The organism is Pantoea sp. Aalb, from assembly GCF_009829985.1.
Classification (GTDB): Bacteria; Pseudomonadota; Gammaproteobacteria; order Enterobacterales; family Enterobacteriaceae; genus SZZU01.
The window spans coordinates 230,687-461,372 of record NZ_SZZU01000001.1 but is presented as its reverse complement, the minus strand read 5'-3'; the positions used below and the strand labels follow the sequence as shown (position 1 = coordinate 461,372).

The 230,686-nt window shown below is 27.4% G+C and carries 179 protein-coding genes, 7 tRNA genes and 3 pseudogenes (1 of these 189 only partly in view); 98 read left to right on the top strand and 91 right to left on the bottom strand.

Annotated features, from left to right (window positions below):
* Positions 1–72: 72 nt before the first annotated feature.
* Entirely contained in the window at positions 73–1,473 is a 1,401-nt protein-coding gene (asnS, locus tag FD728_RS01820; RefSeq protein WP_159934214.1) for an asparagine--tRNA ligase, read from the bottom strand.
* 956 nt (positions 1,474–2,429) lie between these two features.
* Between asnS and pyrD the strand changes: the two genes are divergently transcribed.
* A complete protein-coding gene (gene pyrD / locus FD728_RS01815; protein ID WP_159934212.1) occupies positions 2,430–3,440 on the top strand; it encodes a quinone-dependent dihydroorotate dehydrogenase in 1,011 nt (336 codons plus the stop codon).
* Positions 3,441–3,633: 193 nt separating this feature from the next.
* Here pyrD and FD728_RS01810 read toward each other — a convergent pair whose 3' ends face one another.
* On the bottom strand, positions 3,634–3,921 hold the full coding sequence (locus FD728_RS01810) for a 2Fe-2S iron-sulfur cluster-binding protein (protein WP_236261812.1): 288 nt from the start codon (positions 3,919–3,921) through the stop codon (positions 3,634–3,636).
* Positions 3,922–6,583: 2,662 nt separating this feature from the next.
* On the opposite strand from FD728_RS01810, the gene pqiC reads away from it, so the two are divergent.
* On the top strand, positions 6,584–7,177 hold the full coding sequence (gene pqiC, locus FD728_RS01805) for a membrane integrity-associated transporter subunit PqiC (RefSeq protein ID WP_159934208.1): 594 nt from the start codon (positions 6,584–6,586) through the stop codon (positions 7,175–7,177).
* A 165-nt stretch (positions 7,178–7,342) separates the two neighbouring features.
* Here pqiC and fabA read toward each other — a convergent pair whose 3' ends face one another.
* The 5 genes from fabA to FD728_RS01780 form a co-directional block, all read right to left on the bottom strand.
* Positions 7,343–7,870 carry a bifunctional 3-hydroxydecanoyl-ACP dehydratase/trans-2-decenoyl-ACP isomerase gene (gene fabA, locus FD728_RS01800; RefSeq protein WP_159934206.1) on the bottom strand — a complete coding sequence of 176 codons (528 nt, stop codon included), beginning with the start codon at positions 7,868–7,870 and terminating at the stop codon, positions 7,343–7,345.
* A gap of 60 nt (positions 7,871–7,930) precedes the next feature.
* Positions 7,931–9,724, bottom strand: coding sequence for an AAA family ATPase (locus FD728_RS01795; RefSeq protein ID WP_370516242.1), 1,794 nt, complete (start codon positions 9,722–9,724; stop codon positions 7,931–7,933).
* A gap of 288 nt (positions 9,725–10,012) precedes the next feature.
* Positions 10,013–11,071: a porin OmpA gene (ompA, locus tag FD728_RS01790; protein ID WP_159934202.1), complete on the bottom strand. Its 1,059-nt coding sequence runs from the start codon at positions 11,069–11,071 to the stop codon at positions 10,013–10,015.
* A gap of 1,757 nt (positions 11,072–12,828) precedes the next feature.
* Positions 12,829–13,146 carry a heat shock protein HspQ gene (hspQ, locus tag FD728_RS01785; RefSeq protein ID WP_159934200.1) on the bottom strand — a complete coding sequence of 106 codons (318 nt, stop codon included), beginning with the start codon at positions 13,144–13,146 and terminating at the stop codon, positions 12,829–12,831.
* 352 nt (positions 13,147–13,498) lie between these two features.
* Positions 13,499–13,822, bottom strand: coding sequence for a TusE/DsrC/DsvC family sulfur relay protein (locus tag FD728_RS01780; RefSeq protein ID WP_159934198.1), 324 nt, complete (start codon positions 13,820–13,822; stop codon positions 13,499–13,501).
* 443 nt (positions 13,823–14,265) lie between these two features.
* Here FD728_RS01780 and FD728_RS01775 point away from each other — a divergent pair.
* Positions 14,266–14,350 (top strand) — tRNA-Ser (locus FD728_RS01775).
* Between the two features lie 187 nt (positions 14,351–14,537).
* On the opposite strand, the gene FD728_RS01770 is transcribed toward FD728_RS01775, so the two are convergent.
* Entirely contained in the window at positions 14,538–14,762 is a 225-nt protein-coding gene (locus tag FD728_RS01770; protein ID WP_159934196.1) for a DUF2594 family protein, read from the bottom strand.
* Between the two features lie 401 nt (positions 14,763–15,163).
* Here FD728_RS01770 and uvrC point away from each other — a divergent pair, with 401 nt between their 5' ends.
* The 5 genes from uvrC to FD728_RS01745 all read left to right on the top strand — a co-directional run bounded on the left by uvrC (position 15,164) and on the right by FD728_RS01745 (position 19,960).
* Positions 15,164–17,017 (top strand): excinuclease ABC subunit UvrC, encoded by a 1,854-nt coding sequence (gene uvrC / locus FD728_RS01765; protein ID WP_159934482.1) that lies wholly within the window; start codon positions 15,164–15,166, stop codon positions 17,015–17,017.
* 58 nt (positions 17,018–17,075) lie between these two features.
* Positions 17,076–17,633: a CDP-diacylglycerol--glycerol-3-phosphate 3-phosphatidyltransferase gene (pgsA, locus tag FD728_RS01760; protein ID WP_159934194.1), complete on the top strand. Its 558-nt coding sequence runs from the start codon at positions 17,076–17,078 to the stop codon at positions 17,631–17,633.
* Positions 17,634–17,924: 291 nt separating this feature from the next.
* A tRNA-Cys gene (locus tag FD728_RS01755) sits at positions 17,925–17,995 on the top strand.
* A gap of 23 nt (positions 17,996–18,018) precedes the next feature.
* Positions 18,019–18,101, top strand: a tRNA-Leu gene (locus FD728_RS01750).
* An 803-nt stretch (positions 18,102–18,904) separates the two neighbouring features.
* Positions 18,905–19,960, top strand: coding sequence for a rhodanese-related sulfurtransferase (locus FD728_RS01745; protein WP_159934192.1), 1,056 nt, complete (start codon positions 18,905–18,907; stop codon positions 19,958–19,960).
* 285 nt (positions 19,961–20,245) lie between these two features.
* Here FD728_RS01745 and bssS read toward each other — a convergent pair whose 3' ends face one another.
* Both bssS and pyrC read right to left on the bottom strand, forming a co-directional pair.
* Entirely contained in the window at positions 20,246–20,500 is a 255-nt protein-coding gene (gene bssS / locus FD728_RS01740; RefSeq protein WP_159934190.1) for a biofilm formation regulator BssS, read from the bottom strand.
* 645 nt (positions 20,501–21,145) lie between these two features.
* Positions 21,146–22,192: a dihydroorotase gene (gene pyrC / locus FD728_RS01735; RefSeq protein ID WP_159934188.1), complete on the bottom strand. Its 1,047-nt coding sequence runs from the start codon at positions 22,190–22,192 to the stop codon at positions 21,146–21,148.
* A gap of 444 nt (positions 22,193–22,636) precedes the next feature.
* Here pyrC and murJ point away from each other — a divergent pair, with 444 nt between their 5' ends.
* Positions 22,637–24,181 carry a murein biosynthesis integral membrane protein MurJ gene (murJ, locus tag FD728_RS01730; RefSeq protein WP_159934186.1) on the top strand — a complete coding sequence of 515 codons (1,545 nt, stop codon included), beginning with the start codon at positions 22,637–22,639 and terminating at the stop codon, positions 24,179–24,181.
* Positions 24,182–24,292: 111 nt separating this feature from the next.
* Here the strand turns inward: murJ and rne are convergent, their stop codons facing one another.
* Entirely contained in the window at positions 24,293–27,064 is a 2,772-nt protein-coding gene (gene rne, locus FD728_RS01725) for a ribonuclease E (protein WP_159934184.1), read from the bottom strand.
* Between the two features lie 577 nt (positions 27,065–27,641).
* On the opposite strand from rne, the gene rluC reads away from it, so the two are divergent.
* The 13 genes from rluC to FD728_RS01660 all read left to right on the top strand — a co-directional run bounded on the left by rluC (position 27,642) and on the right by FD728_RS01660 (position 39,507).
* Entirely contained in the window at positions 27,642–28,616 is a 975-nt protein-coding gene (rluC, locus tag FD728_RS01720) for a 23S rRNA pseudouridine(955/2504/2580) synthase RluC (protein ID WP_159934480.1), read from the top strand.
* Between the two features lie 383 nt (positions 28,617–28,999).
* On the top strand, positions 29,000–29,170 hold the full coding sequence (gene rpmF, locus FD728_RS01715) for a 50S ribosomal protein L32 (RefSeq protein WP_159934182.1): 171 nt from the start codon (positions 29,000–29,002) through the stop codon (positions 29,168–29,170).
* A gap of 971 nt (positions 29,171–30,141) precedes the next feature.
* On the top strand, positions 30,142–31,095 hold the full coding sequence (locus FD728_RS01710) for a beta-ketoacyl-ACP synthase III (protein WP_159934180.1): 954 nt from the start codon (positions 30,142–30,144) through the stop codon (positions 31,093–31,095).
* A gap of 17 nt (positions 31,096–31,112) precedes the next feature.
* Positions 31,113–32,060 (top strand): ACP S-malonyltransferase, encoded by a 948-nt coding sequence (gene fabD / locus FD728_RS01705; RefSeq protein ID WP_159934178.1) that lies wholly within the window; start codon positions 31,113–31,115, stop codon positions 32,058–32,060.
* The gene (gene fabG / locus FD728_RS01700; RefSeq protein WP_159934176.1) at positions 32,057–32,791 is read left to right on the top strand and encodes a 3-oxoacyl-ACP reductase FabG; all 735 of its coding nucleotides are present in this window, start codon (positions 32,057–32,059) and stop codon (positions 32,789–32,791) included. Before fabD ends, fabG begins: the two co-directional genes overlap by 4 nt.
* A gap of 151 nt (positions 32,792–32,942) precedes the next feature.
* A complete protein-coding gene (acpP, locus tag FD728_RS01695; RefSeq protein ID WP_159934174.1) occupies positions 32,943–33,179 on the top strand; it encodes an acyl carrier protein in 237 nt (78 codons plus the stop codon).
* 90 nt (positions 33,180–33,269) lie between these two features.
* Positions 33,270–34,511 carry a beta-ketoacyl-ACP synthase II gene (gene fabF / locus FD728_RS01690; protein ID WP_159934172.1) on the top strand — a complete coding sequence of 414 codons (1,242 nt, stop codon included), beginning with the start codon at positions 33,270–33,272 and terminating at the stop codon, positions 34,509–34,511.
* A gap of 74 nt (positions 34,512–34,585) precedes the next feature.
* Positions 34,586–35,395, top strand: a complete 810-nt coding sequence (gene pabC / locus FD728_RS01685) for an aminodeoxychorismate lyase (protein WP_159934170.1) — start codon at positions 34,586–34,588, stop codon at positions 35,393–35,395.
* A gap of 165 nt (positions 35,396–35,560) precedes the next feature.
* Positions 35,561–36,199 (top strand): dTMP kinase, encoded by a 639-nt coding sequence (tmk, locus tag FD728_RS01680; protein ID WP_159934478.1) that lies wholly within the window; start codon positions 35,561–35,563, stop codon positions 36,197–36,199.
* A complete protein-coding gene (locus FD728_RS01675) occupies positions 36,196–37,176 on the top strand; it encodes a DNA polymerase III subunit delta' C-terminal domain-containing protein (RefSeq protein ID WP_159934168.1) in 981 nt (326 codons plus the stop codon). The genes tmk and FD728_RS01675 overlap by 4 nt, the downstream gene beginning before the upstream one ends.
* A 36-nt stretch (positions 37,177–37,212) precedes the next feature.
* Positions 37,213–38,007, top strand: a complete 795-nt coding sequence (locus FD728_RS01670; RefSeq protein ID WP_159934167.1) for a YchF/TatD family DNA exonuclease — start codon at positions 37,213–37,215, stop codon at positions 38,005–38,007.
* A 213-nt stretch (positions 38,008–38,220) separates the two neighbouring features.
* Entirely contained in the window at positions 38,221–38,571 is a 351-nt protein-coding gene (locus FD728_RS01665; protein ID WP_159934165.1) for an HIT domain-containing protein, read from the top strand.
* 309 nt (positions 38,572–38,880) lie between these two features.
* Positions 38,881–39,507, top strand: coding sequence for a penicillin-binding protein activator LpoB (locus FD728_RS01660; protein WP_159934163.1), 627 nt, complete (start codon positions 38,881–38,883; stop codon positions 39,505–39,507).
* A gap of 199 nt (positions 39,508–39,706) precedes the next feature.
* On the opposite strand, the gene mfd is transcribed toward FD728_RS01660, so the two are convergent.
* Positions 39,707–43,165 carry a transcription-repair coupling factor gene (mfd, locus tag FD728_RS01655; RefSeq protein ID WP_159934161.1) on the bottom strand — a complete coding sequence of 1,153 codons (3,459 nt, stop codon included), beginning with the start codon at positions 43,163–43,165 and terminating at the stop codon, positions 39,707–39,709.
* A gap of 488 nt (positions 43,166–43,653) precedes the next feature.
* Here mfd and lolC point away from each other — a divergent pair, with 488 nt between their 5' ends.
* The 4 genes and pseudogenes from lolC to FD728_RS01635 form a co-directional block, all read left to right on the top strand.
* Positions 43,654–44,853, top strand: coding sequence for a lipoprotein-releasing ABC transporter permease subunit LolC (lolC, locus tag FD728_RS01650; RefSeq protein WP_159934159.1), 1,200 nt, complete (start codon positions 43,654–43,656; stop codon positions 44,851–44,853).
* Positions 44,846–45,544 (top strand): lipoprotein-releasing ABC transporter ATP-binding protein LolD, encoded by a 699-nt coding sequence (gene lolD, locus FD728_RS01645; RefSeq protein WP_159934157.1) that lies wholly within the window; start codon positions 44,846–44,848, stop codon positions 45,542–45,544. The genes lolC and lolD overlap by 8 nt, the downstream gene beginning before the upstream one ends.
* 9 nt (positions 45,545–45,553) lie before the next feature.
* The gene (gene lolE / locus FD728_RS01640; RefSeq protein ID WP_159934155.1) at positions 45,554–46,789 is read left to right on the top strand and encodes a lipoprotein-releasing ABC transporter permease subunit LolE; all 1,236 of its coding nucleotides are present in this window, start codon (positions 45,554–45,556) and stop codon (positions 46,787–46,789) included.
* 131 nt (positions 46,790–46,920) lie between these two features.
* Positions 46,921–47,031 (top strand): annotated as a pseudogene (locus FD728_RS01635) (NAD-dependent protein deacylase); the annotation flags it as partial.
* A 184-nt stretch (positions 47,032–47,215) separates the two neighbouring features.
* Here the strand turns inward: FD728_RS01635 and potD are convergent.
* The 7 genes from potD to mnmA form a co-directional block, all read right to left on the bottom strand.
* Complete coding sequence (potD, locus tag FD728_RS01630; RefSeq protein ID WP_159934153.1) at positions 47,216–48,274, bottom strand: spermidine/putrescine ABC transporter substrate-binding protein PotD; 1,059 nt, start codon at positions 48,272–48,274, stop codon at positions 47,216–47,218.
* A complete protein-coding gene (gene potC, locus FD728_RS01625) occupies positions 48,271–49,059 on the bottom strand; it encodes a spermidine/putrescine ABC transporter permease PotC (RefSeq protein WP_159934151.1) in 789 nt (262 codons plus the stop codon). Before potC ends, potD begins: the two co-directional genes overlap by 4 nt.
* Complete coding sequence (gene potB, locus FD728_RS01620) at positions 49,059–49,916, bottom strand: spermidine/putrescine ABC transporter permease PotB (protein WP_159934149.1); 858 nt, start codon at positions 49,914–49,916, stop codon at positions 49,059–49,061. The genes potC and potB overlap by 1 nt, the downstream gene beginning before the upstream one ends.
* Entirely contained in the window at positions 49,900–51,018 is a 1,119-nt protein-coding gene (gene potA, locus FD728_RS01615) for a spermidine/putrescine ABC transporter ATP-binding protein PotA (protein ID WP_159934147.1), read from the bottom strand. Before potA ends, potB begins: the two co-directional genes overlap by 17 nt.
* A gap of 347 nt (positions 51,019–51,365) precedes the next feature.
* Positions 51,366–52,736: an adenylosuccinate lyase gene (gene purB / locus FD728_RS01610; protein WP_159934145.1), complete on the bottom strand. Its 1,371-nt coding sequence runs from the start codon at positions 52,734–52,736 to the stop codon at positions 51,366–51,368.
* A 44-nt stretch (positions 52,737–52,780) separates the two neighbouring features.
* The gene (gene hflD / locus FD728_RS01605) at positions 52,781–53,419 is read right to left on the bottom strand and encodes a high frequency lysogenization protein HflD (RefSeq protein WP_159934143.1); all 639 of its coding nucleotides are present in this window, start codon (positions 53,417–53,419) and stop codon (positions 52,781–52,783) included.
* Between the two features lie 35 nt (positions 53,420–53,454).
* Positions 53,455–54,570, bottom strand: a complete 1,116-nt coding sequence (gene mnmA, locus FD728_RS01600; RefSeq protein ID WP_159934141.1) for a tRNA 2-thiouridine(34) synthase MnmA — start codon at positions 54,568–54,570, stop codon at positions 53,455–53,457.
* Between the two features lie 776 nt (positions 54,571–55,346).
* On the opposite strand from mnmA, the gene icd reads away from it, so the two are divergent.
* The 3 genes from icd (at position 55,347) to FD728_RS01585 (ending at position 58,560) form a co-directional block, all read left to right on the top strand.
* On the top strand, positions 55,347–56,600 hold the full coding sequence (icd, locus tag FD728_RS01595) for an NADP-dependent isocitrate dehydrogenase (protein WP_159934139.1): 1,254 nt from the start codon (positions 55,347–55,349) through the stop codon (positions 56,598–56,600).
* A 732-nt stretch (positions 56,601–57,332) separates the two neighbouring features.
* Positions 57,333–58,010 (top strand): transglycosylase SLT domain-containing protein, encoded by a 678-nt coding sequence (locus FD728_RS01590; protein WP_159934137.1) that lies wholly within the window; start codon positions 57,333–57,335, stop codon positions 58,008–58,010.
* A 298-nt stretch (positions 58,011–58,308) separates the two neighbouring features.
* Positions 58,309–58,560, top strand: coding sequence for a GlsB/YeaQ/YmgE family stress response membrane protein (locus tag FD728_RS01585; RefSeq protein ID WP_159934135.1), 252 nt, complete (start codon positions 58,309–58,311; stop codon positions 58,558–58,560).
* A gap of 279 nt (positions 58,561–58,839) precedes the next feature.
* Here the strand turns inward: FD728_RS01585 and treA are convergent, their stop codons facing one another.
* Positions 58,840–60,528, bottom strand: coding sequence for an alpha,alpha-trehalase TreA (gene treA / locus FD728_RS01580; protein WP_159934133.1), 1,689 nt, complete (start codon positions 60,526–60,528; stop codon positions 58,840–58,842).
* A gap of 406 nt (positions 60,529–60,934) precedes the next feature.
* On the opposite strand from treA, the gene FD728_RS01575 reads away from it, so the two are divergent.
* A complete protein-coding gene (locus FD728_RS01575; RefSeq protein WP_159934131.1) occupies positions 60,935–61,672 on the top strand; it encodes a phosphatase in 738 nt (245 codons plus the stop codon).
* 138 nt (positions 61,673–61,810) lie between these two features.
* Here the strand turns inward: FD728_RS01575 and nadE are convergent, their stop codons facing one another.
* Complete coding sequence (gene nadE, locus FD728_RS01570) at positions 61,811–62,635, bottom strand: ammonia-dependent NAD(+) synthetase (protein ID WP_159934129.1); 825 nt, start codon at positions 62,633–62,635, stop codon at positions 61,811–61,813.
* 575 nt (positions 62,636–63,210) lie between these two features.
* On the opposite strand from nadE, the gene thrS reads away from it, so the two are divergent.
* The 7 genes from thrS (at position 63,211) to ihfA (ending at position 70,409) form a co-directional block, all read left to right on the top strand.
* A complete protein-coding gene (gene thrS / locus FD728_RS01565) occupies positions 63,211–65,139 on the top strand; it encodes a threonine--tRNA ligase (protein WP_159934127.1) in 1,929 nt (642 codons plus the stop codon).
* 3 nt (positions 65,140–65,142) lie between these two features.
* Positions 65,143–65,685: a translation initiation factor IF-3 gene (gene infC, locus FD728_RS01560; RefSeq protein WP_159934476.1), complete on the top strand. Its 543-nt coding sequence runs from the start codon at positions 65,143–65,145 to the stop codon at positions 65,683–65,685.
* Between the two features lie 76 nt (positions 65,686–65,761).
* Positions 65,762–65,962 (top strand): 50S ribosomal protein L35, encoded by a 201-nt coding sequence (gene rpmI / locus FD728_RS01555; RefSeq protein WP_159934125.1) that lies wholly within the window; start codon positions 65,762–65,764, stop codon positions 65,960–65,962.
* A gap of 82 nt (positions 65,963–66,044) precedes the next feature.
* Positions 66,045–66,401 (top strand): 50S ribosomal protein L20, encoded by a 357-nt coding sequence (gene rplT / locus FD728_RS01550; protein WP_159934123.1) that lies wholly within the window; start codon positions 66,045–66,047, stop codon positions 66,399–66,401.
* Positions 66,402–66,719: 318 nt separating this feature from the next.
* Positions 66,720–67,703 carry a phenylalanine--tRNA ligase subunit alpha gene (pheS, locus tag FD728_RS01545; protein WP_159934121.1) on the top strand — a complete coding sequence of 328 codons (984 nt, stop codon included), beginning with the start codon at positions 66,720–66,722 and terminating at the stop codon, positions 67,701–67,703.
* Between the two features lie 14 nt (positions 67,704–67,717).
* Positions 67,718–70,108, top strand: coding sequence for a phenylalanine--tRNA ligase subunit beta (pheT, locus tag FD728_RS01540; RefSeq protein ID WP_159934119.1), 2,391 nt, complete (start codon positions 67,718–67,720; stop codon positions 70,106–70,108).
* Positions 70,109–70,112: 4 nt separating this feature from the next.
* The gene (ihfA, locus tag FD728_RS01535; protein ID WP_159934117.1) at positions 70,113–70,409 is read left to right on the top strand and encodes an integration host factor subunit alpha; all 297 of its coding nucleotides are present in this window, start codon (positions 70,113–70,115) and stop codon (positions 70,407–70,409) included.
* Between the two features lie 309 nt (positions 70,410–70,718).
* Here the strand turns inward: ihfA and ydiK are convergent, their stop codons facing one another.
* Positions 70,719–71,783 (bottom strand): AI-2E family transporter YdiK, encoded by a 1,065-nt coding sequence (gene ydiK / locus FD728_RS01530; protein WP_159934115.1) that lies wholly within the window; start codon positions 71,781–71,783, stop codon positions 70,719–70,721.
* A 199-nt stretch (positions 71,784–71,982) separates the two neighbouring features.
* Between ydiK and FD728_RS01525 the strand changes: the two genes are divergently transcribed.
* The 7 genes from FD728_RS01525 to sufE all read left to right on the top strand — a co-directional run bounded on the left by FD728_RS01525 (position 71,983) and on the right by sufE (position 81,025).
* Positions 71,983–75,090 carry an FAD-binding and (Fe-S)-binding domain-containing protein gene (locus tag FD728_RS01525; RefSeq protein WP_159934113.1) on the top strand — a complete coding sequence of 1,036 codons (3,108 nt, stop codon included), beginning with the start codon at positions 71,983–71,985 and terminating at the stop codon, positions 75,088–75,090.
* Positions 75,091–75,449: 359 nt separating this feature from the next.
* Complete coding sequence (gene sufA, locus FD728_RS01520; protein WP_159934111.1) at positions 75,450–75,824, top strand: Fe-S cluster assembly scaffold SufA; 375 nt, start codon at positions 75,450–75,452, stop codon at positions 75,822–75,824.
* Positions 75,825–75,831: 7 nt separating this feature from the next.
* Entirely contained in the window at positions 75,832–77,316 is a 1,485-nt protein-coding gene (gene sufB, locus FD728_RS01515; protein WP_159934109.1) for a Fe-S cluster assembly protein SufB, read from the top strand.
* Between the two features lie 39 nt (positions 77,317–77,355).
* Positions 77,356–78,102, top strand: coding sequence for a Fe-S cluster assembly ATPase SufC (sufC, locus tag FD728_RS01510; RefSeq protein WP_159934107.1), 747 nt, complete (start codon positions 77,356–77,358; stop codon positions 78,100–78,102).
* Entirely contained in the window at positions 78,077–79,348 is a 1,272-nt protein-coding gene (sufD, locus tag FD728_RS01505) for a Fe-S cluster assembly protein SufD (protein WP_159934105.1), read from the top strand. The genes sufC and sufD overlap by 26 nt, the downstream gene beginning before the upstream one ends.
* 5 nt (positions 79,349–79,353) lie before the next feature.
* The gene (gene sufS / locus FD728_RS01500) at positions 79,354–80,580 is read left to right on the top strand and encodes a cysteine desulfurase SufS (protein WP_159934103.1); all 1,227 of its coding nucleotides are present in this window, start codon (positions 79,354–79,356) and stop codon (positions 80,578–80,580) included.
* 19 nt (positions 80,581–80,599) lie between these two features.
* Positions 80,600–81,025, top strand: a complete 426-nt coding sequence (gene sufE / locus FD728_RS01495) for a cysteine desulfuration protein SufE (RefSeq protein WP_159934101.1) — start codon at positions 80,600–80,602, stop codon at positions 81,023–81,025.
* Positions 81,026–81,297: 272 nt separating this feature from the next.
* On the opposite strand, the gene FD728_RS01490 is transcribed toward sufE, so the two are convergent.
* The 3 genes from FD728_RS01490 to FD728_RS01480 all read right to left on the bottom strand — a co-directional run bounded on the left by FD728_RS01490 (position 81,298) and on the right by FD728_RS01480 (position 83,939).
* Positions 81,298–81,537 (bottom strand): major outer membrane lipoprotein, encoded by a 240-nt coding sequence (locus tag FD728_RS01490; RefSeq protein WP_159934099.1) that lies wholly within the window; start codon positions 81,535–81,537, stop codon positions 81,298–81,300.
* 757 nt (positions 81,538–82,294) lie between these two features.
* Positions 82,295–82,368 (bottom strand) — tRNA-Val (locus FD728_RS01485).
* Positions 82,369–82,565: 197 nt separating this feature from the next.
* Complete coding sequence (locus tag FD728_RS01480) at positions 82,566–83,939, bottom strand: MATE family efflux transporter (RefSeq protein ID WP_159934474.1); 1,374 nt, start codon at positions 83,937–83,939, stop codon at positions 82,566–82,568.
* A 214-nt stretch (positions 83,940–84,153) separates the two neighbouring features.
* Between FD728_RS01480 and FD728_RS01475 the strand changes: the two genes are divergently transcribed.
* Positions 84,154–84,765 (top strand): riboflavin synthase subunit alpha, encoded by a 612-nt coding sequence (locus tag FD728_RS01475; RefSeq protein WP_159934097.1) that lies wholly within the window; start codon positions 84,154–84,156, stop codon positions 84,763–84,765.
* 130 nt (positions 84,766–84,895) lie between these two features.
* On the opposite strand, the gene FD728_RS01470 is transcribed toward FD728_RS01475, so the two are convergent.
* On the bottom strand, positions 84,896–85,558 hold the full coding sequence (locus FD728_RS01470) for a C40 family peptidase (RefSeq protein WP_159934095.1): 663 nt from the start codon (positions 85,556–85,558) through the stop codon (positions 84,896–84,898).
* A gap of 345 nt (positions 85,559–85,903) precedes the next feature.
* Here FD728_RS01470 and grxD point away from each other — a divergent pair, with 345 nt between their 5' ends.
* Complete coding sequence (grxD, locus tag FD728_RS01465; protein ID WP_370516241.1) at positions 85,904–86,236, top strand: Grx4 family monothiol glutaredoxin; 333 nt, start codon at positions 85,904–85,906, stop codon at positions 86,234–86,236.
* 207 nt (positions 86,237–86,443) lie between these two features.
* Here the strand turns inward: grxD and FD728_RS01460 are convergent, their stop codons facing one another.
* Positions 86,444–86,911 (bottom strand): hypothetical protein, encoded by a 468-nt coding sequence (locus FD728_RS01460; RefSeq protein ID WP_159934093.1) that lies wholly within the window; start codon positions 86,909–86,911, stop codon positions 86,444–86,446.
* Positions 86,912–87,164: 253 nt separating this feature from the next.
* Between FD728_RS01460 and pdxH the strand changes: the two genes are divergently transcribed.
* Together pdxH and tyrS are read left to right on the top strand one after the other, a co-directional pair.
* Positions 87,165–87,821, top strand: a complete 657-nt coding sequence (gene pdxH / locus FD728_RS01455) for a pyridoxamine 5'-phosphate oxidase (protein ID WP_159934091.1) — start codon at positions 87,165–87,167, stop codon at positions 87,819–87,821.
* Between the two features lie 148 nt (positions 87,822–87,969).
* Entirely contained in the window at positions 87,970–89,259 is a 1,290-nt protein-coding gene (gene tyrS / locus FD728_RS01450; protein WP_159934089.1) for a tyrosine--tRNA ligase, read from the top strand.
* 97 nt (positions 89,260–89,356) lie between these two features.
* Here tyrS and nth read toward each other — a convergent pair whose 3' ends face one another.
* The 8 genes from nth to ydgT all read right to left on the bottom strand — a co-directional run bounded on the left by nth (position 89,357) and on the right by ydgT (position 95,503).
* The gene (nth, locus tag FD728_RS01445; protein ID WP_159934087.1) at positions 89,357–89,998 is read right to left on the bottom strand and encodes an endonuclease III; all 642 of its coding nucleotides are present in this window, start codon (positions 89,996–89,998) and stop codon (positions 89,357–89,359) included.
* A 59-nt stretch (positions 89,999–90,057) separates the two neighbouring features.
* Positions 90,058–90,693 (bottom strand): electron transport complex subunit E, encoded by a 636-nt coding sequence (locus tag FD728_RS01440; RefSeq protein ID WP_159934085.1) that lies wholly within the window; start codon positions 90,691–90,693, stop codon positions 90,058–90,060.
* 5 nt (positions 90,694–90,698) lie between these two features.
* Positions 90,699–91,325 carry an electron transport complex subunit RsxG gene (gene rsxG, locus FD728_RS01435; RefSeq protein ID WP_159934083.1) on the bottom strand — a complete coding sequence of 209 codons (627 nt, stop codon included), beginning with the start codon at positions 91,323–91,325 and terminating at the stop codon, positions 90,699–90,701.
* The gene (gene rsxD / locus FD728_RS01430; RefSeq protein ID WP_159934081.1) at positions 91,322–92,353 is read right to left on the bottom strand and encodes an electron transport complex subunit RsxD; all 1,032 of its coding nucleotides are present in this window, start codon (positions 92,351–92,353) and stop codon (positions 91,322–91,324) included. Before rsxD ends, rsxG begins: the two co-directional genes overlap by 4 nt.
* On the bottom strand, positions 92,354–93,910 hold the full coding sequence (rsxC, locus tag FD728_RS01425; RefSeq protein ID WP_159934079.1) for an electron transport complex subunit RsxC: 1,557 nt from the start codon (positions 93,908–93,910) through the stop codon (positions 92,354–92,356).
* Positions 93,911–93,925: 15 nt separating this feature from the next.
* Positions 93,926–94,480, bottom strand: coding sequence for an electron transport complex subunit RsxB (gene rsxB / locus FD728_RS01420; RefSeq protein WP_159934077.1), 555 nt, complete (start codon positions 94,478–94,480; stop codon positions 93,926–93,928).
* A complete protein-coding gene (gene rsxA, locus FD728_RS01415) occupies positions 94,480–95,061 on the bottom strand; it encodes an electron transport complex subunit RsxA (RefSeq protein ID WP_159934075.1) in 582 nt (193 codons plus the stop codon). The genes rsxB and rsxA overlap by 1 nt, the downstream gene beginning before the upstream one ends.
* Positions 95,062–95,287: 226 nt before the next feature.
* A complete protein-coding gene (ydgT, locus tag FD728_RS01410; protein ID WP_159934073.1) occupies positions 95,288–95,503 on the bottom strand; it encodes a transcription modulator YdgT in 216 nt (71 codons plus the stop codon).
* A 468-nt stretch (positions 95,504–95,971) separates the two neighbouring features.
* Here ydgT and fumC point away from each other — a divergent pair, with 468 nt between their 5' ends.
* On the top strand, positions 95,972–97,369 hold the full coding sequence (fumC, locus tag FD728_RS01405) for a class II fumarate hydratase (protein WP_159934071.1): 1,398 nt from the start codon (positions 95,972–95,974) through the stop codon (positions 97,367–97,369).
* A 133-nt stretch (positions 97,370–97,502) separates the two neighbouring features.
* Here the strand turns inward: fumC and FD728_RS01400 are convergent, their stop codons facing one another.
* Together FD728_RS01400 and FD728_RS01395 are read right to left on the bottom strand one after the other, a co-directional pair.
* The gene (locus FD728_RS01400) at positions 97,503–98,966 is read right to left on the bottom strand and encodes an MDR family MFS transporter (RefSeq protein WP_159934069.1); all 1,464 of its coding nucleotides are present in this window, start codon (positions 98,964–98,966) and stop codon (positions 97,503–97,505) included.
* A gap of 241 nt (positions 98,967–99,207) precedes the next feature.
* Positions 99,208–99,408: a hypothetical protein gene (locus FD728_RS01395; protein WP_159934067.1), complete on the bottom strand. Its 201-nt coding sequence runs from the start codon at positions 99,406–99,408 to the stop codon at positions 99,208–99,210.
* A 350-nt stretch (positions 99,409–99,758) separates the two neighbouring features.
* Between FD728_RS01395 and fabI the strand changes: the two genes are divergently transcribed.
* The 3 genes from fabI (at position 99,759) to FD728_RS01380 (ending at position 105,246) form a co-directional block, all read left to right on the top strand.
* Positions 99,759–100,547: an enoyl-ACP reductase FabI gene (gene fabI, locus FD728_RS01390; RefSeq protein ID WP_159934065.1), complete on the top strand. Its 789-nt coding sequence runs from the start codon at positions 99,759–99,761 to the stop codon at positions 100,545–100,547.
* Between the two features lie 351 nt (positions 100,548–100,898).
* Entirely contained in the window at positions 100,899–103,184 is a 2,286-nt protein-coding gene (locus tag FD728_RS01385; RefSeq protein ID WP_159934063.1) for an FdhF/YdeP family oxidoreductase, read from the top strand.
* A 124-nt stretch (positions 103,185–103,308) separates the two neighbouring features.
* Positions 103,309–105,246, top strand: a complete 1,938-nt coding sequence (locus FD728_RS01380) for an exoribonuclease II (RefSeq protein ID WP_159934061.1) — start codon at positions 103,309–103,311, stop codon at positions 105,244–105,246.
* 99 nt (positions 105,247–105,345) lie between these two features.
* Here the strand turns inward: FD728_RS01380 and pyrF are convergent, their stop codons facing one another.
* Positions 105,346–106,053, bottom strand: a complete 708-nt coding sequence (gene pyrF, locus FD728_RS01375) for an orotidine-5'-phosphate decarboxylase (protein WP_159934059.1) — start codon at positions 106,051–106,053, stop codon at positions 105,346–105,348.
* A gap of 356 nt (positions 106,054–106,409) precedes the next feature.
* The gene (locus tag FD728_RS01370) at positions 106,410–106,676 is read right to left on the bottom strand and encodes a LapA family protein (RefSeq protein WP_159934057.1); all 267 of its coding nucleotides are present in this window, start codon (positions 106,674–106,676) and stop codon (positions 106,410–106,412) included.
* Between the two features lie 693 nt (positions 106,677–107,369).
* On the opposite strand from FD728_RS01370, the gene ribA reads away from it, so the two are divergent.
* Positions 107,370–107,975, top strand: coding sequence for a GTP cyclohydrolase II (ribA, locus tag FD728_RS01365; RefSeq protein WP_159934055.1), 606 nt, complete (start codon positions 107,370–107,372; stop codon positions 107,973–107,975).
* A 271-nt stretch (positions 107,976–108,246) separates the two neighbouring features.
* Here ribA and cysB read toward each other — a convergent pair whose 3' ends face one another.
* The 3 genes from cysB to sohB form a co-directional block, all read right to left on the bottom strand.
* Positions 108,247–109,221 carry an HTH-type transcriptional regulator CysB gene (cysB, locus tag FD728_RS01360; protein ID WP_159934470.1) on the bottom strand — a complete coding sequence of 325 codons (975 nt, stop codon included), beginning with the start codon at positions 109,219–109,221 and terminating at the stop codon, positions 108,247–108,249.
* Positions 109,222–109,400: 179 nt separating this feature from the next.
* Positions 109,401–111,998, bottom strand: a complete 2,598-nt coding sequence (topA, locus tag FD728_RS01355) for a type I DNA topoisomerase (protein WP_159934053.1) — start codon at positions 111,996–111,998, stop codon at positions 109,401–109,403.
* A gap of 579 nt (positions 111,999–112,577) precedes the next feature.
* A complete protein-coding gene (gene sohB / locus FD728_RS01350; RefSeq protein WP_159934051.1) occupies positions 112,578–113,639 on the bottom strand; it encodes a protease SohB in 1,062 nt (353 codons plus the stop codon).
* 159 nt (positions 113,640–113,798) lie between these two features.
* Between sohB and FD728_RS01345 the strand changes: the two genes are divergently transcribed.
* The 10 genes from FD728_RS01345 (at position 113,799) to cls (ending at position 125,939) form a co-directional block, all read left to right on the top strand.
* On the top strand, positions 113,799–114,560 hold the full coding sequence (locus FD728_RS01345; RefSeq protein ID WP_159934049.1) for a YciK family oxidoreductase: 762 nt from the start codon (positions 113,799–113,801) through the stop codon (positions 114,558–114,560).
* Between the two features lie 1,368 nt (positions 114,561–115,928).
* Entirely contained in the window at positions 115,929–117,467 is a 1,539-nt protein-coding gene (locus FD728_RS01340; protein WP_159934047.1) for an anthranilate synthase component 1, read from the top strand.
* A complete protein-coding gene (locus FD728_RS01335; protein WP_159934045.1) occupies positions 117,467–118,045 on the top strand; it encodes a gamma-glutamyl-gamma-aminobutyrate hydrolase family protein in 579 nt (192 codons plus the stop codon). Before FD728_RS01340 ends, FD728_RS01335 begins: the two co-directional genes overlap by 1 nt.
* A gap of 16 nt (positions 118,046–118,061) precedes the next feature.
* Positions 118,062–119,060: an anthranilate phosphoribosyltransferase gene (gene trpD, locus FD728_RS01330; protein ID WP_159934043.1), complete on the top strand. Its 999-nt coding sequence runs from the start codon at positions 118,062–118,064 to the stop codon at positions 119,058–119,060.
* Position 119,061: 1 nt separating this feature from the next.
* The gene (gene trpCF / locus FD728_RS01325; RefSeq protein ID WP_159934041.1) at positions 119,062–120,429 is read left to right on the top strand and encodes a bifunctional indole-3-glycerol-phosphate synthase TrpC/phosphoribosylanthranilate isomerase TrpF; all 1,368 of its coding nucleotides are present in this window, start codon (positions 119,062–119,064) and stop codon (positions 120,427–120,429) included.
* Between the two features lie 96 nt (positions 120,430–120,525).
* The gene (gene trpB / locus FD728_RS01320) at positions 120,526–121,719 is read left to right on the top strand and encodes a tryptophan synthase subunit beta (protein WP_159934039.1); all 1,194 of its coding nucleotides are present in this window, start codon (positions 120,526–120,528) and stop codon (positions 121,717–121,719) included.
* The gene (gene trpA / locus FD728_RS01315; RefSeq protein ID WP_159934037.1) at positions 121,719–122,531 is read left to right on the top strand and encodes a tryptophan synthase subunit alpha; all 813 of its coding nucleotides are present in this window, start codon (positions 121,719–121,721) and stop codon (positions 122,529–122,531) included. Before trpB ends, trpA begins: the two co-directional genes overlap by 1 nt.
* A 113-nt stretch (positions 122,532–122,644) precedes the next feature.
* Positions 122,645–123,379, top strand: coding sequence for a YciC family protein (locus tag FD728_RS01310; RefSeq protein WP_159934035.1), 735 nt, complete (start codon positions 122,645–122,647; stop codon positions 123,377–123,379).
* 75 nt (positions 123,380–123,454) lie between these two features.
* Positions 123,455–123,982, top strand: a complete 528-nt coding sequence (locus FD728_RS01305; RefSeq protein ID WP_159934033.1) for a septation protein A — start codon at positions 123,455–123,457, stop codon at positions 123,980–123,982.
* Between the two features lie 496 nt (positions 123,983–124,478).
* Entirely contained in the window at positions 124,479–125,939 is a 1,461-nt protein-coding gene (cls, locus tag FD728_RS01300; protein WP_159934031.1) for a cardiolipin synthase, read from the top strand.
* 283 nt (positions 125,940–126,222) lie between these two features.
* Here cls and FD728_RS01295 read toward each other — a convergent pair whose 3' ends face one another.
* From FD728_RS01295 to FD728_RS01280, 4 genes are all read right to left on the bottom strand, one after another.
* Positions 126,223–127,230: an NAD-dependent epimerase gene (locus FD728_RS01295; protein ID WP_159934029.1), complete on the bottom strand. Its 1,008-nt coding sequence runs from the start codon at positions 127,228–127,230 to the stop codon at positions 126,223–126,225.
* 14 nt (positions 127,231–127,244) lie between these two features.
* On the bottom strand, positions 127,245–128,585 hold the full coding sequence (locus tag FD728_RS01290) for a UDP-glucose/GDP-mannose dehydrogenase family protein (RefSeq protein WP_159934027.1): 1,341 nt from the start codon (positions 128,583–128,585) through the stop codon (positions 127,245–127,247).
* A 3-nt stretch (positions 128,586–128,588) separates the two neighbouring features.
* Positions 128,589–129,503, bottom strand: coding sequence for a UTP--glucose-1-phosphate uridylyltransferase GalU (gene galU, locus FD728_RS01285; protein WP_159934025.1), 915 nt, complete (start codon positions 129,501–129,503; stop codon positions 128,589–128,591).
* 454 nt (positions 129,504–129,957) lie between these two features.
* Entirely contained in the window at positions 129,958–130,122 is a 165-nt protein-coding gene (locus FD728_RS01280) for a hypothetical protein (protein WP_159934023.1), read from the bottom strand.
* Positions 130,123–131,060: 938 nt separating this feature from the next.
* Here FD728_RS01280 and xthA point away from each other — a divergent pair.
* Positions 131,061–131,870, top strand: coding sequence for an exodeoxyribonuclease III (gene xthA, locus FD728_RS01275; RefSeq protein ID WP_159934468.1), 810 nt, complete (start codon positions 131,061–131,063; stop codon positions 131,868–131,870).
* Positions 131,871–132,211: 341 nt separating this feature from the next.
* Positions 132,212–133,228, top strand: a complete 1,017-nt coding sequence (gap, locus tag FD728_RS01270; RefSeq protein ID WP_159934021.1) for a type I glyceraldehyde-3-phosphate dehydrogenase — start codon at positions 132,212–132,214, stop codon at positions 133,226–133,228.
* Positions 133,229–133,402: 174 nt separating this feature from the next.
* On the opposite strand, the gene dadX is transcribed toward gap, so the two are convergent.
* A complete protein-coding gene (gene dadX, locus FD728_RS01265; protein ID WP_159934019.1) occupies positions 133,403–134,476 on the bottom strand; it encodes a catabolic alanine racemase DadX in 1,074 nt (357 codons plus the stop codon).
* Between the two features lie 1,250 nt (positions 134,477–135,726).
* Here dadX and minC point away from each other — a divergent pair.
* From minC to minE, 3 genes are read left to right on the top strand one after another with little or no spacing between them, the layout of a single operon-like run.
* Positions 135,727–136,410 (top strand): septum site-determining protein MinC, encoded by a 684-nt coding sequence (gene minC, locus FD728_RS01260; protein ID WP_159934017.1) that lies wholly within the window; start codon positions 135,727–135,729, stop codon positions 136,408–136,410.
* Between the two features lie 37 nt (positions 136,411–136,447).
* Positions 136,448–137,260: a septum site-determining protein MinD gene (minD, locus tag FD728_RS01255; protein WP_159934015.1), complete on the top strand. Its 813-nt coding sequence runs from the start codon at positions 136,448–136,450 to the stop codon at positions 137,258–137,260.
* A gap of 4 nt (positions 137,261–137,264) precedes the next feature.
* On the top strand, positions 137,265–137,534 hold the full coding sequence (minE, locus tag FD728_RS01250) for a cell division topological specificity factor MinE (RefSeq protein ID WP_159934013.1): 270 nt from the start codon (positions 137,265–137,267) through the stop codon (positions 137,532–137,534).
* A 175-nt stretch (positions 137,535–137,709) separates the two neighbouring features.
* Here the strand turns inward: minE and tsaB are convergent, their stop codons facing one another.
* Positions 137,710–138,408: a tRNA (adenosine(37)-N6)-threonylcarbamoyltransferase complex dimerization subunit type 1 TsaB gene (tsaB, locus tag FD728_RS01245; RefSeq protein ID WP_159934011.1), complete on the bottom strand. Its 699-nt coding sequence runs from the start codon at positions 138,406–138,408 to the stop codon at positions 137,710–137,712.
* A 221-nt stretch (positions 138,409–138,629) separates the two neighbouring features.
* On the opposite strand from tsaB, the gene pabB reads away from it, so the two are divergent.
* Positions 138,630–139,994 carry an aminodeoxychorismate synthase component 1 gene (gene pabB / locus FD728_RS01240; RefSeq protein ID WP_159934009.1) on the top strand — a complete coding sequence of 455 codons (1,365 nt, stop codon included), beginning with the start codon at positions 138,630–138,632 and terminating at the stop codon, positions 139,992–139,994.
* Between the two features lie 152 nt (positions 139,995–140,146).
* Here pabB and FD728_RS01235 read toward each other — a convergent pair.
* The 4 genes and pseudogenes from FD728_RS01235 to proQ form a co-directional block, all read right to left on the bottom strand.
* A pseudogene (locus FD728_RS01235) lies at positions 140,147–141,451 on the bottom strand (CBS domain-containing protein); the annotation flags it as partial.
* Positions 141,452–141,868: 417 nt separating this feature from the next.
* Positions 141,869–142,078 (bottom strand): transcription antiterminator/RNA stability regulator CspE, encoded by a 210-nt coding sequence (gene cspE, locus FD728_RS01230; protein ID WP_159934005.1) that lies wholly within the window; start codon positions 142,076–142,078, stop codon positions 141,869–141,871.
* A gap of 1,035 nt (positions 142,079–143,113) precedes the next feature.
* Entirely contained in the window at positions 143,114–145,165 is a 2,052-nt protein-coding gene (locus tag FD728_RS01225; RefSeq protein ID WP_159934003.1) for a carboxy terminal-processing peptidase, read from the bottom strand.
* Between the two features lie 19 nt (positions 145,166–145,184).
* Positions 145,185–145,871 carry an RNA chaperone ProQ gene (gene proQ, locus FD728_RS01220; RefSeq protein WP_159934001.1) on the bottom strand — a complete coding sequence of 229 codons (687 nt, stop codon included), beginning with the start codon at positions 145,869–145,871 and terminating at the stop codon, positions 145,185–145,187.
* Positions 145,872–147,326: 1,455 nt separating this feature from the next.
* Between proQ and FD728_RS01215 the strand changes: the two genes are divergently transcribed.
* Positions 147,327–147,557 carry a DNA polymerase III subunit theta gene (locus FD728_RS01215; RefSeq protein WP_159933999.1) on the top strand — a complete coding sequence of 77 codons (231 nt, stop codon included), beginning with the start codon at positions 147,327–147,329 and terminating at the stop codon, positions 147,555–147,557.
* 362 nt (positions 147,558–147,919) lie between these two features.
* Here the strand turns inward: FD728_RS01215 and FD728_RS01210 are convergent, their stop codons facing one another.
* Together FD728_RS01210 and zwf are read right to left on the bottom strand one after the other, a co-directional pair.
* Entirely contained in the window at positions 147,920–149,989 is a 2,070-nt protein-coding gene (locus tag FD728_RS01210) for a S9 family peptidase (protein ID WP_159933997.1), read from the bottom strand.
* A gap of 737 nt (positions 149,990–150,726) precedes the next feature.
* Complete coding sequence (gene zwf / locus FD728_RS01205) at positions 150,727–152,202, bottom strand: glucose-6-phosphate dehydrogenase (RefSeq protein WP_159933995.1); 1,476 nt, start codon at positions 152,200–152,202, stop codon at positions 150,727–150,729.
* Positions 152,203–153,047: 845 nt separating this feature from the next.
* Between zwf and pyk the strand changes: the two genes are divergently transcribed.
* Entirely contained in the window at positions 153,048–154,490 is a 1,443-nt protein-coding gene (gene pyk, locus FD728_RS01200) for a pyruvate kinase (RefSeq protein ID WP_159933993.1), read from the top strand.
* A gap of 117 nt (positions 154,491–154,607) precedes the next feature.
* Here the strand turns inward: pyk and lpxM are convergent, their stop codons facing one another.
* Both lpxM and znuA read right to left on the bottom strand, forming a co-directional pair.
* Positions 154,608–155,600 carry a lauroyl-Kdo(2)-lipid IV(A) myristoyltransferase gene (gene lpxM, locus FD728_RS01195; protein ID WP_370516240.1) on the bottom strand — a complete coding sequence of 331 codons (993 nt, stop codon included), beginning with the start codon at positions 155,598–155,600 and terminating at the stop codon, positions 154,608–154,610.
* Between the two features lie 419 nt (positions 155,601–156,019).
* On the bottom strand, positions 156,020–156,964 hold the full coding sequence (znuA, locus tag FD728_RS01190; RefSeq protein ID WP_159933991.1) for a zinc ABC transporter substrate-binding protein ZnuA: 945 nt from the start codon (positions 156,962–156,964) through the stop codon (positions 156,020–156,022).
* 86 nt (positions 156,965–157,050) lie between these two features.
* On the opposite strand from znuA, the gene znuC reads away from it, so the two are divergent.
* Both znuC and znuB read left to right on the top strand, forming a co-directional pair.
* Positions 157,051–157,806, top strand: a complete 756-nt coding sequence (gene znuC / locus FD728_RS01185) for a zinc ABC transporter ATP-binding protein ZnuC (RefSeq protein WP_159933989.1) — start codon at positions 157,051–157,053, stop codon at positions 157,804–157,806.
* A complete protein-coding gene (znuB, locus tag FD728_RS01180; protein ID WP_159933987.1) occupies positions 157,799–158,584 on the top strand; it encodes a zinc ABC transporter permease subunit ZnuB in 786 nt (261 codons plus the stop codon). Before znuC ends, znuB begins: the two co-directional genes overlap by 8 nt.
* Here the strand turns inward: znuB and ruvB are convergent.
* The 7 genes and pseudogenes from ruvB to aspS form a co-directional block, all read right to left on the bottom strand.
* Positions 158,581–159,594 carry a Holliday junction branch migration DNA helicase RuvB gene (gene ruvB / locus FD728_RS01175; RefSeq protein WP_159933985.1) on the bottom strand — a complete coding sequence of 338 codons (1,014 nt, stop codon included), beginning with the start codon at positions 159,592–159,594 and terminating at the stop codon, positions 158,581–158,583. The two genes, znuB and ruvB, sit on opposite strands and share 4 nt — an antisense overlap.
* Before the next feature lie 8 nt (positions 159,595–159,602).
* Entirely contained in the window at positions 159,603–160,205 is a 603-nt protein-coding gene (ruvA, locus tag FD728_RS01170) for a Holliday junction branch migration protein RuvA (RefSeq protein WP_159933983.1), read from the bottom strand.
* Between the two features lie 64 nt (positions 160,206–160,269).
* A complete protein-coding gene (ruvC, locus tag FD728_RS01165; protein ID WP_159933981.1) occupies positions 160,270–160,800 on the bottom strand; it encodes a crossover junction endodeoxyribonuclease RuvC in 531 nt (176 codons plus the stop codon).
* Between the two features lie 101 nt (positions 160,801–160,901).
* Positions 160,902–161,099, bottom strand: a complete 198-nt coding sequence (locus tag FD728_RS04785; RefSeq protein WP_370516246.1) for a hypothetical protein — start codon at positions 161,097–161,099, stop codon at positions 160,902–160,904.
* An 89-nt stretch (positions 161,100–161,188) separates the two neighbouring features.
* Entirely contained in the window at positions 161,189–161,407 is a 219-nt protein-coding gene (locus tag FD728_RS04780; RefSeq protein ID WP_370516245.1) for a YebC/PmpR family DNA-binding transcriptional regulator, read from the bottom strand.
* Positions 161,390–161,548, bottom strand: a pseudogene (locus FD728_RS04775) (YebC/PmpR family DNA-binding transcriptional regulator); the annotation flags it as partial. The pseudogene FD728_RS04775 and the gene FD728_RS04780, both read right to left, overlap by 18 nt.
* 656 nt (positions 161,549–162,204) lie before the next feature.
* Positions 162,205–163,959 carry an aspartate--tRNA ligase gene (aspS, locus tag FD728_RS01155; RefSeq protein WP_159933979.1) on the bottom strand — a complete coding sequence of 585 codons (1,755 nt, stop codon included), beginning with the start codon at positions 163,957–163,959 and terminating at the stop codon, positions 162,205–162,207.
* A gap of 502 nt (positions 163,960–164,461) precedes the next feature.
* Here aspS and cmoA point away from each other — a divergent pair.
* Genes cmoA through argS form a run of 3 tightly spaced genes read left to right on the top strand, consistent with a single transcriptional unit; the run spans position 164,462 to position 167,924 of the window.
* A complete protein-coding gene (gene cmoA / locus FD728_RS01150) occupies positions 164,462–165,187 on the top strand; it encodes a carboxy-S-adenosyl-L-methionine synthase CmoA (protein WP_159933977.1) in 726 nt (241 codons plus the stop codon).
* Positions 165,184–166,152: a tRNA 5-methoxyuridine(34)/uridine 5-oxyacetic acid(34) synthase CmoB gene (cmoB, locus tag FD728_RS01145; protein WP_159933975.1), complete on the top strand. Its 969-nt coding sequence runs from the start codon at positions 165,184–165,186 to the stop codon at positions 166,150–166,152. Before cmoA ends, cmoB begins: the two co-directional genes overlap by 4 nt.
* A gap of 29 nt (positions 166,153–166,181) precedes the next feature.
* Positions 166,182–167,924 (top strand): arginine--tRNA ligase, encoded by a 1,743-nt coding sequence (gene argS, locus FD728_RS01140; RefSeq protein ID WP_159933973.1) that lies wholly within the window; start codon positions 166,182–166,184, stop codon positions 167,922–167,924.
* A gap of 241 nt (positions 167,925–168,165) precedes the next feature.
* Here the strand turns inward: argS and kdsA are convergent, their stop codons facing one another.
* From kdsA to prfA, 3 genes are all read right to left on the bottom strand, one after another.
* Positions 168,166–169,002, bottom strand: coding sequence for a 3-deoxy-8-phosphooctulonate synthase (gene kdsA / locus FD728_RS01135; RefSeq protein ID WP_159933971.1), 837 nt, complete (start codon positions 169,000–169,002; stop codon positions 168,166–168,168).
* 242 nt (positions 169,003–169,244) lie between these two features.
* Positions 169,245–170,099 carry a peptide chain release factor N(5)-glutamine methyltransferase gene (gene prmC / locus FD728_RS01130; RefSeq protein WP_159933969.1) on the bottom strand — a complete coding sequence of 285 codons (855 nt, stop codon included), beginning with the start codon at positions 170,097–170,099 and terminating at the stop codon, positions 169,245–169,247.
* On the bottom strand, positions 170,099–171,181 hold the full coding sequence (prfA, locus tag FD728_RS01125; protein ID WP_159934462.1) for a peptide chain release factor 1: 1,083 nt from the start codon (positions 171,179–171,181) through the stop codon (positions 170,099–170,101). The genes prmC and prfA overlap by 1 nt, the downstream gene beginning before the upstream one ends.
* 1,452 nt (positions 171,182–172,633) lie before the next feature.
* Here prfA and lolB point away from each other — a divergent pair.
* From lolB to FD728_RS01090, 6 genes are all read left to right on the top strand, one after another.
* Positions 172,634–173,266, top strand: coding sequence for a lipoprotein insertase outer membrane protein LolB (lolB, locus tag FD728_RS01115; RefSeq protein ID WP_159933967.1), 633 nt, complete (start codon positions 172,634–172,636; stop codon positions 173,264–173,266).
* Entirely contained in the window at positions 173,263–174,123 is an 861-nt protein-coding gene (ispE, locus tag FD728_RS01110) for a 4-(cytidine 5'-diphospho)-2-C-methyl-D-erythritol kinase (protein ID WP_159933965.1), read from the top strand. The genes lolB and ispE overlap by 4 nt, the downstream gene beginning before the upstream one ends.
* Before the next feature lie 130 nt (positions 174,124–174,253).
* A complete protein-coding gene (locus FD728_RS01105; RefSeq protein ID WP_159933963.1) occupies positions 174,254–175,201 on the top strand; it encodes a ribose-phosphate pyrophosphokinase in 948 nt (315 codons plus the stop codon).
* Positions 175,202–175,505: 304 nt separating this feature from the next.
* Entirely contained in the window at positions 175,506–176,096 is a 591-nt protein-coding gene (gene pth, locus FD728_RS01100) for an aminoacyl-tRNA hydrolase (RefSeq protein ID WP_159933961.1), read from the top strand.
* A 97-nt stretch (positions 176,097–176,193) separates the two neighbouring features.
* Complete coding sequence (gene ychF, locus FD728_RS01095) at positions 176,194–177,282, top strand: redox-regulated ATPase YchF (RefSeq protein ID WP_159933959.1); 1,089 nt, start codon at positions 176,194–176,196, stop codon at positions 177,280–177,282.
* A 382-nt stretch (positions 177,283–177,664) separates the two neighbouring features.
* A tRNA-Ser gene (locus FD728_RS01090) sits at positions 177,665–177,751 on the top strand.
* A gap of 70 nt (positions 177,752–177,821) precedes the next feature.
* Here FD728_RS01090 and efeB read toward each other — a convergent pair.
* The 4 genes from efeB to putP form a co-directional block, all read right to left on the bottom strand.
* On the bottom strand, positions 177,822–179,123 hold the full coding sequence (efeB, locus tag FD728_RS01085; protein ID WP_159933957.1) for an iron uptake transporter deferrochelatase/peroxidase subunit: 1,302 nt from the start codon (positions 179,121–179,123) through the stop codon (positions 177,822–177,824).
* Between the two features lies 1 nt (position 179,124).
* A complete protein-coding gene (gene efeO, locus FD728_RS01080) occupies positions 179,125–180,252 on the bottom strand; it encodes an iron uptake system protein EfeO (RefSeq protein ID WP_159933955.1) in 1,128 nt (375 codons plus the stop codon).
* Between the two features lie 52 nt (positions 180,253–180,304).
* Positions 180,305–181,129 carry an iron uptake transporter permease EfeU gene (efeU, locus tag FD728_RS01075; protein WP_159933953.1) on the bottom strand — a complete coding sequence of 275 codons (825 nt, stop codon included), beginning with the start codon at positions 181,127–181,129 and terminating at the stop codon, positions 180,305–180,307.
* A 225-nt stretch (positions 181,130–181,354) separates the two neighbouring features.
* Complete coding sequence (putP, locus tag FD728_RS01070) at positions 181,355–182,839, bottom strand: sodium/proline symporter PutP (protein WP_159933951.1); 1,485 nt, start codon at positions 182,837–182,839, stop codon at positions 181,355–181,357.
* Positions 182,840–183,268: 429 nt separating this feature from the next.
* Here putP and putA point away from each other — a divergent pair, with 429 nt between their 5' ends.
* The 11 genes from putA (at position 183,269) to hisIE (ending at position 197,711) form a co-directional block, all read left to right on the top strand.
* Positions 183,269–187,219: a trifunctional transcriptional regulator/proline dehydrogenase/L-glutamate gamma-semialdehyde dehydrogenase gene (gene putA, locus FD728_RS01065; RefSeq protein WP_159933949.1), complete on the top strand. Its 3,951-nt coding sequence runs from the start codon at positions 183,269–183,271 to the stop codon at positions 187,217–187,219.
* Positions 187,220–188,320: 1,101 nt separating this feature from the next.
* Positions 188,321–188,396, top strand: a tRNA-Asn gene (locus FD728_RS01060).
* Between the two features lie 248 nt (positions 188,397–188,644).
* Positions 188,645–190,096, top strand: a complete 1,452-nt coding sequence (gene sbcB, locus FD728_RS01055) for an exodeoxyribonuclease I (RefSeq protein ID WP_159933947.1) — start codon at positions 188,645–188,647, stop codon at positions 190,094–190,096.
* 566 nt (positions 190,097–190,662) lie between these two features.
* Positions 190,663–191,562, top strand: a complete 900-nt coding sequence (hisG, locus tag FD728_RS01050; protein ID WP_159933945.1) for an ATP phosphoribosyltransferase — start codon at positions 190,663–190,665, stop codon at positions 191,560–191,562.
* Between the two features lie 5 nt (positions 191,563–191,567).
* Positions 191,568–192,878 (top strand): histidinol dehydrogenase, encoded by a 1,311-nt coding sequence (gene hisD, locus FD728_RS01045; RefSeq protein ID WP_159933943.1) that lies wholly within the window; start codon positions 191,568–191,570, stop codon positions 192,876–192,878.
* Complete coding sequence (gene hisC, locus FD728_RS01040) at positions 192,875–193,951, top strand: histidinol-phosphate transaminase (protein ID WP_159933941.1); 1,077 nt, start codon at positions 192,875–192,877, stop codon at positions 193,949–193,951. Before hisD ends, hisC begins: the two co-directional genes overlap by 4 nt.
* Complete coding sequence (gene hisB / locus FD728_RS01035) at positions 193,948–195,015, top strand: bifunctional histidinol-phosphatase/imidazoleglycerol-phosphate dehydratase HisB (protein WP_159933939.1); 1,068 nt, start codon at positions 193,948–193,950, stop codon at positions 195,013–195,015. The genes hisC and hisB overlap by 4 nt, the downstream gene beginning before the upstream one ends.
* Positions 195,015–195,605, top strand: coding sequence for an imidazole glycerol phosphate synthase subunit HisH (hisH, locus tag FD728_RS01030; RefSeq protein WP_159933937.1), 591 nt, complete (start codon positions 195,015–195,017; stop codon positions 195,603–195,605). The genes hisB and hisH overlap by 1 nt, the downstream gene beginning before the upstream one ends.
* Positions 195,605–196,345: a 1-(5-phosphoribosyl)-5-[(5-phosphoribosylamino)methylideneamino]imidazole-4-carboxamide isomerase gene (hisA, locus tag FD728_RS01025; protein ID WP_159933935.1), complete on the top strand. Its 741-nt coding sequence runs from the start codon at positions 195,605–195,607 to the stop codon at positions 196,343–196,345. Before hisH ends, hisA begins: the two co-directional genes overlap by 1 nt.
* Entirely contained in the window at positions 196,327–197,103 is a 777-nt protein-coding gene (hisF, locus tag FD728_RS01020) for an imidazole glycerol phosphate synthase subunit HisF (RefSeq protein WP_159933933.1), read from the top strand. The genes hisA and hisF overlap by 19 nt, the downstream gene beginning before the upstream one ends.
* Positions 197,097–197,711 carry a bifunctional phosphoribosyl-AMP cyclohydrolase/phosphoribosyl-ATP diphosphatase HisIE gene (gene hisIE, locus FD728_RS01015; protein WP_159933931.1) on the top strand — a complete coding sequence of 205 codons (615 nt, stop codon included), beginning with the start codon at positions 197,097–197,099 and terminating at the stop codon, positions 197,709–197,711. The genes hisF and hisIE overlap by 7 nt, the downstream gene beginning before the upstream one ends.
* Before the next feature lie 187 nt (positions 197,712–197,898).
* Here hisIE and gndA read toward each other — a convergent pair whose 3' ends face one another.
* The 6 genes from gndA to ahpC all read right to left on the bottom strand — a co-directional run bounded on the left by gndA (position 197,899) and on the right by ahpC (position 204,978).
* Positions 197,899–199,332 (bottom strand): NADP-dependent phosphogluconate dehydrogenase, encoded by a 1,434-nt coding sequence (gndA, locus tag FD728_RS01010; protein WP_159933928.1) that lies wholly within the window; start codon positions 199,330–199,332, stop codon positions 197,899–197,901.
* Between the two features lie 213 nt (positions 199,333–199,545).
* Positions 199,546–200,694, bottom strand: coding sequence for a UDP-galactopyranose mutase (gene glf, locus FD728_RS01005; RefSeq protein ID WP_159933926.1), 1,149 nt, complete (start codon positions 200,692–200,694; stop codon positions 199,546–199,548).
* Between the two features lie 282 nt (positions 200,695–200,976).
* On the bottom strand, positions 200,977–201,987 hold the full coding sequence (galE, locus tag FD728_RS01000) for a UDP-glucose 4-epimerase GalE (protein ID WP_159933924.1): 1,011 nt from the start codon (positions 201,985–201,987) through the stop codon (positions 200,977–200,979).
* A 432-nt stretch (positions 201,988–202,419) separates the two neighbouring features.
* Positions 202,420–203,001 (bottom strand): dCTP deaminase, encoded by a 582-nt coding sequence (gene dcd, locus FD728_RS00995; RefSeq protein ID WP_159933922.1) that lies wholly within the window; start codon positions 202,999–203,001, stop codon positions 202,420–202,422.
* 220 nt (positions 203,002–203,221) lie between these two features.
* Complete coding sequence (gene thiD / locus FD728_RS00990) at positions 203,222–204,022, bottom strand: bifunctional hydroxymethylpyrimidine kinase/phosphomethylpyrimidine kinase (protein ID WP_159933920.1); 801 nt, start codon at positions 204,020–204,022, stop codon at positions 203,222–203,224.
* 392 nt (positions 204,023–204,414) lie between these two features.
* On the bottom strand, positions 204,415–204,978 hold the full coding sequence (gene ahpC / locus FD728_RS00985) for an alkyl hydroperoxide reductase subunit C (protein ID WP_159933918.1): 564 nt from the start codon (positions 204,976–204,978) through the stop codon (positions 204,415–204,417).
* Between the two features lie 333 nt (positions 204,979–205,311).
* Here ahpC and metG point away from each other — a divergent pair, with 333 nt between their 5' ends.
* Complete coding sequence (gene metG / locus FD728_RS00980) at positions 205,312–206,988, top strand: methionine--tRNA ligase (protein WP_159933916.1); 1,677 nt, start codon at positions 205,312–205,314, stop codon at positions 206,986–206,988.
* A gap of 48 nt (positions 206,989–207,036) precedes the next feature.
* Here the strand turns inward: metG and mglC are convergent, their stop codons facing one another.
* From mglC to folE, 4 genes are all read right to left on the bottom strand, one after another.
* Positions 207,037–208,044, bottom strand: a complete 1,008-nt coding sequence (gene mglC, locus FD728_RS00975) for a galactose/methyl galactoside ABC transporter permease MglC (RefSeq protein WP_159933914.1) — start codon at positions 208,042–208,044, stop codon at positions 207,037–207,039.
* A gap of 21 nt (positions 208,045–208,065) precedes the next feature.
* Positions 208,066–209,586 carry a galactose/methyl galactoside ABC transporter ATP-binding protein MglA gene (gene mglA / locus FD728_RS00970; protein WP_159933912.1) on the bottom strand — a complete coding sequence of 507 codons (1,521 nt, stop codon included), beginning with the start codon at positions 209,584–209,586 and terminating at the stop codon, positions 208,066–208,068.
* Between the two features lie 86 nt (positions 209,587–209,672).
* Positions 209,673–210,674, bottom strand: a complete 1,002-nt coding sequence (gene mglB, locus FD728_RS00965; RefSeq protein WP_159933910.1) for a galactose/glucose ABC transporter substrate-binding protein MglB — start codon at positions 210,672–210,674, stop codon at positions 209,673–209,675.
* 948 nt (positions 210,675–211,622) lie between these two features.
* Complete coding sequence (gene folE / locus FD728_RS00960; protein ID WP_159933908.1) at positions 211,623–212,288, bottom strand: GTP cyclohydrolase I FolE; 666 nt, start codon at positions 212,286–212,288, stop codon at positions 211,623–211,625.
* Between the two features lie 582 nt (positions 212,289–212,870).
* Here folE and rplY point away from each other — a divergent pair.
* Both rplY and FD728_RS00950 read left to right on the top strand, forming a co-directional pair.
* On the top strand, positions 212,871–213,158 hold the full coding sequence (gene rplY / locus FD728_RS00955; RefSeq protein ID WP_159933906.1) for a 50S ribosomal protein L25: 288 nt from the start codon (positions 212,871–212,873) through the stop codon (positions 213,156–213,158).
* Between the two features lie 229 nt (positions 213,159–213,387).
* A tRNA-Pro gene (locus FD728_RS00950) sits at positions 213,388–213,461 on the top strand.
* 92 nt (positions 213,462–213,553) lie between these two features.
* On the opposite strand, the gene apbE is transcribed toward FD728_RS00950, so the two are convergent.
* Both apbE and gyrA read right to left on the bottom strand, forming a co-directional pair.
* Complete coding sequence (gene apbE / locus FD728_RS00945; protein ID WP_159933904.1) at positions 213,554–214,573, bottom strand: FAD:protein FMN transferase ApbE; 1,020 nt, start codon at positions 214,571–214,573, stop codon at positions 213,554–213,556.
* A 305-nt stretch (positions 214,574–214,878) separates the two neighbouring features.
* Complete coding sequence (gyrA, locus tag FD728_RS00940; RefSeq protein WP_159933902.1) at positions 214,879–217,446, bottom strand: DNA topoisomerase (ATP-hydrolyzing) subunit A; 2,568 nt, start codon at positions 217,444–217,446, stop codon at positions 214,879–214,881.
* 1,485 nt (positions 217,447–218,931) lie between these two features.
* Between gyrA and nrdA the strand changes: the two genes are divergently transcribed.
* Both nrdA and nrdB read left to right on the top strand, forming a co-directional pair.
* Positions 218,932–221,217, top strand: coding sequence for a class 1a ribonucleoside-diphosphate reductase subunit alpha (gene nrdA, locus FD728_RS00935; protein WP_159933900.1), 2,286 nt, complete (start codon positions 218,932–218,934; stop codon positions 221,215–221,217).
* 64 nt (positions 221,218–221,281) lie between these two features.
* Positions 221,282–222,412, top strand: coding sequence for a class Ia ribonucleoside-diphosphate reductase subunit beta (gene nrdB, locus FD728_RS00930; RefSeq protein ID WP_159933898.1), 1,131 nt, complete (start codon positions 221,282–221,284; stop codon positions 222,410–222,412).
* Between the two features lie 256 nt (positions 222,413–222,668).
* Here the strand turns inward: nrdB and FD728_RS00925 are convergent, their stop codons facing one another.
* From FD728_RS00925 to nuoG, 9 genes are all read right to left on the bottom strand, one after another.
* On the bottom strand, positions 222,669–222,989 hold the full coding sequence (locus tag FD728_RS00925; protein ID WP_159933896.1) for a DUF883 domain-containing protein: 321 nt from the start codon (positions 222,987–222,989) through the stop codon (positions 222,669–222,671).
* A gap of 228 nt (positions 222,990–223,217) precedes the next feature.
* On the bottom strand, positions 223,218–224,684 hold the full coding sequence (nuoN, locus tag FD728_RS00920) for an NADH-quinone oxidoreductase subunit NuoN (protein WP_159933891.1): 1,467 nt from the start codon (positions 224,682–224,684) through the stop codon (positions 223,218–223,220).
* Positions 224,685–224,690: 6 nt separating this feature from the next.
* Positions 224,691–226,211 carry an NADH-quinone oxidoreductase subunit M gene (gene nuoM / locus FD728_RS00915; RefSeq protein WP_159933889.1) on the bottom strand — a complete coding sequence of 507 codons (1,521 nt, stop codon included), beginning with the start codon at positions 226,209–226,211 and terminating at the stop codon, positions 224,691–224,693.
* 104 nt (positions 226,212–226,315) lie between these two features.
* Positions 226,316–228,160: an NADH-quinone oxidoreductase subunit L gene (nuoL, locus tag FD728_RS00910; RefSeq protein ID WP_159933887.1), complete on the bottom strand. Its 1,845-nt coding sequence runs from the start codon at positions 228,158–228,160 to the stop codon at positions 226,316–226,318.
* A complete protein-coding gene (gene nuoK, locus FD728_RS00905; protein WP_159933885.1) occupies positions 228,157–228,459 on the bottom strand; it encodes an NADH-quinone oxidoreductase subunit NuoK in 303 nt (100 codons plus the stop codon). Before nuoK ends, nuoL begins: the two co-directional genes overlap by 4 nt.
* Before the next feature lie 13 nt (positions 228,460–228,472).
* Positions 228,473–229,039, bottom strand: a complete 567-nt coding sequence (nuoJ, locus tag FD728_RS00900; RefSeq protein WP_255456968.1) for an NADH-quinone oxidoreductase subunit J — start codon at positions 229,037–229,039, stop codon at positions 228,473–228,475.
* Entirely contained in the window at positions 229,036–229,578 is a 543-nt protein-coding gene (gene nuoI / locus FD728_RS00895; protein ID WP_159933881.1) for an NADH-quinone oxidoreductase subunit NuoI, read from the bottom strand. The genes nuoJ and nuoI overlap by 4 nt, the downstream gene beginning before the upstream one ends.
* 10 nt (positions 229,579–229,588) lie before the next feature.
* Positions 229,589–230,566, bottom strand: a complete 978-nt coding sequence (gene nuoH, locus FD728_RS00890) for an NADH-quinone oxidoreductase subunit NuoH (protein WP_159933879.1) — start codon at positions 230,564–230,566, stop codon at positions 229,589–229,591.
* Positions 230,566–230,686, bottom strand: the 3' end of a protein-coding gene (gene nuoG, locus FD728_RS00885; RefSeq protein ID WP_159933877.1) for an NADH-quinone oxidoreductase subunit NuoG. 2,606 nt of this gene lie beyond the right edge of the window; 121 of the gene's 2,727 nt are visible here — the last part of the coding sequence; the start codon falls outside the window, past its right edge; it ends in the stop codon at positions 230,566–230,568. The genes nuoH and nuoG overlap by 1 nt, the downstream gene beginning before the upstream one ends.

Sequence of the window (230,686 nt, the reverse complement as noted above, 5' to 3'; positions counted from 1 at the left end):
CTATTTATAGCTCATATAAAGACAAAAATTATAATTTTATTGATACACTAAATAAATTTTAATTAATTAATACTAAAAATTTAAATTGCGTGGTGTACGTGGAAAAGGAATGACATCTCTCACATTTCTTACACCTGTAATATATGCAATTAATCGTTCAAGACCTAAACCAAAACCTGAATGAGGTACAGTACCATAGCGACGTAAGTCACGATACCACCAATAGTCATTTTTGTTTAATCCTATTTTTTCCATACTCATATCTAATACATCTAAACGTTCTTCACGTTGCGAACCACCAATAATTTCACCTATTCCTGGTGCTAAAATATCCATTGCTGCAACTGTTTTACCATCTTTATTTAATCTCATATAAAAAGCTTTAATATTTTTAGGATAGTTTTTAACCACCACTGGTATTTTGAAATATTTTTCAGCTAAATAACGTTCGTGTTCAGACGACATTTCAGTTCCCCAAAAAACAGGATTTTCGAACTTTTGGTTGCTTTTTAATAAAATTTCAATTGCATCAGTATAGTCTATTTGAGCAAAACTCGTTTCAATAAAAAGTTCTAAACGTGAAATAACTTCTTTATTCACACGATCAGTAAATAACTTAAGATCATCAGATCTTTCTATTAAAATAGCTTTAAATACATATTTTAACATCATTTCAGCTAATTCGGCAGCATTGTCTAATGTTGCAAATGCAGTTTCTGGTTCTAACATCCAAAATTCCGCCAAATGACGACTAGTATTAGATTTTTCTGCTCGAAAAGTTGGACCAAAAGTATATATTTTAGATAATGCACAAGCATAAGTTTCACCGTTTAACTGTCCAGATACGGTTAGAAAAGCTTCCTTACCAAAGAAATCTTCATTAAAATCTACTTTTCCTTGGTTATTACGTGGTAGATTTTCTAGATCTAATGTTGAAATACGAAACATTTCGCCACTACCTTCAGCATCAAACGATGTAATCAGAGGAGTAGACACCCAAAAATAACCGTTTTCATTAAAGAAGCGATGTAATGATTGAGCTAGAGTATGGCGTATTCTAGCAACTGCACCAATAATATTAGTTCGTGCTCTTAAGTGTGCTACTTCTCGTAAATATTCAAGGCTATGATGTTTTGCGGCTATTGGATAACTTTCTGGATTATTAATCCAACCAATAACCTCAATTTGAGTAGTTTGTATTTCAAATTCTTGTTTTCTACCCAGTGATTTAACTAATATACCATTGATTATTACAGAACATCCAGTTGTTAAATGTAAAACTTCATTATGATAATTAATTAAAGAACTATTAGCTATAACCTGAATGCAATTTACACATGAACCATCATAAACAGCAATAAAAGAGAATCCAGCTTTAGAATTTCTTCGAGTACGTACCCAACCGCGTACAGTAATTTTACTGTTAATCGGCACAAGGTTTTGCAGTATATTTGCTATAGGTACTACTCTCATAAAATTCCCCTAAAGGTTTTTTATTAAACATACTGAAAAGTATCTTATCTCTATATCATATTCTCTATATCATATTCTATATATCATATTCTATCATTAGAAAATATATGCATTGATTGTTATTTAATTAAATTTTTTAATAATTTTTTATTAATTTTTAGTAATGCAAACATATTTTGCTTTTTCATTTTTAGTATTCTTGATTTTTTCATATATAAATTTTATAAAAAATTTAGCAGATTATTAAAATAATTTAATATATTTTATCTAATTAGCATAAAATCAAACAGTCAAATTTTAAATATTAATTATATTTTTATTAAAAGTAATGCAACTTGAACCTTGTTCTGTTAAGAACTATATCACATTGTTCGAAATAAATTTATATAAATACAATAATTAGTGCATATTTTAAAATATGAATATATCATTCTAGTAGTCTATATTTATTTATTAAATTTTTTTTAAGATTATACATCTTTATTAAGCGATAACAATAGCAATAGTACTAATTACTATAATTTTATTTAATTTACATTCTATAAAATAATGTATGATATAAAATCACTAAGTGATTACTATTCCTAATAGAATATACATAACCTGATATTTATATTCTATTGATGTTATTATTTTAATAATAAAATATTGATTGTTTATTAGTATTTAATTAAAACCATCTATTATTGCAAATAAAAAATAACTTCATATTTATGAAATAAATAATATAACAATAAGAAATTTTCTAAATAATCTAATTTTATCTTATTAAAAATTTAAGTTAACATTAAGAATTAATGATGTAATATAATAAATATACTTTAAGATTTAATCTAGTACATATTAATAAAATTTTATGAATATTTAATTAATTAAGTTTTATTAACATAAAAATGTATATAATATATCTTTATATCCTATAATAATTATTAATATTATGTTATCTATGGTAATTTATGTTATATCCTTTTTTTCGTTCAATATTATTTAAACTTGATCCAGAATATGCAAATAAAATAATTGTTAAAGCATTACGTTTTATTAGTGGTACATTTTTAGAAAGATTGACGTATCAAACTCTACCATTACGTCCAGTTAGCTGCATGGGATTAAATTTTCCAAATGCTCTTGGTCTTGCTGCAGGACTTGATAAAAATGCTGAATATATTAATGTTTTTAATGCAATGGGATTTGGTTTTATTGAAGTAGGTACAGTGACTCCACTTCCACAATCTGGTAATAGTAAGCCACGTATATTTCGTTTATTAGAAGTAGAAGGCATTATTAACCGTATGGGCTTTAATAACTACGGAGTTGATTATTTAGTAGAAAATCTTAAGAAAACATCTTTTAAAGGAATATTAGGAGTTAATATTGGTAAAAATACTAATACCCCTATAGAAGATAGTAAAAAAGATTATCTAATTTGCATGGAAAAAGTTTATAGTTATGCGGATTATATTGCTATTAACATTTCATCACCTAATACACCAAAATTACGTACAATACAATATAATGAAGCATTAGACAATTTACTTTCAGCTGTTAAAAGCAAACAAAAAGAGTTACAACAAATATATTTTAAATATGTTCCAGTAGTAGTAAAAATTGCTCCTGATTTTTCTATCAAAGAATTAACTAAAGTTGCTAGCAGTTTAATCTATCATAATATTGATGGAGTAATTGCTACTAATACTACACTAGATCGTACCCTTGTCACAAGCATAAAATATGCAGAAGAAAAAGGTGGATTAAGTGGTCGTCCACTACAATTACGTAGTACTGAGATAATACGTTGTCTTTCACATGCATTACGTGGTAAATTACCTATTATTGGAGTAGGAGGAATTGATTCTATTATTTCTGTTCGTGAAAAAATAGCTGCTGGCGCTACGTTAGTACAAATATATTCAGGACTTATTTATAAAGGTCCTAAATTAGTTAAAGATATTATTACTAATCTTTAAAAAAATATTTAAATTCAGGATAAATATATATTAAAATTAGATCAATCAATATTTTATTATGTTAAAATTAGATAATAAAAATACAATTTCAAATTTATAAGTTATTATAAATATAACTAATTTACTTAATTAATAATTTTTTAATTTGCAAACCTATACTAATTATACTTTACTGTTATTTTATATAATTTATTTATAACAATGTTATATTGCTAATTGGGATACAACAACAGGGAAATATCATTCCATCTTCATGAATATTATCTAAATAAGATTTATTCAATAATTTAACGGTACCAGATATAAGATGTAGTTTACATTTACCACAAATACCTGATCTACATGAATATGGAATTAGAAAACCGTATAGTTCTAATTGTTCTAAAATAATTTGTTTATTATTCCCAATAATTTCATGTTTTTTATAGTTAATCACAACATGATGACGATTTTTTGATAAGAAAAGCTTTTTTCTTTCCATGTTCATTTCAAAATAATAAATTTGTTATTGTTATTTATAAACAATAACAAATTTATATAAAATCATATATGAACTCAAGTAATGAAATCTTATTAGATTAAAATATTTATAAAAAGTAATATTTTTATGTATTAAATATACTTTAAATTTTCTTACAGTATTAAGATTTATGACATATCAATTCAATTCTACTAACAATATTTAGCATGAACATTTAATCATATTTCAAGAATAATCATTTTTGCTAATGTAAGAAATAAATATCTGTTTAATAAATATTATATATCTATACAATATTGTATCAAAAATGTTATTTGATATGATTAACAATCGATCATATCAATAGGTAGTAATACATGTTAACTACGATATTAAATAATTCTTATGCCCAAGTAAAATAATTATGTATAATTCTAATTAATTATGCATTTCAAATCTTGTTTATGTTAGTGTAATAAATCGATTTTTATTATTAATATGTTTATTATATTAACGAATATTATATCATTTTGATTAATATGTATTTTTTTAGTTATATAATTAAAATATAAAAAGTATTTATAGTTGAAGTTCTAATTAGATTCGCTAAGTTAATAAATTTGTCAAAGTTTATTTATGTAGTATTCTTTAAGCTTAATTTCTATTTTAATTGTTATAATTGTATCTTTTATTTTGTCAATAGTAATTAGATATTTTAACGTATTAATTTTTACTATCATAGAATTAGTAGTTTCTAACAGTGACTAATTAATTTTTGTATTGCTTGGACTTATATTTTGATAATCGATTTTATTGCATTGAGTTATATTTTATATATGTCAAAGTTATTATAGTTTTATTTGTAATGTAATTACATGTACATGTAATTAATATTATATAGGAATACTATTCCTTTTAATATAATACTGGTAATACTAACTAAAGAATTTAATACATAATATCTTTCTACTATCATAGGAAGAGTAATTCTCCTATAGAAAAGTAAAGAATCGCATGGCAATAGATAGCGTTTTTCATTTTTATTATCAGTATTATAGTAAAAATATTCAAAATGATAATAATTTATTATCTATAGTAAAATACTAGCAAGTATATTTAACTAAGGTAGTAAGAAAATTATTAGTTATTAATACATAATTAATATATTTGTAATAACTTTCATTTTTCTATGAACTGGAATCGGTTAATAAATATTTACTCTGTACCGAATGCATTTTTGCATTAATGATAATTATTACTATGTTCATGATTATGACTATTAATTAGATGTTTATTTATATTCGATTTAATAAAAATATAAATTAATGATTTAATATTGATAGATAATCATAAATATATTGCTAAAGTTAATGAAATTAAACGTTGGATGTACTATTTCAAGTTTGAATAATTACTATATATCACATTAATAATTAGTAGGTAGACTTGATTTATTAATTGTATGCATAAAAAATAAGAAGTAAATTTAATTACTGGAAATTTCAATAGTGTTAGTGTTAAATCTAGTTAAGTAAAAATTTAAAGTCGAAATATAGATATAGGCATCATAAAAAGTATAGTATTAACTGATTATCTTGATCATGTAAAAATTAAAAATTAAAATATGTCTTGATGTAGGTATAGAAAAACAGTTGAATAAATATGGTATGCTCTGATTGATAAACTATAAATTGGTTGTAAAAGGATTTACTTAGCATATTTATTTTTAGGTTATAATAGTAAATTACAACCTAACACTAGAGATAATAGTTAAAACTATATAGTATTTAAAATACTACCTATTTTAATCAAACATTAAAGTAATTCATGTTATGTATGATTAGAAAGTAAAACAATTAATAAATTTGATTTATTAACATAGGTAATGTGGCATTATTTCGTAGTTATTGTGTTACTACTGTTAGATATGTTGTTTCAAAACTGATAAATATATAACGATTTATCAATTATATATCTGTTTTTTTCATTTGTTTCGTTTTATTATTTTAACATATTAAAATTTAATTAAGATAAATATAAGATTAAAAAAATAGTAATATTATTACTATTATTGATCTGTTTATGTCTAGCATATTTGTAAAAATAGGAGCATTTGCTAATTATTATTTATGATTATGTTCCTATATTAATTATAATAGAGTACTTTATTAGCTGTTTTAATATAAAAATTAACTTTAAAAATTATTTAATTAATAGTAAAAATTATAATTTGCATACAATCTTAAAAAGAAAAATTGATAATTTTTTATCAGGTTATATCTATATATAGATTTAGTTTTTTATATGTATGAAACAAGATGGAAAAAATTAAGTAAATTTACTAGTTTATAAGTAATTTCAATAACTATTGGAGAATTTAGTAAGATACAATAAAAATTGTTGATTCGATAGATTAGATTAATACTTTATTTATTAATTCAATAATTAATAACACTACTAATATTAAGAGGCAAATACAAAAGATATCAAATAATTTAAACTAAAAAATAAATAGTATTTCCATAGAAACATTCCCAATAGATATAAACTTTGCATGAAGTAAGCCATAGTATGAAATGGTTGCAACCAAGACTAAAAATGATTATTAATAATAGTAACTTGTTTGTATTTAAAGCAAAGTTAAATGAATATCCACAGTTAAAAAGAGCGAAAAAATAAAAAAATGAAATGGTTCATAATCGGAGCTGTACTAGCATTAACAGGTTGTGGTAGCGACTTTACTGAAAATAAATATTATCAGATACCAGCAGGTAATAAGCTGGAATTAGCTAGAACTCATCAATATAGTTGTAATCATCCTGTAATTTGGGTAGAAAAAGTAAACTTATCTGATTATTTATTAGGGAATGGTTTAGTATACCAAATCAGCAAAGTGAAATATAATGCTGCTACTAATAATTTATGGGCAAGTCCACTTGATACACAACTTAAAGAAACATTGATACATAATCTTACTAAAAAAATTCCAGGTGGTTTAATAACTAGTGAACCACTTTGTAAAAATTACTATAACTTGATAGTTTATCTACGTGATTTCCATGGACGTTTTGATGGACAAGTGGTAATAAGTGGTGAATGGTTATTACGGCATAAAACTAATCTGATTAAAAATAATTTTAATATTACTATACCACAAACTCAAGATAATTATTCTTCATTAGTAGAAGCATTGTCTATTGGTTGGGATATCATATCTAAACAAATTGCTAATAATATAATAAAAAATAATAATATTAATAATAAAAATATCTTTTAAAAAAATGACTCTCTGTTATGTAGTATATATTTTATATACTTAATGAACATTTAGTATTTGTACTACATAACTGAATTAATGTTCTGATATGTTGTGGTTTAATTTATTATTTTTATATAAGATCAAATATACGAAAAATTTTTATTATATATATATTTAAACAAATTAAAAAAAAGATGTATCTTTAAATAAGCCTACTTTTAAATCAGTAGCTGTATAAATTAAGTGGTTATCAACAAATACTTCTCCATCTGCTACCCCTACTATAAGTTTACGTTTAATAATTCTTTTTAAATGAATTTTATAAGTAACTTTTTTATCTGTCGGTAAAACTTGTCCAGTAAACCTTACTTCACCTACACCTAAAGCTCGTCCCTTTCCTTCTGCTCCTAACCATCCAAGATAAAATCCTACTAATTGCCACATGGCGTCAAGACCAAGGCAACCTGGCATAACTGGATCACCAATAAAATGGCAATTAAAAAACCAAAGATTTGGGTAAATATCTAATTCCGCTTCTACAAAACCTTTACCATAATGACCATCATTCTCAGTCATTTTAACTACCCGATCCATGATAAGCATGTTACCAGACGGAAGAGGTGGCCCGTTCTCACCGAATAGCTCACTTCGACCTGAAGCAATTAGCTCTTCTTTGTTATAGGATCTTTGTTTATCTATTTTATCTATCATATGTTCAATAGCCTTGATGTCTTATTAATATGGGGAAATAATTTCTCCTAATAAATATAATTAATAGCTATGTTTAAACCAATTAAATAAACGTAATAACCATGGTTTTTGATATATTCCATGTTGATTCAATTGATTAATACGTTCTTTAATAAGATATAGCAGTGATTCATCGTTGTTTTGTATACTTCGCCAGACAATACCAGTGAGTAATGGTAATGCTTCTTCTATACTATCAACTGCCCATATATGAAATTGTCCGATTTTAACTGCATCTACTACATCTTGATTTAAACTAAGGTGATGAACATTACTAGTAGGTAAAATAACTCCTTGTTTACCAGTAAGGATACGAGCATTACAAATTTTAAAAAATCCCTCAATTTTGCGACTTACTTCTCCTACTGCTTGAACCTTACCAAATTGATCTACTGATCCAGTTACTGCAATTTGTTGATTTAAAGGCTTATTAGCTAAAGCACTAATTAATACGCAAAGTTCTGCTAATGATGCACTATCTCCGTTAACCTCTGAATAGGATTGTTCTAATACTAATGAAGCAGAAAAAGGAAAATGTTGTTGTAATTCTAATTGTGAAATTAAATAAGCTTGCATAATCATTACGCCTTTTGCATGAATATTATCTCCTAGATCTAATTTGCTCTCAACATCAGTACATTCATTATCTCCAGGATATACAACGCAAGTAATACGTAATGGTGTACCCCAAGCAAGAGGATGTCCAGAACATTCAACAACTGAGAGGCCATTAATTTGTCCTATTACTTCATCTGTTGTATTGATAATCATTTGATTAGATAAAATATCATCATACATACGTTCAGATATAAAACTTTCACGCCAAGCTTTTACTTCTAATGCTTTTTTTAGAGATTTAGCATTTAAACTATTACCATGTATTGCTGTCTCTTGTAATTGACGTCGTAACCAAGTAGGGCATAATGGTAGAATATTTTGGTCTCCTGTAATACGTACAGCTTCATTAATTAAAAGAGGCCAGAAATCAACTTCTGGTTGTGGTAAACCAATTGATTTTGCTTGTGCTAATGTCCATTGACACCAAGATTTTATATCATTTTCTTTTCTTATTAGTAAGTTTTCTTCAAACTCACTATAAAGAGCTATTTTGTATATTTCATTATCTAATTCTTGAAAAGAAGCTAATGTATTACGATTACCACATAGCACTAGTCGTAATTGTAGTGGTAATGCAGGAATTGAGATAGGTAGTGGTTGACGTTCATTTTGTGAAGACCAATAAAAATGACCTTGTTCAATATATTTACGTAAACGTAGCCATAATAACGGTTGTAGTAGAAATGTATTAATTGATAAAATTAAAGTACCACCATTAGCCTTATGTATTAATCCAGGTTCAAGTTGGATATGATCTTTAAATTGACGTACACAACCAAAAAGTTGTTCTGATTCAAACCAATTAGCTTGATAAACTCCTCCATCACTAGTAAATGGACAATTACAATCAGTTGGTGGAATTAGAATAACAGTATCATCTATAATTTGATATTCACCTCCAAAAAGTGTAATTGATTTTGATTGAAAACGCTTTGCAGCCGTCATAATCCAAGAAAAATAATCTATATTTTCTTGACTACATAGTAATAATATAAAATTATTTGTTTGATTATATAAATGAGCTAGTGCGTTTAATAGTCGTGGTTGAACATCAGCAAGGTTATCACTATCATTTAAGAAGATATTTGAAAAAATAGATTGATAACGAATACTATTCGGTTGAAGTGCCTGCCATGTAAGTTTAGTGCTGGTCAAGATATTTGCATTAATTAAATTGAAGGAAGAACAATTATACAATAATTAGTTTAATTAAGCGCTGTAGATTTTTTTATTTAAATGATATTAAAAAAGTATTTCACTTTTGATTTTTTTTGAAGAAGAATAGTGATAAGACTTAAATAATGTATCTTAAATAATTCTAAATTATAATAAAATATGAGTTTATAAATAGAAAAATTCTATAATGTAAATTACATTTTAGATTTAGTTTGTCTTATTAAATTTAATCTATAATTAATTATCTTAAATTCAGTTAAATAATTTTACACGAAGTAAAAACCCCGTTAAGCCGGGGTTTTTACTTTTTTACATAAATATAGATGCTTGATGTAATATAATGTCTTGAAAACCTCGTACATTAATTTCAACACGACGATCTGGTGCTAAGCATTCGATTAAGGCTTTACGCTTTTTAAAATCATCACAAGAATGGCCTGTAATTGATTGAGATTTACCCATACCATGTGCCGTAATGTTATCATATGGAATATTCTTTGATATTAAGAAATCAACAATAGCTTGTGCACGTTGTTCAGATAGTTTTTGATTATACTTATCTGGACCAATGCGGTCAGTAAAGCCTAGAACAATAATAGAACTATCTTGAGCATTCATTTTACTTAAATCTTTGTAAAGATTTTCTAGAGCTATTTTACCTTGTTCCTTTAAAGTAGCTTTATTAAAAGCAAATAAAAAATCAGATTTTAAGTGAAAATGTTTAGTCTTAATAATCCTTACTGGTGCTATTGTTTTTACTTGATTAAAATGATAAGAAAGACCTAAAGTAAGCATACCACTGTCAGGACGAGAACCAGTAACCTCTGCATCTCCGACTCGATTTATCCATTGATAATCTAAATGAGTAACCCAGCTTTCTGCTAGAGAATAATCAATTCCAAAAGCAAGTAATGGAGCAATTCCTGTATCATGATCACGAATACGTTCACTATCCAAATGTCTACTTTCAGTTGCATCAGCACGCCATAACATGCCTCCTAGACGAGTATATATATCTACATCATCAAATATTGGATAACTAAATTTAGCTGATGCTTGAAGACCATGTGCCCTAAATGCACCATTAATGAAATCACCTTTGTATGCTATACGTCCTAACCAATCATAACCTACTTCAAAAGCTAAGTCCTCTTTAACTTGATATCCTAAAATGAGACCTACACCCACTTGTGATTTTTTAGTGGGACCATCATTGTGGTCATAATCATTACCAAAATGCCTAGTATCATGGTATCTACTCCAACCCATTTTACCGCCAGTATACCAAGTTTTATTCTTAGGGACGGCTTGCGCTACAGTAGTGAAGCCAGCCAATGCTACTGCAATTGCTATAGCTGTTTTTTTCATTTGCGCCTCGTTATCATCCAAAATCCAAATATGCAATTAGCAAAAATTTTGTTCTTGATTGTAATCTTTTGCCGAGTCAAAATGCTCGTTTATGACTTTATCAAAAAAACTGAGCCTATTCAGCACCGTGGCAAGATAAAGTCTACAACGAGATTGGAAAGTTACAAGTATGATGTAAAACTAGATCATAAAAAACAGGTAATTACACATATATTTTAATAAGTAACATAACATACTATTAATCGATTTATAAAAAATATAATTATATTTTTTATAATATTATTTAATTTTTAACTTCACTTTAAATAAGTTTCAACTTGATCCTTACACTTCGACAATAGAATAAAAGATTTTGCTTTGCTCTATACTTATCATATTAAAGAAAAAAATATATTTTTAAATAAAAAAATACTTTTCATATATAAACGAAATTTATAAAAAATATTTAAAAAAATTACTATAATAGGCATATTAAAGGAATGATTTTAAATATCAATAATCACTGATAAATAATAATTCAGTAAATATAAATTTTATTTGCACTTTTATAGTATATAAATTCAACATAGACGTTACATTATTAGTTAGATTGCAAACCATTAAAATATTTTAATGATTATTTCTATTAACATAAATCTTATAAAATAAGATAAAATAAATGATTTAAAAATAACTTATTCATTTTCTTTCTAACTGTTTTTAAATGCCATTTTTAATACTAATAAATATATAAATGTAACTTAGTCCAAATTTATTCATATTTATATAAAAATATTTATTTTAGAAAATATTATAAATAATAAGTAATTGACTATAGACTAAAATAATTAATTTTTATTGAATGAATATTCTTATCTAATCTAAAATGCTCAATTTAGAGGAATTACTAAATCAAAGAAATTTATAGTAAATAATTACAATAAATATATAATATTATTATAATTTTTAGTGTTATTTATTATAGCATTGATTTATCTACATATACTAAAGTTCAAATGTTTTTTAATTGTTATGATCATTATTATACATTTTAGTAATTTTAAAAAACACTAGTATAATTATATAGATTTAATATTATCAAACTTAATTATTATTAATTTACTATGTTATCAACCAGTAAAGAATGTTTATGATCAAATATATATATATAATATTCTTACTGTATTTAATAAATAAACTGTATTTAATAAATAAAATCATTATAATAATAATATAGTAAAATATACTATCAATTACTCAACTTTTAAAGTTGCTTTTAAATTGGTATTTAAATATTTTGTCATCTCTTGTAAAGATGTTTTTTATATGAATAATTTATATTCAATTACATTTTTCTTATAATATAATATAATATAATATAATATATAGTATATATATACCCTTACTATTAAGTGTATGAATTTGAAATTTAATTATTGGTTTAAATAACCTACAGTACTTTTTTAGTAAATATTTTGATATAAATATTATGTAAAAAAATTAACATATGCATATTGTTTATATACATATAAGTAATACATTAATATATATATTAAATTTTAAAGATTTTCAATAAATATATTTAATTAAAAATAACCACCATTAATCATTAGGAAATATATAGAAATTACTAGAACTTTTATATAGAGAAAAATTTATAGAAAACCATCAAAATATGCTGATAAGCTATATCATCTTAAATTCTATGTAATTCTACTTATATTCGATGCTGTATTTTTTTACCTAATATATAATACATGGTGGTATAGTAAATATTATTAATGACGTAATAATGGAGCTTGTAGTTGCTGCCTAATTAAAGCCGCAAATTCATCCATAGAAGGTTGTTCTGGATGTTCAAATAGAGTTTCACTTGCTAATTGAATTTCTGCTACATAAGTATGTATTCTTTCTCCTTTTTCATCTTCCATTATTACATGATACCATGGTTCAGAACGCAATGAATCAATTGCTTCAATTGATTCAGGCTTAGGTTTATCTAATGAGTATTCTGCATCAACATCTACTATAACACCAAGTACACCAGAAAGACGATGTCGAACTTGCTGTCCAATTCCAAATTTACTAGCAATCATTTTAACCTCCAGAATATTGCTATATTTAGTAAATATGGTGGCAACACCAGTATTTTCAAGCTAAATAATAATTCTAAATTAAAGAATTTTTAAAGTCTTATTTAATAGAAATTATTATTGACTTTTTATAATTTTATAAAAATAAAGTTTATAACTATATAAAAATAAATTAAGTTATATATATGATATATATCATTAATTAAAAATTCTTTAAATATATAATTATTAAAAATGAAATATTTTGGTAATAATATTTTAACTTGAACTGAAATAATTTAACTGATAATGATACTATAGTAATACATTAATTAATACTTATTAATACCTAATATGACATTTAAATATTGCTTAATTATAAACAATTAATAGGTTTTGGTAGCCCTGCAATTCTAGTGGCTTGTTTTACTGGTCCTTCAGGAAATAATTGAAATAAATAACGACTATTACTTTTTTTACCGTGTTTTTGTCCCATAAACTTTACTAACATGCGAACTGTAGGAGATATATTAAATTCTTTATAGAATTGACGTATAAAGTAAATAACTTCCCAATGAGATTCGTTCATCACTATTAATTCTTGAGCTGCAATACATCTAGCTAAAGACTCATTCCAATCTGTAAAATTTTTTAGATATCCTTCTTGATCAGTAGCAATATCTTTACCGTTAAATTTCATCATGATCCTATTTAAAATCGTTATCCTTATTTAAATTTTATCAATTTTTAATATATTTAAAATATTAATGTTATTAATTTATTACTGGATATATAAAACTTATATCAATTAAATATTTTTTTATTCATAAATATAATATTTACACAAAAATAATTAGTATTTAAATACGAAATTTAATATGTATTAATATACATCTTATAATTAATTAACTTAATTATTTTGTATTCGTTATTAATTTTTAATATTAATTAACTTTATTTTTCAAAAAAAAATTATGTAACATTATTATCAATAATATTAATAATATAAATAAATAAATATTATTTTTTACAAATATTTTAAAAAATATCCTATTAATAGAATATTTTAATTCTTTTTTATGGAGAAAACATAAATATATAGTAAATATTATACATTTATGTTATTATATTTAAAGTACATATGGAGGGATGGCCGAGTGGTTTAAGGCAGCGGTCTTGAAAACCGCCGATGGGAAACCATCCGAGAGTTCGAATCTCTCTTCCTCCGAACTTTATATATATAAAAAATATAGTTTTAACCTTTAATTAGTTAGAATGAAGATTAAAGAATTAAATTAATAGATATATCTATATTTATAAAATTTAATTTAAAATTTAAATATTCTTATAAACTGATGAAATTATTTTCATTATAATTAGTATATTAATATACTAATTATAAAAGTTAATTCCATTTATTGACGATAAGCCGTTTTTATTTGAAGAATAGTATTACTAAATATTTTAGCTCTAGCTTTATTTTTTAAATTTTGGATATAACTTTCCATGTGTATTATTACTTTACCAGCATCAGCTTGCCCCATTCCTTTTAAAATAAGAGTTATTAACATTTTTAAGCATGCAACTTCATCTGCTAGTGCTAAATTTTCCTCTGAAGTTATAAAATCTTTATCTCCCATATTTATAATATTCTCCTTTAATTATTAAAATATTTTAAAAGTTATGGAGGTAAATATACTATTAAAAATATAAATTTGATGTGTTAAAATTTTATATTCATTTTTTGTGAAAATACTAATATAACTTTTTTCTTAATGTAAAATACGTTAACATTTATTAGAACTTATATTCTTTTTATTTAAAGACTTACAAGTATTCTACTTATAATTTTCAATATAATTTTTTTGTTTTAATTGTAATTAAGGTATAAATTATATAATAAAAAATTATTATATACTATTTCTAACATGCCTTTAAAAAAGTTCAAAGAATTCAAAATTTAATAAGATATAAAATTATTTTATATTTTTGGTAATTTATTATGTCTATTTTAGTACATGGTAGTGAAAAAAACACAACTGTGAAGAATATTTTTAATTTTAAAGAGTTTTTAAGTCATTTAACTACTCAACCTGGCGTTTATCGCATGTATAATAAAAATGGCATAGTTATTTACGTTGGCAAAGCTAAAAATCTTAAAAACCGTTTAAGTAGTTATTTTTATTCAAAGATAAATAATCGTAAAATTGAGATACTAGTAAATAATATTCAAAGCATTGATGTAATAGTAACACAGACTGAAACAGAAGCACTATTGCTTGAGTATAATTATATTAAGCTTTATCAACCACGATATAATGTAGTATTTCGTGATGATAAATCATATACTTATATTTTTCTAAGTAATGATAAACATCCACGTATTACAATGCATCGTGGTACTCAAAATAAAAAAGGTGAATATTTTGGGCCTTTTTCAAACCGTTTTGATATACAAAAACTTTTAAAGTTAATACAAAAAATATTTCCAATTCGTCAATGTAAGAATAATGTTTATCGAATTCGATCGAGACCATGTCTACAATATCAAATTGGTCGTTGTCTTGGACCATGTATTTCTGGACTAGTAGATGAACAAGAATATAAAGTTCAAACAAATTATGTTAGAATGTTTTTGACTGGTAAGAGTAATAAAGTAATTGATAAAATAGTAACACGAATGGAAAAAGCTAGTATTGCACTACATTTTGAAGAAGCTGATCGATTATATAGTCAGATTAAAGAAATTAATACTATTACTGAAAAACATTGTATTTTTAAAAATATTTTTTTAAATAAAAATTATCAAGATAATATCGATGTCATCGGATTAGCTTATGATTATGGAATTATATGTTTACATATGTTATTTATTCGACATGGTAAAGTATTAAGGAATAGTAATCATTTTCTAGAGTTATCTATTTCTACTGAACTTATGAAAGTTATACAAAAATTTATTACTGATTTTTATTTTAGTAATAAAAAAACACTTGAATTTCCAAATAGTATTCTTATACATTTTAATTTACCAAAAGCTAATCTTCTTGAAGATTTACTAAGCAAAATCGCTGGACATAAAATTAATATCCAATATAAATTACATATTAATGATATATGTTATCTTAAATTAGCAAAAATTAATGCAATGAATGCATTAAAAAGTTATATTTCGCAGAGCTTAATTATTAAGAAACGTTTTATTGCATTAGCAACTTTTTTAAAAATAGATAATATTAATCGTATAGAGTGTTTTGATATAAGTCATACTATGGGTGAGTATACAACTGCCTCATGTGTAGCATATAATAAAAATGGACCTGTATTCTCTGACTATCGTCATTTTAACATTGATGGTATTTTACCTGGTGACGATTGTGCAGCAATAAAACAAGTACTTTTTCGTCGATACAACAAAAATATAGAAAAAAATAAAATTCCAGATTTAATTTTAATTGATGGTGGTAAAGGTCAATTATTACAAGCTGAAAATATATTTTCAGCATTAAAAGTTTCTTGGAATAAAGATCATCCTGTGTTACTTGCAATATCTAAAGGTAAATATAGGAAAACTGGCCTAGAAACTCTTTTTTTAAAAACAGAAGGAAAGGGAATATTTTTACCACATGATTCTCCTGAATTGCATATTATTCAGCATATTCGTAATGCTGCTCATAACTATGCACTTTCTAGTCATCAAAAAAAACAAGTAAAAATACAGTGTACTAGTTCTTTAGAAAGAATTAAAGGAATAGGACCAAAACGTCGACAAAAACTACTTAAATATATGGGAGGATTACAATCATTAATAAATGCTAGTGTTGAAGATATTATTAAAGTGCCTGGTATTTCTTTTATTTTAGCTAAAAAAATTTATCATTCGCTTAATTATTAACTTAAATTAAAATAAACAGTTTAGTAACATAAACATGTTACAAGATAATTATTAACATATGCAATTTAATATTCCGATATGTCTTACTATATTTAGAATAATTTTAATTCCTTTTTTTGCTATAGTATTTTATTTACCCTTTCATCAATCAGCTTTTATAACCGCATTAATTTTTTTAATTGCTGCGATAACTGATTGGTTTGATGGTTTTTTAGCTCGACGTTGGAATCAAATAACTCATTTTGGAGAGTTCCTCGATCCAGTAGCTGATAAGATAATGGTTGTTATAGCGTTAGTCATTATTATAGAATGTTTTCATGTGTGGTGGATTACCTTACCAGCAGCTACTATTATTATAAGAGAAATAATTATTTCTGGTTTACGTGAATTAATGGCAGATATTGGTAAACGTAAAAAAATAGCTGTATCAAGTATTGCTAAAATAAAAACAATGCTACAGATGTTATCATTGTTTTTATTATTGTGGCGTCCAGATATTATTGCAATAGGTATAGGAGTTATAGGATTATACATAGCTGCTTTTTTAACATTTTGGTCAATGTTTCAATACTTAAATGTAGTATATATTGTATTATTTTATAAAATTCATTGTTAATATTTTAATAATATTAGTAAATAAAATGATTCTATAAGTAAGATAGTTTTATTGACTTATTTAGTAAAGTAGTATATATCTAAAATTTGTATTATTATATTAAATGTAAATATTATTTTTTAATAATTGTGATTTATTGAGATTGTGCATCTATCTATAAAATAAAAAATGTATTTTATTAAAAATTAAAGATATATTATATTAAAATAATTTAAATTTATTTACTTGACTAAAATAATTAAATTCTAAATAAAAATATAAATTTAATTATAATATTAAATAAAGTAAATAGGCGCGTTGGCAGAGTGGTGATGCAGCGGATTGCAAATCCGCCAACCTCGGTTCAATTCCGGGACGCGCCTCTGCTGTATAGTATTTTTTTTTGGCCCGGATGGTGGAATTGGTAGACACAAGGGACTTAAAATCCCTCGACTTATAGTCGTGCGGGTTCAAATCCCGCTCTGGGCATTGTACTTATAAATATATAATTTTATTATTTTTGATTTAGCTATGTAAAACTCTTATAAAAAGTAATATATTAATTAATTATTAATATATATTTATTATAAATAAATCAATTCAAATTTTTAATAAAAAACATCATTAATTGCTATAAGATAGCAATATAATATTAAATTATAGTAATATATAGTATATATATTTTAATTATTAAATTTTATTTAATAAATACTAAACTAATGCTGATTAAAATCAATATAAAATTCATTTAAGTCATATAAATTGTTTTGTCATTTATAATTTATTTTATTTTCTTATATTCTATCTTAGTTAAGGTATATTATTTATATAAATATCTTAAATAAAATAATTAATCTAATTATTACTTTAATATTTATTAAATTTCAAATAAAAAAAAGAAAATAAAGTGTTAACTTTTTACTTTTCGAGGCTTTTAGTATATAAATACTAATATATTTTTACTATTAATTCAAAATCAACTTGAATTATCAATTCATTTTTATATTTAATTTTTTTTAAAAATAATAATTACCGCTTAATTTTTTAAATATTTCTTAATGCTTTTTATTTTTCATTAGAATATTTGAATGTTTCTTTAACTTTAATAAATTTTTATAAATTACTTTATATTTTTATAGTATGAAAAAATATTTTCATACTATTCAATAGATATATAATATCTTACAACTATTAATAATAAAACAGTAATGAATTGTTCTTATCATTTATGATTATTTAATTTAATCACGTTATAAGTTTAATTTAACTTGATATTATTTAGGATAAATATCATGCCGGTTTTACATAATTTTATTTCCAATAAAGAACTAAAAAAACATATGCTTAATGAAAATAAAGAACGCACTACAGTATCTTTTTATAAGTATTTTCAAATTTTAAATCCAAAAATATTTCGTGATGATCTTTATATCAATTTAACTAAACTAGAAGTATTTGGTCGAGTTTATGTTGCTCATGAAGGTATAAATGCGCAAATTAGTGTACCAACTAACCGATATCAAAAAATGAAAGAAATGATTTATACTTTTGATCCTGCATTGAATAATATCCGTATGAACATTGCATTGGATGATAATGGTAAGTCTTTTTGGGTTCTTCGCCTAAAAGTACGAAAACGTATTGTAGCAGATGGTATAGAAGATAACAGTTTTAATTCTAGCAAAATAGGGAATTATATTAAAGCAATAGATGTAAATAGAATGCTAGATGATCCTAATACTATATTTATTGATATGCGTAATTACTATGAATATGAAGTAGGACATTTTGATACTGCTATTGCGGTGCCAGCTGATAGATTTCGTGATCAATTACCAATGGTAGTTAATATGTTGAAAAAGGAGAAACATAAAAATATTGTTATGTACTGCACTGGGGGTATACGTTGTGAAAAAGCTAGTGCTTGGATGAAGTACAATGGTTTTCATAATGTTTATCATATTGAAGGTGGAATAATTGAATATATTCGTTGTGCACGTCAACTAGGTTTACCTATACGTTTTAGAGGAAAAAATTTTGTTTTTGATGAACGTATGGCGGAACGTATTTCTAAGGATATTATTTCTAGCTGCCATCAGTGTAATATGATTTGTGATAGCCACACTAACTGCATTAATAATTCTTGTCATCTATTATTCATTCAGTGCCCTAGTTGTGCTAATAAATATAATAATTGTTGCAGTATATTCTGTATGAATCATTTAAATCTTTCGTATAAAGAACAAATTAAAGCACGTTTAACTAAAAATGGAGCTAATGCTAATAAAATATTTAATAAATCATATGGTTTAATAAAATATTATAATACTCATTTCAAAGAAAATTAAATATAAGATTTTATCTTTGAATTTTAGAAATTTATGTTTATGATATAAATCATTATACCTTCCTATTAAAATTAATTAATATTTAAAATATTAATACAATAAATATATTGTTATATTTTTTTATATATGAGTTCTATGTTAATTTTTTTAAAAAAATTATTATATATATTAATAATATATTATATTGCATTTATCATTTATATTAAAAACAGACAGATGTAAATAATATGTCGTTATTTATTATTAAAAGCACCTCTAAAGGGTGCTTTTAATAAACACTATATATTAGTGCTTTTGATTATTAAGTAGATACTGTTCTGTAGATTCTATTTTTGCAATACCAGCTTGGAGTATTGAAATAAATTGTTTGGCTACATCAGTAGTCAACCAATAGGTTAACCCTATGTCAGCTTCTTCTTTATTTTGGTCTTGCGATGATAGTGAGTGCAAGCGAATCATCATGGCGTTATAGCTGTCTACAGTGCTGATATCCCATCCTACTAATGGATAAGTTTGAATGACATCTTTATTTCTGTCCACTATAACCTCCTTAATTAGTTAAAGGAAGAGCTTATTAAGATTTAATTATTTCTATCGTGTACTAATAAGATATTTATAACTAGACATTATGTTTTTTAAAATTGGCTTTAAAATAAGAAAAACAAAAATTGTTAAATAATTAATTTAAAATATAATTAATAATTCTACATATTTTTGCATTCATTTAGTATACATCTACAAGAATGATAGTATAGTTATTATGCTATAGAATATTTATTCTATAGAGTAGTGTAAAAATATTGTAGTAATTTCTTTTAAACACAAGGTTTAGTGTGTTAAATATTAAAAAAGTAAATCTAATGTTTAAACTTTAATTGAGTTGATGTTGATGTTGATTATGAATGTATAATACTATATTATACTATTATACTAGTTTAATATGTGATATACAATGCAAAATTTATCTTTATAAAAAAAAGAAAAAATACAACTAGCTAGATTCTAATGAATATTACAGGATAAAGACATAAAAAATAATGTTTAAATATTTTTAGTTTTTTATTAAAGTATAGACGTATGCAATAAATGAATATATTAATTCATATTATAAAATATATTATAGTTAATTAAAAGATAAAATATAGTAATTTTCAATATATTTTTTTCTAAAATTTTATATTTAGCTTATACATTACTTTTAATCCGCCAATTTAAAACTTTACCAGCTAAAAATGGAATTAATGTATTATTATAAATTCCATTTGGAACTTTCCAAGGTTTACGTACTAAAGTAATTGTAGTTTTATTTAAGGGTAAATTATAAAATTTAGCTCCATTTTCTGAACAAAATCTTTCAAAATATTCTAGGGAATTTATTTCTTCAAATATTGTTGCATACGCTGGTAATGCACTTGGTGAGTTAAATACTCCAGCGCAACCATAACTAGCTTCTTTAAAAAAACGTAAATGAGGTGCAGTATCAGTACCTAGAAAAACACGACAATGCCCACTGGCAATTAATTTATGTAGTGCGTTTTGATGTATATTCCTTTTAAGAATAGGAAGACAATAAAGATGTGGATTTAATTTATTTACTAACATATGGTTACGATTAAACATTAAATGTTGTGGTGTTATGGTTGCACCTAATAGTTTATTGCCAGAAGCTACATACTGAGCAGCCTCTTTAGTAGTAATGTGTTCCATGACAACTTTTAATCCTGGTAATTGTTTACGTAAAGGCTCTAAAATTATTTCTATAAAACGTGCTTCACGATCAAAAATATCAATATGTGGTTCGGTTATTTCTCCATGAACTAAGATTGGCATACCAATTTTTTGCATACGTTCTAATACTTTTTGTATACGAGTAATTTTAGTAACTCCAAAACTAGAATTTGTAGTAGAATGTACTGGATAAAATTTAGCAGCTATAAAAATACCTTCACGATACCCATGTTCAATTTCATTTGGATCTATTGAATCAGTAAGGTAACAAGTCATTAGTGGTATAAAATTATGTTTTGTAGGTAATGCAGCTAGAATACGTTTACGATACGCAATTGCAGTCTTTATACTAGTTATAGGAGGAATTAAATTAGGCATAACAATAGCCCGACTATTTACTTTACTGGTATAAGGTAACACGCGTTTTAGTATATATCCATCGCGCAAATGTACATGACAGTCATCAGGACTACGAATTGTAATTTGTTTTTGTTTGACTATCATTTAAGATCCATGCTGAAGAATATTTCTACCTATCTATTCTATCTATCTATTCTATTTTAGATTAAAAATTACTAAATATACAAATAATAGCTTATACGTAAATTATGATGAATATTTCGAACTATTATGAAAATATATCTATATTTATATCTATATTTTAAGTTACTTAACTATGTGTATTAAAAAATTAAAATATATGTATTAGTTATATTAACTTATAAATATTTAAGTATAAAAAAATATATTTTAATTTAACATTTGTATAAATTTATTTTAAATTAATTAATTATAAATAATATATAATATTTATTTTTATAATAAAAGATACCTAAACAAAGAAATTATAACATTAATTATACTTAATGTATTTAAAATAATACATAAGTGTATTTAAAATAATAAATAAGTAAATTACTAATAATATAAAACATTAATTATTCCCTTATGAATTTATTGAAATCTCTGTTTACGATTAGTTCAATAACTTTTTTATCTCGTGTATTAGGCTTTATAAGAGATGCTCTTGTAGCATCTATTTTTGGAGCTGGGATATCAACTGATGCATTTTTCATAGCTTTCAAGTTGCCAAATTTATTGCGAAGGATTTTTGCTGAAGGTGCATTTTCACAAGTTTTTTTACCGATACTTGCTGAATATAAAAGTAAACAAGGAGATAATGTGACTAGAAGATTTATTTCTTATGTTTACGGATTACTAACTTTGATACTTATCATCATTACAATTTTAGGAATTTTTACTGCACCTTGGATTGTTAAATTAATAGCTCCAGGTTTTGTTAATTCTATAAGTAACTTTAATTTAATTACTACACTATTACGTATAACATTTCCTTATATTTTACTTATATCTATAACTTCATTGGGTAGTGCTATCCTTAATACTTGGAATTATTTTTCAATTCCAGCATTTACTTCTACATTATTAAATTTGAGTATGATTGGATTTACGCTATTTGCTATACCGTATTTTCATCCACCTATCATGGCTCTTGCATGGGCAGTATTAGTAGGTGGTATGCTTCAGTTATGTTATCAGCTTCCATATTTAAAAAAGATTAATATGTTAGTTTTACCTCGTATTAATTTTCAAGATATAGGTATATGGCGTATTATACTAAAAATGGGTCCAGCTATTTTAGGTATATCTATTAGCCAAATTTCATTAATTATAAATACTATTTTTGCTTCTTTTCTTATTTCTGGATCAGTTTCTTGGATGTATTATGCTGATCGATTAATGGAATTTCCTTCTGGGATATTAGGAGTAGCAATTAGCACTATTTTACTTCCTACTTTAGCTAAAAGTTTTATTAACGGTAATTATGATGAATATTCACGCTTAATGGATTGGGGTTTACGATTGTGTTTTTTACTAACTATGCCAAGTATGATTGCTCTTATTATTTTGTCCGGTCCTCTAACAATAGCATTATTTCAATATGGTAAGTTTACTTCTTTTGATAGTTATATGGTGCAAAATGCATTAATTGGATATTCTATAGGATTAATAGGGATCATATTAGTTAAAGTACTTACACCTGGGTTTTATTCTCGTCAGGATGTTAAAACTCCTGTAAAAATTGCTATTTTTACTCTGATAATGACACAGTTAATGAATTTACTCTTTATAGGAATTTTTAAACATGCTGGTTTATCTTTATCTATTAGTTTGGCAGCATGTTTGAACGCCGCTTTACTTTATTGGCAGCTCCGTAAAAAAGATATTTTTTCTCCTCAAACCGGATGGTTTAAATTTTTCATGCAAGTATTAACTGCAGTAATAGTAATGGCAATATTTTTATTAATTATTCTACAGATAATCACATCATGGGAAATAGGACCAATGTGGTGGCGTTTATTACGTTTAACGATAGTTTGTATTATAGGTGTAATAATATATTTTTTAACACTTATTATACTAGGTTTCCGTATAAAAGATTTTGTCTGTAGTAAATATTCATATAAATGAGATAATTATTAAAAATATTTAGTATATTTATACTTTTTAGTTCTTTAGCTTTGACTTTAAATTTTTAAACTAATAATTTTTATTTTTAAGATTTAATAATTATTGAATAAATTATACGTTTTCTGGTTTACTTGTTGGTGCATTAGCCTGGTGAGTAGCACTATGACCACCAGCAAAACCATGTCTTTTAAAATTAAATGGAGGTCGTATCCAATCGCTATCACGAATTGGTTCATCTTTCCATACAGTAGCTGGAGCTCTAGTCATTGGTGCAGAAACATGATTATTAAAATGAGTTTTAACATTTTTATTGAATGATATTTGTTTATTCATATACATATGAGGTTTAGTAAATGACGCTATAGTATTAGTAAGTTGTTTTAGTTGGAGTACATGTAATGAGTCAATATCAGATGTTTTATTTTGTATAAACGATTCTTCTTTAGTAGAGGATTCTAAAGAATTTACAGAAGTTATTTCTAACTGACCATATTGAGGAAGTGTATGATTGAAATCATTCTTAATTGATTCTTCTTTCTGTTCAATTTGTTCAATAGGATAGTTAATCCAAACTTTACCAGATGCCATTTCTATTGAAGCAGAAGCTGATTCTAGTGGCATCACAGAGTGCGGTTGATAACGTTCATCACGATATCGACGACGACGCTGACTGCTTACACGTAAGTGACGTGGTGAACGTCGTGAACGACGAGGTAAAACAACGCTACCATTATTTTTACTATCATAATGACATTGTTGATTATTAAATAATATATGATCCTTTTCTTGCATGTCAGGATTAATAGGTTGTTGAAGAATTGTTACTATAGCTTCATGATCTATTTTTTGTTCTTGTTTTAATACTCTTTTTTCTTCTTGACGTTGTTTCTGACGTTCAACACGTTGCTGACGTGTTTCTTCAGGTAGTATTGTTTTATGATCTTCATATAGTTTGTTTCCACATTTATAAATAATTTTTTCTTGATTATTGTTTTGCTCTTGTATTTTATATGTTTGAGTATTTTCAAATTTATGGAATACATTAATATGTTCATAAGGAGTACTAAATGACTGTATATCATCTTTGATATTTTTATTTTTAAATTTAATTTTATTAATTATTCTATGAATGAAAATTTTTTTTAATCTACATATTAAGTTTTTTATAAAACTAGCACTTATATCAAGTATATAAGAATATATTATTGTTTTAAATATAATTCCTAATTTTGTAGTTGATTTATTTTTAGAAGACTTTATTTTAGTAGAAGATGAATCTGATATTACAAAAGCAGCTAAAACTGGTTGTTCTGGATTGCGATTTTCAGAATTTTGTTGTGCTGTAGGTAATACCATTTCAGCTGCATGTAAAGTTGGAAGTTGATAGCTAAAAGCTTGTCTTTCTTCACCTTTTCTGACACGTAATACAGAATAATGTGGAGTTTCCATTTGATTAGTTGGAACGATAATGGCAAGTACTCCACCTTGTCTTTTTTCAATGGCGCTAACTGCATCACGTTTTTCGTTTAATAAATAAGATGCGACCTGTACTGGTACAATAGCATGTACTTCTTTAGTATTATCTTTAAGTGCTTCTTCTTCAATTAAACGTAAGATAGAAAGTGAAAGTGATGCATTATCACGAATATTACCAGTACCGCTACATCTAGGACATACATAATGACTAGATTCACCTAATGATGGACTTAATCGTTGACGTGACATTTCAAGCAAACCAAACCGTGAAATATGACTAATTTGAATTCTTGCCCGATCTTGACGTACTGCTTCACGTAATCGATTTTCTACTGTACGTTGATGTCGTATCGGTACCATATCGATAAAATCAATTACAATAAGTCCTCCTAAATCTCGTAAACGTAGTTGTCGTGCAATTTCATCAGCTGCTTCAAGATTAGTATTGAATGCTGTTTCTTCAATATCTCCTCCTCTCGTAGCTCGGGCAGAGTTAATATCAATAGCAGTAAGTGCCTCTGTATTATCAATAACGATGGATCCGCCCGATGGTAAACGTACTTCACGTTGGAAAGCCGATTCAATTTGTGATTCAATCTGATAATGACTAAACAGCGGAATTTCACCGATATAAAGTTTAATTTTACTACTAAAGTCTGGACGTCCAAGTGCTGTGATATGTTGACGAGCTAAATCAACTACCTTAGGATTATCTATAAGAATTTCACCAATATCTTGACGTAAATAATCACGAAATGCACGAACAATAACATTACTTTCTTGATGAATTAAAAAAGGTGCTGGACGACTTTCTGCTGCTTTTTTAATTGCTTCCCAATGTTTTAAACGAAATCCTAAATCCCATTGTAATGATTCAGTTGATTTACCTACACCAGCGGTACGTATAATTAATCCCATACCATCTGGAATTTCTAATGTAGCAAGAGCTTCTTTTAGTTCAGTACGATCTTCTCCTTCAATACGACGTGAAATACCTCCAGCACGAGGATTATTTGGCATAAGTACTAAATAACTCCCAGCGAGAGAAATAAATGTAGTTAATGCTGCCCCTTTATTTCCACGCTCTTCTTTATCAATTTGTACAATAACTTCCTGACCTTCATGTAATATATCTTTAATATTTGGACGACCCTGCAAATGATGGTTTATAGGAAAATATTCGTGAGCAATTTCCTTTAAAGGAAGAAAACCGTGACGTTCAGTGCCATAATCAACAAATGCTGCTTCAAGACTTGGTTCAACTCGCGTAATTTTACCTTTGTAAATATTTGCTTTTTTTTGCTCGTACCCAGGCCTTTCGATATCCAGATCGTATAAGCGTTGTCCATCAACTAGGGCAACACGCAACTCTTCCTGTTGAGTTGCATTAATTAACATTCTTTTCATTGTAACATACTCGTTATTCTTACATGATTGATAAATCTGTAGATATATATTGTTAATCCCCTTAATAAAATTATATTCATGTATCTATACTTAATGGGTTTTTAATAACAGAAAGATCGATATAAATTTTATCGGGGATTTTTTGTATTAATTTGTATTAAAAGAAATATGTATACTATGTGGAAATATTAACTAATTATTAGTATTGAAAACCACACATCATAAGTCTATTGACGATGCTATAACCAAATTATGCTTATAATTATCATTATTTTTATCATTATTGCTTGTTATAATTCTTTAGGTAGAATGATTTATTCTATTATTTTATTTAGTATTTATTACTTAAATTTTCCTAATATGGAAATCTTATTATTATTTCATTGTTTGTTAATATATAGCAAGTTTACTTGTGTCTGAGGAGTACAATTTATTCGTTATGCATGTCATGAATATGCATGTATATTCATGAAACTTTTGAAAAAATTAAAGTATTATTTTTTAACAAAAATTAAGAAAAATTTATAAATTAAAAGTAATATCACTATCAAATATATATATTTGTAAAATTATTATGATAAAGATAGAAAATTTTAATATGCAGTTTATCGTTATTACAGATGAAAATACTGGGCAACGAATTGATAACTTTCTACGTACTAAATTAAAAGGAATTCCTAAAAGTGTTATCTATCGTCTTGTTCGTAAAGGATCAGTAAGGGTAAATAAAAAACGAATTAAACCAGGATATAAGTTGGAGAAAGGTAATGAAGTGAAGTTGCCACCACTACATATCACCAAACATAAAAAACAAATAAACTTATTTAAGTTAGGTAAACGTATTACTTTATCAGATTCTATTTTATATGAAGATGATTATATATTAATTCTAAATAAACCTACTGGTATGGCTGTACATGGTGGTAGTGGTTTACACTATGGATTAATTGAGATGTTAAGACCACTTCGTTCAGATATAAGTTTTCTTGAATTAGTGCATCGATTAGATCGAGATACCTCAGGTGTTTTAATGATTGCAAAGAAGCGTTCTACGCTTTGTGCATTACATGAACAATTACGCGAAAAAAAAATGGAAAAAAATTATTTAGCATTAGTACAAGGTAGATGGCCATCTAACTTAAAAATAATCAAGACACCGTTATTAAAAAGTATTTTGCATACTGGAGAACATATAGTACGTGTAAGTGTCAGAGGAAAAGAATCAGAGACACACTTTAAGGTAGAAGAGCGGTTTGATTGTGCTACCTTAGTTAAGGCTAGGCCAATAACTGGTCGAACACATCAAATTAGAGTACATATGTCTCATAGTGGTCATGCTATTGCTTTTGATGAACGTTATGGCAATCAAGAATTTAATAATGTATTAGTAAATACAACTAGTTTATCACGTCTTTTTTTACATGCTATTTCTTTAAAGTTTATACATCCTAATACAGGAAAAATTTTACATATTAAAGCGCCTCTTGATAATACTTTAAAAAATTGTCTTTTGCAGTTACGACGAAGTAAAACAAATCATAAGCTTGAATAATGAAGAGTAATGAAGAGTAATAATGATAAAGATAATGAAGATGTTTTTAAAAATTAAAATATAATTATTTAGAACATTATAACTTACATTTTCTACTATAATACATAAAAAAAGATAATATTAATTTTTTTATTAATAAAAAAAAATATAAATGTATAATAATCATTGTAAATAAGTATATATATATATATATTTATATAATAATGAAATATTAAATTTTATTATGTGAATAGTCAATTTCTTTGATACAAGAACTTTACTTAAGTTGGTATTTATTTTAAATTTTAAACTATAATATTATATAAAAATAAAATATTATAGTTTAATTTTGTTATATTTAAACATCTTTATTAAAATTAACATATTAATAGGAGTAAAAATTCATGGCTGTACAACAAAATAAACCTTCTCGATCTAAACGAGGTATGCGTCGTTCTCATGATGCTTTAATTACTAAAATTCTATCAGTCGATAAATCTTCTAGTGAAACTCATTTACGTCACCATCTTACTAAAGATGGTTATTATCGAGGTCGCAAGATGATTACGATGTGATTTTAAGATCACTTAAATATATTAAATATTTTGATCATTTGAATATTTGTAATTAATATTTTAATACTTACTTCGATATACATAAAAGTTTCTGTATCTTCTTATTCTTATTACACACATTATTGATTATCGAAAATCTATTTCATTATGTATTTATTTATTACAATTCTATTTCTATATATTTAAGAATTGTTTAAGTTATTTTTACTATATGTATTTTACATACTTAATATTGAACTTTTATAGTTAATTCTACTTAAATAGCACTAAAAAGAAATATAAATTTCAACCTTAAGGTAATAAAGAACATTAAGATTCTTAATATAAATCTATAAATAAAATAATTAAATTGTATTTATTAGCTTGGCTTGATTTGATGTATTTTCAATACTAGTAATATAAAATGATAATATGTTAGATTCTAGTATTAATACTAATTTAGTTAGATAATTGCATGCTTATTAAATTTGTAATTTTCAATTATATTGCAGAAATATTTAAAAAATATTAACTAATTTTACCTATACAAATATTATAAGTGATAGAACTTAAAACTTCTTTTTTTTCTGCAATAATGATTACAATTTAATAACTATAGTTAGTAACTAATAGTTAGTTACTTAAAACTACCAATCTACCTACCAAAAAAATTATATTTTTTATGTATTAAAATGTATTTAATAGATAAATCAAATTTATCTAAACAAAAATAAGTTTTTCTTTACTCGCGGAATAAAATAACTAGAACACCAAGTTTAAAATATGTAATGAAAAATTTTGCTTATCTTAATTTTGATAAACATAATATTTGTATATAAAGAATTTAGTAAAAGAGTAATTTAAAATCATGATAAATACATGCGAAATTACCGTAAAAATCATTATAATGGACAGAGCAGGCGATACGATGAAAAATACTCGAAATAATTTCTGCATGTCTTGATGTTGTATTAGTCAGGAGTAACAGAGCGTTGTTTACCAAAATTATAGGTACTGGTAGCTATTTACCTGAACAGATTCGTTCAAATGCAGATCTGGAAAAAATGGTAGAAACTTCCAACGAGTGGATTGTTACCCGTAGCGGCATTCATGAACGTCGTATCGCTGCACCTGATGAAACTGTAGCAAGCATGGGATTTACAGCAGCACAACGTGCTCTAGAAATGTCAGGAATTGATGCAAAAAATGTTACTATGATTATAGTCGCTACAACTTCTTCTAGTCATGCTTTCCCTAGTTCAGCATGTATGATTCAACAAATGTTGAAAATTAATGACTGTGCTGCATTTGATTTAGCTGCTGCTTGTACAGGTTTTATTTACGCTCTTAGTGTAGCTGATCAATACATTAAAACTGGTTCAGTAAAATATGCTTTAGTAATTGGGACTGATGTACTGGCTAGAACACTTGATCCCACCGATCGTAATACTATTATTTTATTTGGAGATGGTGCTGGTGCTGTATTATTGGGTTCAAGTAAAGAACTAGGAATTATTTCTACTCATTTACATGCAGATGGTCGTTATGGAAAATTATTAACATTGCCATACCAAGATCGCGAACATCAAAATAAACCAGCATATCTTACTATGGTCGGAAATGAAGTTTTTAAAGTCGCAGTTACTGAACTAGCTCATATTGTTGATGAATCATTAAGGGTTAATAACCTTCATCGTGAAATGCTTGATTGGCTAGTACCGCATCAAGCAAATTTACGTATTATAAGCGCTACAGCAAAAAAACTTGGGATGGGTATGGACAAAGTCATAGTAACACTTGATCGACACGGAAACACATCTGCAGCCTCAGTACCAAGTGCATTAGATGAAGCAGTTCGTGATGGTCGTATTAAACCAGGACAATTAATTTTACTTGAAGCTTTTGGTGGTGGTTTTACTTGGGGTTCTGCATTAATTCGATTTTGATTAAAATGGGCTAATAAATGATACCTTTTGCTTTTATTTTTCCAGGACAAGGCTCCCAACTTGTAGGAATGCTAACTGAATTAGCAGAAGAAAATATGCAAATTGAAGCAACTTTTCGTGAAGCTTCTGAAGTATTAGATTTTGATTTATGGAAGTTAGTACAAGATGGACCTAATGAGAAATTAAATAAAACTTGGAATACACAACCAGCACTATTAGCATCTTCCGTAGCAATTTATCGTGTTTGGCAAAGTAAAGGTGGTAGGCAACCATATATAATGGCTGGTCATAGCTTAGGTGAATATTCTGCTTTAGTTTGCTCTGGAGTTTTAGATTTTATTGATGCTATAAAATTAGTTGAATTACGTGGTAAGTTAATGCAAGAAGCAGTACCAGAAGGACAAGGTGCTATGTATGCTGTTCTTGGCTTAGAGGATAAATATCTTCAAAAGATCTGTAAAGATAGTTCTTATAATCAAGTGGTATCTTTAGTGAGCTTTAATTCACCTGGACAAGCAGTCATAGCTGGTCACAAAGAAGCGGTTAAAAGAGCTATTTTAGCCTGTGAAAAAGCACATGCTAAACTTATTATTCCATTATCAATAACTGTACCATCACATTGTTCCTTAATGAAACCAGCAGCTAAAAAATTAGCTATAGCATTAAAATTTATTACTTTTAATACACCTATAGTACCAGTAATTAATAACGTTGATGTAAAGTGTGAAAAAAAAGCGAAAGCAATTCGATATGCACTAGAACGTCAACTGTATAGTCCAGTACGTTGGACAGAAACAGTAAGATTTATGGCTATGCTAGGTATAAAAGAATTATTTGAAATAGGTCCAGGTAAAGTTTTGACTAATTTCACTAAACGAATTACTAATAGCTTGTCTGCAACGACAGTAAATGATCCTGTTTCACTTAAAAAAGCTCTTTTAAAAACCATAAGGGAAAAATTATGATTTTTACAGATAAAGTTGCATTAATAACTGGAGCAAGTCGTGGTATTGGACGTGCTATTGCAGAAACATTAGCTCAAGGAGGTGCAAAAGTCATTGGTACTGCTACAAGTGAAAGTAACGTAGAAATTATTAATTCTTACATTGGAAATGCTGGTAAAGGTTTTCTATTAAATGTTACAAATGTTTCTTCTATTGAAAAAATGCTTAATAAAGTACGCAAAGAATTTGGAGAAGTGGATATTTTAGTTAACAATGCAGGTATTACATATGATAATTTATTAGTACGTATGAAAGACAATCAATGGATAGATATTATAAATACTAATCTAACATCAGTTTTTCGCCTTTCTAAATCAGTAATAAGTGCTATGGTTAAAAAAAGATCTGGTCGTATTATTACAATAGGTTCTGTAGTAGGTTCAATTGGTAATGTAGGCCAAACAAATTATGCTGCAGCAAAAGCAGGTCTGATTGGTTTCAGTAAATCATTGGCTCGAGAAGTTGCATCGCGTGGTATTACTGTGAATATTGTAGCACCGGGTTTTATTGATACTGAAATGACTCGTGCACTTAACGAAGATAAATATACTGCTATTTTAGCAGAAGTCCCAATAGGGCGGTTAGGTTATCCTCAGGATGTTGCCAATGCTGTGATTTTTTTAGCCTCTGATAAGGCCGCGTACATCACTGGTGAAACATTACATGTAAATGGTGGTATGTTCATGGCTTAATAATACTAAAATATTTGCATTATTTTAAATGACATTACAAAATAATCTAAAATTATTGTTAGAACAATAGGGATTTTATTGTATCTTTTACAAGATTTTATAAACTACGACAACCATCATGAAAGTGATTTTTGATAGGGAATAAAATAGTATGAACGATATCGAACAACGTGTTAAGAAAATCGTAGCTGAGCAACTTGGTGTTAAAGAAGATGAGGTAATAAATACTGCTTCTTTTGTTGAAGACTTAGGTGCTGATTCTCTTGATACTGTTGAACTAGTAATGGCTTTGGAAGAAGAGTTTAATACTGAAATTCCAGATGAAGAAGCTGAGAAAATTACTACCGTTCAGGCAGCAATTGATTATATTAATAGCCACCAAAATTAATAAATATTTTAGGAGCCTTTTAAGTTAGGCTACTGCTATAAATTTTATTTTTGCTAGATCAATGTATTTTCTCTCTTATGGAGAACAAAAGTGGCTAAGCGTCGAGTAGTTGTGACTGGTCTTGGCATCTTGTCTCCTGTCGGCAAGACTGTAGAATCTAATTGGAATGCTCTACTTGCTGGCAGGAGTGGTATCAATTTGATTAATCATTTTAATACTAGTGCTTATACAACGCGTTTTGCAGGCTTAGTAAAAGATTTTAATTGTGATAAATATATTGCATATAAAGATCAACGTAGAATGGATAAGTTCATTCAATATGGTATTGTTGCGAGTATTCAAGCTATAGTAGATTCTGGATTGATAATAAATGAAAAAAACGCTTTTCGTATAGGTGCAGCTATAGGATCTGGTATTGGTGGAATAAGTTTAATTGAACACAATCATAACTTATTAATCAATGAAGGACCTCGTAAAATTAGCCCGTTTTTTGTTCCTTCTACCATTGTTAATATGGTAGTAGGATATTTGACTATTAGATATGGTTTGAAAGGACCGAGTATATCAATTGCTACTGCTTGTACATCTGGAGTGCATAATATCGGACATGCAGCACGTATAATTGCATATAACGATGCTGATATAATGATTGCTGGAGGTACTGAAAAAGCTAGTACTCCTTTAGGTATAAGTGGATTTGGTGCAGCCCGTGCACTTTCAACTCGTAATGATAATCCGCAAGCAGCAAGCCGACCATGGGATAAAGATCGTGATGGTTTTGTAATAGGAGATGGTGCTGGTATTTTAGTTTTAGAAGAATATGAACATGCAAAAAAACGGAATGCAAATATATACGCTGAAATTATTGGTTTTGGTATGAGTAGCGATGCTTATCATATAACATTACCGCCTCGAGATGGATCAGGTGCTGCAGCATCAATGATTAATGCATTACGTGATGCTCAGTTAAATGCAGATCAAATTAGTTATATTAACGCACATGGTACTTCAACACTTGCAGGTGATAAGGCAGAAGTGGAAGCAGTGAAGTCAGTTTTTGGTGTCGCTGCTTATAAAATTATGATGAGTTCAACTAAATCTATGACTGGGCATCTACTTGGTGCAGCAGGTGCTGTAGAATCCATTTATTCTATTTTATCACTGCGTGATCAAGTTATTCCACCTACAATTAATCTAGATAATCCCGATAAAGATTGTGATTTAGACTTTGTTTCACATATAGCACGTGAAGTAACTGGTATGAAATATGTATTATGTAATTCTTTTGGATTTGGTGGTACTAATGGCTCATTAATATTCCGTAAGCTATGAACATAATTAACTAATATAAATATTTATAGTCGTATATTTATTGATATAAAAAGTAATTAATTAAGGCAAATGTCATGTGGATAAACGGTATAAAAACAGTTAACTTATCGGCATTTGATCGTGCGGTTCAATTTGGAGATGGTTGTTTTACTACTGCTGCTGTTCTTAATGGTAAAGTTATTTTTTTAAAAAACCATTTAAAAAGACTAAAAGAGAATTGTCAACGTCTTTTTATTAACCTACCTAATTTCATGTTGTTAGAATCAGAAATATGTTATGCTGCTATAGGTTATAAAAAAGCAGTATTAAAAGTAATTCTTACATCAGGAATAGGAGAAAGAGGCTATAGTCGAACAAAGCAAAACAAACCTACGCGTATTATTTTATTATCACCATGGCCTAATCATTATGAAATTTTAAAGGGAAAAGGGGTTATATTAATTACTAGTCCTATAGAATTAGCCCGTAATCCACTTTTGGCAGGCATGAAGCATTTGAATCGATTAGAACAAGTACTAATTCGTCGGCATTGTGATTATAATGGAGGAGATGAAGCATTAGTCTTGGATACTAAAGGAAAAATAATAAGCTGTTGTGCAGCTAATATATTTTGGAGAAAAGGCAATGATATTTACACACCTAATCTTAAATATGCTGGTGTTAATGGAATTATGCGCTGTTATTTGATAGATCAAATAATAGCTACAGGTCAAAATTGTCATATAGTCGAAATGAGCAAAAAAGAAGTAATTAATGCTGATGAAATAACGATATGCAATTCTTTAATGCCTGTTTTACCAGTACGGCAAATTGATAATATTTTATTTATTAAAAGTTTTCTTTTTAATCAATTAAATAAATTTTGTCAAAATATGACAAAATGATTTTTATTAAGATTTACATAGACTTTTTCTTTTTTAGTCAAAGATTAATGTATTTATACTATTTAAATAAATCAATCATTTTTAAATACTTTTAAAAAATACTAATGTTAATATTCAAAAAATAATTAAAATATAACCTCTGATTGATTAGCAATGAAAAAAAAAATGAAAGGTTATTTTATCGTAATCGAAGGATTAGAAGGAGCAGGTAAAAGTACAGCAATTAAGATTGTATCTTCTATTTTGCAAGAACAAGGTATTATAAATCTTATTTTCATACGTGAACCTGGAAGTACTCCTCTTGCAGAAAAGCTACGTATACTAATAAAACAAGGCATTGATGGAGAATATTTCAATAATAAAGCAGAATTACTAATGCTTTATGCTGCACGCGTTCAGCTAACAGAAAATATTATTAAACCAGCATTATCACGTGGCGATTGGGTAATAGGTGATCGTTACGATCTTTCTTCACAGGCTTATCAAGGTGGAGGACGAGGATTAAATATTAATTTAATTAGAACTATACGTAATTTAGTACTAGGAAATTTTACTCCAGATTTAACTTTTTATCTCGATATTCCTCCAAAAATTGGTTTGCAACGAATATTTGTTCGCGGTAAGTTAGATCGTTTTGAAAAAGAGTCATTGAGTTTTTTTGAACGTACACGTAATCAATATCTTGCTATTGCTAATACTGATTCAAAAATTGTTATTATTGATGCAACGCAAAGTATTAGTAAAATCACTTTATCGATTAAAACAACTTTACATAATTGGCTTTCAGATAAATTTTTATTATGAAATGGTATCCTTGGTTAAACCAAACATATCGACAAATTATTGAATGTCATCGAAATGGAAATGCACATCATGCACTACTAATTCATTCTATTGATGCGATAGGTGATGATATATTAGTATGGGGTATCAGTCGTTGGTTAATGTGTCATAATCCTAAGGAATTTAAAAGTTGTAATGAATGTTATAGTTGTCAGTTAATGCAGGCACATACTCATCCTGATTGGTATTGTCTTAAACCTGATAAAGGAAGAATATTATTAGGGATTAATTCAGTTCGCAGTATAATTGATAAATTATATCATTTTTCACAACAGGGTAGAGCTAAAATTATCTGGCAACCAAATGCATCACAAATTACTGAAGCTGCTGCAAATGCTTTGCTTAAAACTTTAGAAGATCCTCCAATGAACTGCTGGTTTTTTCTAAGCTCACACGAACCTTGGCGTTTATTAGCAACATTACGTAGTCGTTGTATAACTTGGCGTCTTTTACCACCTGATGAAAAGGATAGTTTAGTATGGTTACAAAAACAATGTATCCAATCGCAAGAAGTTATGCATACAGCTTTGAAATTGAGTAATGGTTCACCTGTAGCAGCACTTAAACTGCTAAATCATGAGCGTTGGAAAATACGTCAAATGTTATGTAAAACAATTCCAGAGGTAATATATAGTGATATACTAAAATTATTACCAATATTAAATAATAATTACGTAACAGAATGTTTATATTGGTTAATTACTTTATTAATTGATACTATAAAATATCATTATGGAGCTAGTAAATGGATAGTTAATATTGATAGTCAGGATATAATTAAGCAATTATCTCAGCAAATAAATAATAATATATTACATAAAAGCGTGCAAGAATGGATGAAGTGTTATAGAGATCTTCAATCTGTAGCAACATTAAATCGTGAGTTAATATTAACAAATAGCTTGTTAAGATGGGAAGACTTACTTGCTGTAAAATAAATATTTATAAATAAGATAAGGAAAGAAGTTAAATTTATGTTTATAATTGATTCACATTGTCATCTAAATGCTTTAGATTACAAAAATCAACATCATGATTTAGACGATGTTATAGCTAAAGCAGCTACACGTGATGTAAAATTTATTCTTGCTATTTCTACTAATTTAGATGATTACTATATACTCAAATCTTTAATAAAAGACTATAAAAATATCAAGTTATCTTGTGGTATACATCCTCTTAATCAAACAACATTATCTTACGATTGGGAATATTTTCGACTTGTTGCTGCAGATGAGAATGTTATTGCTTTAGGTGAAACTGGATTAGATTATCATTCTCAATTAAAAAATAAAATACAACAACAAGCTTCATTTTGTGAACATATTCGTACTGGTATAACTCTTGATAAACCAATTATTGTACATATGCGTAACGCAAGCACTGATACACTAGCTATTTTACGTGAAGAACATGTAGAAAAATGTGGAGCAGTCTTACACTGTTTTACTGAAAATAAAGAAATTGCTACAAAATTATTAGATTTAGGGTTATATATATCTTTTTCAGGTATTTTAACTTTTCGTAATGCTAATACCATTAGAGATGCAGCTTGTTATGTACCTTTAGAACGTATATTATTAGAGACTGACTCCCCTTATTTAGCTCCTGTACCGTATCGTGGTCAAGATAATCAGCCTGCTTTTACACGTGAGATAGCTGAATATATGGCAGCATTGAAAAATATAGATTTAGAAACTTTAGCTGATATAACTACAAAAAATTTCTCTAACTTATTTCATATCTCTATGAGCAAACTTAGAAATTGATTAATTTTAAAATATGTTATGCATTATAAGAATTTTTCTTTTAGATAAACGGTATTGAATTTCCATATTTCTTATAGCAAGAAACTTTATGTAGTTTTTTAAAAATTCTTAATAATAAGATATAATTATTAATCTATATAATTAACTATTGAAAAAAGATATTTTCTTAATTTCATTAAGTATCTTCTACACTTTACGTATTAAGGAAATACCATGTTCAAAGAAACTATTTTTAGCAAAATTATTAATCGCGAAATTTCTGTTGATCTAGTTTATCAAGATGAATTGGTTACGGCTTTTCGTGATATTGAACCTAAAGCAGCAATTCATATTTTAATTATTCCAAATACTTTTATCCCAACTATCAATCATGTTAAGTCGATACACGAAAAGATATTAGGTCGTATGATAACTGTAGCAGCAAAAATAGCGTATGACGAAGGTATTTCAAAAGATGGATACCGTTTAATAATGAACTGCAATCGACATAGCGGTCAAGAAGTTTATCATATTCATATGCATTTACTTGGAGGACAACCTCTAGGTCCACTACTATCGATTTAAAGTTTATGTGATGATTAATCTAATAAAAATTACTCTGTATAATATTTTAATTAAATAAGAAACTATTAAATATATAATTTCATACTTTTCATTTTAAATAAAATAGATATTGAAATTAATGTATGAAATACTATCGATATATAAATATGATATTATTTATATTTTATAAATAAATTAACGAATATTAATTAAATGTCTTACTTTATAAATTAAGCTTATAATTATTTAAAATATTTATTTGCATATAAAATGTAAAAGTCAATTAATAGAAAATATATTCCTTTCTATACTAAGATGAGGAGAATTATAATGTTCAAGATACAACAATTTATAATAGTATTGTTTATTATTATACTAAATAGTTGTGCAATTGAGCCAAAAAAAATAAAAAATTCGGTAAAATCTCAAGTAGTAACTCCATCATATTCTACAGAGTCAACAACAATTTTAAAAGATTTAAAGTATAATTTATTACCGTCACAAATAGGAGTAGAAAAAGTACCATATCCACCAAATTTAAAAAATATTGATTGGAAAGCTAGTATGATTCCACTCTTTATGAGCATGAAAAAATCTACTGAAAATATTAGTACAGGTCGTACTTTAGTAGTTGATTGTATGGAAAATTATACTAATGGTTCATTACAAATAGATCAAGCCATAAATGTAATCAGAACAGCTTTAAATAGTGAAGCAAAATTTACTTTAATATCAATAAGTCAGTTAAATAAAGCAAAACAGGAATTTGGTTTATTACCAGATGATCGAATAAATTCACATAGTAAAGGGATTTGGCTATCACGTCTTATTAATGCAGAATATTTACTGTGTAGTACCATGCATGGAAATGTAAAATCACCAACAATAAAAATGCAATTAATGTTGGTTAAAACAGGAGAAATAATTTGGTCAAGTGATAGTATCGCACATTTCTAATCTAATATAAGTTAAAAATTAATATTATTTTTAAAGTTCTACATAAAATCCTACAGGTATATATAATTCTGTTTTTTTAATTAAAAATAGTTTTTTAAAACTTATATTTTTATGAATATATTTAGTAATACTATTTTAAGTTAATTTATATTAAAATATTAATTATTCATAAATTTAAAAGAAAATATTTTTATATATATTAAATACAATTTTTTTCTAATTCATTAATAAAATTTTGTAACCATGCTATACGTATTTTTTGTTCAGTAAGATCACGTGTAAACTTTAAGCGTGTTTCCCCATCAAACTGCCAGTGTTTAGGATGTTTTTGTATTAAATCAATTATCCATATTGGATTTATTTTATGACTTGATGTAAATTCAATAAATCCTCCTTTTTCATTTGCTTTAATTTTAAGAATACCTATTTTATGAGCTATTAATCGAAGGGCAGTAATATCGAATAAAGTAATAGCCACATCTGGTAGCTTACCGAAACGTTCAGTTAGTTCTATTTTAAGCTTATCCAGCTCTTTAATATCTACAACACTCGCAATTTTCTTATAGATAGATAAACGAATATTTATATCAGGAATAAATTTCTCAGGCAATAAAGCAGGTACCATAATTTCAATTTCAGCGGGAATAGGAATTAGATCTTTCAATGATAGCTCACTTCCTGATTTCAAAGCCTTTATAGCATTTTCTAAAATTTCCATATACAAAGTGTATCCTATACTTTCTATTTGACCACTTTGTTCTTCTCCCAATAGTTGACCTGCACCACGAATTTCTAGATCTTGCGTTGCTAAAGCAAAACCAGCTCCTAAATCTTCTAAATCAACAATAGCTTGTAACCGTTGTTGTGCATCAGTAGTTATATTTTGCATTTTTGGTATTAGTAACCAAGCATAAGCTTGATGATATGAACGACCTACTCGACCGCGTAACTGATGTAATTGAGCTAAACCAAAATGATCAGCTCGTTCAATAATTATAGTATTAGCACTTGGTACATCAAGTCCTGTTTCAATAATCGTAGTACAAACTAATACATTAAAACGCTGATGATAAAAATCATTCATAACTCTTTCTAAATCACGTTCACGCATTTTACCGTGTCCAATAGCTATTTGAGCCTCTGGTACTAACTCTATTAGTAATTGTGCAACTTTTTCAATATTATCAATATTATTATATAAATAATACACTTGACCTCCACGTCGTACTTCACGTAGAATTACCTCACGTACTATATTTGTATCATATTCACGAACAAAGGTTTTTACTGGTAAACGACGATCTGGTGGTGAAGAGATAATTGATAAATCTCTTATCCCATTCATTGCCATATTAAGTGTACGTGGGATTGGAGTAGCAGTGAGAGTTAAAATATCAACGTTGCTTTGTAGCGCTTTAATCCGTTCTTTATGACGTACACCGAAACGATGTTCTTCATCTATAATTAATAATCCTAAATCATACCATTTAACATCATTCATTAATAATTTATGAGTACTAATTAATATATCTATTTTCCCTTCACTAACGTTTTTTAATAATTCTTTTTCTTCCTTAAAACTACGAAAACGAGATAACATTTCAATACGTACAGGCCAATTGGCAAATCGATCATGAAAATTATTGTAGTGTTGCTGAGCTAAAAGCGTAGTAGGAACTAATATAGCAACTTGTTTGCAATTTTGTAAGGCAAGAAAAGCAGCACGCATAGCAACTTCAGTTTTTCCAAAGCCGACATCGCCACATATTAAACGATCCATTATTAATGGTTGGCACATATCGTTTAATACTGCATTAATAGCTTGCATTTGATCATTAGTAATTTCAAATTGAAATTCTTTACAAAACATTTCATATGTTTTTTTATTATCATGTACAAAAGCAAAACCAGTTTTAGTAGCACGTTTAGCATAAATATCTAATAACTCAACAGCCACATCACGTATTTTTTCTACTGCTTTTTGACGTGTACGTATCCAAAGATCACTACCTAGTTTATGTAAATGTATGTTTTGATTAGTTACTCCAGTATATTTACTAATTAGATGTAAAGATGAAATTGGTATGTAAAGTTTAGTGTCACCCGCATAAGAAATAATAAGATATTCAGCTTCAATTTTATTTAATGTAATAGTTGTTAATCCTATATATCGTCCTATTCCATGATCTATATGTACGATTAGTTGACCAGGATGTAATTCAATAAGATTACGTATTATTGAATATGGATTAACAATAGATTTATTACTATTGTAATAAAATTCATTAATGATTTGTTTGCTAAATACATCATTTTCGCAAATAAAAGCATAATTTTGTCTAGTATCAATAAAGCCACATTCACTAGCACCTATAATGATGCTATATGAATTCTGTAAATATTCTTTAAAACGTGTTATAGGTTTTGGGTATATTTTTATTTTATCTAATATTTCATATAAACTTTTACGTCGACCTTCATTCTCAACTGAAAAGATTACTTTTCCAGTAAAAGTATTTAAAAAATCACATAAACGATTTATTGATTCGTCTTTAGCCGACGATCCTTTTGTTACTATTTTTGGTATTGCTTTATAACCACAGTTTACATAATTCTTTTTTTTGACTAGTATCTTACTAGTTATTTTTATAGATGGCCATATTTTTAGTTCTTTAAATAGATTATCTGGACTTAACCAGAGTTTTAACGGATTTATAAGTGAATACTTTAGATCAATTTGTTTCTGTTCAAAACGTATATTAGTGTCTTGCCAAAAATCAATAGCATTAGTCTTTAAAAAGCTTCCTGTAATGATTAGCGTATTTTTAGGTAAATAACTAAACAGAGTTGGTAGTTCCTTTTTGAAAAATAAAGGCTGCCAATATTCAATGCCTACAGGAAATTTACCTTTACTAACTTGGTTATAAATATGATCTATTTTATCGCTTCGATTAAAAATCTCGCGCCAACGGCTGCAAAATACTTCAATAGCTATTTTATCTGTAGGAAATTCATGGTCTGGTAATAATTTAATGACTTTAACTTCTTTGATTTGATGTTTATTTTCAATATCAAATAAATGTATACTATCAATTTTATCATCAAAAAAATTAATTCGATATGGAAACTTACTACCTATTGGATAAATATCAAATAATGAACCATGTATAGTGTATTGTCCATAATTAGTTATTTGATTTGCATATGTATATTCAGCTTGTTCCAATTGAGTTCGTAATCTATCAAATGATATTTTTTGTCCTTGATGCATCATTAAAGTATATTTATATAAAAAATCGCGAGGACATACACGTTGCATTATAGTTTTAACTGGCATAATAATAATGCCATGTTTTAAAATAGGAATTTTATATAAAGTAGACAAGCGAGATAAGATAATATCTTTATGCGGTGAAAAGTTATCATATGGTAGCGTTTGCCAATCAAAAAAATAAATAATTGGTAGTTCTGTAAATTGTTTAATTTCTTCTTTTAAGCGGAGAGCAGATTGAATATCTGAAGTAATTATTAATACTGGTCTAGTACTACGTTCTGCAACATTAGCACATTCCAATGCTTTCGCAGCACCTATGATCTGTCCAAATTGATAGTTATTACCAGTTTTAATAGATAGAGTATAACTGTTCTTTTCTAACATGGGTACCGACATGTTTTTTATATAAATTAATTTATTTTAAAGAGTATAGTAATAACATAATCTTTGATTATTTATAAAATATTTATAATAATTTAATTATTTAATAATTTAATTAATTTAGGTAAATTATACAAAAATTTTTATAACTAAAAAGATTAAAAAATAATTCTTTTAATACTAAAAAATAGTAAAAAATATTTTTAATAGTACTTACATTGATAATAATTATTTTTTTAAAAAAATAATCAATAGTTAATTTTACTATGATTACTATAATAATATTTGCTATATAAGTTTTATTTGAATAGATCATTTTTTAAAAAATAAAAATCAATTAATTATCTACTAATATCATGATGAATAGTATGTTTAATATATTTTTATATCTAAAAATAATTTTTATTTATATTTAAAAATTAAATATTCCATAAAATAAGATACTCATTTATCATCCTAACATTTATATAAATAATGTGAAGATTAATTTTATGTATCAACCTGTCTCGTTATTTATTGCTGTTCGTTATATTCACGGACGTACTTCAGACCACTTTGGTCGCTTTATCTCATCATTATCAACTATTGGTATAATATTAGGTACACTATCTCTTATAATAGTTGTATCAGTTATGAATGGATTTGAAAGAGAATTAGAAAATAATATTTTAAACTTAATACCGCAAGCTTTAATTACTAGTGAAAAAGGAAGTATTAATCCAAAACAATTTCATATGCAGCAATTAAAATTGAATGGTATAACACATATAGCACCTCTTACGACATCTAATGTATTATTACAGAGCGTGAGTAATATATCCATGGGTGTGATGCTAGGAATTAATCCAGAAGAATATGATACATTAAGACCTTTTTTAATAGATACAAATATTAGAGTACTTCAACCTGATCAATATAATATAATCATTAGTAAACAACTTAGTACTCAATTAAATATAAAGTATGGCGATAAGCTGCGGTTGATCGTTCCTTCTATTAGTCAATTTACTCCAATAGGGCGTATGCCTAGCCAACGACTTTTTACTGTTGCTGGTATTTATGAAACCGGTACTGAAGTTGATGGGTATCAAATACTAATTAATATACAAGATGCTGGAAAAATAATGCATTTACCTATTGGTAATATTACCGGATGGCGGTTATGGGTTAAAAAACCACTTAAAATTGATCATCTTAGTCAAGAAATAATACCTAATGGTATGATATGGAAAGATTGGCGTGAAAGCAAAGGTGAACTTTTTCGGGCAATGATTATGGAAAAAAATATGATGATTTTACTTTTAAGTTTAATTATATCTGTAGCATCATTTAACATTACAGCATCACTCAATTTATTGATTATGGATAAAAAAGCAGAAATAGCTATATTACAAACACAAGGATTTACTTATAGACAAATTATTACAGTATTTATGTTACAAGGTATTAGCACAGGTATTATTGGTGCATTATTAGGTACTTTATTTGGCTTATTATTAACTAATCAATTAAATAATTTTACCCCAGTGATAAATTTACTTTTTAATAGAACAAAATTTCCAGTAGATATCAAGATAGGACAAGTATTTACCATTTCATTAACTTCAATAGTAATATCAATACTTTCAACTTTATATCCTGCATGGAAAGCTAGTTCTAATAAACCTGCTGAGACTTTACGTTATGAATAATAGTCCTTTATATCCTTTATTAAAGTGTACTAATCTTTGTAAGAGCTATCAAGAAGGTCATGTCCAAACCAAAGTGCTAGATAATATATCTTTTAGTGTGCAATCAAATGAATTGATGGTAATTATTGGTAGTTCTGGATCTGGAAAGAGTACGTTATTACATTTATTAGGTGGTCTCGATAATCCTAGTTCAGGTGATATAATCTTTGATGGTAAGTTATTGAATAAGATGTCATCATTAGATAAAGCAAAATTACGTAATCGTCAACTGGGGTTTATTTATCAATTTCATCATTTATTACCAGATTTTACTGCAGTAGAAAATGTGGCAATGCCACTATTAATTAATAAACTTTCTAAAACTGAAACTCAAGATCGTTCTATAGAAATGTTAATAGCAGTAGGTTTAGAAAAGCGTGCTTTACACTTTCCTTCAGCCCTTTCTGGCGGTGAACGTCAACGAGTAGCAATTGCTCGTGCGTTAGTAAATCATCCACAATTAGTTTTAGCTGATGAACCTACCGGAAATTTAGATGCTTTTAATGCTGAGGCTATTTTTCAATTACTAAAAAAATTTAACTCACAACAAAAAACAGCCTTTTTAATAGTAACTCACGATTTACAAATGGCGAAACGTTTTAATAGAAAAATGCAAATGTTAGATGGTAAGCTAAGTAATTACTTAACATAGGAAATTCTAATGCGTTTATCGGTATCATTATTATTAGGTCTACGTTTTAGTCGTAAGCATCGAATGCTCAGTATATCAAATATGGGCATTGCCATCGGAGTAGCTGTTTTAATTATTGGATTAAGCGCCATGAATGGCTTTGAACGTGAACTTAGAAACCGAATTTTAGCTGTAGTACCGCATGGTGAAATTGAACCATTTAATCATCAACAATTGTTTAATTGGGAAAGAATGATTACTACTATTGAAAAAATTCCAGGTATTAAAATTGCCACACCATATATTAATTTTACTGCCATTATAGATAAAGGAACAAAAATACATATTTTACAGATAAAAGGCATTGATTTAAAGCATAAAACATATTTTAATTCTTTATCAAATTTTATTATAGGTAATAATTGGCAATTCATAGAAGGTAAGCAGCAAATCCTTCTTGGAGCAGGAATTAGTAAAACTCTTCAAGTAAAACCTGGTGATTGGATTACCATTTTTATTCAAGGAGATGAAAATAGTAATCATTCAATATTCAATCGGCCAAAAAGTATTCGTTTACAGGTTACTGGTATAATACAAATACATAGTATCTTAGATTATAATTTAGCATTAATACCTCTAATGGATGCACAACGCTATCTAAAAATAGGTAATAATATTACCGGTATTACAGTAATTATGAATAATCCATTTCAAGCTCAAAGTCTAGTACGTAAAGCCGCTAATGTTACGCAATCTGATGTTTATATCCGTAATTGGATTAATACTTATGGTTATATGTACCAAGATATCCAAATGATTCGTGCTATTATATACTTAGCAATGTTCTTAGTGATAGGTGTAGCATGTTTTAACATTGTCTCGACATTAGTTATAGAAGTAAAGAAAAAAAGTAAAGATATTGCTATTTTACGAACATTAGGAGCAAATGATCATTTAATTCGTAATATTTTTATTTGGTATGGATTATTATCAGGATTGCTTGGTAGTACTTTAGGAATTTTATTTGGAGTAGTTATTTCTCTAAATTTAACGACAATTATGCATAAAATAGAACATGTTATAGGGTATCAGATATTATCTAAAGATATTTATTTTATTGATTTCTTTCCATCTAAATTATATTGGGTTGATTTAATTTATGTATTAACAATAGCTATTATATTAAGTATAATGGCTAGTTGGTATCCATCTCGTCGTGCAAGACTTATTGATCCTGCTCGCATGCTTAGTGGAGGTTTAAATTAAATATTTAAGAATACATTATAATCAATAACTATATAATATAGTATATAGTTAATAGTTATTTGATTTTAATAATTTAAATTAAAAAACAAAATCGAAGTGCAGCTAAAAATGTTGTAAAAAAGGAGATTTTTATGCTTGTGCCAAGAAACAGAATACGATTATCTCGTTATAAAAAAAATCGCCGTAAAGTACATCAACGTTTTCGTCAGCGTATTTTTGATCGCGATCGTAAAACAAATCTTATTTAAGATCCAATATCATATATTATTTTGCTATAAAATTAATAACATGAATTTATAATGCTCTAATATATACTAAATTTAATTTAATAAAAATAAATTTAGTATATACTTAAGTTATGCAACTTAAGTATCAATGGATTATATGATTTAGAGAACGGTTTAATTCTTTATCATATTGTGATCATTATTGATTATTTTTAAGTTTTTGAAATAATGTTTCATATTGTAAATTAGCATCACCAACATCATTTTGCCATTCGCCTTTTTGGATTACTTCAGGTGGTGGATAAAGTAATGGATCTTTTGCAATTTCTTTAGGAAGTAATTTTTTAGCTGTTAAATTTGCTGTAGGATAACCAATCATTTTTACTATTTTTGCTGCAATATCTGGACGTAAGAGAAAATTAATAAGTTTTAATGCTCCTTCTTTGTTTTGTGCTTTAGATGATATTGCTAAATTATCCATCCAGAAAATACTTCCTTCTTCAGGCCAAATGACTTGTAGTGGTATTCCTGCTTTACGAGCAACATATGCAGAACCATTCCAAATCATTCCTATTTTTACTTCTCCTTCAATAAATGGATTACCAGGATTATCTGAATTAAAAGCGAGTACATTTGGCATTAATTTTTGAAGTTCTTTATAGGCAGCATAAATTTTCTTATAATCTTGTGTATTGCCTGAATATCCTAATTTTCTTAATGCTACTTGAAAAACTTCGCGTGCATCATCAGTTAATAATAAGCTCAATTTATATTCTGGGTTCCATAAATCGGCCCAACGAGTAATTTTTTTTGCATCTACTAGATCTGTATTAATCCCTATAGATGTAGCTCCCCAAATGTAAGGAATAGAATAATTATTATTAGGATCAAATGGTTTATTTAATAAATTAGGATCAAGATTATGAAAATTGCTTAGTTTAGATTTATCAATTTTTTGTAGCATTCCTTCATTACGCATTTTTGCAATAAAATAAGTAGAAGGAACGATCAAATCATATACACCATTTTTCCAAGTTTTCAGCTTGGCATACATGCTTTCATTAGATTCATAGGTGGAATAAATTACTTTAATTCCAGTTTCCTTAGTAAATTGTTCTAATAATCCAGACGGAACATATTCAGTCCAATTATAAAAATAAATTATTTCACTATCAACAGCTTTTACTATTTGTGTGCTTATTATCAATATTAATATCAATATTAATTGTTTTTTTATGAAGCAATATTTTTTTTTCATATATTTCCTAAGGGCTTAGTTTTATCACGGAACAATAGTTGACTCGTGATTAATATTAACAATGACAATAACATTAAAATAGTTGCTAAAGCATTAATTTCTGGAGATACACCAATTTTTACCATTGAATAAATTTTTAGCGGTAATATTTCAAAAGTTGGATTGGTGACAAATGAAGAAATTACTATATCATCCATAGATAACGTAAAACTTAATAACCAACTTGCAATAATGGCTGGAAGCATTAATGGTATAAGAATTTTATATAAGATAGTAATTTCTCCAGCACCAAGATCTTTCGCTACTTCTAAAATACGCTTATCAAACCCATTTAAGCGAGAATATATAGTAATAACAACAAACGGTAAACAAAATGTTATATGAGATAATAATAAAGACCAAAAACCAAGTGAAATACCCATTAACATGAATAAAACTAGTAATGAAATTGCCATTAAAATATCTGGAGACATAATTACTATAAAAAGCATACTACTAATGAATAATTTAGCACGAAAATTATATCTATATAAAGCTATCGCAGTTAGTAAACCGATAAATGTAGCAAAACTAGCTGATAACATAGCTATAATTATAGAATGCTGTGCTGCTTGAATTAAACTATCATTTTTTATAAGTAATTTATACCATTGAATACTGAAACCTTGCCAAATAATACCAAATCGAGAAATATTAAAAGAATTAATAATTAATATTAATATAGGAATATAAAGCCAAGCATAAATGCTATATGTAAAAATTATACGTACCCAACGTAAAATCATTATAAATTCACTTTGTCATCTAAAAAACGTATTGTGTACCAATAAATTAATAGCATCAATCCCATTAGAAAAATCATTACTACACTAGTAGCAGATCCGAAAGGCCAGTCACGTATATTAAGAAATTGGTTTTTAATTATATTACCTATCATTAAATTTTTTGCTCCTCCCATTAAATCAGTTATATAAAATAAACCCATCGCTGGAATAAATACTAGTAACCAACCAGCAATAATACCAGGGAGAGTAAGAGGAAGTATAATTTGAATAAATATTTGTAAATTACTAGCACCTAGATCACGAGCTGCTTCTAAATAGGACTTATCTATTTTTTCTAGACTTGAGTAAAGAGGTAATACCATAAATGGAAACAAGATATAAATTAGTCCAAGAATGATTGCAGTAGTTGTATACATAATATGAAATGGTATATCTATTATGCCTAACCATAATAAAAAATGATTTAACCATCCACGTGTGCTTAAGAAAATTTTTAGACCATAAATTCTAATTAATGAATTTATCCAAAAAGGAATAATTAATAAAAATAACATTAATGGACGAATATAAATTGATAATTGATTTAAACACCAAGCAAAATAATAACCAAGTAATAAACAACATACTGTAGCTATAAACGCTATATAAAGCGAATGTAGTAGTACTTGTATATATAAAGGATCAAATAGCTTACGGTAGTTGTTCAATGTAAAGGGCATACTAATAAAATGTACATTATTGCTCTTAAGAAAGCTGGTAATCAAAATCATTAAATTAGGCAAAAGAACAAATAGTGCTAACCAAGTAAAAATTAAAGTAATAATAATTTTTTTTAAGTAATTACACATGATGTTCATATGGCAATACCATCTCTCTATTAGGTATCCACTTTATAATGATTTTTTGATTTAAAAAATCATCATAATCTAAATTATCTTCATTAAAAAATTCACTTATTGTTAACATTTTACCATTTTCTAATTCAACAATAGATTCTAATATCATTCCTTTGTAGTTACGTGCGCGTACATATCCAACTAAATAATTACCAGCACAATTATTATTATTCATTCCCTTAACACGTAAGTCTTCAGGACGTAGTAAAACATATATTTTTTCTCCAATTTTAACAGAAAATGGACAATTAATATCACATTCATGTCCTTCAAAATGTACTCGTATAATAGGTGCATTATCTCTATTCATAACCTTGGCATAAAATACATTAATTTCACCAATAAAACTTGCTACGAATAGATTATTAGGTTTTTCATAAATCTCACGTGGAGTTCCTTGTTGTTCAATCTTTCCATCACGCATCACCACTATACGATCTGAGATAGCCAATGCTTCTTCTTGATCATGAGTAACAAATATGAAAGTAATACCTAGTTTGCGTTGCAGAGCTTTTAACTCATTTTGCATTTGACGACGTAATTTATAATCTAAAGCTGATAGAGATTCATCTAATAAAAGTACTTTAGGACGATTGACTATTGCACGAGCTATTGCAACTCGCTGTTGTTGACCACCTGAAAGTTGATGTGGACGACGATCAGCAAGTCCATCCATTTGCACCATTAATAATACTTGATTTACACGCTTAGTTATCTCGATACCTTCAACTTTTTTCATCCGTAAACCAAAAGCTATATTTTCAAAAACTGACATATGAGGAAAAAGTGCGTAACTTTGAAATACAGTATTAGTATGACGTTGTTCAGCTGGTATATTAGTAATATCATGCTCATCAAGAAAAATACGACCACTATCAACTTCTTCTAATCCAGCTATTAAACGTAAAATAGTGGTTTTTCCACAACCAGATGGGCCAAGTAAAGTTATAAACTCACCATGATGAATATTTAAATCAAAAGAAGAAATAATACTTTTACCGTCAAATTTTTTACTAATAGCAGAAAGTGTGACTAAAGGTTTTTTTAAACTTATTGGCTTCATTTTATTGAACTCAGTTTAATTCAAGGAAACAAGCTAATCGCCAGAAGAGACATAGTGTAATTTAATGATGGGAATAATAATACCTACTAAAAATTAGGATAATGTTACATTTTAGCGAGTGATAAATATGGTAGATGTTAAAAAATAATCTAATAGAAATTTACTTTCAAAGCAATATTTAATTATATTCTACTAATATAGTAGAAATATTATAAATTTATAGGATTAATAATATCATTTTTACTAAATTACTAATTATAATATTCCTTTATTCAAAGGATAAATAATTATATGGAAAAAATTAGTTTTTTAATAGATTTTATTAATTAAATAAATTTAGTTAAAGATTATTTAAGTTCATCAACTAATTGAACAGCGTATCCAAGATAACATGCTGGAGTCATTTTTTTTAAACGAGTTTTTTCTTCTTTTGGTAATTTTAAACTATCAATAAAATTTTTTATATCAATCTCATTTATATGTTTACCTCGAGTAAAAGTTTTTAGTGTTTCGTATGGTTTTTTAATACCGTAACGACGCATTACAGTTTGAATTGGTTCTGCTAGTATTTTCCAGTTAGAATTTAATTCTTGCAAAAGATTTTCTTGATTAACTTCTAACTTAGATATTCCATTTAGTACTGAATTATAAGCAATCAAAGAATACCCAAGACCAACACCAAGATTACGTAACAAAGTAGAGTCTGTTAGATCGCGTTGCCAACGAGAAATTGGTAATTTACTAGCTAAATGCTGCATTATAGCGTTAGCTAAACCAAGATTTCCTTCAGAATTTTCAAAATTAATTGGATTGACTTTATGTGGCATTGTAGATGAACTAATTTCTTTAGAAATAATTTTTTGTTTAAAAAAATTAAGTGCAATATAACCCCAAATATCACGATTAAAATCTATAAGAATAATATTAAAACGTACAATACAATTAAATAATTCAGCAATATAATCGTGCGGTTCAATTTGGGTAGTATACGGATTCCAGGTAAGACCTAGTGATGTAACAAATTCTTCACTTAATTCATGCCAGTTAATCTTTGGATAAGCTGCTACATGGGCGTTATAGTTGCCAACAGCACCATTGAATTTTCCAAGTATCTCAATTTGATTTAATTGAAGCAATTGGCGTTTCATACGGTATACCACATTTGCCATTTCTTTACCAATAGTCGAAGGTATAGCTGGTTGACCATGGGTACGTGCTAAAAAAGGGATATCTTTATATTCTCGTGCTAAAGTTTGTACAGCATAAATAATTTTTTCCCATAATGGGATTATTATATCACAACGTGCCATTTTTAGCATAAGAGCATATGACAAATTATTAATATCTTCAGAGGTACAGCCAAAGTGTATAAATTCAGATACGCCACATACAACAGGAATATGTACTAACTTTTCTTTAAGAAAATATTCAACTGCTTTCATATCATGATTAGTATCACGTTCAATATTTTTGATGATTTCAGCATCTTTTTCACTAAAATTGATAAATATGTTATCAAGAATAGCATTTATATCTGCATCAAACATAGGAACTTCTTTGATCTCTACTGTTGTAGATAATTTCTTTAACCAATAAATCTCAATTTTTATCCGAAATTTAAATAAACCATATTCACTAAAAATATCTCGTAATGAATTAATTTTATCTCCATAACGACCATCAATAGGAGAAACGGCTGTTAGAAAAGATAATCCCATTAATAATACTCCTAAATTATTTAATAATTATATTATGTTTTAAATCAATAAGATGTACTCAATCGGGATAAAATGGTTTTTGCTTCTTCTAATAATTTCTGTCGCGAAAACATTAACTGTAGGCGACTACCACCTATTTGTTGCCATAGAACTGCAGAACGTATACCGGTTAAAAGAATAGCACGTACCTTGCATTGTACTTGTATATTTTGTAATACTTGGGAGCCAGTTACTTGAATACGAGGACCTAACGGACTGATTATATCAAGATAAATACTACTTATAATATTAATAATAGTATCAGATTCTAATTCATAATGTACCCTTTGGCGATCTAGCTGATTAATCCTCTCGATAAGGTTAGATTGTGCTTGTTTATTCCCTTTTAATTTACGTTCTAACATCATTAAGCTAAGAGTATACCGCATTAATTCTATGTTTCCCTTCCGATGATTATGACTGTTTAATACAGTTAACAATGTTTTCAATCCTAAGTACAAATTATTTTCATCATTATTAAATACAGCTAATGTTGATTTAGGATTGATATGAAGTAGACTACTCAATGAAACGCTGAGCGCAGCATCATGACAATATCCTTTATGTGCTAATTGTTGTACCATATAAGCTGATTGACATACTCCAGACAATGCTAAGGTAATTTCATAATAATTTTTAGCCACGCTTAACTCCTTACTAATATTCTGATAATAAATAATCAGTTTTTTATTAGAGGTAGGCGTTGTTCAATAATTCCGCCTCCAAGGCATATATCACCAAGATATAATACAATTGATTGACCAGGAGTAACTGCTATAATTGGCTCATCAAAATGTATTTCTATGGAATCATGTCTGTAAGATATCAATTTACATGGAACATCTTTTTGACGATAACGAATTTTTGCTGTACATCGTAGTGGTATTATAATAGCTTTTTGATTTACCCAATGTAACTGTTTTGCAATCAAACCCACTGACATTAACTGAGGATGTTTACTACCTTGTGCTATAATGAGATTATTTTGGTCTAGATCTTTGTCGACAACATACCAAGGCAGTCCATTGTTGTTGTAATGTTTTTGTCCACCAATACCTAATCCTTTACGCTGACCTAATGTGTAATACATTAATCCTTGATGTATCCCGACAATTTCTCCATTAACAGTCTTTATTGCTCCTGGTTTAGTAGGAAGATAACGACTAAGAAAATTATAAAGTTTTCTTTTTCCAATAAAGCATATACCAGTTGAGTCTTTCTTCTTTGCATTAATTAACCCAATATCTTCAGCTATACGCCTAACTTCATTTTTTTTTAATGTACCAACAGGGAATAAACTTTTTGCTATTTGTTGCTGATTTAAAGTATAAAGAAAATAGCTTTGATCTTTATTTTGATCAAATCCACGTAATAGATAGTAATTACCGTTTTTATTTTGGCTACGTACGTAATGTCCAGTAGCAATAAAATCTGCATTAAGATCTTCTAATGCAAAATCAAGAAAAACTTTAAACTTAATTTCTTTATTACATAAAATATCAGGATTTGGAGTACGACCAATTCTATGTTCTTTAAGAAATAATTCAAATACATAATCCCAATATTCTGATGCAAAATTAATTTTGTGTAATTTAATTCCAAGTGTATGACATACAATCTTTACATCATTTAAGTCGTCGTTTGCAGTACAATGATCATTATCATCTTCTTCCCAGTTTTTCATGAATACACCTTCAACATGATAACCTTGCTTTTGCAATAACCAAGCAGAAACAGAAGAATCTACGCCTCCTGACATACCAACAATTACTTTTTTTTCATTATTGTAAAACATTAAGCACTCTTAGTAATAATGAATAATATTAAAATATAGAAGATTTATACGAAAAAATTTTATCAAATATATTTATTTTTTACTTAATAATAAATATGTTATTTACGAATAATTCTGATATTTATTTCATGAACATTTTAATGATGATTAAATCACTCTTATTTAATTCAATATAACTATCATAATTATCTAAATTTAAATATTAATTTTGGATAATTATGAATAATAATTTTTATTATACCATATTTAGTCAAATAAAATATTTAATTAATAAAATTATGTAAACAATTAATCCATCTATATAGATATTTAATTTAGTTTGATCCTAAAATTAATTTATTATTTAAGTCTATTTACTAGTGAATTAATATAATTTAATAACTTATATATTAATATAATTATTTTCAGTAAGCATTTAGTAATATCGTTAATAAAAAATTTTAATCAATAAATTCCTCTTAATTATCAATATATCTTAAAATAACATAAAAAATATATTTTGCTATATAGTATCTATTACTTTTCTTATTTAATTAAACAAGGTATATTATTTTACATATTAATTTAAGAAAAATTATAGTTTATTTTAAAAAATTAAATAAATATTTTTATATTTAAATCTAATTTAAAAAATATTAATTATAAATAAAAAATTTATAGATAATATCTATTGACATTACAAAAATAATAATAATGTTATAGATATTTATCAATATCAATATCAATATCAATATCAACAGATAATTAAGATATTGATTAGAAAAGAGGATATTTAAATGGAGAGTAAAGTATTTGTTCCAAGAAAAGGGCAGAAGATTATTCTACATAAAGGTAAAATGATTATTCCAAATAATCCAATTATTCCATATATTGAAGGAGATGGTATAGGTATTGATATTTGTCCTATCATGATAAAAGTTGTCGATGCTGCTGTAAAGAAATCTTATAATAATATAAAAAAGATTTCTTGGATGGAAATTTATGCAGGTCAGAAATCAGTTGAACTCTATGGTTCCCATTGTTGGTTACCACGTGAAACTATAGATTTTATTAGAGAATATCGAATTGCTATTAAAGGACCATTAACTACACCAATTAGCACTGGTATACGTTCTTTAAACGTTAAATTACGTCAAGAACTAGATTTATATATTTGTTTACGTCCGATACGATATTATAAAGGTACTCCGAGTCCATTAAAGCATCCAGAAGATACTAATATGATCATTTTCCGTGAAAATTCTGAGGATATTTATACAGGTATTGAATGGAAAGCTAATTCCGTAGAAGCTAAAAAAATAATCAAATTTTTACATGAAGAAATGCAAGTTACGAACATTCGTTTTCCTAATAAGTGTGGAATAGGTATAAAACTATGTTCTGAAGAAGGAACCAAGCGTCTTATTAGAGCAGCAATTCAGTATGTTATCACTAATAATAGAGATTCATTAACTATAGTACATAAAGGAAATATTATGAAATTTACTGAAGGATCATTTAAAAAATGGGGATACAATTTAATACAAAATGAATTTGGTGGTAAATTTATTAATAGTAGTGATTCATATATGAATTTTAAAAATCCTAATACTGGTAAAAATATTATTATTAAAGATGTGATTGCTGATTCTTTTTTACAGCAAATTTTAATGAGACCAAAAGATTATGATGTTATTGCCTGTATGAATTTAAATGGTGATTATATTTCAGATGCACTTGCAGCTCAAGTTGGGGGTATAGGTATCGCTCCTGGTGCAAATATAGGAGATGAATGTGCTTTATTTGAAGCTACTCATGGTACTGCACCTAAATATGCAGGTCAAAATAAAGTAAATCCAGGTTCTATAATCTTATCAGCTGAAATGATGTTACGTTATATGGAATGGTATGAAGCAGCAAATTTAATAATTAAAGGTATGGAAAAAACAATTGCAAATAAAACTGTAACATATGATTTTGAGCGTTTAATGTTTGATGCTAAATTATTAACATGTTTAGAGTTTGGTGAAGAAATTATTGCTAATATGTAATTGCATATTTAAAATAATAAAATATAGTTATTTATAATACTATATAAATACCACTTTATTACATAGTTTACTCCATGAGTATCAATTAATATATAGCTAAAATTAAATAATGTTTTTTGTTTATCAAATTTCTTATTTTAAGAATAAATGCTTAAGGTAGTTTTACTATTTATTATTTATTTAAATATTTGAACATATGGTTTTTATTAAAAAATTGATGTTAATGACTAATATAAATAGTGCATGAAACTTTTATGACTTAATGAAGTAAGTTAGTAAAATATCTTAATTTTAACTTTATATGTTAAATATTTTATATTTAGTTAAATTAACAATTAAATTACTTTATTATTTTATTTTTTCTAATTTATAAACGTATAGATTAATGAAAATAGTTAATTATATGTTTATTTAAATATCAAAATGATTAAAAATATGAATATAATATGTATATGTATAAGTTGGTGCTTAACTAATAATTAATATAAAAAATGCCCATATTAATTATTAGTTAAGCACCATATATTCAACATTTTAAAAAAATAAAAGATTTATATCATTTATTAATGAATATTATAGACAATAATTAAGATTTATTTAATATTAATTTTGAATAATGTATTATATTGATATTTAAAATATTAGTATAATACATTATTCAAAATAATAACTATTATTATAATTTATATTTAATAGGACAATTGATTTATAATCATTTTATTTTAGGTGGATATGATAAATAATAATTATTATTATAAAAATAAAAATTTAATCGTGAAAATATTTATTTTTATAACCTTATTACTTACTGGCTGCGCAAAAGGAATAAGAAAAGAATTTTCTTTTAAAAATATTTTTTTTACTCAATATCCATCTCTAAAAATACATAAATTAAATAAAAACAACAATTGGGAAAGACTGACAGAAAATGCTGCTAATCATTATGGTGTTGATAAAAAGTTAATAAATGCCATAATAAATGTTGAGTCTGGAGGTAATCCTAATGCAGTAAGTAGTTCACATGCTGTTGGTTTAATGCAAATTAAAGCATCAACAGCTGGTCGTGAAGTTTATTATTCGCAAGGTCGTAAAGGGCAACCATCTTTTTTAGAGTTACGAGATCCAGTAAACAATATTAATATTGGTGTAGCTTATATAAAAATTTTGCAAAGTTCAATGCTTGCAGGTATACGTAATCCACTTACACTACGTTATGCAACAATTGTATCTTATGCAAATGGAGCTAGTGCTTTATTACGTACTTTTGATAATAATAGAAATCGTGCTATTGCAATGATTAATATAATGACACCAGATCAATTCTATCAACACGTGGAAAATAAACATCCAGCATCTCAAGCTCAACTATATTTATGGAAAGTAACTAGAGCATATCGTATTATGAATTAATATATTCATATATTAACTATTATTAAAAGGCAAACATAATATTTTTATTAAAATGGTTGTTAATTTATATATTACAATGTTGTACTTTATTATATTTTATTGTTTTTTTATAAAAAATACATATTTAATTTTATAAGTTATTTCTATATAAATGAATATTTTTATTTAACTATTTTAATATAATATACTTATACATATAAACTTTATAAAAGTTTATATGTATAAGTATATTAGTATCTTTTTATTTCCCTATGCTAATAAAATAGCTAAAATAATTTAGCAATTTAAGGAGTTATGAATGGGTATTCTTTCATGGATTATTTTTGGACTTTTTGTAGGTATCATAGCTAAATGGATTATACCAGGTAAAGATAACCACCGTGGAGTTATATTTACAATTATTTTAGGAATTATTGGTGCATTAGTTGGAGGTTGGATTAGTACATTGTTTGGTTTTGGAAAAGTAGATGGTTTTAACTTTACTAGTCTTTTGGTTGCAGTGATTGGTTCTATTATTATTTTATGGTTTTATCGACAAATACGTAGATAATTAATCAAATATTTTAAAATTAAAATTAATTAGTATTATTAATATTAATAGTATATGTACTTAAACTAATTTTTCTAAATTACTTATTAATTTTAATTTATTTAATTAGCATAATCATAAATTATATGATTGATATTTTTTATAAATAATATTTATTGTTTTGTAAGATTGGTGATAAGATTGGTGATTAGTTTTCAATTTAATATTGAATATGCATTAATTTAAATTTTCTACTTGAGCCGCATTCTAAGAGTTTGGATCAAGTAGAAATAACTAACATTAGTTTATAGTATTTAATACTTTAATATTAGAATTTAAAATAGTATTAGCATTATTACAGATTTTATCTTTTGGACAATATTTATCTAAAAGAAGTAGTGTAACTGCGTTTGTCCAACCAAAACCATCTTGTAATGGATATTCACCTCCTATACCACCACCTAATTTTGTCCCTTCTACTATATATTTCTCAATTAATTTATGTTCTTTATTATAAGTTTGTTGAACATTTTGTAGAAAATTATGACCGATTGTATTTGCTATATGAAATTGATTATAATGTTCTAAACCTTCAATAGCAACCCATTGTAAAGGTGCCCAACCATTAGGAGCATCCCATTGCTGACCACTATTTATCGTAGTAGTAATTAGACCACCAGGTTTTAATAACTGTTTATCTACTACTGATGCTACACGTTTAGCTTGTTTATAATAAGCAAGTTTAGTATATAAAGGGAATAATGTGGCAGCTGTCAATTGATTAGTAATTTTTCTTTTTTTCCAATTATAATCAGCATACCAACCATTTTTTTTATCCCACAGATAACGATTAATTGCTATTTGACGCTTTTTAGCATAGTTATTGAATTTTCTTGCATCATTATATTTATTAGCTATTTTTGATGCTTTAGCTAGTGTTTTTTCTAAATGAAATAATAAACTATTTAAATCAATTGGAACAAGTTGTGTTATGTGAATTGATGCTAGATTATGTGCATCAGCAAACCAACGAGAGCTAAAATCCCATCCAGAAGCAGCACCAGAGCGTAAGTCACGATAAACTTGTTTTTTATTTCGTTTTGGTGCTTTTTTTGCAGTGTTGATATCATCTAACCAAGATTCAGTACGTGGAACATCACGATCATCCCAATAACGATTCAATAATGTACCATTAGTTAATTTAACTACACGTTTGATAGCATGCCCTACTGTTACAGTATTACTATCTTCCATCCAATAGTTATATTCTTTTTTCATTTGAGGTAAATATTGACGATATATTTTATCGCCTTTATGTTGTGCTAGTAAATCTATCATCAAACTAAAAAAAGGAGGTTGTGAACGACTGAGATAATAACTACGATTTCCGTTGGGTATATGACCATATTTATTAAGCTGAGAAGCAAAGTTATCAATCATGTTTTGTACTATATCCCAATGACCACTTTCTGCAAGCCCGAGCATTGTAAAATAACTATCCCAATAATATACTTCACGGAACCGACCACCAGGAACAACATATGGTTTTGGTAAAGATAAAAGGGAATCATATTGATTAGAATGTTGACTAGTTCGTGTTAATACCGGCCATAAATTGTTAATATGTTCTCGTAAGCTTTGTCCAATAGGTGGAACATATTTATTTTGTTCTTTGGGTAAAATAAAATTTTTTTCTATAAATTTTTTTAAATTAAAATCATGCTGATTTTTTTGTGCTTGCCAGTAAGATAAAATAGATGCAGGATCATATTTAGGAATAGCATCAGCAAATGTTTTTTGATCTGGATAAATTCTTTTCTTTTGTACCGTATCAAAAAGTGAACCTAATAAAGTATCAGGAGTATGAGGTTGGTTACTCGATGTTTTATACTTTGTATATTCAGAATATGCAGTAGAAGAACCTGCTAATAAAGCCGTGCTTAGCCAAAAAGTAAACCGTATTGACTTTAATACGACATTTTTTACCATCTACTTTCTCCTTATTTAAAAAAATACTAATTTTTATTACTATAACTTTAGTATTTATTTATTATAGTTTATTTACTTACTTTATTAAGAAAATTTAAAATATTACATATCAATTAATATTTTATTATAGAACATTAATATACTTAATTGTATATAACTTATTTGTCTTTTTGTTTAAGAATAATAATTTCTATCTATATATCAAATATAAAATTTGATTCGTATCATACAAAATATCACTATACTATAGCTATATTTTTTTAAAAAAAGTTTATAGTATTGTTAATACTATAAATTAGATTAATAGTCTCTTATTTATTTTTTAATCACCAAAAACTAATTTTATTTTTTAAAATTAATAGATAGCTTTGTTAATTTATTTATATTAAATTTTAAAGGGAAAATAATGTATCCTATTGATTTACATGTTCATACTATTGCGAGCACTCATTCTTATAGTACTTTACACGATTATATCATCCAAGCAAAAAAAAATGGGATTAAAATGTTTGCTATTACTGATCATGGTCCAAATATGATAGATGCACCTCATTATTGGCATTTTATTAATATGCGTATTTGGCCACGTATAATTGATGGTGTAGGAGTACTTAGAGGAATAGAGGCTAATATTAAAAATCAACAAGGAGAAATTGATTGTAATCAATCTATAATTGATGAATTAGATCTGATCATTGCAGGTTTCCATGAATCGGTATATGTGCCAACTAATAAAATTCATCATACTGAAGCTATGATTGCGACTATAGCAAGTGGTTTAGTAGATATTATAAGTCATCCTGGTAATCCGAAATTTCCAATAGACATTCTAGCTATAGCTGAAGCAGCAGCATACTATAATGTAGCACTTGAAATTAATAACTCTTCTTTTGAATATTCTAGACCAGGTAGTGAACCAAACTGTTATGCAATTGTAGAAGCAGTACGTAATGCTAATGGTCGTTTAGCATTTGGTTCTGATTCCCATATTGCATTTAATATTGGTAAATTTGAACATTGTATTCGTATTACCAATAAACTAAATTTCCCAGAATCTTTTATATTAAACTTTACACCACGATGTATTCTTGACTTTTTAGAACAACGCAAAGGTAAAATTATTAATGAATTTTTAGATTTTTAATCTTCATTAAAAATAGTAAGTATTATAGTTTTAATAGTATCTATACTATTAAAAAAAAAATCTTTCAAAAGAATTAAAATATTTAAAATCATAAGAAAAATTTTAAATATTTCTTAATTTCTTATTTTGTTGATTACATTACTTCCAGAAACTATCAAATATATTAATAGGCATATGACGTTTATGATTTGTTTTTAAATACCAAGATTCGATAGTTTTAGCCGCTATCTCATCAATGGTTTTTCCTTCTAAATAATCATCTATTTGTTGATACGTAACTTTTAAAATAACCTCATCTAATACATATGGGTGTTCATCTTCTAAACCAGCAGTAGGATTTTTTAAATACAAATGTTCTGGGCACCCTAATATTTTTAATAATTGTTTACCTTGACGTTTATTTAAATGAAAGAGAGGATTAATATCTACACCACCATCGCCATATTTAGTATAAAAACCAGTAATTGCTTCAGCTGCGTGATCAGTACCTATAACGATACCATGAGTACTTGCTGCAATACTATATTGTATTTTCATTCGTTCACGTGCTTTTTGATTACCATGCATTAGATTTGATATGGCAATATTAGCATTTTTAAGAGCACATTCACTAGCCAAGACAGCTTCTTTAATATTTATAAAAATAATCTTATCTGGATTAATAAATTTTAATGCATCTTGACAATCTTGTTCATCTAATTGAATACCATATGGTAAACGTACAGCAATAAAAGAATAGTTTTTATTCTTTGTTTTTTCACGCAATTTACATATTGCTATTTGCGATAAAATACCAGCTAGTGTAGAATCTTGTCCTCCACTAATACCTAATACAAAGGTTTTTAGATGAGTATTTACGATGAGATATGATTGTAAAAAATTTACTATCATTTCAATTTCTTTCTCTGGTTCAATAAATGATTTAACACCTAACGATTGAATTATTTCTTTTTGAAGTGTCATTAGATTTCCTTTATATGAATAAATTATTTTCTTAATATAATTAATTACATGTTCATCTCCATTTAAAAGATAAATAATTTTTACTAATCAAAATATACTGTTTTTTTATTTTAAATTGAAAATAAAAAAAGAATAATACTATAAATTATTATTTATCATATTAAAATTCATTTTTTTTATGATAGGATGAAACATATAATTAATAATTTAAAGATTAAATTAGTTAAAGATAAAAATATAATAATTAAATTATTTATTTAATGGGATTTTATTTATTTAGTTAATTTGCAAACATAATTTACATTAATATAAATACATATTTATCATTCTTATCTACTATCATATGAAATGTAATTTAATTACAATTCATAGATTTAAATCTATTTTAAAATCATCTATTGTGTAGATTTTTCTTGCTCATAAATAATGTTATTATTCTTTTATTATAGAAAAATAATAAACACTATTAAATTATAATTACATTAGTTGATTTATATTGTATAAAGATACAATACTACATGCGTGCATGTAACTTTTATGCATAATCATGTATTATTGCAATTAAAGGATAACACATGCCACTGATTACTTTTCCTGATGGCAGCCAACGTAACTTTACGTGCCCTATCAGTTTGATAAATATTGCTTCCCATATAAGTCCTAAATTAGCTAAAACTTGTATTGCAGGACTTGTTAATGATGAATTAGTTGATACTATTGAATTAATTACAGAAGATTCTAAAGTTTCAATAATCACTGATAAAGATGAAGATGGTTTAAAAATTATTCGACGTTCTTGTTCTCACTTATTAGGACATGCTATTAAGCAACTATGGCCAAATACTAAAATGGCAATAGGCAATATAGTGGATAATGGCTTTTATTATGATATTGATATAGATAATGTACTAACAAAAGAAAATCTTGAGCAGTTAGAAAAACATATGCATGATTTAGTATCAAATAATTATATAATAATGAAAAAAAAAGTGAGTTGGCAGGAAGCACACGAGCTATTTAGTAAACGTGGAGAAATATATAAAACTATTATACTTGATGAAAATATCAGCACAAGGAATAATTGGAATTTATATATGCATGAAGAATATATAGATATGTGCCATGGTCCTCATGTTCCTAACATTTTTTTTTGTCGTTATTTTAAATTACAAACAATTGCTGGTGCTTATTGGCGTGGTAAAAATAATAATAAAATGCTACAACGTATTTATGGTACAGCATGGGCGAGTAAAAAACAATTATTTACTTATTTACACTCTTTAGAAGAATTAGCAAAGAGAGATCATCGTAAAATTGGTAAATATCTTGATTTATATCATGTACAAGAAGAAGCACCTGGCATGGTATTTTGGCATAACAATGGTTGGACTATATTCCGTGAATTAGAAACATTCTTACGTATAAAATTGAAAGAATATAATTACCAAGAGGTCAAAAGCCCGATGATATTAGACCATATATTATGGCAAAAAAGCGGTCATTGGGATAATTATAAAGATGCTATGTTTATGACATCTTCTGAACACCATGAATATTGTATTAAACCAATGAATTGTCCTGGTCATGTTCAAATTTTCAATCAAGGTTTGAAATCTTATCGAGATTTACCAGTACGGATAGCAGAATTTGGCAGCTGTCATCGTAATGAACCATCAGGTGCATTATATGGATTAATGCGAGTTCGTGGTTTTATTCAAGATGATGCTCATATTTTTTGTACCGAAGATCAAGTACGTGATGAAGTTAGTAGTTGTATACGTATGGTTTACGATATATATAGTATATTTGGGTTCAAAAAAATTACTGTAAAACTTTCTACTCGTCCATTAAAACGTATCGGTACTGATAAAATGTGGGATCGTGCAGAATTAGATCTAGCTAAAACTCTAGAAGATAATTCAATTTTATTTCAATATCAGAAAGGAGAAGGAGCTTTTTACGGTCCTAAAATCGAATTTACTTTATATGATTGTCTTAATCGTGCTTGGCAATGTGGTACTATTCAATTGGATTTTTTTTTACCTCAAAGTTTAAATGCCACTTACATAGATAAAAATAACAATCGTCAATATCCAGTTATAATTCATCGTGCAATTATGGGTTCTATGGAAAGATTTATTGGTATTTTAACAGAAGAATTTGCAGGAGCTTTTCCAAGCTGGTTAGCTCCAATACAAACTGTTATAATGAATATTACCGATGGTCAAAGACAATATGTTAACGAATTGACAAAAAAATTGGAAAATGCAAATATTCGTGTTAAAGCAGATTTGAGGAATAAAAAAATCAATTTTAAAATTCGTGAGCATACATTATACCATGTACCTTATATTTTAGTTTGTGGTGAAAAAGAAGTAAAAGCAAATAAAATTTCTGTAAGATCTCGCCGCAGTAAAAATCTTGAAAGTATAGATATTGATCTATTTATTAAAAGGCTACAGAAAGAAATTTGTAACCGACACCGTTATCAATTGGAGGAATAAGGTATTAAAGGCGGAAAACGAGTACAACTGATACGTTCACATCGTCTTAATAGTGAAATACGTGCTCATGAAGTGCGTTTAACTGGTATTAATGGTGAACAAATCGGCATTGTCTTATTACGTGAAGCAATTGAAAAAGCAGAAGAAATTGGGGCAGATTTAGTTGAAATTAGCCCTAATGCTGAACCACCGGTTTGCCGTATTATGGATTATGGTAAATTCCTATATGAAAAAAATAAATCTTTAAAGGAACAAAAAAAGAAACAAAAAATTATTCAAGTAAAAGAAATAAAATTTCGTCCTGGTACTGATGAAAGTGATTATCAGGTTAAACTACGTAATTTAAGTCGTTTTTTAGAAGAAGGTGATAAAGTTAAAATCACACTACGTTTTCGTGGTCGTGAAATGGCACATCAACAAATTGGGATGGAAATGCTTAATCGTGTAAAAGATGATCTTAATCAATTAGCAATAATAGAATCTTTTCCAACAAAGATTGAAGGTCGTCAAATAATCATGATACTTGCTCCTAAGAAGAAACAGTAGCTTTTTAAATAAAAATGCCGCAAGCTATGTACGTTTTATTCTATTGAACTAATTAAATCAAGAGTGAATATTTAAAATGATAAAGATTAAGACTGTACGTAGCGCGGCCAAACGTTTTAAAAGAACATCTTCTGGTAATTTTAAACGTAAACAAGCTAACTTACGTCATATTTTGACTAAAAAATCAACTAAGCGTAAACGCCATCTACGTTCTAAAAGTAATGTATCTAAAGGTGATATAGGTTTTGTCATTTCCTCTATACCATATAAATATTAATTATGATAAATCTCATTTAGATGTACTACATAGAGGTAATCCAGAAGGTAAAAAGTATAAAGTATTATGAGGAAAAGCTTATATGGCTCGTGTAAAACGTAGTGTAGTTGCCCGTGCACGTCACAAAAAAATTTTAAAACAAGCTAAAGGTTACTACGGGGCACGTTCTCGTGTATATCGTGTTGCCTATCAAGCGGTTATAAAAGCTGGGCAGTATGCTTATCGCGATCGTCGTCAACGTAAACGTCAGTTTCGTCAACTATGGATTACACGTATAAATGCTGCAGCGCGTCAAAACGGTATCTCTTATAGTTGTTTTATTAATGCTCTAAAAAAAGCATCTATTGATATTGATCGTAAAATATTAGCTGATCTGGCTGTATTCGATAAATTAGTATTCAGTAAATTAGTTGAAAAAACAAAATTACATTTAGTATAGCTTGAAAAATAGAATTATTTTATTTTTTTTGTTTGCAAGTTATTAAAAAGATTGACATCCTAATTAAAGAAATTAGATATTAAAATATAAAATAGTATGTATTATATATACATATATATCGCTTTTCTTACTTTATTAAATTTAAAATCTAATTACCGGAGTTTTTTGTGCAGCAACAGAAAGATAAAAAAAACTTACTTAAAGACTTCAGCCTCCTTCATTAATTTGGAGGCTTTTTATTTTAAAAAATCATTATAAAATCTTGTTACTAATAAAAAATAAATAGTTTATTTAGAATTCATAGAATTAGAGAAAATTATGTCTCAAATTAAAAAACTGGTAGATCGTGCTACAATTGCTATTAACCAAGCATTAGATCTTGCTACATTGGAGGCTATTCGTATAGAATTTTTGGGTAAGAAAGGGCTATTGACATCGCAAATTAAGACTTTGCGTGAAATACCATCTACACAGCGTTCAGTTATTGGGCTAACTATTAACAATGCTAAACAACAAATTCAAAAATGCCTTAAAGTACGTAAATTTTTATTAGAACAGATTAAGCTAAATTCACAATTAGTTTCAGAAACAATTGATGTTTCACTACCAGGACGTCGAATAGAAAATGGTGGACTTCATCCCATTACTCGTACAATTAATCGTATTGAATATTTATTTATTAATCTAGGATTTTCTGTAGTAACTGGACCAGAAGTAGAAGATGATGATCATAATTTTAATGCTTTAAATATTCCAATCCATCATCCTGCTCGTACAGAACATGATACTTTTTGGTTTGATAATTCACGATTGTTACGTACACAAACCTCAAGCGTTCAAATTCGTATTATGAAAAATCAAAAACCTCCAATTCGTATTATTGCACCAGGTCGTGTATATCGTAATGACTATGATCAAACACATAGCCCTATGTTCCATCAGATGGAAGGACTTATTATTGATAATAATATTAATTTTGCTAACCTCAAAAATACATTATACGATTTTGTGAATATATTTTTTGAAAAAAAAATGGAGATTCGCTTACGTGCATCTTATTTTCCATTTACTAATATCTCAGCTGAGGTTGATGTAATAAATAGAGATAATAAATGGTTAGAAGTATTAGGTTGTGGCATGGTTCACCCAAACGTTCTTCGAAACGTAGGTATTGATCCTGAATTTTATTCAGGTTTTGCATTTGGTATAGGAATAGAGCGTCTTGCTATGTTACGCTACCATGTGACAGATTTACGTGTATTTTTTGAAAATGATTTGCGTTTTCTTAAACAATTTAAATAAATTCAGGACATCCAATGAAATTCAGTGAATTTTGGTTACGAGAATGGGTAAATCCAACCCTAAATAGCGCTGCACTTTCAGAACAAATAACCATGGCAGGTTTGAAAGTTGATGCTATTAAATCAGTAGCTGATGATTTTCACGGCGTAGTAATTGGTGAGATTGTTAATTGCTATAAGGATATACATAATACAAAAGTAAATTTGACAAAAATTAATATTGGAAATAATAAGCTATTAAATATAATCTGCGATGCGATAAATTGTCGGGAAGGCATGAAAGTAGTAGTAGCTACTACAGGTATAATATTACCATCGAGTAGATATAAAATAATAAGTACAACAATATACGGTATTGTATCTGAAGGAATATTATGTTCTTTTGGTGATCTTGGTATAAATAATGATTTTAGTAAAATTATTGAATTACCAATTAACGCACCCATTGGTATTGATATACGCAATTATTTACAATTAGATGATAAAATTATTGAAATTAGTGTTACATCAAATCGTGGTGATGCTCTTAGCATACTTGGTATTGCCCGTGAGATAGCAGCGCTGAATATTTTATCATTAAATATACCTAATATCGAATCAGTTACAGTTACTACTAATGAAACTTGTGCTATTTTTGTTGATGCAACTATTGAATGTCCACGCTATCTTTGTAGGATTATAAAAAATATAAATCTTAAAGTATTGACACCTTTGTGGATGCAAGAGAAATTACGTCGCAGTGGTATTCACTCTATTAATCCACTTGTTGATATTACTAATTATGTTTTATTAGAACTTGGCCAACCGATGCATGTATTTGATGTAGACTGTATTGAGGGTGAGATCGTAGTTCGTATGGCACAAGAAGATGAAAATTTTATATCGCTTGACGGTACTCAAATCAAACTTAATAAAGATACTTTAGTACTTGCTGATCAACATAAAATATTAGCAATAAGTGGTATATGTGGGGGTAAATATTCTGGAATACAAGATAATACCAAGAATATATTGATTGAATGTGCATTTTTTAATCCGTTGGCAATTAGTGGACGTGCTCGTCGCTATGGATTGTATACTGATGCTTCTTGCCGTTACGAACATGGTGTAGATCCAGAATTACAGTATAAAGCAATTGAGCGAGCGACTCAATTATTAGTAGATATTTGTGGCGGTAAAGTTGGTCCAATAGTTAATCGAACTCAAGAAAATCATTTACCAAAACAGATTACTATTATATTACGGCATGAAAAGCTAAACCTCCTTTTAGGATACAGAATTACGGAAGAACAGGTAACAGATATTTTAAAACGACTTGGTTATGAAGTTGCTTTTAGTATAGGAGCGTGGAGAGTTATAGTTCCTAGTTGGCGTTTTGATATACAATTAGAAGAAGATTTAATACAAGAAGTAGCGCGTGTTTATGGTTATAATAATATTCCAAAAATACCGCTTACTACTAATTTAACTATGACTCAGCATTGCGAAACTAATTTATCACTAAACCGCGTAAAAAATATGCTAGTAGATAAAGGTTATCAAGAAGCTATTACTTATAGTTTTGTTGATCCTAAAATGCAGCAATTATTGTATCCAGAAGAAAAAACATTGATTATACTAAATCCAATTTCTCATGAAATGTCAGCAATGCGTCTTTCTTTATTGATCGGGTTACTTAGCGCTGTAGTATATAATCAAAAACGTCAGCAACGGCGTGTACGTTTATTTGAGAGTGGATTACGATTTATTGTTGATTCACAATCTGATCTAGGAGTTCGTCAAGAATTTATGCTAGCAGGAGTCTTAAGCGGTAATAGATACAAAGAGCATTGGGATATACAATCTCAAGAAGTGGATTTTTATGATTTAAAAGGAGATTTAGAATCAATATTAGATTTAACTGGTAAATTAGAGGAAATTTCTTTCTGTGCAGAAGCGAATCCTGCTCTACATCCAGGACAAAGTGCGGCTATTTATTTATCTGATGAACGTATTGGATTTATTGGAGTTATACATCCAGAATTAGAAGGTAAATTAAGTCTTAATGGATGCACTGTAGTATTTGAATTATTGTGGGATAAGATCATAGACCGTATTTTACCTAATGCATGCGCGATTTCACGCTTTCCTGCAAATCGTCGTGATATTGCTATTGTAGTATCCGAACATATTCCTGCAGCACAAATTATAGCAGAATGTAAAAAAGTTTGCGCAAATCAATTAGTTAATATAAACTTATTTGATGTGTACCGTGGTAAAGGTGTGAATAAAGGTAAAAAGAGCCTTGCTATTAGCCTAATTTTGCAAGATACCAGCCGGACACTCGAAGAAGAGGAGATTGCTGCGATTGTTAATAAATGCATTGAGGCATTACAAAAGCAACTCCATGCAACTTTGAGGAATTAAACCTATGGCGCTTACAAAAGCTGAAATGTCTGAATATTTATTTGAAAAACTCGGGTTAAGTAAACGTGATACTAAAGAATTAGTAGAATTTTTTTTTGAAGAAGTACGCCGCGCGTTAGAAAATGGAGAACAAGTAAAAATATCTGGATTTGGTAATTTTGATTTACGTGATAAAACTCAACGTCCAGGTCGTAATCCAAAAACAGGACAAGATATTCCAATTACTGCTCGTCGTGTAGTGACATTTCGTCCTGGGCAAAAATTAAAAAGTCGAGTTGAAAATTCTTTATCAAAGAGTTAACTTATATTAATATAACAAAAATTTGTCTAGTAGCTTTAACAAAGCAAAGATAAAACTAGCGTTATCCTAGGTTTTAGTGTATTCATTTACTTGTTAATGTTATTATATAGATTAAATTATTAAAATGAGGTATCCAATTATAAACAAAATAAATAACATTAAATCTTTTAAAAAAATTATCAAAATAATGATATAACAAAAATATATTAAGGTATTATGCAATACCTTAATATTAATAATTATATATTTCCTAATACTATAATAGGAACATTAATTTTTTAATTAAATATTCTGTGATGTTTTAACTATCTATACATTATCAGGAGCTGAAACTTCATTAATCCATACTAATATTAGTCGATACGAAACAGCTAATACCACTGGTCCTATAAATAAACCAATCATCCCAAAGGCAAATAAACCACCAATGACACCAAAAAGAATTAGTATAATAGGTAAATCAGCGCCAATTCTAATAAGCATAGGACGTAATATATTATCAAGCATACCAACTACACAACTCCAAATCAATAATATAGATCCCCATGTAGCATCGCCAGTCCAATATAACCAAATAATAGCTGGAATTAAAATTAAAAAAGGACCTAATTGTACTAAACAACTTAAAATCATTAATACAGTTAACAACGTAGTATAAGGAATACCAGAAATTAGCAAACCAATACCACCAAGTATTCCTTGAATTAAAGCAGTTACTACTACACCAAGTGCTACAGAACGAATAGCTTGGCTAGCTAATAACACTGTAGCATCACCACGTTCTCCTCCGATACGGTAAGCAAAATGACGAATAACTTGTCCAACTTGTTCACCATGCCAATACAGTAATATACTAAATACTAACATTAATGCAAGATGTATCATAAATCGACTGAAATGTCCTGCCTGTGCGACAAAGAAACTAGTCGTACGACCTATATAAGGTTGGAGTTCTTGTATTATTGCTGTACCTCCACCATTGACCAATTTATGGTAGCTGTAATAAAGTTTATGTCCAACCATTGGTATATCACTTAGCCAATTTAATTGAGGTAATATTAAATGTCCTTGAGCAATCTTAGCAATTAATGGTGCACTATTATCAATTAAACTATTTATTAAAAATATAATTGGAATAATAAATAGAAGTAATAATAGGATAGTTATAGCCATTATAGCTAATAAACGTTGTTCCCAAAAAAAGTGTTGTAGACGTACCATTAGTGGCCACGTAGCAATCACCACCATACTTGCCCATGCAAAACCAAAAATGAATGGTTTCACTACCCAAAAACAACTAATAATCATAATAAGAATAAATATTAAAGAAAAAAATAATTGAGGTAAATCTATAACGCGTTGTAGATTTTTCATGATAGAGTGTAGATCTCAATAATATTCTACTATTGTTAGATGAATAAACTATTAATATAGTTATATATATTTAATTATATTTTAATAAAGCAAAAGAAAACATTAATTCTCTTTTAAAAAAGAAATTATATGAAAAATATCATCAAAAATAATATAAAAATATAATTTACAATATTTATCATATTTTGGTTACTTAATAATGATTCCACAAATTTCTCGGGTATCACCTTTTATTAAATTAATTTTTTTATTTTTAAAATCATTAAAAAAAGAAGGTTTTACTGGTGATATTGCTACTAATTATTCTGATCGATTATCTCTTTCCACAGATAACAGCATATATCAACTGATTCCTGATGCCATATTATTTCCGCGTTCAACCTATGATGTAATTCTTATTTTTAAATTAGCTAGTAAATCTGAGTTTTCTAATTTAATTTTTACTCCTAGAGGTGGTGGTACAGGAACTAATGGACAAGCTTTAAATAAAGGAATTGTGGTTGATATTTCACGTTATATGAATAATATTCTAGATATTAATATTGAACAGTGTTGGGTTAATGTCGAAGCTGGTGTAATTAAAGATCAACTAAATTTATGGCTTAAACCTTACGGTTTTTTCTTTTCTCCTGAACTATCTACTAGTAATCGCGCTACGATAGGAGGTATGATCAATACGGATGCATCTGGCCAAGGATCTTTAGTATATGGTAAAACCTCTGATCATGTTAAAGAACTAGTTGCAGTGCTTTTAGGTGGTCATATACTTAATACTCGACCCATGTCTATTGAACTAGCAGAACAAATAGCAAATAATCCAACTACAGAAGGATTTATTTATTATCAGGTTTTAACTAGTTGCCGTAAGCAACGTTCAATAATTTTAAAAAAATTTCCTAAACTAAATCGTTTTCTTACTGGTTATGATTTACAACATGTATTTAGTGATGATATGAAGACTTTTGATCTAACTCGTTTATTGTGTGGTTCAGAAGGAACTTTAGCTTTTATCACTGAAGCTCGATTAAATATTACACCGATTCCTAAAGTCCGACGTTTAGTTAATATAAAATATGATTCTTTTAATTCTGCATTACATAATGCATCTTTTCTAGTAGACGCTAAAGCACTTTCAGTAGAGACTATTGATTCAAAAGTACTTGACTTAGCTCATAAAGATATTATTTGGGATTCAGTAAAAGAATTAATTAGTGATATACCGAATAAAAAAATACAAGGTTTAAATATAGTAGAATTTGCTGGTAACAATAATGAACAAATTGAACTACAAATTAATATCCTTTGCAAATATTTAGATAAATTTATAGCTCTACAACAAAATGGTGTAATAGGGTATCAAATATGTAATGATATTAATAAAATAGAACTAATATATAACATGCGTAAAAAAGCAGTTGGTCTTTTAGGAAATTCTATAAATCAAGCTAAACCTATTCCATTTATAGAAGATACAGTAGTACCACCAGAACGACTAGCTAATTATATTACTGAACTTCGGTTACTACTTGATAGTTATGGTTTAGATTATGGCATGTTTGGACATATAGATGCTGGAGTGCTTCATTTACGCCCAGTACTAGATATGTGTGATCTTCGTCAAGAAGCATTAATAAAACAAATCTCCGATAAAGTAGTCATACTTACTGAGCAATATGGTGGTTTATTATGGGGAGAACACGGTAAAGGTTTTCGTTCTCAATATAATATTCATGTTTTTGGTGAGATACTTTTTAACGAACTGAGGTGCATAAAAACAGCTTTTGATCCCGATAATAGAATGAATCCAGGTAAAATATGCACTCCGTTAAATAATAATAATCCTATGATACAGATCGATGCAATAAAACGCGGCACTTACGATCGTCAAATCCCTATTACAGTTCGTGAAAAATGGAATACTGTAATGAATTGTAATGGTAACGGTTTATGTTTTACTTTTGATTTACAGACTATAATGTGTCCTTCAATGAAAATTACTCGAAATAGAACTCATTCTCCGAAAGGACGTGCTTCACTTATGCGTGAATGGTTACGTTTGTTATCAGAGCAGAATTGCGATATAAATTATTTAGAGAAAAAATTATTACCAAATAAAAATATTAATTTAGACTTATATAAGTTCATTAAACGCATCTGGAATTCTTGGAATGCTAAACGTGGTACATATGATTTTTCACATGAAATTAAAGATGCTATGGTTAGTTGTCTTGCATGTAAAGCTTGTTCAACCCAATGTCCTATAAAAATTGATGTCCCTAGTTTTCGTTCACGTTTTTTACAACTTTATTATACACGTTATCTTCGTCCAATGATGGATTATTTAATAGCTATGGTAGAGCAATACATACCATTAATAGCTAAATCACCTCGGGTATTTAATTTTTTTTTAGAACAACCATGGATATGTTCGCTCATTAGAAAACATATTGGTTTAGTAGATTTACCTTTATTATCGATACCTAGCTTAAAGCAATATATTAAATATAATACATCAATCAATTTAAATTTGAAACAGATAAAAATAATAAAAAATATTCAATTTGATCATTGTGTATTAGTAGTACAAGATCTTTTTACTAGTTACTATGAGGCAAAATTGGTAAGAGACTTCCTTTTGCTTATTAAAAAACTTGGTTATCATCCTATATTATTACCTTTTTATCCTAATGGAAAATCACAACATGTAAAAGGATTTTTAAATCACTTTGCTAATACTGTTAAAAAAACTTCATATTTTTTAAATAATATAGCTAAACTAAATATACCTATGGTAGGAATAGATCCTGCTATGGTTCTATGTTATCGCGATGAATACAAACAAATTTTAGATAATAAATTAATTGAATTTAAAGTACTAATGGTACATGAATGGTTACACAAGGTATTGACAAAATTTATGGTATATAGTAACAACAATGAAACATGGTACCTATTTACTCATTGTATTGAATCGACCATATTGCCTGCTTCTCCACACCAGTGGAAGGATATTTTTTCTTTTTTTAGAACAACACTTAAACATATTAATGTAGGTTGTTGTGGTATGGCAGGAACTTATGGTCATGAAATTGATAACTTAAATAATTCAATAGGCATTTATAAACTTTCATGGCATTCACAATTAAATAAATTGCCATTTCAACGTTGCTTAGCTACTGGTTTTTCTTGTCGTAGTCAAATAAAAAGAATTGAAGGGAAAACTATACTTCATCCGTTACAGGCATTATTAAAAATAATATCAACAAGTTGTAGTAGTAATTTACAAGGTAGATTACAATTATTATAATAAATACCTTCAAACAATATTTGATTTTTATAGATAAAAAATTTAAATACTGTTAATAAATAACGGTTATTGCTGATATATAAATATATATATAATGTTATTTAAATGTTAATATTATTAATTTAATGAATAAATAAAATATTCAATTAATTTGAGTAAATTTATCATTAATTTTAAATACTTAATAGTTATTTTAAATAAAATAAGCATTTTATAAATTAATTCTATGAAATGCTTGTTTTACTTACATTAATGTTAATTCTTAATCAAAAATATTAATATTAATATTTTAAAGTAATATTTGATATTACTAGCACAAGTGTATTACCTAGCAATCTCCAAATCTATGAGGTAGTATTATGTCATCAGTTAATAATTGTATTGCTTTTTCCGATAACTTGCCTTGGAAAGGATTAACGTTAACGAAAGCAGCAGCAAAACATATTGTTGATTTAATTGATAAAAATCCTCAATATAAAGGTCTAAGACTCAGTATAAAAAAATCAGGTTGTGCTGGGTTTGGATATATTTTAAATTTAATAAAAAATCCCTCAGATAAAGATCTAGAATTTTCACAATTTGGAGCAAAGCTTTTTGTACCACTGCAAGCCATGCCTTTTATTGATGGTACTGAGCTAGATTATGTACGTGAAGGTTTAAACCAAATTTTAAGATTCAATAACCCTAAAGCTTATCACACTTGTGGATGTGGTGAAAGTTTTGGTATTGAGTAATTAAAATATGTCAAGAAATAGTAAAGCATCTAATGATAAAAAAATATGGAAAGATAAACTTAACTCTTATAAAGAAGGATTTTTTACTAATTTACAAACTGATGAATTAATACAAGGTATAAATGAAAATGTTATACATTTAATTTCTTCTAAACGTAATGAACCTAAATGGATGTTAGAATTTCGTCTTAAAAGTTTTCATTCTTGGTTAAAAATGAAAGAACCACATTGGTTAAAAGCGCATTATGATAAATTAAATTACCAGAGTTATAGTTATTATTCTGCTCCATTTTGTGAAAACCAGTATCCTCTTAAGGAGGATACTACACAGTTATATAATACAACATCAGAAAAATATCTAACTCAAGAAGTAGAACAAACTTTTAAACAACTTGGTATACCTGTACGTGAAGGAGCACAAGTAGCAGTCGATGCTATTTTTGACTCTGTTTCTGTTGCTACTACTTATAATAAAAAACTAGCTAAACAAGGCATTATTTTCTGTTCATTTAGTGAAGCTATTCAAAAATATGCAGACCTTGTAAAGAAGTATCTTGGTAGTGTTGTTCCATATCATGATAATTTTTTTGCAGCATTAAATTCGGCTGTAGCTTCTGATGGTACTTTTGTTTATATTCCAAAAGGAGTACGGTGTCCAATGGAATTATCTACTTATTTTCGTATCAATGCAGCTAAAACTGGTCAATTTGAACGTACTATTCTTATTGCTGATGAAGATAGTTATGTTAGCTATATAGAAGGATGTTCAGCACCTATTCGTGATTCTTATCAGTTACATGCTGCTGTAGTAGAAGTGATTCTTCATAAGAATGCTGAAGTCAAATATGCTACTGTGCAAAATTGGTTTCCAGGTAATAAAGGTGCTGGTGGTATTCTTAATTTTGTAACTAAACGTGCACTTTGTGAAGGTAAAAATAGTAAAATGTCTTGGACACAATCAGAAACTGGTTCAGCAATTACTTGGAAATATCCAAGTTGTATCTTACGTGGAGATTATTCTATTGGAGAATTTTATTCTGTTGCAGTAACTGGTGGTTGTCAGCAAGCAGATACTGGTACTAAAATGATTCATATCGGTAGTAATACTCGATCAACTATTATATCAAAAGGTATATCTACAGGTAAAAGTCAAAATACTTATCGTGGGTTAGTAAAAATTATGCAAAATGCTAGTCATTCTCGTAATTTTACTAGATGTGATTCAATGCTTATTGGTTCAAATTGCGGAGCACATACATTTCCTTATGTAGAAGTGTGTAATAACAGTGCTCAGATAGAGCATGAAGCTACGACATCGCGTATAGGTGAAGAACAACTTTTTTATTGTCTACAACGTGGTATTAGTGAAGAAGATGCAATATCTATGATCGTCAATGGATTCTGCAAAGATGTTTTTTCAGAATTGCCATTAGAATTCGCAGTGGAAGCACAAAAACTATTAGCGATTAGTCTTGAGCATAGTGTAGGTTAATCTCATAAGCATTGCTATAAGCGATGTGAAGGAAATAATATGTTAAGTATTAATAATTTACATGTTAGTGTTGATAATAAAAAGTTATTACACGGACTTAATCTTTATATTAAACCAGGTGAAGTACATGCCATTATGGGACCTAACGGATCAGGGAAAAGTACGTTGTCAGCTACATTAGCAGGACGAGACCATTATAAAATAACTAATGGTTCTGTAATTTTTAAAGGAAAAAATTTATTAGAATTAGAGCCAGAAGCAAGAGCAGGTGAAGGTCTTTTTATGGCATTTCAATATCCTGTTGAAATTCCTGGAGTTAGTAACCAAGTATTTTTACAAAATTCGGTTAACGCAATACGTAAATATCGTAATCAAGAAGAATTAGATCGTTTTGACTTTCAAGATTTTATAGAAACTAAGATTCAATTATTTAAAATGCCTAAAGATTTATTAATTCGTTTTGTGAATGTAGGATTTTCTGGTGGTGAAAAAAAACAAAACGATATACTACAAATGGCAGCATTAGAACCTAAACTTTGTATATTAGATGAAACTGATTCTGGTTTAGATATTGATGCATTAAGAATAGTTTCAGAAGGTATTAATAGTCTACGTGATAAAGAACGTGCTTTTATTATTATTACCCATTACCGAAGAATTCTAGATTATATAAAACCTGATTTTGTACATGTCCTATACAAAGGTAGAATCGTCAAATCAGGCGACTCTAGCTTAGTAAAACAGCTGGAGGAACAGGGTTATGGATGGCTTACTGACTCAGAATAATAAAATCTTACAACAGTGGTATCAATTATTTAAATCTTATGGTGTACGTTCTTTTCAATCAAAACAACATTGGAAGCAACTTATTAATCTTGGATTACCAACAAGTAAACATGAACAATGGAAATATACATCATTAGAAAATTTAATGTTACAGCAATTTACTCATCCAATCAAAAATCAAAAGGTTTCTGCAAAACAAGTTGCTGCACATGCCTTACCAATAGATGCAATTTGCTTAGTATTTATTGATGGAGTGTTTAACTCAGAACTCAGTAATTATAAAAATGAATTATTTATTATTCAACATCATTTTATAAATGATGATACTTTACTCCCTTCGCCAATACAGCCAGAAATATTTTTACATTTAACTGAAAGCTTAGCTACAGAAGTTACTTTTATTCGTCTACCTAGTAAAAAAAATGTATCTCGTCCATTATATTTATTACATTTAGCTAGCGGTCGGATAGGTACTTTAAATACTGTACATCATCGTCATCATTTTGAACTAGAAGAAGGCTCAAAAGCTAAAGTTATTGAACATTATGTTACACTTAATGGTATGCCACATTTTACTGGTTCACGTTTTACATTTAATGTAGCAGATAATGCTTGTTTAACTCATATTAAACTAACATGTGAACAAAATTATAGCTATCATTTTGCGCATAATGATATAGTTATTGGTTATAATGCTAATGTGAGTAGTAATAACTTTTTATTAGGGAATAATTTATTACGTCATAATACCAGTGTACAACTTAATGGTGAAAATACTAAATTATCATTAAATAGTTTAGTATTACCGAAGAATTCAGAAATATCAGATACACGTAGCTATTTAGAACATAATAAAGGATACTGTTTAAGTCGTCAGCTACATAAAACTATTGCTCGTGATAAAAGTTGTGCTGTATTCAATGGTCATATCAAAGTAGCACAACATGCCTTTAAAACTGATAGTAAAATGATTAATAATAATTTATTATTAGGTCGTTTAGCAGAAGTCAATACAAAGCCGCAATTGGAAATTTATGCTGATGATGTTAAATGTAGCCATGGAGCTACAGTAGGTTGTATTGACGATGAACAAATATTTTATTTGCGTTCCCGTGGTATTTCAAAAAATATTGCAATCAATATGATTATTCATGCTTTTGCAGATGAATTAATTGAATCTTTAGAAGATAAGATTCTTCGTCAAGTAGTATTACGATGTATTAATAATTGTTTTAATGGAGTTTAGCAATAATGACTTTTAATCTAACACGAGTCAGAGCAGAATTTCCTATTTTAAATCGTAAAATTAATGGATATCCCTTAGCTTACCTAGATAGTGCTGCTAGTTCTCAACGTCCCCTTAAAGTTATAACTGCAGAAAGTGATTTCTATCAATATGAGTATGCTGCTGTACACCGTGGTAATCATTATCTAAGTGCGCAAGCAACTACACGTATAGAAAATATCAGATCACAGGTATCTCATTTTATTAATGCATCTTTTCCAGAAGAAATTATTTTTGTTAAAGGTACTACAGAAGGTATTAATTTAGTCGCTAATAGTTGGGGAGGAAATTATTTAGAACCAGGAGATAATATTATTATTACTGAAATGGAACATCATTCTAATATTGTCCCATGGCAAATGATAGTAGATCGTACAGGTATAGAGATTCGCATTTTACCAATTAACAATCATGGTGAATTGATGATCGAATCTCTCAGTAAATTAATTGATAAACGTACACGTTTATTAGCTATTGCTCATATTTCTAATGTATTAGGTACTATTAATCCTATAAAAAAAATTGTTGCTAAAGCAAAAGAAGCTGGGGTATTAACGTTGGTAGATGGTGCTCAAGCAGTTATGCATCATAGTATTAATGTACAAGATCTTGATTGTGATTTTTATGTATTTTCTAGTCATAAAATGTATGGTCCAACCGGTGTTGGTATACTATATGGTCGTAAATCAATACTTGATACTATGCCTCCTTGGGAAGGAGGTGGAGCAATGCTCAAACAAATTAATCTACCAACCGGTACTACTTGGAATACTCTTCCATGGCGTTTTGAAGCAGGTACACCTAATATTGGTGGTATTATTGGTTTCGGTGCTGCTTTAGAATGGATTAATGAAATCGGTTTAGATATAATTAATAAACGTGAAACAACTTTGATGAATTACGCTTTAAATAAACTTTCTTCTATACCTGATTTAGTTATTTATGGTCCAATACAGCATCGTAGTGGAGTTATTGCTTTTAATTTAGGAAAACACCATGCATTTGATGTAAGCAGTTTTTTAGATCAATATGGTATTGCAATTCGTAATGGGCACCATTGCGCTATGCCTTTAATGCATCATTATGCTGTATCAGCAATGTGCCGAGCTTCTTTAGCTATATACAATAATGAAGAAGAAGTAGATCGATTAGTAATGGGTTTGAATCGTATTCATCATTTACTAGATAAATAAATATATTAGGATTTAATCGATGGTGAAATTACCAGATATAAAAAAAATATTGTATAATTTTAACCGTTGTTCTAATTGGGAAGAAAAATATCTTTATATTATTGAATTAGGTAAAAAATTACCAGAATACTCTAAAACATTATATCATAAAGAACATCTTGTATCTGGATGCCAAAGTCAAGTTTGGATTAGAATGATTCTTCAAACTAATGGATCAATTGAATTTGAGGGTGATAGCGATACAGCTATAGTTAAAGGATTAATTGCTTTAGTATTTATTTTATATAATGGATTAAATGTAAAGCAAATTATTGATTTAAATATCAATTATTTTTTTAATCAGTTAAAATTAACTCAATTTTTAACTCCTTCACGTACTCAAGGTTTAGAAGCAATGATTCGTACAATTCGTTATCATGCACAAAATATCCTCTTACATTATTAAAATTCAAGAAAATCTATATATTTAGTATTAAAAGCTTAATGATACTAATTGTTTTAATTATATCTTAAAATAATTTAAAATTTAATTTTTATTATGTTAATTAATATTTATATTATTATTATAATAAATTGTATTGAATATTTTGTATTTATTTTAAATTTCATTTAAAATATAATAATGTAGTATTAGATAGATAAAAGATTAGATCATTGTTAATGTTATTAACATAATATAAAAATAGCGCCATAGGCGCCATTTTTGGTATTAAAAAACTATTTACGATAAAGATGAGTTTGATTATCTAAGCGTTGATTAGCACGCGATGCATCATTTTTAGTCGACTGGAGTTCAGCACGCATTGCGCTTACATCGTTACTTAATTCATCAACCTTAGCGTGTAAAGTTTGAACATTTGAAGATAATTGATCTACAAGTTTAGCACTTTTTGAGCAACCGCTTAATAAAATTGAACTTATGATCATAGCACCTATTACGGATTTATTGAAATTCATTTTTCATATCCTCGAGATTAAGTTAATTCACATTTATATAACGTTACAAGTATTACATAAAATTTTTAAAATTAAGTATTATTTAAAAAAACATTGAATTTCTTTTTAATGCATAGTCAAAAAAAATAATTAAAAATTAAATATATTATTTAATTTAAAAATTAATATTTAACCATATTAACTTAATTATTTTTTTTAAAAAAATAATGATGATCTTTTAATAAATATTAAATAATCATCAAATTAATTACTAGATTGATAAATCTTAAAAACCTATTAAAAATAAAAATATTTAAAATTATTTATTGTATATTAGTAATACAATTATATGTATAATATGATATCTTATCTTATCTTATCTTATCTTATCTTATCTTATCTTATCTATATTTATCTTTAGAACATAGGATTGTAATAATTAATCATAACACATAATTAATAAATGATTGTTTAAATTGGATCTGAAAATTAATTTATATTAATAATAGTATAATTTTATTATATATAATAAAATATAATTATTACTTACTTAGTTTAAAAAAATTATCTTTTGATATAAATATTTAATAATTGAGATTCTTATCATTAAGACTAAAAACCCCTTACTTAAATAAATAAATAACAATAAGATAAAAATATCATCTTTACTTACATAATAAAAAAATACTACTTTAAAAAATATTTATATTACATTAATGGTAATTAACTAAAAATTAATGTATAGATAAAATTATATATAAACTTAAATATTTTAAAATGCGTTCTAATGGAATTGAACCATTGACCTCCACCATGTCAAGGTGGTGCTCTAGCCAACTGAGCTAAGAACGCTTTAAATATTAAAGCAAAAATTATATAAAATAAGTAATTAAAATAATAATAATTTTATATATAAAATATATCACTATGATATATAGTAACAACTATCATGAATAGTTGCAACAACATGGAAATAATTTATTTGCAAAGAATATATTAGGTTAAATTTATTTAATTTTTATCTAGCAATACATATTTTATTTAAAATCTTAATGTTGAGCATTTTCTAAAATTACTTTAGTTGGTAAATGTTGTAAATAGTAAATACGCCAAAGCATCATTGTCGCTGCTGCTGTTAATCCTACTATAAAACCAAACCAAAATCCTATAGGTCCCATTTGCGGAATTATCCAATTAGTAAGTGCTAGTATATAACCTATTGGAAAACCTAATAACCAATAAGCTATAAATGTAATATAAAAAGTAGTTCGAGTATCTTTATATCCTCTCAATATACCACTACCTATCACTTGAATAGAATCTGAAAATTGATAAATAGCTGATAATAGCATTAATTGTGCTGCTAATTTAATAACTTCGGGATTATTAGTATAAAGTGCAGCTATTTTATAACGAAAGTTAAATGTAAAAATAGCAATAATAGCTGCCATACTGATACCGATTATTTGAGCTGTCCATGCAGCAATACGTGCTTTTTCTGTTGAACATTGTCCTAAACGATAACCAACTCGAATAGTAGTAGCAACACTAAGAGAAAGTGGTAAAACAAACATTATAGAACTAAAATTAAGTGCTATTTGATGACCAGCTACTTTTACAATCCCTAAAGGAGAAACTAGTAAGGCGACTATAGTAAATAACATCACTTCAAAGAAAAAAGATAATGCTATTGGCAAACCTAATAAAAATAATTTTATTAAAATTATACGGGATGGTGGCGACCAATAAGTTGTCATACATATATATCGCATATATGGCATATTTCTAATCCAGAAACGTATCACAAAAAACATAAGCCAATATACTGAGGCTGTTGCTATACCACAACCTACTCCACCTAAAGGAGGTAGACCAAAATAACCGTAGATGAAGATATAATTAAGTAAAATATTTACTAAAAGTCCAAGAAAACTAAGTAACATTGCTGGTTTAGTTTGTGATAAACCATCACATTGGTTACGCGCTACTTGAAAAAACAAATATCCAGGTGTACCCCATAAAAGTGCATGCAAATAATTTTTCGATTTTAATGCTAATTGTAAATTAATATCATGAATATTATAAATAAGATAACCAGCATTCCATAATACTAACATAATAAATATAGCTACTCCAAAAGCTAGCCAATAACCCTGACGTACTTGTTCTGCAATATATTTATATTTACCTAACCCATTAAGCTGTGCAATAATTGGAGTTAAAGCAAATAATAAACCATGCCCAAATAAAATAATAGGAAGCCAAATAGAAGTACCTATAGCAACAGCAGCCATATCTATAGCACTAACTTGACCAGCCATAATAGTATCTACAAATCCCATTATAGTTTGAGCTACTTGAGCAAGAATAACAGGGATTGCCAGTACTACGAGTTGATGAGCTTCCTTTAAATACTTTTGCATTGAATGCCTATTAATTAACATATAAATTCCATGAAAGATATTTGCATAGAATTTATAAGTATTCTAGTAGTTAGTTTAAAGAAATATTAAATCTCATTATAATAATTTATTTAAGCTGAAAGTGTAAAATCTAATTTTTCATGAATTTTATATTTCATATAAATAGTTAGCATAAAATCCACAAACTGCTTTATTTAGGAGAAAAAGTAAAACTATGTTTACTGGAATTATACAGTGCATGGCAGAAATTATTGCAATTAAAGAAAAAAAGAATTTTCGCACTCATGTAATTCAATTACCTGAAGAATTGTTGCTAAATTTAAGACTAGGAGCTTCAGTAGCACATAACGGTTGTTGTTTAACTGTTACTGCAATTAAAAATAACTATATTAGTTTTGATTTAATGCAGGAAACATTAGAAATTACTAATTTAGGTGAATTAAAAGTTGGTGATATAGTTAATATTGAAAGAGCCGCAAAGCTTGGCGATGAAATAGGAGGTCATTTAATGACTGGGCATATTATTACCACTGCTCAAATTTATAAAATAATTACTTTAGAAAATAACTATAAAATATGGTTTGAATTATCTGACATAGAAAAAATTAAATTTATTTTTCATAAAAGTTTTATTGGAATTGATGGAATTAGTTTAACAGTAGGTAATGTTATCGAAAATCAGTTCTGTGTATATTTAGTTCCAGAAACACTAAAACGGACTACAATAGGGAAAAAGAATATCGGACATAAAGTAAATATTGAAATTGATTTATACATGCAAGCAATTGTCACAACTGTAGAACGTATATTATCTCCTAATGAATAAAAGTTTAATACTTTTAATTAGAAATAAGTTTTTTTCGAAATAAAAAAATAAACATGAAAATTATATAATTATGATTTCAAATCATTTGAATAAATTAACTACATGAACTCTATGTAAAAATAAAATAAAATTAACGCACTGTCTTGATAGTTATCATGCGACGAGCACCAATGTAATGTTTTTGCCAATAATTATTGTTTAATATATTAATTCTAATATCTTTGCCTGTTCTTGGTGATTGTATAAATTTTCCATGACCTAAGTATACTCCAACATGATCTGCTGCTCTATAAGTTTTTATTCGAAAAAAAACCAAATCACCTTTTTGTAGTAAATTACGTTTTATTGGTGTAGCATTATGTATGTGATACATGGCATTAGCAGTACGAGGAAATTTATATTTTACTAAATCTTTATAAACATACCATATAAGGCCGCTACAATCAAACCCTGTATTTGGAGAATTACCTCCCCATTGGTATGGTTTTCCAAGTTGTTGCATTAATTTATTCAGTATAATTTTACGTACTTTTTGATATCGTCGGTAATGTGAATTATTGATTTTTTTAATGTGTATTTTCTTTTGTTTTTTTAGTTTGATCTTATTAAGATTTAATAGATAGTATTTTTTTATTCTATTTTTAATAAATTGATGTTTATGGTGTTGATATTGATGAATATTTTTTTTAGCAGTTTTATTTAGACTAACATTAATTAGTTTTGTTGAAGAAGCTGTAGTTATATTAAAAAATAATTGAGTTAATAATATAAAAAATATAATAAATAAACGCATCATATCAGTAAATTAAGAATTAAGAATTAAGAATTAAGAATTAAACTATACTTAGTGTTAAAAAATTTTATTATAGCATAATATATTTTTATAAAAAAATAGTTTTTAAAATTTTTAAAAACTTTTTCTATCTAATTTAATGATATTGAGTTAATTTCATATATCAAAAATATTTAATAGTTATTATCTTTTTAAGGTTATAAACATATATTATATTTTTTATATAAAATAAGTAAAATAGTATTAGAAAAATATTCTTAATATTAAGAATTATAAACAAAAAAATAAAAATTAATAAAAATATTAATAATTATTTAATTAAAAAAATAAGGATATATTAATATAATGAGTGTTATTGAGAACATTGAACGTCAAATAGCTGAGAATCCTATTCTTTTATACATGAAGGGTTCGCCAAATTTACCAAGTTGTGGTTTTTCTGCAAAAGCCGCAAAAGCTATTTCTGCTTGTGGTGAACATTTTTCTTATATAGATATTTTACAATATCCTGATATCCGAGCTACTTTACCAAAGTATGCTAATTGGCCTACATTTCCACAACTATGGATTGATGGTCAATTAGTAGGTGGTTGTGATATTATTCTAGAAATGTTTTATGAAGGTGAATTACAGCTATTAATTAAACAAACAGCTCAAAAATATAAAACATTAAAATAATTATAAATATATATAAATAAAACTCATGGTATTATATATATTATATATTATTAGTGTTAATGATATAATCTCATACTATATATTATCTTTTTTATACTTAATATTTATATTTAAAATATATAAATACTACGTTAATTACGATGATCATATTGATTTAAGTATTATTAATAATAATAAAAAGGTTTATGACTTAACTTATAATTGATTTTAACGTGGCGATATAGTCACTTGTTTTCCATATGATACAATCATAACACGCTGACCGACTGAATAACGAGTAGTATTTTGTTTCTGTACTACGACTATAGTATGGCCATTATCTTGATGAATTTCTAACTCTACTCCATTAGATTGATTAATAGTATCTTGTATGCCCTTTCCAGCTACTCCTCCTAATACTATACCACCGGCAGTTGCTAAATTACGACCAGTACCCCCTCCTATAGTATTACCTAGGAAACCACCAACTATAGCACCACTGATTGTTCCAATGATTTCATTATTATTTTTATCTTGAATTTTAATAGGACGGATCGATATTAAAGTTCCATAGGAAACATTTTGTATTTTTTTAGTTTCTCTAGCACTATAAACATCTCCAGATGTATTATCATTATTAGCACAACTGGATAACATTAAACTAAGAAATATTAATATTAGAAATCTATTAATCATAAAAATATCCTTCATAACAAAATATACTATTATTAAATTTTGTTTTATAAAAAATATAAAAAATATTTCTATAATAAAATATTAGCAATAATTTACTATAAATCCAAGTGACATACTAAATAAGATAGGATAATTAATGATATTTTTACTAGCTAGAATTTTACTTAATTAAACATTAAATATTTAAAGAGTATATTATAAAATAAAGTATAAATACTTAAAAGATTTTTAAATAATTAATTTGAGAATTAATATGAGTAACTGTAATAAATTACAAGACATTGCCTATCTAAGACGTGAATACACTCGTGGTGGATTAAGCAGTAAAGATTTACCTAGTAATCCCTTAGTTTTATTTAATACATGGTTGCAGCAAGCTTGTGCAGCACAATTACCAGATCCTACTGCAATGACAGTAGCAACAGTTAATAACAATGGTCAACCATATCAGAGAACTGTACTTTTAAAACAATATGATGAAAATGGTATGGTATTTTATACTAATCTTGGTAGTCGTAAATCTTTACAATTATTAAATAATCCAAAAGTTTCATTACATTTTTTTTGGCATTTATTAGAACGTCAAGTTATGTTGCTTGGTAAAGTAGAAAAGTTATCTTCACTAGAAGTATTAAAATATTTTCATAGTCGTCCATATGAAAGCCAAGTTGGTGCATGGGTATCAAAGCAGTCAACTAATATCCCTACACGTAAAATTTTAGAAAAAAGATTTTTTGAATTCAAAAAAAAATTTCAACCTGGTAAAGTACCTTTACCAGATTTTTGGGGTGGATTTCGTGTTAAATATTACACTATAGAATTTTGGCAAGGTGGAGAATATCGATTACATGATCGTTTTATCTATCAGATTAAAAATAATAATTGGATGATTAATAGATTATCTCCATAAAATATAATTATTATATAACCATTATCATATGAGACTCATGTTATGAGTTTCATATGATTTTTATAAAATATGTAATTTATGAGTTTTATTATAGAGATATATTATTAGATTATTTTCAATAATAGCTTTTATAAACGTGGAGTCATTAATGTCTATTGGTAGTAACTTGATACTAACATTAAAAGAAAGAGGGTTAATATCCTCTCATCATTTAACGGATGAAAAAGGTTTAGCAGAACGACTTTTAAAGTCACCAATTACACTTTATTGTGGTTTTGATCCTACTGCTGATAGCTTACATTTAGGCCATTTGATTCCATTAATTTGTCTCAAGTGGTTTCAAAATGCTGGACATAAACCTATCATATTAATAGGAGGAGCTACTGGTCTCATTGGTGATCCTAGTTTTAAAGCAGTGGAACGTAAGCTTAATAGTAAGGAAATCGTTAATAAGTGGATAAAGAAAATTTCTCATCAAATTTTAAATTTTCTTAGTTTTAACTGTGGTACTAATAGTGCTATTATTGTTAATAATTACGATTGGTTTAGTAATATAAATATACTTACTTTTCTACGTGATATTGGTAAACATTTCTCGATTAATCAAATGATTAATCGAGAATCGGTTAAGCAACGTTTAAATAGAGAGGATCAAGGTATTTCTTTTACTGAATTCTCTTATAATCTTCTACAAAGTTATGATTTTGCCGAATTAAATAAACGTTATAACGTTATTTTACAAATTGGTGGAACTGATCAATGGGGTAATATTATATCAGGCATCGATTTAACAAGGCGTCTATATAAACAACCTACTTGGGGATTAACCTTACCCTTAATAACAAAATCTGATGGTACTAAGTTTGGAAAAAGTGAAAGTAATACTATTTGGTTAGATGTAAATAAAACTAGCTTTTATAAATTTTATCAATTTTGGATTAATACTGCAGATTCAGATGTATATCGTTTTCTTAAGTTCTTTACTTTTATGAGTCTTGAAGAGATAAAAATCTTAGAAGAAGAAGATAAAAATAGTAATAAAACACCACGTGCACAACACATTTTAGCTGAACATGTTACACGTATTGTACATGGAGAATACGGCTTTATTATAGCAAAACGTATTACAGATAGTCTATTTTCGGAGAAAATTGATGTTCTGACTCAAATTGAACTACAAGAATTAGCACAAGATGGAATGCCTACTATTACTCTAATCCCAGGAGATGATTTGCAGAAAGCCTTAGTACTTTCAAAAATGGTATTATCACGTAGTCAAGCACGTAAAATGATTGCTTCTAATGCGGTATCAATCAATGGTAAAAAAAATACTAATCCAAAATATTGTTTTACTGAAAAAGATAAACTCTTTAATCGTTTTACTATATTTCGTTTAGGTAAAAAACAATATTGTTTAATTAATTGGAATAATGGTTAATACTAACTTAGTATATAATGGCTTTTTATAAAAAGCATGTATATTATTTTTTTAAGTTATTATCTATTCATAGAGTAAAATAATGTTTTATTAAATATTAATGGCATAAAATTTTTATTTTTGACTTAAATTCACAAATATCTTTTATTGAGCAATAATAACACCGTGGGTTACGTGCTTTACAAGTATTTTGCCCATGTGAAATTAACCAACGGTGACAATTTATTTTAAATTCTGAAGGAACTACTTTTAGTAATTTTTTTTCTACTGTGATTACATTTTTTCCTGTAGCAAATCCAGTACGATTGCTTACACGGAAAACATGGGTATCAACTGCAATAGTTGGCCAACCAAAAGCTACATTAAGTACTACATTAGCAGTTTTACGTCCAACTCCTGGTAAATTTTCTAGCGCATTACGATTTTCTGGTACTTGACCTCCATACTCATTAAGTAAAATATGGCATATATTAATAATATTACTTGCTTTTTTATTAAAAAGTCCAATAGTTTTAATATACTCTTTTAAAGTATCTAACCCTAATTCTAGTATTGTATTAGGAGTATTAGCTATTGAATAAAGTTTATCTGTTGCTTTCTTAACATTCAGATCAGTACTTTGAGAAGATAATAATACTGCTATTAATAATTCGAATGATGAACTGAAATGAAGTTCATCATTCATAGGATGATTATCGCGTAGCCGAATAAGAATTTGCTGACGTTTACTTTTATTCACATTCATCTATTCCTATATTTAATTATTAATTTAAAATAAAAATATAATTTATAATGAGATTATTTTTTTAGTGAAATAAAATAATTAATAATCATTAATAACATTCCTATAGTGATAAATGCACCAGGAGGTAGTACAGCTAATAACATAGGTGAATGGAAATGTATAATCTCAATACGCAAATGATTAGCCCAAGATCCGAATAACTGATCTGCTCCATTAAAAAGTGTTCCATTACCAATAAATTCACGAAGTGAACCAAGCATAATCATTGCACAAGTAGCCCCTAAACCAACAGCAAAACCATCTACTGCAGAAAGTAAAATATTATTTTTTGAGGCTATAGCTTCTGCACGACCTAGCATGATACAATTAGTAACTATTAATGGAATAAAAATACCAAGAGATGTATATAAATTGTATGCGTAGGCTTTTATTAACATTTGTATACATGTTACAATAGAAGATATAATCATGATATAAATAGGAATACGGATTTCAGTTGGTATCCAATAGCGTGATGCAGCAATACTAATATTAGTAATAGTTAATACTAACATAGTAATTAATCCAAGTCCGCAAGCATTTGTAGCATTAGAAGTAACTGCTAATAATGGGCATAAACCAAGTAATTGTACTAGTGCAGTATTTTTTTTCCATAAACCTTCTAATAGTAATTTTTTATTTTCATTCATTGCTTTTATTTACATGTAGATAACAAAGAAAAATCAGTCATCGCTAGACTTTTAATAAATAATGCAGTACGTTTAATTGCATTAACTACAGCACGAGGTGTAATAGTTGCTCCTGTAAATTGATCAAATTTACCTCCATCTTTTTTTATAGCAAAATCATTATCATTAATCCCATGTACAATTTTATTTTTAAAATTATTAATCCAATTTGAGATAGATAATTGAATTTTGTCGCCAAGTCCAGGAGTTTCATGATGTTCAATTACACGTACTCCAAATACTTGACCTTGAAAATCAGTGCTTATGAGCATATGAATAGTACCAGAATAACCATCAGGAGTACTAGATTCAATCACAGCTGCTATTGGTATATTATCTTTACGTGCTAAATAAAAACGATGAGGTATATCATTACCAAATACAGATCTATTCTTCAATAAATAACATTCTTGAATAAGATTATTATCGTATAAATTATTTGGTATTATTTCATCGAAAATTTTTTTTTGTTCTAATGTATTTTGTTGATTTATTATAGGTTTAGTAATATAATAAATTATAGCTGTTATACTTGAAGTTATTATTGCAAATATACATAATATTAAAGTATTTTTATATATTTTTTTAATCATTCATTTCTATCTTTATGATAGCCGTAAATACGTGGCTGTGTATAGTAATCTATTAACGGTACACAAATATTTGCTAATAAAACAGCAAATGCTAATCCATCAGGATAACCTCCAAAACTACGTATAATCCAAACTAGAATCCCGATAAAAGCACCATAAATTAAACGTCCATAGTTTGTTATTGAAGCTGTAACAGGATCGGTTGCAATAAAAAAAGCTCCTAACATAGTTGCCCCTGAAAAAAGATGAACTAGTGGAGAATTAAATTTTTCTGGTATAAATAACCAACTAATAGAATAGCAAATGCTTAATGAAGCTAAAATGCTAAGAGGAATATGCCAACGAATGACTTTTTTTATAATCAGTAAAATTCCACTTATTAAATACGCCAAGTTTATAAAATACCAAGCTAAGCCATATAGTTCACTTTTATATGAAAATGAATATATCTTCTTGTTTTTAAGATAATTTAATGGTGTAGCTTGACTAATAGCATCTACACTATATTTATTTATAGTATTTGTATCGGTATTGAATATCATATTTAATGAATCTATAGCATTCATATTTATAATATTTAATTCACTATTAGATGGTAGCCAGTTTGTCATTTGTATAGGAAAAGATATCAGAAGAACTACATAACCTATCATTGCCGGATTAAATAAATTATGTCCTAATCCTCCATATATTTGTTTAGCAATAATAATAGCAAATATAGTACCTATTACTATTAACCACCATGGAGCTATTGATGGTATACTAATAGCAAGTAAAACCGCAGTAAGTAAAGCTGAATTATCTATCAAACTTGAAAAAAATGTCTTTTGACGTAAACATGAAATCATTCCTTCTGTTATTAATGCTGTAAAAATAGCTAAAAAGATTTGAATTAAAACTCCAATACCAAAAAAATATGATTGTATAATTATACCTGGTATGGTCGCTAATACTACTAATAACATAATATTACTAGTATTTCTTCGACAATTATGTATATAAGGAGAACTTGTACAAGGAAGGAACATTTATTTTTTAGTTATTAAAAACTTTTTATGTTGTGCTTGATATATTTTAGCTCTACTCAATGCATCTGCTAAAATGGTTTTACATGTTTCATGAGAATTCGAAGTATTCATAATAGTGTTTTTTGCTTCATATGCTTTTTTTTCTTGTTGTAATCGGAATTTATGTATTTCAAAACGCGCTTTAGCTTCAGAAATACGTTTGGCTTCTATATCAATAGCACGTAATTTAGCTTTTTCTTGACGAAAATACTTTACTAAAGGAATATGACTAGGACATATATAAGCACAAATACCGCATTCAATACAGCTATGGATATTATAAACACGAGATTTATCATGTTCATAGTTTTTACTATACCAATATAGCTGTTGTGGTAATAAATTTACCGGACAGTATTCGGAACAAATACTACAGCGTATACAAGGTTGTTCTTTATTTTGATTGTCTATTTCATTAGTTGATAGTACTAAAATACAATTAGTGCTTTTGATAATAGGTACTTCAAGTGATGATAATGTAAATCCTGTTAAAGGACCGCCCATTATAACCATATTAAATTCATTTAAAGTAAAACCTACATGATTCAATAAATGACTAACTGGTGTACCAAGACGAGCCCAAACATTACATGGCTTACTAATAGCTGTTCCAGTTACAGTAATAATACGTTCTGTCATAGGTTCACCATTAATAATAGCACGTTTTACTGCCCAAACAGTACTCACATTTTGAATTAAAATTCCAAGATCAGTAGCTCGACCTTTATCTGGTACTTCTAAACCAGTAATTATTTTTACTAATTGTTTTGCTTCTCCTGACGGATATTTAGTCGGTATAATACGAATATGTAATTCATGGTGATTATATAAAGCTTGTTTTAAAGCCTTAATTGCTAGTAATTTATTATCTTCTATAGCAATTATTACTTGTTTAGTTTGCAATATCCATGAAAAAATATGACAACCTTCTACTACTTCATTAGCATATTCTTGAAGTAATCGATCATCAGCTGTTATATACGGTTCACATTCAACAGCATTGATAATTAAAGTTTTAACTTTTTTATATAATAAAACATTATGTAGCTTAGTAGCTGTAGGAAAACCTGCTCCACCAAGTCCAGCAATGCCAGCTTCATGAATAAGTTTAATTATATTTTCACGGGGTAATTTACGATAGTTATTTGATTTTACACGTTTAATCCAACAGTCTTTACCGTCTGGGAGTAAAAAAATACATTTTTCAGATAAACCGGAAGGATGGGCTGCTATATGTGGTTCAATTGATTCAATTATTCCAGAAGTAGGGGCATGTACTGGTAAAATATTACCAGTACCACATGTTAGCGGTTGTCCACGAAATACTTTTTCTCCTGGTAAAACACAAATATCACCTTCACCACCAATATGCTGTTTTAACATAATCATCAATCGTTTAGGCAAAGTAATTTGATTGAGTCTAGTATTATTTGATTGTATTTTCATTTCAGGTAAGTTAATACTTTTCCTAAAATTATATAATTTCTTTTTACGTAATAACTTTGAGAATATTGACATATTTTTTTATATTACTTATATAGATTTAAAAATCCAATTCCAATTATCAATATTATTAGCAACCTGATGTTTTTCTATGCAATTAGTAGGACATTTAATAATACATAGATCACACCCGGTACATATTTCACTCAGTACAGTATGTGTAATATGTTTAGCTCCTATGATTGCATCAACTGGACATACTTGACTACATTTTGCACACCCTATACAATTAATTTCATTAATCCAAGCTATAGTCCTTACTGGATTTAATATTTCTATATTATTATTAATATTTAGCAATGGTTTTATTTCAATATGAAGCATCGTTGCTAATTTTAAGATAGTCTCTTTCCCACCAGGTGTACACTTATTAATTATTTCTTTATTATTAATTATTGCTTCCGCATATAAGCGACAACCTGGATAGCCACATTGACCACATTGAGTTTGTGGTAGAATTGAATCAATTTGCTCTATTATAGGATCTTGTTGCACTGTAAAATAAATTGAAGCATAACTAAGAAGAATTCCACATATTAAGCTAAGTATTGTAAATATAACGACAGAAATAAACATTAAATTCATTAGAATTTTACCAAATCAGTAAAACCCATAAAAGCCAATGCCATCAAACCTGCTGTAATTAAATTAATAGAATTTCCTTTAAATGGAGCTGGAATATCAGCAAGTATTAAACGTTCTCGCATACTAGCAAATAATATGATAACCAAAAAAAAGCCAATTGATGAACTAAAAGCATATATGGTACTTTGTAAAAATGTATAATTCATATTAACACTCATAAGAGGAACACCTAAAACTATACAATTAGTAGTAATCAATGGCAAAAAAATACCGAGTAAACGATAGAGTATAGGGCTTGTTTTATGTAGCATCATTTCAGTAAATTGAACTACAACTGCAATCACTAACATATATACCATATTTTGTAAATACACTAAATTAAGAGGTAATAAAATTAAATGATTAATGATCCAAGCACAAATTGAAGTAAAAGTAATGACGAAAGTAGTAGCAATACCCATGCCAATAGATGTTTCTATTTTTCTAGAGATACCTATAAAAGGACAAAGACCAAGGAATTTTATTAATATAAAATTATTAATTAATGCTGAATTAACAAATAAAAGTAAATAATTAGTCATTTTAATATCTATTGAACTATTTAATCTTTAAGAGTCTCTTAATATTAAGAATATATTAAATATTAATTTAGTATTTTTTAATATAGATAATACTATCTCATTTAAGAAGACTTATTAATATATTCATTTAATATTTATTAATGTTTTAATTTAGCATAAATATAATATTATATGTATATAATATTATAAATACATATATAAAACTATTGCTAGGATATCACATATATTAAACTACATAAGTCCATATAGATTTTGGTATAAATCTTAATTCATAAAGACAACCACCAGATACTAATTCAGCACGACGATGATCAGCAGCACGATACATATTAATAATATCATTATCATCAGTTAGTGAAAAATCGAAATGGTCATAAAGTTTTTCTAAACTTTTAATATTTTTCACTTTACGAAATTTCAATAAAAAATCTAAAGTTGTCATTAGTGATTGCCATTTATTCTCTAATATCTACATTTAATATAATTTTAAAAAAATAAATGTCTGTCTTATTTAAAATATAATAATTAAACTAAAATAGTTTAGATTTCTAATATTCTAAATTAAATATTTATTTTTATTAGATATTCATAAAAAATAAAAATTTATATAAAATAAAGTATAGACTAAATTTTATAATTAAGTTGTAGCATAATTTTTTATTTAAATAACTATAAACTTATAGTAAATAATAAATACACATTAAATATTAACCATTTTTAATATTTTCATATTAATACATTTAATATTATATGGTAGATGTTATCTAATAAGGTAAATTGAGATTTTACTAAATACATTAATTGTTATTTACAAATAGCTAAATATTTTAAATTTATATATAATTAATTTTTAAATTTAAAATTATGAAATAATTTAGATCTAAAATTTTCATAAAGATTAGAGAAAGTTATGGTAATTACTAGAGTTGAAAAAGATTCAATGGGTCTAATTGAAGTTTCAGAGAACAAATTATGGGGAGCTCAAACGCAACGTTCTCTTAAATATTTTAAAATATCTACAGAAAAGATACCTATCTCTTTGATACATGCTTTAGCTCTTACTAAAAGAGCAGCTACAGAAGTTAATTATAAGCTTGGTTTGCTTCCTGAAACGATTGCTAATGCTATAATTAAAGCTACAGATGAAATATTAAGTAATCAACATAACGAACAATTCCCTTTGTTAATTTGGCAAACAGGTTCTGGTACTCAAACCAATATGAATCTAAACGAAGTATTAGCTAATCGAGCAAGTGAAATTTTAGGCGGTAAACGCGGTATATCTCGTTTAGTACATCCCAATGATGATGTTAATAAAAGTCAAAGTTCTAATGATATTTTTGCTACTGCCATGCATGTAGCTGGATTTATTGCAATTCAAGAGCAATTACTTCCCAAAGTTAACGAATTAAAAAATATACTGAATAAAAAATCTATAATGTTTAAAGATATTATTAAAATTGGTCGTACTCACTTACAGGATGCTATTCCATTAACGCTTGGACAAGAAATTTCAGGTTGGGTAACTATGCTTGAAAATAATTTCAAACATATTAAAAATAGTACCATTCATTTAACAGAATTAGCTATTGGTGGAACTGCAGTTGGCACTGGTTTGAACACCCATCCTAAATATGCAGTACTTGTAGCTAAAAAAATAGCTGAATTAACTAATCATCCATTTATTACAGCACCAAATAAATTTGAATCACTAGCAACTTGTGATGCATTAGTGCATGCACATGGGGCATTAAAAGGACTAGCTGTATCATTAATGAAAATTGCTAATGACGTACGTTGGTTAGCATCTGGACCAAGATGTGGTATAGGAGAAATTTTTATTCCTTCAAATGAACCGGGTAGCTCTATCATGCCAGGTAAAGTAAATCCAACGCAATGTGAAGCTTTAACTATGCTATGTTGTCAGGTTATGGGTAATGATGTGTCTATTAATATTGGCGGAGCATCGGGTAATTTTGAATTAAATGTTTTTCGACCTATGATAATTTATAATTTTTTACAATCGGTTCGCTTGTTAGCAGATGGAATAAATAGTTTTAATGTTTATTGTGCAGTAGGCATTTTACCTAATCTTAAGCGTATTCACTATTTATTAAATGAATCATTAATGTTAATAACTTCACTAAATAACCACATTGGTTATGATAAAGCAGCTGAAATAGCCAAGAAAGCTTATAAAGAAGATTTAACTTTAAAAGATGCAGCATTAAAATTAGGATACCTTACGGAAGAACAATTTAATAATTGGATAAATCCAAAAAACATGATATATAATTCAAATATATAGTCTTAATTTTAATTAAATCTATTGCATTTCATAAATTAACTAATAGAGTATTTGTTTTATACTAAGAAAATATTTTAGTAGAAAATATTTTCTTAGTATAAAACAAATAAACGCTAATTGATATAAACTTAACTTATAAGTTAGAAGTCCTATGAGGCATAAAACAAGAAATCCATAAAGTCAACAATGCGATTATTAATGTTATCATAAATACCCATTGTAAAGAAGCTGCAACTTGTTCTATCCAGATTTGTAGAGTATTTGTTGATAACATTTGACGACTTTCTTGTAATATAATCTTCTGCATGGGATCATTTACTTGCGGTAATCTGTGTGATAAATTAAAATTAAGTACAGCACCCATTAATGCAGTACCAATTGCTGAACCTATCATTCGACTAAAAATAATTGAGGCAGTACAAATGCTACGAATTTCATCATGTGCATAATTTTGTACAGAAACTAAAAAGGTAGTACTTGTCATACCCATTCCAGTACCAATAATAAAAGCAGTAAAGCCAGCTTGTATAATAGTGCTATTAGTATTAAGTAATAGTAACATCGCATTTCCAGCTATCAAAAGACAAGAACCGAGCTGTGCAGTAAAGCGATATGAAGTCACTAACATTAATTTTCCACTTATAGTACTTGATAATGGCCAACCAATCGACATCATGGCTAATGCTATACCAGACTCCAATGGAGTTCCACCAATAATAGATTGAATCCAAGTTGGTAAAAAAACACTCACTCCCATCATATTAGCACCAATAATTAAGTTACCAGCATTACTAGCAATAATAAGTCTATTATGCCATATGGCAACTGGAAATAGTGGATATTTACCGTATTGTTCATGGCGTTTCAGTTTCCAAGTTGCAACAAAAGTCAATAATAAAAAAGGTAGTAACCAGCAACCAAGTACATTTGCTTGTAATAATGTTACTAATAGAGCAGTAATACTAATGATCATCCAGCAACTACCAGTAAGATTAATGGTTGTTATACTAGCACATCTTTTATATGCTGGAAGGAAGTATGCTAATATTACCATTGATATAATTCCAATCGGTACATTAATCCAAAAGATAACTGACCAATTAAAATTCTGTACTAGCCAAGCACCGCTTAATGGGCCAATTATAGCAGAAATACCCCATACACTTGAAAGCCATCCTTGCACATTAGCACGTTCATGTGGTAAATATATATCAGCTATAATAGTAGTTATCAAAGGTATAATAGAACCTGCTCCTATGCCTTGAACGGCACGAAACACAATAAGCCATATCATATTATGAGCTAATCCGCATAAAATAGACCCAATCAGGAATACTGAGATACCAATAAAAAATAATAATTTTCTTCCCCAGATATCTGCTAATCTACCATATAACGGTACGCTGACTGCCTGTGTTACAAGATAAATAGAAAAAACCCAACTAAATTGCGAGAACTTACCAAGCTTAATAGTAATAGTAGGCATTGCAGTTGCAACAATAGTCACTTCTATTGCCACCATAAACATAGCTAACATACAGGCAACAAGGATCCAAAGACGATAGTTGTGGTTTATAATTATATGATTTTTATCCATATACCTATTTAACTGTAAATCAAAACTAATTAGTATTTTATCCCATCAGTGGAAAACTAGCTTAGAGACGTAGTGACAGAAGATGAAAACTTAATTTCCTCTATTATTTTACTTAAATTTAAGACGGGGAATTGCTATCATTATATTTTATGGTTTATTTTTATTTTTAAACTATTTAAATAGCTATGAAATAGATTAATTACCCGCTATTGAATTTAAATTAATATTTCATTTTTATTTATTAATTTTTAATCGATACAATTATACCACAAGACCATTTTTTTTTTGCTTGATATCTTACAGGATTAGTGTTAGAATGGTGTCCTTCTTTAAGGTTGGCAACAATAATCACTTCTATTGCTAAAACTAATATAGCTAACATGCAACAAATAAGGCTCCAATAATAATGTTTTTTATCTATAAGTTTATTTTTTTTATCCATAACTTTTCCTTAAAGTGAATTAAAAAAAAATTATTATACAAAATTATAGTAAAACCAAATAGATATTGTAATAAAATTTAAATCACATTAAATTTTATTACTATTTATATCTGATTACAAATATAAGGTTATATATAATCAGCTAATAATTATTAAATTAAATTCGATATGAAAAATATTCACTTATTTTATTATTTAGATATATGTAATAAATTATTATAATATTCATCTTTTTAGAAAACCAATATTTTGATTAGTGTTACTAAATATATTAAAAATAATTTTATTTTAATAATATAAAAATATTAATTAAATTTTCTTTATTATTAAAATTTTCAAGGATTATCGTTATGGGTTTTCTTGCAGGTAAACGTATTTTAATTGCTGGTGTAGCTAGTAAAGTTTCTATTGCTTATGGCATAGCACAGGCAATGTATAAACAAAGAGCAGAGTTAGCTTTTACTTATCAAAATAATAAATTAAAAGATCGGATAACAGAACTTGCAATAGGATTAGATTCAAAAATTATTTTACCTTGTAATGTAGAAAAAGATGAAAATATTACAGATTTATTTAACCAATTATCACAAAAATGGACAACATTTGATGGTTTAGTTCATTCTATTGCTTTTGCACCAAACGATCAATTAAATGGAGATTATGTAAATACAGTCAGTCGTCAAGGATTTCAAATAGCTCACGAAATAAGTGTTTATAGTTTTGTTGCTATGGCAAAAGCTTGTCGTTTAATGTTAAACCCTAATTCTGCGCTATTGACTATTTCTTATTTAGGTGCAGAACGTGCTATTGTAAATTATAATGTTATGGGTCCAGCAAAAGCATCTTTAGAAGCTAATGTTAGATATATGGCAAATTCTATGGGCCCAGAAAGTATACGTGTTAACGCTATATCTGCTGGTCCAATCCGAACTTTAGCATCTTCTGGTATAAAAGGATTTCGTAAAATGCTAAATTATTGTGAATCTATTACTCCTATTCGCCGTTCTATCACTATAGAGGATATAGGAAACTCTGCTGCTTTCTTATGCTCTGATCTTGCAAGTGGAATTACCGGTGAAGTAATACATGTAGATGGTGGTTTTAGCATCACTGCCATGAATGAACTAGAACTTAAATAATATTTTATTTTATTCAAGTTAATTTTATTAAATGTTTACAACATACTGAATGTATTTGAATTATTAAAATTTGAATTATTAAAATAAGTTATAATTATTTAAGAATAAAGAATAAAGAATAAAGAAATTCGTTTAAAAATATTAAAATAATTATTAATTATTATTAAATTCAAGTGAATAAAATCCAATAATAAAATTAATTATATAGTTTATTAAACTACTGAAATTTTATAATTTATATATATAAAAAATATGTTATTGAAAAAAAATATATATTTAATAATAGATTATTTTTTAATTTATTATTAAATAATAGGTAACTATTTAAAATAATTAATTATTGTATTGATTATGAAATTTAAAAGTAAAATTAAGCCTTATCCCTTAGCTTCTGGTGGTTGGGATTCTTTAAAATCGACTGTCCGTTTTATTTTTGATAGTAAAAAAGTATTAAATAATATACGAAATTTAATGCGTATGAATAAGCCACATGGTTTTAATTGTCCTGGTTGTGCTTGGGGAAATGATAATAAAAGTACTTTTAATTTTTGTGAAAATGGTGCTAAAGCTGTAGCATGGGAATCGACACGTCGTGCAGTAACACCAGATTTTTTTATTAAGAATAGCGTAAATTTTCTTTACCAACAGAGTGATTACTTTCTTGAATACCAAGGACGTATTATACATCCAATGCGATATAATATAAAAACTGATCATTATGAACCAATTACTTGGGATAATGCTTTTAAGATTATATCTCAGCATATAAAAGCTATGGATTATCCAGATCAAATGGAACTTTATACTTCTGGACGTGCTAGTAATGAAGTTTCTTGGCTATATCAGATGTTTGGTCGTTTAGTTGGTACTAATAATTTTCCTGATTGTTCTAACATGTGCCATGAAGCAAGTAGTATAGCTTTAAAAAGAAGTATTGGAGTAGGTAAAAGCACTATTTGTCTAGATGATTTTAAACATGCTGATGCTATTTTTATCTTTGGTCAAAATGTTGGCACTAATCACCCTAGAATGCTACATAGTTTACGTAAAGCCATAAATCGTGGAGCAAAGATAATCACTTTTAATACACTACGTGAACGTGGCTTAGAATATTTTAGTAATCCACAAAAATTATTAGAAATAATCACCCCAATGTCAACTACTATTAGTTTTACTTATTATCAACCTAAACTAGGTGGTGATATGGCTGCATTACGTGGCATCGTCAAAGTATTGTTAGAAATTCATCGATCAAAGTTGATATCAGATGGAAAAGGAATTTTTAATCAAGAATTTATAGAAAATTATACTCAAGGTATAAAGTCTTATCTAAAAGTTGTTGATAATACATCATGGGATCATATTTTATACCAATCTGGATTAAGCAAAAAACAAATTATAGACGCTGCAATAATTTATCAAAAGGCCAAGCGTGTTATTATTACATGGGCTATGGGAATAACTCAACATAAGCATTCAATAGATACTATCCGTGAGATTGTAAATTTACAATTATTATTTGGTCACATAGGTAAAAAAGGAGCAGGAGTATGTCCAGTACGTGGTCACAGCAATGTTCAAGGTAATCGTACAATGGGAATCAATGAAAAACCTACTAAAGCTTTTCTTGATGCACTGAGTAGTTATTTTAATTTTAACCCACCTCGTAAGTATGGTCACAATACTATACAAGCACTGAACGCAATGTTAAATAATCAAGTAAAAGTATTCATTTCTTTAGGTGGAAATTTAGCTGCTGCTGCTCCAGATTCTCCACGTGCTGAAAAAGGTTTAAGAAATTGTGATTTAACGGTATATATTAGTACTAAACTTAATCGCAGCCATCTTGTTCCAGGTAAAGAATGTATTATTCTACCAACTCTTGGTCGTACTGAGCGTGATTTGCAAGCGACTGGTAATCAATATATTACAGTAGAAGATACTTTTAGTATGATACACCCTTCAAAAGGAATTAGTATTCCCTTATCAGATACTCAACGGTCAGAAATATCTATTATTTCAAATATCGCTCATTATACTATTGGAAATGATCAAATAAATTGGTTAGCATTAGCTGATAATTATAATTTAATTCGCGATCAAATTGCTGCAATCGTTCCTGGATTTACCGATTTTAATAAAAAATGTAATACATCAAATAGTTTTTATTTAGGAAATCAAGCAGCAGAGCTCAATTTTAATACATCATCAGGTAAAGCAGAGTTTAGTAGTGCTACTTTACCAAAATCTTTATTTCCACAACTTGGAAATAAAGTAATACCTTTTGTATTACAAACTATAAGATCTCATGATCAATATAATACTACAATTTATGGCCTAGATGATCGTTATCGAGGTATTTATGGTCAGAGAAACGTGTTATTTATTAATAAAAAAGATATCCATTCATTAGGATTTAGTGAAGGTCAATTAGTAGATATTGAAACGGTATGGAATGATGGTATTACTCGTAGTGTAAAAGCATTCAAGTTAGTACCATATAATATACCACGCGGTAATATTGCAGCTTACTATCCAGAAACTAATCCTCTTGTTCCACTATCTAGCTATGGAGATGACAGTGGTACACCAACCTCTAAATCAATACCTGTAAAGCTTAGTTTAACAAATTATTAACATGATATTTTTTTAGAAAATAAAAATTAAAATTAATTAATTTTTATAATTGTAAATTATTTTTTTGTTAATTTGATTTCAATGAAATTGTTACCTGTTTTTTAATAATAAAATTAGATAAATTATGTTTCATGATAACCCATTACTTACACAGTTAAAAAAGAAACTTCATGCGCTAGCTCCTCGTGTTGAAGGTATTGTAAGAAGTACAGAAAAAGGTTTTGGTTTTCTTGAGGTTGATTCTCAAAAAAGTTATTTTATTCCACCTTTACAAATGAAAAAAGTTATGCATAGCGATCGTATTATTGCTGTTATTTATACTGATAAAGATCGTAAAAATGCAGAGCCAGAATCTTTAGTTGAACCATTTTTAACTCGCTTTGTTGGGCGGATTCAAAAAAAAAATAGTAATCTTTTGATTATACCTGATCATCCGTTACTAAAAAATCCTATTCAATGTCGACTTAGGCATGACTTAATACATGATTTTAAAGTTGGAGATTGGGCAGTTGCAGAAATGTGTAGTCATCCATTGAAAAATAATGGTTGTTTTTCCGCTGAATTAACGGAATTCATTACTACAAGTGAAGATTATTTCGCTCCATGGTGGGTTACATTATCACGTTATAATTTAGAGCGTGAAGCGCCAAAAATAAAATTTGGTCATATGCTCGAAGAGAACTTACAGCGGGAAGATCTAACTGAAATGACTTTTATTACGATAGACAGCGCTGATACTAAAGATATTGATGATGCATTATATATTACAAAAACATTAGATGAAAAATTTTCTTTAAATATCGCTATTGCTGATCCTACTTGTTACATTGCTCAAGGTAGTAATTTAGATATACTAGCATCTCAACGGGTATTTACGAATTATCTACCAGGATTTAATATACCTATGTTACCACGTGATCTTTCGGATAATATATGTTCATTACATCAAAATGTACGTCGTCCAGTACTAGTTTGCCACGTTAATATACTAAAAGATGGTAGTATGGAAGAAGATATTACTTTCTTTACTGCGTGGATCGAATCAAAAGCTACGTTAGTATATAATAATGTTTCTGATTGGTTAGAAAATATCGGATCTTGGACACCTGCAAATAAAGATATTGCCAATCAAATTAATTTATTAAATCATTTATGTTTAGCACGGTTTAAATGGCGACAAACTAATGCATTAGTATTTAAAGATCGCCCAGACTACCATTTTTTATTAGATGAGAAAGGAAAAGTATTAGATATTATTCTTGAACATAGACGAATTGCTAATCGTATTATAGAAGAAACCATGATATTAGCTAATATATGTGCAGCAAAATTTTTACAGAAAAAATTAGGTTTTGGGATTTATACTTTACATGCTGGTTTTAATTTGTCAAATGTTGTACAAGTTGTAGATATTCTTTGTGAACATGGGATTAAAGTAGATCAAAAAGAAATTACTACTTTAGAAGGATTTCGTCAGATACATCGTAAACTTGATGCTCAACCAACACAATATTTAGACAATCGTATTCGTCGTTTTTATTCTTTTGTAGAAATTAGTACTGAACCAGGCCCACATTTCGCTCTTGGATTAGAATCTTATGCAACTTGGACTTCACCTATTCGTAAGTTTGGTGATATGATAAACCATCGTTTATTAAAGGCAATTATTCGAGGGGATACTAATATTAGGTGTCCTCAAAACGATATTACAATAACTATTAGTGAACGTCGTAGATTACACCGTATGGCAGAACGTGATATAAACGATTGGCTTTACGCATACTTCTTGTTATCTTTTGCAGGTACATCTCATAAATTTACTGCTGAAATCATTGATGTATTACGTAGTGGAATGCGTGTACGTATTCAAGAAAATGGTGCTAATGCTTATATTCCTGCTACTTTTATTCATACTATACGTGATGATTTAATATTTGTACAGGAAAGTGGAACTATATATATTAAAGATAAAATAATTTATCGTGTTACTGATATTATTAATATCACCATAAGTCAAGTACGAATGGAAACACGTAGTATAATTGCTAATTTAGCAATATAAAATAATGAGGTATTTTATTTAATTTTTTAATATTTTAATATTAAAAGTATTTATTTTATTTTTATAAAATTTTTCATAAAAAAAGAGGTTTAATTACATTTAATATTTATTTTCTTTTAGTAAAGATTTTAATATATATTGTAATGTCGCATAAGGATTAAGAGCTCGTGTTATTGGTCGACCAATAACCATATAATCAACTCCAACTTGGTGAGCTTCAATTGGTGTCATAATACGATGTTGATCATCATTATTATTAACTATCAAACGAATTCCTGGTGTTACTATAATAAAATTTTGGTTAACTTTTTTTAAAAGTGCTGCTTCTTGCGCAGAACAAATCACACCATCTAATCCACATTTGCTTGCTAATCGTGCTAATTTTTCACCTTGTTGCGCTGGAGTTAAATTAATACCTAATTCATTGAGATCTTTTTGGTTAATACTAGTAAGTACAGTAACTGCAATAAGCAACGGTGCATTTTTACCAAATGGTATTAGAGATTCACGTGCAGCATTCATCATACGTTCTCCTCCATAAGCATGTACATTGACTATCCATACTCCTAAATCTGCAGCTGCAGATACAGCGCATGCAGTTGTATGTGGAATATCATGAAATTTAAGATCTAGAAATACTTTAAATTTTCTATCTTGTAATATTTTAATTAATGATGGGCCAAACAATGTAAATGTTTCTTTACCTATTTTTAATCCACATTGTTTTGGATCAATCTTATCAACAAATTCCATGATGTTATTTATATTATTAAAATCTAATGCTATTATAATGGGAGATGTTATCATAGACATATTGTTTTATTGTAAGGAAAATAAGTACATTCTATTTGTATATTACCAAAATATATAAATACTAATAATATTGATCGTATCGTTTATAATATGTGATAATACATTTCATATGAATTACATAATTTAGTATCAATTTGTTCTTAACTAAAAAATATATATTTTTCTTTTTTATTAGCTTATTCCTTTAATCTTAAATATGCTCATTTAGCGTTTTTTATATTTTAAATTATAAAATAGTCATATGAAAAGATGATCATATTTTATAGTATATCTTTATTATATATATTATAAATAATTAATAATTAAATAAAAAAAGTAAATTTACTTTTAAAATTACTCTATACAGTATATTAAATTATATTTTGTTGTGCTTTAATTCGCTTAAGTTTACGTTGAACATTAGATAGAGTAAGACGTGTGCGTAGCCAAAAAAAACCACAGATAGTCCATCCTAACATAAATCCTGCACTAAAGAGACATGCAAGTAATGTTGAGATTTGACATTCAATTTTTGCAAATAGAAAATTAAAAGTTATAACTTGATTATTTTGTGCGCCAAGTATTACTGAAATAATAAAAATAACTAATATAACAAAAAAAATCAGTAAAGATTTCATAATTTTTCCTTTTAATTTTATTAATATATTATTTATGTAAAAATAAGCCTGTTAAGTGATTTATAAATATATGTAGAGTACATATTTATATCTATTATTTTTTTAAAAAATAGTATGTAGTAGAATAGCTATCAAACAAAATAATACTTATAATTCTAACAATTAAAAGTATCTCGTAATTATTCTGGCATTAATAGTCATTGCCATGAATTAATAAATAAAATAAATTTTTTTATTTAAGTAGAAACGGAATATATGGAAGAAAACTAGTGCATCTAATGTCAAACATATAATATTTGGTTAGTAATACTTTTGAATTTTTTAAAGATTATAAAATATTAGTATGTAATAAAACATATAACTATAAAAGAGATACTCTAAAAAAATTATGATAATTTTATTATTAATAAATCAAATAAAAAGTATACCCTTCTCATACATTTTAGTTTATCTATCATTAGTTAAACAACTTAAATATTTATGATATTTATCATATTAAATATGAAGATTTTTATCTGTTGAATTGATTAGAATATCTATATGAAAATATTTTTAATTATATAAATATTTTCTGTTTCAAAATTGCTTTTGTCTTTATTTATTTTAATAATCTTATAAATAATTATCATATTTATTAAAAAAATAATTAAAATAAAATATTTATTTTTTTAATAAGATCCGTTGGAGATTTACATGCAGCTTAAATTAATAGCGAAAGCAAAACTGCCCACTCCATGGGGGAATCTCTTAATCGTTGGCTTCGAAGAACTAATAACTGGCCATAATCATATTGCATTAGTTTATGGAGATATTAAAGATCAAAGTCCAGTATTAGCACGTATTCATTCTGAATGTCTAACTGGTGATGCTTTATTTAGTTTACGATGTGATTGTGGCTTTCAATTAAAAGCAGCACTGACAGCAATAACTAAGGAAAGATGTGGTGTACTAATTTATCATCGACAAGAAGGACGTAATATAGGCCTTCTTAATAAGATTCGTGCTTATGCATTACAAGATAAAGGTTATGATACAGTAGAAGCTAATAATAAATTGGGTTTTGCTGCTGATGAACGTGATTTCACTCTCTGTGCTGATATTTTTAAACTCTTAAGCATTAATAAAGTTCGATTATTAACTAATAATCCTCGTAAAGTTGATATCCTAACTCAAGCAGGAATAAATATTATTGAAAGAGTACCATTAATCGTAGGAAGAAATCCTAGCAACGAACGCTACCTTGATACTAAAGCAAAAAAAATGGGACATTTCCTTCAATATTTAAAAGAAGATCAATAAAAATATCCGTTATTTAAATAGTAAAATATTTTAGAAAACTGGATTATTGACTATTCATTTAAATTTCTTAATTTATTTTAAAATTAATAAAAGAGTATTTTATATATATAAAATATATGAAAAATATAAAATTTATACAAAATCATAGACAAATAAAGCTTAATAGCTTATAAGCATATTAATCTAATTTAACTAATTTAATTTAAACATTAAAATTATAAAAATATGTTCTAATCCTAATTAATCTTCAATCTTTTATTTATGATAATTCTTATTTAAGTGATAAATTAATATCGCGAAACATGACTTCTATATCTTCATTAGTTCGTAAATTAATAGCTGTATCTATTATATCTCGTGTTAAGTGTGGAGTAAAAGTATAAATAAAATCATACATATAACTTCTTAAAAAAGTACTACGCTTAAAACCAATTTTAGTAGTGCTTTTATTGAAAATTTTTGATGCTTCTATGCATACTAAATCAGTATCGAATACTGGATCTATTGCCATACTAGCAATTATACCAACTCCTAAACCTAGACGTACATAAGTTTTAATAACATCTGCATCTGTTGCTGTAAATACAATATGTGGAGTTAAACCTATACGATTAAAAGCCATATCTAGCTCAGAACGACCTGTAAAACTAAAAGTATAGGTTATTAGTGGAAATTTTGCTAATTCTTCAACTGTTATTTGTTTTTTTTCAGCTAAAGGATGATTAGGTGTAACAATAATAGAACGGTTCCAATGGTAACAAGGTAACATTATCAGATCATCATATAAATGTAATGCTTCAGTAGCTATAGCAAAATCAGCATTGCCTTTAAACACTGCTTCTGCAATTTGCATAGGAGATCCTTGATGCATATGTAATGACACATGTGGATAGCGTTCAATAAAAGCTTTAATTACATTAGGTAATGCATAGCGTGCTTGAGTGTGTGTCGTAGCAATATATAGAGATCCTTTATCAGGCCATGTATGTTCTCCAGCAATTGATTTGATAGAATCGATTTTAGATAATACTTCGCGTGCAATGCGAATAATTTTTTCACCTGCGGGTGTGACTTCTGTTAAATGTTTTCCGCTACGTGCAAATATTTGTACTCCAAGTTCATCTTCCAACATACGAACTTGCTTACTAATACCAGGTTGAGATGTATATAAGCCTTCTGCTGTAGATGAAACATTGAGATTATGATTAACGACTTCAACGATGTAACGCAACTGCTGTAATTTCATAATTATATCTTCCAGGTAGCGGCGAGGTGTGTATTTCCAGCAATCATATTTCTTATTTTTTAGTTTAATATCAATATTATTTGAATAAAATTCTATTAATTTTATTAATTCAAAACAGGGTATAGAACTATATATCACCATAAGAATACTACAATAGCTAGATTATTACCTTAAAGGAATTACTCTTTTATTTTTTGCCATTTGCCATCTATATAAAACATAGCCCAATTAGTTATTTTACCTTGTTTTTCTGAAGATATGTATTGTTGTTTGGTTTTATGACTAAAACGTATAATAGTTTTATTACCTTCTGGATCTATAGCTGGTGCTTTTGCTAAATACTTGAGCTGTTCAGGCAAACGATCTACAAAACGTTGTAGCTCTTCTACTAAAGGCGTACGAGTTTCACGTGATTTTGGAAAAGTATTGGCAGCAAAGAATATTCCTGATGCTCCATCACGTAATACAAAATAAGCATCTGATTTCTTACATAGTAATTCAGGTAATGAAATTGGTTCTTGTTTAGGTGGAGCTAATTCACCGTTACGCAAAAGTTTACGTGTATTTTTACAGTCTTGATTTGTACAAGACATATATTTACCAAAACGTCCTATTTTTAAATCCATTTTATAATTACATTTTTCACAATAAACAAGTAAACCGTTATATCTATCAATATGAAAGTTTCCTTTCTCAATTTCATAACCATCACATTCTGGGTTATTCCCACAAATATGTAATTTACATTGATTATCAATTAAATAACTATCCATGGCCGTACTACAATTTTGACAGCGACGCCTAGATAGTAAAGCATGAGCTTCTGCATCGTCACCTTCTAACACATTAATAATTTCAGTTTCTGTGATTAAATTAATTGTTTTTTTACAACGCTCTTTAGAGCTCAAAGTATATCCAGAACAACCTAAAAATACTCCAGTGCTAGCAGTACGAATACCCATTTTACGATTGCATATTGGACAGTTAATCGATATTAATACCATTTTATTAGGTTGCATGCCACCTTCTTTCGGTTCTTTTTCAGCTTTATTTAATTGGCGGCTAAAATTTTTAAAGAAAGAATTGAGTACTATTTTCCAATCAACTTTATTATTTGCAATTTGATCAAGATTATCTTCCATATGTGCAGTGAAATCATAGTTCATTAGTTCTTGAAAGTTTTCTTTTAGCCGATGTGTAACAATTTCACCCATTTTTTCAGCATAGAAACGATGATTTGTAATTCGAATATAACCTCTATCTTGAATAGTTGAAATAATATTTGCATAAGTTGAAGGCCGACCAATGCCTCGTTTCTCTAATTCACGGACCAGTAAAGCTTCACTAAACCGTATTGGTGGTTTAGTAAAATGTTGAGTAACAATAAGTTCTTTTAAGGTAAGATAATCACCTACATTTACTTTAGGTAAGCTATTACTTTTATTATTTTTAGATATTGAAGGCATTATTTTGATCCATCCATCAAAACATAACGTACGTCCTTTGGCTTTTAATTCGAAATCATCTGCTTTTACTTTCAACATACTCAAATCATACTGAGCAGGTACCATTTGACAAGCAATAAACTGACGCCAAATTAATTGATAAAGTTTTTTTGCGTTAGCTTCCATACATTTTAATTCTTCTGCTAACATGTAAATATTTGAAGGACGAATCGCTTCATGAGCTTCCTGTGAATTACTTTTGTTATAATATAGATTTGGTAATTCTGGTAAATATTTTTTACCAAAATGTTCTTCAATATAACTACGAGCTGTAGTAATAGCATCTTTACTTAAGCTAGTAGAATCAGTACGCATATAAGTAATATATCCAGCTTCATATAGGAGTTGGGCTATTATCATAGTTTTCTTTACACTAAATCCTAAGTGTGTACTTGCAGCTTGTTGTAATGTAGAAGTTATAAATGGTGCGGAAGGTTTACTATTAGTTTGTTTATCTTCTCGATATGAAATTTTATAGTAAGCTTTCTGTAAAATTGAAATGGCTTCTTTGGTTTGATTTTTATCAATCGGACGAAATATTTTATCTGCTTGATGAGTAACTTGCATATTTAACTGATCACCTGTTAGTGTATTGAAAATTCCATCAACTTTCCAATATTCTTTTGGTAAGAAAGATTTTATTTCTTGTTCACGTTCAACTATCAGGCGCACAGCAACAGATTGTACACGACCAGCAGATAAACCACGTGCAATTTTCTTCCATAGTAATGGTGAAACCATATATCCTACTACACGATCCATAAAACGACGTGCCTGTTGTGCATACACGCGTTTAATATTAATTTCTCCTGGGTTTTCAAAAGCTTTATTAATGGCTTTTTCCGTTATTTCATTAAATATTACACGACTGAATCGTTTATTGTCTTCACCGATTATTTGTTGTAAGTGCCAAGCAATAGCTTCTCCCTCACGATCAAGATCAGTCGCAAGATAAATATGATCAGCTTCATCAGCAAGATGTCTTAATTCTAAAACAATATTTTCTTTTCCAGGTAGAATTTGATATTCTACTTGCCAATCTTTCCAGGGATCAATACCCATTCGACTTACTAACGCAGCTCTTGCATCTTTTTTAATTTTTTTACATATTATTTTTTCCTTATCATAATTTTTACGACTAGTTGAAGAATTGCTAGTTGGCAAATCTCTAATATGTCCGATACTGGATTTTACAACGTAGTTATGGCCAAGGTATTTATTGATTGTTCTAGCTTTTGCCGGCGATTCAACTATAACTAGTGATTTACCCATATATGCCTTTACCTAAATGGTAATCTCCTAATAATCAAAATATATTATTATTTTTATACTCTATACATAGTTGAATATAAGTACTAGATATGAATCCATTCAAAATAATGAAAAATATCTAATATTAAATTACATTTACAAATAAATATCTTCAAGATATATAGAATTTATTACTTTTAATACATTGATACTAGCTTGTTTTAAGTTTTAATTACTAATTTTATAAGTTAATAAATAAGTTTAATTTAAAAATGAATTGCAAAAAAAATCATTAATTATATTAATTATTGAAATATATGAACATGTTTACCAATCAATAATATAAAATAAAAAAATATTATTAGAAATAATTATACTAAAAGATATTTCGTAAAATACAAATTAGCATATTTATTAATATATTAATTAACTAAATGAAGTGAATTATAAATAATTTATATAAAAATATTTTTAGTAATTTCAATTATTTAATCGATAAAGTGATACATTGAATATACTCTAAATATTTAGTTTTAGTTCAAAAATAGTTCTTATATTATTAAGATATATTTTAAAATAAAAACCCGGTCTTAATCCGGGCTACTTTATATTAGATATTAGAGTTTTATTACTATGTTCCCATATTTTTATAAAAAACCGTTCCACAATATAGCTAACACTATGAGTAAATCTATCGATTATTTTCCTTTTACGTATGTACTGAACACCGAGTACAGTAAAATCCTTCATTTTTCTAATAATTAAAGCATCACTTGTATCAAGTCCATCTACTAAACCTAAACTAAGTGCTTGACGACCATACCAATGTTCTCCTGTAGCAACCTTTTCTAAATCTAGTGATGGACGCATTTCATTTATAAAAACTTTAAATAATTGATGTGTTTCATTTAAAATATCACAAAATTTTTTTCTTCCTTCTTCAGTATTTTCACCAAAAAATGTTAATGTCCGCTTATACTGACCTGCTGTATGTAGTTCTATATCTATGTCGTTACGTTTTAGTAAACGATTAAAATTAGGTATTTGAGCTACAACTCCTATAGAACCGATAATAGAAAACGGTGCAGCAATAATACGATTTGCAACACAAGCCATCATATACCCTCCACTAGCAGCTACTTTATCTACTACAATTGTCAAATATATGTTAGCATCACGTAATCGCTGTAGTTGAGATGCAGCTAAACCGTAACTATGTACCATACCACCCATGCTTTCTAAACGTAATAAAACTTCATCACCAGGTCCTGCTACTGATAATACAGCAGAAATTTCTTCTCGAAGAGAACTAACTTCGTTTGCATCAATACTACCTTTAAATTCAATAACATAAAGAGTAGGTTTTTCTTTTGCAGTTAAATTAACTTTAGCATTGCGCTTATCATTTTTTATTTTAATCTTTTCTTGTTTTTTATGTTGTTTTAACCATATTTTTTTTACATGAGATTTTATTTTTGCCAGTTGTATATCTTCTTTCATTTGACGATATTCTTCATCTAAATGTATCAAGCGCAACTGACCATTATTTTTATATTTACGTAGCATAACATTATTGAGGACAATTATTATTGTAACTGCAATGGCCACCACTACGGTGATGGACTTGACCAGAAATAATCCATAGCTAGATAAGAAACCCATGGTACTAACCACCTTATTAAAACTTAATTTTTGTTTGCAAATTTTAAACTTACTCATCGCGTTAAATTATTTATAACGCTAAATATAAAGCTTGTATTTAATAATAAATTAGGGCATAAAACTAAAAACCTTATAGAATCTGAGTAAAAAAATATTGTTATGCATTATCAACCTAAACTGAATATACTAGAAAACCGCATTATTTTAGTTACCGGAGCTTCTGACGGAATTGGCCGTGAAGTAGCTTTAACTTATGCATCATATGGTGCACACGTCATCTTGTTAGGTCGTAATGCTAAAACATTACATAATACTAAACAAGCAATTGATCAGCTTAATAAAACTCCTGCCTGTTTATTATTATTTGATCTAGAACAAGCTAATCCAAAAAATTGTAAAGAGCTTGCTGAAAAAATTGCTATATGTGTACCACACTTAGATGGTGTTTTGCATAATGCAAGTATTCTTGGAGATCTTGTACCATTAGTTAAACTTAATCCAACTATTTGGAATCAAGTTATACAAATAAACTTACATGCTGTTTTTTATTTAACACAAGTATTAATTCCTCTTCTATTAAAATCAAAAGCTGGCTCATTAATATTTACTACTTCCAGTGTAGGACGTATCGGACGTGCTAGTTGGGGTGCTTACTCAGTATCAAAATTTGCTATTGAAGGCATGATGCAGGTACTAGCAGATGAATATAAAAATTGTTCGCTACGCGTAAATTGCATAAACCCAGGTAGCACACGTACAAAAATGCGAGCACGTGCTTTTCCACAAGAAAATAGTAATTTATTAAAAAGACCAATTGATTTGATGCCAATATATTTATATTTAATGAGTGACGATAGTCGTTACAAAACTGGTATTAGTTTTGATGCACAGCCTAAATACCAAAATAATATTTTTTCCTAAAGACTATATATATTTTATTTACGCAATAACTGTATTAAATTATCATTAATATATAATGTATGTTATTTTATTTAAAAAAGTAAATTATGAAAAAGTTTTATATATTTATAATGTATATTTATTAGATTTTAGATTACTGATTTGTAATTTAACTGATTTCTATATGTCACTAATTCCATGATAATTATCTTATAATAACTTTATTTTATACTATTAGTTTTTTACTTTTAGAAAAATTTGTGATTTTCAAATAATATACAATAAATTTTACTTTTATCAATTTATGTAAATTTTACAATTTTTATTATTAACATTAAATAATCGTAAAGTATTTATATTTGATCTTCCTACTAAACCTACTGCAATCAAATGTTTATTAGTAAATATTAACAAATAATCCAATGCAAGTTTAATGATTTACTGGTTTTTCACCCGTATAAATACCTCTAGTATATAATGTGTCAATTTACTTTTGAATTAAAAATAAATTCAATAATAAGTATTGAATTCAATTAATATGAATTTTAAAATTTCAATTATTTTATATATTATCTCTTAGATAGTCTGAAATATCATTCACATTAATGCTCTTTAATAAAATTAATAAATAATTTATTTTATATATATCACTTTTAGTTTTTTGTTATAAAATATACCTTGATATTATGTACAATTATAACTGTACATATGATATATAATATGTTTATTTTAATTTATTTGTACATTTAAGGATCATTAAAAACACTTGCTTTATGAGTAGTGAAAAAATCTTTCATTTTAATTAATTACATATTGTAATATAAATTCTTTACATAAAAATTAATACGTCTACGTATATTAAATATTGTATATTAAATTATAAATAATTAGCGTAAATTTTTATTTATTTCTATTAATTTTTATAAAATATTAGATTTATTTATATAAATAACAATTAGAATCAATAAGCCTTCTATAAATTGAAGATTATTTAATATGTAATATATTGAATTAGATTTAATAAAAAATAAAAGCTAATAAATTGACATTTATAATATAAAGTATTTTTTATTATATAAAAATATTTCATCTAATTGAAAAATATTCTCTTTTAGGATATTAAAAAAACTGTAAATAGAGGTTTTCCATCACTAATACTAAATATCAATTATAGGTAAAGATAATTATCTTTTACCTAATAGAAATAATATCAATATTTTATTTAACCTATAAATATCTTCATGAATATCAATTAATTACTAGTTAAATACATTTTAAAGAGCAAATACTTCATACACTTCTATAACCTTGATATAAATAATCTTTTCATCTTCCTGCTACCTATCAAGTAGTTTTTAGTAACATTTAGCTAACGCAAGAAAAAATAAAATGAAACTAATTAACATTAATGCGCCATATCGGGAAGATCCAGCTACAGTTTTTCATCAACTATGTGGCACACGTTCATCTACTCTATTACTTGAATCATCTGATATAAATAGCAAACAAAATCTAAAAAGTTTGCTTATTGTAGATAGTGCGCTACGCATTACATCTTTAGGTAATAGAGTAAAAATACAAGCATTATCAGAAAACGGCAGTACACTTTTACCATTACTAGATAATGTTTTACCATCTACTGTAAAAATTAATATTAGTATTAATCATCGTGAATTATACTTTCCTACGATATCCACCGTACATGATGAAGATTCTCGTTTAAAATCACTTTCGGTATTTAATGTATTACGTCTTATTTTACAATTATTTACCAGTCCAATTGAAAAACGTGAAGCAATATTACTTGGAGGTTTATTTTCTTATGATCTAGTTACTATTTTTGAAAATTTACCTAAATTGAGTAATCAACAAAATTGTCCAGATTATTGTTTTTACTTAGCTGAAATATTATTAATTATTGATCATCAACAGCGATTAGCACATTTACAAGCTAGTGTATTTTGCCCATTAAACAGTGAGTTTAATAGACTAAAACAACGTGTTTTACAGCTAAAACGTCAAATGAGCCAAACTGCACCTCCTGTACCAGTTAAACGTTTAGAACGAATGGAGTTAATGATTAATCAAACTGATGAACAATATTGTAGAATAATACGTGATATGCAGCAAGCTATTCGTATCGGTGAAATTTTTCAAGTAGTACCTTCACGTCGTTTTTTTTTACCTTGTCCATCACCTTTAGCCTCTTATGATATATTAAAAAATAATAATCCTAGTCCTTATATGTTTTTTATGCAAGATCAAGATTTTTCATTATTTGGCGCTTCACCGGAAAGTTCATTAAAATATGATGCGATTTCACGCCAAATTGAAATCTATCCTATTGCTGGTACTAGACCACGAGGACTAGTTAATGGTTCAATCGATAGAGATCTTGATAGCCGTATTGAATTAGAGATGCGTACCGATCATAAAGAACTATCAGAACATCTTATGTTAGTAGATTTAGCACGCAATGATTTAGCACGTATTTGTATTCCTGGTAGTCGATATGTTTCTAATTTAACTAAAGTAGATCGGTATTCTTTTGTTATGCACTTAGTATCACATGTCATTGGAACATTACGCGAAGATCTAGATGTATTACATGCATACTGTGCTTGCATGAATATGGGTACTTTGAGTGGCGCTCCGAAAGTACGAGCGATGCAATTAATAGCTGAAAAAGAAGGTACACGCCGAGGTAGCTATGGTGGAGCAGTAGGTTATTTGACGGCACATGGAGATCTAGATACCTGTATAGTTATTCGTTCAGCTTGGGTTGAAAATGGTATTGCTACAGTACAAGCTGGAGCAGGGGTAATATTAGACTCTGATCCACAAGCTGAAGCAGATGAAAGTCGTAATAAGGCACGAGCAGTATTACATGCTATCGCTACTGCTCATTACTGTGAGGATATTTTTTAATGGCTAATATTCTACTGTTAGATAATATTGATTCTTTTACATATAATCTAGTGGATCAATTACGTATATTTGATCATAAAGTAGTTATTTATCGTAATCAAGTGCCAGAGCATATTTTGCTTAAACAGATTCAGCACATGGAAAATCCTGTTCTTATGTTATCGCCAGGTCCTGGAATACCACAAAAAGCTGGTTATATGCCCTCATTGCTACAGATACTACGAGGGAAAATACCTATTATTGGTATTTGCTTAGGGCATCAAGCTATTATTGAAAATTACGGTGGTCATGTAGAACAAGCTGGTGAAATTTTACATGGTAAAGCATCGTCTATTATGCATGATGGACAAGCTATGTTTAGTGGTCTTACCAATCCTCTACCGGTAGCACGGTATCACTCTTTAGTAGGAAATAATATGCCTTCTGAGTTAATCGTTAATGCTATTTATAACAATATGGTTATGGCTGTTCGTCATGATTTTGACCGCGTGTGCGGTTTCCAATTTCATCCTGAATCTATTCTTACTACTCAAGGTACTAAGTTATTAGAACAAACATTAACTTGGGCTTTAAGTTAAGTAAGAGATTACGATAATGCAAAATATTTTAGCTAAACTTTATCATCGTCAAAATTTGACTCAAAATGAAAGTGAATATTTATTTAATGCTATTATTAATGATCAAATAGAACCTCTACAATTAACTGCTGTATTAATAGCAATGAAAATACGTGGTGAAACTATTGAAGAAATCATTGGAGCAGTTTCTGCTTTTTTACATAATACTAAACCTTTTCCCAGTCCAGATTATATCTTTGCTGATATCGTAGGTACTGGTGGAGATAATAACGACTTAATAAATATTTCTACTGCTAGTGCTTTTGTAGCAGCAGCTTGTGGATTTAAGATAGCTAAACATGGTAACCGCAGTATATCTAGTAAATCTGGTTCATTTGATTTATTAGAAGCCTTTGGTATTAACCTTTTTATGACAGCTAAACAATCACGTCAAACATTAGATGAACTTAATATTTGTTTCTTATTTGCACCCCAATATCACATGGGATTTCGTAATGCAATAACAGTACGTAATCAATTAAAGACACGTACTATTTTTAATATATTAGGCCCCCTAATTAATCCAGCTCGTCCACCTCTTATACTTATAGGTGTCTATAGTTCTAGATTAATATATCCAGTCGCACAAACTTTAAAAAAACTTGGATATCAACGGGCGGCAGTAGTACATGGTTCTGGGGTTGATGAAGTAGTTCTTCATGGCCCAACACAAGTTGCAGAATTGAAAAATGGAGAAATTATTAATTATCAATTAACAAAAGAAGATTTCGGTTTTCATTTTTACGATGGAGCATTTTTTAATGGTTCTACACCAGAAAAAAATCGTGATATTTTATCAAATGTACTTCAAGGTAAAGGTAAATATGCTTATGAACAATCTATTGCAGTGAATGTAGCATTATTAATGAAATTATTTGGAAATGAAGATTTAAGGGATAACGTTCAACGTGCTCTTGCCGTAATTCGTAGTGGAGAAGCATATGAACTAATTATAGCTTTTGCAGCAAGAAAATAAAATGATTATTAAAGAAACGATTTTAGAAAAAATTTTAAAAGATAAAGTTATTTGGATTAAAGAGCGTAAATTAAAGCAGCCATTAAATACTTTCAAAAATATGTTAAGACCTACAAAACGTAATTTTTATACTATAGTTCATAGTAAAAAAACAGTCTTTATTTTAGAATGTAAAAAAGCTTCTCCATCTAAAGGAATCATTAATAGAAATTTTAATTTAACAGCTATAGCTAACGTATATCGGAATTATGCTACAGTAGTATCAGTATTAACCGAAGAAAAATATTTTCACGGTAATTTTATTTTTTTGTCAGAAATGAGCGCTAAGGTTGCTCAACCTATACTTTGTAAAGATTTTATCATAGATCCATATCAAATTTATCTCGCACGTTATTATCAAGCTGATGCAGTTTTACTTATGCTGTCCATTCTAGACGATAAAAAATATAATGAACTAGTTCAAATAGCACATACCTTTAAAATGGGTGTATTAACTGAAGTAAATAATGAAAATGAAGTAAAACGCGCAATTACAATGAATGCTAAAGTGATTGGTATTAATAATCGTAACTTGCATGATTTATCAATTAATTTAAATCGTACTCGTTATCTTGCTCCACTAATAAAATCAGGTATAACTATAATCAGTGAATCGGGAATTAATAATTATACCCAAATACGTGAACTAAGTCGTATAACTAATGGATTTTTAATTGGCTCAGCTATAATGGAAAGAAAAGATCTAAGATCTGCAGTATGTCGAATATTAATAGGTGAAAATAAAATTTGTGGATTAACTCGTATTGAAGATATTCATAGTTCTTATAGAGTAGGTGCCATTTATGGCGGTATGATTTTTGTTAGATCTTCACCACGAAAATTAACTCATATGCAAGCTAAGTTACTAGTAACTACTGCACCTTTAAAATATGTAGGTATTTTTTGTAATAATAGTATAAGAGAAATAGTTATGTTGACTATTTCTCTTAATCTTTCTGCTGTTCAGTTACATGGTAATGAAGATCGAAGATTTATAAATAAATTACGTCAAGTACTACCAGTAGAAGTAAAAATTTGGAAAGCATTTGAAATAAAAAGAAGTATACCTAAACTTGATTGGCAAAATGTTGATCGTTATGTATTTGACCATGGTCGAGGTGGTACAGGTCAATGTTTTGATTGGTCACTTTTACAACATCAAGATATGAGCAAAATTTTATTAAGTGGAGGGCTCAATATTAATAATTGTTTAAAAGCTAGTACATTAGGTTGTGCTGGATTAGATTTTAACTCTGGAATTGAAATTGCACCAGGTATTAAAAATGCAAGTAAAATTACTGAGGTATTCCGAATATTACGTACTTATTAATATATCTCTTCTTATTTCTTTGTTCTAAATTTAAATTAACTCTATATATAATTTAAATTAATTCTACCTATGCCTATAATCTATAGGAATATAATTATGAATACATTATTAAATCCTTACTTCGGTGAGTTTGGTGGTCAATATGTACCACAGATTTTAATGCCAGCACTTCGCCAACTAGAAACAGCTTTTATTGAAGCACAAGGAGATTCAAAATTTCAAGAAACATTAACCAATTTATTAAATAACTATGCTGGACGACCTACCGCATTAACCTTATGTACTAATTTAATTGAAAATAATAAGACTCGTATATATTTAAAACGTGAAGATCTCCTTCATGGTGGTGCACATAAAACAAATCAAGTACTTGGACAAGTATTATTAGCTAAACGAATGGGAAAAAATGAAGTTATTTCTGAAACTGGTGCTGGTCAACATGGTGTTGCTTCTGCTTTAGCATGTGCATTACTTAAAATGAAATGTCGTATTTATATGGGAGCAAAAGATATTGATCGTCAATCTCCTAACGTATTTCGTATGCGTTTAATGGGCGCTGAAGTTATTCCTGTACATAATGGATCTGCTACCTTAAAAGATGCGTGTAATGAAGCTTTACGTGATTGGTGTAGTAGTTATGAACGCTCACATTATATGATTGGTACAGCTGCTGGTCCTCATCCATTTCCAACTATAGTACGTGAATTCCAACGTATTATTGGCGCAGAAATAAAAATACAGATTTTAGAAAAAGAAGGTCGTTTACCGGATGCATTATTGGCTTGTGTTGGAGGTGGATCAAATGCTATTGGCATGTTTTCAGATTTTATTGATGAGACAAATGTCAGATTAATAGGAGTAGAACCTGGTGGACATGGTATCAAAACTGGTGAACATGGTGCTCCGATAAATCACGGACGAATAGGAATTTGTTTTGGAATGAAATCATTGATTATGCAAAATAAAGAAGGACAAATCAAAAACTCTTATTCAATTTCTGCTGGTCTTGATTTTCCATCTGTTGGTCCAGAGCATGCATATCTAAATAGTATTGGTCGAGCAGAATATGTATCAATTACAGATGATGAAGCTTTAAATGCATTTAAAATTCTTTGTCGTACTGAAGGTATTATTCCAGCATTAGAATCTTCTCATGCGCTAGCTTATGCACTTAAAATGGTTCGAGATAACGTACAAAAAGAACAAATATTAATCGTAAACTTATCCGGTCGTGGTGATAAAGATATTTTTACTGTTCATAATATTTTAAAATCTAAGGAAAAAATTTGATGGAACGTTATTATCAATTATTCAAACATTTATCTATCAAAAAAGAAGGTCTTTTTCTACCTTTTGTGATGTTAGGCGATCCATATATAGAACTTTCATTAGCAATTATAGATGCGTTGGTTGAAAGTGGTGCAGATGCATTAGAATTAGGCATGCCTTTTTCAGATCCAGTAGCAGATGGACCTACGATACAAAGGGCAACATTACGTGCTTTATCTGCTGGTACTACTATATCATATTGTTTTGAAATGTTAAAAATTATCCGTCAAAAATATACAGATTTACCAATTGGTTTATTAATGTACGCAAATTTAATATTAAGTAGAGGTATTTATGATTTTTATTTACAATGTGCAGATATTGGATTAGATTCTGTATTAATCGTGGATATACCTATAGAAGAATCAGAACCATTTCGTCAGGTAGCAATGAATAATAATATTGCTCCTATCTTCATTTGTCCTCCAAATGCAAATAATCATCTTCTATATGAAATTGCTTTGTATGGTCGTGGATATACTTACGTATTATCGCGCAATGGAACTACTGGAACAGAAGATGATACTATACTTCCGTTAAAAAACTTAATTTATAAATTACATAAATATCATGCTGCACCACCATTACAAGGTTTTGGTATTTCTAAACCTTCGCAGATTAAAAAAGCAATTGAATTAGGAGCTTTAGGAGTTATATCAGGTTCTGCTATTGTAAAGATTATTGAATCTAATAAAAATAATAAAAATGAATTACTAAGCGAATTAAAAAAGTTTGTTAGAACAATGAAAAATGCAACAATCAATATATTGTAAAAAAGTAAAGTATTTAATAAATGAAATTTTATCTCAAATAGCATTGACTTGTAATAGATAAATTCAATACGTTAAAATCAATGTATTTTTGTTTTGAAGGAGCAATAACATACATGTCTATAACGGCAAGTTCATTATATCGTGACACAATACATTTTTTTCGTTATCAGATTTATAATATTATATTTATGGCATTATTTATATCAGTTGTTACTATAATAATAAGTCAAATATTAACGCTAGATCAGGAGTACTTAATATCGTTAAAACAAGCTAATGACAGTGCACATTCTCTATTTGAATTTATTCAGAAATTATCTCCTGCACAATATGTAATACTATTACGTGCTTCTGCTATGGGTACATTTGCTGCTTTGATAGGTAATACTTTATTATTAGGTGGGATGATATATTTAATCATATCCGCGTCTCAAGGAGAACAGGTAAGCTCATTTAGTGCTATAACATTATCTATACCCTTATTACCGAAATTATTATTACAAACTTTTCTCATTACATTAATAGTACAATTAGGTTTTATGATATTAATATTTCCAGGTATTATTTTAATAACTTTACTATCATTAGCTCCTATTATATTGAAAAATCAAAATATAAGTGTAATTGATTCATTATATGCTAGTATAAGTTTAGTTTCTGATAATATTAAACTTATTATGCCAGCTATACTAATGTGGTTATTAATGAAAATTATAATAATAATTATATTTTTCTTTTTAATTGGAATACCTGTTATTATTAGTTTAATACTACTTAATATGCTTAGTAATTTAGCTTACGCAATATTAATTATTTATTTATATCGATTATATATGCTTTTACATTAAATTAAATATTAGTATTTTAATTTATCTAGATTCTTTCAATTAGAAAAAGATAATATTATCTATTTTGGAAACTGTATGCAGCAAATCTTTGATTTTTTGTCATTAATATTATTTTTTGTTTTTTATAAAAAATATAATATTTATGTTGCTTGTATTGCACTAATGATTACAACAGGTATATCAGTCATTGCAAATTTTATTTTTTATCGTAAGATTGATAATCTAAATATTTTTACTTTTATCTTAGTTATTTTCTTTAGTACTTTAACTTTAATTTTTCATAATGATGAATTCATTAGATGGAAAGTTACAGTTATTTATTTCGTATTAGCATTAGTTTTGATTTATAGTCAATATGTTACAAAACAACCTGTGATTAAAACCATTTTAGGTAAAAACATAAAGTTATCTAATATGATATGGAGACGCTTAAATATTTCTTGGGCTGTATTTTTTTTATTATGTGGAAGTTTAAATATTTATGTTGCCTTTTGGCTATCACAGGAATTTTGGGTCAATTTTAAAGTATTTGGACTTACCGGAATCACTTTATTATTTACTTTATTTAATAGTATATATATTTGTCGACAAATAACAAAATAAATAATATTTATTATATTCTATTTTTAAGAATTTATTTTGAAATTTTTAATAAAAATATTTACTCTTATAAATTTAAGTTGACCATTATATTAAATGTAGTATAGATTTAAGATAATAAAGAAATCTATTGCCTTATTAAAAGAATTGGAATAAGATATTATTTATAAATTTTAAATTATCTTTGAATTGTATGATGATTATACTAATGATATATTAAAATTGATATATTAAAATTCAATAATAGTAAGATTATATAGTGATCATTAATTTAATGTTATATATTAATTCTGAAAATAACTTTCGTTCTTTACTATTATTTCTTTATTATTAATTGTATACCCTTTCAAAATATCTAAAAATTAAAAAAATTATAAATTTTTGATTGACAGTTAAATTAATAAATTCTTAATTAAAATTAAATAACGGTATAACTTTTATTACAAGTTATAAATATATAAACTTGCTTTAATAATTATTAATAGGATGTCCATATTTAATGAATATACTTTGTACATTTATCAGTTGGATATTCATCTTGATATACTTGTTGTTAATTGTATTTGTAACAATACGTATTCTTATGCAACATCGTACAATTAATTCGATACTAGCATGGTTACTCGTTATATGTATTTCACCTATAATTGGGGTTATTATATATTTAACTTTAGGAGAACTTAATTTAGGTAAAAAACGTAGTAAATGTACTCGTAATACTTGGATTTCTATAATTAAATGGTTAAATGAGCTTAAAGAGAGCCGTTATATTTTTACAAATAAACATAGCAATATTTCGAAGGCTTTATTTAATTTATGTAGAAAACGTCAAAGTATAAGAGGTGTTATAGGAAATAAAGTACAATTAATTACTAATACTAGTGATGTGATGAATGCAATTATTCACGATATTAATTTTGCAAGAAAAAATATTGAAATGGCATTTTATATATGGCAAAGCAGTGGACTAACTGATAAAGTTGCTGAATCATTAATTGCTGCATCTCGACGTGGTGTTAAATGTCGTTTAATGTTAGATTCAGTTGGTAGTATAGCTTTTTTTAATGATCCTCTAGTTAATATAATGCGTAACGCTGGGATTGATATAGTTGAAGCTCTTCAGGTAAGTTTACTATGTATTTTTCTACGTCGTATGGATTTACGTCAACATCGTAAAGTCATACTTATTGATAACAAAATTGCATATACTGGTAGTATGAACATGGTAGATCCACATTTCTTCAAGAAAGATTCAGGTGTGGGACCATGGATTGATTTAGTAGTACGTATGGAAGGACCAGTTTCAACAATAATTGGAATGGTTTATGCTTGTGATTGGGAAATTGAGACAGGTAAACGTATTTTACCCTCTCCACCTAATAAAAAAATGATTTCATTAAAAAAAGAGAATAATTATACTATTCAAGTAATTCCTTCAGGTCCTGGTTTTTCAGAAGATATAATACATCAAGTTTTATTAACTGCAGTGTATTCAGCACATACACAGCTTATTATGACTACTCCTTACTTCATACCGAGCGATGAGTTACTTCATGCGATATGTACTGCTGCATATCGGGGTGTTGAGGTAAAGATTATTTTACCACGTTACAATGACTCTGTATTAGTAGGTTGGGCGAGTAGAGCATTTTTCACTGAACTACTAAAAGCAGGTGTAAAAATCTATCAATTTGAAAAAGGATTATTACATACTAAAAGTATTTTAGTAGATAAACAGCTATGTTTAGTAGGTACAGTAAATCTTGACATGCGAAGTTTTTGGCTCAATTTTGAGCTTACACTAGCAATTGATGATGCTAGATTTGGTAGTGATCTTGCTCGTATACAGGATGATTATATAGCATCCTCTTATTTATTAGATGATGCTATTTGGATAAAACGTGCTTGGTGGCAACGTATCATTGAAAAATTATTCCACTTCCTTAATCCATTATTATGATATTTATTAATTTAATTTTTAATAACGATTTTATCTTTTATTAAAATAATTAATCATTATTTTTTATCTACTTTATTTATTAAAAATCAAGTCAAGTAATAAAAATATTATAATAGATAATATCTGTATACTATAGAATAACTTCTTGAATTGCTATTTAAGTATATTACTAATTACTTATAAAAATACTTAAAAGTATTTTTATAAAGTGATAATTCCTATGCAATTTTAAATTGTAATTAATCATACATGTATAGCATACTAATACTAGATTTTAAAAATATTAATAATTATAAAAATTAAGATACCACTTAACAAATTGTTGTATACCCCAATCAACATTAGTTTTAGGACAAAAATTAATGATGTCCTGGAGATTTTGAGTATCAGCATGAGTTTCTAATAAATCTCCTGGTTGTATTGGCAACATGTTTTTTTTCGCTTTTATGCCTAATGCTTTTTCTAATGATGCAATATAGGTCAATAAGCTTACTGGATGATTATTACCAACATTATAGATACTATAAGGTGCATATTGAATATTAGTAGATCTATTTTTTACTGCCCAGTTCTTATTTGGTTGAGGAATTGTATTTTGTAATCTGAAAATAACTTCACAAATATCATCTATATAAGTGAAATCTCTTTTCATATTACCATTATTGTAAACATCTATTTTCTTACCTGATAGCATAGCACTAGTAAATTTAAATAATGCCATATCCGGACGTCCCCATGGGCCATAAACAGTAAAAAGACGCAGTCCAGTGGTAGGTAATTGATATAAATAAGAATAAGTATGAGACATTAATTCATTAGATTTTTTTGTTGCTGCATATAGTGAAATTGGATGGTCAACGCAATCATCAGTTGAAAAAGGCATTTTACAGTTAAGTCCATATACTGAGCTAGATGAAGCATAAAGTAAATGATCAATTTTATGATGACGACAACCTTCAAGAATATTAATGTGACCAATTAAATTAGTATTAACATAAGAATACGGATTATCAATTGAATAACGTACGCCAGCTTGAGCACCTAAATGAATAACTCGTTTAAAATGATACTTAGCAAATAAAGAAGAGATTGCTACACGATCTGCAAGATCTATTTTTAAAAAAGTAAAAGATGAATCATGCATGATTTGCTGTAGTCGTGCTTTTTTTAAGTGTACATCATAATAATCATTTAGATTATCAATACCTATAACTTGATGACCAGCATTTAGTAAACGTTTACTAATATGAAATCCAATAAACCCTGCTGCACCAGTAACTAGAAAATTCATAAATTCCTCATTTATTATACAATTTTAATAGAATCTCCACGACCAATTGCATAATAAATAAATCCGATTTTTTTGATGCGTTCTGGGTCGTATAAATTACGACCATCAAAAATCACAGGTTGTTTTAATATATTTTTAACTAAATTAAAATCTAATGCGCGAAAATTTTGCCATTCAGTACAAATAATTAAACCATCTGCATTTTGTAAAGCATCTTCTTTTGTAATCATGAGCTTGAGATCATTGCGATTGCCATAAATACGTTGTGCTTCATTCATAGCCTCTGGATCAAATGCTTGAATAATAGCACCTAATTTCCATAATGATTCCATTAATACTCGACTAGATGCTTCACGCATGTCATCTGTATTAGGCTTAAATGCCAACCCCCACAAAGCAAAAATTTTACCATGTAAATTATTTCCAAAATGATATTTAATAAAACCAACTAATTTGGTTTTTTGAAAATCATTTACCTTTTCCACAGCATTTAAAAGATTTGCTTGATAACCAACTGATTTAGCAGTATTAATGAGAGATTTTATATCCTTTGGAAAACAAGAACCACCGTATCCACAGCCAGGATATATACAATAATAACCAATTCTAGGATCTGACCCAATACCTTGACGAACTTTTTCAATATCAGCACCTAAATATTCCGCTAAATTAGCTATTTCATTCATGAAACTAATTTTTGTTGCTAACATACAATTTGCTGCATATTTAGTTAATTCAGCACTACGAATATCCATTAGGATCATACGATCATGATTTCTATTAAAAGGTTCATACAGCTCTCGAAATAACTCTGCAACTTTATTATTATCCGTACCTATTATTATACGCTCAGGACGCATACAATCATTTATTGCTACACCTTCTTTTAAAAATTCTGGATTTGAAACTACATCAAAAATAACATTTACGTCACGAACTTTTAAGATATTAGTCATAATTGAACGGATATAATCTGTAGTTCCAACTGGTACAGTAGATTTATTAATAATAACTTTATAAGTATTAACATGCTGTGCAATAGTACGAGCAACCATCTTGACATATTTTAAATCTGCAGAACCATCTTTATTAGCTGGAGTACCTACAGCAATAAATTGCATTATACCATGATTTACTCCTTTTTTTGCATTCGTACTAAATTGAAGACGTCCAGCCTTATAATTTGATATAACTAAAGAAGTTAAACCAGGTTCAAAAATAGGAATAATTCCTTTTTTTAAATTATTGACTTTTTTACTATCAACATCAATACAAATAACTTCATGTCCTACTTCAGCAAATACTGCAGCTTGAACTAAGCCAACATAACCAATACCAAATAAAGTTACTTTCATTAATTATCCTTTATTTAATAATTTTATTTTATTATTTAACCATTCAGTAAACTTTTTACCTAATACTGGATGCCGAATACCATATTCAACAAAAGTTTGCATATAACCTAATTTATTACCACAATCATGACTTATGCCTTTCATATGATAAGCTTCAACGATTTCTTCTTTTATTAATAACGAAATACAATCAGTAAGCTGAATTTCACCGCCAATAGCCGGAGGAGTTTTTTCTAATAATGTCCAAATTTTTGATGGAAGAACATAACGACCAACTATTGCTAAATTAGAAAGTAATTGGGATTTTTTTGGTTTTTCAATAACTCCAAATATTTGCACACTATCACCAGGATTTAAATCTATATTTTTACAATCAACAATACCGTACTCTGTTACGTCTACAACTGGATTAACCATAATTTGACCATATCCACTTTGTTCGTAACGTATTAACATTTCTGCTAAATTATCTTTAGTTAGATCTGATGTACAATCATCCACAATAACATCTGGTAGCAGAATTGCTACAGGTTCGTTACCCACTAAAGGATGAGCACACATTATGGCATGACCAAGTCCTTTTGCTATACCTTGACGTACTTGCATAATAGTAACGTGCGGAGGACAAATAGATTTAATTTCATCTAATAATTGACGTTGAACACGTTTTTCTAACATTGCTTCTAATTCAAAACTAGTATCGAAATGATTTTCAATTGAATTTTTAGAAGAATGAGTTACTAAAATAATTTCATTAATTCCTGAAGCAATACATTCATTTACTACATACTGGATTAATGGCTTATCAACTAAAGGTAACATTTCTTTTGGAATAGCTTTAGTAGCAGGTAACATACGTGTACCTAACCCTGCAACTGGAATTATTGCTTTTTTGACTTTATAGTTATAGGAAGCCATAGAAGAACTCTCTTATAAACTGTTCAAGTAAATATTTAATTATTAGTTTAAACAATGAAATAAATAAATAGTATATCAATAATTTTTTATAAAGACTTATTGAAGATGAGGTTAATCTATTAAATTTCAAAATATAAAACATAAAAAAATTAATCTTAATATATATATGTTGTTTATTAAACAAATTTTACTATTAGAACTCTAAACGTTACATTTCCAAATATTAGCTTGTTAAATGATTTGCTTTAGATTTATATTCTCTATAGTATCTAATGGTACGCTTTTACTAATATGAATCTATTTTACTAATATGAATTTAATAAAAGGATTATAGTTGATATTAAATTTTGCATTTAAATCAGCAGAAACTAAAAGTGATTTTTTCAATTCTCGATGATCATGACCTACTCAAAGTAGAAACTGACCATTCAAATTAATTTGATGCAATAACATATTAATTGTTATTAATAAACAACTTAGATAAGTGTTGTTTTTGTATATAAATTTGTTTTTGTAATAAAAAATTAAATAAAGATTTTAATAATGTAGCTAATATAGCGTTATTATCGGCACGTGTAATATCAAGATAGTGAAAAGTAAGATTATTATTTGATAACATAGTAGTATCTAATACTAATCTTAGCTGTGCAACTTCGACAATAATTATCTTTTTGACGATTAATGGATTTTCAATTTTTATATCCCTACATAACAGATTAAGTTTACTTAAAATATGATGCAGTTGAGTTTTATAGTATTATATTTATTTAAATGACTAAATTGATAATTCATTATCAGCATAGATTAGCAGTAAGTTATATTCATTATTTTTACTGTCTGATAATTTTTAATATTTAGTTGTAGCAGAAAATATCTTAAAAAGATCTTTGAGAATAAAACATTTAATTAATATATTAATTAAATTTAATAAACATCATTATACGTGAAATTATTGACTAATATTTTTTATTTTTTATATTTTATACTTAACCATTACTTAAATAGTAATAAAGTATTGTGATTATAGATTTTATCTTTTATTTAAAATATTAATATTAGATATAGATATAATGTAATGATATAAAAACTATATAATTTAATTTATTATGCAAATAATTAATCCTAATAAGAAAAATATATGTAAATTATAAGAACTCAACAGAAGATTAATTAATAATTAGTTATTGATAATAACATTTAAATGCCAAAAATTTTTATCTTCAAGTAAATTATTTTATATATTATATAAAGTAAGAAGAAAAAGATATTTTGATAAAATTATTAAATGATAGATAAATATGATAAAATCATACATAAAATATAATAATATTTATTATTATGTATTGAAGTAATTAAATTTAATTTACTTAAATACTTGTTTTTTTAAGTAAATAAATAAAAAAAAAACAAATTTTAAAATAAATAAATTTATAAAAATTGATATATTGCACATGAATCATATCAATTTAGTGTAATAAATATTAAAAATTACTATGTTAATTAATTTTCATTCAAAATTTAAATTTTTTAGAAAAAGAAGTATTTAATTCAATGATCATGAAGTTTGTTTCTTTTAATGTTAATGGATTAAGAGCAAGAAAACATCAATTAGAAGCTCTTATTAAAAAACATGAACCAGATGTTATTGGCTTGCAAGAAACCAAAGTACACAATGATATGTTTCCACTAGAGGAACTTAAAAAGTTAAATTATAATATTTATTATCATGGACAGAAAGCTCACTATGGTGTAGCTTTATTTACTAGAAAATCACCAATTACGGTATGTTATAATTTTCCAGAAGATGAAAAAAACGTACAATGTAGAGTTATTATAGCGGATATTTCTAGTCCTATAGGAAATATTAAAGTACTTAATGCGTATTTTCCCCAAGGAGGCAATCGTAATGATTCTATAAAATTTGGCGCTAAGAAAACTTTTTTTTATAACTTACAAAATTATTTAGAAAAAAATATTTCAATAAATAGCCCAATAATAATAATGGGTGATATGAACATTAGTACTAGTGACTTAGATATTGGTATTGGAGAAAAAAATCGAACACGTTGGTTAAATATAGGAAAATGTTCTTTTCTACCAGAAGAGCGAGAATGGATGAAAAATTTATTTAGCTTAGGTTTGGTTGATACTTGGCGTGAAAAAAATCCAAAAATAAACGACTGCTTTTCTTGGTTTGATTATCGATCTAAAGGATTTAATGATAATCGTGGATTACGTATCGATTTATTACTTGCTAATAAATATTTAGCTTCATATTGTATAGAAAGTGGTATAGATTATGATATTCGTAGCATGAAGAAGCCTTCTGATCATGCTCCTGTTTGGTCTACATTTAAATTTATATAAAATCCATTAATGTATTATTTCTAAAACATTAATGATACTATCAATTATATAATTTTAATAAATATATAATTTTAACAAAAAAATTATTATTCAATTAAATCCAGCATGGATATAAATTAATAATTTAACTAACAGCTATAATATATAAACTTATATATATAGTAAATTTTACTAGTATATTATTTAATCTAAAAAATTTTTTATTTTTAAAATAACAAAATTTATAATTTTTTTAAAAAGCAAATAAAATAATTAATTTATTAATTATACTTGGTTCTTAATATCATGTTTATGAACTTATAGATAATACTTCATAACATATAACTTTATAGCTGGTAAATATGACTATTAAAGTAGGCATTAACGGTTTTGGGCGTATAGGTCGAATTCTTTTTCGTGCTGCACAGCAACGTTCTAACATTGAAATTGTTGCAATTAATGATTTACTTGAAGTAAATTACATAGCTTACATGCTTAAGTATGATTCAACTCATGGTCGGTTTCCTGGCACTATAGCAGTAGAAAGTGATTTATTAATTGTCAATGGTAAAAAAATTCGTGTTAGTAATGAAATAAATCCAGAAAAACTAAAATGGGATGAAGTAAAAGTTGATGTCGTTGCAGAAGCAACTGGTATTTTTTTAACTGATGACACTGCACGTAAACATATTACTGCAGGTGCTAAAAAAGTAGTATTAACTGGGCCATCTAAAGATGATACTCCTATGTTTGTTAGAGGAGTTAATTTTAATAAATATAATGGTCAAGATATTGTCTCTAATGCTTCATGTACTACTAATTGTTTAGCTCCGTTAGCTAAGGTAATAAATGATGAATTTGGTATTATTGAAGGATTGATGACTACGGTTCATTCTATTACTGCAACTCAGAAAACTGTTGATAGTCCATCCTATAAAGATTGGCGTGGCGGACGCGGAGCATTTCAAAATATTATCCCATCTTCTACTGGTGCTGCTAAAGCGGTTGGTAAAGTGTTACCAGAATTAAACGGAAAACTCACTGGTATGGCTTTTCGTGTTCCAACTACTAATGTATCTGTAATTGACTTTACTGTACGTTTAGAAAAACCAACTAATTATAACAATATTTGTATGGCAATTAAAAATGCTTCTAAAAAAGATATGAAAGATGTTATTGGATATATTGAAGATGATATAGTATCAAGTGATTTTAACGGTAATATTTTAACTTCAATATTTGATGCTAAAGCAGGGATTGCATTAAACGATAATTTTGTTAAATTGATTTCTTGGTATGATAATGAAACAGGTTATTCTAATAAAGTATTAGATTTAATCATACTGATTTCATCTAAAAATAATACATTCAATTTTTAAAAGATAAATATTAAATAAATGAATTTACAATGATAATTCATTATCATTTAAAATGATATAAAGTAAATTATTGATAAGTAATTAAATATTATATTTATCTAGTTAATTAATTGTTTTTATTCATAAGAATTTTATTAAATGAAGTATATAGTTTGTTCTTTATAATTGTAGATTTTAAAAAATCATTTTTACTGGAACTCGAGATGTAAGAGAACACATAAGCTCATAGCTTATTGTCCCAGCTGAAGTAGCAACTTCATCAATTTTTATTTCTTTACCCCATAGCTCTACTTTAGATCCTATACTTGCTTGAGGACATGGTTCTAAATCTATGGCCATCATATCCATTGAAATTAATCCTAAAGTTCTTGTACGAATACCATCTACACAAACTGGTGTACCTGTTGGAGCATGACGTGGATAACCATCGCCATAACCACAAGAAACTGTACCAATACGCTGACTATGTAGTGCGTGATAGTGATAATTATAACCTACTCCATCGCCATATACAAGATTCTGTATTCCAATAATTTCACTGTTAAGCGTCATTACAGGTTGTAAATTAGTATTATTAATATCTTTCCACTCTCCACTAGGCGATGCACCATATAAAATAATTCCTGGACGAATCCAATCAAAGTGAGCTTCTGGATGCCATAATATAGTCGCTGAATTAGCTAAAGAACATAAACAATTTAATTTATTAGCTGCTTTTTTAATACACTTTAAAGATTTATTAAATTTTTTCAAATTTTTAGTATCAGCAAAATGTGTCATAAGTGTCATTTGTCCTATGTTAGGTAAAGATCGCAATATTCTCCATATAATTTGTGTTTGTTCTGGGCGAAATCCTAATCTATTCATACCAGTATTAATTTTTAAATATATATTAATCGGTTTAGAAACATGTGCTTGTGCTATAGCTTGAATTTGCCAACTACTATGGATACTAGTAGTTAAGTGATAATAATCAATTAATGTGATATCTTGCTGCTGAAAAAATCCTTCTAATAATAAAATTGGTTTTTTCCATCCTTGTTCACGTAAAAAAATAGCATCTTCTATATTTACAAGTGCAAAACCATCGGTTTTTGTTAAACTTTTCCATACACGAGATAAACCATGACCATATGCATTAGCTTTTACTATTGACCAAATATTAGCATACGGAGCTAACTGTTTTACAATAGAAATATTATTATGTAGGGCTGTTTGATTAATAGTTGCACCGATAGGTCGTGGCATGATATTTTCTCTTTTTGTATATTTATACGGTATACAAGGATTGTGATGTTTTAGTATGTATTAATAGTTAGTTAGTTAGTTATAAATAATAGCTGTAAAATTTTTTAATTGAATAATTAAATATGATATTTTTATATCAATTTAAAATAATAGATTTATTTAGTAAGATACAAGAATTTTTTTTATGGACTTTAATACTTTGCATTAAAGTTAAAAATAATATCTATATTTCAAGAACTAATTATTTTCTAATTTTTTTAAAAATATAATTAATTTTTATGTATAAATATAATAGATATTATAATTAATTAATACTTTCAAATTAAATGATTATATATAAAAATATACTTATATTAAATACAATTGATGATATTAGTTAATATATTTAATCATATATACAAAAGATCTTAAAAATTAAATGGATTATTTAATAAAAATAGTAAAATGTTTTTTCTTTTTTAAATAATTATGAACTCCAATATTTTATTGGAAATAAAAAATATTTTCAATTCACTTATTATTAAATAATCAATAGGTTAATTTAAATACTTTACTAATTTATATTTAAATAAAAAAATTAACAGTATATTTACTTTAAATAAATGGAGTTTATATCATATATAAATTTTTTATAGACTATGCTTAATATCTCATAAAAATCAAAAATTAATGTCTATAATAAATTAAAAATAATTATGAATTATATTGAATTTATTAATTTTAAATTAATAAATATTAATATAATATGGATCAATTTTTAATGTAGATTAAAAAATCTTGATTCATAACTTTAATAACTTATAGTACTACTTTATTAGTATAATAATAGCTTATCTTAACTTTAAAATAATACTATTTTTTTAAGTTAATTTTTTATTAAAAATCTTATTATAGAATATTTTGATAGTTTATTATAAATTAATAAATTTATTTATTAATTTATAATAAACTATTTAAATTGCAATTTTTAGTTTTATATTATTTTCTTATTTTAGATTTATGTTAATTACTTAATAAGTATCTATCTCAATAAATACTTTAATAAATAATTAACAAGCTTTGTTAAACATATTTAATTAAATATTTCAATTTATTTATTAAATTTATTTAAGATCAATAAATATTTTTTAATAAAGAACTTACTTCATTAGTGAAATTACAACTATAGTATAGTTATAAAAATTCTACTATTATCAATTTAATGATATTTAAATCTTGGAAAAAATATAAAAAGTATAGAGACAGCACAGATGTTACAAATGCCAATTGAATGTAAGGGAAGTAATTTCACCTTATTAGTATTTTACCTATACAATTCACAACCTGAAATTATTCGTAAAGCATTACAAGATAAGATTAATCAAGCACCTGTTTTTTTACAAAATGCCCCAATAGTATTAAATGTATCAGCATTAAATAATAATACTAATTGGGAAAAAATGAAACATGCTATTAATAAAACAGGTTTACGTATAGTAGGTATTAGTGGTTGTACTGATAAATTATTAAAACAAAAGATAGATCAGTCTGGTTTACCAATATTGTCTGAAGGAAAAGAAAGCTTTAATTTAAATAATACTTCAGTTTCCATACCTCAAAATATAAATAAAACTCGTATTATTCATACTCCAATACGTTCAGGACAACAAATTTATGCGCGTAATACCGATCTTATACTTACCAATAATGTTAGTGCTGGTGCCGAACTAATAGCTGATGGTAATATTCATATTTATGGCATAATGCGTGGTCGTGCTTTAGCAGGAGCTAACGGCGATCGTGATTGCCAAATTTTTTGTACTAATTTTTTTGGAGAATTGATATCTATTGCTGGTGAATATTGGATCATAGATCAGATTCCTACAAAATTTTTTGGTAAATCGGTACGCTTATATCTCAAAGATGGCACACTTACAATACAAAATCTCAATTAATAATTAACCCCTTTTTTTGTTAAGGAAATTATTATTCATGGCACGTATCATTGTAGTTACATCAGGTAAAGGAGGCGTTGGCAAAACTACTTCAAGTGCTGCTATCGCTACAGGATTAGCACAGAAAGGCAAAAAAACTGTAGTAATTGATTTTGATATAGGACTAAGAAATCTTGACTTAGTTATGGGATGTGAACGCCGTGTTGTATACGATTTTGTAAATGTTATTCAAAGAGATGCAACACTGAACCAAGCTCTTATCCGTGATAAACGAACTGAACGATTATATATTCTTCCTGCATCACAAACTAGAGATAAGGATGCATTAACTCGAAACGGAGCTGAAAAAGTACTTAATGATTTAGCGGAAATGGAATTTGATTTTATCGTTTGTGATTCCCCAGCAGGAATTGAAACCGGTGCACTCATGGCTATATATTTTGCTGATGAAGCAATAATTACAACTAATCCAGAAGTTTCTTCTGTACGTGATTCAGATCGTATATTAGGGATTATTTCGTCAAAATCTCGTAGAGCAGAAAATGGAGATGAACCAGTTAAAGAACATTTACTTTTAACTCGTTATAATCCTAATCGAGTTATCCGCGGAGATATGCTTAGTATGGAAGATGTATTGGAAATACTACGTATTCCTTTAATGGGTGTAATTCCAGAAGATCAATCTGTATTACGTGCATCTAACCAAGGTGAACCAATAATTCTTGATACCAACTCAGATGCCGGTAAAGCTTATGCTGATACCGTAGATCGATTACTTGGCGAAGAACTTCCATTCCGATTTATTGAAGAAGAGAAAAAAAGTTTTTTGAAACGCCTGTTCGGGGGATAATATAATGGCATTACTTGATTTCTTTTTGTCCCGTAAAAAGAACACAGCAAATATAGCCAAGGAAAGGCTACAAATTATTGTAGCCGAACGAAGAAAACATGATAGTGAACCTCATTATCTACCACAGTTAAAACGTGATATTTTAGATGTAATTTGTAAATACGTTAAAATTGATCCAGATATGGTAACTGTCCAACTTGAACATAAAGAAAATGATATTTCTATTCTTGAACTTAATGTTACTTTACCTGAAGAAGAAACATTAATTAAATAATAGGAATTAGAATAGGATATGAAGATATAGTAATTATTTATTATAATAATATACAACATTAAATTAAAATTTTGTATTTTGATTATTTATTTGCTCATTAACATTATTTTTTTATTCATAATCATTAATACACATAACATATACAATCATAATTTATTTTAATAAATATATTTGCCTATCGACTTGGCAACTTTTTCCATGTATCTTTATTACGTAAATATGTTTGCCGAATATTTTCTACTGCATGAATTTTTTTTTGTTCCCATTTATTAATGGCTAACGGTAACATATCTTCAGCACTAGGTAATAGTATATCGGTATGGATTAATTTGGCACCAGAAGATTTTAATAACTCCGGATATATTTGCCAACCGGTACCAACTATAGCCCACTTGCCGCGTAAAGCAGCAAGACGTTCCTGTGCTTTTTCTGGTAATAGAACTGTTTCAGTTTCTGTACCTAACCATATATCATTATTATTTTTCTGATATTCAGCCCAATAAATTTCTCCCATATACGCATTAATTGCAGCTATTACTCTTCTAACTTTCATTTTACGCCAAGCACCTTGTGCCATAGTAGCAAGGGAAGAAATACCAATCATTGGTAAGTTTGCTCCAAGAGCTAGACCTTGTGCAAAACCAATACCAATACGTACTCCAGTAAAACTACCTGGTCCCTGGCAAAAAGCTAAAGCGTTAAGTGAACTTAGTTGTAATTTTTGTGCTAGCAATACTTCTTGAATAAGTGGTAAAACACGTTGTGTATGATTACGTATAGCAATTTCAAAACGGGTATCAATTTGATCTTGATGGAATAACGCAACTGAACAGGCTTCTGCTGATGTTTCTAAAGCTAAAATACAAATAGACATAATAATAAAGAACCTTAAAAATAAATCCTAGATAATATATAAAAATATATAATGAATTTATTCATTTCAAATAAATAAATTTTTTTGAATTATTTTTTGAGAAAAGTATTTAATTTAATGTAGTATTTAAAGTAATATACTAAGTATTTCATAAATAAATAGATAGCAATGGTAATAATTGTTATTATTAAAGATAATTTAATATTTAAAAATCATATGCTATGATCACTAAAGTTTATACTTTATCATTAACATATTCTTTAGATAGACTCTTCTATTATTTTTCAAATATAGCCCATCATCCATGGTCTATGCTACTTACTTCAGGCCATTCTAATCATCAGTATAGCCGATTCGATATTTTTTCAACAGATCCGTGTTCAACAATAACTACATATAGAGATATTACAGTAATAACACAAGGTAATAGTGTTACTCATTCTAAGAATGATCCACTGGTTATTGTACAACAACAATGTGATATACTAGGAATTAAGGTAAAATCTAACTCTAATTTACCTTTTCAAGGAGGAGCTATTGGATTATTCGGTTATGATCTTGGAAGACGCTTTGAAAAAATTCCGCAAATTGCTAAGGATGATATTACAACTCCAGATATGGCTATAGGAATTTATGATTGGGCTCTTATAGCTGATCATTATTTAAAAAAATTAACATTAGTATCATTAAATAGTCCTCAGGATCGTTGGCAATGGTTATTATCTCAAAATAATATATTAAAAAGTGAAGATTTTATCTTAACTAGTGATTGGGAATCTAACCTTACTTTTGATGATTATGCTAAACGTTTTTATATAATACAGGAATATATACATGCAGGTGATTGTTATCAAGTTAATTTAGCACAGCGTTTTCAAGCAACTTATCGTGGTAATGAATGGCAAGCTTTTTTGTATTTAAATAAATATAATCGTGCACCATTTAGTGCATTTTTAAAATTACCTACGAGCTCTATGCTTAGCTTTTCTCCAGAACGATTTTTATTATTACAAAACCGACAAATTGAAAGTCGTCCTATTAAAGGAACAATTCCACGCCTTTTTGAACCGATTGCTGATCTACATCAAGCAAGGAAACTTGCACATTCGATAAAAGATCGTGCAGAAAATTTAATGATAGTAGATTTACTACGGAATGATATTGGCCGTGTTGCAATACCAGGTAGTATTTTAGTCCCAGAATTATTTGTAGTAGAACCTTTTCCAACATTATATCATTTAGTTAGTACAGTACGTGGATTTCTAAAAAAAAAATTTTCACCAGTTGATTTATTACGCTCTTGTTTTCCTGGAGGATCTATAACAGGTGCTCCTAAAATTCGAGCCATGGAAATAATTGAAGAATTAGAACCTCATTGCCGTAATGCATGGTGTGGTAGTATCGGTTATATTAGTTTATGTGGCCGTATGGATATCAATATTAATATTCGTACTTTAATTGCAGAAAAACAATATATTTATTGTACGGCAGGTGGTGGATTAGTAGCAGATAGTATACTCAAAGAAGAATATGAAGAGATATTTCATAAAATAAATCCTATTATGTCTAAATTAAAAAATAAATAGTAGTATTCAGTTCTATAGTAATTTACATGAAAATATTTATTTATCCTATAATTTTATTATAAAATTATTATCAAAAATAATATTTAATAAATTATTTAAATTAATTAATAAGATATATATGAGCTATTCTCCTCTTTTATATCTTACTCCTAAGATATAAAAGATTTTTTTTCTTTTTCATCTAAGAATTCACCGGCAATTACTTCAAGTACATCTAATGGTGTAATTAAACCTTGAATGATACCAAATTTATTAATTATAATAACAAAACTATCTTTAGCTCGCCTCAGTACACCAAGTAAATTAATAGAATCTAGAGTTTCAAGTACCATAACTGCAGGGAAATTAGAAGCAAATTTTGCAACATCTGTACCTTTATCAATTTCTACCAATAATTCTTTAGCTCGTATTACACCAATAATTTTATCTAGTTCACCACGACATACAGGAAATAAGCTATGTGAAGTATCAAGTAGTTTAGTACGTATTTCATTTAAAGAACAGGAAACGTCAATCCAAGAAATATTACTACGTGGGGTCATAATACTGCTAATTGAACGCTGAGAAAGAGTTAATACGCTATTAATCATATAACGTTCTTCATCTTTAAAAGCTTCTTGTTGTCGTACAGTTTCTACTAATCTTGTTGTTTCTTCAGTTGTTGCCGGTTGATTTTTTTGTAATCCACCCATTAGACGAATAATGGCTTCAGCAGTACGTTCTCGTATTGGACGATGTTGCTGATGACGAAGAAAATTACGTCGTGCAATTTGATTAAACAATTCAATAAAAATAGAAAACCCTATAGCAACATAAAGATAAGCTTTTGGGATATAAAAACCGAAACCTTCTGCTATTAAAGATAAACCGATCATTAATAAAAAACTTAAACATAAAACCACTACGGTTGGGTGTGCATTAATAAATCGTGTTAACGGCTTAGAAGCTAATTGCATAATAGCAGTAGCAATGACAACAGAGGTCATCATTATAGGAAGCTGATTTACCATACCTACTGCTGTAATGACTGCATCTAGAGAAAATACTACATCCATCAAAACGATTTGTATTACCATTGCTAAAAAACTGGGCGAATTTTTATTCGCTTGATGTTCAATAGTATTATTTTCTAAGCGTTCGTGTAATTCTATAGTTGCTTTGCATAATAAAAAAAAACCACTAACTAATAAAATTAAATCTTTTCCAGAAAATTCAAAATATCCTATGCTAAATAAAGGACGAGTAAGAGTTACCATCCATGAAATAATGGAAAGTAAGCTAAGTCGCATAATTAATGCTAAGGATAAACCAATCAAGCGAGCTTTATCGCGTTCTTTTGGAGGTAATTTATCTGCAAGAATAGCTAAGAAAACTAGATTATCAATGCTCAGAACAATTTCCAACATAATTAATGTAAGCAAACCAGCCCAAATTGAAGGATCTAATAAAAATTCCATCAATCAATGACTCTTTTGCAAAATCTTAATAGTAAAAGTAAATGAAAATTGTTCTGTAACATGCAGTGATAAAAAAGCAGATCTTTAATTTACAAGCATATTCTTTATATCCTTGTAATTGTTGAAATATCTTTAGAAAGTATTGAATGCAGATTAAAATACTCCGATGATGTTCCATAAAGGTGAGCTAAAACCCTATCCTCCTTAACTGTATACACGAGATTGTTTTAACATTAACTTAGTATAACACATTTTATTTATAATTCAAATCAACGATTTAAATTATAAATAAAATACACTAAATTTATATTTAGAATCTTAATTCATTGAGTAAAAAGATAAAATGCAAAAAGCCCGATCTAGGATCTGAGGCTTTAAGATGTTTTTAAGTATAACACATATAAAATATGTTTTAATTTAAATAGTAGTTACATTAATTGCTGATGGACCTTTTTGACCATCTTGAATTTCAAACTCAACTTGTTGACCTTCAGCTAAAGTTTTAAACCCATTACCTTGAATAGCAGAGAAATGTACGAATACATCCTTACTACCATCAACAGGGGTAATAAAACCAAAACCTTTTGATTCATTAAACCATTTAACTTGACCTTTCATTTTTGTCATTTTGTAAATTCCCTAACCCTTAATTTTTAATATCACTTAAAAAAGATTTCTTAAAACATTTAGAAATTTTTATACATCAAGCTATGATTTTATTTAAATATCTATTTAAATAAATAATATTTATTATCACAGTATTGTATTTAAATTTTAAAAACCATTAATAGAAAATACTTATTTTTTACTTACTCCAAATAATGTATATAATTATATACTTAAAAATTTCTTATGTTAAGTAAACATTTAAGATGTCATAAAAATTTATAAATTTTTTATAAACCTCTAGATATAAATTAATTTAGGATTAAACAGTAATTCAATATCCTTATATTAAAAATTAATGTATTTTAAATACTTAAAAAATAAAAGTATATCCTATTTTTATAAAGTGTTTTAATCACATTAATTAATGATGATTAATTAAAAGTTAAAATAAATTTACATAAAAAATAATTTATTGATGATGAAAATCATTTAATAATATTTATTTTTTAGCATACCTTCTTTAAAGAATATAGTTCTAATTATACAAGAAAGTAACTTAGAACTAAAAAATATTAAACATAATGACTAATTTATTATATTAACATAGAAATTTCATGTGTTATCGTTGCTTCTAAATTTATTAATATTTTCTTTGCAAAAAAACTGAATATTACAACTAAAGATGTGTTGCAAAAAAAGTTATTAGCAACGTTATTAATATTTGATGTATGATAAATTGACATATGTAACATTGCAATATTAATCTATCAATATTATCGCTTAAAATTATATATTACTGACATTCTAGTTCACTTAATAATTAATTAATATAAACTAAATCCTAAAAGGCTTTAAAATAATTAAATTTTAATACTAATTGAATGAATATCTATTATATCAATATCATTATAAAAAGAATATTACTGCAGATTAGAAATTAATAAAAGAAAAATAAATATCATATATTTTAAACTATATAAGTTTGAAACACATATAATAATTTATATATATAACCTAGTATATAAGTACATGAATTTTAAATATTTTAATTTTTTAAAAAATTAAATTTATTTTATTTTGTTTGGTTTCTAGTTTAGACATATCATTAGCAATTTTTAATGTTTCATTTATGTAAAAATCACGTTTTTTATGATCTTTAAGCACTAGACTCAAATTCTTTAATGAGGTTTTCCATTCAATACAATAATACTTATTAATACTTTTTAAATATTTGATATCATTGTTAAGAGAATTTTTTTTATATTTCTCAAGATTTAAAAAAATAATATGAGGTTTATTTTTAATATTATCAACAATATGCTTCATGTATCTAATAAGATACTGATAATTTGGATCTTTCTTAATACGAGCAATATGTAACTTAGTAAGCTTTGGAATTAATGGACTAATATTCCCAATTTTAGTATATTTAATAGCGCTAATACGATCCCACGGTAATGAATTTTCTTTATATTTTTCAATATTTTCTATAACATCTAAATCATCAAGCATCAATATATCTGGTCTAACACCTTTACATTGAGTACTGCTGCCATTAATACGGTAAAATTTCTGAGTGGTATATTGTACTGAACCTAATGTTGGCCATTTATAATGAAATATGCGATCGTAAAAACGATTTAATAATTGATATTTTTGTACTGTACCTTTACCAAAGGTACGTTCACCAACAATCAGAGCGCGTCCATAATCTTGCATAGCAGCAGCAAAAATTTCAGAAGCAGATGCACTAAAATGATCAACTAATATTATCATGGGACCTTTATAATATGTAATGCTATTATTAGAATTTTCTTCATGTACTAAGCCATTTTTATTACGAATTAATACTATTGGTCTGTTAGGAATAAATAAACCAGATAAAGAAATGGCTTCCTTTAGTAGTCCACCGCCATTGGCACGTAAATCAATTACTATATTAATAATATTTTGTCTTTGCAGTTTTTGTAACTGTAATTTTACATCATTAGTTAATCCATAGTAGAAACTACTAATTCTTAGTAGGGCAATTTTTTTTTTACCAATATAATATATATTACTTTTTACAGCATTATCTTGAAGATAAATTTTTTGACGTATTAAAGTAATAATACTAATTTTCATTTCTTTATTTACTGGTAAGATTTTAATAGATATTTTACTCCCATATGGTCCTCTTATTTTAGATATTACATTATCTAGACGCCATCCAATAATAGATTCTATCGAATTACTTGTTTTTCCAATACCAACAATACGATCTCCTATATGAAATTGTTTACTTTTTGCTGCTGGTCCATTTGGTACAATAGATTCAATAAGTATATGATCATTGTCATCTATATGTAATAACAAGCCAATTCCATCTAAGGATAAATTTATGTGCGAGTTAAATTGATTAGTATTATCTGGCGATAAATAGTTAGTATGAGGGTCGATTGAATGAGCAAATGCAGTCATTGCTAGTTGGAATACGTCTTCACTATTACCTTGTATTAGATGATGTATGGCAAATTTATACTTTTTAAATAATTTTTTTTGAATTTCTTCATCCTTCTTGCCAGTTATTTTTAAGATGAATTCATTATATTTAATTTCATCATCCCATAAAGCTTGAATTTCTTTTTTGTTCTTGGGCCAAGGAGATGTTTTACGGTTAATTTCGATAAAGTCATTATTATTAAATATCATCGGACAATTTAATACACTTAAAGCATATCGATAAAATTCAAAACGGCGCTTTTGTACTAAATTATAAAGGTTATAAAATATATCTAATTTACCTTTTATTAATTTTTCTGTAATGTTAATACTATTAAATTTTGCTATTTCTGATGTAAGCAATAGATTATGATTGTAATCTATTGCATTAAGGTATCTATAAAAAATTTCTTTTGAAAATTTATTATCGATTTTAAACTTACGATAGTGAGAATAAAAAAAATATGAAGCTATCCTTTTAGTAACAGTAGGATATTCCGGTCTTATATTTAGCTGAGGAATTTGATTATAATGAATAATTTCATTTGTACTAAATATAGAAAATGAGGCTGTTAATAACAATCCTGCTGTAATTGTACTTAATATTAATATTTTCTTCTTCATGTAAACTGCAGGCTCCATTTCAAAATTTCAAATGTTCTGCGCGCATAATAACAGCTATGCCAGAAGATAATTGTACTCTAATACCATCTTTAGTAATTTCAAGGACAGTTGCATTTATAGATTTTTTACCAGCTTTTACTTTTATATTTTGACCAGGTTGTAAAGTTGTATTATTAAGAATTGATTCAGAATCTAAAGTACGTACTATACTAGATAGTTTATTTAAATTTAAATTACAAGAAGACATATTTTCTTTATTTATTTTTTTTTCTATTTTATGTTCTCCAGATTTATGTTCTATAGAATTACATGGATGCATTTCAAAAAAATATTTTTTAGTTTTTTTAGATTTTTGTAATTCCTGACGTTGTGCTTGAAACCGTATTTTAGCCTCTTCTAATTGTTTGCAAGCATATTTAATATGTTTCTCTTCCAATATACCACAAACATTACCATCAAGATCTATACGACTAACTCCAGATTTAATACTATAAAGATAACGCCAGCTAGAAGTATAAAGACGTAAAGCTAATCGTAATTGCGTTTTGCTTAATTGTTTTTCATCTTGAATACGTTTAATTATATCCTGAAATATACCTATTTTAAGTGGTATTGCTTCACCTTTAGCTTTAAAACAAGCTGGGAAACGTTCTGCTAAAAAAGCTATAATTTCTTTACTATTATTAAATTTAGATATACTTTCCATTAAAATTTCCTAATTAGAACTATTTTTTGATTATATTATGTAATATGTTAAATTTTAATGTATTTTTTATATAAAAATATAAACTTATTTTTTTTAACAGTTCAATATCACTTAATTAAAAACACAAACAAATTTATCATTAATAATTACTCTTATTTCATTAATGATTATCACGGTGAAACTAATCATTTTAATATATAAAAAGCTTAAAAAATATATAAATATTAACTATTTGGATTATGTAATTAAATACAAAATATAGATATAGAGAAAGAAAATATATTATTAGTTATTTAATAATGTATATATTTTAAAGAAATAAATATTTTTATTTCTTTAAAATAAAAAATAAAAATATTTATTAAGTTAACAATAAAATACTATTAATTAGTATAGATAAATAGTTAACTAACTAATCATTAGTTTAACTAAAAAAATAAAAATAATTTAATTTAAAAAATTTAACTTACTAAATATTTAAACGTAGAACTACTTGATAAATTTATATTTTTATATAATAAGAATTATAATCTTTATTTATAAAATTGATCATATATTAAATATATACATAGACTGAAGCATTAGTTAATAATATGTGTATAATGTATTTATTTTAAATAACTATTATAAATAATAAATATTTATTCAAATAAGAACCATATAAATATTCAAATAAAACATTTATTTCATTTTCCTTTATATTAGAATTAAATAATAGTACAATACTAATTGTTATATTATATATAATTATAAATAGCAATATTTTTAAAACATACAGAATAAAATAAGTTGATTATATTCATGAAATATTAATTAGAATATAAGGCAATAATGTTTATAAAAAATCTTTAAATGTATTCTTTTATTTATATTAATATTTTTAGATTTTATCTATTTTAGATAATCAATATTATTACAAAATAATATAAACTATTATCTAAAAAAAGACCGAATACAATTATTTGTACTCGGTCTAGGGAAATGGCTCCTAAAGAGCCTTAAGCTAAAGTATCTTTCTTATAAATATAGTTATATTAAATATATTATATTAATATAAATTAAAATTAATGATTTTCAAGTTTATTTATTAATTAAATAATAATAAAATTGAAAAAGTAATAAAATTTGTGATCTTTGTCATATTAAGTTTAATAATTAGTAGCACATGTAAAACATATGTTATTCATAACAACATGAGTTTTTAACTTAAATTTATAAATTAATAAATTCATTTAATCTATAACAAATACAATTATTAATAATATTAATAGATCTAATATCTAGAATTTAAGTTTTATCTTAATGAAAATGAAAAATGTTAAATTTAATTGATAAATTTTTATTTTAAGAGTATGATACTATATCAATTCCAAAATTAAATAAAAACTTATTTAAATTAATTTAAATAACTAACCTAAAAATTTAACTTTAATAATAGATTATTTTAAGAAAAATATGAGTTACAATATTGCTTTCCTTTCTCAAGAAAATAAAAATAAATTAAAAATTGATTTAATAGCTGCTAGCATAGCTTTTAAAGAACGTTATAATATGCCAGTAAGTATTAAAATGATAGAGAGAAAGTATAATAAATCAAATGATTTAAGAAAATTATTCAATCAACGATTAATATTTTACCGGTCAATATCTCATAATTTTTCTTGCTTACGATATGAATATAAATAATAATTAATCATTAAATAGATTAAAAATGTTTTTATTCTTAAATGTAATTTAAATTTAATAATTACATGTACTATTTTTATTTTAGTAAAAATTATGGTAAATAAATAACTTCTCATTATGTAGTTAAAACATATATATAATTATTTACTATCATAGTTTTATTATTAATTTATTTAAATATAATATCAGATATTAATCTGAAATATTTAAACATAATATAGTAAATATTTATATGTTAATTTAAAATAATCTTAAAATTAACCTCAATTTTTTTTTGTAAAAAAATAGCATATTTAGAATCAATGAAATAATATTTCATGTGAAATATTATTTCAAATACCTTACAAACCTATTCATAATAATCAATTATTTTTTAATAATGGAAAACCATCTTTCGATAAGCTAATTAAAAAAGTATATTCTTGAGATAAAATCTCATAATATTTAAAACGACCAGATTGCCCACTATGCCCAGAATTCATATTAATATATAAGAGTAATAACGAATCATTAGTTTTCAATTCTCGTAGTTTTGCTACCCATTTTACTGGTTCCCAATACTGTACTTGGGAATCATATAAACCAGTAGTAATATACATATGTGGATAAGCTTTAGCTTCAACATTATCATATGGACTATATTTACGAATATATTTATAAAATATGGATTGTTCTGGATTACCCCATTCATCATATTCATTTGTAGTTAATGGAATTGATGGATCAAGCATAGTTGTTAATACATCAACAAATGGTACTTGAGAAACAATACCATGAAATAAATGTGGAGCTATATTAACTACTGCTCCAATTAGTAAACCACCAGCACTACCTCCCATTGCATATAATTTTTGGGGATTACCATAACCTTTTTTTACTATACCTTTAGTAGCATCTATAAAATCAGTAAAACTATTCATTTTATTTTGTAACCGACCATCATCATACCATTCTTGTCCAAGTTCTCCACCACCACGTACGTGAATGATAGCATAAATAAAGCCTCGTTCTAATAAACTTATACGGCTGCACTCAAAATCAGCATCAATAATGCTTCCATAAGCACCATAGCCATATACTAAAAGAGGATTCTTACCTAATTTAAAAAACTTACGATGATATACTAAAGAAACTGGCACTTTAGTGCCATCACGTACTGTTATCCAATGATATTCACTTTTATAGTGTTGAGCTTTAAATCCTGTTACTAACATTTGTTTTAAAATTTGACGCTTACCAGTGTTCATATTTAATTCAAATATAGTGCTAGGTGTTGTCATTGATGAATAACCATATCGTAGTAGATCATTATCTGGAAATGAATTATATTCCAGCCATGTGGTATAAGTAGGATCTGTAAATGAAATATCATAGCTTTTATGATCTTTCCAGTTTATATAACGTAAAGTATGTAAGCCATGTTTAATTTCTTCTACAACTAACCAGTTACAAAAAATTTGAAAATTCTTTAAAAAAACATTATTTCGTGCAGGGATAATATTCTTCCAATTATTGTTTTTTTTAAAACAAACACTACGATAAAAACCAAAATTTTTTCCATCTTTATTAGAAAGAATATAAAATTGATTATGATAGTGATCAATTTTATATTTATGATTTTTTTCCCTTGGAGTAAATATTTTGGGTTTATTATTAGAGTAATTAGCATCTATTAATTGAATTTCACTAGTTGTAGTACTAAAAGACTGAATGAGGATGAATTGTTCAGAAGTGGTTTTATGAATACTAAGATAAAAACTATCATCATTTTCTTCATATATTAAATGATCTGTAGATTGAGGTTGTCCTAATTCATGCTTCCATATTTGATATGTACGCAATGTTTTACAATGCTTACGTGTATAATATATAGAATGTGAATTATTAGCCCAAGCAAATGTTTCTGATGAATTAATTAATACTTCTGGATACCAATTATTATATTCAAGATTCAAAAATCTTATTTCATATAATCTACGAGAAATAAAATCTTCAGAAACAGCCATTACTAAATTATTAGGGCTAATACTTAATGCTCCTATATTATAAAAATTACTTTGTAAAGCACGTTCATTACAATCTAACAATAATTCCCACGGTTCTTTATTTTGTTCTTTATCTACTGATTGCCGAAAATAAGATGCATATTCATTATCAACATCGTAACGAGTTTGATACCTATATTTATTTTTTGTAAAAGGTACAGAGTAATCTTTTTCTGGAATACGGTTTATTATTTCAGATAAAAGATTATTTTGTAAATTATTTTGCAGAGACATTATGGTCTGGCTATATTGATTTTCTATACTTAAATAATCAAGTACTTCAACATTTTGTCGATTATCATCTCGCAACCAATAATAATTGTCGATACGTGTATCATCGTGCATATTCATAATATGGGCAATTTTTTTAGCTTGCGGTTGATTCATCAATACTCCTTAATACTCCTTATGTTTTACTTAGTAAATAATTATCATATAATTTTTCTTAAAATAAATATAAGTATTATCGTTATGATTAATTTATAATTTAATAAAATTTAATAAAATATAATCTATTAAATATAATATCACTAAAATTGGTATTAAATAATAAAATATGAATTAATATTGTTTTCACTTAAATTTATTAAAAATTTTCAATAAATAAATTATTATTTCTAATATCAAAATTAAATATATTTATATTACCATAAAAACAATAATATTATTAACATATATTTTTTTTATAATAGATATTCATTACATTATTTATGATTCACTAATAAAAAAAATTATAAGTATATATTTACATATAAATAAATATTTTATTTATGATAAAAAACGATTAATATTACTAATATTTTAAGATTACATTATTCTAATTAAAGATTAAAGATTAAAGATTAAAGATTAAAGATTTATTATCTTTTGATAAAAATTAGATTTATAAAGAAAATTTTAGGTTAAATACTAATAGTTAATTGCTATTCATATCTTAAAAAGATTGTTTTATTTTATTTTATTTTATTTTAAATTTCTCACTTGAACATCACTTATAACATACATTTATATTAATATATTTTTTTAATTGATAATTAAGTTAATTTTTTAAAAGAAAAATATATTAATATATATAGTAAGTTATGTTAAATATATATAATAAATAAAAAAACTAATATAAATAGTTATTTAAATTCATTCCATGAACGCCCATCACGACTAATCATTGCTACAGAAGCTATTGGTCCCCAAGTTCCAGCCTTATATAATTTTAATGAATTTGTATCTGTGCTCCATGCATCAATAATTGAATCAACCCAATTCCAAGCAGCCTCTACTTCATCACGACGGACAAAAAGTGCTTGAATACCACGCATGCTCTCTAAAAGTAATCTCTCATATGCATCAGCTAAATGTGATTGAGTAAAAGTTTCTGAATAACTTAGATCAAGTTTAGTAGTTTGTAATTTATGCTTATGATCTAAACCAGGCACCTTATTTAAAATTTCAATATCTACTCCTTCATCTGGTTGTAGACGAATAGTTAATTTATTTTGTGGTAATTTTACATAATAATCTTTAAATAAATTCATTTCTATATTTTTAAAGTAAACTACAATTTCAGAGCATTTAGTCGATAAACGTTTACCTGTACGCAAATATAACGGGACACCTGACCATCGTCTGTTATCAATATCAACTCGAATTACTACAAAAGTTTCAGTAGTACTATGTTTATTTGCTCCTTCTTCTTCTAAATATCCTGGTACTTTCCTACCTTGTATAAACCCAGATGTATATTGTCCACGTACTGTTTTTTCATGAAAATTAGCTTGATCAATACGTCGAAGTGATCGTAATACCTTTACTTTTTCATCGCGGATAGAATCAGCGCTTAAATCAGATGGTGGTGACATAGCAATCATAGTCAGGACTTGTAGCAAATGATTTTGAATCATATCACGCATTTGACCAGCTTTATCAAAATATCCCCAACGACCTTCAATACCTACTTCTTCTGCAACGGTAATTTGAACATGGTCAATAGTACGATTATCCCAATTATTGATAAAAATAGAATTGGCAAACCGTAATGCTAATAAATTTAGAACAGTTTCTTTACCAAGATAATGATCTATGCGAAATACCTGACTTTCTTTAAAAAATTTTTCAACACTGTCATTAATCTTTTTTGAGGTTTCTAAAGAATTACCAAGTGGTTTTTCCATAACTACACGTGCTGATTTTCCATTAAGTTTAGCGGTTCCAAGACCTTCACAAATAGCTCCAAAAGTATGTGGGGGCATTGCTAAATAATTAATAGTAATGCGATTTTTTTGATCAAGCATTTGTGCTAGTTTAAGAAAATGAGTACTGTAATTGACATCGAGATTACAAAAATCAAAACGATTTATAAATTTACTCCATAAGACTTCATCAATTTTTTCGTTCATGAAGGTTTTTAGTGATTCATTTACTACTTTAGTATAAGCTGCTTTATTCCAATTTGCTCGGCCTACACCAATAATACGTGTAGTTTCATGAATCTGTCCAATTTTTTCTAGTTGATATAGTGAAGGTAATAATTTACGACGTGCAAGATCTCCTTTTGCTCCAAAAATAACTAAATCGCATGCTTGGACTGTTTGTTTTATTGTCATTTTTTTTCTCATTATAGAATATAATGAATATTTAATCATCTTCATTATTAAATGAATTTATATTGTATTTTTACGATAAGATTAATTTTAAAATCTTATAAAAATATATTTATTATTTTAAAAGAAAATATTTTTATAAATATAAATAATCATACTTATTTATATTTAGTAAATATATATTTACTATAGTAATTTAAAGATGATAAAAATCTTATTTATCTTAATAAAAGATAAAGTTTACAAAAATACAAGATACTTTGTTTTGAAAAATATGTTAATAATTTGATACATTAATAAATATAAGATGATATAAAAACTATTTTTATAAATATGAGTTAATTATTAATTATTAAGATCTATAGTTTAAATATAAATTATTTAATAATATATAAATAATTTTATATATTATTAATACTTTAAATATAAATATTGTTATTGAATATAATAGATTTAATATGAAAAATCATATTTTATTTATTAATTTATATGATAAATATATTGGTTTTATTTGAAATATGCTAAAATCAATTAGGAAAATTCATATAAAGTTATTTTAAAGAAAAGTAGTTTTTATAAATAAAATTTCCGATTAAATCTGTTATAAGTTTTTATTTATATTTATAGATATAAATAAAATTTACAATACTTTAATGTTAATAATGTCAATTTACAATTTATTGATAACTAATTTGTTATCCATTGTTTAGATATTTGCGTAGTTGTATAAACTACATTAGTTTTTAAAATAAATAAATATATTAAGTTTTTATCTAAAAATAAAAACAATAAATTTTTATATGATTATATTTAATAAATTATAACAATACGATGTCAATGGAGTCTTCATGTTTAGACGTTTTAGAAGAACTAAAATAGTTACAACATTAGGACCTGCTACAGATCGTGATAATAACCTTGAAAGGATTATAATAGCAGGTGCTGATGTTGTACGCTTAAATTTCTCTCATGGTACATTAGAAAATCATCAGAATCGTGCTAATAAAGTACGTCAAATTGCATCTAAATTAGGCAAACACATAGCTATCTTAGGTGACTTACAAGGACCTAAAATTCGGATATCAACTTTTAAGGATAATAAAGTTTTTCTTTATATTGGAGACCAATTTATTTTAGATGCTCATCTTAAAGAAGGGGAAGGAGATAAAGAAAAAGTTGGTATTGATTATAAAAGTTTGCCAAAAGATGTTATACCAGGAGATACTTTACTATTAGATGATGGTCGTATTCAGCTTAAAGTTCTTAAAGTTCAAGATATGAAAATTTTCACTAAAGTTATAGTTGGCGGTATATTATCTAATAATAAAGGTATCAATAAGCTTGGTGGTGGTCTTTCTGCTGAAGCACTTACAGAAAAAGATAAAAATGATATTATGATTGCTGCTAAAATTAATATTGATTATCTGGCAGTTTCTTTTCCTCGTAATGGACAAGATATGAAATATGCTCGTAGTTTAGCAAACGATGCAGGTTGTTATGCTAAATTAGTAGCAAAAATAGAACGTGCTGAAGCGGTTGCTACACAAAAAGTGATTGATGATATCATTTTAGCCTCTGATGTAATTATGATAGCACGAGGTGATTTAGGTATTGAAATCGGTGATCCAGAGCTAATTGGTATTCAAAAATCATTGATTAGTCGTGCTCGTCAATTAAATCGTACTATCATTACTGCAACACAAATGATGGAATCCATGACAATTAACCCCATGCCTACTAGAGCTGAAGTTATGGATGTAGCAAATGCAGTTTTAGATGGAACAGATGCAGTTATGCTGTCGGCAGAAACGGCTACAGGTCAGTATCCAATAGAAACTGTATCAGCAATGGTTAAAGTTTGCTTAGGAGCAGAAAAAATTCCAAGTGTGAATATTTCTAAACATCGCCTTGACGTTCAGTTCAATAATATTGAAGAAGTAATTGCTATGTCAGCAATGTATACAGCTAATCATCTACAGGGAGTATCAGCTATTATTACTATGACAGAATCAGGTTATACTGCACTTATGACATCCCGTATAACTTCTGGTTTGCCAATTTTTGCTATGTCACGTCATGAAAGTACGTTAAATTTAACAGCACTGTATCGTGGTGTTATACCTATTTATTTTAATAATAATGATGATGGTGTTGGAGCAGCTTATCATGCAATTAGCTTATTACGTAAAAAAGAATTTCTTATTTCTGGAGATTTAGTCATTGTAACTCAAGGTGATGTTATGGCAATGACTGGCACTACAAATACTAGTCGTGTTTTACGTGTAGAATAATATTAAGTATTAAAGTATTTAATATAATATAATTATATTATATTCTAATATAAGGTATTTTAGTGAAAAATATTTTATTATAAAAAAGTAAATTAAATTAGATTTCTTTATTTTTCCTTATGGATATATATCCTTACGTATATAAGGTTCAATCTCTCCTTCTTTTCTTGTTTTTAGTAATTTTAGACTCCAAGTATATTGTTCAAGGTGTGGTCGTACAAGTATTTCAACTTCTTCATTCATGCGACGAGCCAATGTTTTATTGCTAGCATTTATTAAATCATCCATTGGTTGACGTAAATAAATTTCTAACCTATGAGTGGCACTATTATATACTGAAAAAAGAGGAACTACGCGAGCTTGACAAACTTTCATTAATCTTCCTAAAACAGGCATAGTAGCTTTATACGTGGCAAAAAAATCTACGAATTCACTATTTTTAGCTCCGTGATCTTGATCTGGAAGATAATAACCATAGTAACCTTGACGAACCGAACTAATAAATGGTTTGATTCCATCATTACGCGAATGTATACGACCACCAAAACGACGACGTATAGTATTCCACATATAATCCATAAGTAAATCGCTTTGATTATGAAACATAGCTGCTATCATATGCCCTTCAGATGCTAGTAACATTGCTGGCATATCTAAACACCAACTATGTGGTACAAGAAAAATAATATTTTCTTTTTTAGCTTGGAGTTCATCGATAATCTCGCGTCCATACCAATCTACTCGTTGACGTAAGCGTGCTGGATTACGCATTCCTAATTCTGTCATCATTACTATTGCTTGAGGAACGGTTGAAAACATTCGATCCGTAACTTCTTCACGTTGTATTTCACTTAATTCAGGTAGACAATAAAAAAGATTAATAAGTGTACGACGACGTGCATTTTTTGCTGATTTACCGATAAATTTACCTAACCTGCTAAGAATTGGATCTCGCATTTTTACAGGTAGCATAGCCATACTTATTAATATGCCTATTACTAGCCAGCTACGCCAATATTTAGGTTTCAAAAAAGAAGAATGGAAAACGGGAATAAATCCAGTATTATGTTTATTTTTATTTATCACAATTATACCTTTAAAAAATAACATAAATAATCAACTCCTATTATTTAGGATAGTTGATTTTATAAAACTGATATATCCATATCATTAGGTAAGTAAAACGAGTAAATTTTATTTACTATATAATTATTTGTAATCAATCTAATTAAATCACAAATTAATACGTAGTAATCATACTTAATATTATATGCTATATATTATATGCTCTGTTCTTTTTTATCGGAAAATCGTATTTGCTAAATATGTTATCTAAAATTATTAGGATAAATGCTATTGATTAATAATATCTTATATCAAATGAATTTAATCTTTAATAATTTTCTTAATAAAGATTTAAAATCTATATAATTTTATCATAAAGAAAAAATATTTAAATAAATATCTATCTTACTTTTACGTACGTTTGAATATTATATTATTCATATATAATATAATGATATTTTATTTTAATCTTTGAGCAAACAACTCTTGTATTGGTTTGATAATTGTAAAAGAAATTTTGTATAACTATCTTTAGATAAATTAATATTTATGCCTAATGGATCAAGAATAGCTTTATTTATTTTAATCCCACGAGATACAGCATTAATAATAGATGGAGTAAATTGCGGTTCAGTAAAAATACATATAGCTTTTTTCTTAATAAGTTGTTTTCTTATTTGATATAAATGTTTTAGTCCTGGTTGAATGTCAGGATTAATAGTAAAATAACCTAAAGGTGATAAATGATAATGTTTTTCAAAATAGCTATATGCATCGTGAAAAACAAAATAACCTTTATTCCGTACAACTGTCAGTTGTTCTTCAATATATTTATCTACTGTATTTAAGAGTTCTTCGAAGTGTTTTAAATTAATATCAAGTTTTATTTTGTAATTGGGTAAAATTTCTAATAATTTTTTATGAATTGCGATAGCTGATTGTTTAGCAATCTCTGGAGACATCCAGATATGTGTATTAATATTCATTAAATTATTATTACAGCAATTTAATATTGAAGTATGATAATTGATAGTATTATTTTTTTCTTTTTTATCTTCAGTTTTAAGAAATAGTGATTTAAGAGCACTGATATTAGTAATGATTAATTTTTTTTCTGCAGGTAATTCAGACGCTAATTTAGCAAGGAAAAATTCTATTTCTGGTCCATTCCATACTATTAAATTTGCATTTTTAATACGTCTTATATCAGATGGTCGTAAAACGTAATTATGTTCTGAGACGCCATCTGGTATTAATACTTCAACCGGTATAATATCATCAGCTATTGCAGCTACAATAAACCCAATAGGTTTAATTGATACAATTATTTTAGAGTGAGCATGTAGTATGTAAAAGTTAGTAATTATTACAGTATAAAGAATTAAAATCAAGTTCTTATTATGTAACATAATTCATCATTCTCTAATTATTCACATAATTAATTTAAACAATGTAGTATTATAGAGATTATCTATATTTACTACAAATAAATATTATGTATTCTCTTGTTACAGTTGAAAATATTTCAGTTACTTTTTCCCAACGTCCAGTATTAATAGACATTAGTTTATCTATAGAATCTGGAAAAATTATTACATTACTTGGCCCTAATGGTGCTGGTAAATCAACATTAGTACGTACAGTCCTTGGATTAATTACACCAGCTAAAGGTATTGTAAAACATGCTGCTAATTTAAGCATAGGTTATGTACCTCAAAAGCTATATATTAATCCAGCAATACCCATTAACGTAGAGCGTTTTATGCAATTATGCTGTAAAAGCAAACGCGATATTCTTAGTACATTGCAACGAGTACATGCTAATCACTTACTTTATACTCCATTACAAAAGCTATCTGGTGGTGAAACTCAACGCTTACTATTAGCTCGTGCTTTATTAAAACATCCTAAATTATTAGTACTAGATGAATTGACACAAGGTGTTGACATAAATGGACAGATTATGTTATACAATTTAATTGATCAGTTGCGTCGTGAACTTAATTGCGGAGTATTAATGGTATCACATGATCTGCATTTAGTAATGGCTAAAACTGATGAAGTATTATGCCTAAATCATCATATTTGTTGTTCTGGAACACCGGAAGCAATATCAAAACATCCAAAATTTATTGCTATGTTTGGTTCACACAATGCACAGCAATTAGCCATCTATCATCATGATCACAATCATCGTCATGATTTACAAGGACATATCGTCCTTCATGATAGGGAAAAATATCATGATTGAATTATTATTTCCTAGTTGGCTTAGTGGAGTTTTTCTATCAATAGTAGCTGGTCCATTGGGTTCATTTATAGTTTGGCGTCGTATGTCTTATTTTGGCGATGCCCTTGCTCATGGATCATTATTAGGCATAGCATTAGGATTTATATTCAACGTAAATCCATATTATACAATGGTTATAATAATAATTTGTCTAGCATTTGGATTAGCATATCTAGAGTATTATTCTTACTTAGAAATTGATGCTTTATTGGGAATTATGGCTCATAGTTTCTTGTCGTTAGGTTTAATCGTAGTTAGTTTAATAAGTAATTTACGTATAAATTTAATGTCTTATCTATTTGGAGATTTACTAGCAGTAACATTAAGAGATGTATATATAATATCAATTATTGTAATTGCAGTATTAATAATAATTGCTTGGCAATGGCGTTCACTATTGTTAATGTCTATTAATCCAGAGTTAGCACAGATTGATGGCATTAATGTTCAACGGACTCGTCTTATACTTATGCTAATTACTGCATTAACGATTGGGGTAACTATAAAATTTGTTGGTATATTAATAATGACTTCATTATTAATAATTCCTGCTGCAACTGCCCGTCGTTTTTCACGTTCACCAGAACAAATGGTTGTATTAGCCGTTGTAATAGGTATTATTTGTATTACAGGAGGATTAAGTGTTTCTGCTATTTATGATACACCTGCAGTTCCTTCTATCGTACTTTGTGGAACTTTATTATTTGTCATTAGTTTATTTAAAAAAGTAATAGCTTAAAAAAGACTTGTTTTATTTTTGATACCAAAGTGTTTGTAAGCATGTTGTGTAGCTATACGGCCGCGGGCAGTACGCTGAATAAATCCTTGTTGAATTAAGAAAGGTTCAATTACATCTTCAATAGTTGCGCGTTCTTCACTAATTGCTGCCGCTAAATTTTCTAGACCTACTGGACCACCAGTAAATTTATTAATAATAGCCAATAAAAGCTTTCGATCCATATAATCAAACCCTTTATTATCTACATTGAGTAAATCTAGTGCACTAGTCGTAACCTCTTTACTCATCTCTCCATTAGCACGTACTTCTGCAAAATCACGTACTCGACGTAAAAGTCTATTAGCGATACGCGGAGCTCCTCGTGCACGCCGAGCAACTTCCAATGATCCTTCTTCGCTTAATTTTAATCCTAAATAAGTAGCGCTACGACTAACTATGCATTGTAAATCTATAATACTATAAAATTCAAGTCTTTGTACTATACCGAACCTATCTCTGAGTGGAGATGTTAATAAACCTGCCCTTGTAGTTGCTCCAATCAAAGTGAATGGTGGTAAAGTAAGTTTGATAGAGCGTGCAGCTGGACCTTCTCCAATCATAATATCTAACTGATAATCTTCCATTGTTGGATATAATATTTCTTCTACAACTGGTGATAAACGGTGAATTTCATCAATAAAGAGAATATCATGTGACTCAAGACTAGTTAATATAGCAGCCAGATCTCCAGCTCTTTCTAATATTGGACCAGAAGTAGTACGTAAATTTACCCCCATTTCATTAGCGATAATATTTGCTAAAGTAGTTTTACCTAATCCAGGAGGACCAAAAATTAATAAATGATCTAGTGGATCTCCACGTAATTTTGCAGCTTGTATAAATATTTCTAATTGTTCACAAATCTGTGATTGACCAACAAATTCAGATAATAACTTTGGACGAATAGCACGATCAAAATTATCTTCATTATTAAAAGAATGGTTTGAGATCAAGCGATTTGATTCAATCATAAATTACCTCAAATAGATGCAAGTAAAGCATTACGGATTAAGGTTTCACAATCAGTATTAGGTTTAATAACTTTACTAATCATCCAGCTAGCTTCTTGTGGTTTATAGCCTAAAGCTATTAAGGCCTCAACAGCTTCTATCTCTGTTTTTTGTATTTCATATTCTATAGTTGATGATGCCATGTTAACTTCAAAAAGATTATTATATTTCTTATTAAAACGATCTTTCATTTCTACTACTAAACGTGCAGCGGTTTTTTTTCCTATGCCTGGTAACTTAATCAGAGATGTAAATTTTTCATTTTTTATCGCTGCAATAAACTGCTGTGCCGACATGCTAGAAAGTATAGCTATTGCTAATTTTGGACCTATGCCATTGACTTTAATTAATTCACGAAATAATGTTCGTTCTTGTTTTTTATTAAATCCAAATAACAGTTTAGAATCTTCACGTCCTACGTATTGAGTCAAAATAGTAGCTTCTGAATTAATTTCTGGAAGTTCATAAAAACATGTCATAGGCATATGTACTTCATAACCTATTCCATATACCTCAATCAATACTAATGGAGGTGATTTCTCTAAAATATTACCTCGTAAACGACCTATCACTTAAATATTTCCTTATTTTTAACTATTTAAATTACTGATTTAATCGACTCTTTTCATTTTTTTATTAGGATCTAACTTGCAAACGTCCACTTTTCAAAAACATTTGCTTATTGTGAATACGTAATGCGTTCTGCCTAATATGACAATGAGTAATAGCAATTGCTAATGCATCAGTAGCATCTGTTTGAAGATTACACGGTAACTTCAAAAGTATACGAACCATATGCTGCATTTGTCTTTTTTCAGCATTTCCTATCCCAGTAATTGTTTGCTTAATTTGACGAGCTGCATATTCAAATACTGGTAGGTTATAATTGACTGCTGCAACAATAGCAGCTCCACGAGCTTGGCCAAGTTTAAAAGCCGAATCCACGTTTTTAGCCATAAATACTTGTTCAATAGCAAAATAATTAGGAGAAAATTCAATAATAATTTTGCTTATTTTAGAATAAATAATTTTAAGTCGCGATGGTAAATCATGGATACGAGTACAAATAAAACCACTGCTTAAGTATTTAATATGATTCTCGGTTTGATCAATAATACCATATCCAGTAAAGCGAGAGCCAGGATCGATTCCAATAATTATTGACATTGTAGTTCCGGATAGTCTTTATATAAAAAAATATTATTTTAACTTTTATGAAGTTAATAAGTTAATTAGAAATCTCTCCATTATGGTCAACTTTTTATACATCATGACATTCTTCTAATCATCGTAATTAAGCTTACCATTTTAGGTGTAGTTTTGGTATTCAATTTTATTGTTTTATGTGGAATCATGAAAATTTCAATACTATTAGCTTTTAAGTTAATTTTTTTTAATTTATAAAGTACATTAGTAAGTTTTTTCCATGCAGTGAGTATATTAATAACTCCATGATCATATTTAATAACATCTTTAGCATTTCACTCTATAGCAGCTTCTATTATAATATCATCATTGTATATTATTGATGTAAAAGAAATTATATCTTTTTTCTTTAATAGGTGAGATACACAACCATGCTTAGTTTTCCTCTTTTCTTTACCAAAACATAACGTATTTTACTAACCGTACAATGAAGATTATCCGTGAAACAATCTACTATTATTGCTAAACCACCTAGTTTATAACCTTCATAAATAATTTGTTTAAAATTTAAATTATCTTTATAATCGAGACTAATTGTAATTGCACGGTTTATCGTATTCCACGTCATATTATTAAATAAAGTTTTATCTATTATTCGTAGACGTGGTTTTGAGATAAGATCTGTTCCTCTTAATCTAGCTATAGTAATTAACTCTTGAGTAATTTTAGTAAAAATTTTACAACGTTTAATATCTGATGCTGCTTTTCGATATTTTGTATTTGTTTATTTATTATGACCGGCCATTTTCTTCGTTTTTCTTTTTCAAGAATTGATTATAAAAATTGATTACTATTTTTCTTTTTTAAAAGTTAAGTCTTTTATAGAGTTTCATGTACAAGGACATTTTTTATAATTAGCTTAATAAAAAAATATATTTTTATTTTAATTATATAACGTATCATATATGTTCTATTACATTTTAAATGTAATATCATTATTTTATTTTTTATGAATTCATTTAAAACAGCAAAAATATTTATGTAGTAGAAAATATCTTCTATTTTTCTTTATAATAATATTAAATACAATTTTTATATAAAAGTTTTATGAACTATTTCAACGAAATAAGTATTTTATATTTTTTAGAACTAAAAAATATAAAATACTAAAAACACTATATGTTTTATATATATTTGATTTAAATGAATGATTTAATAAAAAATATAGTAAAAATTTGAATAATCTTATTATATTTATATTTTTAAAAAATTTAAAATCAATAGCTAATACTAATGAAAGTACAAATTAATTAATCTAATTAATAGATGTAAATTATTTATTTATTAATGGATATTAAACTATTAAAAAAATAAATATTAATAGAAATAAATATTATTTATTTTAAAAAACATTATTTAATTTCTTTAAAAGGGTTTAATTCCCAAAGAAGCTAATATTTCAGGATAAACTTTATTTGGTGATTGCGTCATTAAGCAAGCCATTGTTGTAGTTTTTGGAAATGCTATTACATCACGAATATTATCAGTCCCTGTTAATAACATTATTAAACGATCTAGTCCAAATGCAAATCCAGCGTGTGGAGGAGTTCCAAATTTTAAGGCATCAAGAAAAAAACCAAATTTATCACGTTGTTCTTCTTCACTTATACCTAAAATATTAAAAACTAATTTTTGCATTTGTCTATTATGAATACGTTCAGAACCACCTCCTACCTCATATCCATTGATAATAATATCATAAGAATTTGCAATAGCTTTCATTGGATTTTCTGCTATCTGTTCTAACGTAATGCCTTTAGGAGCAGTAAATGGATGATGATTAGCAGCTATTAAGCCATCTTCTTTATATTTAAACATTGGAAAGTCAATAATCCATACTGGTGCCCAAGAATTTTGTTCGGTAATATTCAAATCCAAACCTACTTTTAATCTTAATTCTCCTAATGCATTATTTACTACTTTTGCATTATCAGCACAAAAAAAGATTAAATCACCGTTTTGTGCAGAGGTTCGGTTTAAAATTGCATCAATAATATTAGTACTTAAATATTTCGCTATAGGACTTTGTATATTTTTTAAATTTTGTGTAGGGTTATTTATTTTCATCCACATTAAATTTTTAGCACCGTAATCCTCAATAAACTTACTATATTGATTAATTTTTTTTAATGTAAGGATACTACCTCCAGGTATAAGCATTGCTACAACACGACTATTAACATTATTAGCTGGTTTGGAAAATAGTTTAAAGTTAATATTTTTTAATAAATCAGCAATGTCTATTAACTGTATTTTATTACGAAGATCTGGTTTATCGGAACCATATCGGTTTATAGCTTCTTTAAATGTAATCTGTGGAAATTTACCGATATCTATTCCTTTAATATTAATCCATATATCGCGAATTAAACGTTCCATTATTTCACGTACTTTATCAACTTTCATAAAAGATGTTTCAACATCGATTTGCGTAAATTCAGGTTGGCGGTCAGATCGTAAATCTTCATCGCGAAAACATTTGACAATTTGATAATATTTATCAAATCCAGATATCATAAGTAATTGTTTAAATAGTTGAGGAGACTGTGGCAGAGCATAAAATTTACCTTTTTGTATACGACTTGGAACTAAATAGTCACGTGCTCCTTCAGGAGTAGCTTTGGTTAACATAGGAGTTTCAATATTTAAAAAATCTTCATTTTCCATAAATCGATGTACAAAACTAGTGACCTTAGAACGAATTTTTAGACGTTGTATCATTTCTGGATGTCGTAAATCTAAATAACGATAGGTTAATCGTACTTCTTCACTATTGTTCTGTTTTGAATCTATAGGTAACTGTTCTGCATAATTAATGATATTAAGTATATACGCGAATATTTCCACTTCACCAGTTACTATATTATCATTTTTATTTTGTTCGTTTCGTTTATATACAGTACCAATAACTTGAATACAAAATTCATTATGAAGTTTAGAAGCTATCTTAAAAACTTCTTGAGAATCATGATTAATAAATACTTGCACTATACCTGTGTGATCACGTATATTAATAAAAATTATTTTACCTAAAACACGACAACTATTGACCCAACCGCAAAGTGTCACTTGTTGACCTACATGAGATAAATTAATTTTACCACAATATTCAGTACGCATAATATGCCTTTTAATTTAATTAAAAACTATTATTAATATATATAATTATGTAATTAACTTATATATAATATGATTAGCTAAAGTAATTATTAGCTAAAATAATTAAATTTATTATTTAAAATATTTAATCAATAATTAGAAGATAAGTTCGAATAAAATTCGATTAATTATATAAATCGAAAGGATTTAAAAATTAAAATTAATAAAAATAGTTTTTTCTATTTTATTGATTATATCCATTTTATTGATTATATCCATTAAATTATAGTAAAATGAAATTATAAAATATATATATAAAAATATTTATATATTTTATTTATTAAATGCATATTTTACCATTTATTTTCTATACAATGATAATTATCATTGGTTTATAAAACCAAATAAAAAACAATATAAAAAAATTATTAAATTAAAAATTATTTTTTAATTTAATTTATTAAAAAATTTGTACTGTTTTTAATATTATTTTTTCAAAGAGAGTTATTTTAGGTATTTTATTATGTCATATCGAGATATACTCTTTTCTAAACCTATTAGTAAAATAAGAGATTGGAAGTTTGATAAAAAAGTAGTTGAGGTATTTCCTGATATGATTCAGCGTTCAATACCTGGTTATTCTAATATTCTGTTAATAATTGAAATGTTAACAAGACGATTTGTAAAACCAAATAGCCAAGTCTATGATCTTGGTTGTTCTCTTGGAGCTGTAACGCTTTCTGTACGTCGGAATATTAATGTACCAGGATGTCATATTATTGCTGTAGATAATTCTCCAGCAATGATTGAACGATGTTATTATCTTATTGAAACATCTTATTATCCTTCAGTTCAAGTATTAAAAGCTGATGTGCGTGATATTTCCATTGATAATGCCTCATTAGTTATCCTTAACTTTACATTACAATTTTTGGAAATAGATACACGATTAGCACTTTTAAAAAAAATTGCTCAAGGACTAAATCCTGGAGGTGCTTTGATTTTATCAGAAAAAATCTGCTTTGAAGATCCTAATATCAGCGAATTAATATTCAATATGCATCATGATTTTAAATTAGCAAACGGCTACAGTGAATTAGAAATAAATCAAAAAAATAAGATGCTAAAAAAAATTATGCCTATCAATAGTATTGAAACACATAAAATATGTTTGAAAAATGCTGGTTTCACTCATATTGAACTATGCTTTCAATTTTTAAATTTTTGTTCAGTATTAGCATTAAAATGATAAATTTTAATCTTTTTTATCAACAAATTGCCACTGAATCTTTATCTATATGGTTACAATTTTTACCAGTAAAAATTGCAATTTGGCAGCGAAATAACATACATGGTAAATTTAATATTTGGGATAAATCTTTAAGTAATATACCATTATTAAATCCACAATATTTAGATTTAGTTAACAATGTAAGTGCACAAATAAATAATATTAGCACTTCTCAACGTAATAGCATAGAAAAATTATTACGTAATTTTATGCCATGGCGTAAAGGTCCATATTCATTATATGGAATATACATTGATACAGAATGGCGTTCTGATTGGAAATGGAATCGTATATTTCCAAATATTTCATCTTTAAAAGATCGTACAATACTAGATGTAGGCTGTGGTAATGGTTATCACATGTGGCGTATGGTAGGTGCAGGAGCAAAATTAGTAATTGGTATCGATTTAGTTCAACTTTTTCTATATCAGTTTGAAGTCATACGTAAGCTATTAGGTAATAATCGTAATCTTCATTTATTACCACTTGCTCTTAAACAGTTACCAATAACAAAATCTTTTGATACAGTCTTTTCTATGGGGGTACTTTATCATTGCCGTTCACCTTTTGATCATCTTTTACAATTAAAAAATCAATTAGTACATAATGGTGAATTAGTATTGGAAACATTAGTAATTGCAGGAGATAAAAATACTGTTTTAGTACCAAGTAAACGCTATGCTCAAATGCGTAATATTTATTTTATTCCTTCTGCTAAAGCACTTAAAAATTGGTTAGAAAAATGCGGATTTGTAGATATAAAAATTATTGATTCTACTAGTACATCTATAAATGAACAACGTCAAACAAATTGGATGACTAGTAAATCTTTAGCCGATTTTCTTAATCCTAACGATAATACTAAAACAATTGAAGGATATTCTTCTCCACTTCGTGCTATATTAATAGCACGCAAGCCATAAAGATAATATCAATATACAAGGTTAATAACTTGAATGTTAAAAAGATTATTTATAATAGAATTTTTGGAGCAATGATAGCTGCAGGAATTCCTCCTCATTTTAAACCTAATGTTTGTCAATCTACCAAAATACAATTTGGTGATTATCAAATTAATGGAATTATATCTATAGCGAAACAGCTTGGTCAATCACCAAATAATTTAGCACAGAAAATTATACAATATTTAAATTTAAATGCTATAGCGAGTAAAGTCGAAATTGCCGGTCCTGGTTTTATTAATATTTTTCTTGAGCGTACATGGTTATCTCAACAAGCTACTAAAATTTCACAATTACCTTATCTCGGTATTGATAAACCATTAATGTCAAAAACGATTGTTGTCGATTATTCTTCTCCGAATGTAGCAAAAGAAATGCATGTAGGTCATTTACGTTCTACTATTATAGGGGATGCTATTGTAAGGACATTATCTTTCTTAGGGCATAATGTAATACGCGCTAATCATCTAGGTGACTGGGGCACTCATTTTGGTATGTTGATTGCTTATTTAACACAATATAAAAATCAGTATAATGATAAAAATATTTCATTAGCTGATTTAGAAATGTTCTATTGTAAAGCTAAATGTAAATACGATGAAGATGAAGGATTCGTTAAACTTGCACGTGATTATGTAGTTAAACTACAAAATGGTGATATAAATTGTCGTAAGATATGGAAGAAACTAGTAGATATTACGATGAATCAGAATCAAAAAATTTATGATCGTTTAAATGTTACATTGACTAGTAAAGATATAATGCCTGAAAGCCTTTATAATGATATGTTACCTAATATTGTACATGATTTAATTAAAAAAGGTTTAGCAGTTAATATTAAAGGGACAACAATAGTTTTTCTTAATGAATTTAAAAACAAAAAAGATCAACCTATGGGAGTTATTATTCAAAAAAATGATGGAGGATATCTTTATACAACTACTGATATTGCCTGTGCTAAATATCGCTATGAAAAATTACATGCTGATCGTATGATTTATTATGTAGATTCACGTCAGCATCAGCATTTACAACATACATGGAGTATAGTACGTAAAGCTGGTTATGTTCCAGAATCAGTAACGCTAGAACATCATGCATTTGGTATGATGCTCAATAAAGATGGGATTCCTTTTAAAACTCGTAGTGGTAGTACGATTAAGCTAGCTCATCTATTAGATGAAGCGGTTGAGCGTACTTTTATAATCATGAAACAGAAAAACTTAAGGATGTCACAGCAAGAGTTATTAAATTTATCTGAAATAATAGGTATTGGTGCACTTAAATATGCTGACTTATCAAAAAATCGTACTACTGATTATATATTTGATTGGGATAATATGTTAGCACTTGAAGGTAATACCGCTCTATATATGCAATATGCATACACTCGTGTAATTTCAATATTTCGTAAGTTAGACATTGACATTGATAGTCTAAGCGGTAACAGCAATATTTTTATAACACAAGAACAGGAAGCTCAATTAGTGATACGTTTACTACAATTTGAAGAAAATGTCATACAAGTAGCGCACGATGGTACTCCGCATTTAATGTGTTCTTATCTTTATAATTTAGCTGTTACATTCTCTCGTTTTTATGAAAAATGTTCAATTATTGCTGTTAATAATAATAAAATACGTCAAAGCCGTCTTCAATTGGCATTGTTAACTGCAAAAACTTTAAAACAAGGTCTTGATATGTTAGGAATTAAAACAGTCGAACGCATGTAAAAATTACATAAAAAATTTTAAAGTTATAGTTAATCATAACATATTTTAATTTTATTTATATGAAAATATTCAATAATAAAAAATTATAAATAAAACAAAAAATAATAGATAAAAGAAATAGTCTATATATAAAAAATATGTAATTTACAATGCAATAAGTTATTTTCAATAAGTATTAAATAAAATTAATATTATTAATTATTCTTTAAGTAAAGTATATATATGATATATACCTAAAATATTAGATATAGCTTTTTACTAAGTTATCAATTGCTTTAATTTGTACTAAAAATGATTCTAGTTTATGTAATAATAGTGCAGATGGACCATCGCATTTAGCACTATTTGGAGTTGGATGAGCTTCTATGAATAGACCAGCAATCCCAACTGCTATACCGGCTCGTGCTAGTTCTCTTACTTGCGTACGGCGACCTCCTGAAAATGATTTCATCGAGTTACGTTTTTGAAGAGAATGTGTTACATCAAAAATTACTGGACTATAGTTAGAAACTTTTTTCATAATATTAAAGCCAAGCATATCTACAATTAAGTTATCATAACCAAAGTTACTACCTCGTTCACATAAAATAACTTTATCATTACCATTTTCAATAAATTTTTCTGTAATATTACCAATTTGATTTGGATTAAGAAATTGAGGCTTTTTTATATTAATAACATTGTTAGTTTTTGCTATAGCTTTTATTAGATCAGTTTGACGTGCTAAAAAAGCCGGTAGCTGAATGACATCTACTATATCAGCTACTGTTTGAGCTTGCCAACATTCATGTACATCAGTCATAATTTTAACATTAAATGTTCTTTTGATTTCTTCAAAAATCTTCATTCCTTCTTCTAGTCCTGGACCACGATAAGATTTAATAGAAGAACGATTAGCTTTATCGAAAGAAGCTTTGAATACATAAGGGATATTAAGTTTATTAGTTACCTTTACATAATGTTCACAAATACGCATAGCAAGATCACGTGACTCTAAAACATTCATTCCTCCAAATAGAACAAATGGTAAATTATTTGCTACTTTAATATCATCAATATAAATTATTTTTTGTTTCATGAATATTCCCTTTTACCGAATACTACTAAAAAAGACTTAAAATATTAGTATATTATCGATGTATTTAAAATCATTCATATAATAATTAAGATCAGAAGATAAAAATAACTAAAATATAATTTTTATTTATATTAAATAATAAAATACTCAATTAGATTAATATGCGTAAAGTAATTAAAAAATTAAATAACAAAATAATTTAAGCATTAATTTGATTATATGTACAGATAAAAACCAATAATTTACATGAACTGACCTATTGTAACACGTGGATTACCTCCATAATCATTAATAGTAGTTATAGATTGATATCCATATCGTTTCATCATTTTACTTATTATTATACCCTGTTGCCAGCCATGTTCTAATAAAAGCCAACCTTTAGGTTTTAGCCACTTAGGAGCAGTACTGACTATAATTTTAAGATCTGCCAATCCTTTATCTTCTGCTACTAATGCGCTAAGTGGTTCAAAACGTAAATCTCCTTTTTTTAAATGTTCATCATTAATATCAATATATGGTGGGTTACTAACGATACACTCAAAAAGTTGAGGTACAAGATCACTAAACCAATTACTAATTTGAAAATATACATTAGTAATATGTAATCGTTCTGCATTATTTTTTGCTAAATTAATAGCATCAAATATTCTATCACAACCTGTTATATGACAATCTATACGTTCTTTAGCTAATGCTAACGCAATAGCACCACTTCCAGTTCCTAGATCTAATAGGGAACAAGGTGTTGAAGGAAGATAGTTCAATGTCTGTTCTACTAAAACTTCAGTATCTAGACGAGGAATTAAAGTAACATTGCTAACGTGCAATGATAATGACCAAAATTCGCATTTACCTATTATATAAGAAATAGGTTCACCTTGAATACGACGTCTTAATAGTTTATTCAATTGTATTAAATGCATTGGATGGAGTTTAATATTATTAAATGCTAGTAACCAACCATTTTTCTTTCCAGTAATGTAAGAGAGTAAAATCTCTACATCACGTTTTGCACTATTACTATCACTATTACTATTACTATTACTATTACAAAGCATAAGAATAGCTTTTTTTTGCCACGCACAGATATTCATTAATGTTGTTCAGCTAGCTCACTTAATTGATTAGCATGATATTCTTGTATTATTGGTTCAATTAGTAAGTCTAGCTCTCCTTCTAGAATTTTATCAAGATTATAAATTGTTAAATTTATACGATGATCAGTCACACGACCTTGCGGAAAATTATAAGTACGAATACGATCAGAACGATCACCTTTACCTAATAAGTTACGACGCGTAGATGCTTCAATTGCTTGGCGCTTAGCTAATTCTGCCGAATAAATACGACTACTTAGTACTGATAATGCTTTAGCTTTATTTTTATGTTGTGAGCGTTCATCTTGACATTCTACTACAATTCCTGTAGGTAGATGTGTAATTCGAATTGCTGAATCAGTAGTGTTTACATGTTGTCCTCCAGCTCCGGAAGAACGAAAAGTATCAATTTTTAAATCACTAGGATATATTTTAGGTAATTCAGTTTCTGGTAATTCTGGCATTACTGCAACAGTACAAGCTGATGTGTGAATACGTCCTTGAGACTCAGTTTCTGGAACACGTTGCACACGATGACCACCTGATTCAAATTTCATCCGACCATAAGCATCATTACCAGTAATACGTGCAATAATCTCTTTGTAACCACCGTGTTCTGCTTCATGAATACTAATTATCTCTAGTTGCCAACTTCGTCCTTCAACATATCTGCTATACATTCTAAATAGTTGACCAGCAAAAATTGCTGCCTCATTACCCCCAGTACCAGCTCGTACTTCTATAAAGCATGAACGCTCATCGTTTACATCCTTTGGTAATAACAATAGTTGTAGTTTATGTTCTAATATATTAGATTTTTTACGTGAGACTATTAGTTCTTCTTGTACAAGATCCCGTATCTCTAAATCATTAAGAAGAATTTCTATATTTTTAATTTCCTTTTGAACTTGTTGCCATTCTCGGAAACAACTAATCACATCGTTAAGTTGTACATATTCACGTGATAATATACGGAAACGTATTTGATCAGAAATTACTCCTATATCAGTTAACAATCCTTCTAATTCTTCATGGCGTTTTTGCAGTGATTCTAGTTTAGAAAAAATAGATATTTTCATCATTTAATTTATTAAAGTATCCTAAATTATAATTAATGATAAAATCAGTTATCTCAGACCAAGGCTATCACATAAAATGTGTAAACTTTAATATCTCCATCACGCATTGCCTGTTCTAGTGATTTATATCATGTTGTACAGCAGATAATGCACGTTTTAAAAGCATTATACGTATATTATGAACATGAAAACGATATTAACAAATTCTCTCAATTACGTTTTGTACACGTAACCAAGCTATAAATTATTTATTTTCTTTTATAATAATATCTTTGGCTTATATAGCAGTAACTTTATGTTGAGCTATATTATTTTTTAATAATAACTTGTAAATTATCTAAATTATAAAAATAAACATTGGCTAGATCTCCTATTACTGGATTAATATCATGCAGAATAGTAATATCTATTATTAAAATAGGTTTATTTCACTTTATTTTTAATACATGTTCAATCATTATTTTACTTAATAAGTAATAGGCTAGTAGTTTAAGTAATAGGCTAGTAATTGAGAAATGATAATATCAGCATCCGCAAAACGTGGATTAATATCTATAATTAATAAAAGAAATTTTGATTTAATTTTATTTGCAAGAAGAAACAGTCGCTGACAAGTACGATTAACAATAATCAACTTTCGTAAGTCACATTGATTTTAGTGACGATTAACAAAATCCATTATTTCATCAGTACTAATTACCATAACATTAACTATATTCATGGATTTAAAAATTTTTCGTTAAAGTGAACAAGTAGCAAAAACCAATGATACTGCACTATTTCCAATATCTATTTCAATATGTATACGCTTAGTAACTGAAAAAGTTTTTTGAAACATACGCTTTAATTCACTACAAAGTGAATAGCTACGCTGAGAATCAGAAAATTCTTTTTTGCTTGACTAAGAATTTATAGTTCACCTAATACTAGAGAATTTAATCCTTTAGCGACATGCATTAAATGACTAACAACATCATTATTCTAATTTAATAACAAAAACTATTACGTATATCTTCTTCACATAAAGAGTTATAACTACATACTCAAAACATAATTTTTTCTTGTATATTATTATGTTCCTTGACTTAAAGATACAGTTAAGTTACAAGTAGAAAAAATTAATCCACTTTGTACTATTGGTTAAGATAATAAGCTATTCAATGCTTTATTTAGTTTTCTAGTGTAATGGAAACTCGTTTACACAAGGCAATGGAAAAAATTTAATAATTAATGTCAACAGGAAGAAGCATCATATTAATTTTGATTGGAATAGTCAATTTTTAAAAAATTGATATTTATATATATATTATATGTACAAACAAAAAAAAGTTATCCTACAAAGGATTAATATTCCAAAAGTTATAATGAAATTATTTATATATTAGTCATTGACCCATTCATTATGCTAAAGTTAATGTTACATTTAAAAAATAATACTAGGGATATAAGTAAGTGATTAATCTATTTATACAAAAAAATATATTACGTTGTTTTTTTATTATTATAATCATATTTCTAGAAGGTTGTACTCTTAATAAGAATATGTATCGAGATCCAAATATCACTACAATGCATTGGCACCAACATCAACAAAATGTACAAAAAATAATGCAATATCATATTACTGGTAAATTAGCATATCTTACAAATAATAAAAAATTGTACGCTCATTTTACATGGGAACAAAGTTCAGCCAATCATTATAGCTTAATTATAACTAATTTATTAGGCGGTACAGAATTACAGGTAGATGTTCAAAATAATATTGTTCACATTATTGATAATAAAGGTAAAAGATATATTAGTAATGATATAGAAAAAATTATATTTCAGCTCACTGGCATGAATATCCCTGTAACTAATCTTCGTCAATGGATCATTGGATTACCTGGTAATGCTATTTTTTATGAGTTAAATCGTCATTATCATTTAAAAAACTTACTCTATATTCATAATAAAGAAAAATGGTATGTTTATATTAAAAATTATGATAATAGAATTAAACCATCAATGCCTATAAGTTTAGAATTAAATAAAGATAATCAACGTATTAAAATAGTAATTAATAAATGGAAAGTAAAATGATTACTACCTGGCCCACTCCAGGAAAATTAAATTTATTTCTATATATTACTGGAAGACGTATTGATGGCTATCACAATTTACAAACTTTATTTCAATTTCTTGATTATGGAGATACATTAACAATTGATATTAATAAAAAAAATAAAAAAATTGTTCTATTAACTCCGATAGCTGGAGTTTTAGATGAAGAAAATCTTATTATACGTGCTGTAAAGGAAATGAGAAAAATTGCAATATCTCATGATAAGATTTCATCTTCAACAGGGGTACAAATTACTCTTAAGAAACGCTTACCAATCGGTGGTGGATTGGGTGGAGGTTCCTCTAATGCTGCGACCATTTTGGTCGCACTTAATTATCTATGGAATATTAAGTTAAGTAATAAAGAATTAGCTGATATTGGCTTAAAATTAGGAGCTGATGTACCTATATTTATTTATGGTCATGCTGCATTTGCGGAAGGTATAGGTGAGCAACTAAAATTAGTTACACCAAAAGAACAATGGTATTTAATACTGAATCCTAATATTAAAATTCGGACATCTGATTTATTTAATGACCCAAAATTAAAACGTAATTCACCAATACGTACATTAGATGAATTATTAAATCAACCTTTTCATAACGATTGCGAAGAATTAGTAAGAAAAAAATTTCATGAGATTGATTACTTAATGTGTTGGTTAAAAAAATATGCACCAGCCCGTTTAACAGGAACTGGATCTTGTATATTTGCTGAATTTAATAATGAATATGATGCTCGTAAAATCCTGGAATTATCTTCAAAATATATTAATGGATTTGTAGCACACGGGCTAAATATTTCGCCTTTACAATACAAACTTGGTAAACTATAAGCATTTAATCTTAAAATAAAAATATTATAATACAAATTTTATGTTAAGTACTATATATAAATTTTATATTTATTAAATATTATTTATTGAATTGAATTATTGTATAAATACTTACTTTTGAGGTTTTGTCGTGCCTGATATGAAATTATTTGCTGGTAACGCTACCTTGGAACTAGCACAACGTATTGCCAATAAGCTGTATACTAATCTTGGAAAAGCAAATGTTAGTCGTTTTAGCGATGGAGAAGTAAGTGTACAAATTAATGAAAATGTACGTGGCGGTGATGTTTTTATTATTCAATCAACCTGTGCTCCTACTAATGATAATTTAATCGAACTAGTAGTAATGGTCGATGCTTTACGCAGAGCATCTGCCGGTCGTATTACAGCTGTAATACCTTATTTTGGTTATGCTCGTCAAGATCGACGAGTACGTTCTGCACGTGTACCAATTACAGCTAAAGTGGTTGCTGACTTTCTTTCTAGTGTTGGTGTTGATCGTGTGCTTACAGTGGATTTACATGCAGAACAAATACAAGGTTTCTTTGATGTTCCTGTTGATAATGTATTCGGTAGTTCTATTTTACTAGAAGACATGATCCAAATTGGATTAGAAAATCCTATTATAGTTTCTCCAGATATTGGTGGTGTAGTACGAGCTCGTGCTATTGCTAAGCTACTTAATGATACAGATATGGCAATTATTGACAAACGTCGTCAACGTGCAAATATTGCTCAGGTTATGCATATTATAGGAGATGTAGCTGGTCGTGATTGTATATTAGTAGATGATATGATTGATACTGGTGGTACTTTATGTAAAGCAGCCGAAGCTTTAAAAAAGCATGGAGCAGAACGTGTTTTAGCTTATGCTACACATCCTATTTTCTCAGGTAATATAATTGAAAATTTAAACCAATCTATGATTGATCAAGTTATTGTATGTGATACTATTCCATTATCTCAAGAGATAAAAAAACTTCCAAACGTACGTACTCTTACATTGGCAGGTATGTTAGCAGAAGCAATTCGTCGTATTAGTAATGAAGAATCTATCTCTGCAATGTTTGAACATTAAATATAAAAAAAAATTTTAGATATCATAAAGAAAAAATAACATTCATGATGTTATCTAGCTGTATAATAATTAATATAAACTATATATGTATTTTTAATAAAGAATTGTATATTTTACGCACTATATATAATCAATAATATTGTTTATCTTTATTTATATAATTTAAACTATGATTTAATAATTATTTATTAACTAATTATTAATTTTATTGATTATATAATCATTTGGTTTAATTTATAAAAAATCTAATTTTTATTAGAAAGTAAAGTCTTATAAGAAGATAAGATAAGATAGGTTAGTTATTTTGAATAATATCAAATTAATTGTAGGTTTGGCTAATCCTGGTTTAGATTATGCTGATACACGACATAATGTTGGTTCTTGGTATGTAAAGTTATTAGCAAATTATTATCATCGAACATTAAAAGAAAAAACTAAATTTTTAGGTAATACGACTACTTATTCATCGTTAGGAGGTAAAAATATACACTTATTAATCCCTAATACTTTTATGAATTTAAGTGGTCAAGCTGTAAGAGCAATTGTATCTTTCTATCGTATTAATTTAGAAGAAATATTAATTGCACATGATGAAATGCACTTACCACCAGGTATAGTAAAATTTAAGCTAGGTGGCGGACATGGTGGGCATAATGGATTAAAAAATATTATTAATACACTTGGTAATAATAATTTTCATCGACTACGTATTGGTATTGGTTATCCTGAAAACTGTGATAAAATGACTAATTTTGTTTTAAGTAAACCTTTGACTAATGAAAAAAAATTGATTGATAATGCTATTAAAGAGGCCTTGTATTGTACTCATTTATGGTTTGAAAAAGAAGAAAAAATTAAGGCAATAAACCGTCTTAATGGGTTTAGAGCAATTTAATGAATATATTAATTTTTAATATTATATAGAGATTATAAATCTATAATTATAGATATTTTTTTCATAACATTCATTACATTTATTAAAAGGTATAATTATGGCATTGAAATGCGGGATAATAGGTTTACCAAATGTTGGTAAGTCTACTCTTTTTAATGCATTGACTAAATCAGGTGTTGCTGCAGCTAATTTTCCATTTTGTACAATTAAACCAAATACTGGCATAGCACCTGTGCCAGATATACGACTTTATCAGTTAAATCAAATAGTTCAATCAAAAAAAATTATACCAACAAATATAGAATTTATTGATATAGCTGGTTTGGTAAAAGGAGCTTCTAAAGGAGAAGGTTTAGGCAATCAATTTCTTTTTAATATTCGAGAAACAGAAATAATTTGCCATTTAGTACGTTGCTTTGAAAACGAAAACGTTATACATGTATCCAAAAAAGTAAACCCTATAGAAGATATTAATGTAATTAATACAGAGTTAATATTTTCAGATCTTGAAGCATGTGAGCGCTCTATTAATCGTATACAAAAAAAAGCTAAAGGAGGTGATAAAAATGCACAAATAGAACTTGTAGTACTAAGAAAATGTTTAACTCATCTTGAACATACAAAAATGTTACGTTCACTTCAGTTAAGTATTGAAGAAAAAAAAAATATTCATTACTTAAACTTTTTAACCCTCAAGCCAATGATGTATATTGCTAACGTTAATGAAAATAGTTTTGAAAATAATCATTACTTAAATGAAATAATATCACTTGCCAAATCGGAAAATTCAATAATAGTTCCTGTTTGTGCTTCTATGGAAGTACAGATAGATAAGCTAAAAGATAAAAAGTGTTATGAACATTCTATGATTAATTTAAAATCATGTAGTTTAAATCAAATAATTAGCCAAGCTTATTTTTTACTTAACTTACAAACATATTTTACTGTTGGTTTAAAAGAGATACATGCTTGGACTATTCCTATAGGAGCAACTGCAATAGAAGCTGCAGGTAAAATTCATAGTGATTTTCAAAAAGGGTTTATTCGTGCACAAACCATTGCTTTTAAAGATTTTATAACATATAAAGGAGAACATGGTGCTAAAAAAGCTGGTAAGATGCGTCTAGAAGGTAAAAATTATATTGTTAAAGATGGTGATATCATAAATTTTTTATTTAATAATTGAATTATTAAATAAAATTATTTTAATTATCAAATATTAACATATAATATATATATTATATATGTATATATTTCTATTGTTATATATAATTTTATTAAATCAATTTACTACTAATAAAACATATTGTTAGTTATTTATTAAAAATTAAATAATAATTCCAATACTTATAATTGGATATTATATATATTCTATACTAATTACATTATTATAATTTATAATAATACAAAAAATAATATTTTTTATTTTTAATAATAATATTATAAATAAACTATTTATTAGTTATTTTTATAGTAATGTAAATTTAAGTTATTAGATGCTAATCTAAAAAAAGATGATTAGATGACTATGATGACTATAAGTAAGGTTAGGTAGAAAAAAGAAAAATGGTGAGGTGTCCGAGTGGTTGAAGGAGCAGGCTTGGAAAGCTTGTATACAGTAACAAGTATCGAGGGTTCGAATCCCTTCCTCACCGTTATCCTTATAACATAATATTTAAATAAATAATCATTTTATTTATAGCATATGTTGATGAATTTAATTTTTTATGAATTTTGTAAAAGAAGTTGTCCTAAATAATGATTTTTATCTCGTACACCAGGTAATGCAAAAAAATAACCTCCACCTATAGGAGTAATATATTCTTCTAATGCTTCGCCATTTAAACGATTTTGCATACTAATAAAACCTTTTATTAAATCATGTTGATAACAAATAAATAATAATCCCATATCTAATTGACCAGATTTAGTAATACCAGAAGAATAATTATAACCTCGTCTTAATATTAGATTATTGGTTGTTTCTGTAGTACGGGGATTAGCTAAACGAATATGGGAGTTTAGCGGAATTAATAAACCATTTGGATCACGATTATAATCAGGAATATCATGTTCGTTTTTCATGCCAAGAGGAGCTCCAGAAAGTTTCTCACGTCCGAAAATAGTTTGTTGTTCTTTAATAGGAGTACGATCCCATTTTTCCACATAGAAGCGAATAATTCTAATAACCTGATAGGTACCCCCAATCATCCAAGTAGGTTCTGTTTTTTTTTGATTACTTGTTATCCATAATAATCGATTCATTAATTCCGTATTTTGTATTTCTGGATTAGCAGTACCATCTTTAAATCCTAAAAGATTAATTGGAGTTTCTCGTATATTACTATTACTACATGTTGTAGAATGGTTTGCAATAAAACCATCACGTTGCCAACGTATTGCTAACAAATCTGGAGTATATTTGATTATATCACGTAAAGCATGGATTAGTGTATCCTGGGTATTTGCACATATTTGTATTAAAATATCGCCATGACATAGATTAGCATCTAGTGCATCATTAGGAAATCGTATCATATTTTGTAATTGTTTTGGTTTATGATGAGCTAATCCAAAACGATTGTCAAAAAGCGAAGCACCAACAGACAATGTCATTGTTAAATTATCTGGAAATATATTTGCTCCAAGAATCCCAGAATCCATTGATGGTAGTTGAGGATTTATAATTTCTGGAGCTATACCACCTTTAGTTAAAAAGGCAAACCTATCAGTTAGTATTTGAAATAATCGTTTAAGTTCTTTTTTATTGCTAGCAAGTACATTAAATGCTACTAAAATTGTTAATGCTTGTTGTGGTGTTAAAATACCAGATTGATGGAAACCATAAAAAGGTTGTATTTGTTGGCGTTTATCTAATATTTTAGTTTTCGATGATAAAATTTTATTAGCCTTTAATGATTGAAATGGACAAGCTTCACTTAGAGCAACCGCACTACATATAGCTCCTAGTTTCTTTAATAAAAGACGACGTGATATTTGTACTTTGTTATTATTGTTCTTACTCATACTAATCTAAACCTAAAGTACCGCGTAATAGAGAGAGATTTTCCGCTAAGGTATTAATCGGTCCTTTGAGCGCATTATAATCAATATTAGTTAATTGGTTATAAGGAGAAAATCCATTTTTTATGCGATATTTATTTAAAATAGAATTTACTTTTTTAAAATTAATATCTATTTTATTTACCAGTTGAGTGTTTTCTTTGTATAGTAAAGGACGTAATAGATCTACGATCTTTTGAGCTCCTTCGATATTAGCGTGGAAATCCCATAAATCAGTTCTACTATAACGATCTTCTTCGCCAGATATTTTCTTAGAAGCAACTTCTTCAAGTAAACTAGCAGCACCACCTACTAATTTTATCGGAGAAAAAGTTAAAGCATTAACACGCTTTTGTAAATCATGTACATCTTCATTCAATTGATTGGCATAAAATTGCATTCCTTTAAGATTATGATCATAAAACAAAGCTTTTTCTAACCTGTGAAACCCTGAAAATTCTGGATCATTGGCTTTTTTTTCATAATTATCTTCACGTGCATCAATACGATGATCTAGATCAAAAAATAATTCAGCAATCGGTTCAATATGTTCATAATGTTGACGAGTTGGGGCATATAATTCTTTAGCTTTTTGTAATTTACCTAAATTTATTGCATCAATAAATTTTTGAGTATTTTTTACCAGAGCTTTGACTTCTTGTGTTACATAAATTTTATAATCTCTAATAGGACCATTGAGTTTTATTAAAGTAGGATTAATATGCATCGACAGATTATTATTAATATTGTTATCCTTAACAATTAATTTACCTTTTGGATTTTTAAGTAAACCACAAGTAATATCATATTGACCTGCTTGTAAATTAGTTGTAAGCTTTTGACTAAAACTTGGTGCAATATTTTCTCGTTCTTCTATGATCATTACTCCTTTTAAGATTTCCCATTCTAAAATTTTCTGACTATTATTTTTTATAATAAATTGAGTTTTACCAGAATTTAAATTAATTAGCATAGGATCGCACTTTGTATCAGTTACTGTTACAGTAACTTGTTGAATACCTATAGCATGGGTTATTCTAGAATACATTAATATTAAAATTAATAACACTTTACAATAGGAATAAATAGTCATATAAGTCTTATCCATTTAAAAACAATATAAATCGATACTATGGGTGTTAATTTCATTTTATTAATTTGAATATAGGACGATGTATTGATAGAAAAAAAAACAGTGTTGGGATTAAATAAATAAACCACATAGCTACTTCACTAACACTTGGAGATTCTTGATAACCTATTAAAGTCTCCAATAAAATACCAAATATTGAATGCGTAGATAATACATTACTTAAATCGAAAGCAGTCTTTTGAAAAAAATTCCATAAACCAGCTTCGTGTAAAGCACGAATGGCGCTAGATGCAATACCAGCAGTAACAAACAGAATAAAAAAACTAGTCCAATAAAAAAAATGAGCTACATTAAGCTTAATACTACCATAATATATTAAAAAACCTAGTAAAATAGATGTAGTTAAGCCTAATATAGCTCCGATAGGTGGAGCATAACCAACATCTTGAGTAAAAGATGTTAATAAAAAAAATACTGATTCTAATCCTTCTCTAGCAACCGCTAGAAAAACCATTAATATTAATGCTAATTCGTTACTACTTTGCTTTTGTAATACCTGATCTACAGATGTTTCTAATGTTAATTTAATATTAATTGATATTTTACGCATCCAGAATACCATTGAAGTCAAAATAATGACTGCAACTATTGCTACTATACCTTCAAATAATTCTTGCTGTTTTTGTGGAAATTCACCCGTAGTTTTGCTAATAATGATTCCTAATACTAGACACAATATTACAGCTATAAAAACTCCAGCCCACATAGCAGGAAATAAATGAATTCTCTTAATGCGTTTTAAGTAACTAGCAATTAAACTAACAATTAATGCTGCCTCAAAACCTTCTCTCAGCATAATAAGAAATGATAGAAACATTATAAAATCCTTGAATATAAAAACTCTATATTCTTAAATTATTTTTAATTAAATATTAACCTTAATAAAATACAAGTTATCAAAAGAAAATATTTTATTTTTGCGATTAAAAAAGCAAATTAATTCAATAAACATAATTAATTTATTATTAATAATTATTTTAAATTAATTAAATTATGATTTTAATCACCGTCTCATTTAAACGAAACGGTGGTAAAAGATCATTTATTTGGTTAGGTATTCAGCTTCAGCTTTAGTAAATCGCTGTTGTATAATCTCTGAAGGAGCACGGTCAATCAAGCTTACTAATATAATTGCAATGCTACTACCAATGAAGCCAGGAATGATTTCATATAAATTAATCCATGCATAATTTTTCCAAATTAATACAGTAATTGCACCAATAACCATACCAGCTAAAGCACCATTACGTGTCATTCTTTGCCAACATACACTAAATAGAACAACTGGGCCAAATGCAGCACCAAAACCAGCCCAAGCATAACTAACTAGACCTAAAACACGGTTCTCTGGATTATATGCAATCTTAATAGCTATTAGTGCAACTAGTAAAACCATTAAACGTCCAACCCATACCAATTCTTTTTGACTTGCATTTTTATGTAAAAATTGTTTATAAAGATCTTCTGTTAATGCACTAGAACATACTAGTAACTGACAACTTAAAGTAGACATAACAGCTGCTAAAATCGCGGATAATAAAATACCAGCAATCCATGGGTTAAAAAGCGTAAGGGCTAATTCGATAAATACTCGTTCACCGTTTTGACTTACATTTAATGATTGATTTGGATGATTTTGAAAGTAAGCAATTCCAAAAAAACCAACTGCAACTGCACCAGCTAAGCATAAAATCATCCATGTCATACTAATGCGGCGTGCAGTTAAAACAGAACGATGAGAGTGTGATGCCATGAAACGTACTAAAATATGTGGTTGTCCAAAATATCCTAGTCCCCAGCCTAAAGATGAAATTATTGCAAGAAAGCTAAATGCTTTGAACATATTCACATTTTCTATATTTTTTGCCTTAATTACTGTTAATGCATCTGAAATTCCTCCAACAGCAATAATAACAATAATAGGCGTAAGAATTAATGCAAAAATCATTAAACTAGCTTGTACAGTATCAGTCCAGCTTACTGCAAGAAAGCCACCTATAAATGTATATAAAATAGTAACTGCAGCACCAGCCCATAATGCTGTTTGATAATCTAAACCAAAAGTACTTTCAAATAAACGAGCACCTGCTACGACACCAGATGCGCAATAAATCGTAAAAAAAATCAAAATAACTAATGCAGAAATTATACTTAATACTTTACTTTTATCTTCAAAACGATTAGTAAAAAAATCTGGTAAAGTAAGCGCATTATTGTAGTGTTCGGTTTGAACTCGTAAACGTCCTGCTACAATCTTCCAATTTAACCAAGCACCAATAATTAGTCCAATTGCAATCCAACTTTCAGCAATACCTGATATAAAAATAGTACCTGGTAATCCCATTAAGAGCCATCCACTCATATCCGATGCTCCTGCAGATAATGCAGTTACCATACTTCCTAAGCTACGTCCACCAAGAATATAATCATCAAAATTTTTTGTTGAACGATATGCAACAAAACCAATAGATATCATTCCAAGAATATAAATTATAAAGGTTATTAGCATAGGTATACTTACACTCATAACATTCTCCACTATTTATCTGATTGCTTATTAATTAAATAAATCTTTTTTATTACATTATCAAAATCAAATAATGTAACTATTTGGTTTTATCATGTCTTAAATAAAAAGATTTTACTTAATGTTTGTAGTATCTTGTCATTTAAAAGACGGTTCTTACTTATTTAATAACCAACATGTAACACAGGATTCATATTATTTTCACCTGTAATATCGTATAAATTTTCATAGGTTGCGCATGTTCACATTTTTAATTGTATTAAAGATATATTTCTACTATGAATATTGCAATATTCATGAATTATACTGTTTTTGTAAATTTAATTAATTTGAGCTATTTAGTTCATGAAATATAATAGTACAAATATTGTAACATAAGTGCATTGTAATTAAGGTTGATATAATTCATTCTTTGAGGATAAGTAAATAATGCTAAACACTAATATGGGGGTGAAGTTGGATAAAACCACCTGTGATCGTATTAAAATAACGGCACAAAAAATGAATCGGACACCCCACTGGCTTATTAAACAAGCAATTTTTAATTATCTTGATCAATTAGAAGCTAGTAAAAATCCAATTGAAATACCGTCACAGTTATCTAATAAAATAACTAAAGATGATCATTCATTAGAAAAAAGATTTAAACCTTTCGAAGATTTTGCTGAAAGTATTTTACCACAATCAGTCATACGTTCTACTATTACAAAAGCATCAAGATGTCTAGAAACTGATGCAGTACCCATCGCATTAGAATTAGCACGTTTCCCTGCTTTAGAAGCAGAGAAGATTCATGAATTGGCTTATAGTTTAACTCATACCTTACGTAATCAAAAAAGCTTAATTGAACGCCACAGTATAGTACAAAGCTTGCTTCAAGAATTTTCTCTTTCTTCTGATGAAGGTATAGCATTGATGTGTCTAGCTGAAGCACTTTTACGTATTCCTGATAAATCAACACGTGATTTACTAATTCGTAATAAAATTAATAATAATATTAAATGGCAATCACATTTAGGTGCTAGCCCTTCTATGTTTGTCAATGCAGCTACTTGGGGGTTGCTATTGACTAGTCGAGTAGTTTCCATTCATAAAGAATCCAATATAGCATACTTAAAGAATATTATTGATAAGAGCGGTAAACCATTAATACGTAAAAGTTTAGAAATGGCAATGCGTTTAATAGGGAAACAATTTGTTACAGGAGAAACAATATCAGAAGCTTTAAATAATGTTCAAAAGTTAGAAGAAAAAGGATTTAGATATTCTTATGATATGCTAGGTGAAGCAGCATTAACATATAGTGATGCAAAAGCATATTTATTATCTTATCAACAAGCAATTCATGCAATTGGTAAAGCTTCTAATGGTCGAGGAATTTATGAAGGGCCTGGTATTTCAATAAAGCTTTCAGCTTTACATCCTCGTTATAACCGAGCACAATACGAACGAGTAATAAAAGAATTATATCCTATTCTTAAATCTTTAACTATATTAGCTCGATCTTATGATATAGGGATTACTATAGATGCAGAAGAAGCTGATCGTTTAGAGATTTCGTTAGATTTGTTAGAAAAGTTATGTTTCGAACCAGAATTAAAGAATTGGAATGGTATTGGCTTTGTCATTCAAGCATATCAAAAACGTAGTCTTTTTGTAATTGATTTTATTTCTGATCTAGCACAACGGAGCTATCGCCGCTTAATGATACGTTTAGTAAAAGGTGCTTACTGGGATACTGAAATTAAACGTACACAAGTTGCAGGATTAGAAGATTATCCTGTATATACCCGCAAAGTATATACTGATATTTCTTATTTAGCATGTGCACGAAAACTTCTATCAATACCAAACTTTATTTATCCTCAATTTGCTACCCATAATGCTTGTACGTTAGCAGCAATTTATCAATTAGCAGGAAATAATTATTACTTTGGTCAATATGAATTTCAGTGTTTACATGGTATGGGAGAACCACTATATAAAAATATAGTAGGTAAAGTATCCGATGGTAAGCTTAATCGTCCTTGTCGCATTTATGCACCAGTAGGTACACATGAAACATTATTAGCTTATTTAGTACGACGCTTATTAGAAAATGGTGCAAATACCTCTTTTATTAATCGTATTGCAGATAATACTATACCAATTGAAGAATTAGTAGCTGATCCAGTATCAATAATTCAAAAAATGGGTATAAATGAAGGCATGATAGGTTTACCACATCTAAAAATTCCATTACCTCGCTCTCTTTATGGAGATAAGCGAATTAATTCTTTTGGTATTGACCTAAATAATGAACATAGTTTAGCTTCTCTTTCTAGTACATTATTCAATTCAATTAAAGAGCCATTAATAGTAAAGCCAATAATAATTGGTAAATTAAGTAATAATAGTGAAAGCCGACAAATTATTAATCCTGCAAAAATAGATGACATTGTAGGTAATGTATATGACGCTACAGAAGAAGAAATATCGCAAGCTCTAGATGCTACTATACAAGCTAGTCTCATATGGTCTACTACATCACCGCAAGAACGAGCTAAAATCTTAGAAATTGCGGCTAATATGATGGAATCCCAAATGCAGAGGCTTATTGGTCTTCTAGTACGTGAATCTGGTAAAACTTATAATAATGCTATTGCGGAAATACGTGAAGCAGTAGATTTTCTTTATTATTATGCTGAAATAATAAGAGAAGATTTCAATAATAACACTTATCGTCCTCTAGGACCAGTGGTATGCATTAGTCCATGGAATTTTCCTCTAGCAATCTTCATAGGTCAAATCGCAGCAGCACTAGCTGCTGGGAATAGTGTACTAGCAAAACCAGCAGAACAAACTCCAATAATAGCTGCTCAAGCAGTTCATATTTTATTAGAAGCTGGTATTCCAGCTGGAGTATTACAAATGTTACCAGGATCTGGTGAAATAGTTGGTATGAAATTAATAGAAGATGAACGTATACGTGGAGTTATGTTTACTGGTTCTACATTAGTAGCAAAATTACTAAATCATAGTCTTGCTGGACGTCTTGATAGCGAAGGACATCCTATTCCTATCATAGCAGAAACTGGTGGTATCAACGCTATGATTGTAGATTCTTCAGCATTAATTCAACAGGTAGTAGATGATATATTAATCTCTGCTTTTGACAGTGCTGGCCAAAGATGTTCATCACTTCGTTTATTATGTCTACAAGAAGAAGTAGCTGATTACACATTAAAAATGTTAAAAGGTGCAATGGCTGAATGTCGAATGGGTAATCCAGAACGTTTATCAACTGATATTGGCCCAGTAATTGATATTAAATCTAAAATTAATATAGAACGTCACATTCAAAAAATGAGAATTAAAGGTTTTTCCGTATATCAATCTGTGCTTGAAAATAAACAAGACTCTAAAGATTGTAGTAGTGGTAACTTTATTACACCAACAATTATTGAAATTAATCAAGTAAAGGATTTAGATAAGGAAGTATTTGGACCGGTTCTTCATGTAATTAAATTTAAGCGAAGTAATTTATTTCAAATGATAAATCAAATTAATTCATCTGGATATGGGTTAACATTAGGTATACATACTCGTATTGATGAAACTATTACACAAATTATAAACAAAGCTAAAGTTGGTAATATTTATGTCAATCGAAATATGATAGGTGCAGTAGTTGGAGTACAACCATTTGGTGGAGAAGGACTTTCTGGAACAGGACCTAAAGCAGGAGGACCATTATACCTATATCGTTTACTAGCTTATCGTCCAGATAATGCTTTGAGGATTACTTTTGATAGACAGAATAATGAAATATCAGTAGACAGTGTAATACGTGATGAACTTGTGATATTGCATCAAGCGTTTTTAACGTGGGTAAAAAATAAGCCAGAAATAGAAGCTATATATCAAAGATATTATGATTTATCACAATCTGGCACTGTACGTTTATTATCAGGTCCAACAGGAGAACGCAATACTTATAGTTTAATTCCAAAAGACTGTGTATTGTGTCTTTCAAATAATGAACAAGATATTCTAATACAATTAGCTGCAGTTATTAGCGTAGGTAGCCGAATAATATGGCAAAATGATGAGCTACATAGTACATTACGATCATCTTTACCTTATGAAGTACAAAAATACATTAAACTTACAGACAATGTGCTACATGAAAAATTTGATGCGGTTATTTATCATGGAAATACTAGTCAATTAAATAAATTATGTAAAGATATTGCTTCAATAGATAGATCGATTATAACAGTACAAGGTTTCGTATCTGGAGAAACTAATTTATTAATTGAACGTTTACTGATTGAACGTTCAATCAGCATCAATACTACTGCTGCTGGTGGTAATATAGGATTAATGACAATTAATTAATATAAATTTTATGTTTTGCTAATTTACAAAATATAAAATCCAGTATTATTCTCATAATATGTGTAAAATATTCAAAAAGGCAGTTGTTTAAGATGACTGCCTTTTTATACTATAATAATTTTAATATTATATTTTATCTAAATTTTAGTGATTTGTTTTTAAGGTAAGATACTTAGTAAAATGTATGTATTTTTTTATTTTTATTGTTATTATATAATTTATTGGATGTAAATTATATAATAACAATAAAAGAATTTATCTCTTAAGATAATCTGATTACATCTATCTTTCTTTTATCGAAACTAAATTTTATTAATGAATTAGATACTATTTAATGAAATTATTTTGTATAATATATATACTTTTTGAAGTACTTAATTATAAGTAATAGTTTTATTTATTAAATTATTAACAAATTAAAATTATTAGTTTGTTGAGGTGTAGTAATAAAATAATTTTAAATATCGAATTTTGCTAGATTTATTAAAAAAATAAATCTAGCATTATTCGAGAACATAAAATAATGTACGCTTAATGTTCGATCATTTAGTTAATAATACTAAAAGTATGATAGATACATTATAGCTAAGATAACACCAACCATTAAACTACAGAACATTTCTAAAGTTATCCTCATAATTTAAGAAAACAATTTATAATATTAAGTTAATGTAGCTTACTATTTTTACTATACAAATTAATAAAAAAAATTATCATAAATCTGTTTTAAAACTGATTTGTATTCATTTAAATAACATAATACCAGATTAAATTCATTTATTTTTTAATATATTTTATTTTGTATGCATATACAATACTATACTATTATTTTACATAATAAATGTTTAAAGGACGAAAAATTGTAAGTTATTTTTTTATTTACTTCTACATTTCATGAATAATTAATTTGATATATTTAACTTAATTTAATATATATTTATTAATACATATTTAAACTTAATTAAAATATTTAACAAGAAATAAAATATTTTAATTAACATAACTTTTTTATAAACTTTACTTAGCTAATATTATAATCTAATTTTTAGATGTTGACAAACTATTATATTATGAATATTATTCACAACATAATAACATTAATCCTCTGTAGTTCAGTTGGTAGAACGGCGGACTGTTAATCCGTATGTCACTGGTTCGAGCCCAGTCAGAGGAGCCAGAATAATTCAAATTCATACTATTTTATTAAATATAAATATAAATATAAAATATAACTTTTAAAAAGTTTATATTATGTTTAAGTATATATATCTATAAATTTAAATAAAAACAATCTATTATAAATTTTTAATATTTTAAACTTAATAAAAAATTAAGTGTATTTAATATTTTTTAAAAAAATATTTAAAGATAAAATATTTTACAGGATATTAGCTAATTTAATTTTTAAAAGCTAGGTAAATTACTTTGTCCAACTGTGAATTTACTTTTCTGTTTCATGATTATGAAACTTTTGGTAAAGATCCATCTCTGGATCGCCCTGCACAATTTGCTAGTTTACGTACCGATAAGAATTTTAATGTTATAGAAGAACCTATATTATTATATTGTCAAACAGCAAGTGACTATTTACCGAAACCAGAAGCAGTAATAATTACTGGTATCACTCCACAAATAGCAAATAAAAACGGTGTAAAGGAAGCAACATTTGCTAAACATATTCATAATTTATTTACTAAACCAAAAACATGTATAATTGGTTATAACAATGTATACTTCGATGATGAAATTACGCGTAATGTTTTTTATCGTAATTTTTACGATCCTTATAGCTGGAGCTGGAAAAATGGTAATTCACGCTGGGATCTTCTGAATGTAATGCGTACTTGCTATGCACTACGTCCAGATGGGATAATATGGCCTAAAAATAATGATGGATTTCCTAGTTTTAAATTAGAAAAACTTACTAAGGCTAATGGTTTAGTTCACAAACAAAAACATAATGCTATGTCCGATGTATATGCTACTCAAGCATTAGCAAAATTAGTTAAAGAAAAAAAACCAAAATTATTTAATTTTTTATTCACTCATCGTAATAAATTAAAAATCAAGAATTTAATTAATATTTCTCAAATGAATCCTTTAATTCATATATCTAGTATATTTGGGGCTTCACGGAGTAATGTAGGTTACATAGTTCCTTTAGCATGGCATCCATATAATTGTAATGCATTAATAGTTGCTGATTTATCTGGTAATATAACATCGTTATTAACTCTTAAAATAAATGAATTGGCTAAATTATTATATACTCCATGTGATGAATTAGGAGAACATGTATCATTGCCTATTAAAATCATCTATATTAATAAATGCCCTATACTAATGCCTGTTAATATTTTACGATTAGAAGACATTGAAAGACTTGGTATTAATCAATTACTATGTCTTAAAAATTTAGTTCTATTACGTGAACACATAGAAATTCAAAAAAAAATTAAATCTGTATTTATTAATAAATCAAAATTATTTATAAAATCTAACGATGTAGATACACAATTATATCAAGGATTTTTTAGTAATGCTGATCGTAATAAAATGAATATTTTACTTAAAACTATACCAAAAAATTTAGCAACTGTAGCATTAGATTTAAAATTTGATGATAAGCGTATTAATAAATTATTATTTCGTTATCGTGCACGTAATTTTCCAGATACTTTAGACTATAATGAGCGACAAGATTGGAATCAACATTGTCGTAGTATTTTAAATAATGAATATATAAATATATTTTTATCTGAACTTAAAAAGCTCGTAAATGAAAATAAAAAAGATGCTAAAAAGATAATCCTATTAAGAGAGTTATATTTACATTTTAAAGAATTAATTACAAATAATAATCAATTAAATTTTTAAAATTTATGACATTAAATATCTTATTAAAGATTAATTTATTTTAAATTTTAATCATAAATTCTTAATAAATTATTAATTAAGAATTATCGTTATTTTATTTATCACATATAAAAATAATGATATAAAATATTTAATAATATTAAATTATATAAAATTTATTTGAATATAATGTTAATTTGATATACTTAGAATTAATTGTATAATTCATGAATTATATTCAATATAATTGAATTATTAATACAATATATATTCTTCTAATATAATAGTAATTTCCTATCAATAAGAATTTTTAAGTTTTAATTTAAAAATTCTTACTAAATAATAAAACTATTAAATAATACAATTTTTAAATACATATTCAACTCAATTACTATCATCATAATAATCTTGACTAGTGTTACAACGATTTATACTGAGATAATTTAATATATTTTACTAGTAGTAAATCAATCTTAAAGAAAAGAATAAAGATACCCCAACCAAATTATTTGTTTCGGGTTTTTTTTATGAATTTGGTAACTAAAAGTTAGTTAGATAGGATTGAAATACAAAAAAAGGATAAAAATATGTTAGATAATAATCGTTTACGTATAGCTATACAAAAATCTGGTCGTTTAAGTGATGAATCACGAGAACTATTATCGCACTGTGGAATTAAAATTAGCTTTCAACAACAAAGATTAATTGCTTTTGCAGAAAATATACCTATCGATATACTTTTTGTACGTGATGATGATATTCCTGGTTTAATAATGGATAATGTCGTTGATCTAGGAATTGTAGGTGATAATGTACTAAAGGAAGAGTTATTAACCAGACGTACACAAGGTGATAATCCACATTATTTAACTTTACGCCGTCTTGATTTTAGTGATTGTCGTTTATCAATCGCTATGCCAGTAGATGTAGATTACACCGGACCGCAGTGCTTAAATAATGCTCGAATTGCCACATCTTATCCTCATCTTCTAAAAAAATATCTTGATAAAAAGGGAGTTTCTTTTAAAGCTTGTTTATTAAACGGTTCAGTAGAAGTAGCTCCGCGTGCTGGATTAGCTGATGCTATTTGCGATCTAGTTTCTACTGGTGCTACTTTAGAAGCTAATGGTTTACGAGAAGTAGACGTAATATATCGCTCTAAAGCGATATTAATTCAACGTGATGGTAAATTGTCAACTATTAAACAAAGGTTAGTTGATAAAATGATGACACGTATACAAGGTGTGATTAAAGCACGAGAATCTAAATATATCATGTTACATGCTCCTAGTAAGAGTTTAGAAGAAGTTATTAATCTTTTACCTGGTGCAGAACATCCTACTATTATACCTCTAGCTGGTGAAACAGATAGAGTAGCAATGCATATGGTTAGTAGTGAAACTGTATTTTGGGAAACAATGGAAAAACTCAAAGCGTTGGGTGCTAGCTCTATACTTATTTTACCCATTGAAAAAATGCTGGAGTAATATTAATGAATACAATAAAAATATTCGAATGGCAACAATATAGTGAAGAACAGAAAATTAGATTATTACAACGTTCCTTTATTTCTAACGTTGATAAAATCAGTCAAGTTGTAAATGAAATTTTACTAAAAGTAAAAAAAGAAGGGGATAAAGCATTGCACGAATTTAATGCACATTTTGATAAATCGTATGTAGAAAATTTGCGTATTAGTCCTGAAGATATTAAAAATGCATCATCTCGTGTAAATAATAAATTAAAACAAGCTATTTCAATAGCTATTATGAATATTAAAGTATTTCATAACGCACAGAAAATAGAAAAAGTTGATATAGAAACTCAGCCTGGAGTACGTTGCGAACAAGTGATTCGTCCAATTCAAGCAGTTGGATTATATATTCCTAGTGGTTCAGCATCACTTTTTTCTACAGTTTTGATGCTTGCTATTCCAGCACAACTTGCTGGTTGTAATCGCATAGTTATTTGTTCTCCTCCACCAATTAATGATTATATTTTATATGCAGCTCAGTCATGTGGAGTAAATGAAATTTATCAAGTTGGTGGTGCTCAAGCTATTGCAGCTATGGCTTTTGGCACTGAAAAAATATTTAAAGTAAATAAGATTTTTGGTCCGGGAAATGTTTATGTAACTGAAGCAAAACGTCAAATTATCCAACATACAGATAATGTAGCAATTGATATGCTTGCTGGTCCATCTGAAATACTTTTAATTGCTGATAAATATGCTACTCCATCATTTATAGCTTCTGATATACTGTCACAAATAGAACATGGTCCAGATTCTCAGGCAATTGTACTTACTCCTTCAATGCAATTAGCTAAGAATATATCTCTTAATATTAAATCACAATTAATAAGTTTACCACGTGCAGCAATTGTACGTCAAGCATTGGAAAATAGTTGTATAATTATAACTCATGATCTAACTCAATGTATTGATATTGCTAATCAATATGGGCCTGAGCATCTAATTATACAAACTCGTAAACCACGTCAATTAATTGATCATATAAATAATGCCGGTTCTGTTTTCCTAGGGGATTGGTCACCAGAATCTGCTGGTGATTATGCTTCCGGTACTAATCATGTCTTACCTACTTATGGTTGTACAGCAACTCATTCTAGTATTGGTTTATCTGATTTTCAGAAACGTATGACAATTCAAGAATTAATGCCTCATGGATTACTAAACCTTGCGGAAACAATTGAAATATTAGCTAATGCTGAACAATTAGAAGCGCATAAAAATGCAGTCACTTTACGTGTTAATGCATTAAAGGAGCAACAACAAGCATGAAGTTAAATATTAAAGATTTAGCTCGTGCTAACGTACGCAAGCTAATTCCATATCAATCAGCACGTCGTATTGGTGGTAAAGGTAATATATGGTTAAACGCTAATGAATTTCCTTTACCTGTGCCATTTAAATTATCACAGCAAATATTTAATCGTTATCCTGAATGTCAACCAAAATTAGTAATAGAAAAATATGCTTCTTATGTTGGTCTAAAACCAGAGCAAATATTAGTTAGTCGAGGAGCTGATGAAGGTATTGAATTAATAATGAAAGCTTTTTGTGAACCTGGTCATGATACTATTTTATTTTGTCCTCCGACTTATGAGATGTATAAAGTAACTGCTGAAACAATAGGTATTAAATATCGTATTGTTCATACTTTAGATAATTGGCAGCTTAATATATTAGAAATTACTAATACACTAAAAAAAGTAAAAGTATTGTATATGTGTAGCCCAAATAATCCTACTGGAAATTTAATTAATAGTAAAGATATTCATCAGCTATTAGAAATAACGGCAGGGAAAACACTCGTTGTAGTCGATGAGGCTTATATAGAGTTCTGTCCTGAGGCGACATTAATTAATTGGTTAAATAAATATCCTCATTTAGTAATACTACGTACATTATCAAAAGCTTTTGCTCTAGCAGGATTACGTTGTGGATTTACATTAGCAAATAAGCCAATTATTGATTTACTGATGAAAGTAATTACACCTTATCCATTATCGATACCAGTAGCTGATATAGCTAGTCAAGCATTAAGTGAACCAGGTATCGCTCTTATGCGTAAACACGTTATAGATCTAAATACTAACCGTGATTGGTTATTTCATCAATTAAAACAAATGAGATGTGTACAACAGGTCTTCCCAAGTAAAACTAACTATATTTTAGTTCGTTTTATTAAAGAATTTAATGTTTTTAAAAAATTATGGGATAAAGGTATTATTTTACGTAATCAAAGTAAAAAAGATTATCTTTTTGGATGTATTCGTATCTCTATTGGTACTAATGAAGAATGTAAATCTCTAATAGCTGCATTACAAAATTTATCAATGGAAAAAATATGAGCCAAAAAATTTTATTTATCGATCGCGATGGTACTCTTATTTCAGAGCCGGTTAATACTTTTCAAGTTGATCATATAGATAAATTAAGATTTGAAAAGAATGTTCTTATTGCACTTTTAGCATTGAAAAATTCCGGTTATCAATTTGTAATGATTACTAATCAAGATGGTCTTGGTACTGATAGTTTTTCTCAAGATAATTTTAATGGACCACATAATTTAATAATTGATACGTTTATATCACAAGGTATATATTTCAATGAAATACTTATCTGTCCTCATACTCTAGCAGATCATTGTAAGTGTCGTAAACCACAAACTAAAATGGTTGATCATTGGTTAAAGCAAGGTGTATTAGATATAGCAAACAGCTATGTTATAGGAGATCGTGTTACTGATATTGAATTAGCAAAAAATATGGGTATCCAAGGGATAAGATATGGTAGAGAAGGAAAAGATTGGAATACAATTCAATCTTTATTGACTAAATCTAACCGTTATGCACTTGTAAATCGTAATACCAAAGAAACACAAATTAAAATAGAAGTATGGTTAGATCAGGAGGGAAATAGCCAAATTAACACTGGCTTACGCTTTTTCGATCATATGTTAGAACAGCTTGCAATACATGGTGGCTTCTCTATAAAAATTGATGTATCAAGTGATCTATATGTTGATGATCATCATACTATAGAAGATGTAGGTTTAGTATTAGGCCAAACATTATTAAAAGCACTTGGAGATAAATGTGGAATCAGTCGTTTTGGTTTCGTATTACCTATGGATGAATCTATGTCAACTTGCGTACTAGATATTTCTGGACGTCCATATTTTAAATATAAAGCAAAATTTAATTACCAGTATCTTGGAGATATTAGTACAGAAATGATAGAACATTTTTTTCGTTCACTATCGTACTCAATGATGGTTACACTACATTTAAAAACTCAAGGTGATAATGATCATCATATGGTAGAAAGTCTTTTTAAAGCTTTTGGTCGCACATTACGTCAAGCGATGAATATAAAAGGGAATATTGTACCAAGTTCAAAAGGAGTATTGTAATGAAAGTAGTTATTCTTGATACTGGCTGCGCTAATTTATTATCATTAAAATGGGCAATTAAACGATTAGGTTATACGTTGGAAATAAGTAACGAACCATCTATGTTAATGAAAGCTGATAAAATATTATTACCTGGTGTTGGTTCTGCTAAAGCAGCAATGAATCAACTTAAATCTTTTAATCTAATAGATTTAATAAAAAAATTACATCAGCCAATATTAGGAATTTGTTTAGGAATGCAAATATTTGGTTGTAGAAGTAGTGAAAATGGTGGTATCAATACACTAGGTATTATTGATAAACCAGTTTCCATCATTAATACAAAAGGATTGCCATTACCACATATAGGTTGGAATAAAATCATTGTAGAAACCAAACATTTTTTATTTAATAATATTCCTAATAATAGTTATTTTTATTTTATACACAGTTATGCTATGTCACTAAACTATCATACTATAGCTAAATGTAATTATGGTTTTGTATTCACTGCTGCATTGCAAAAAAATAATTTCTTTGGCGTCCAGTTTCATCCAGAGCGCTCTGGTACAGTTGGAGCACAATTGCTAAAAAATTTTTTGGAGATTTAATGATTATCCCAGCTTTAGATTTAATTGATAGTAAAGTAGTTCGTTTATATCAAGGTAACTATAATCAACAGCGTAAGTATAATAAAGGTCCCTTAGATTATTTACATAGTTATAAACTTCAAGGTGCAGAAATACTACATTTAGTAGATTTAAATGGTGCTAGAAATCCTATTAAACGTCAAATATCTTTTTTAAAAAAATTAATGTATAACATTGATTTACCAGTACAAATAGGAGGTGGTATTCGTAATTTTGATGCTATTACTACGATGTTAGATATAAAAAATATATCTCGTGTAGTGATAGGTTCTGCTGCAATAAAACATCCACAAGAGGTAAAAATATGGTTTAAAAACTTTGGAAGTGATTCTATAGTGCTAGCTTTAGATGTACGTGTTGATTCTAATAACCGTAAAGAAGTAGCTATTAATGGTTGGCAAAAAGCATCTTCTATTACATTAGAAGAGGTAATTGGTTGGTATCAATCAGTTGGTCTTAAACATATTTTATGTACTGATATTGTACGAGATGGTACATTACAAGGCGCTAATGTAGCCTTATATAAAGAAATATCTGAGAAATTTCCAGACATAATGTTTCAAGCTTCCGGTGGTATTAGTTCATTAGCTGACATTGCTGCACTACGTTATAGTGGAGTACAAAGTGTAATTGTAGGGCGCGCTTTATTGGAAAATCAATTTACACTATCGGAGGCTATTGAATGCTGGCAAAAAGAATAATTGCTTGTTTAGATGTATATAACGGACAAGTTGTAAAAGGAATAAAGTTTCGTAATCATGAAGTTATTGGTGATATTATTTCATTAGCACAGCGTTATTCACAAGAAGGTATAGATGAACTTGTTTTTTACGATATTTCTGCCTCATCTAATGATAGTATAGTAGATAAAAAATGGATATCGCAAGTAGCAGAATTAATTAATATCCCATTTTGTGTTGCAGGTGGCATTAAAAACGAAGAAAATGCTACACAAATTTTAAAATTTGGTGCTGATAAAATTTCTATTAATTCCCCAGCCTTATCTAATCCTAATCTTATTACTCGTTTAGCTGATCGTTTTGGTGTTCAATGTATTGTAGTAGGTATTGATAGTTGGTTTAATAAGGAGACCAATACATATCACGTTAATCAATATACTGGTAATGAAATAAAAACTTTAGTTACACAATGGGAAACACTTGATTGGATTCAGGAAGTACAAAGATTAGGTGCAGGTGAAATTGTATTAAATACAATGAATCAAGATGGTGTATGTAACGGTTATGATTTAATACAATTAAAAATTATGCGTAAAGTATGTAAAGTTCCACTTATTGCTTCTGGCGGTGCCGGTAATATGCAACACTTTTTTGATGTTTTTGAACAAGGGAAAGTAGATGGTGCATTAGCAGCTTCTGTTTTTCATAAGGAAATTATTAATATTAAAAAATTAAAATTTTTTTTAATAAATAAAGGTGTGGAGATTCGAGCATGTTAACTATAGAGCAATTAGATCAATTAGATTGGGAAAAAACATCTGGCATGATACCAGCAATAGTCCAACATCATATTTCTGGAGAAATTTTAATGCATGGTTATATGAATCATAAAGCATTACATAAAACTTTAACAGAAAAAAAAGTTACTTTTTATTCAAGAACTAAAAAATGTTTATGGACGAAAGGTGAAACTTCAGGATGTTTCCTTAATTTAATTGATATTGCATCAGACTGCGATAAAGATACTTTATTAATATTAGTAAAACCATTTGGTCCTAGTTGCCATATTGGACAATCTAGTTGTTTTTCGTTTATTGCTCCAGATGGAATTTTTCTTTATAAGTTAGAACAATTATTAGTTAAAAGAAAATATGTAGATCCAATAAAATCATATACAGCAAAGTTATATAATAGTGGGACTAAACGTATCGCGCAAAAAGTTGGGGAAGAAGGAATAGAAACTGTATTGGCAGCTGTAGTCAATAATCGTCATGAATTAATAAATGAAGTTTCTGATTTAATCTATCATCTAATTGTGCTATTACAGGATCAAAATATTGATTTCAATATCATTATAAATAATTTACGTAATCGTCATATATCATAAATATTTTTCATAAAAATCATGAAAATGCCAAAATTAGCTATATTCATAAAAATTTAACGTTATAGTACATATGTTTATTTTATAAATTTAAGATGAATATAAGCTATTATAGCTTGATTTAAATATAAAATGTATATTTTTTTATGATAATAAAGCTCATAGTATAAAAAACGGACTTAAATGTTTACTAATTAAGATTTTCCTCTGACCATTTAGTATGAAATATACCAGTTTTATCAGAACGCTTATACGTATGTGCACCAAAATAATCACGTTGAGCTTGAATTAAATTAGCTGGTAAAATTGCTGAACGATATCCATCAAAATAAGCAATTGCAGAAGAAAAAGCAGGAACTGCAATACCATTTTGTATAGCATATACTATTATTTCACGTAATGCCTGTTGATAATGATCAGTTATATCTTTAAAATAAGGAGTTATCATTAAGTTAAATATTTTTACATCTTTGATATAAGCATCTATAATTTTTTGTAAAAAATGAGCACGAATAATACATCCTCCGCGAAAAATTTTTGCAATTTCAGCATAATTAAGATTCCAATTGTATCTTTCAGAAGCAACTCGTAGTTGAGAAAATCCTTGTGTATAAGAAATAATTTTACTTAAGTATAAAGCACGTCGTATTTTTTCAATAAATTCTAATTTATTTTTGGTAATGACTTTGACTTTTGGACCACTAAGTACTTTAGAGGCAATGATTCTTTGAGATTTTAAAGAAGAAAGATAGCGTGCGAATACAGATTCAGTAATAAGAGATAGTGGTTCACCAAGGTCTAAAGCATTTTGACTCACCCATTTACCAGTACCTTTATTAGTCGCTTCGTCTAAGATGAGATCTACTAAATATTTATTTTCTATTTTATTATCATCTACTTTTTTTGCTAAAATTTTTTTAGTAATATTAATTAAATAACTATTAAGTTCACCATTATTCCAGTCAGTAAATATTTCAGCTAAATCTTTATTAGTACATGCAAGTGCATTTTTCATCAAATAATATGCTTCTGCAATAAGCTGCATATCACCATATTCAATGCCATTGTGAATCATTTTTACATAGTGACCAGCTCCATCTGGCCCAATGTAAGTAACACATACTTCACCATCTTCTGTACGAGCAGCGATTTTATTAAAAATCGGTGCCATTAGTTCATAAATTTCTCTTTGTCCACCTGGCATAATACATGGTCCTTTTAATGCACCTTTTTCTCCACCAGATATACCTGTACCTAAAAAATGAATACTACTTTTAGATAATTCTTGATTACGGCGTATTGTATCTTTATAAAAAGAGTTTCCTCCGTCTATTAAAATATCGTTCTTGTTTAAATATGGAATTAATAATTTAATTATCTTATCCGTAACTTTTCCTGCTTGTACCATTAATAATATACGACGTGGTTTTTCTAATGAGTCAACAAAATCTTTAATAGAATAATAAGGTACAAGATTTTTATTTTTATTTGCAATTATAACATCATCTGTTTTTTCACGTGAGCGATTAAAGATGGAAACACTATAACCATGACTTTCTATATTAAGAGCTAAATTACGGCCCATAACTGCCATACCTATAACGCCAATTTGTTTTTTAGACATTTAAAACTCCTAACTATAAAATGAAATTAATATGCAATATATCTATAATTATCAATTCTAATGTCGTTTTAATTAATTTGAAAGAGTATATAAATATATAATATTTATGTATTTCTATGAAAAAATATTTTTTAGTCTATAATTTAAAAAAATGATTGAATAAAAAAACGTTATAAGTTTTATTAAAACTTATAACGTTTTTTTAAAGTGATTTTAATTGATATTAACTAAAAATACTGGCATTTTTTTCTTAGTTAACATTACTTTAATAAAATACCTAGCTGTCATTAATGCTTCAGATATTGTTTTATCCATATCAAGATAACGATAAGTTCCTAATCTTCCTACAAAAGTAATATTTTGTTCTTTTTTTGCTTTCTCAATATATTTATATAATAAATATATTTTATTTTTCTCTCTTATAGGATAATATGGTATATCATTTTTATTACATGACCTACTATATTCACGATAGCATACTGATAATGAATGTTTTTCCCATGGAGCAAAATATTTGTGTTCTGTTATCCTTGTAAAAGGAATTTTTTTTTCACAATAGTTCATAACTGCACATCCTTGGTAGTCTCCAGAGACTATAAATTTTTCAAAATCCAAAGTTCTATAATTTAATCGACCTAAATCATAATTAAAATATTCATCTAAAGAACCACTATAAAAAGTATGTTGATATTTTTCTTTATCTTGATGTGAAAAAGAGGTATTAAGTTCAATTTTAATATTTTTATTATTTAAAATAGATTCAATTATTGGAGTATATCCATATTTAGGTATACCTTGATATATATTATTAAAATAATTATCGTCATAATTAAATCGAATTGGTATTCTATTAATAATAGAAGGTGAAAGTTTTTGTGGACTGATGCCCCATTGTTTAATTGTATAACCCTTAAAAAAGGCATCATATAAATCTTTTCCAATAACATATAAAGCTTGTTCTTCGAGATTTTTAGGAGAAATAATTTTTTTATTAACTTTAGATTGTATTAATTGCTTAGCTTCATTAGGAGAACAAGTTTTTTTAAAAAATTGATTAATAGTATGTAAATTAATAGGTAATGAAAAAATTTGATTTAATACAAGTGCTTTAACACGATTTATATATGGCATCATAATAATATGTGAACAAATATAATTCCAAACTTCTTTATTATCTGTATGAAAAATATGTGGACCATATTTATGAATCATAATATTTGTATAATTATCTCTTTCACTATAACAATTTCCAGCTACATGATTTCGTGAATCAATAATTTTTACACTGTAACTTTTTTCTGCCAACTCACGGGCAATAACAGCACCAGAAAAACCAGCACCTACAACAAGAATTTCTTTCATAAAAAACCTATATTTATAATATGTTAAATATACTAATAAATAAATAATTGCTTTTTTAAAAGAATTTTTAAGTTTTAATATTCAATATTATCAGTTAAGAAATTTAGTTAAGTAATAAATATTATAAATTTTATATTTTTATATTTTTATATTTTTATATTTTTATATTTTTATATTTTAATATTTTTAATTATAATTGAATCAGATGTTAATCTAAATGAATTATTCTAATATTAAGGATAGATTTAATCCTTATTATTTACTTTATATATAGTGCTTATTTTATAAAAAGCCATTAGGATTTTTTAAATACCAATTCCACATATCACATATCATATCTTTAATGTTATATTTTGGAAACCAATTAAGTTCATTTTTTGCTAATGAAATATCAGCCCAAAATGATGGTAAATCACCAACTCTACGTAATTTAAATTCATATGGTATTTTTTTACCGGATATTTTTTCAAAAATTTTAATTATTTCCAGAACAGAAAAGCATTTTCCACTACCTAAATTATATGCTTTATAACCCTTTATTTTTGGTAAATTATTTAAAATTCTTATATGCCCTTTTGCTAAATCAACTACATGAATATAATCACGTTGTGCGGTGCCATCTGGCGTATTGTAATCATTGCCAAATATAATTAATTTGTCCATTTTACCAGTCGCAACTTGTGCAATACATGGTAATAAATTACTAGTAAATGATGAATCTTCACCAATTTCACTAGATTCATGTGCACCAATAGGATTAAAATAACGTAATGCTATTCCAGTAAAGGCTGGTTCTACTTTAGATAAATGTTGCATAAAAAGTTCAATGATTAATTTAGACGTACTATATGGACTAGTAGTTCCGCTAATAGTCATATTTTCTGTATATGGAGATAATGCATCTGCACCGTATATAGTCGCAGATGAACTAAAAATAAAATTTAAAATTTTTGCAATACGCATTTCCTCTAATAATAAAATAGTTCCAGATATATTATTATTATAATATTCTAAAGAATTGAATATTGATTCTCCTACTGATTTAAGAGCAGCAAGGTGTATTACAGCAAAAATATTATGAATAGAAAATAAGTTACGCAAGCACTTGCGATTACGTATATCTCCTTCTATGAAAATTATTTTTTTATCTATTAGTTTTTCTATACGATTAATAGATTTACGGGATGAATGAGATAGATTATCAAGAACTATAACATCTATATTCTGTTCTAATAGAGCTAATACTACATGTGATCCAATATATCCTGCTCCTCCTGTTACTAAAATGGCCATATATGATATTCCTTTTAAAAAAGTAAGCAATTCTTATTAAAAATGAATTTTATACTTTTTATTTTAATACTGAATAATATAATATAAATTATTCAGTAAAATGAACCTTAATATAATAATATTATAATTATATTATATAAATTTTAATAAAAAAATTAATTTTAGTAATTAAATTATATATATTTTATAATTTTTACTTTAATAATCATTTAAATATTTTAAATGTAAATATATTGATTTTTTTAAAACTTTATAAAAATAAAAATAAAAATAAAAATAAAAATAAAAAGCATATATAATATTTATTAATTTTAAGCAGAAATTTAATTTAAGATTAAAGAAAATTTAGGATATTATAATAAATTATTTATCGAATACTTCTATTCTAGAAAAAATATAAATATTTTGAGTAAAGAAAGTAAGTATTATAAATTAGTCTTTATCTATACAATTAATCTTAATGTTTTTTTGATTGTAATATTTTGCATTTTTACGCCTATTATAAGGTCGAATAGCTGAACTAGATAATAGTTCAAAACTCAGTGCTCCAATGATCATTTTCGGTCGTAAAGCTAATGGTAATTTACCAGAATTATAACATTCTAGCACAATACATCCTTGCCAACCTGGATCTATGCGATGTGCAGTTACATGTATCATCAATCCTAATCGAGCTAGTGATGAACGGCCATCTAACCAACCTACCATGTTATCCGGAATCGTTATAGATTCTAATGTTACTGCTAATACTAGTTCTCCTGGATGTAAAAAAAACACCTCATTTTCTGATAAAATAATTTCATTGCTCATTATTCGATTTATAGAATAATTTATTTCATTTTTAGAAGCACTTAAATCTATAAAAGGTATATTATGTCCATTAAAGATACGAAACTGATTACCTAGGAGTACATCTACAGTAGCACCATTAATGCGTTCTATTGGTGGACGTGGTTCGATAGATAACTTACTACTATCCAACCAGATTTCGATATCACGATCACATAATCTCATTTTAAATAGTCTATAATTTCATTGAGTAAGTTAAAGTCATTTAACTTTATTATTCATAATAATTAAATTATTGTTTTATATTTAATAAATTAGTTAGAGTATTAAATTCTTGATAAGAATAATTATGAATTTTTCATATTTTAGGGATTTACTTTCTAGTAATTATAAAATTAGCAGTTGTAAATTTTCCATGTATAATATATTAAGTTTATTTTATTATCTACCACCATTGATGAAAATGATGTATAGGACCTATACCTTTACCTACCTCTAACGAATTAGAATGTAGTATAGCCTGTTGTAACCAATTTTTAGCTTCTGTTATTGTATCTAACAAATTGCCATATCTTGGATATAAAGCTGTTATTGCAGCTGATAAAGAACATCCTGTTCCATGGGTATTACGCATATTAAGTCTTCTTGAAGTAAAGCGCCGTTGAAAGGTTTTTGTTATTAACCAATCTGGACTTTCCTTATTATTAAGATGTCCACCTTTTATCAATACAGCTTTACAACCAATATTAATTAATGCATTACCTTGTTCTATCATTGTTTTTTCATTTTTTGCTATAGAGCTATCTAAAAGCATAGCTGCTTCTGGTAAGTTTGGAGTAATTAATGTTACATTAGGTAACATTAATTCACGCATTTTAGTCAATGCAATAGTTGATAACAGCGAATCTCCACTTTTGGCGATCATGACAGGATCAAAAACAATAAAAGGTAAATTAGTACTTTTCAATCTTTCTGCTACTACCTCAATAATTTTTGTTTCTGCTAGCATTCCTATTTTAACAGCATCAATTCGTACATCATCTAACACTGAATTAAGTTGCTCACTAATAAAAAAATCATCAATATGATAAAGTGATTGTACTCCGCAAGTATTCTGTGCTACTAGTACAGTAATTACGCTAGTACCATATGCCCTAAGAGCTGAAAATGTTTTAAGATCAGCTTGAATTCCAGCTCCACCACTTGGATCGGTACCAGCAATGGTTAAAACATTAATATATTTCATAGTATTACTTTTAATATCTATAATAATTTTTGAATTAAAAATAAATTATTTTAAGATTTTTATCTTAAAATCAGCAAATAAAAAAATATTTCCTATTATTAAATACTAATCTATTTATTTCTGAAATTTCTCATATTGATTTTACAATTAATCCTTTATTTTATATATTCTTTTATACTAAGGTTTACTTTTGAATATTAAAAAATTATTATTTTTAAATATTCTGTACTATAATTACATAGTAATATATTAAATATTTTAAAATACATATAGGCATATATGTAAATATATATACCTATAAAAAATTACTAATTCAGTATTAAATTTTTTATATAATTGAACTTTTAATTTATTTTAGGTAAATGTTTTTTTAAATAAAAATTTAAATTTATTTATAAAATTCCAATTAAATCTATTGATGGTGATATAGTTGAGTCACCTTCTTTCCATTTAGCTGGACATACTTCACCTGGATGAGAAGAAACATATTGAGCTGTTTTTATTTTACGTAAAAGATTAGATGCGTCACGTCCTATACCTTCAGCAGTTATTTCGATTGCTTGAATGATACCTTCTGGATCAATAATAAACGTACCACGATCAGCTAAACCTTCAGATTCACGCATAATTTCAAAGTTACGTGTTAATATACCAGTTGGATCACCAATCATTGCATATCGAATTTTTGCAATAGTTTTAGAAAAACTATGCCATGCTTTATGAGTAAAATGTGTATCAGTTGAAATAGAGTATATATCGACACCTAACTTTTGAAATTCATCATAGTGATCAGCTAAATCACTTAATTCTGTTGGACATACAAAAGTAAAATCAGCTGGATAAAAGAAAAATATACTCCATTTACCTATAATATCTTGTTCTGTTATATTAATAAATTCTCCATTTTTAAAGGCACTATTTTTGAAAGGTTTGATTTTAGTATTAATAATTGACATGTTGAACCTCCATTAAAATAGATAAAACACCTTACATGATATTTATTATTATTTCTATATACATTAGAATTTTTTTATTCGATTAAATACATATTATAGAATATTTATTCTATAAAATATTTTTATTAGTAGAAAATTTAAAAAAATAAATAGTATTTTACTAAAACTATTGATAATTTTAATTATATACATATAAAATTTGATGACATTATTTATTAATATAAATCTTTGAAAATATTTAATCCTTTTATTACTCAAGAATTAAAAGAAATGACTAATTTTGTATTAATATTTGAAGATTGATTTTCCCTTTTATAAAAAGATATTTATATCATGACTAAAGTAGTTAAAAAGATTCTAGTAACATGCGCATTACCTTATGCAAATGGTTCAATTCATTTAGGTCACATGCTTGAACATATACAAGCAGATATTTGGGTCCGTTATCAGAAAATGCGTGGTAAGCAAGTTTATTTTATTTGTGCTGATGACGCTCATGGAACTCCAATTATGTTAAAAGCTCTACAATTAGGGCTTTCACCAGAGCAAGTAATAACAAAAATGAAGAGTGAACACGAAATAGATTTTGCTAACTTTAATATTAGTTATGATAATTATCATACAACACATAGTAAAGAAAATCATTATTTTGTTAAATTAATTTATAAAATTTTAAAAAAAAATAGATTTATTAAAAAACATACTGTTTTTCAGCTTTACGATCCAATAAAAAAAATGTTTTTACCAGATCGTTTTGTGAAAGGTACATGTCCTAAATGTAAATCTTTAGATCAATATGGTGATAACTGTGAAATATGTGGATCAACTTATAATTCAACAGATTTAATTGAAGCAAAATCTATACTTTCAGGCGTAAAGCCAGAAATACGCGATTCGAATCACTTATTTTTTGATCTACCTTCATTTAGTAACATGCTTAAAGATTGGATTCATTCTGGAATAATGCCAAAACAAGTTGCAAATAAAATGCAAGAATGGTTTAAATCAGGGTTAAAGCAATGGAATATTTCAAGAGATGCACCATATTTTGGTTTTAAAATTCCTCAAGTACCAGATAAATATTTTTATGTTTGGCTTGATGCTCCAATAGGTTACATGGGATCATTCAAAAATTTATGCGATAAAAATAGTAATATAGATTTTGAGGAATTCTGGAATAAAAACTCCACTACTGAATTATATCATTTTATAGGGAAAGACATAGTTTATTTCCATAGTTTATTTTGGCCTGCAATATTAGAAGGTTGTAATTTCCGTAAACCAACTTATTTATTCGTTCATGGTTATATTACAATAAATGGTGCTAAAATGTCAAAATCACGTGGTACTTTTATTAAAGCTAGTACTTGGCTACGTCATCTAGATTCTGAAAGTCTACGTTATTATTATGCTACAAAGATTTCATCAAATATTGATGATATTGACTTAAATTTTATAGATTTTGTAAAACGGGTAAATTCTGATATAGTAAATAAAGTAATAAACTTAGCATCACGTAATGCTAACTTTTTAATAAAATATTTTGATGGTAAATTATCAAATAAATTAGCAGACCCATTACTTTATCAAACTTTTATTAAAGCTTCTGAAAAAATTGGTGATGCTTGGGAAAACCGTGAATTTAATTATGCTACTCGTAAAATTATGACAATGGCAGATATTGCTAATCGCTATGTAGATAATCAAAAACCTTGGATGCTAGCAAAAGATACAAAGCATATTGTTGAATTACAATCTATTTGTTCAATGAGTATTAATTTATTTAGAATTATAATGATTTGGCTAAAACCAGTATTACCATTAATCAGCAAAAAAGCTGAAGATTTTCTTCAAAGTGAATTATCTTGGGAAGATATCCCTTATCCATTAATTAATCATACTATCTCTCCTTTCAAGGAAATGTATAAACGTATAGAAATGAATAAAATTAATGATTTGATTAAGGATGCTAAAAAAGAATGTCACGAGAAATCAAGTAAAGAAAAATGATATTTAACTTGAATTTTTTTAAAGAAATAAATATTTTCCATAAAATATTTATTTCTTTTTTACATATTTTAATGAGTCTAAGGTTACAGCTAAAATAATGATACTACCTTTAATAATGTATTGCCAATAAGGATTAACACCAGTATAAGTTAATCCATAGTTAATAACTGTGAAAATTATTACACCTGTAACAACACCAGCTACTGTCCCTACACCACCAGAAAAAGAAACACCACCAACTACACATGCTGCAATTGCATCTAATTCATACATAAAACCAAGATTATTAGTAGCACTACCAACTCTCCCAGCTTCTAATATTCCACCTATCGCATAAAAAATTCCTGATAGCATATACGCTAAAATAAGATTTAATGATACATTTACACCTGATACTTTTGCCGCTTCTGGATTACCACCTATAGCAAAAATATTTTTACCGAATCGTGTTTTATTCCATAAAATCCAAATAAATATAATTGCAATAATAGCATAAAAAGTAATAAAAGAAAGCTTAAAATTACCTAACTGCAAAAAGCCTTGTGTAAATTTAGAAAAACTAGCATCAAATCCTGCGATTGGTGATGAACCTACAAAATCATAATAGAGTGAATTAATTCCATATACGATAGTCATTGTTCCTAACGTAGTAATAAACGGTGTAACTTTTAGATACGCAATTATGATCCCATTAAAAAAGCCAATCATGCTACCAATAATACATACAGTTAAAAGAACTAATGAAATAGGCAAAGTATTTAAATGTAAGAAAACTTTATTTACATTATCCATAGATTGTAGTAGTGAAGCTGATATTAGAGCAGATAAACCTACTTGACGTCCTGCAGAAAGATCAGTGCCTTGAGTAACAATTAAGCAGGATACACCTAATGCGATAATAATACGTACAGAAGATTGAGTTAAAATATTACTCAAATTGGTTAAACTTAAAAAAGTTTGATCTTTTAAAATAATGATAGTTAAAAGTAAAAATAGGACACCGTAAATTCCACCTTCTTGTAACCAGTTTAATGAACTCTTCTTAATCATTTTCATGTTAAAAATCCTTCACCATATTTAAAGGTATAGTGATGCTAGACGGAAAATTTCATCTTGAGAAGTGCTCTTGGTATCAAGAATGCCAGCTACTTTTCCATTACTCATAACTAAAATACGATCTGTAATACCTAATAACTCTGGCATTTCAGAAGAAATAATAATAATACCTTTTTTTTGATTTGCTAATTCATTGATAAGATTATAAATTTCTAATTTAGCTCCAATATCAATTCCACGTGTTGGTTCATCAAGCATTAAAATTTCTGGTTTAGTTAATAACCAACGTCCAATAATAACTTTTTGTTGATTGCCTCCAGAAAGAGCTATAATTTTTGTTTGATGAGAAGGAGTTTTTACTCGCATAGTATTAATAACCCATTGAGTATCACTTATCATAAATTTTTTATTAAGAAATCCAAAATTATTTTGATATCTTTTAATATTTGCAATAATAGTATTAAATGTAATATCTAAATAAGCATAAATACCAGTTGTTCGACGTTCTTCTGTTACTAATGCAAAGCCATTATTAATAGCTTCTTTAGTCCTACGATTATTAATTTCTTTACCATGCAATGTAATAGTTCCATGTGATTTTTTTCTGACTCCAAAAATAACTTCTAAAATATCAGTACGTTTTGAACCTACAAGTCCAGCAATACCAAAAATTTCCCCTTTACGTAAATTAAAAGATACATTTTTAATGGATGGTTGCTGTAGAGATGTTAGATTCTCAACTTTAAGGATTATTTCTCCTAGAGTGTTAGTTTTTTTAGGAAATCGCTGTTTTAGAGGGCGACCAACCATCGTGGCAATAATTTTATCCATATCTAAATCTTTTAATAACTGAGTAGTAATCCATTCTCCATCACGTAAAATAGTAACCTCATCACAAATCTTAAATATTTCTTCCATTTTATGAGAAATATAAATAATTCCACACCCTCTATTTTTCAAATTACGAATTATTGTAAATAAGTGATTAATTTCTTTTTCAGTTAATGATGAAGTTGGTTCATCCATAATAACTATCTTTGCATTATAAGAAAAAGCTTTAGCAATTTCAATCATTTGCATTTGTGAAATAGAAAGTTCGGCTACATTATCTAAAGGATCAATATTGATATCTAATTGTTCGAATATGTCTTTAGTATTTCTATACATTTCGTTTTGGTTGATAAACATATTTTTACATGGATATCGACCAAGCCACATATTATCCATTACATTACGTTGTAAAACTAAATTTAATTCTTGATGGACCATAGATATACCATGTTCTAAAGCTTCTTTTGAACTCTTAAAATCAATTTCTTTGTTCTGAAAGAAAATATTGCCTTTATCCTTTTTATAAATCCCAAATAAACATTTTAATAATGTTGATTTACCTGCACCATTTTCTCCTATTAGCGCATGAACAGAGTAAGGACGCACTTTTAAATTTACATTATGTAGAGCCCTCACTCCTGGAAATGATTTAGATATATTTTCCATTTTCAATAGGTAATTTTGTTGTACGCTAGGATTATTATCCTGCATAATTTATCCTGACAGAACTAAAGAATTTATTAAATATAAACTAATAAATTAAAAATCTAATTTTATTATGGTAAAAATAAAGTAAATTATTTTAAAGATTTAGACAAAATTTCTTTGTCTATTGCTACATAAGGTACGCGGACGATATTATTTTTCAATTTAAAGCCAATCCTTGATTTTCTTAAATATTTCTTTTTACCTTTTGCAATATTAATTGCAATATTAAATGTCGCTTTTGCTTGATTTTTTGCATCATTTAATACTGTACCAGCCATTAAACCTGATTTAACCATTGTTAATGCTTCTGGTAAAGCATCAACCCCAAATACTGGAATATATTTATTATACGCTTTCAATGCTTCTATAGCACCCATTGCCATTGCATCATTATTAGCAATAATCATCTCGATTTTACTTGCTTTAGGCCCAGATAACCAAGCTTCAACTTTATCTTTTGCTAGTGCTGTTTCCCACATTGCAGAATCTATTGCGAGCTGTTGTGTTTTTATTCCGTGTTTATTTAACGTTTTAATTACATATTTAGTACGAGCTTCAGCATCAGGATGACCAGGCTCTCCTTTAAGAAGTACATATTGAATCTTACCATCTTTATTTAAATCCCATGATGGTGTTGATTTCCAATGTTTTTCAATAAGCTGAGCTTGAATTATACCAGATTCTTTAGAGTCAGCACCTACGTAATACGCTTTATTATAACTAGATAATACTTTAGCATTTGGTTCTTTATTAAAGAAAACAACAGGTATATTATTAGCACGTGCTTTATCAATAACAACTGCAGCAGCAGCTGGATCTACTAGATTAATTGCTAATACTTTAACACCTTTTGCTATCAAAATATCAATTTGATCATTTTGTTTAGATTGATCATTTTGTGAATCATTCATTAACAACTCAACACCATGTACCTTTTTCACTTCTTTTTCAAGATGCTTTCGTACCATTGACATAAAATTGTCATCATATTTATAAATAGTTACTCCAACACGAACATTACCAGATGCTGTCATTATCATAGTCATACTAGCAATTAATGCTGTAAGTATTAAAATCTTTTTATTCTTCATATTTATAAAGATCTCCTAGATTCATTAATTATACTGATAATTTCTCTTATTCCGATGATTATTTTTAATAAAAACTTATTTTTTATGTAAAATATTTTTATGCTAAATTTAATTATGGAAATTAATCTAAAAAAGTAAAAAATATTATATATCTAATCCATAATAATATTTATTATTGTATGAAATGATTGCTTAATTGAATGTGAATGTAATCACAAATTAAAATAGTTAATAGTAGTTCTTAATTAAGTTATAATTTTTTCAGTATCAGATTCTTACTAAAGAAGAATTGAAAGAAATTTATTCTATTTTAAAAATTAAAAGATTTAATAATCTAGGATAGATTATAAGTATTTTACTAATTAATTTAAAATAAAGTATTCTAAAAAATTAATTTATAAAATTTTTTATCAGAATAATTTTAATAAAACAATATTGACTTTTTTAAAGCCTTAAAACAATAAATAAATATCATAATATATTCATATATAATATAAATAATTATTTTTTAATTTTTATTAAAACTAATTTTTTATTGACATAAAAAGATTAACTATGAACATAATTAATTGATGACAAATAATATCAATCTAATATAATGATTTATATTATTATATAAATTAATATTTTTAAATAAATACTTATATTATAGTGAATGTAAAATAGTAAATATTCATTAATTTAGCAATAAAAAATTTAAAATTTTTATTGCTAAATTAAATAAATAAAATTTATTATATATAACTTATTATTATTAATAATATTTTAAAATTTTAAATATCTTTTTAAATATTAATTTAACTATAATTGTTCGTTTATAATTATTAATGATTCTTTTATTCAAAATAAAATTAATAACCTAAGAAATATATTATATTTAATATAATAGAATTAATTTAGTTAGTATTTTATACTTAATCTATATTTTATATTAACTATATTTTAACATTAACTATGGCATAGTGTACGTAGAAATTCTTGTCTAGTATTTTGACTAGATTTAAATAATCCATCAAGTGAAGTAGTTGTAGTAGCACTAGTAACATCTTTTACACCTCTTGCTTTTACGCAATAATGGACTGCATCAATAGAAACTGCTACATTAATAGTGCCAAGTAAAGTTTGTAATGCTACTAATATTTGCTGTGTTAAACGTTCTTGTACTTGAGGTCGTTGAGCAAAAAAATGTACGATACGGTTAATTTTTGATAGACCTATTACTTTTTCTCTAGGTATATAAGCAACAATAGCTTTTCCATCAATACTTAAAAAATGATGTTCACAAGTACTAGTTAGAATGATATCACGTACAGTAATCATCTCATTTATTTTCATTTTATTTTTAATGACAGTTATCTTAGGGAAATTATTATAATCAAGGCCTGAAAAAATTTCATTTACATACATCTCAGCAATGCGGTGCGGTGTTTCCGTTAAACTATCATCTTTTATATCTAAATTAAGAAGTTGCATAATATGAATTATATGATCGGTAATAGCACGTTTACGTGATTCTACATCTATTTCATATACAGAAGCGCGCAATGGTGTTTCAAGCCCACGTATTAATAGAGCTTCGTGAACCATAGAAGCTTCTCGAGTGAAAGTACTCATTATATATTCTCCAATTATCTATAATAGATTTACAGATTATAAGTTTCATGTAAAAAACAAAATATTTGGTTTAAATAAATTATTGACTTAATTTATTGATTAATACAAAAGATGATAATTTAAAGTTTTATATTTAAAAAACATCAAAAACATATAAAAGAAAATGTTTTCTAGTGAAGATAAATAGATTTTTATTAAAATTACTGAATAATCTATTAATAAGATAATTTTTATATAAAAATTATTAAATATAAATAATTATAATAATAAATATGAATTAAATTTTATTAATGCATTTCTTATTTAAATGAATAAAATAAAAACTTTTTGTTAGTAATTTTATATATTAATAAGTAATTTTTAGAAATTAATTATTGAAATTATTTTTCATCACCCTTAAAATAAATAAGGTTAAATACTAATACAATTAATAATGTTAAATAGTAAAAAAAACATATATTTATGTATTAAATATAAGAATATAAATATATAATAATTCGGATAACGTATCATTTATAGGATAGATTTTAAATAATTAATTACTAAATGTTAAAAAATAATACTAAGAGATAAATAATAAAAATGTTTATTATTCATGCGGAAGTTCGTAAAAAAATAGGTAAAAATGCAAGTCGTCGTTTACGAGTAAAAAATAAATTTCCTGCTATAATTTATGGAGGGTTAGATCCTGCAATTTTTATTGCATTAAGTCAAGATACAGTTAGTAACATTCATAGTAAACCTGATTTCTATAATAAATTATTAACCATAATAGTTGATGGTAAGGAAACTAAAGTTAAAGTAAAAGCTATCCAGCGACATCCATTTAAACCTAAATTACAACATATTGATTTTATCAGATCTATCTAATTTTTAAAATAAAAATATACTTATTTTTATTTTAAAAAAGATTAAAATACATTTAAGTATTTTAATACTTGTTATTAATTTGCATAATTGAATAATATATAAGTTATTATCTATAATAATTTGTTTAAACTACATTGAGTTATAATGTTATATTTAATGAAATGATTTAATCACATACAAATTAATTTGTATGTGATTTTTTTAAAATTTACTATATATATTTATATATCGGTACGTAGCGTAGCTTGGTAGCGCACTGTCATGGGGTGTCAGGGGGCAGAGGTTCAAATCCTCTCGTACCGATTTACAATTAATTTAAAATAATATAAAGTAAGATTACTAATACTTTTACTTTATTCTCTTGATAGTACTAAATTGATTAATGAAAATATAAATTAAGATATAACAAATGATTTAAATTGAGGGGACATCCAAGATACAAAACCATTTCCATGTTTACTAATTAATAATACTGCTAATTTCTCTTTAAGAGCTAATAATTGAGCTCGCTTATTTCCCATTACCATTAAACTAGTATCCCAACTATCAGATTCTAATGCAGTATTAGAAATTACAGTTACTGAAACTAAATTGTGATTTATAGGTCTTCCAGTTGTGGGATCTATAATATGCGATATACGTTTACCATCTAGTTCATAATAATTACGATAAGAGCCAGAAGTGCTAATACCATGCCCATGTAGATCAACAGATAATTCTACTAAATTTTTAAGATCAGTTGGCTTTTGAATTCCAACTCGCCATGGTCGATTTTTAGAATTCATTCCATGGCTTAATACTGCACCTCCAACTGAGACTAAGTAATTATTAATGCCTTTTTGTTCTAATAGAAGTGCAAGATGATCCGTAGCATAACCCTCTCCTACAGAAGAAAGATCAACATACAAACCAGGAATATCCTTTTGTAACCATTGTTCATTAAAAGAATAAATAACTCGTAAGTGCTGTAATCCAGTTAACGCTTTTATAGCTGCTATTTTATCGTTACTAGGTATATGTTTTGGTTGATTTATTGGACCAAATCCCCATAAATTTACTAATGATCCTATAGTAATATCCAGTGCACCGTTTGTTTTATTCCCAATATATAACTCTTTAGCAATAATATTAGCAATATTATTACTAATTTTCTGAGGTTGACATCCTTGAAATCTATTAAAACGTGATAATATTGAATTGTTTTTCCAAGTTGACAACTCTTGTTCATCGAAATTTAATTGTGCTTGAATATCATTAAACAATTTAAATTTTTGTTGAATATCTATACCTGCTAGAATTACACGCCACACAGTTCCCATGGTTTTTCCTTCTAGCACTATGTTATTATGATAAGTATTACAACTAATCAAACATGTTAAAGTAAAAAAAAATAATATTAGATACTGAAAAATCATTTACTTACCTAATTACATATATTTATTTATTAAATAATAAATGATATGAAAAATAATTCGTCTCATTTAGTATTGTACTAAATATATAATATACTTTAATTGACAGGATAAATTTAAAGAATATTTAAATATTTATTAAAAATATATTATAAAATTCTACATTGAATTATTTTTGATTTACAATGAAACATAAAAAATAAAATTTTAAATATAAATTTACATTAGATTATATAAATTTTATGTATTATAATGTATTTAACAGATTATATTAACTTTATTATTAATCTTTTGATGTAATTTATTATTTATCTGCCTTCTATAAAGTTATTATTAATAATATCAAATTTTTTTCCAACTGGATCTTCAACACGTTGTAAGCCTACTACATTTTCTTCTTCTGAAGTACGAATTAAAATAACACCTTGCGTATTGCGACTTATTATACTAACTTCAGAAACTCGCATACGTACTAATGTGCCAGCATCAGTGATAATCATAATTTGATCGCTCTCTACTACTTGTACTGCTCCTACAACTAATCCGTTACGTTTGGTAACTTTAATTGAAATTACACCCTGAGTAGCACGTGATTTAGTTGGATATGCATTATTATTAGTACGTTTACCGTATCCATTTTGTGTTACTGTAAGAATTGCTCCTTTATCCCTCGGTATAATTAATGATACAACTTTATCACCTTTGGCTAACTTTATTCCCTTTACACCAGATGTAAAACGTCCCATACTTCTAACTGAAGTTTCTGAAAAACGTACTACTTTGCCAGCAGCAGAAAGTAACATAGCCTCATCGTTACCATTTGTTAGTGCTACTCCTATTAATTCATCATCTTCATGTAATTTAATTGCTATTATACCGCTATTACGTGGACGACTAAATTCTTTTAATGATGTTTTTTTAACAATACCGTTAGAAGTAGCCATAAAAATATTAACTCCTTCTATATATTTACGTACTGGTAAAATAGCAGTAATACGTTCCTTGTTTTCTAAAGGAAGTAGATTAACGATTGGACGACCACGTGCACTACGACTTGCTTCTGGTAACTTATATACCTTTATCCAATAAAGACGTCCATGACTAGAGAAACATAAGATAGTATCATGCGTATTAGCAACTAATAAGCAATGCATAAAATCTTCTTCTTTAATTCGAGCTGCAGATTTTCCTTTACCACCTCTCCTTTGAGCTTCATAGTCAGATAATGGTTGATATTTAACATATCCTTGATGAGATAGAGTTACTACTACATCTTCTTGCTTTATCAAATCTTCAACATTTATATCTACAATATTAGATTTAATTTCAGTACGACGTTCATCTCCAAATTGGTCACGAATTGCTTTCAGTTCTTCACAAATAACCTCCATTAAACGATCAGAACTTTGTAAAATATGTAAAAGTTCCGTAATTTGATTAATGAGATTTTTATATTCTTCTGAAAATTTTTCATGCTCTAAACTAGTTAATTTTTGTAAACGTAAATCTAAAATAGCTTGGGCTTGCTGTTCGGTTAAATAATACTTATTATTATGTATTCTAAATTTTTCTTCTAACCACTCCGGATACACTAATTCATTATGTATGCAATCTAAAAGATTGTTAACGTTCCACGATCGATAAATTAAATCTTCCTTTGCTTCAAGTGCCGTAGAAGAAAAACGAATCAAATCAATCATAGGTGTTATATTCTCTCGTGCAATTGCTAATCCTTCAAGGATATGAGCTCGTTCACGAGCTTTACGCAACTCTGAAATTGTACGACGCGTTACTACTTCTCTACGATGATGAATAAAAGATTCTATCATTTCTTTCAATGTCATTATTTTAGGTTGATTGTGATGTAATGCAACCATATTAATGCCAAAGGATACTTGTAGTTGAGTTAATGCATAAAGATTGTTTAATACTACTTCAGCAGCAATATCACGCTTAATTTCAATAACAATGCGCATCCCATCTTTATCAGACTCATCACGTAATCCACTAATACCTTCAACACGCTTATCTTTTACTAATTCAGCAATCTTTTCAATTAAACGGGCTTTATTTACTTGATAAGGGATTTCATAAATAATTATGATTTCACGATTACTTCTTAAATCGATTTCAATTTTGCTACGAGCTCGAATATAAATGCGACCTCGGCCAGTACGATATGCTTCTTCAATACCACATCGACCATTTATAATACCTGCAGTTGAAAAATCAGGTCCTAAAATATGCTCCATTAATCCTTCAACATTTATATTTTCATTTTTAATATAAGCAAGACAACCATTAATTACTTCAGTTAAATTATGTGGTGGGATATTAGTTGCCATTCCTACCGCAATACCAGATGAGCCGTTAACTAGTAAATTAGGTATTTTAGTAGGTAGAACTTCAGGAATATATTCTGTACTATCATAATTAGAGATAAAATTAACTGTTTCTTTTTCTAAATCAGCTAGTAATTCATGAGAAATTTTTGCCATACGTACTTCAGTATAACGCATAGCTGCAGCAGAATCACCATCTACGGAACCAAAATTACCTTGGCCATCTATTAACATATAACGCATAGAAAATGGTTGAGCCATACGTACTATTGTATCATATACAGCAGAATCACCGTGAGGATGATATTTACCTATGACATCACCTACTACACGAGCAGATTTTTTATAAGGTTTATTCCAATCATTTCCTAATTCGTTCATAGCGAAAAGAACACGGCGATGTACTGGTTTCAGACCATCACGTACATCAGGTAAGGCTCGGCCGACTATGACCGACATGGCGTAATCAAGATAAGAGTTTTTTAACTCTTCTTCAATATTAACCGGTATAATTTTTCTTGCAATGTCACTCATGAAGCAATTATTCCTCTATATAATCCCATATTTTAAAAAAATAAAAAGCATATTCTATTTCTTTAAATAATGAGTATAATTAATGTTTAGTGTTGATTTAAATTTTAAAACAATCAATGAATTGACTATTATAAGTTAAATTTTTGTATTTATATTATCTATACAATATAGATAATATAAATAATATTTTATTAACTTATGCAAATGAATTTGTTTTTGAATAAAAAATCTAATAATTGATAATGAAATAATATTTAGTAATTTATTAAAGAAAAATTATACTTTTTATATCAATGAATAAATTTATTATAGTATATTACATAAATTATTTATTAGTTTTTAATTGAAATTTCATAAATTTAAGGATTTAAATTACTCAATAGTAATACTTATATTTACTTGTATTATATGATATTAATCAATGAATATAGATAGGCATATAAAAATTGAATTATTAGAATTTATATTCTTATACAAAAAGTATTAGAAAATATAAAATTATATCTTTATATATGAAATATATAAAATATGTGTTAATCTTTTTAATTAATCTTAATCATGAATTTATATTTTCACTGATATTTTTTATTCTAAAGTTTCCTAAATATATATTTTTATATATAACTATATTCATTTCATTTATTTTTTTATTTATTGTAAAAGTAAAAAATATTTTTTTACTAAAACTTATTGTTTTAAATTAGTTTTTTTACAATAAAAATACTAATTTGATTATAAATAATCATTTTTATGTACTTAAAGAGTACAAGTTAATTTATTTATAATAATAAATAAATATTATTGACAATAGAAAAAATAAATTGTGTAGTTTTAATTAAATATATTCATAAAATGATATAGGTTTATTAATTTAAAGTCATAAAAATATTTATTTAATTTTCAATTAAAAATCTAATAAACTTAAATAAAAATAAGAATTTTATATAAAAAAAAATATTAATTAAAGAATATTAGAGTTTTTTAAATTATAATATGTTATTTTAAGTTTTAAACTTATTTAATATGCAAATATATTAATTTAAATTTTATTTTAAATACCTTGTATAACAATCTTATACTAGACAAAATATCTTTGTAGACTGAAAAAATAAAATAACTCAAAAAGTATTTATTAATAAAAAATACTTTAATACATAATTTTTTTAAAAATCGAAAAGTCTTTAAATTTTTAGAATTTTAGTAAAAATTTTTATATATAAAAAATTTATTATACAAGATTGAAGTTTCTTTGTCATCACAAAATCAATTCATGTTCATTGTTTTAATATGAATTACATAATATTAAAATAATAATATATCTCCCTTTCTTTTATTTGTGACGATTTTATGTTTTATCTTTACAATATAGTGACAATATAGTGACAATATAATGTTATAAATATTATTTTTATTAATTATTTTATTTTTGTATAAACTGAGATTTTAAAAATTTTGGACATTTAACGCATAAGGTAAAAACGTGACATGAACCAAAGTTTACTCGTGACTAAACGTGATGGACGCCAGGAGAAAATTGATCTTGATAAGATTCATAGAGTACTAGACTGGGCTACTGAAGGGTTAAACAATGTTTCTGTTTCTCAAGTTGAATTACGTTCTCATATTCAATTTTATAATGGTATTAAAACTTCAGATATACACGAAACGATAATTAAAGCTGCTGCAGACTTAATATCTCGGGATGCTCCAGATTATCAGTATTTGGCAGCGCGTTTAGCTATTTTTCATTTACGTAAAAAAGCGTATGGGCAATTTGCACCTCCTAAACTATATGATCAAGTTGTAAAAATGGTTAAACTTGGAAAATATGATGGACATTTACTAGAAGACTATAATTTTGAAGAATTTGAACAAATGGATGGTTTTATTGATCACTGGCGTGATATGAATTTTTCCTATGCTGCCGTTAAACAGCTAGAAGGAAAATATTTAGTACAAAATCGTGTGAATGGTGCTATTTATGAAAGTGCTCAATTTCTATATATATTAATGGCTGCTTGTTTATTTTCAAATTATCCACGTACCAAACGTATGAGCTATATCAAGCACTTTTATGATGCAGTTTCAACTTTTAAGATCTCTTTACCAACACCAATTATGTCAGGAGTACGTACTCCAACTCGACAATTTAGTTCCTGCGTACTAATAGAGTGTGATGATAGTCTAAATTCAATTAATGCTAGCTCTAATGCTATTGTAAAATACGTATCTCAACGCGCTGGTATTGGTATAAATGCTGGGCGCATTCGTGCTTTAGGCAGCTCAATACGTAATGGCGAAGCATTTCATACAGGATGTATTCCATTTTATAAACATTTTCAAACTGCAGTTAAATCATGTTCTCAGGGAGGAGTACGTGGCGGAGCGGCAACTTTGTTCTATCCCATGTGGCATTTAGAAATAGAAAGCTTACTTGTATTAAAAAATAATAGAGGTATTGAAGAAAATCGAGTTCGTCACATAGATTATGCAGTACAAACTAATAAGTTAATGTATAGCCGTTTATTAAAAGGTCAAGAAATCACACTCTTTAGCCCATCTGATGTACCAGGTATGTATGATGCATTTTTTGCTGATCAAAAAGAATTCGAACGTCTTTATAATTATTATGAAAAAGATGATAGTATTCGTAAAAAACGTATAAAAGCCATTGACTTATTTTCTTTGATGATGCAAGAACGTTCTTCTACAGGACGCATTTATATACAAAATGTAGATCATTGTAATACTCATAGTCCATTCAATCCAATTCTTGCTCCAGTACGACAATCTAATTTATGCTTAGAAATAGTATTACCAACTAAGCCATTAGAAAATATTAATGATGAAAATGGTGAAGTTGCTTTATGTACATTATCTGCGTTTAATCTGGGAGCTATTAATAATCTTGAAGATTTAGAAGAGTTAGCGATACTTACAGTACGTGCATTAGATGCATTACTTGACTATCAAAATTATCCAATCCCAGCTGCTAAACGTAGCGCCATGGGACGTCGTACACTAGGCATAGGAGTAATAAACTTTGCTTACTATTTAGCCAAACATGATGTACGATATTCTGACGGAAGTGCTAATAACTTAACGCATAAAACTTTTGAAGCAATTCAATACTATCTTTTAAAAGCTTCAAATGAATTAGCTAAAGAACAAGGCGCATGTCCATGGTTTAAAGAAACCACATATTCTCAAGGTATTCTTCCAATTGATACTTATAAAAAAGACATAGATAGTGTATGTAATGAGCCACTTCATTTTGATTGGGAAAGTTTACGTGAACAAATTAAAATATATGGACTTCGCAATTCTACGCTATCTGCAATAATGCCATCTGAAACTTCATCACAAATTTCAAATGCTACTAATGGTATTGAGCCACCTCGTGGTTATATTACTATTAAAACTTCTAAAGATGGAATATTACGTCAAGTAGTGCCTGAATATGAACGACTAAAAGATCAATATGAATTATTATGGGGTATGCCATCTAACAATGGTTATTTACAACTAGTCGGAGTGATGCAAAAATTTATTGATCAATCTATTTCTTCTAATACTAATTACGATCCAAGTCGATTTGCTAATGGTAGAATTCCTATGAAGCAGTTACTGAAAGATATGTTAACTGCATATAAATTTGGATTAAAGACACTTTACTACCAGAATACTCGAGATGGTGCAGAGGATATACAAGATGATATAAATATTTCAATTCAAGATGATTATTGTGAAAGTGGTGCATGTAAAATTTAATTTTAAGCACTGTAATAGTGTTAATAGCACTATTATTTAGCCCGTTTAAATTTGGATAAACATTATGGTTTATACTACATTTTCAAAAAATAAAAATGATCAATTAAAAGAACCAATGTTTTTTGGTCAATCGGTTAATGTTGTACGTTTTGATCAACAAAAATATAATATGTTTGAAAAACTTATTGAAAAACAACTTTCCTTTTTTTGGAGACCAGAAGAAATAGATATATCACGTGATAGAATTGACTACCAAGCATTGCCAGAGCATGAAAAACATATTTTTATTAGTAATTTAAAATATCAAACTTTACTTGATTCAATACAAGGACGTAGTCCAAACGTAGCTTTTCTTCCTTTAGTTTCAATTCCTGAATTAGAAACTTGGATTGAAACGTGGGCATTTTTTGAAACAATTCACTCTCGTTCTTATACTCATATTATCCGTAATATTGTTAATGATCCAGGACTAATATTTGATGATATAGTTACCAATAAACAAATTTTAGCTCGTGCTCAAGATATTTCTAAATATTATGATAATTTAATTGAAACAACTAATTATTGGCACCTTTTAGGTGAAGGAATACATAAAATAGTAAATAAAACAATTACTGTTAATTTACATAAATTAAAAAAACAGTTATATATGTGTTTGATGAGCGTAAATGCATTAGAAGCAATTCGCTTTTATGTTAGTTTTGCTTGTGCCTTTGCTTTTGCTGAAAGAGAATTAATGGAAGGGAATGCAAAAATTATTCGTCTTATTGCTCGAGATGAAGCACTACATCTAACTGGTACTCAATATATATTAAATCTTATGCGTACTGGCGAAGACGATATATCGATGAAAGATATTGCTACTTCCTGTAGAGATGATTGTTTTAAAATTTTTAAAACAGCAGCTGAACAAGAAAAAGAATGGGCAAGTTATTTATTTAGTGGCGGATCAATGATTGGTTTAAATAAACATATTTTATGTCAATATATTGAATATATTACTAATATTCGTATGCAAGCTGTAGGTTTAGATTTACCTTTTCCGACTAGATCTAATCCTATTCCTTGGATTAATGCATGGCTAATATCAGATAATGTCCAAGTTGCGCCACAAGAAGTTGAGGTTAGTTCATATTTAGTTGGTCAAATTGATGCTGCAGTTAATGAATCTGATTTCAAAGATTTTCAAATCTAAAAGAAATTATTTTTCAATATAATATAATTATTGTTTATCATAGATTTTTGTCTCTAATGTATTTTTAATAAGTATATATTTATTTAAATAGCGTTTTTTCTCAGAAGATGAGAACCTCATTAATCAATTAAATGAATTTACTATATTTACTATAATAGAAATAACGCTATAGATTAATTTAATTAAAGCAATATTAAAAATATAAGAAGATAGGACACGATTAGTTGAATTACTAATTCGTGTCCATGAATAATATTTAATTCCTTGCCAATAATAAACCAGTGAATAGACCAGCAACTGCACCAAGAATAATGCTTTGCCAAGGTTTTTCATGAACGTAATCATCAGCACAATATGCTGCTTGTTTTGCTTTACAGTAATAATTATCAGAAGTTTGAGTTAAACGATTCTTTATATCTTCTAATGTTTGCTTAGCTGTATTTTTTAATTCGATATATTCTTGATTATTTTGATCACCAGAATATTGTAATAACTTTTCTAACGGTTCAATTAATAATGTTAACTCTTCATCAATACATGTTTCGTCGCATGTTTCAAATTTATGTGTAGACGACACTTTAATGCCTCCGATTTTAATTGATCAATTAACTTATTTATCTTAAATATATATTAATTTTATTCTCTATGAAATGTAAATTAATATATATTTAAGATTTAAAACAACTGAAAATAAATTATTTATAATATAAATTAATGAATTTTCTAACTTTTTCTTCTTTAAAGATGTGTTAAAAAATATTTTTAATAGTAAATTATAATTTAATGATATTATTAACCATAATTTTTATATTAAAGGTGTAGCTATCTGTACTAATTTAATTAATGGTTGTGGATATATTCCTAATAATATTACTAGTATAGTACAAAGTAACACTACAATGCCACCAGCTGTAAACTCCCAATCAGCTAGTATATCGTGAGTATGTTTTTCAGGAGGACTAAGATAAAAGCTAACTGTAACTCTTAAATAATAATAAAGACCAATAGCACTACCAATAACTATAGCTAGTGTTAACCACCATAAATGTGCATGTACACTTGAAGCAATAACATAAAATTTTCCTATAAAACCTAATGTCATTGGTATACCAGCTAAAGATAACATCATTACAGTCATCGCAGCAGATAAAACTGGACGATGCCAGAATAAACCACGATATGAATACAAAGAATCTATATCTTGACCGCTATATGGACTTGACATTAAACTTACTACACCAAATGCCCCTAAACTACTAAATAAATAACCAGTTAAATAAACACCAGTGGCTTCTAGCGATAATTGATGATTTTTTATTGTAATCAATACAATAAGTAAATATCCAAAATGAGCAATAGATGAATAACCAAGTAAACGTTTAATGTTACTTTGTGAAATAGCCATAACATTACCAAATAATATAGAAATTAATGCTATGAATTTTAATATAAAAGATATTGTATTATTATCAGTAAATGGTACATAAATAAATAAACGTATCATTACTACAAAAATCGCAATCTTACTGGCTGTAGCGAAAAAAGTTAATACAGGTGCAGGTGTACCTTGATATACGTCTGGTGTCCATAAATGAAAAGGAGCTAATGATAACTTAAAGAAAAAACTTATAAGCATCATTCCTAATCCAAGTAATAAAAGTGGTTGTTTCAATATATTGGCATTATGATGTATATATTGACTAATATTAATAAAGCTTAAATTACCAAAATTTATATAGACTAATGCAATACCAAATAATAAAAAAGCAGAAGTTGTAGCAGATAAAATAGTGTACTTTAATGCAGATTCTAAAGTTCGTTTTTGATGAAAAGCATATCCAATCATTCCAAATAATGGTAACGATATTAATTCAATGCCAATAAATAATGTAGCTAAATGATTAGCACCTGTAAGAACTTGACCACCTAATGTAGCGATTAATAATAAAATATAAAATTCATTTTTACTATATGGAAAATTTCCAGATAGCCAAAGATAAGAAAATGTACATGTAGCTAAACTTGCTAAAAGTATAATTCCACTATAAAATATTGAATATTTATCTACACGTAGTAATTCTGTGACATCCATTGAACCATTATGGGCAACAAATAATAATGAAATCAAAGCTAAATTAAGCCCAAATACCGTTAAAAAAACATTAATTAAATGACTTCGTTGCCATGCAATAGCTAGCATCACAATTATAACTGTGCATCCAATAATAAGTAGTGGTAATAATGCAATAAGTTGTTGAAATTTTATATTCATAAAAAATTATTGATTGGGAATATTAAATAATTGCTGAATATTATTAATTGCAGCATAAGAAGTTTTAAGTATTGGTTGTGGGTATACTCCTAACAAAAACAAAAGTGCTACAAGTATAGTTATCATAAAAAATTCACGTAATGACATATCTGCCAATCTATTTTTAGATTGTACTGTACCATAATAAGCACGTTGTATCATAATGAGTGAGTAGGCAGAAGCAAAAACTAAACTAAAAGTAGCAATAGTAATTATAATAGGTACTATCCGAAAACTACCAATTAAAATCATAAATTCACCTATAAAATTACCAGTACCAGGCATACCTAAATTAGCTACTGCAAAAAATAAGGAAAAAGCAGGAATCCATCTTATACGTGACCATAAACCACCCATTTTATCCATATCTCTAGTATGAAGACGTTCATATAATTGCCCACATAGAATAAATAGTGCTGCAGCTGAAATACCGTGTGCTATCATTTGTACCACTGCACCTTGAAGAGCTAATTGGCTACCACTATAGATTGCTATTAATATAAAACCCATATGTGAGATAGAAGTATAAGCAATAAGACGTTTAATATCTACTTGTGAAAAAGCCATCCAAGCACCATAAAATATACCAATTATACCTAACCACATAACAATAGGTGTAAATTTTATAGAAGCATGTGGAAATAATGGTAAAATAAATCTCATTAATCCATAAGCAGCTGTTTTTAAAAGAATACCAGCAAGATCAACTGAACCGGCAGTAGGTGCTTGACTATGTGCATCTGGTAACCATCCGTGTAACGGTATAATAGGCATTTTTACAGCGAATGCTATAAAGAATCCTAACATTAATAAAAATTCAACATTATAGGACATTGGTGTTTGAATTAAAGATTCATATTTAAAAGTCCATACACCAGTTATATCATAATGCATAAATACTAAGGAAAGTATCGCAATCAACATCGTTAAACTAGAAGCTTGAGTATAAATAAAAAATTTAGTTGCAGCAGCGATACGTGTTTTACCATTTGATGCTTTATGTCCCCAAAGTGCAATAAGAAAATACATTGGAATTAACATCATTTCCCAAAAAAAGAAAAATAAAAACATATCAATAGCAAGAAATACACCAAATACTCCTACAAAAATCCACATTAAATTAAGATAAAAAAATCCTTGATATTTTTGAATCTCATTCCAAGAACATAGTACAGCCATAAGACCAAGTACACTAGTTAATATGATCATTAATAATGATAATCCATCAATCGCTAGATAGAAATTAATTCCAAAACGTGGAATCCAAGACTGTAAAAAAGTAGCTTGCCAATGAGGTATAACACTAATAATGATATTTTTTTGAATTAATAAATAGTTTCCTTGTAGCCAGAGATATAAATCAAAAATTAATGTAAAGCCAATCGCAATTAGAGCGATCCAACGTGGTAATTTGGTACTAAAATATTCTACTAACCAGCAGAGCAAACCACCTATAAATGGTATGATAATAAACCAAGGTAGTAACACAGTATTTTCTTTCCTTTTTTATTCCTTGTTTTAAACTATCTATTATAGTATTTCTTTATATTATACTAATTAACTTCAAAAAATTTTTTTTAGTTAGGTTTTTTTCACAAAGAAGACATTATCATCATTAAAGCTATTACTATTAAACTTCCTACACTTATTGAAGCTATATACCAACGTAAATTACCATTTATGCTCATTAACAATCCTTTATTACTTATTCTTACAATTAATATTGGTAAATTCATTAATAAATTTATTGGATCACGGTGTAGTAAATAGGCAATATAAAGATAAGTTTTTACAAAAATTTTGTCATAAATCCAATCAAATCCCAATCCTATAAACAACCATTTATAAAAAAAACGACCTAAAAAATTATTGAAAATACCATTAACTAATTTAGTTTTTCCTGTCCATAAAATACTTGCAATTAGAATACCTATGATAGATACTATACCTGTAGTAATTTCTATAGCTACTTTGCTACTTTCACTAAATGTATTTTGCGGAAATACATTACCTAACGGTGGTGTAATAAGTGCACCAATAAAAGTTGATAATATTAATAAAATAGTAAGTGGTAAATAATAAGTTATACCATTACCAGGGTAAGCATGAGTTTTTTCTTTACCATGAAACACAATAAATATCATACGAAAAGCATAGATTGAAGTAATCAGTGAACCAAGTAATGCAATAAACATAAGACTAATATGACCGTTTATTAATGTTACAAATAAAATTTGATCTTTACTATAAAAACCTGAAGTAATTACTGGAAGTCCTGATAATCCAGCACCTCCTATTAAAAAACAAATATACACCCATTTCATAGTTTTACGTAATCCACCCATTTTAAATATATTCTGTTCATGATGACAGGCTAAAATAACTGCACCTGAAGCGAGAAATAATAATGATTTAAAAAATGAATGTATCATTAAATGAAAAATTGCAGCATTCCACGCTTGTACTCCTAATGCTAAAAACATGTAGCCAATTTGGCTCATAGTTGAATAAGCAAGTATACGTTTAATATCATTTTGAACTAAAGCAGCAAAACCTGCTAATATTAAGGTGATAGTACCAATGATACTAACTATATATAATACTTCTGGTGTGAGTAGGAAAAGACCATGGGTACGTGCAATTAAATAGACACCTGCAGTAACCATAGTAGCAGCATGAATCAATGCAGAAACAGGTGTGGGTCCAGCCATAGCATCTGCTAACCATGTTTGTAATGGTAACTGAGCAGATTTTCCTACTGCTCCACATAGTAGTAGCATACTAGCTAATTGCAATATATGATTATTAGATGGTACTTGTAGTGAAGCCTGTTCTACCATTTGCTGAAAATTTAAAGTTCCTAGTTGATTATAAAGAATAAACAAAGCTAATGCTAGAAATACATCTCCTATACGAGTAATAATAAATGCTTTTATAGCTGCATTACAATTCTTTATATTGTTATAATAAAATCCAATGAGCAAATAAGAACAAAGTCCCACCAATTCCCAACCTAGATACATTAGCATTAAATTATCAGCTAATACTAAAATTACCATACTGGCGATAAATAAATTAGTGTATGCAAAGAAACGAGAGTAACCTTCTTTAGAACGCATATACCAAGAAGAAAAAACATGAATTAAAAAGCCTATTCCTGTCACTATTGACAACATAGTTAGTGATAATCCATCTAATATCAAATTTACTTTAATATTAAAATTATTTACTTGTATCCATGTCCAAAGCATTTGATTAAAAGGATGCTGTCCATTCTCGAAAAATTGAATACCGACCAGCATAGTAATTAGTGCTGATATACCAACTGAAGTTATACCAACTACAGCTGATATATTTTTAGACCAACTACCATGAGAAAAGGCTAGTAATAAATAGCCAATTAGTGGAAATAAAACGATTAAATAAAGAAGATTCATCCATGCATCTCGTTTAAAATATCAATATTCAGCGTCTGACGAGAACGATAAAGTTGAAGCAATAGCGCTAAACCAATACTAGCTTCTGATGCAGCTAAACTAATAGTAAAGATATACATTACTTGCCCGTCAGCTTGTCCCCAATAACTACCAGCTACCACTAAAGCAAGTGCGGCAGCATTAAGCATGATTTCAATATTAATTAACATAAATAATAAATTACGACGTAAAATCAATGAAGTAATACCAAGAACAAATAATATAGCAGATATAATTAGAGCGTGTTGTAATGGAACCATAATTTCCCCTCTTTTATTCTAAATTATTACTTACTTGATTATTCTTTATATTTTTACTAAAAATTTTTTTGTTAAGATTTTCACGTCCAATATGAAATGCAACAACTAGACCAGCTAGTAATAACATAGAAATTAATTCAACGGCTAATATATAAAAACTGAAGAGACTAATTCCTATAGCTTTTCCATCGATAACTGTAATATTAATACTTTCATTTTTAAATCCATTAATTGCATAAATCATTACTATTAGTAGTAATAATGAAATAATACTAGGTCCTAACCATAAAGATGGTTTTAACCATTTCTGCTCTTGTTGCTTTATTCGATCTAAATTCAGCATCATTACTACAAAAACAAATAGCACCATAATAGCACCAGCATAAATAATTACTTCTATAGCACCAGCAAAATAAGCCCCTATAGAAAAAAATATACCGGCAATTGATAATAATAAAACAATAAGGTACAACAGTACATGTATCGGATCAGTATGAGTCATAATACGTATCATAGTTAATATTGATACTAATCCGCAAAAATAAAAAAAAAATCCATATTTTTTCCTTACGTTCCTTATGGCAATAGCCCTTTTACATCGATAGGTTTAACTTCATTATTTGCATTACCTTTACGCTTACCACTTATTGATACACCTGATAAATGATAAAAATTATAATCTGGATATTTACCAGATCCAGAAATTAATAAATCTTCTTTTTCATATACTAAATCTTGTCGTTTAAACTCACCCATTTCAAAATCTGGGATAAGTTGAATAGCAGTAGTTGGACAAGCTTCTTCACACATCCCACAAAAAATACAACGTGAAAAATTAATACGAAAAAAAATTGGATACCATCTTCCATCTTTCGTCTCACTTTTTTGCAGTGATATACATGATACTGGACATGCTACTGCACATAGATTACAAGCTACACAACGCTCGTTACCATCTGGATCTTGTGTTAAAATAATACGACCACGATAGCGAGGTGATAAATATACTGGATTTTCTGGATATAATTGTGTTTCCCGCTTAGCAAAAGTATGCATAAACACAAGCCATATACTGCGTATTATAGTAGCAAATCCAATAAAAATATCTTTGATATTCATCTAAAAAACCTTACTGTCGAGTATATAGGATTACTGCTGCAGTTAAGAGTAGATTTATTAAAGTTAATGGTAAACAAAATTTCCAACCAAACGATAATATCTGATCATAGCGAGGACGTGGTAGTGCTGCACGAATTAAAATGAACATTATCATAAAAAATATTGTTTTCAAAAAAAACCAAATAAAAGGAGAGAAAAACGGACCGTGCCAACCACCAAAAAATAAAGTTACAATTAATGCCGATACAGTGGTAATTGAAACATATTCTCCTACAAAGAATAATCCAAACTTCATACCAGAATATTCTATATGATAACCATCTGCTAACTCTTGTTCAGATTCTGGTTGATCAAAAGGATGACGATGACAAACAGCAACACCTGCTATACAAAAAGTTAGGAAACCAAAAAATTGAGGAATAATATTCCATAAATAAACCTGATTATCGATTATAATATTTAGATTAAATGAACCAGCTTGTGCAACTACACCCATTAATGATAAACCTAGAAATACTTCATAACTAAGAGTTTGCACTGAAGATCGCATGGCACCTAATAAGGAATATTTATTATTACTTGACAAACCAGCAAACAATACAGCATATATGGAAAGACTAGCCATCATTAAAAAAAATAATATACCTACATTAAGATCTATTACAAACCAACTTGCTGTAATTGGTATAATTGTAAACACTAAAAGCATTAAAATAAAAGCAATAACCGGAGCTATAGTGAAAATAATATGATCGGCAAACGGCGGAATCCAATCTTCTTTAAACAACATTTTAATCATATCTGCTATTATTTGCAGTAACCCAAATGAACCAACTCGATTTGGTCCATAACGGTTTTGCCATAAGCCAAGTAATCGACGTTCCATAAAACTCATAAAAATACTAGAAATTACAACACATAATAATATAATAATAGACTTAAAGATATTAATCACAATATAAATAAATTCTGGTGTAAGCCAGTTCATTATTGTATTGCCTCTTCCAACTTATCAATTTTTCTACCTAATAAAAAAACTGGAATGTTAGGTATGCCTAATGGTAATCCTATCAACCCTCTTCGTAATAACATTGAAAAACGTACTGGT

Bases quoted from the DNA above. Each gene is read 5' to 3' on its own strand.
- FD728_RS01340 (WP_159934047.1), top strand. From the start codon at position 115,929: ATGAAACTAATTAACATTAATGCGCCATATCGGGAAGATCCAGCTACA.
- tsaB (WP_159934011.1), bottom strand. From the start codon at position 138,408: ATGTCTATTTGTATTTTAGCTTTAGAAACATCAGCAGAAGCCTGTTCA.
- grxD (WP_370516241.1), top strand. From the start codon at position 85,904: ATGAGTGTTATTGAGAACATTGAACGTCAAATAGCTGAGAATCCTATT.
- FD728_RS01575 (WP_159934131.1), top strand. From the start codon at position 60,935: ATGTATCCTATTGATTTACATGTTCATACTATTGCGAGCACTCATTCT.
- nuoH (WP_159933879.1), bottom strand. From the start codon at position 230,566: ATGAACTGGCTTACACCAGAATTTATTTATATTGTGATTAATATCTTT.
- ruvB (WP_159933985.1), bottom strand. From the start codon at position 159,594: ATGATTGAATCAAATCGCTTGATCTCAAACCATTCTTTTAATAATGAA.
- hspQ (WP_159934200.1), bottom strand. From the start codon at position 13,146: ATGATTGCTAGTAAATTTGGAATTGGACAGCAAGTTCGACATCGTCTT.
- pdxH (WP_159934091.1), top strand. From the start codon at position 87,165: ATGAGTAACTGTAATAAATTACAAGACATTGCCTATCTAAGACGTGAA.
- nuoN (WP_159933891.1), bottom strand. From the start codon at position 224,684: ATGAATATAAAATTTCAACAACTTATTGCATTATTACCACTACTTATT.
- sufS (WP_159934103.1), top strand. From the start codon at position 79,354: ATGACTTTTAATCTAACACGAGTCAGAGCAGAATTTCCTATTTTAAAT.
- ahpC (WP_159933918.1), bottom strand. From the start codon at position 204,978: ATGTCAATTATTAATACTAAAATCAAACCTTTCAAAAATAGTGCCTTT.
- FD728_RS01525 (WP_159934113.1), top strand. From the start codon at position 71,983: ATGATTCCACAAATTTCTCGGGTATCACCTTTTATTAAATTAATTTTT.
- nrdA (WP_159933900.1), top strand. From the start codon at position 218,932: ATGAACCAAAGTTTACTCGTGACTAAACGTGATGGACGCCAGGAGAAA.
- ribA (WP_159934055.1), top strand. From the start codon at position 107,370: ATGCAGCTTAAATTAATAGCGAAAGCAAAACTGCCCACTCCATGGGGG.
- topA (WP_159934053.1), bottom strand. From the start codon at position 111,998: ATGGGTAAATCACTAGTTATAGTTGAATCGCCGGCAAAAGCTAGAACA.
- FD728_RS01295 (WP_159934029.1), bottom strand. From the start codon at position 127,230: ATGAATTTTCTAGTTACTGGTGCAGCAGGGTTTATTGGATTTCATATT.
- galE (WP_159933924.1), bottom strand. From the start codon at position 201,987: ATGGCCATTTTAGTAACAGGAGGAGCAGGATATATTGGATCACATGTA.
- pyk (WP_159933993.1), top strand. From the start codon at position 153,048: ATGTTTAGACGTTTTAGAAGAACTAAAATAGTTACAACATTAGGACCT.
- sufA (WP_159934111.1), top strand. From the start codon at position 75,450: ATGTCATCAGTTAATAATTGTATTGCTTTTTCCGATAACTTGCCTTGG.
- dadX (WP_159934019.1), bottom strand. From the start codon at position 134,476: ATGCCACGACCTATCGGTGCAACTATTAATCAAACAGCCCTACATAAT.
- FD728_RS01780 (WP_159934198.1), bottom strand. From the start codon at position 13,822: ATGAAATTTAACGGTAAAGATATTGCTACTGATCAAGAAGGATATCTA.
- galU (WP_159934025.1), bottom strand. From the start codon at position 129,503: ATGGCTTCCTATAACTATAAAGTCAAAAAAGCAATAATTCCAGTTGCA.
- ispE (WP_159933965.1), top strand. From the start codon at position 173,263: ATGATTACTACCTGGCCCACTCCAGGAAAATTAAATTTATTTCTATAT.
- sufB (WP_159934109.1), top strand. From the start codon at position 75,832: ATGTCAAGAAATAGTAAAGCATCTAATGATAAAAAAATATGGAAAGAT.
- potA (WP_159934147.1), bottom strand. From the start codon at position 51,018: ATGAAGCCAATAAGTTTAAAAAAACCTTTAGTCACACTTTCTGCTATT.
- FD728_RS01215 (WP_159933999.1), top strand. From the start codon at position 147,327: ATGAGTTACAATATTGCTTTCCTTTCTCAAGAAAATAAAAATAAATTA.
- lolE (WP_159934155.1), top strand. From the start codon at position 45,554: ATGCGTTTATCGGTATCATTATTATTAGGTCTACGTTTTAGTCGTAAG.
- FD728_RS01380 (WP_159934061.1), top strand. From the start codon at position 103,309: ATGTTTCATGATAACCCATTACTTACACAGTTAAAAAAGAAACTTCAT.
- FD728_RS04780 (WP_370516245.1), bottom strand. From the start codon at position 161,407: ATGACGTGGAATACGATAAACCGTGCAATTACAATTAGTCTCGATTAT.
- FD728_RS01345 (WP_159934049.1), top strand. From the start codon at position 113,799: ATGCATTATCAACCTAAACTGAATATACTAGAAAACCGCATTATTTTA.
- FD728_RS01305 (WP_159934033.1), top strand. From the start codon at position 123,455: ATGCAGCAAATCTTTGATTTTTTGTCATTAATATTATTTTTTGTTTTT.
- FD728_RS01770 (WP_159934196.1), bottom strand. From the start codon at position 14,762: ATGGGAGATAAAGATTTTATAACTTCAGAGGAAAATTTAGCACTAGCA.
- efeU (WP_159933953.1), bottom strand. From the start codon at position 181,129: ATGTTTCTATCATTTCTTATTATGCTGAGAGAAGGTTTTGAGGCAGCA.
- pabC (WP_159934170.1), top strand. From the start codon at position 34,586: ATGTGGATAAACGGTATAAAAACAGTTAACTTATCGGCATTTGATCGT.
- fabI (WP_159934065.1), top strand. From the start codon at position 99,759: ATGGGTTTTCTTGCAGGTAAACGTATTTTAATTGCTGGTGTAGCTAGT.
- trpB (WP_159934039.1), top strand. From the start codon at position 120,526: ATGAATACATTATTAAATCCTTACTTCGGTGAGTTTGGTGGTCAATAT.
- kdsA (WP_159933971.1), bottom strand. From the start codon at position 169,002: ATGAAACAAAAAATAATTTATATTGATGATATTAAAGTAGCAAATAAT.
- ihfA (WP_159934117.1), top strand. From the start codon at position 70,113: ATGGCGCTTACAAAAGCTGAAATGTCTGAATATTTATTTGAAAAACTC.
- pheS (WP_159934121.1), top strand. From the start codon at position 66,720: ATGTCTCAAATTAAAAAACTGGTAGATCGTGCTACAATTGCTATTAAC.
- sohB (WP_159934051.1), bottom strand. From the start codon at position 113,639: ATGGGTTTCTTATCTAGCTATGGATTATTTCTGGTCAAGTCCATCACC.
- hisG (WP_159933945.1), top strand. From the start codon at position 190,663: ATGTTAGATAATAATCGTTTACGTATAGCTATACAAAAATCTGGTCGT.
- ydiK (WP_159934115.1), bottom strand. From the start codon at position 71,783: ATGAAAAATCTACAACGCGTTATAGATTTACCTCAATTATTTTTTTCT.
- hisIE (WP_159933931.1), top strand. From the start codon at position 197,097: ATGTTAACTATAGAGCAATTAGATCAATTAGATTGGGAAAAAACATCT.
- potB (WP_159934149.1), bottom strand. From the start codon at position 49,916: ATGAACATCATGTGTAATTACTTAAAAAAAATTATTATTACTTTAATT.
- pgsA (WP_159934194.1), top strand. From the start codon at position 17,076: ATGCAATTTAATATTCCGATATGTCTTACTATATTTAGAATAATTTTA.
- FD728_RS01675 (WP_159934168.1), top strand. From the start codon at position 36,196: ATGAAATGGTATCCTTGGTTAAACCAAACATATCGACAAATTATTGAA.
- icd (WP_159934139.1), top strand. From the start codon at position 55,347: ATGGAGAGTAAAGTATTTGTTCCAAGAAAAGGGCAGAAGATTATTCTA.
- ompA (WP_159934202.1), bottom strand. From the start codon at position 11,071: ATGAAAAAAACAGCTATAGCAATTGCAGTAGCATTGGCTGGCTTCACT.
- FD728_RS01395 (WP_159934067.1), bottom strand. From the start codon at position 99,408: ATGGATAAAAAAAATAAACTTATAGATAAAAAACATTATTATTGGAGC.
- FD728_RS01480 (WP_159934474.1), bottom strand. From the start codon at position 83,939: ATGCAAAAGTATTTAAAGGAAGCTCATCAACTCGTAGTACTGGCAATC.
- mnmA (WP_159934141.1), bottom strand. From the start codon at position 54,570: ATGTTTTACAATAATGAAAAAAAAGTAATTGTTGGTATGTCAGGAGGC.
- nrdB (WP_159933898.1), top strand. From the start codon at position 221,282: ATGGTTTATACTACATTTTCAAAAAATAAAAATGATCAATTAAAAGAA.
- rsxG (WP_159934083.1), bottom strand. From the start codon at position 91,325: ATGATTAAAAAAATATATAAAAATACTTTAATATTATGTATATTTGCA.
- hisA (WP_159933935.1), top strand. From the start codon at position 195,605: ATGATTATCCCAGCTTTAGATTTAATTGATAGTAAAGTAGTTCGTTTA.
- sufD (WP_159934105.1), top strand. From the start codon at position 78,077: ATGGATGGCTTACTGACTCAGAATAATAAAATCTTACAACAGTGGTAT.
- FD728_RS01670 (WP_159934167.1), top strand. From the start codon at position 37,213: ATGTTTATAATTGATTCACATTGTCATCTAAATGCTTTAGATTACAAA.
- mglC (WP_159933914.1), bottom strand. From the start codon at position 208,044: ATGAAAATGATTAAGAAGAGTTCATTAAACTGGTTACAAGAAGGTGGA.
- lolC (WP_159934159.1), top strand. From the start codon at position 43,654: ATGTATCAACCTGTCTCGTTATTTATTGCTGTTCGTTATATTCACGGA.
- lpxM (WP_370516240.1), bottom strand. From the start codon at position 155,600: ATGTTATTTTTTAAAGGTATAATTGTGATAAATAAAAATAAACATAAT.
- cmoB (WP_159933975.1), top strand. From the start codon at position 165,184: ATGATAAATTTTAATCTTTTTTATCAACAAATTGCCACTGAATCTTTA.
- gap (WP_159934021.1), top strand. From the start codon at position 132,212: ATGACTATTAAAGTAGGCATTAACGGTTTTGGGCGTATAGGTCGAATT.
- znuA (WP_159933991.1), bottom strand. From the start codon at position 156,964: ATGTTACATAATAAGAACTTGATTTTAATTCTTTATACTGTAATAATT.
- FD728_RS01590 (WP_159934137.1), top strand. From the start codon at position 57,333: ATGATAAATAATAATTATTATTATAAAAATAAAAATTTAATCGTGAAA.
- FD728_RS01585 (WP_159934135.1), top strand. From the start codon at position 58,309: ATGGGTATTCTTTCATGGATTATTTTTGGACTTTTTGTAGGTATCATA.
- rne (WP_159934184.1), bottom strand. From the start codon at position 27,064: ATGAAAAGAATGTTAATTAATGCAACTCAACAGGAAGAGTTGCGTGTT.
- pheT (WP_159934119.1), top strand. From the start codon at position 67,718: ATGAAATTCAGTGAATTTTGGTTACGAGAATGGGTAAATCCAACCCTA.
- pyrF (WP_159934059.1), bottom strand. From the start codon at position 106,053: ATGATAACATCTCCCATTATAATAGCATTAGATTTTAATAATATAAAT.
- thrS (WP_159934127.1), top strand. From the start codon at position 63,211: ATGCCACTGATTACTTTTCCTGATGGCAGCCAACGTAACTTTACGTGC.
- FD728_RS01490 (WP_159934099.1), bottom strand. From the start codon at position 81,537: ATGAATTTCAATAAATCCGTAATAGGTGCTATGATCATAAGTTCAATT.
- trpCF (WP_159934041.1), top strand. From the start codon at position 119,062: ATGATTATTAAAGAAACGATTTTAGAAAAAATTTTAAAAGATAAAGTT.
- sufE (WP_159934101.1), top strand. From the start codon at position 80,600: ATGGTGAAATTACCAGATATAAAAAAAATATTGTATAATTTTAACCGT.
- minE (WP_159934013.1), top strand. From the start codon at position 137,265: ATGGCATTACTTGATTTCTTTTTGTCCCGTAAAAAGAACACAGCAAAT.
- potC (WP_159934151.1), bottom strand. From the start codon at position 49,059: ATGATTTTACGTTGGGTACGTATAATTTTTACATATAGCATTTATGCT.
- acpP (WP_159934174.1), top strand. From the start codon at position 32,943: ATGAACGATATCGAACAACGTGTTAAGAAAATCGTAGCTGAGCAACTT.
- rpmF (WP_159934182.1), top strand. From the start codon at position 29,000: ATGGCTGTACAACAAAATAAACCTTCTCGATCTAAACGAGGTATGCGT.
- folE (WP_159933908.1), bottom strand. From the start codon at position 212,288: ATGAGTACTTTCACTCGAGAAGCTTCTATGGTTCACGAAGCTCTATTA.
- prfA (WP_159934462.1), bottom strand. From the start codon at position 171,181: ATGAAAATATCTATTTTTTCTAAACTAGAATCACTGCAAAAACGCCAT.
- thiD (WP_159933920.1), bottom strand. From the start codon at position 204,022: ATGAAATATATTAATGTTTTAACCATTGCTGGTACCGATCCAAGTGGT.
- rsxC (WP_159934079.1), bottom strand. From the start codon at position 93,910: ATGTCAATATTCTCAAAGTTATTACGTAAAAAGAAATTATATAATTTT.
- potD (WP_159934153.1), bottom strand. From the start codon at position 48,274: ATGAAAAAAAAATATTGCTTCATAAAAAAACAATTAATATTGATATTA.
- gndA (WP_159933928.1), bottom strand. From the start codon at position 199,332: ATGTCTAAAAAACAAATTGGCGTTATAGGTATGGCAGTTATGGGCCGT.
- ydgT (WP_159934073.1), bottom strand. From the start codon at position 95,503: ATGACAACTTTAGATTTTTTATTGAAATTTCGTAAAGTGAAAAATATT.
- lolD (WP_159934157.1), top strand. From the start codon at position 44,846: ATGAATAATAGTCCTTTATATCCTTTATTAAAGTGTACTAATCTTTGT.
- FD728_RS01440 (WP_159934085.1), bottom strand. From the start codon at position 90,693: ATGAATGAAAATAAAAAATTACTATTAGAAGGTTTATGGAAAAAAAAT.
- FD728_RS01665 (WP_159934165.1), top strand. From the start codon at position 38,221: ATGTTCAAAGAAACTATTTTTAGCAAAATTATTAATCGCGAAATTTCT.
- rsxD (WP_159934081.1), bottom strand. From the start codon at position 92,353: ATGTTCCTTCCTTGTACAAGTTCTCCTTATATACATAATTGTCGAAGA.
- prmC (WP_159933969.1), bottom strand. From the start codon at position 170,099: ATGAATATCTGTGCGTGGCAAAAAAAAGCTATTCTTATGCTTTGTAAT.
- nuoI (WP_159933881.1), bottom strand. From the start codon at position 229,578: ATGAATATCAAAGATATTTTTATTGGATTTGCTACTATAATACGCAGT.
- FD728_RS01335 (WP_159934045.1), top strand. From the start codon at position 117,467: ATGGCTAATATTCTACTGTTAGATAATATTGATTCTTTTACATATAAT.
- fabD (WP_159934178.1), top strand. From the start codon at position 31,113: ATGATACCTTTTGCTTTTATTTTTCCAGGACAAGGCTCCCAACTTGTA.
- FD728_RS01475 (WP_159934097.1), top strand. From the start codon at position 84,154: ATGTTTACTGGAATTATACAGTGCATGGCAGAAATTATTGCAATTAAA.
- pqiC (WP_159934208.1), top strand. From the start codon at position 6,584: ATGAAATGGTTCATAATCGGAGCTGTACTAGCATTAACAGGTTGTGGT.
- murJ (WP_159934186.1), top strand. From the start codon at position 22,637: ATGAATTTATTGAAATCTCTGTTTACGATTAGTTCAATAACTTTTTTA.
- minC (WP_159934017.1), top strand. From the start codon at position 135,727: ATGTTACAAATGCCAATTGAATGTAAGGGAAGTAATTTCACCTTATTA.
- putA (WP_159933949.1), top strand. From the start codon at position 183,269: ATGCTAAACACTAATATGGGGGTGAAGTTGGATAAAACCACCTGTGAT.
- purB (WP_159934145.1), bottom strand. From the start codon at position 52,736: ATGGGATTATCTTTTCTAACAGCCGTTTCTCCTATTGATGGTCGTTAT.
- mfd (WP_159934161.1), bottom strand. From the start codon at position 43,165: ATGTTAGAAAAGAACAGTTATACTCTATCTATTAAAACTGGTAATAAC.
- FD728_RS01385 (WP_159934063.1), top strand. From the start codon at position 100,899: ATGAAATTTAAAAGTAAAATTAAGCCTTATCCCTTAGCTTCTGGTGGT.
- proQ (WP_159934001.1), bottom strand. From the start codon at position 145,871: ATGGAAAGTATATCTAAATTTAATAATAGTAAAGAAATTATAGCTTTT.
- rsxA (WP_159934075.1), bottom strand. From the start codon at position 95,061: ATGACTAATTATTTACTTTTATTTGTTAATTCAGCATTAATTAATAAT.
- FD728_RS01470 (WP_159934095.1), bottom strand. From the start codon at position 85,558: ATGCGTTTATTTATTATATTTTTTATATTATTAACTCAATTATTTTTT.
- nuoL (WP_159933887.1), bottom strand. From the start codon at position 228,160: ATGAATCTTCTTTATTTAATCGTTTTATTTCCACTAATTGGCTATTTA.
- sufC (WP_159934107.1), top strand. From the start codon at position 77,356: ATGTTAAGTATTAATAATTTACATGTTAGTGTTGATAATAAAAAGTTA.
- znuC (WP_159933989.1), top strand. From the start codon at position 157,051: ATGTATTCTCTTGTTACAGTTGAAAATATTTCAGTTACTTTTTCCCAA.
- FD728_RS01210 (WP_159933997.1), bottom strand. From the start codon at position 149,989: ATGAATCAACCGCAAGCTAAAAAAATTGCCCATATTATGAATATGCAC.
- hisH (WP_159933937.1), top strand. From the start codon at position 195,015: ATGAAAGTAGTTATTCTTGATACTGGCTGCGCTAATTTATTATCATTA.
- minD (WP_159934015.1), top strand. From the start codon at position 136,448: ATGGCACGTATCATTGTAGTTACATCAGGTAAAGGAGGCGTTGGCAAA.
- trpD (WP_159934043.1), top strand. From the start codon at position 118,062: ATGCAAAATATTTTAGCTAAACTTTATCATCGTCAAAATTTGACTCAA.
- gyrA (WP_159933902.1), bottom strand. From the start codon at position 217,446: ATGAGTGACATTGCAAGAAAAATTATACCGGTTAATATTGAAGAAGAG.
- tyrS (WP_159934089.1), top strand. From the start codon at position 87,970: ATGTCTATTGGTAGTAACTTGATACTAACATTAAAAGAAAGAGGGTTA.
- trpA (WP_159934037.1), top strand. From the start codon at position 121,719: ATGGAACGTTATTATCAATTATTCAAACATTTATCTATCAAAAAAGAA.
- tmk (WP_159934478.1), top strand. From the start codon at position 35,561: ATGAAAGGTTATTTTATCGTAATCGAAGGATTAGAAGGAGCAGGTAAA.
- putP (WP_159933951.1), bottom strand. From the start codon at position 182,839: ATGAGTGTAAGTATACCTATGCTAATAACCTTTATAATTTATATTCTT.
- FD728_RS01745 (WP_159934192.1), top strand. From the start codon at position 18,905: ATGCCGGTTTTACATAATTTTATTTCCAATAAAGAACTAAAAAAACAT.
- znuB (WP_159933987.1), top strand. From the start codon at position 157,799: ATGATTGAATTATTATTTCCTAGTTGGCTTAGTGGAGTTTTTCTATCA.
- pyrC (WP_159934188.1), bottom strand. From the start codon at position 22,192: ATGATAGTCAAACAAAAACAAATTACAATTCGTAGTCCTGATGACTGT.
- FD728_RS01280 (WP_159934023.1), bottom strand. From the start codon at position 130,122: ATGTTATCAAATAATAATCTTACTTTTCACTATCTTGATATTACACGT.
- pabB (WP_159934009.1), top strand. From the start codon at position 138,630: ATGATCACTAAAGTTTATACTTTATCATTAACATATTCTTTAGATAGA.
- asnS (WP_159934214.1), bottom strand. From the start codon at position 1,473: ATGAGAGTAGTACCTATAGCAAATATACTGCAAAACCTTGTGCCGATT.
- cspE (WP_159934005.1), bottom strand. From the start codon at position 142,078: ATGACAAAAATGAAAGGTCAAGTTAAATGGTTTAATGAATCAAAAGGT.
- aspS (WP_159933979.1), bottom strand. From the start codon at position 163,959: ATGCGTACTGAATATTGTGGTAAAATTAATTTATCTCATGTAGGTCAA.
- nadE (WP_159934129.1), bottom strand. From the start codon at position 62,635: ATGACACTTCAAAAAGAAATAATTCAATCGTTAGGTGTTAAATCATTT.
- dcd (WP_159933922.1), bottom strand. From the start codon at position 203,001: ATGAGATTATGTGATCGTGATATCGAAATCTGGTTGGATAGTAGTAAG.
- fumC (WP_159934071.1), top strand. From the start codon at position 95,972: ATGGTAATTACTAGAGTTGAAAAAGATTCAATGGGTCTAATTGAAGTT.
- zwf (WP_159933995.1), bottom strand. From the start codon at position 152,202: ATGACAATAAAACAAACAGTCCAAGCATGCGATTTAGTTATTTTTGGA.
- FD728_RS01370 (WP_159934057.1), bottom strand. From the start codon at position 106,676: ATGAAATCTTTACTGATTTTTTTTGTTATATTAGTTATTTTTATTATT.
- FD728_RS01810 (WP_236261812.1), bottom strand. From the start codon at position 3,921: ATGGAAAGAAAAAAGCTTTTCTTATCAAAAAATCGTCATCATGTTGTG.
- rsxB (WP_159934077.1), bottom strand. From the start codon at position 94,480: ATGAATTTAATGTTTATTTCTGTCGTTATATTTACAATACTTAGCTTA.
- FD728_RS01290 (WP_159934027.1), bottom strand. From the start codon at position 128,585: ATGAAAGTAACTTTATTTGGTATTGGTTATGTTGGCTTAGTTCAAGCT.
- nuoK (WP_159933885.1), bottom strand. From the start codon at position 228,459: ATGGTTCCATTACAACACGCTCTAATTATATCTGCTATATTATTTGTT.
- ruvC (WP_159933981.1), bottom strand. From the start codon at position 160,800: ATGTCAATAATTATTGGAATCGATCCTGGCTCTCGCTTTACTGGATAT.
- cls (WP_159934031.1), top strand. From the start codon at position 124,479: ATGAATATACTTTGTACATTTATCAGTTGGATATTCATCTTGATATAC.
- hisC (WP_159933941.1), top strand. From the start codon at position 192,875: ATGAAGTTAAATATTAAAGATTTAGCTCGTGCTAACGTACGCAAGCTA.
- FD728_RS01660 (WP_159934163.1), top strand. From the start codon at position 38,881: ATGTTCAAGATACAACAATTTATAATAGTATTGTTTATTATTATACTA.
- hisD (WP_159933943.1), top strand. From the start codon at position 191,568: ATGAATACAATAAAAATATTCGAATGGCAACAATATAGTGAAGAACAG.
- fabG (WP_159934176.1), top strand. From the start codon at position 32,057: ATGATTTTTACAGATAAAGTTGCATTAATAACTGGAGCAAGTCGTGGT.
- efeO (WP_159933955.1), bottom strand. From the start codon at position 180,252: ATGACTATTTATTCCTATTGTAAAGTGTTATTAATTTTAATATTAATG.
- rplY (WP_159933906.1), top strand. From the start codon at position 212,871: ATGTTTATTATTCATGCGGAAGTTCGTAAAAAAATAGGTAAAAATGCA.
- cysB (WP_159934470.1), bottom strand. From the start codon at position 109,221: ATGAAATTACAGCAGTTGCGTTACATCGTTGAAGTCGTTAATCATAAT.
- efeB (WP_159933957.1), bottom strand. From the start codon at position 179,123: ATGAGTAAGAACAATAATAACAAAGTACAAATATCACGTCGTCTTTTA.
- mglA (WP_159933912.1), bottom strand. From the start codon at position 209,586: ATGCAGGATAATAATCCTAGCGTACAACAAAATTACCTATTGAAAATG.
- glf (WP_159933926.1), bottom strand. From the start codon at position 200,694: ATGAAAGAAATTCTTGTTGTAGGTGCTGGTTTTTCTGGTGCTGTTATT.
- FD728_RS01460 (WP_159934093.1), bottom strand. From the start codon at position 86,911: ATGATTAATAGATTTCTAATATTAATATTTCTTAGTTTAATGTTATCC.
- ychF (WP_159933959.1), top strand. From the start codon at position 176,194: ATGGCATTGAAATGCGGGATAATAGGTTTACCAAATGTTGGTAAGTCT.
- mglB (WP_159933910.1), bottom strand. From the start codon at position 210,674: ATGAAGAATAAAAAGATTTTAATACTTACAGCATTAATTGCTAGTATG.
- apbE (WP_159933904.1), bottom strand. From the start codon at position 214,573: ATGATTTTTCAGTATCTAATATTATTTTTTTTTACTTTAACATGTTTG.
- treA (WP_159934133.1), bottom strand. From the start codon at position 60,528: ATGGTAAAAAATGTCGTATTAAAGTCAATACGGTTTACTTTTTGGCTA.
- rpmI (WP_159934125.1), top strand. From the start codon at position 65,762: ATGATAAAGATTAAGACTGTACGTAGCGCGGCCAAACGTTTTAAAAGA.
- hisB (WP_159933939.1), top strand. From the start codon at position 193,948: ATGAGCCAAAAAATTTTATTTATCGATCGCGATGGTACTCTTATTTCA.
- FD728_RS01310 (WP_159934035.1), top strand. From the start codon at position 122,645: ATGTCTATAACGGCAAGTTCATTATATCGTGACACAATACATTTTTTT.
- metG (WP_159933916.1), top strand. From the start codon at position 205,312: ATGACTAAAGTAGTTAAAAAGATTCTAGTAACATGCGCATTACCTTAT.
- pyrD (WP_159934212.1), top strand. From the start codon at position 2,430: ATGTTATATCCTTTTTTTCGTTCAATATTATTTAAACTTGATCCAGAA.
- rplT (WP_159934123.1), top strand. From the start codon at position 66,045: ATGGCTCGTGTAAAACGTAGTGTAGTTGCCCGTGCACGTCACAAAAAA.
- cmoA (WP_159933977.1), top strand. From the start codon at position 164,462: ATGTCATATCGAGATATACTCTTTTCTAAACCTATTAGTAAAATAAGA.
- hisF (WP_159933933.1), top strand. From the start codon at position 196,327: ATGCTGGCAAAAAGAATAATTGCTTGTTTAGATGTATATAACGGACAA.
- FD728_RS01225 (WP_159934003.1), bottom strand. From the start codon at position 145,165: ATGAAGAAGAAAATATTAATATTAAGTACAATTACAGCAGGATTGTTA.
- xthA (WP_159934468.1), top strand. From the start codon at position 131,061: ATGAAGTTTGTTTCTTTTAATGTTAATGGATTAAGAGCAAGAAAACAT.
- FD728_RS01400 (WP_159934069.1), bottom strand. From the start codon at position 98,966: ATGGATAAAAATCATATAATTATAAACCACAACTATCGTCTTTGGATC.
- fabA (WP_159934206.1), bottom strand. From the start codon at position 7,870: ATGATAGATAAAATAGATAAACAAAGATCCTATAACAAAGAAGAGCTA.